Annotated in this window: 223 protein-coding genes and 1 tRNA gene (2 of these 224 only partly in view); 99 read left to right on the top strand and 125 right to left on the bottom strand. The window is 35.7% G+C overall.

Features of this window, described 5'->3' with window-relative positions:
- The 8 genes in view from REB14_RS18155 to REB14_RS18190 are tightly spaced (at most 7 nt apart) and all read right to left on the bottom strand, a layout consistent with a single transcriptional unit that may run on beyond the window.
- A protein-coding gene (locus REB14_RS18155) for a TonB-dependent receptor (protein ID WP_079241683.1) crosses the window boundary here: on the bottom strand, window positions 1-1,803 show its 5' portion. 642 nt of this gene lie to the left of the window's left edge; only the first 1,803 of its 2,445 coding nucleotides appear in the window; it begins with the start codon at window positions 1,801-1,803; its stop codon lies off the left edge, out of view.
- Entirely contained in the window at window positions 1,790-3,178 is a 1,389-nt protein-coding gene (locus REB14_RS18160; RefSeq protein ID WP_079241682.1) for an AMP-binding protein, read from the bottom strand. Before REB14_RS18160 ends, REB14_RS18155 begins: the two co-directional genes overlap by 14 nt.
- A 4-nt stretch (window positions 3,179-3,182) precedes the next feature.
- The gene (locus REB14_RS18165) at window positions 3,183-3,428 is read right to left on the bottom strand and encodes an acyl carrier protein (protein ID WP_002979498.1); all 246 of its coding nucleotides are present in this window, start codon (window positions 3,426-3,428) and stop codon (window positions 3,183-3,185) included.
- A gap of 1 nt (window position 3,429) precedes the next feature.
- Complete coding sequence (locus REB14_RS18170; RefSeq protein ID WP_309522909.1) at window positions 3,430-4,833, bottom strand: MATE family efflux transporter; 1,404 nt, start codon at window positions 4,831-4,833, stop codon at window positions 3,430-3,432.
- Entirely contained in the window at window positions 4,830-6,641 is a 1,812-nt protein-coding gene (locus tag REB14_RS18175) for an IucA/IucC family protein (RefSeq protein ID WP_309522910.1), read from the bottom strand. Before REB14_RS18175 ends, REB14_RS18170 begins: the two co-directional genes overlap by 4 nt.
- 7 nt (window positions 6,642-6,648) lie before the next feature.
- Window positions 6,649-7,965, bottom strand: coding sequence for a lysine N(6)-hydroxylase/L-ornithine N(5)-oxygenase family protein (locus tag REB14_RS18180; RefSeq protein ID WP_309522911.1), 1,317 nt, complete (start codon window positions 7,963-7,965; stop codon window positions 6,649-6,651).
- On the bottom strand, window positions 7,958-10,366 hold the full coding sequence (locus REB14_RS18185) for a GNAT family N-acetyltransferase (protein ID WP_309522912.1): 2,409 nt from the start codon (window positions 10,364-10,366) through the stop codon (window positions 7,958-7,960). The genes REB14_RS18180 and REB14_RS18185 overlap by 8 nt, the downstream gene beginning before the upstream one ends.
- The gene (locus tag REB14_RS18190; RefSeq protein WP_309522913.1) at window positions 10,338-11,864 is read right to left on the bottom strand and encodes a pyridoxal phosphate-dependent decarboxylase family protein; all 1,527 of its coding nucleotides are present in this window, start codon (window positions 11,862-11,864) and stop codon (window positions 10,338-10,340) included. The genes REB14_RS18185 and REB14_RS18190 overlap by 29 nt, the downstream gene beginning before the upstream one ends.
- A 216-nt stretch (window positions 11,865-12,080) precedes the next feature.
- On the opposite strand from REB14_RS18190, the gene REB14_RS18195 reads away from it, so the two are divergent.
- Together REB14_RS18195 and REB14_RS18200 are read left to right on the top strand one after the other, a co-directional pair.
- Window positions 12,081-13,178, top strand: coding sequence for a TauD/TfdA family dioxygenase (locus REB14_RS18195; RefSeq protein ID WP_079241677.1), 1,098 nt, complete (start codon window positions 12,081-12,083; stop codon window positions 13,176-13,178).
- A gap of 260 nt (window positions 13,179-13,438) precedes the next feature.
- A complete protein-coding gene (locus tag REB14_RS18200) occupies window positions 13,439-14,845 on the top strand; it encodes a serine hydrolase domain-containing protein (RefSeq protein ID WP_309522914.1) in 1,407 nt (468 codons plus the stop codon).
- 124 nt (window positions 14,846-14,969) lie between these two features.
- Here REB14_RS18200 and REB14_RS18205 read toward each other — a convergent pair whose 3' ends face one another.
- The 7 genes from REB14_RS18205 to REB14_RS18235 form a co-directional block, all read right to left on the bottom strand.
- Complete coding sequence (locus REB14_RS18205; RefSeq protein WP_079241675.1) at window positions 14,970-15,782, bottom strand: alpha/beta hydrolase; 813 nt, start codon at window positions 15,780-15,782, stop codon at window positions 14,970-14,972.
- A 162-nt stretch (window positions 15,783-15,944) separates the two neighbouring features.
- Window positions 15,945-16,520: a Crp/Fnr family transcriptional regulator gene (locus REB14_RS18210; RefSeq protein WP_309522915.1), complete on the bottom strand. Its 576-nt coding sequence runs from the start codon at window positions 16,518-16,520 to the stop codon at window positions 15,945-15,947.
- Between the two features lie 144 nt (window positions 16,521-16,664).
- Entirely contained in the window at window positions 16,665-17,186 is a 522-nt protein-coding gene (locus REB14_RS18215) for a GNAT family N-acetyltransferase (protein WP_079241673.1), read from the bottom strand.
- Window positions 17,187-17,203: 17 nt separating this feature from the next.
- Window positions 17,204-17,785, bottom strand: a complete 582-nt coding sequence (locus REB14_RS18220) for a 5'-methylthioadenosine/S-adenosylhomocysteine nucleosidase family protein (RefSeq protein ID WP_079241672.1) — start codon at window positions 17,783-17,785, stop codon at window positions 17,204-17,206.
- Between the two features lie 102 nt (window positions 17,786-17,887).
- Window positions 17,888-18,589 carry a DsbA family oxidoreductase gene (locus REB14_RS18225; RefSeq protein ID WP_309522916.1) on the bottom strand — a complete coding sequence of 234 codons (702 nt, stop codon included), beginning with the start codon at window positions 18,587-18,589 and terminating at the stop codon, window positions 17,888-17,890.
- 239 nt (window positions 18,590-18,828) lie between these two features.
- Window positions 18,829-19,995, bottom strand: coding sequence for an MFS transporter (locus REB14_RS18230; protein ID WP_079241670.1), 1,167 nt, complete (start codon window positions 19,993-19,995; stop codon window positions 18,829-18,831).
- Between the two features lie 8 nt (window positions 19,996-20,003).
- Window positions 20,004-20,933 carry an alpha/beta hydrolase gene (locus REB14_RS18235; RefSeq protein WP_079241669.1) on the bottom strand — a complete coding sequence of 310 codons (930 nt, stop codon included), beginning with the start codon at window positions 20,931-20,933 and terminating at the stop codon, window positions 20,004-20,006.
- A 157-nt stretch (window positions 20,934-21,090) separates the two neighbouring features.
- Between REB14_RS18235 and REB14_RS18240 the strand changes: the two genes are divergently transcribed.
- Window positions 21,091-21,474, top strand: a complete 384-nt coding sequence (locus tag REB14_RS18240; RefSeq protein ID WP_079241668.1) for a winged helix-turn-helix transcriptional regulator — start codon at window positions 21,091-21,093, stop codon at window positions 21,472-21,474.
- A gap of 78 nt (window positions 21,475-21,552) precedes the next feature.
- On the opposite strand, the gene REB14_RS18245 is transcribed toward REB14_RS18240, so the two are convergent.
- Window positions 21,553-22,737, bottom strand: coding sequence for an MFS transporter (locus REB14_RS18245; RefSeq protein ID WP_309522917.1), 1,185 nt, complete (start codon window positions 22,735-22,737; stop codon window positions 21,553-21,555).
- 244 nt (window positions 22,738-22,981) lie between these two features.
- Here REB14_RS18245 and REB14_RS18250 point away from each other — a divergent pair, with 244 nt between their 5' ends.
- Window positions 22,982-23,713 (top strand): MBL fold metallo-hydrolase, encoded by a 732-nt coding sequence (locus REB14_RS18250; protein WP_079241666.1) that lies wholly within the window; start codon window positions 22,982-22,984, stop codon window positions 23,711-23,713.
- Window positions 23,714-23,727: 14 nt separating this feature from the next.
- Here the strand turns inward: REB14_RS18250 and REB14_RS18255 are convergent, their stop codons facing one another.
- The gene (locus REB14_RS18255) at window positions 23,728-24,069 is read right to left on the bottom strand and encodes a helix-turn-helix transcriptional regulator (protein WP_079241665.1); all 342 of its coding nucleotides are present in this window, start codon (window positions 24,067-24,069) and stop codon (window positions 23,728-23,730) included.
- Between the two features lie 592 nt (window positions 24,070-24,661).
- On the opposite strand from REB14_RS18255, the gene REB14_RS18260 reads away from it, so the two are divergent.
- The gene (locus REB14_RS18260) at window positions 24,662-25,255 is read left to right on the top strand and encodes a Crp/Fnr family transcriptional regulator (protein WP_309522918.1); all 594 of its coding nucleotides are present in this window, start codon (window positions 24,662-24,664) and stop codon (window positions 25,253-25,255) included.
- Between the two features lie 34 nt (window positions 25,256-25,289).
- Here REB14_RS18260 and REB14_RS18265 read toward each other — a convergent pair whose 3' ends face one another.
- The 5 genes from REB14_RS18265 to REB14_RS18285 all read right to left on the bottom strand — a co-directional run bounded on the left by REB14_RS18265 (window position 25,290) and on the right by REB14_RS18285 (window position 31,973).
- A complete protein-coding gene (locus REB14_RS18265) occupies window positions 25,290-27,434 on the bottom strand; it encodes a DEAD/DEAH box helicase (protein ID WP_309522919.1) in 2,145 nt (714 codons plus the stop codon).
- The gene (locus REB14_RS18270; RefSeq protein ID WP_309522920.1) at window positions 27,431-28,747 is read right to left on the bottom strand and encodes an ATP-binding protein; all 1,317 of its coding nucleotides are present in this window, start codon (window positions 28,745-28,747) and stop codon (window positions 27,431-27,433) included. Before REB14_RS18270 ends, REB14_RS18265 begins: the two co-directional genes overlap by 4 nt.
- Window positions 28,740-30,212, bottom strand: a complete 1,473-nt coding sequence (locus tag REB14_RS18275) for a tellurite resistance TerB C-terminal domain-containing protein (protein ID WP_309522921.1) — start codon at window positions 30,210-30,212, stop codon at window positions 28,740-28,742. The genes REB14_RS18270 and REB14_RS18275 overlap by 8 nt, the downstream gene beginning before the upstream one ends.
- Before the next feature lie 46 nt (window positions 30,213-30,258).
- Complete coding sequence (locus tag REB14_RS18280) at window positions 30,259-31,149, bottom strand: BRCT domain-containing protein (RefSeq protein ID WP_079241660.1); 891 nt, start codon at window positions 31,147-31,149, stop codon at window positions 30,259-30,261.
- Between the two features lie 197 nt (window positions 31,150-31,346).
- On the bottom strand, window positions 31,347-31,973 hold the full coding sequence (locus REB14_RS18285; RefSeq protein ID WP_079241659.1) for a chloramphenicol acetyltransferase: 627 nt from the start codon (window positions 31,971-31,973) through the stop codon (window positions 31,347-31,349).
- 210 nt (window positions 31,974-32,183) lie between these two features.
- Here REB14_RS18285 and REB14_RS18290 point away from each other — a divergent pair, with 210 nt between their 5' ends.
- The 4 genes from REB14_RS18290 (at window position 32,184) to REB14_RS18305 (ending at window position 35,288) form a co-directional block, all read left to right on the top strand.
- A complete protein-coding gene (locus REB14_RS18290; RefSeq protein ID WP_262487991.1) occupies window positions 32,184-33,044 on the top strand; it encodes an NAD(P)-dependent oxidoreductase in 861 nt (286 codons plus the stop codon).
- Between the two features lie 11 nt (window positions 33,045-33,055).
- Window positions 33,056-33,502: a PPC domain-containing DNA-binding protein gene (locus REB14_RS18295; RefSeq protein ID WP_079241657.1), complete on the top strand. Its 447-nt coding sequence runs from the start codon at window positions 33,056-33,058 to the stop codon at window positions 33,500-33,502.
- A 47-nt stretch (window positions 33,503-33,549) separates the two neighbouring features.
- Window positions 33,550-34,134, top strand: coding sequence for a Crp/Fnr family transcriptional regulator (locus REB14_RS18300; protein ID WP_079241656.1), 585 nt, complete (start codon window positions 33,550-33,552; stop codon window positions 34,132-34,134).
- An 86-nt stretch (window positions 34,135-34,220) separates the two neighbouring features.
- The gene (locus REB14_RS18305; RefSeq protein ID WP_309522922.1) at window positions 34,221-35,288 is read left to right on the top strand and encodes an SDR family oxidoreductase; all 1,068 of its coding nucleotides are present in this window, start codon (window positions 34,221-34,223) and stop codon (window positions 35,286-35,288) included.
- 237 nt (window positions 35,289-35,525) lie between these two features.
- Here the strand turns inward: REB14_RS18305 and REB14_RS18310 are convergent, their stop codons facing one another.
- The 3 genes from REB14_RS18310 to REB14_RS18320 are packed head-to-tail and all read right to left on the bottom strand — an operon-like array spanning window position 35,526 to window position 37,545.
- Window positions 35,526-36,329, bottom strand: coding sequence for a helix-turn-helix domain-containing protein (locus REB14_RS18310; RefSeq protein WP_079241654.1), 804 nt, complete (start codon window positions 36,327-36,329; stop codon window positions 35,526-35,528).
- Window positions 36,330-36,347: 18 nt separating this feature from the next.
- Entirely contained in the window at window positions 36,348-36,749 is a 402-nt protein-coding gene (locus tag REB14_RS18315) for a GlcG/HbpS family heme-binding protein (protein WP_079243917.1), read from the bottom strand.
- Between the two features lie 4 nt (window positions 36,750-36,753).
- Complete coding sequence (locus REB14_RS18320) at window positions 36,754-37,545, bottom strand: SDR family oxidoreductase (protein ID WP_309522923.1); 792 nt, start codon at window positions 37,543-37,545, stop codon at window positions 36,754-36,756.
- Window positions 37,546-37,840: 295 nt separating this feature from the next.
- Between REB14_RS18320 and REB14_RS18325 the strand changes: the two genes are divergently transcribed.
- From REB14_RS18325 to pdeM, 6 genes are all read left to right on the top strand, one after another.
- Window positions 37,841-39,199, top strand: a complete 1,359-nt coding sequence (locus REB14_RS18325; protein ID WP_238594405.1) for a S41 family peptidase — start codon at window positions 37,841-37,843, stop codon at window positions 39,197-39,199.
- 276 nt (window positions 39,200-39,475) lie between these two features.
- Complete coding sequence (locus tag REB14_RS18330; RefSeq protein ID WP_309522924.1) at window positions 39,476-40,498, top strand: ligase-associated DNA damage response exonuclease; 1,023 nt, start codon at window positions 39,476-39,478, stop codon at window positions 40,496-40,498.
- Complete coding sequence (locus REB14_RS18335; protein WP_309522925.1) at window positions 40,495-42,075, top strand: ATP-dependent DNA ligase; 1,581 nt, start codon at window positions 40,495-40,497, stop codon at window positions 42,073-42,075. Before REB14_RS18330 ends, REB14_RS18335 begins: the two co-directional genes overlap by 4 nt.
- A 183-nt stretch (window positions 42,076-42,258) precedes the next feature.
- On the top strand, window positions 42,259-44,709 hold the full coding sequence (locus REB14_RS18340) for a ligase-associated DNA damage response DEXH box helicase (protein ID WP_309522926.1): 2,451 nt from the start codon (window positions 42,259-42,261) through the stop codon (window positions 44,707-44,709).
- A gap of 146 nt (window positions 44,710-44,855) precedes the next feature.
- Window positions 44,856-45,458 carry a 2,3-bisphosphoglycerate-dependent phosphoglycerate mutase gene (locus tag REB14_RS18345; RefSeq protein ID WP_034698193.1) on the top strand — a complete coding sequence of 201 codons (603 nt, stop codon included), beginning with the start codon at window positions 44,856-44,858 and terminating at the stop codon, window positions 45,456-45,458.
- Between the two features lie 49 nt (window positions 45,459-45,507).
- Complete coding sequence (gene pdeM / locus REB14_RS18350) at window positions 45,508-46,152, top strand: ligase-associated DNA damage response endonuclease PdeM (protein ID WP_158521355.1); 645 nt, start codon at window positions 45,508-45,510, stop codon at window positions 46,150-46,152.
- A gap of 171 nt (window positions 46,153-46,323) precedes the next feature.
- Here the strand turns inward: pdeM and REB14_RS18355 are convergent, their stop codons facing one another.
- Window positions 46,324-47,541, bottom strand: coding sequence for an MFS transporter (locus tag REB14_RS18355; RefSeq protein ID WP_482155931.1), 1,218 nt, complete (start codon window positions 47,539-47,541; stop codon window positions 46,324-46,326).
- Window positions 47,542-47,690: 149 nt separating this feature from the next.
- Here REB14_RS18355 and REB14_RS18360 point away from each other — a divergent pair, with 149 nt between their 5' ends.
- The 4 genes from REB14_RS18360 (at window position 47,691) to REB14_RS18375 (ending at window position 49,469) form a co-directional block, all read left to right on the top strand.
- A complete protein-coding gene (locus REB14_RS18360; protein ID WP_079241646.1) occupies window positions 47,691-48,281 on the top strand; it encodes a TetR/AcrR family transcriptional regulator in 591 nt (196 codons plus the stop codon).
- Window positions 48,282-48,352: 71 nt separating this feature from the next.
- Window positions 48,353-48,811 (top strand): hypothetical protein, encoded by a 459-nt coding sequence (locus tag REB14_RS18365; RefSeq protein ID WP_309522927.1) that lies wholly within the window; start codon window positions 48,353-48,355, stop codon window positions 48,809-48,811.
- A gap of 2 nt (window positions 48,812-48,813) precedes the next feature.
- Window positions 48,814-49,116, top strand: coding sequence for a DUF3817 domain-containing protein (locus REB14_RS18370; protein ID WP_079241644.1), 303 nt, complete (start codon window positions 48,814-48,816; stop codon window positions 49,114-49,116).
- Window positions 49,113-49,469, top strand: a complete 357-nt coding sequence (locus REB14_RS18375; RefSeq protein ID WP_309522928.1) for a rhodanese-like domain-containing protein — start codon at window positions 49,113-49,115, stop codon at window positions 49,467-49,469. The genes REB14_RS18370 and REB14_RS18375 overlap by 4 nt, the downstream gene beginning before the upstream one ends.
- 46 nt (window positions 49,470-49,515) lie before the next feature.
- Here the strand turns inward: REB14_RS18375 and REB14_RS18380 are convergent, their stop codons facing one another.
- Both REB14_RS18380 and REB14_RS18385 read right to left on the bottom strand, forming a co-directional pair.
- Entirely contained in the window at window positions 49,516-50,469 is a 954-nt protein-coding gene (locus REB14_RS18380) for a nitrilase family protein (RefSeq protein WP_309522929.1), read from the bottom strand.
- A gap of 65 nt (window positions 50,470-50,534) precedes the next feature.
- Window positions 50,535-51,332 (bottom strand): helix-turn-helix domain-containing protein, encoded by a 798-nt coding sequence (locus tag REB14_RS18385; RefSeq protein ID WP_309522930.1) that lies wholly within the window; start codon window positions 51,330-51,332, stop codon window positions 50,535-50,537.
- 313 nt (window positions 51,333-51,645) lie between these two features.
- On the opposite strand from REB14_RS18385, the gene REB14_RS18390 reads away from it, so the two are divergent.
- Window positions 51,646-52,152: a pyridoxamine 5'-phosphate oxidase family protein gene (locus REB14_RS18390; RefSeq protein ID WP_309522931.1), complete on the top strand. Its 507-nt coding sequence runs from the start codon at window positions 51,646-51,648 to the stop codon at window positions 52,150-52,152.
- Window positions 52,153-52,295: 143 nt separating this feature from the next.
- Here REB14_RS18390 and REB14_RS18395 read toward each other — a convergent pair whose 3' ends face one another.
- The 3 genes from REB14_RS18395 to REB14_RS18405 form a co-directional block, all read right to left on the bottom strand.
- A complete protein-coding gene (locus REB14_RS18395; protein WP_079241639.1) occupies window positions 52,296-52,529 on the bottom strand; it encodes a thioredoxin domain-containing protein in 234 nt (77 codons plus the stop codon).
- Between the two features lie 9 nt (window positions 52,530-52,538).
- Window positions 52,539-53,423 (bottom strand): dihydrodipicolinate synthase family protein, encoded by an 885-nt coding sequence (locus REB14_RS18400; RefSeq protein ID WP_309522932.1) that lies wholly within the window; start codon window positions 53,421-53,423, stop codon window positions 52,539-52,541.
- A 151-nt stretch (window positions 53,424-53,574) separates the two neighbouring features.
- Window positions 53,575-54,030, bottom strand: a complete 456-nt coding sequence (locus tag REB14_RS18405) for a cupin domain-containing protein (RefSeq protein WP_034698222.1) — start codon at window positions 54,028-54,030, stop codon at window positions 53,575-53,577.
- Between the two features lie 101 nt (window positions 54,031-54,131).
- Between REB14_RS18405 and pdxR the strand changes: the two genes are divergently transcribed.
- Window positions 54,132-55,583: a MocR-like pyridoxine biosynthesis transcription factor PdxR gene (gene pdxR, locus REB14_RS18410; protein WP_309522933.1), complete on the top strand. Its 1,452-nt coding sequence runs from the start codon at window positions 54,132-54,134 to the stop codon at window positions 55,581-55,583.
- 156 nt (window positions 55,584-55,739) lie between these two features.
- Here pdxR and REB14_RS18415 read toward each other — a convergent pair whose 3' ends face one another.
- Window positions 55,740-56,876 (bottom strand): Atu1372/SO_1960 family protein, encoded by a 1,137-nt coding sequence (locus tag REB14_RS18415; protein ID WP_425248770.1) that lies wholly within the window; start codon window positions 56,874-56,876, stop codon window positions 55,740-55,742.
- A 117-nt stretch (window positions 56,877-56,993) separates the two neighbouring features.
- On the opposite strand from REB14_RS18415, the gene REB14_RS18420 reads away from it, so the two are divergent.
- Window positions 56,994-57,782, top strand: coding sequence for an AraC family transcriptional regulator (locus REB14_RS18420; protein ID WP_079241635.1), 789 nt, complete (start codon window positions 56,994-56,996; stop codon window positions 57,780-57,782).
- Between the two features lie 36 nt (window positions 57,783-57,818).
- Here REB14_RS18420 and REB14_RS18425 read toward each other — a convergent pair whose 3' ends face one another.
- The 7 genes from REB14_RS18425 to REB14_RS18455 form a co-directional block, all read right to left on the bottom strand.
- Window positions 57,819-58,319, bottom strand: a complete 501-nt coding sequence (locus REB14_RS18425) for a CinA family protein (RefSeq protein ID WP_079241634.1) — start codon at window positions 58,317-58,319, stop codon at window positions 57,819-57,821.
- A gap of 166 nt (window positions 58,320-58,485) precedes the next feature.
- On the bottom strand, window positions 58,486-58,866 hold the full coding sequence (locus REB14_RS18430; RefSeq protein ID WP_079241633.1) for a hypothetical protein: 381 nt from the start codon (window positions 58,864-58,866) through the stop codon (window positions 58,486-58,488).
- Between the two features lie 15 nt (window positions 58,867-58,881).
- Window positions 58,882-59,184, bottom strand: coding sequence for a hypothetical protein (locus REB14_RS18435; RefSeq protein WP_145953233.1), 303 nt, complete (start codon window positions 59,182-59,184; stop codon window positions 58,882-58,884).
- A 64-nt stretch (window positions 59,185-59,248) separates the two neighbouring features.
- Window positions 59,249-59,467, bottom strand: coding sequence for a hypothetical protein (locus REB14_RS18440; protein WP_079241631.1), 219 nt, complete (start codon window positions 59,465-59,467; stop codon window positions 59,249-59,251).
- Between the two features lie 175 nt (window positions 59,468-59,642).
- The gene (locus REB14_RS18445; protein WP_309522935.1) at window positions 59,643-60,257 is read right to left on the bottom strand and encodes a Crp/Fnr family transcriptional regulator; all 615 of its coding nucleotides are present in this window, start codon (window positions 60,255-60,257) and stop codon (window positions 59,643-59,645) included.
- Between the two features lie 51 nt (window positions 60,258-60,308).
- On the bottom strand, window positions 60,309-60,905 hold the full coding sequence (locus tag REB14_RS18450; protein ID WP_079241630.1) for a Crp/Fnr family transcriptional regulator: 597 nt from the start codon (window positions 60,903-60,905) through the stop codon (window positions 60,309-60,311).
- A gap of 524 nt (window positions 60,906-61,429) precedes the next feature.
- Complete coding sequence (locus tag REB14_RS18455) at window positions 61,430-62,314, bottom strand: DMT family transporter (RefSeq protein WP_309522936.1); 885 nt, start codon at window positions 62,312-62,314, stop codon at window positions 61,430-61,432.
- A gap of 96 nt (window positions 62,315-62,410) precedes the next feature.
- Between REB14_RS18455 and REB14_RS18460 the strand changes: the two genes are divergently transcribed.
- Window positions 62,411-63,832: an aminotransferase-like domain-containing protein gene (locus REB14_RS18460; RefSeq protein ID WP_079241628.1), complete on the top strand. Its 1,422-nt coding sequence runs from the start codon at window positions 62,411-62,413 to the stop codon at window positions 63,830-63,832.
- A 153-nt stretch (window positions 63,833-63,985) separates the two neighbouring features.
- Here the strand turns inward: REB14_RS18460 and REB14_RS18465 are convergent, their stop codons facing one another.
- The 5 genes from REB14_RS18465 to REB14_RS18485 all read right to left on the bottom strand — a co-directional run bounded on the left by REB14_RS18465 (window position 63,986) and on the right by REB14_RS18485 (window position 67,306).
- The gene (locus tag REB14_RS18465; RefSeq protein ID WP_034698263.1) at window positions 63,986-64,582 is read right to left on the bottom strand and encodes a Crp/Fnr family transcriptional regulator; all 597 of its coding nucleotides are present in this window, start codon (window positions 64,580-64,582) and stop codon (window positions 63,986-63,988) included.
- Window positions 64,579-64,959, bottom strand: coding sequence for a bacillithiol system redox-active protein YtxJ (gene ytxJ, locus REB14_RS18470; RefSeq protein WP_079241627.1), 381 nt, complete (start codon window positions 64,957-64,959; stop codon window positions 64,579-64,581). Before ytxJ ends, REB14_RS18465 begins: the two co-directional genes overlap by 4 nt.
- Window positions 64,956-65,417: a DUF1569 domain-containing protein gene (locus REB14_RS18475; RefSeq protein ID WP_309522937.1), complete on the bottom strand. Its 462-nt coding sequence runs from the start codon at window positions 65,415-65,417 to the stop codon at window positions 64,956-64,958. The genes ytxJ and REB14_RS18475 overlap by 4 nt, the downstream gene beginning before the upstream one ends.
- A complete protein-coding gene (locus REB14_RS18480; protein ID WP_079241626.1) occupies window positions 65,411-65,947 on the bottom strand; it encodes a YfiT family bacillithiol transferase in 537 nt (178 codons plus the stop codon). The genes REB14_RS18475 and REB14_RS18480 overlap by 7 nt, the downstream gene beginning before the upstream one ends.
- A 216-nt stretch (window positions 65,948-66,163) precedes the next feature.
- Complete coding sequence (locus REB14_RS18485) at window positions 66,164-67,306, bottom strand: DEAD/DEAH box helicase (protein ID WP_034698269.1); 1,143 nt, start codon at window positions 67,304-67,306, stop codon at window positions 66,164-66,166.
- A gap of 215 nt (window positions 67,307-67,521) precedes the next feature.
- Here REB14_RS18485 and pncA point away from each other — a divergent pair, with 215 nt between their 5' ends.
- Window positions 67,522-68,127: a bifunctional nicotinamidase/pyrazinamidase gene (gene pncA, locus REB14_RS18490; protein WP_034698270.1), complete on the top strand. Its 606-nt coding sequence runs from the start codon at window positions 67,522-67,524 to the stop codon at window positions 68,125-68,127.
- Between the two features lie 177 nt (window positions 68,128-68,304).
- On the opposite strand, the gene REB14_RS18495 is transcribed toward pncA, so the two are convergent.
- On the bottom strand, window positions 68,305-69,486 hold the full coding sequence (locus REB14_RS18495; RefSeq protein WP_228411933.1) for a pseudouridine synthase: 1,182 nt from the start codon (window positions 69,484-69,486) through the stop codon (window positions 68,305-68,307).
- 101 nt (window positions 69,487-69,587) lie between these two features.
- Between REB14_RS18495 and aroB the strand changes: the two genes are divergently transcribed.
- The 6 genes from aroB (at window position 69,588) to REB14_RS18525 (ending at window position 75,402) form a co-directional block, all read left to right on the top strand.
- Window positions 69,588-70,634, top strand: coding sequence for a 3-dehydroquinate synthase (gene aroB, locus REB14_RS18500; RefSeq protein ID WP_079241625.1), 1,047 nt, complete (start codon window positions 69,588-69,590; stop codon window positions 70,632-70,634).
- A 277-nt stretch (window positions 70,635-70,911) separates the two neighbouring features.
- Window positions 70,912-71,547 carry a porin family protein gene (locus REB14_RS18505; RefSeq protein ID WP_034698274.1) on the top strand — a complete coding sequence of 212 codons (636 nt, stop codon included), beginning with the start codon at window positions 70,912-70,914 and terminating at the stop codon, window positions 71,545-71,547.
- A gap of 231 nt (window positions 71,548-71,778) precedes the next feature.
- Entirely contained in the window at window positions 71,779-72,399 is a 621-nt protein-coding gene (locus REB14_RS18510) for a porin family protein (RefSeq protein ID WP_079241624.1), read from the top strand.
- Between the two features lie 205 nt (window positions 72,400-72,604).
- Window positions 72,605-73,189: a porin family protein gene (locus REB14_RS18515; protein WP_309522938.1), complete on the top strand. Its 585-nt coding sequence runs from the start codon at window positions 72,605-72,607 to the stop codon at window positions 73,187-73,189.
- Between the two features lie 429 nt (window positions 73,190-73,618).
- Window positions 73,619-74,317 (top strand): porin family protein, encoded by a 699-nt coding sequence (locus tag REB14_RS18520; protein ID WP_079241622.1) that lies wholly within the window; start codon window positions 73,619-73,621, stop codon window positions 74,315-74,317.
- Between the two features lie 365 nt (window positions 74,318-74,682).
- Entirely contained in the window at window positions 74,683-75,402 is a 720-nt protein-coding gene (locus tag REB14_RS18525) for a porin family protein (protein WP_309522939.1), read from the top strand.
- Window positions 75,403-75,507: 105 nt separating this feature from the next.
- On the opposite strand, the gene REB14_RS18530 is transcribed toward REB14_RS18525, so the two are convergent.
- The 6 genes from REB14_RS18530 to REB14_RS18555 form a co-directional block, all read right to left on the bottom strand.
- Window positions 75,508-76,455, bottom strand: a complete 948-nt coding sequence (locus tag REB14_RS18530; RefSeq protein ID WP_079241620.1) for a glycerophosphodiester phosphodiesterase family protein — start codon at window positions 76,453-76,455, stop codon at window positions 75,508-75,510.
- A gap of 145 nt (window positions 76,456-76,600) precedes the next feature.
- Window positions 76,601-78,100 (bottom strand): amidophosphoribosyltransferase, encoded by a 1,500-nt coding sequence (purF, locus tag REB14_RS18535; RefSeq protein ID WP_034698287.1) that lies wholly within the window; start codon window positions 78,098-78,100, stop codon window positions 76,601-76,603.
- A gap of 98 nt (window positions 78,101-78,198) precedes the next feature.
- A complete protein-coding gene (gene purC, locus REB14_RS18540; protein WP_047430685.1) occupies window positions 78,199-78,921 on the bottom strand; it encodes a phosphoribosylaminoimidazolesuccinocarboxamide synthase in 723 nt (240 codons plus the stop codon).
- Between the two features lie 36 nt (window positions 78,922-78,957).
- Entirely contained in the window at window positions 78,958-79,653 is a 696-nt protein-coding gene (locus tag REB14_RS18545) for a DUF3307 domain-containing protein (protein ID WP_079241619.1), read from the bottom strand.
- 2 nt (window positions 79,654-79,655) lie between these two features.
- Window positions 79,656-80,261, bottom strand: a complete 606-nt coding sequence (locus REB14_RS18550; RefSeq protein WP_034698295.1) for a SatD family protein — start codon at window positions 80,259-80,261, stop codon at window positions 79,656-79,658.
- A 452-nt stretch (window positions 80,262-80,713) separates the two neighbouring features.
- The gene (locus tag REB14_RS18555; protein ID WP_079241618.1) at window positions 80,714-82,627 is read right to left on the bottom strand and encodes an endonuclease; all 1,914 of its coding nucleotides are present in this window, start codon (window positions 82,625-82,627) and stop codon (window positions 80,714-80,716) included.
- Window positions 82,628-82,818: 191 nt separating this feature from the next.
- On the opposite strand from REB14_RS18555, the gene REB14_RS18560 reads away from it, so the two are divergent.
- From REB14_RS18560 to REB14_RS18605, 10 genes are all read left to right on the top strand, one after another.
- Window positions 82,819-83,958 carry an acyl-CoA dehydrogenase family protein gene (locus REB14_RS18560; RefSeq protein WP_034698301.1) on the top strand — a complete coding sequence of 380 codons (1,140 nt, stop codon included), beginning with the start codon at window positions 82,819-82,821 and terminating at the stop codon, window positions 83,956-83,958.
- A 24-nt stretch (window positions 83,959-83,982) separates the two neighbouring features.
- On the top strand, window positions 83,983-84,480 hold the full coding sequence (locus REB14_RS18565; RefSeq protein WP_079241617.1) for a DinB family protein: 498 nt from the start codon (window positions 83,983-83,985) through the stop codon (window positions 84,478-84,480).
- A 371-nt stretch (window positions 84,481-84,851) separates the two neighbouring features.
- Complete coding sequence (locus REB14_RS18570; protein ID WP_309522940.1) at window positions 84,852-87,782, top strand: reprolysin-like metallopeptidase; 2,931 nt, start codon at window positions 84,852-84,854, stop codon at window positions 87,780-87,782.
- 469 nt (window positions 87,783-88,251) lie between these two features.
- Window positions 88,252-88,965 (top strand): glycohydrolase toxin TNT-related protein, encoded by a 714-nt coding sequence (locus REB14_RS18575; RefSeq protein ID WP_079241615.1) that lies wholly within the window; start codon window positions 88,252-88,254, stop codon window positions 88,963-88,965.
- A gap of 10 nt (window positions 88,966-88,975) precedes the next feature.
- On the top strand, window positions 88,976-89,386 hold the full coding sequence (locus REB14_RS18580) for a hypothetical protein (RefSeq protein WP_079241614.1): 411 nt from the start codon (window positions 88,976-88,978) through the stop codon (window positions 89,384-89,386).
- A 104-nt stretch (window positions 89,387-89,490) separates the two neighbouring features.
- Complete coding sequence (locus REB14_RS18585; protein ID WP_309522941.1) at window positions 89,491-90,222, top strand: energy transducer TonB; 732 nt, start codon at window positions 89,491-89,493, stop codon at window positions 90,220-90,222.
- Between the two features lie 104 nt (window positions 90,223-90,326).
- On the top strand, window positions 90,327-90,794 hold the full coding sequence (locus tag REB14_RS18590) for a pyrophosphohydrolase domain-containing protein (RefSeq protein WP_034694493.1): 468 nt from the start codon (window positions 90,327-90,329) through the stop codon (window positions 90,792-90,794).
- A 3-nt stretch (window positions 90,795-90,797) separates the two neighbouring features.
- On the top strand, window positions 90,798-91,361 hold the full coding sequence (locus REB14_RS18595; protein ID WP_309522942.1) for a TlpA family protein disulfide reductase: 564 nt from the start codon (window positions 90,798-90,800) through the stop codon (window positions 91,359-91,361).
- A gap of 2 nt (window positions 91,362-91,363) precedes the next feature.
- The gene (locus REB14_RS18600) at window positions 91,364-91,969 is read left to right on the top strand and encodes a DUF4230 domain-containing protein (RefSeq protein ID WP_079241611.1); all 606 of its coding nucleotides are present in this window, start codon (window positions 91,364-91,366) and stop codon (window positions 91,967-91,969) included.
- A 71-nt stretch (window positions 91,970-92,040) separates the two neighbouring features.
- Window positions 92,041-92,226: a hypothetical protein gene (locus tag REB14_RS18605; protein ID WP_079241610.1), complete on the top strand. Its 186-nt coding sequence runs from the start codon at window positions 92,041-92,043 to the stop codon at window positions 92,224-92,226.
- A gap of 94 nt (window positions 92,227-92,320) precedes the next feature.
- Here REB14_RS18605 and leuB read toward each other — a convergent pair whose 3' ends face one another.
- The 4 genes from leuB to REB14_RS18625 all read right to left on the bottom strand — a co-directional run bounded on the left by leuB (window position 92,321) and on the right by REB14_RS18625 (window position 96,837).
- Window positions 92,321-93,445, bottom strand: a complete 1,125-nt coding sequence (gene leuB / locus REB14_RS18610; protein WP_309522943.1) for a 3-isopropylmalate dehydrogenase — start codon at window positions 93,443-93,445, stop codon at window positions 92,321-92,323.
- A complete protein-coding gene (gene leuD / locus REB14_RS18615) occupies window positions 93,426-94,034 on the bottom strand; it encodes a 3-isopropylmalate dehydratase small subunit (protein WP_309522944.1) in 609 nt (202 codons plus the stop codon). The genes leuB and leuD overlap by 20 nt, the downstream gene beginning before the upstream one ends.
- A gap of 222 nt (window positions 94,035-94,256) precedes the next feature.
- Entirely contained in the window at window positions 94,257-95,645 is a 1,389-nt protein-coding gene (gene leuC, locus REB14_RS18620) for a 3-isopropylmalate dehydratase large subunit (RefSeq protein WP_309522945.1), read from the bottom strand.
- Window positions 95,646-95,673: 28 nt separating this feature from the next.
- On the bottom strand, window positions 95,674-96,837 hold the full coding sequence (locus tag REB14_RS18625; protein ID WP_309522946.1) for a 2-isopropylmalate synthase: 1,164 nt from the start codon (window positions 96,835-96,837) through the stop codon (window positions 95,674-95,676).
- A 148-nt stretch (window positions 96,838-96,985) separates the two neighbouring features.
- Here REB14_RS18625 and REB14_RS18630 point away from each other — a divergent pair, with 148 nt between their 5' ends.
- A complete protein-coding gene (locus tag REB14_RS18630; protein WP_079241605.1) occupies window positions 96,986-98,530 on the top strand; it encodes a hypothetical protein in 1,545 nt (514 codons plus the stop codon).
- A 189-nt stretch (window positions 98,531-98,719) separates the two neighbouring features.
- Here REB14_RS18630 and REB14_RS18635 read toward each other — a convergent pair whose 3' ends face one another.
- Window positions 98,720-99,694 (bottom strand): dipeptidase, encoded by a 975-nt coding sequence (locus tag REB14_RS18635; protein ID WP_079241604.1) that lies wholly within the window; start codon window positions 99,692-99,694, stop codon window positions 98,720-98,722.
- A 234-nt stretch (window positions 99,695-99,928) separates the two neighbouring features.
- Here REB14_RS18635 and thrS point away from each other — a divergent pair, with 234 nt between their 5' ends.
- Window positions 99,929-101,848 (top strand): threonine--tRNA ligase, encoded by a 1,920-nt coding sequence (gene thrS / locus REB14_RS18640; RefSeq protein WP_079241603.1) that lies wholly within the window; start codon window positions 99,929-99,931, stop codon window positions 101,846-101,848.
- 164 nt (window positions 101,849-102,012) lie between these two features.
- Window positions 102,013-102,513 carry a translation initiation factor IF-3 gene (infC, locus tag REB14_RS18645; RefSeq protein ID WP_027372223.1) on the top strand — a complete coding sequence of 167 codons (501 nt, stop codon included), beginning with the start codon at window positions 102,013-102,015 and terminating at the stop codon, window positions 102,511-102,513.
- A 95-nt stretch (window positions 102,514-102,608) separates the two neighbouring features.
- Here the strand turns inward: infC and REB14_RS18650 are convergent, their stop codons facing one another.
- Window positions 102,609-103,172 (bottom strand): hypothetical protein, encoded by a 564-nt coding sequence (locus REB14_RS18650; RefSeq protein WP_079241602.1) that lies wholly within the window; start codon window positions 103,170-103,172, stop codon window positions 102,609-102,611.
- A 158-nt stretch (window positions 103,173-103,330) separates the two neighbouring features.
- Between REB14_RS18650 and REB14_RS18655 the strand changes: the two genes are divergently transcribed.
- Window positions 103,331-104,401 (top strand): resolvase, encoded by a 1,071-nt coding sequence (locus tag REB14_RS18655; protein WP_309522947.1) that lies wholly within the window; start codon window positions 103,331-103,333, stop codon window positions 104,399-104,401.
- Between the two features lie 124 nt (window positions 104,402-104,525).
- Complete coding sequence (locus REB14_RS18660) at window positions 104,526-105,092, top strand: hypothetical protein (protein ID WP_079241601.1); 567 nt, start codon at window positions 104,526-104,528, stop codon at window positions 105,090-105,092.
- Window positions 105,093-105,169: 77 nt separating this feature from the next.
- On the opposite strand, the gene REB14_RS18665 is transcribed toward REB14_RS18660, so the two are convergent.
- The 3 genes from REB14_RS18665 to REB14_RS18675 all read right to left on the bottom strand — a co-directional run bounded on the left by REB14_RS18665 (window position 105,170) and on the right by REB14_RS18675 (window position 108,664).
- A complete protein-coding gene (locus REB14_RS18665; RefSeq protein ID WP_309522948.1) occupies window positions 105,170-105,799 on the bottom strand; it encodes a response regulator in 630 nt (209 codons plus the stop codon).
- A 2-nt stretch (window positions 105,800-105,801) separates the two neighbouring features.
- Window positions 105,802-108,009, bottom strand: coding sequence for an ATP-binding protein (locus REB14_RS18670; protein ID WP_309522949.1), 2,208 nt, complete (start codon window positions 108,007-108,009; stop codon window positions 105,802-105,804).
- Between the two features lie 436 nt (window positions 108,010-108,445).
- Window positions 108,446-108,664 carry a hypothetical protein gene (locus REB14_RS18675; RefSeq protein WP_079241599.1) on the bottom strand — a complete coding sequence of 73 codons (219 nt, stop codon included), beginning with the start codon at window positions 108,662-108,664 and terminating at the stop codon, window positions 108,446-108,448.
- Window positions 108,665-109,028: 364 nt separating this feature from the next.
- On the opposite strand from REB14_RS18675, the gene REB14_RS18680 reads away from it, so the two are divergent.
- From REB14_RS18680 to REB14_RS18705, 6 genes are all read left to right on the top strand, one after another.
- Window positions 109,029-109,850: an alpha/beta fold hydrolase gene (locus tag REB14_RS18680; protein WP_079241598.1), complete on the top strand. Its 822-nt coding sequence runs from the start codon at window positions 109,029-109,031 to the stop codon at window positions 109,848-109,850.
- A gap of 236 nt (window positions 109,851-110,086) precedes the next feature.
- Window positions 110,087-110,284 carry a 50S ribosomal protein L35 gene (rpmI, locus tag REB14_RS18685; protein ID WP_034694453.1) on the top strand — a complete coding sequence of 66 codons (198 nt, stop codon included), beginning with the start codon at window positions 110,087-110,089 and terminating at the stop codon, window positions 110,282-110,284.
- A 117-nt stretch (window positions 110,285-110,401) separates the two neighbouring features.
- On the top strand, window positions 110,402-110,746 hold the full coding sequence (gene rplT, locus REB14_RS18690; RefSeq protein ID WP_002979659.1) for a 50S ribosomal protein L20: 345 nt from the start codon (window positions 110,402-110,404) through the stop codon (window positions 110,744-110,746).
- A 367-nt stretch (window positions 110,747-111,113) separates the two neighbouring features.
- The gene (locus REB14_RS18695; protein ID WP_079241597.1) at window positions 111,114-112,292 is read left to right on the top strand and encodes a M28 family peptidase; all 1,179 of its coding nucleotides are present in this window, start codon (window positions 111,114-111,116) and stop codon (window positions 112,290-112,292) included.
- Between the two features lie 62 nt (window positions 112,293-112,354).
- Window positions 112,355-113,530, top strand: a complete 1,176-nt coding sequence (locus tag REB14_RS18700) for a M28 family peptidase (RefSeq protein WP_309522950.1) — start codon at window positions 112,355-112,357, stop codon at window positions 113,528-113,530.
- Between the two features lie 212 nt (window positions 113,531-113,742).
- Entirely contained in the window at window positions 113,743-114,912 is a 1,170-nt protein-coding gene (locus REB14_RS18705) for a M20/M25/M40 family metallo-hydrolase (protein WP_079241595.1), read from the top strand.
- An 84-nt stretch (window positions 114,913-114,996) separates the two neighbouring features.
- Here REB14_RS18705 and REB14_RS18710 read toward each other — a convergent pair whose 3' ends face one another.
- From REB14_RS18710 to REB14_RS18800, 19 genes are all read right to left on the bottom strand, one after another.
- Window positions 114,997-115,422, bottom strand: a complete 426-nt coding sequence (locus REB14_RS18710; protein WP_079241594.1) for a hypothetical protein — start codon at window positions 115,420-115,422, stop codon at window positions 114,997-114,999.
- 287 nt (window positions 115,423-115,709) lie between these two features.
- The gene (locus REB14_RS18715) at window positions 115,710-117,833 is read right to left on the bottom strand and encodes a TonB-dependent receptor (RefSeq protein ID WP_309522951.1); all 2,124 of its coding nucleotides are present in this window, start codon (window positions 117,831-117,833) and stop codon (window positions 115,710-115,712) included.
- A 217-nt stretch (window positions 117,834-118,050) separates the two neighbouring features.
- A complete protein-coding gene (gene hisIE, locus REB14_RS18720; RefSeq protein WP_079241591.1) occupies window positions 118,051-118,638 on the bottom strand; it encodes a bifunctional phosphoribosyl-AMP cyclohydrolase/phosphoribosyl-ATP diphosphatase HisIE in 588 nt (195 codons plus the stop codon).
- The gene (hisF, locus tag REB14_RS18725) at window positions 118,635-119,387 is read right to left on the bottom strand and encodes an imidazole glycerol phosphate synthase subunit HisF (RefSeq protein ID WP_079241590.1); all 753 of its coding nucleotides are present in this window, start codon (window positions 119,385-119,387) and stop codon (window positions 118,635-118,637) included. Before hisF ends, hisIE begins: the two co-directional genes overlap by 4 nt.
- Window positions 119,380-120,102, bottom strand: a complete 723-nt coding sequence (gene hisA, locus REB14_RS18730; protein WP_079241589.1) for a 1-(5-phosphoribosyl)-5-[(5-phosphoribosylamino)methylideneamino]imidazole-4-carboxamide isomerase — start codon at window positions 120,100-120,102, stop codon at window positions 119,380-119,382. The genes hisF and hisA overlap by 8 nt, the downstream gene beginning before the upstream one ends.
- A 2-nt stretch (window positions 120,103-120,104) precedes the next feature.
- Window positions 120,105-120,683, bottom strand: a complete 579-nt coding sequence (hisH, locus tag REB14_RS18735; RefSeq protein ID WP_079241588.1) for an imidazole glycerol phosphate synthase subunit HisH — start codon at window positions 120,681-120,683, stop codon at window positions 120,105-120,107.
- 2 nt (window positions 120,684-120,685) lie between these two features.
- Window positions 120,686-121,780 (bottom strand): bifunctional histidinol-phosphatase/imidazoleglycerol-phosphate dehydratase HisB, encoded by a 1,095-nt coding sequence (gene hisB / locus REB14_RS18740; RefSeq protein WP_079241587.1) that lies wholly within the window; start codon window positions 121,778-121,780, stop codon window positions 120,686-120,688.
- 124 nt (window positions 121,781-121,904) lie between these two features.
- Window positions 121,905-122,930 carry a histidinol-phosphate transaminase gene (gene hisC, locus REB14_RS18745; protein ID WP_079241586.1) on the bottom strand — a complete coding sequence of 342 codons (1,026 nt, stop codon included), beginning with the start codon at window positions 122,928-122,930 and terminating at the stop codon, window positions 121,905-121,907.
- A gap of 236 nt (window positions 122,931-123,166) precedes the next feature.
- Window positions 123,167-124,441, bottom strand: coding sequence for a histidinol dehydrogenase (gene hisD, locus REB14_RS18750; protein WP_309522952.1), 1,275 nt, complete (start codon window positions 124,439-124,441; stop codon window positions 123,167-123,169).
- Between the two features lie 301 nt (window positions 124,442-124,742).
- A complete protein-coding gene (gene hisG, locus REB14_RS18755; protein WP_079241585.1) occupies window positions 124,743-125,600 on the bottom strand; it encodes an ATP phosphoribosyltransferase in 858 nt (285 codons plus the stop codon).
- Window positions 125,601-125,845: 245 nt separating this feature from the next.
- A complete protein-coding gene (locus REB14_RS18760; RefSeq protein ID WP_309522953.1) occupies window positions 125,846-126,943 on the bottom strand; it encodes a glycosyltransferase family 4 protein in 1,098 nt (365 codons plus the stop codon).
- Complete coding sequence (locus REB14_RS18765; RefSeq protein ID WP_309522954.1) at window positions 126,940-127,716, bottom strand: polysaccharide deacetylase family protein; 777 nt, start codon at window positions 127,714-127,716, stop codon at window positions 126,940-126,942. The genes REB14_RS18760 and REB14_RS18765 overlap by 4 nt, the downstream gene beginning before the upstream one ends.
- A gap of 1 nt (window position 127,717) precedes the next feature.
- Window positions 127,718-128,647, bottom strand: a complete 930-nt coding sequence (locus tag REB14_RS18770; RefSeq protein ID WP_079241582.1) for a glycosyltransferase family 2 protein — start codon at window positions 128,645-128,647, stop codon at window positions 127,718-127,720.
- A gap of 5 nt (window positions 128,648-128,652) precedes the next feature.
- Window positions 128,653-129,822, bottom strand: a complete 1,170-nt coding sequence (locus REB14_RS18775; RefSeq protein WP_079241581.1) for a glycosyltransferase family 87 protein — start codon at window positions 129,820-129,822, stop codon at window positions 128,653-128,655.
- Between the two features lie 29 nt (window positions 129,823-129,851).
- Window positions 129,852-130,664: a 2,3,4,5-tetrahydropyridine-2,6-dicarboxylate N-succinyltransferase gene (locus REB14_RS18780; protein ID WP_034694413.1), complete on the bottom strand. Its 813-nt coding sequence runs from the start codon at window positions 130,662-130,664 to the stop codon at window positions 129,852-129,854.
- Between the two features lie 71 nt (window positions 130,665-130,735).
- The gene (locus REB14_RS18785) at window positions 130,736-131,347 is read right to left on the bottom strand and encodes a methyltransferase family protein (RefSeq protein WP_309522955.1); all 612 of its coding nucleotides are present in this window, start codon (window positions 131,345-131,347) and stop codon (window positions 130,736-130,738) included.
- 247 nt (window positions 131,348-131,594) lie between these two features.
- On the bottom strand, window positions 131,595-131,966 hold the full coding sequence (locus REB14_RS18790) for a DUF2255 family protein (RefSeq protein WP_079241579.1): 372 nt from the start codon (window positions 131,964-131,966) through the stop codon (window positions 131,595-131,597).
- Window positions 131,967-132,075: 109 nt separating this feature from the next.
- On the bottom strand, window positions 132,076-132,402 hold the full coding sequence (locus REB14_RS18795; RefSeq protein WP_309522956.1) for a LytR/AlgR family response regulator transcription factor: 327 nt from the start codon (window positions 132,400-132,402) through the stop codon (window positions 132,076-132,078).
- Between the two features lie 26 nt (window positions 132,403-132,428).
- A complete protein-coding gene (locus REB14_RS18800) occupies window positions 132,429-133,001 on the bottom strand; it encodes a C40 family peptidase (protein ID WP_079241577.1) in 573 nt (190 codons plus the stop codon).
- A 154-nt stretch (window positions 133,002-133,155) separates the two neighbouring features.
- On the opposite strand from REB14_RS18800, the gene REB14_RS18805 reads away from it, so the two are divergent.
- Complete coding sequence (locus REB14_RS18805) at window positions 133,156-133,794, top strand: hypothetical protein (protein WP_079241576.1); 639 nt, start codon at window positions 133,156-133,158, stop codon at window positions 133,792-133,794.
- Between the two features lie 39 nt (window positions 133,795-133,833).
- On the opposite strand, the gene REB14_RS18810 is transcribed toward REB14_RS18805, so the two are convergent.
- Complete coding sequence (locus REB14_RS18810) at window positions 133,834-134,202, bottom strand: hypothetical protein (RefSeq protein WP_309522957.1); 369 nt, start codon at window positions 134,200-134,202, stop codon at window positions 133,834-133,836.
- A 384-nt stretch (window positions 134,203-134,586) separates the two neighbouring features.
- Here REB14_RS18810 and REB14_RS18815 point away from each other — a divergent pair, with 384 nt between their 5' ends.
- Window positions 134,587-135,270 (top strand): hypothetical protein, encoded by a 684-nt coding sequence (locus tag REB14_RS18815; RefSeq protein WP_145953232.1) that lies wholly within the window; start codon window positions 134,587-134,589, stop codon window positions 135,268-135,270.
- Between the two features lie 93 nt (window positions 135,271-135,363).
- Here the strand turns inward: REB14_RS18815 and REB14_RS18820 are convergent, their stop codons facing one another.
- The 3 genes from REB14_RS18820 to REB14_RS24240 form a co-directional block, all read right to left on the bottom strand.
- A complete protein-coding gene (locus REB14_RS18820; RefSeq protein WP_079241573.1) occupies window positions 135,364-135,549 on the bottom strand; it encodes a bacteriocin-like protein in 186 nt (61 codons plus the stop codon).
- Between the two features lie 207 nt (window positions 135,550-135,756).
- Complete coding sequence (gene arr, locus REB14_RS24235; RefSeq protein ID WP_423779652.1) at window positions 135,757-136,170, bottom strand: NAD(+)--rifampin ADP-ribosyltransferase; 414 nt, start codon at window positions 136,168-136,170, stop codon at window positions 135,757-135,759.
- Window positions 136,171-136,690: 520 nt separating this feature from the next.
- Window positions 136,691-136,861: a bacteriocin-like protein gene (locus REB14_RS24240; protein WP_409993834.1), complete on the bottom strand. Its 171-nt coding sequence runs from the start codon at window positions 136,859-136,861 to the stop codon at window positions 136,691-136,693.
- A gap of 246 nt (window positions 136,862-137,107) precedes the next feature.
- Here REB14_RS24240 and REB14_RS18830 point away from each other — a divergent pair, with 246 nt between their 5' ends.
- Together REB14_RS18830 and REB14_RS18835 are read left to right on the top strand one after the other, a co-directional pair.
- Entirely contained in the window at window positions 137,108-137,374 is a 267-nt protein-coding gene (locus REB14_RS18830) for a type II toxin-antitoxin system HicA family toxin (RefSeq protein WP_309523334.1), read from the top strand.
- Window positions 137,374-137,961: a type II toxin-antitoxin system HicB family antitoxin gene (locus tag REB14_RS18835; RefSeq protein WP_309522959.1), complete on the top strand. Its 588-nt coding sequence runs from the start codon at window positions 137,374-137,376 to the stop codon at window positions 137,959-137,961. Before REB14_RS18830 ends, REB14_RS18835 begins: the two co-directional genes overlap by 1 nt.
- A 45-nt stretch (window positions 137,962-138,006) precedes the next feature.
- Here REB14_RS18835 and REB14_RS18840 read toward each other — a convergent pair whose 3' ends face one another.
- Entirely contained in the window at window positions 138,007-138,489 is a 483-nt protein-coding gene (locus tag REB14_RS18840; protein WP_309522960.1) for a hypothetical protein, read from the bottom strand.
- 424 nt (window positions 138,490-138,913) lie between these two features.
- Here REB14_RS18840 and REB14_RS18845 point away from each other — a divergent pair, with 424 nt between their 5' ends.
- The 9 genes from REB14_RS18845 to REB14_RS18885 all read left to right on the top strand — a co-directional run bounded on the left by REB14_RS18845 (window position 138,914) and on the right by REB14_RS18885 (window position 146,739).
- The gene (locus REB14_RS18845) at window positions 138,914-139,135 is read left to right on the top strand and encodes a hypothetical protein (protein WP_309522961.1); all 222 of its coding nucleotides are present in this window, start codon (window positions 138,914-138,916) and stop codon (window positions 139,133-139,135) included.
- 226 nt (window positions 139,136-139,361) lie between these two features.
- Window positions 139,362-140,438 (top strand): hypothetical protein, encoded by a 1,077-nt coding sequence (locus tag REB14_RS18850; RefSeq protein WP_309522962.1) that lies wholly within the window; start codon window positions 139,362-139,364, stop codon window positions 140,436-140,438.
- 28 nt (window positions 140,439-140,466) lie between these two features.
- Complete coding sequence (locus REB14_RS18855; RefSeq protein WP_309522963.1) at window positions 140,467-140,970, top strand: DUF4280 domain-containing protein; 504 nt, start codon at window positions 140,467-140,469, stop codon at window positions 140,968-140,970.
- Between the two features lie 10 nt (window positions 140,971-140,980).
- Complete coding sequence (locus REB14_RS18860; protein ID WP_309522964.1) at window positions 140,981-143,503, top strand: hypothetical protein; 2,523 nt, start codon at window positions 140,981-140,983, stop codon at window positions 143,501-143,503.
- A 3-nt stretch (window positions 143,504-143,506) separates the two neighbouring features.
- Window positions 143,507-144,568: an SH3 domain-containing protein gene (locus tag REB14_RS18865; protein WP_309522965.1), complete on the top strand. Its 1,062-nt coding sequence runs from the start codon at window positions 143,507-143,509 to the stop codon at window positions 144,566-144,568.
- A gap of 10 nt (window positions 144,569-144,578) precedes the next feature.
- Window positions 144,579-144,941: a hypothetical protein gene (locus tag REB14_RS18870; RefSeq protein WP_309522966.1), complete on the top strand. Its 363-nt coding sequence runs from the start codon at window positions 144,579-144,581 to the stop codon at window positions 144,939-144,941.
- Window positions 144,942-144,966: 25 nt separating this feature from the next.
- On the top strand, window positions 144,967-145,668 hold the full coding sequence (locus tag REB14_RS18875) for a hypothetical protein (RefSeq protein WP_309522967.1): 702 nt from the start codon (window positions 144,967-144,969) through the stop codon (window positions 145,666-145,668).
- Between the two features lie 538 nt (window positions 145,669-146,206).
- Window positions 146,207-146,524 (top strand): antirestriction protein ArdA, encoded by a 318-nt coding sequence (locus REB14_RS18880; protein WP_309522968.1) that lies wholly within the window; start codon window positions 146,207-146,209, stop codon window positions 146,522-146,524.
- Between the two features lie 14 nt (window positions 146,525-146,538).
- A complete protein-coding gene (locus REB14_RS18885; protein ID WP_309522969.1) occupies window positions 146,539-146,739 on the top strand; it encodes an antirestriction protein ArdA in 201 nt (66 codons plus the stop codon).
- 92 nt (window positions 146,740-146,831) lie between these two features.
- Here the strand turns inward: REB14_RS18885 and REB14_RS18890 are convergent.
- A tRNA-Ala gene (locus REB14_RS18890) sits at window positions 146,832-146,905 on the bottom strand.
- Window positions 146,906-147,078: 173 nt separating this feature from the next.
- Here REB14_RS18890 and REB14_RS18895 point away from each other — a divergent pair.
- On the top strand, window positions 147,079-147,615 hold the full coding sequence (locus REB14_RS18895) for a GNAT family N-acetyltransferase (protein ID WP_309522970.1): 537 nt from the start codon (window positions 147,079-147,081) through the stop codon (window positions 147,613-147,615).
- A 14-nt stretch (window positions 147,616-147,629) separates the two neighbouring features.
- Here REB14_RS18895 and REB14_RS18900 read toward each other — a convergent pair whose 3' ends face one another.
- From REB14_RS18900 to pnuC, 8 genes are all read right to left on the bottom strand, one after another.
- Window positions 147,630-147,983, bottom strand: a complete 354-nt coding sequence (locus REB14_RS18900) for a VOC family protein (protein WP_079241570.1) — start codon at window positions 147,981-147,983, stop codon at window positions 147,630-147,632.
- 634 nt (window positions 147,984-148,617) lie between these two features.
- A complete protein-coding gene (locus REB14_RS18905) occupies window positions 148,618-149,496 on the bottom strand; it encodes a glycerophosphodiester phosphodiesterase family protein (RefSeq protein WP_079241568.1) in 879 nt (292 codons plus the stop codon).
- A 16-nt stretch (window positions 149,497-149,512) separates the two neighbouring features.
- On the bottom strand, window positions 149,513-150,916 hold the full coding sequence (locus tag REB14_RS18910) for a RagB/SusD family nutrient uptake outer membrane protein (RefSeq protein WP_309522971.1): 1,404 nt from the start codon (window positions 150,914-150,916) through the stop codon (window positions 149,513-149,515).
- Between the two features lie 4 nt (window positions 150,917-150,920).
- Window positions 150,921-154,145: a SusC/RagA family TonB-linked outer membrane protein gene (locus REB14_RS18915; protein ID WP_309522972.1), complete on the bottom strand. Its 3,225-nt coding sequence runs from the start codon at window positions 154,143-154,145 to the stop codon at window positions 150,921-150,923.
- Window positions 154,146-154,216: 71 nt separating this feature from the next.
- Window positions 154,217-155,029 carry a FecR family protein gene (locus REB14_RS18920; RefSeq protein WP_309522973.1) on the bottom strand — a complete coding sequence of 271 codons (813 nt, stop codon included), beginning with the start codon at window positions 155,027-155,029 and terminating at the stop codon, window positions 154,217-154,219.
- A 174-nt stretch (window positions 155,030-155,203) separates the two neighbouring features.
- On the bottom strand, window positions 155,204-155,698 hold the full coding sequence (locus tag REB14_RS18925) for an RNA polymerase sigma factor (protein WP_309522974.1): 495 nt from the start codon (window positions 155,696-155,698) through the stop codon (window positions 155,204-155,206).
- Between the two features lie 141 nt (window positions 155,699-155,839).
- Window positions 155,840-156,871 (bottom strand): acyl-CoA dehydrogenase family protein, encoded by a 1,032-nt coding sequence (locus REB14_RS18930; protein ID WP_309522975.1) that lies wholly within the window; start codon window positions 156,869-156,871, stop codon window positions 155,840-155,842.
- Window positions 156,858-157,454 carry a nicotinamide riboside transporter PnuC gene (gene pnuC, locus REB14_RS18935; RefSeq protein ID WP_309522976.1) on the bottom strand — a complete coding sequence of 199 codons (597 nt, stop codon included), beginning with the start codon at window positions 157,452-157,454 and terminating at the stop codon, window positions 156,858-156,860. Before pnuC ends, REB14_RS18930 begins: the two co-directional genes overlap by 14 nt.
- Before the next feature lie 266 nt (window positions 157,455-157,720).
- Between pnuC and REB14_RS18940 the strand changes: the two genes are divergently transcribed.
- On the top strand, window positions 157,721-158,101 hold the full coding sequence (locus REB14_RS18940; RefSeq protein WP_309522977.1) for a DUF2383 domain-containing protein: 381 nt from the start codon (window positions 157,721-157,723) through the stop codon (window positions 158,099-158,101).
- A 198-nt stretch (window positions 158,102-158,299) separates the two neighbouring features.
- Here REB14_RS18940 and REB14_RS18945 read toward each other — a convergent pair whose 3' ends face one another.
- Together REB14_RS18945 and REB14_RS18950 are read right to left on the bottom strand one after the other, a co-directional pair.
- On the bottom strand, window positions 158,300-158,911 hold the full coding sequence (locus tag REB14_RS18945; protein ID WP_079241561.1) for a DUF4142 domain-containing protein: 612 nt from the start codon (window positions 158,909-158,911) through the stop codon (window positions 158,300-158,302).
- 133 nt (window positions 158,912-159,044) lie between these two features.
- Complete coding sequence (locus REB14_RS18950) at window positions 159,045-159,650, bottom strand: alpha-ketoglutarate-dependent dioxygenase AlkB family protein (protein ID WP_309522978.1); 606 nt, start codon at window positions 159,648-159,650, stop codon at window positions 159,045-159,047.
- A 378-nt stretch (window positions 159,651-160,028) separates the two neighbouring features.
- On the opposite strand from REB14_RS18950, the gene REB14_RS18955 reads away from it, so the two are divergent.
- Window positions 160,029-162,638 (top strand): TonB-dependent receptor, encoded by a 2,610-nt coding sequence (locus REB14_RS18955; RefSeq protein ID WP_309522979.1) that lies wholly within the window; start codon window positions 160,029-160,031, stop codon window positions 162,636-162,638.
- A gap of 109 nt (window positions 162,639-162,747) precedes the next feature.
- Here REB14_RS18955 and REB14_RS18960 read toward each other — a convergent pair whose 3' ends face one another.
- A complete protein-coding gene (locus REB14_RS18960) occupies window positions 162,748-163,329 on the bottom strand; it encodes a YdeI/OmpD-associated family protein (protein ID WP_079241558.1) in 582 nt (193 codons plus the stop codon).
- A 170-nt stretch (window positions 163,330-163,499) separates the two neighbouring features.
- Here REB14_RS18960 and REB14_RS18965 point away from each other — a divergent pair, with 170 nt between their 5' ends.
- Window positions 163,500-163,898, top strand: a complete 399-nt coding sequence (locus REB14_RS18965; RefSeq protein ID WP_309522980.1) for a hypothetical protein — start codon at window positions 163,500-163,502, stop codon at window positions 163,896-163,898.
- A gap of 56 nt (window positions 163,899-163,954) precedes the next feature.
- Window positions 163,955-164,128, top strand: a complete 174-nt coding sequence (locus tag REB14_RS18970; protein WP_309522981.1) for a hypothetical protein — start codon at window positions 163,955-163,957, stop codon at window positions 164,126-164,128.
- A 1-nt stretch (window position 164,129) separates the two neighbouring features.
- Here REB14_RS18970 and REB14_RS18975 read toward each other — a convergent pair whose 3' ends face one another.
- The 15 genes from REB14_RS18975 to REB14_RS19045 all read right to left on the bottom strand — a co-directional run bounded on the left by REB14_RS18975 (window position 164,130) and on the right by REB14_RS19045 (window position 182,930).
- The gene (locus REB14_RS18975; protein WP_079241556.1) at window positions 164,130-164,612 is read right to left on the bottom strand and encodes a MarR family winged helix-turn-helix transcriptional regulator; all 483 of its coding nucleotides are present in this window, start codon (window positions 164,610-164,612) and stop codon (window positions 164,130-164,132) included.
- A gap of 2 nt (window positions 164,613-164,614) precedes the next feature.
- Complete coding sequence (locus REB14_RS18980) at window positions 164,615-165,103, bottom strand: GNAT family N-acetyltransferase (RefSeq protein ID WP_079241555.1); 489 nt, start codon at window positions 165,101-165,103, stop codon at window positions 164,615-164,617.
- A gap of 152 nt (window positions 165,104-165,255) precedes the next feature.
- The gene (locus tag REB14_RS18985; protein WP_309522982.1) at window positions 165,256-166,671 is read right to left on the bottom strand and encodes an efflux transporter outer membrane subunit; all 1,416 of its coding nucleotides are present in this window, start codon (window positions 166,669-166,671) and stop codon (window positions 165,256-165,258) included.
- Window positions 166,672-166,766: 95 nt separating this feature from the next.
- Window positions 166,767-169,913 carry an efflux RND transporter permease subunit gene (locus tag REB14_RS18990; RefSeq protein ID WP_034694383.1) on the bottom strand — a complete coding sequence of 1,049 codons (3,147 nt, stop codon included), beginning with the start codon at window positions 169,911-169,913 and terminating at the stop codon, window positions 166,767-166,769.
- Window positions 169,913-171,100: an efflux RND transporter periplasmic adaptor subunit gene (locus REB14_RS18995; protein WP_079241553.1), complete on the bottom strand. Its 1,188-nt coding sequence runs from the start codon at window positions 171,098-171,100 to the stop codon at window positions 169,913-169,915. Before REB14_RS18995 ends, REB14_RS18990 begins: the two co-directional genes overlap by 1 nt.
- 1 nt (window position 171,101) lies before the next feature.
- Entirely contained in the window at window positions 171,102-171,557 is a 456-nt protein-coding gene (locus REB14_RS19000; protein ID WP_034694378.1) for a hypothetical protein, read from the bottom strand.
- A 116-nt stretch (window positions 171,558-171,673) separates the two neighbouring features.
- Window positions 171,674-172,186: a GNAT family N-acetyltransferase gene (locus tag REB14_RS19005; RefSeq protein ID WP_309522983.1), complete on the bottom strand. Its 513-nt coding sequence runs from the start codon at window positions 172,184-172,186 to the stop codon at window positions 171,674-171,676.
- A gap of 154 nt (window positions 172,187-172,340) precedes the next feature.
- Window positions 172,341-172,571 (bottom strand): DUF2007 domain-containing protein, encoded by a 231-nt coding sequence (locus REB14_RS19010; protein ID WP_034694374.1) that lies wholly within the window; start codon window positions 172,569-172,571, stop codon window positions 172,341-172,343.
- A gap of 61 nt (window positions 172,572-172,632) precedes the next feature.
- Window positions 172,633-173,958, bottom strand: a complete 1,326-nt coding sequence (lat, locus tag REB14_RS19015) for an L-lysine 6-transaminase (protein ID WP_309522984.1) — start codon at window positions 173,956-173,958, stop codon at window positions 172,633-172,635.
- A 113-nt stretch (window positions 173,959-174,071) separates the two neighbouring features.
- Complete coding sequence (gene amaB / locus REB14_RS19020) at window positions 174,072-175,622, bottom strand: L-piperidine-6-carboxylate dehydrogenase (protein WP_079241550.1); 1,551 nt, start codon at window positions 175,620-175,622, stop codon at window positions 174,072-174,074.
- Window positions 175,623-176,096: 474 nt separating this feature from the next.
- Window positions 176,097-176,285, bottom strand: coding sequence for a type II toxin-antitoxin system antitoxin (locus REB14_RS19025; protein ID WP_034694367.1), 189 nt, complete (start codon window positions 176,283-176,285; stop codon window positions 176,097-176,099).
- An 82-nt stretch (window positions 176,286-176,367) separates the two neighbouring features.
- Window positions 176,368-177,234 (bottom strand): SPFH domain-containing protein, encoded by an 867-nt coding sequence (locus REB14_RS19030; RefSeq protein ID WP_079241549.1) that lies wholly within the window; start codon window positions 177,232-177,234, stop codon window positions 176,368-176,370.
- A 570-nt stretch (window positions 177,235-177,804) separates the two neighbouring features.
- Window positions 177,805-181,074 carry a cytochrome c biogenesis protein CcsA gene (locus REB14_RS19035; protein ID WP_309522985.1) on the bottom strand — a complete coding sequence of 1,090 codons (3,270 nt, stop codon included), beginning with the start codon at window positions 181,072-181,074 and terminating at the stop codon, window positions 177,805-177,807.
- Between the two features lie 270 nt (window positions 181,075-181,344).
- Window positions 181,345-181,923, bottom strand: a complete 579-nt coding sequence (locus tag REB14_RS19040; RefSeq protein WP_079241547.1) for a Crp/Fnr family transcriptional regulator — start codon at window positions 181,921-181,923, stop codon at window positions 181,345-181,347.
- A gap of 371 nt (window positions 181,924-182,294) precedes the next feature.
- Window positions 182,295-182,930, bottom strand: a complete 636-nt coding sequence (locus REB14_RS19045; RefSeq protein WP_309522986.1) for a cysteine hydrolase family protein — start codon at window positions 182,928-182,930, stop codon at window positions 182,295-182,297.
- A 361-nt stretch (window positions 182,931-183,291) separates the two neighbouring features.
- Here REB14_RS19045 and REB14_RS19050 point away from each other — a divergent pair, with 361 nt between their 5' ends.
- From REB14_RS19050 to REB14_RS19070, 5 genes are all read left to right on the top strand, one after another.
- Entirely contained in the window at window positions 183,292-185,871 is a 2,580-nt protein-coding gene (locus REB14_RS19050; RefSeq protein WP_309522987.1) for an FtsK/SpoIIIE family DNA translocase, read from the top strand.
- A 73-nt stretch (window positions 185,872-185,944) separates the two neighbouring features.
- Window positions 185,945-186,406 carry a hypothetical protein gene (locus REB14_RS19055; RefSeq protein ID WP_079241544.1) on the top strand — a complete coding sequence of 154 codons (462 nt, stop codon included), beginning with the start codon at window positions 185,945-185,947 and terminating at the stop codon, window positions 186,404-186,406.
- A gap of 138 nt (window positions 186,407-186,544) precedes the next feature.
- Entirely contained in the window at window positions 186,545-187,192 is a 648-nt protein-coding gene (lolA1, locus tag REB14_RS19060) for an outer membrane lipoprotein periplasmic chaperone LolA1 (RefSeq protein ID WP_079241543.1), read from the top strand.
- 110 nt (window positions 187,193-187,302) lie between these two features.
- Window positions 187,303-188,760 (top strand): LptF/LptG family permease, encoded by a 1,458-nt coding sequence (locus REB14_RS19065; protein WP_079241542.1) that lies wholly within the window; start codon window positions 187,303-187,305, stop codon window positions 188,758-188,760.
- Window positions 188,761-188,885: 125 nt separating this feature from the next.
- Window positions 188,886-189,530 carry a hypothetical protein gene (locus tag REB14_RS19070; RefSeq protein ID WP_309522988.1) on the top strand — a complete coding sequence of 215 codons (645 nt, stop codon included), beginning with the start codon at window positions 188,886-188,888 and terminating at the stop codon, window positions 189,528-189,530.
- Window positions 189,531-189,572: 42 nt separating this feature from the next.
- On the opposite strand, the gene REB14_RS19075 is transcribed toward REB14_RS19070, so the two are convergent.
- Window positions 189,573-190,634 carry a 3-oxoacyl-ACP synthase III family protein gene (locus tag REB14_RS19075; protein ID WP_079241540.1) on the bottom strand — a complete coding sequence of 354 codons (1,062 nt, stop codon included), beginning with the start codon at window positions 190,632-190,634 and terminating at the stop codon, window positions 189,573-189,575.
- A gap of 196 nt (window positions 190,635-190,830) precedes the next feature.
- Entirely contained in the window at window positions 190,831-191,385 is a 555-nt protein-coding gene (gene frr / locus REB14_RS19080) for a ribosome recycling factor (RefSeq protein ID WP_079241539.1), read from the bottom strand.
- Between the two features lie 444 nt (window positions 191,386-191,829).
- Here frr and REB14_RS19085 point away from each other — a divergent pair, with 444 nt between their 5' ends.
- Window positions 191,830-193,185, top strand: a complete 1,356-nt coding sequence (locus tag REB14_RS19085; RefSeq protein WP_309522989.1) for a lipase family protein — start codon at window positions 191,830-191,832, stop codon at window positions 193,183-193,185.
- An 80-nt stretch (window positions 193,186-193,265) separates the two neighbouring features.
- Here the strand turns inward: REB14_RS19085 and pyrH are convergent, their stop codons facing one another.
- Window positions 193,266-193,973, bottom strand: a complete 708-nt coding sequence (pyrH, locus tag REB14_RS19090) for a UMP kinase (RefSeq protein WP_079241537.1) — start codon at window positions 193,971-193,973, stop codon at window positions 193,266-193,268.
- A 168-nt stretch (window positions 193,974-194,141) separates the two neighbouring features.
- Between pyrH and porQ the strand changes: the two genes are divergently transcribed.
- The 5 genes from porQ (at window position 194,142) to REB14_RS19115 (ending at window position 197,232) form a co-directional block, all read left to right on the top strand.
- The gene (gene porQ, locus REB14_RS19095; protein ID WP_079241536.1) at window positions 194,142-195,134 is read left to right on the top strand and encodes a type IX secretion system protein PorQ; all 993 of its coding nucleotides are present in this window, start codon (window positions 194,142-194,144) and stop codon (window positions 195,132-195,134) included.
- An 84-nt stretch (window positions 195,135-195,218) separates the two neighbouring features.
- Entirely contained in the window at window positions 195,219-195,893 is a 675-nt protein-coding gene (cmk, locus tag REB14_RS19100) for a (d)CMP kinase (RefSeq protein WP_309522990.1), read from the top strand.
- A gap of 95 nt (window positions 195,894-195,988) precedes the next feature.
- Window positions 195,989-196,339 (top strand): YtxH domain-containing protein, encoded by a 351-nt coding sequence (locus REB14_RS19105; RefSeq protein WP_034694334.1) that lies wholly within the window; start codon window positions 195,989-195,991, stop codon window positions 196,337-196,339.
- 80 nt (window positions 196,340-196,419) lie between these two features.
- The gene (locus tag REB14_RS19110; RefSeq protein ID WP_034694332.1) at window positions 196,420-196,728 is read left to right on the top strand and encodes a phage holin family protein; all 309 of its coding nucleotides are present in this window, start codon (window positions 196,420-196,422) and stop codon (window positions 196,726-196,728) included.
- 3 nt (window positions 196,729-196,731) lie between these two features.
- Window positions 196,732-197,232 carry a hypothetical protein gene (locus REB14_RS19115; RefSeq protein ID WP_034694329.1) on the top strand — a complete coding sequence of 167 codons (501 nt, stop codon included), beginning with the start codon at window positions 196,732-196,734 and terminating at the stop codon, window positions 197,230-197,232.
- 80 nt (window positions 197,233-197,312) lie between these two features.
- On the opposite strand, the gene REB14_RS19120 is transcribed toward REB14_RS19115, so the two are convergent.
- Window positions 197,313-198,038 carry a TrmH family RNA methyltransferase gene (locus REB14_RS19120; RefSeq protein WP_309522991.1) on the bottom strand — a complete coding sequence of 242 codons (726 nt, stop codon included), beginning with the start codon at window positions 198,036-198,038 and terminating at the stop codon, window positions 197,313-197,315.
- Between REB14_RS19120 and tamL the strand changes: the two genes are divergently transcribed.
- On the top strand, window positions 198,024-200,633 hold the full coding sequence (gene tamL / locus REB14_RS19125; RefSeq protein ID WP_079241534.1) for a translocation and assembly module lipoprotein TamL: 2,610 nt from the start codon (window positions 198,024-198,026) through the stop codon (window positions 200,631-200,633). The genes REB14_RS19120 and tamL overlap by 15 nt on opposite strands.
- On the opposite strand, the gene REB14_RS19130 is transcribed toward tamL, so the two are convergent.
- Together REB14_RS19130 and REB14_RS19135 are read right to left on the bottom strand one after the other, a co-directional pair.
- A complete protein-coding gene (locus REB14_RS19130; protein ID WP_373427997.1) occupies window positions 200,630-201,187 on the bottom strand; it encodes a SanA/YdcF family protein in 558 nt (185 codons plus the stop codon). The genes tamL and REB14_RS19130 overlap by 4 nt on opposite strands.
- A 56-nt stretch (window positions 201,188-201,243) precedes the next feature.
- Entirely contained in the window at window positions 201,244-202,368 is a 1,125-nt protein-coding gene (locus REB14_RS19135; protein WP_079241533.1) for a ferredoxin--NADP reductase, read from the bottom strand.
- A 33-nt stretch (window positions 202,369-202,401) separates the two neighbouring features.
- On the opposite strand from REB14_RS19135, the gene REB14_RS19140 reads away from it, so the two are divergent.
- The 13 genes from REB14_RS19140 (at window position 202,402) to REB14_RS19200 (ending at window position 214,086) form a co-directional block, all read left to right on the top strand.
- Complete coding sequence (locus REB14_RS19140; RefSeq protein WP_309522992.1) at window positions 202,402-202,962, top strand: TlpA family protein disulfide reductase; 561 nt, start codon at window positions 202,402-202,404, stop codon at window positions 202,960-202,962.
- 24 nt (window positions 202,963-202,986) lie between these two features.
- Window positions 202,987-203,958 carry an iron ABC transporter permease gene (locus REB14_RS19145; protein ID WP_079241531.1) on the top strand — a complete coding sequence of 324 codons (972 nt, stop codon included), beginning with the start codon at window positions 202,987-202,989 and terminating at the stop codon, window positions 203,956-203,958.
- Between the two features lie 265 nt (window positions 203,959-204,223).
- Window positions 204,224-204,601 carry a GxxExxY protein gene (locus REB14_RS19150; protein ID WP_079241530.1) on the top strand — a complete coding sequence of 126 codons (378 nt, stop codon included), beginning with the start codon at window positions 204,224-204,226 and terminating at the stop codon, window positions 204,599-204,601.
- Between the two features lie 98 nt (window positions 204,602-204,699).
- A complete protein-coding gene (locus REB14_RS19155; protein ID WP_079241529.1) occupies window positions 204,700-205,623 on the top strand; it encodes an ABC transporter ATP-binding protein in 924 nt (307 codons plus the stop codon).
- Window positions 205,624-205,788: 165 nt separating this feature from the next.
- Window positions 205,789-206,241, top strand: coding sequence for a MarR family winged helix-turn-helix transcriptional regulator (locus tag REB14_RS19160; protein ID WP_034694513.1), 453 nt, complete (start codon window positions 205,789-205,791; stop codon window positions 206,239-206,241).
- A gap of 53 nt (window positions 206,242-206,294) precedes the next feature.
- On the top strand, window positions 206,295-208,688 hold the full coding sequence (locus REB14_RS19165; RefSeq protein ID WP_309522993.1) for a 3-hydroxyacyl-CoA dehydrogenase/enoyl-CoA hydratase family protein: 2,394 nt from the start codon (window positions 206,295-206,297) through the stop codon (window positions 208,686-208,688).
- Window positions 208,689-208,770: 82 nt separating this feature from the next.
- Window positions 208,771-209,235: an IS200/IS605 family transposase gene (tnpA, locus tag REB14_RS19170; protein WP_309522994.1), complete on the top strand. Its 465-nt coding sequence runs from the start codon at window positions 208,771-208,773 to the stop codon at window positions 209,233-209,235.
- Between the two features lie 103 nt (window positions 209,236-209,338).
- A complete protein-coding gene (locus REB14_RS19175; RefSeq protein WP_079241526.1) occupies window positions 209,339-210,517 on the top strand; it encodes an acetyl-CoA C-acyltransferase in 1,179 nt (392 codons plus the stop codon).
- 36 nt (window positions 210,518-210,553) lie between these two features.
- A complete protein-coding gene (locus tag REB14_RS19180) occupies window positions 210,554-210,910 on the top strand; it encodes a four helix bundle protein (protein ID WP_309522995.1) in 357 nt (118 codons plus the stop codon).
- Window positions 210,911-210,960: 50 nt separating this feature from the next.
- Window positions 210,961-212,739, top strand: a complete 1,779-nt coding sequence (locus REB14_RS19185) for an acyl-CoA dehydrogenase family protein (RefSeq protein WP_309522996.1) — start codon at window positions 210,961-210,963, stop codon at window positions 212,737-212,739.
- Between the two features lie 144 nt (window positions 212,740-212,883).
- Window positions 212,884-213,198: a hypothetical protein gene (locus tag REB14_RS19190; RefSeq protein ID WP_079241523.1), complete on the top strand. Its 315-nt coding sequence runs from the start codon at window positions 212,884-212,886 to the stop codon at window positions 213,196-213,198.
- Window positions 213,199-213,224: 26 nt separating this feature from the next.
- Window positions 213,225-213,560, top strand: a complete 336-nt coding sequence (locus REB14_RS19195) for a YegP family protein (protein WP_079241522.1) — start codon at window positions 213,225-213,227, stop codon at window positions 213,558-213,560.
- A gap of 79 nt (window positions 213,561-213,639) precedes the next feature.
- Window positions 213,640-214,086, top strand: coding sequence for a phosphohydrolase (locus REB14_RS19200; RefSeq protein WP_034694511.1), 447 nt, complete (start codon window positions 213,640-213,642; stop codon window positions 214,084-214,086).
- Here the strand turns inward: REB14_RS19200 and REB14_RS19205 are convergent.
- Together REB14_RS19205 and REB14_RS19210 are read right to left on the bottom strand one after the other, a co-directional pair.
- Window positions 214,083-214,799, bottom strand: coding sequence for a DUF2490 domain-containing protein (locus REB14_RS19205; RefSeq protein WP_079241521.1), 717 nt, complete (start codon window positions 214,797-214,799; stop codon window positions 214,083-214,085). The two genes, REB14_RS19200 and REB14_RS19205, sit on opposite strands and share 4 nt — an antisense overlap.
- 71 nt (window positions 214,800-214,870) lie before the next feature.
- Window positions 214,871-216,682, bottom strand: coding sequence for a TonB-dependent receptor plug domain-containing protein (locus REB14_RS19210; protein ID WP_079241520.1), 1,812 nt, complete (start codon window positions 216,680-216,682; stop codon window positions 214,871-214,873).
- A gap of 639 nt (window positions 216,683-217,321) precedes the next feature.
- Between REB14_RS19210 and uvrA the strand changes: the two genes are divergently transcribed.
- A complete protein-coding gene (uvrA, locus tag REB14_RS19215) occupies window positions 217,322-220,114 on the top strand; it encodes an excinuclease ABC subunit UvrA (protein ID WP_079243908.1) in 2,793 nt (930 codons plus the stop codon).
- 88 nt (window positions 220,115-220,202) lie between these two features.
- A complete protein-coding gene (locus REB14_RS19220; protein WP_309522997.1) occupies window positions 220,203-220,970 on the top strand; it encodes a methyltransferase domain-containing protein in 768 nt (255 codons plus the stop codon).
- A 62-nt stretch (window positions 220,971-221,032) separates the two neighbouring features.
- Here the strand turns inward: REB14_RS19220 and REB14_RS19225 are convergent, their stop codons facing one another.
- The gene (locus REB14_RS19225) at window positions 221,033-221,674 is read right to left on the bottom strand and encodes an NAD(P)-dependent oxidoreductase (protein ID WP_079241518.1); all 642 of its coding nucleotides are present in this window, start codon (window positions 221,672-221,674) and stop codon (window positions 221,033-221,035) included.
- A 343-nt stretch (window positions 221,675-222,017) separates the two neighbouring features.
- Between REB14_RS19225 and REB14_RS19230 the strand changes: the two genes are divergently transcribed.
- The 3 genes from REB14_RS19230 to REB14_RS19240 all read left to right on the top strand — a co-directional run bounded on the left by REB14_RS19230 (window position 222,018) and on the right by REB14_RS19240 (window position 225,424).
- Window positions 222,018-223,127, top strand: a complete 1,110-nt coding sequence (locus tag REB14_RS19230; RefSeq protein WP_309522998.1) for an epoxide hydrolase family protein — start codon at window positions 222,018-222,020, stop codon at window positions 223,125-223,127.
- Between the two features lie 146 nt (window positions 223,128-223,273).
- Complete coding sequence (locus tag REB14_RS19235) at window positions 223,274-224,704, top strand: S41 family peptidase (RefSeq protein WP_309522999.1); 1,431 nt, start codon at window positions 223,274-223,276, stop codon at window positions 224,702-224,704.
- A 432-nt stretch (window positions 224,705-225,136) separates the two neighbouring features.
- Complete coding sequence (locus REB14_RS19240; protein WP_079241515.1) at window positions 225,137-225,424, top strand: hypothetical protein; 288 nt, start codon at window positions 225,137-225,139, stop codon at window positions 225,422-225,424.
- Between the two features lie 49 nt (window positions 225,425-225,473).
- Here the strand turns inward: REB14_RS19240 and REB14_RS19245 are convergent, their stop codons facing one another.
- The 5 genes in view from REB14_RS19245 to REB14_RS19265 are tightly spaced (at most 18 nt apart) and all read right to left on the bottom strand, a layout consistent with a single transcriptional unit that may run on beyond the window.
- Window positions 225,474-225,845: a response regulator gene (locus REB14_RS19245; protein ID WP_079241514.1), complete on the bottom strand. Its 372-nt coding sequence runs from the start codon at window positions 225,843-225,845 to the stop codon at window positions 225,474-225,476.
- 18 nt (window positions 225,846-225,863) lie between these two features.
- Complete coding sequence (locus tag REB14_RS19250) at window positions 225,864-226,433, bottom strand: chemotaxis protein CheB (RefSeq protein WP_079241513.1); 570 nt, start codon at window positions 226,431-226,433, stop codon at window positions 225,864-225,866.
- Between the two features lie 11 nt (window positions 226,434-226,444).
- Window positions 226,445-227,275: a CheR family methyltransferase gene (locus REB14_RS19255; protein ID WP_079241512.1), complete on the bottom strand. Its 831-nt coding sequence runs from the start codon at window positions 227,273-227,275 to the stop codon at window positions 226,445-226,447.
- Window positions 227,276-227,641 (bottom strand): response regulator, encoded by a 366-nt coding sequence (locus REB14_RS19260; RefSeq protein ID WP_185117019.1) that lies wholly within the window; start codon window positions 227,639-227,641, stop codon window positions 227,276-227,278.
- A gap of 15 nt (window positions 227,642-227,656) precedes the next feature.
- Window positions 227,657-230,686, bottom strand: partial view of a response regulator gene (locus REB14_RS19265; protein WP_309523000.1) — the 3' portion only. Its footprint extends 579 nt past the window's final position; 3,030 of the gene's 3,609 nt are visible here — the last part of the coding sequence; the start codon falls outside the window, past its right edge — the gene reads right to left on this strand; its stop codon occupies window positions 227,657-227,659.

Genomic DNA, 230,686 nt, shown 5'->3' on the forward strand with positions numbered 1-230,686 from the left:
TGTAACAGGTGCTATATAGCTAAAGCCATTCATATAGTTTCCATAAGCAGATAACTGGTCTTTAAGAATCTGGTATACGATTCCCACTTTTGGAGACCATGCAGTCTGCTTAAAATCACCAACACGTTTGTTATCACTCATATTAAGCTGTCCTTTACTTTCGTAATGATCCATACGTAAGCTTAAAAGGGTAATCAAACGGTCTGTAATATAAGTTACATTAGATATATAGGCTCCATAAAGGTTTGATGAAGAAGTATTTCGCACCAAAGATGCTGGAGAAGCTTGAATCTTTTTTAATGCCAAATCTTTGGAAATATTACCATATACCCCTGTTACCGGCAGTACTACTGGTCCTGTAGGATTTGTCCCATCAATGTAATCATACACTACAATCGGAGAATGATTATTGTTGATAGATTGATTTAAATAATCTAATCCGATTAACACTTTATTTTTAATTTTTCCGATATTAAATTCTCCGTTGAAGTTCTGCTGAACACTTGTAGAAGAAGCTTCCGAGTTCTGCCACTGTACGTTACGTTCCAGCAGAGCATCGCTGGTTGTTCCTCTGATAAACTGATATTGATATAATCCTTCCGTTTTTCTGAAGTTTCTTGAAAGCAACGTTTGCGAAGTCCATTTATCCGATATTTTGTAATTGGCCTCTGCTTTTACATTGATAGACGGAGCTTTTAAGGTCATATCATTGTTGGAGTAAGACCTTTTCCAGTCGAATCCAAGTTCATCTGGTGTATGAGCAACATAGGGTCTTGTTCTGGCCAGAAAAATAATTGGAGTGTTTGTTCCTTCATAATTATAAATCTGAGCTCCTAAGTTAAATTTCAATCTTTCATTAACCTGATAACTTACTGTAGGTGCTACAAAGAATGACTTTCTGAATTCAGAATCTCTAAATCCGTTCTGATATTGATAAGCGGCATTCAAACGGAATAACATATTTCTGGATTCTGTAATCGGACCATAAACATCAGCGGTTACACGGTTCAGGTTATAGCTTCCCATCAGATAAGAAGCTTCTCCCCCGAAATAATCTTTCGGTTTTTTGGTGACCGCATTAATCAAACCTCCAAAAGAAGTTACAGCCCCACCATACAATGTTCCTGAAGGTCCTTTGATCACTTCAAGACGCTCAAGATCGGCAGGATCTATCTCTCCGTTCGTAGTTGCAGGAACGCCGTCTACCATAGATACTTTGGTAGGAAATCCTCTAAGGCTGTAGTAGAAACTTCCGTCTCCTGAACCTCTTCCCGGACTTCCCTGCATTTTTACCATACCCGGAACGTTTTTCAATACTTCCGAAATATCGTAAGTAAGCTGTTCTTTCATGATCTGCTGGTTGATGCTTGTGTAAGCCTGTGGATTTTCAAGAACTTTCAAAGGCATTTTAGCCACTGAAGTACTGTCTTTATCCAAAAATTTATTTCTGCTCACTGCGTATACTGTAATTCCCTCAATCACATTATTGTGTAAAGGGGCATAGATCGCAGGGATTTCATAGACATCTTTCTGAATGTGGATGGGTTCCCTCATCAGTTCGATATCATTTAAAACCACCTGAAGCGTATATTCTCCAGGTGGTACATTTTCAAAGTAATATTCTCCTAAATTATTGGTTTTTGCCTGATAAGACGTGTTGACAAGTCTTAAAATAGCATTTTTTACTGGTGCTTTTTCAGACAGCATGATTTTGCCATGAATTCTGTCGCCCTGTTGTGCAGAAAGCGAGTTTGAAGATAAAGCAAGACCAAGAAGTAATATAAGGGTTTTAGATGTTTTCATGCTGTAAGTTTTGTAACAGGGGATAGTTTATTTTACCGTTTTGTGATAATGGGAATGATTCTATAAGTTCTGTGCGTACATATTGGGGATTGATACGCAGTTTATTTTTAATGGTTTCGGTGATGATCTGAGGATCTATTTCCGGATTGTCATACAATACCACGATTTTTTTATCATTGGCATTCAGACATACGAAAGTATTGCCCTGCATTTCATTTTTAAGGATAAATTCTACCTCATCCAGATTAAGGCGTATTCCGAAAAGCTTCATGATACGCTTTATTCTTCCTGTGATATAATAAATTCCGTTCTCCCCTTTTCTTGCTGTATCTCCGGTATGTAGTACGGAAGGTTGCTCATAAGTAGCAAGATCCTCCAGTTTATTAGCATAACCTCCAAAAATACTGACATGTGAAAAAAGAAGTTCATCTGTGTCAGGATCAATCTTGAAGTTTCCTCTCTCTACAACAGTTCCAATAGAGGTTTCTTCTTCAAGGAGTCCTTCCGTCGTAAGGTAAGCCATTCTTCCTCCAGCTTCTGTTTGTCCGTACTGCGCAAAGAATTCTTTTTTAAATTCATGACAATAAGAGAATAGAGTTTTCCTCAGTTCAGCGTTGATCACCCCTCCGGTATGGGTAAAATACCTCAGACTTGGAGAGTCTTTTCTGAAGAATCCTATTCTGTTCAGGTTCTCATAAAGAAAAGGAACTCCGCCTAAAGTACTGTAGCCATACTCCTCCATTTCGTCCCAGAATGCTTTCTGCATAATGTCTTTATCAGTACATACAATTCTTCCTGCGCGCATACAGTTCGTAGTGAAAATAGAGAACCCGTATACGAAGTTGATAGGAACGTTTAAAGGAACTACATCCGTTCCCTGAATCGGCATATACTGAAGGATACTCAATGCGTTCTGATAAAGACTTTCATCAGATAATTTAACAAGCTTTGGAACGCCTGTTGTCCCTGAAGTACTCAAAAGGATTTTGATATCAGGATGAATCGTAATTTCACTCTTATAATCATTCTTCGCGAAGATGCTGATGTTGTCTGAGAATACTTTCAGACTGTATCCGGCAATTTCCTCTCTTTGCGGATCAAAGATGTATTTAGGACGGTATTCCGCTTCAATACGTTCTTTAAATTCCTCATGCAGTTTCTGTCCCAGTACCGCAATGGTGTGCGCTGTACCATAAAAATTGAGCAGCACTTCAATACTTGACAGCTGGTTGTCATTGTATAAAAAGAGCAGCCCTTTTTCTACGGGGTTTAAGCCTAAAGACCGGTACAGTGTTCCCACCGGTATTGTTGTACCGGTGGAAGCATCTGTAAACCCCAAGTTCTTATTGGCAATTACATTTTCTAAAATTTTCATATGCTTAGTTTTCTACGAATACATCGTATTTTTTCATTTTTTCGCGAATCTTTCCGACGGTTCCCATCTCCAGAATATCATTAAAATCAAATTTGATCTGATAAAACTGTTCAAGTGCTTCTACGATAAGAAGATGAGACATAGAATCCCATTCCGGGATTTCCTGATACGTTAGTTTTTCATCTACCAATTCTTTCTTGATTGCAATGGCAGAGGCAATAATTTCATAAAATTCTTCTGTAGTGTTCATTTTAAATTTTTATAGTTTTCCATTTTCCATTTTTAAAAATCATTAGGAATAGTACAGCCAAAACAATTTCCGAAGAAACGATTGCGGTAAATATTCCTCTCAGTTCCCACTGAAATCTTACTCCCAAGAGATAAGCCAGAGGAAGCTGAATCACATAAAACATGACGAGGTACAACAACGTTACCTGTAATATGTTTCCGGCCGCATTCAGAGCACGGCTGATCACCATGGTAAACCCTAACAGCAGATAAGCCATAGATACCACATGGATGTATTGAACCGCATATCTTGCAACTTCCGGTTCTGTAGTGAAAAATTTCACCACATATTCCGCTGCAATCTGCCAGAATAAAGCTACGAGTACCAGATAAGTCATGTTGATGGTTCCGGCTCTCCAGACTGTTTTTTCAGCACGTTCCGGTTCTCCGGCACCAAGATTTTGGCCAGTAAGAACTCCGGCCGCATTTCCTATTCCCCAGGCGGGCATCGTAGCCACTGAAGCTATACGCTGGGCAATAATATATCCTGCAAGCGCTGTAGTTCCGAAAGTGGAGATAATCTTCACCATAATCAGCCAGCTGGATGTTGGGATGATATACTGAACCAGCCCTCCAAAAGCTATTTTCAGAATCTTCTGCAGCAATGGAATATCAAGCTGGAAAGGAACTCTGATGCTTATACTGGTTTTTCCTGTGGCAAATACAAAAGCCTGGTATAAAACACCTAAAAGCCTCGACAAAACTGTAGCATAAGCCAATCCCATCAATCCAAAAGCAGGAATAAATCCTAATCCGAAAACAAGGATTACTGCGAAAATGATATTGGAAATATGGCAGATCCAAAGTGATTTCATGGCAATATCGGCATCACCAGCCCCTCTGAAGAGTCCATTCACAGAAAGACGGAGAATCACAAGCCCGATACTTAGGAAGACCAGCCTTGAGAAAGAAACGCCTTCGGTTACCGTACCGGCATTAACTCCCAGGAAATCCACAATTTCTGTGGCAAAATAGCTGGAAACTCCCCCAATAAGCACCGCAAAAAGTAAAGCAAGAAGAATGATATACTGAGCTGTTCTGCCCATTCCTTCCTGATCTTTTTCACCTGCTCTTCTGGCTGTGAGAGTAGCTGCAGCAATTCCCAGACCTACTGCGATGGCATAAGCAAAATTGATGTAGTTATCTGTAATTCCTACAAGACCCAGAACTTTGTCTCCTAATTTTGCAATAATCAATAGATTGACACTCACAAAAACAGATTCCATGACAAGTTCCATTACCATGGGAATGGCAAGGCTAAAGATGGAACGGTTGATACTTCCGGAAGTCAGTTCAACTTTTTTCCCGGCTATGGCTCCATACGTAAAAACCGCTCCTTCTTTTAGTATATGCAGGAATTTCCTCATACTGCTGCTACTGAATTTTTATTGGCAATCTGATACAACGGATTAGGCAATGCTCCATCTTTTCTTGGAATAGCAAATGCTTTATTTTCGCTGTAACCGTTATTTTTCAGACGCAGACTGTTGATATAGAATCTTTTGAATGCCGGCACGTACAGGTCATACTTTTCGTATCTTTCCTGAAGGTGGGTATTCTCAGCTTTATAATTTTCTACACAGTTGTGAACTAGTTCCCAGAATGTCTCTTCATTAAAGTTGGAATAGGTATGCAGCGCATTCGACAGATATCTGAAGAAAGCATCAAAAACTCCCAACAAAATAAACAACGGGATATTTTCTTTATTGGAAGACTGAATCAAACCATCTGCAAGGTGTGCAGGAAGCTTTTCTCTGGCTTCTGTAGTAAGTACAATATCATCCACAAAATCTTTGATTACGATTCTCTTCGGAACTCCGTTCTTCAGAACCACCATAATGTTTTCTCCGTGTGGCGTTACACATAATGAATGCGTGTAATAGATATGTAGCAAAGGCGTAAGATAGGCATCAAGATAGCTTTCAATCCATTCTTTAATGCTCACTCCTGCTTTTTCAGCAAATGCCTGAACCAATGGAACTCCGCTCTCATCTACATATAGTAAAGAAGCCATGGTTACCATTTGCTCATCTTCTTTCAGATAATTTTCAGCACTTTCTCTCCATAATGCTCCAAGGAATTCATTATATTGATAAGGTACGCTCGCAATAGCTCCATATTGTGGATGCAGATATGTGATGGCAGCCTCTTCACCTAAGAAAATAGTCTCTTTGTTTTCAAGGTAAGCATCATCTTTAATCAAGCCTTTTACCCAGTCTGTAATAGCCGGAGCAATTTTCATCTGCTTAGGAGATAATCCTCTGATATTTCCAGTACTTAGAATAGAAACAGCTGTTTTCAGATATCGTTTTTTAGGATGGTCTACATTGAATAAAGTACGGATACTCTGCTGCGGACTGTAGGTATCACTACCCTCTCCTAATTGGATTAAAAGCCCGGAAGCAATATCTCCTGCGAAATGAATCTGAAGTTTATGTTCCCATTGCCATGGATGTACAGGAATGAAATGATAGTCTTCAACATTTTTACCTTCACTGATCAGTTTTTGTTGAAAATTATTATATAAATCTTCTCCTATTTCAGAACGGTAAAATTCTTCTCTGTTGATATGTTCCAAAGACTGAAATGATGATCTGCTTTTATGAGAAGCCAGCCAGATTACTTTTAAATTTTCATCTGCTTCAGGAGCAAATGTTTTCAGATCTCTTGGAGAAAAACCTAATCGGCTTTTGTTCACAATGACCCACGGATGTCCGGTCATATTATGTTCTACAGTTTGATAATCTGCATCAGCAAGATCTTTTGAAGACATTACACCTTTAGATAAAATCAAAGCATCACAATACAACGTATGCAGTAATTCTTCTGTATATCTTGCAATCGTATAAGGATCTAAGTCAAAAACAGTCTGCATTTCCAGAAAGAAAGCTGCTACATCTACTGAAGACAGCTCTTCACCGTTTTCTGTTTTTGTAATGCTGTCTTTATCAATATGCCAGTAATCCATCATTCTTTCCTGTCCGCGGAAGCTGTAGACAATATTTTCAACTCCGGTTTCAAGGGTAAAAACAGTATATCCGTCTTTATCTTCAAAAGTTACCACAGGTTTTAGAAGCTCTTCGTGCATCAGTTCTGCGATGGTTTTGGCCATTAGGTTTCTGTTGGCCTGATTCCAGTTTTCCTGGCTTACTGTATTTTTTAAGTTGGTGTTCATTTTATGATTAAATTTTGGCAGTTGGTAAATCAGCATATTTTTCTACATCGAAATCCTGGAAAGCAATTTTCTTTTCAATTTTATAATGCTCTCTTCCCAGAATATTATTGATGATGTAGGAATTACGGTAAGCCGCCATTCCTAAGTCGGTAGAAATATAGCTGTGGGTATGTACTTCAGCATGGAGAACATAAATTTCGCCTCCGTTATGGTCTATTGAGTAATTCCTATTCACATCAAATAATCCGCTGGAATCTCTTTTAATTCTGGATTGAATATTCTTTAAGAAGGCAGGTTCATGATAACGGTATCCGGTTCCAAGAATCAAATAATCAGCTTCCTGATCATAAGGCACTTCCTGTTCCAGTTGTGTAAACTCAAGATTGATGAAGTCCGGGTTGCTGTTATCTACTCTATTCAGCTGGCTGTTAGGAATAATTTTAAGATTAGGATCAGCATTGTCGATATTCAGATCATAAATAAAATCATAGATATCATTGATCAGATCGTAATTAATCCCTTTAAACTGAGCTTGCTGCTTGCTTAAAATGGTTTTCCTTGCAGATTCGCTTCTGTTGTAGAAATATTCAACATAATCCGGAGAAGTAAGTTCCAGTGTCAGTTTAGAATATTCCATAGGGAAAAATCTGTCCGGACGGGAATACCATCCCAGTTGCGTTTCTTCATTTCTGTTTTGAAGAAGGTCATAAAATACTTCTGCAGAACTCTGCCCCGAACCGATAATGGCAATTTTCTTTCCTTGAGACAGCAATTCCTCTTTTCTATACAGATAAGAGCTGGTATGAATAACACGGGAATCATCTTTGGGAATAAAAGAAGGAATATGAGGTTGTGTTCCTGTTCCTAAAATCAGTCTTTCCGTTTTGAAAACTGTAGTTTCTTTTGTTTTGGTGTGAACTGTCGTTACATGATATAATCCATCTTCATAAATAATATCAACTACCTGCGTTGAAAAGCGACACTGAGGAAGCTGTTCAATCACCCATTGGCAGTAACGGTTGTATTCTTTTCTCGGAATGAAAAAATCTTCTCTGATAAAAAACTTATACAGTCTTCCTGTTTCCTTTAGATAATTCAAAAGACTCAAGGGATTGGTAGGATCAGCCATGGATACGCAGTCGCATAAAAATGGAGTCTGCAGGGTTACATGGTCAATCATCAATCCCGGGTGCCAGTCGAAACCATCTCTCTGGTCCAGAAAAAGGGTCTTCAGTTCCGAAATCGGATTAGATAATGCGGCAAGTCCCAGATTAAAAGGACCTATACCTATGCCTATTACATTGTATACGGCTTCGTTAGTCATTTTTTGTGATGTTTGTGGTGATTTGTACCTCTTTATTTTGCGGGAATTTTTCCCAATACCATTCTCTGTAACAGAAGTTCAGATTGGCTTTTTTATGAGGCATTTCTATTACTTTGTCTACTTTGAAGCCTACATGAGCTTTGTTCATCATAGATGCAAGAGAGTCTACAGATCCTTCTCCTACCATTTTTCCTACCTGTGGCTGTGCAAAAACATAATCAACCATAGATTGAGTGGATGGAGATACAAATTTCTTTTTAGGATCAATAGGTGCAATAAACTGGTGTGTACCGTAATCTGTTGGCAGCACTTCGTAATAATCGCCTACAATATCTCTGCAAGCCCAATACACCTCAATATTACATGATGGTTCATCGTTACCTGCTATGATATAACTGTGTGCTTCATCACTTGGAAGCATCAGTCTGTAATACGTTTCCAGCTCGTCAATGGGCCAGTTCATCTGCCATATTTTTACGGCATGTTCACGGTTGAACCATTCATGAAGCATTTCAAGGTCATTTTCAAGATCTATAGGACGCATACTCATCGTTACGTCCTCTTTCTGGAAATACCTTTTAAAGAAAACTTCTGTTCCCTGCGGATTGATTAACTGATCCGAGAAGAAATGTTTGTGAAGAAGGTTCGGAACTTTAGCATAAGAAATTGAAGAAGCGTTCACGCCTCCGTCTACATCAGCAACCGCCGACTGAAGGTTTGATTTTACTGCCCAATATCTTTGATTCAAGGCATAATCCGTTAATGAGGAAGGTTCAGTTTCATGAAGATTTTCAAACTCCCTGTACAGAATATGAATCAGTCTTCTTTCCTTAACCAGACCTGTTTTGCCTATTGAAGCAATCAGTGCGCTCAGGTTACTTACCAGAAGGTGGTGTGAAATAATGTCCAGAAGGCGCTCATCCCTAATGAAAAGATCTTCAACTTCAGGATAATCTTTAATCAGAGATTCATATTTTCCTTTAAAGCTTTCTTTGATTAAATACCCCTGTCCGTCTCTCACATAAATAGATTCAGGAAGAAGTTGATTATCCAATTGAACAAGTAAGTTTTGCTGATGAACTTCAGGAGCCATGCCTAATTGATCATACAACCTGTTTAAAGGAGAAAGCAATAAGTTTACATACTTTTCAAACCAAATAATAGCTGCTTTTTCTGCATCTACACCCAATTGATTGGCTACATTTTTAAAGAAGTGCGTCGTAAAATTAAACCCGTCTGTAGATTCATCCTGGCAAAGTCTTGCTAATAGAATCACCTTGTCTTCATTTGAAAAAGGATTTTCACGGAGCAGTATATTCAGACTGTCCATATTCTTCCCTTCATAATGAACGCTTAACGTGGAAGGTTCCAGCAATAATTTAAAATTCGGGAAATCTTGTTCAAATGAAGCCTTTACATTTTGCCACCATATTGCGGAAGCATACCCTCTGTTGAGATCTTTTAAGCTGTTTGTTCTTACAGAGCCTGTCATTAAAACATGCAAAGAGAACTTTAACATCCAGCTAAAGTCCGGATTATATACTGTTCTTATAGAAGAAGTTGCATAAAAATCCTCCCCCAAAGGTCCTATGTGAATAATTTTTCCGGAACCAAGCATTTCAGGATATTCTTCGGTTGATAAAAGATATTGTGCTTCCCATGGATGGCATGGAACTATATAAAAATCATTTGTGTTTTCAAAATCGTAGCTTTCCGGTAAAGAAGTCCATTTTTCGAAGATTTCCTTTGCAGAAATTCCCGGAAGGGATTTTTCTGTGATACAGTCTTTATGAATCAGGAAATAATCCAGCTGAAATCCTTTTCCGAATTCGGGACCGTATAACAACTGTTCTTCCTCAGAGAATCCCATTCTTGATTTGGTGAAAGGGTGTAGATTGTGTCCGGCAGGAAGCATCTGTTCAGATTCAAGGAAAGAATAGGTTAAAAGCTGATCATCCTGAAGACAAGCTTCTGTTGTCAATTCCAAATTTCTTAAGCTGCTTTGAATTCTTTCCACAAAATTTCTGAAACCTGTTTCGTTTGTAGTCTCAGAAAGTTCTCTGTAAACCAGTTCAGTAAGCTTTTGATCATTCACTTCAAAAACTTCCTGATTTTGGTGATCTACCGCCCACAAAACAGGTCCGTATTCATGAAAAAGAGTTTCGGAACGATAAGAAACCGGAGCAAATAAAAACAGTCCGCTTTTCTTCATTTCAAACCTCATAAACAATGAATAATCACTATTTTGAAGAGCTTTTGCTGTAAGAAGATCATATTTCGGAACGCCCTGATAGAATTTTCCGTTTCCCAGTTCTCTCAGCATTCCGTTCAACAGAATTCTGAAGGTAATTTCCCGGGCTTTTTCTCCTGTTCTATTTTTCTGAATTAAAGTCTTTTCCATGATTTTTGATTGTGGTGAGAATTTGATGAATGTCTTCTGTAGTCGTAATCGGGTTCAGGAATGTAAACTTCAGATAGAAGTTCCCATCTACTTTTGTACTGGCTACAAGAATTTCTCCGCTGTAGAACAGTTTCATCTTGATGTATTGATTCAAGGCATTCAAATCACTGATTTCCGGATTTATATACCTGAAAACAAGAACACTTAAGTCAGAATCTGAAAGAAGCTCAAAATCTGCATCTTCCGTAATCATTGCAGCAACATCTTTGGTAAGATCAATCACTGTATCTGTATATTCTGCCAACTGTTCTTTCCCCATCATTCTTATGGTAAACCAAAGTTTTAAAGCATCAAATCTTCTCGTACTCTGGGTAATGGATTTATTGATCTGTGCCGGAATTTCTTCTTCGTCCATTTCTTTCGGATTCAGATAATCGGCATGATGTTTAAGAATCAGGAGTTCTTTTTTATTCTTAACAATAAAAGCACTGCTGCTGATAGGCTGGAAGAATGATTTGTGGTAATCAATCGTTACAGAATCTGCTCTTTCAATACCATTAATCAGATTACGGTATTTTTCACTTAATAGTAAAGCACAACCGTAAGCGGCATCTACGTGCATCCATATATTATACTGTTCTGCAATATTGGCGATATCTTCCAGTGGATCAATATTTCCAAAGTCTGTAGTTCCGGCTGTAGCCACAATCCCAATTGGGATATTTCCTAATTGTTCTTCTCTCTTAATGTATTTTTTCAAAAGAGAAATGTCCATACGGAAGCGGTCATCGGTAGGAACTTTAACAATACTTTTCTCACCCAGTCCCATAATGGAAGCGTTTTTCAGATTACTGAAGTGAGATTTATCTGAAACAAATATTCTGAAACGGCTTGCCTCCGCTGGCAGACCATCCATTTTAATGTTGTGATTATATCTTTTCTGAGAAAAACAGTCACGCATCATGACCAGTCCCATTAAATTACTCTGTGAGCCCCCTGCGGTGAAAACACCGTCACTTTCATTCGTATTATATCCGATCTGACCGGCAGTCCAGTCGATCAGTTTTCTCTCCATGAAGGTTCCTCCGGCACTCTGATCATAAGTATCCTGTGAAGAATTGATGGCACTTACAAGAATTTCTCCTGCCAATGCCGGGATTACCACAGGACAGTTAAGGTGAGCTACATATTGTGGTAAGTGAAAAGCTGTGGCATGCTTTACATAAATATCATCTACTTCTGCCAGAAGCTCATTATAATTGGAAAGTTTTTGATTAAGGTCTATCTGTTGTACCATTCCTTTCATTGTTTGGGCTTCTATACCACTGAAAGGTTTGTTGTTTCTGTGAAGAAATTCCTGAACCAGGTCTAAAGTACTATTGACAGCATTACGATAATGATCATAATTGTCAGGATGAAAAATATTCCCAAAATTCCCCGAAATGTGAGGTGAAGTGGTGCTTGCGAGCTCTTCTAGGGATATTAAATTGTTGTTCATAAAAGTTTTGTAATGTGATTTTTTAAATCTGTGAGTTGTTGTGGTTTTTTCGATATACGATTATATATATCTGATAGTCAGGTTTTTAAATTTTACATTTTTTATTATATTTTATTTGGTGATTACGTAATTATTACTAAATTTGAACCAGCTATTGTTATTTAGAATAATTAAAAACAAAGATAAAAATTATTACTTAACACCAAATTTTTTTTAATGAATTCTACAGAAATTTTAGATAAAGACTGTTTAACAGCGGTAAAACTGCTTCCTACGGTCATAGAAGTCACCTCTCAGGAAAGAAGAATGATAAAAGATGCGGCATTGCATCTTCAGAAAAAGTATGACAATTATGAAAACCGTGATTTTATAAAGCATGTACATCAGCTGGCGTCTTATTTCTTACCGGAGAGAATTTTAAACATAGCGGCTGATTTTGCGAGTGACTTTTCAAAAAATCAGTATGGTGCACTGATCTTTACAGGATTAATGGATATAGATCAGGAGGATATAGGATCTACCCCTCCGAATTGGCAGGCGGCAGATTATTCAAAATTTAATTTATATGGTTTTGCGTGTGCACTTATTCATGGGGCACTTCCTTCAAAACCTGTACAATATTATTCACAGCGTAAAGGCGGCGGATTGATCCACGCTATTATTCCTGACGAAAAAATGAAGGAAACACAAACCGGATCAGGATCTTCAACAGATTTATATGTACACACAGAAGATGCTTTTCTGAAACATCAGGCAGATTATTTAAGCTTTATGTATGTAAGAAATGAGGAACAGGTTCCTTCTACGCTTTACTCTATCCGTTCTCATGAATCTATCGGGGATAATTACAGACCTCTTTTTGAGCGTATTTATAAAATCCCGAAAGATGCTAACCTGGAAACGGCGGAAAATGAAGAAGAGACGTTAGATTCTGTACTGTATGGTAATTATAGTCTTCCGTTTATGAGATTTGATGCTGCGGAACAGCTTTTCAACTCGAGTATAAGACAATCTGAGGAGGCTCAAAGTACGCTGCATGAGTTCTGGGAAGAAGCCAGACATTTGATTTACTCCGGGTTTACTCCTCAGGCAGGAGATGTTATTCTGGTTAATAATCATTTATGCGCTCATGGGAGGTCGGCATTCCGTGCGGGCGTAAGAAATATTGATGGTATAGAACAGCCGTGCGAGAGAAGAATTATGCTTCGTATGATGAGTAAAGTGAGTCTTATTGATATGAGAGCACACACGCTTACAGAAGATCCGTTCTTTGTAATAGAAGAGCATTTGGGTAAAAACTTTCAACAATTTTAATATGCTGGTTAGTTAGCATTTTGAACATCAATCAATCGTAAATCCTTTTTAAGCAATGCTTAAAAAGGATTTTTTATTAGACCTATATTTTCCTATTTAAATTTAAAAATCATTTTAAATTTCTTTTATCTGGCTAATAACTTAAATAGATTTTAATAAAAATGAATAAATTATTCATTTTCATGAAACATATGCTGTTACTGTACGACAGATATTAATGGAAATTAACAAATAAATATTTTCTTTAAAAACTATTCATCATGATACAATCAACAACATTATTTACAAAAAAAATAATCAGTCTTCCGCTGGTATTATTTGCCATGGGAACTTATGCCCAGAATGAAGCGAAAACACTGGATAGTCTCTTTACAGCTCTTCATAGCCAGAATAAATTCAACGGAAATGTCCTGGTTGCTGAAAAAGGTAAACCTATTTTTGAGAAAAGCTATGGACTGGCAGATGAAGGAAATAAACGTAAACTTGATGTACAGAGCACTTTTGAATTAGCATCTGTATCCAAACAGTTTACAGCAATGGGAATTGTTCTTTTACAGAAAGCAGGAAAGCTGAACTATGATGACAAAATATCCAAATACCTTCCTGAACTCTCCTTTTATGATAAAATTACAGTGAGAAATCTTTTAAATCACACCAGTGGACTTCCTGATTATATGGAGTTATTCGAAAAGAACTGGAACAAAAGTAAATTTGCAGTAAACGATGATATCATTAAAGAATTTGCAAAGTATAAACCTACTTTGGAATTTGAACCTAATCAACAGTTTGAATATAGTAATACGGGATATGCTTTTTTAGCGAGCATTATTGAAAGGGTTTCCAAAAAACCTTTTGGGGAATTTTTAAGCCAGAATATTTTCAAACCACTGGATATGAAACATACATTGGTATACAGGAGTCGCTATCAGCCACAGTCAGTTTCCAATTATGCTTTAGGATATGAAACTGATGAGTCCGGAAAAAAAGTTCTGCTGGACAGTCATGGGAAAGAATATTACACCTATTATCTTGACGGAATTGTAGGTGATGGGATGGTAAATTCTACTTTGGAAGATCTTCTTAAATGGGACAGAGCCCTTTATACAAACAAGCTGGTGAATGAAGATGATAAGAAACTGATATTTAATGATGTTACTACAGCCAATGGGAAAGCAAGTAATTATGGATTCGGATGGTTTGTTAAAAAGACTTCCAAATATGGAAAAATAGCCAATCATTCCGGAGGCTGGGCAGGGTATGCCACCTTCATAGAAAGGCATCTGGATAATGATAAAACTTTTATTTTACTTCAAAATAACAGAACTCCACTCACTAAAATTCCATCAGATGATATTCGGAAAATACTTTATCATGAAAAACTTGGATCTGAAAATCTGAAAAAAGCCAGCCTTTCTGCAGATCAGCTTCAAGTATATTCTGGAGTATATGCTGCTCCCAATTTCCCGATGAAAATAAAAATATTTGTTCAGATCGGAGCTCTTTACGGACAGGCGGAAGGGCAGCAAGCGTTTGAACTGACAGCTTATGAAAATCATATTTTTAAGTTTGACAGTGCAGATATAAGAATGGTCTTTGATCCGGCAAAAAACACAATGGATTTCACGCAGGGAGGTTCACCTAAGTTTACATTTTCAAAAGAAAAGTAATAAGAATAATAGGTTTTGGCTAAAGCCAATATTATCATCAATAATAGAGAAAGCGGGCTAAAGCCCGTTTAATAATTAAATATAAATTTCCATGGCTCTAGCCAAAACTTAAAAGTTTATAATTTTACTGTTTAAAGAACCTGTCAAACAAAGACAATTGCTCAGATAATGATCTGCTCCAATATTCGGGAACATGTCCTCCCAAAGATTCAGTATAGAGATGCTGGATTTTCATTTCTGTCAGTTTTTTATGAAAATTCCTGTTCATATTGATCATCTGGGTGTCTTCTGTACCACAGTCGAAGATATATTGCTGTCCTGCTCCGGCCATCAGCTTTATTTTACTATCGGTAAGAAAATTGGGATTAATTGATTCCAATGGCCCAAGAACTTTATTCACCATATATTTCTGATAGCCTTCTCCGAAAGAATTGAAATCCAACGCTCCACAAGAACTCCCTACGATACCAAATGTCTTATTATAAGTCACTCCGATATTGGTTGCCCCATAGCCACCCATACTCCATCCCAGAATTCCACGGAATTTTTTCTCTGTTTTCACAGGATAATTTTTATCAATAAATTCTACCAATTCCTTTCCAATAAAGGTTTGGTATTGTGAGTCTTTAACGATTGGGCTGTCCACATACCATGAACTGTAATTCCCATCCGGAAGCACATAGATTGTTTTCAATTCCTGTGCTTTTTTTACCAGATCCGGTAGGTCCTGCTTAATGATTCTGTCAGGATTTCCACTGAAACCATGAAGGATATAAACAGACGGATAGGTTGTATTAGGCTGAAGATTGGGAGTGATGATTACTGTTTTGATTTTCTTATTCATTTTCGGACTGAAAATTTCCTGATGAATAATTTTTTGTGCTGATAACTGAATACATGCAGTCAGGACAAATACAATGTTGATAAGCTTCTTCATATTGAAAAATGTTTAATGAATGATAATCACGGATTTCTAATTATAGAACATATAATGTACCAATGATCTTTTTGATACAGCAAAATTGCCACTGAAAAAAAACAAAAGCCTCAACATATGTTGAAGCTTTTATTAATTTATTTTCTACTTATATTAAAAATGTCAATCAATTTCTTTTTTTATCCGGCTTAGCTGTGTAGGGGTAATTCCCAGATAAGAAGCGATATGATGCTGTTTGAGTCGATTATAAAGGGAGGCATTTTCAAGCAATTGCAGATATCTCTTTTTTGCAGTTTCGTATTTCAGGGAAACTTCTAAAGGTTCTTTATTTACCACCCAGTTTTTTTCCAGGTAATACATGTGAAAAAGTGCAAGATCATGATGTTTCTCCAATAATTCACGATACGCTTTTGCGGGATATTGTATCACTGAGCAGTCTTCCAGTGCAATGATATTGAAATCGCTGGGTTCATTTTTAATAATGGCGGCCGTAGAAGCAACAAAGCTGCTTTCTTCAAAAAAGATTTTATAAATATTGTTTCCCTTTTCATCTATGGTATAATATCCTATGAGTCCGGATTTGATGAAATAATAATATCTCGCCATGGATCCGGATTCCAAGAGAAGATCATTTTTGCGGTAATATTCTTCCGTACAGATATCCAATACATCTTTAACCGTTTCTTCGGATAAAGGATAATACTGATTAATATGTTTTACAAACTCTGAATGGTTCATTTGGGAATATTTTACTCAAATGCAATTGCCTTACTTTCTGTCTTTGAATCACAAAATTTCTGATAAAAGATTAAAATCCGATTTTTCTCAAATTTTAAAATATAATCATCTGTGAAAATCTGCGTCATCTGTGGTTAAAAAAGTTTAATCCAGTATTTTTTTCATCATCAGATCCGTTTGTTCTTCTTCTCCCAATCTGAAAATATGTTTGTCAAACTCGACAAATCCGTTTTTTCTGTAAAATTGTAAAGCTCTCAGATTTTCCTCCCAGACTCCCAGCCATAGATAGGATTTCTTGAGTTGTTGAGCCGTTTCCAAAGCCTGATCATACAGTAGCTGTCCTACTTTTTTACCATGATGGCTTTTCTTCACGTAGATTCTCTCAATTTCCAGGCTGCTATCATCCTGAAGTTCTGTCTGAGCATTTCCTGTATTTACCTTCAGATATCCTACCGGATTGTCTTCTTCCCAGGCAATATAGAAATGAGAATCAGGATTATTAAGTTCAGATTTTATTTTTTCAGTATTGAAGCTTTCCTCCAGATACTTTTTCATGGCTTCCTCTGTATTATCTTCTGCAAAAGTTTCAGAAAATGTCTGTATTCCCAAACTTTGTACAATTTCTATGTCTTCAGCCAAGGCTTTGTTAATGATAATTGAACTCATGATAGTAAGAATATATGTTATGAAAAAAGAATTTTCTTAAAAGCTTCAGAAGCCAGGTGAACCTGTACACTCCAGTCGTCTGCAGCATCGCTTCCGGCATCATCAGAGATATATTTCAGGCATAGAAACGGAATGTTTTCCTTTTGGGCAATTAATGCCAACGGATAGGCTTCCATGTCTACGATATTATATACGGTTTCAGAGTGGTTCATTTCAAAACTGTCACCACTGCCGCAAACGCCTTCTTTCAGGGTTTCCATTTTAAGACCGTATTCCAATACAGGTGGTACTCCGGATAACGGTGTTTCATACAATTGAAATCCTAATCCTCTTACATCCATATCTCTCTGGATGAATTTTGTACAGCATACTACTTCTCCTTTGTGAAATCCTTTACTTCCCGCAGAACCTAAATTTACAATCAGTTTAGGTTTTCTTGTATGAATTTCTTTGGTTAATTCGATCGCTGCATTTACTTTTCCGATGCCGGTAATTAATTTGTTTTTATCATCAAAAACGGTTCCTGCTTCGGAATCTAATGCAAAAACAAAAAGGGTATCATCTATTGAATAATGACTTTCGTTGTTAATTTTTATCATTGAGAGATCAGATTTATACAGCGATTGGTGCTGTATGACAAAGATACGAGACTCTATTTAATTAAAAACCCCAAAATAGTTTTATTTTGGGGTTTTCATATCTTAGATACTACATCCATCCGCATTACAGGAAGCTCCGTTTTCACCGGAAAGATCCTTAAACGGGCTCACCGTTTCTTTATATGTCTGCTGAAGTGCATTTTCAAATACTTCTGCAGGCTGCGCTCCGGAAACGGCATATTTTCCATTCAAAACGAAGAAAGGAACTCCGGAAATACCATTGTTTCTTGCCTCCTGAATATCCTGGTTGACTTCATAATCAAGTTGATCTGTTGTAACAGCCTGTCTTGCTTGTTCTTTATCAATTCCTAAGCTTTCGGCCAAAGCAACGAGAACTTCTGTATCTCCCACATTTTTACCGTCAATAAAATGAGCGATAAATAATGCTTCTTCCATTTCATTAGACTTATTATGTTTCTTAGCTAAATGAAGCAATTTATGGGCACTGAAGGTATTGGTGATCAAAGTTTTCCCAAAATTAAAATCAATTCCGGCTCCTTTACCCATTTGCGTTACCTGACCAAGCATTTGTGTAGCCTGAGCTTCTGCAACCCCCTTTTTTTCTCTAAAATACTGAATGGTGTCCTGCGTTTCCTTCGGATCTAAAGTAGGATCCAACTGAAAACTCTTCCACTCCACTTCTACTTCATCTTTAAAAGGAAGCTTATTCAAAGCCTGTTCAAAATTATTTTTTCCGATATAACAAAACGGACACATCACGTCCGACCAGATTTCTATTTTCATTGTATTTAATTTTAAATCAAGAAACTATTTAAACTTATTAAAACCATTAAGGAGAATTTAAGAAATAAAGTATAGTTAAGATGAATCATTCTGATTTTTAAGCCTAAAGCGAATCTTTTCTTAATATTCTCAACATCTTAAACCATTCTTAATGTTTCAAAAATAAAAGCTTAAACAAGTTTCAAATTAATAGTGCAAAGATACTGTATTTTATTTAATGTAACAAAAATTATTACAGTTTAATTCTGACAGGTGGAGAGTACCTGACTGCGCTTCTCCATTATCCCTTTTAGAATCATCATTGCAAAGGCAAGAAGTCCAAAAACAAGACCTATCCAAGGAATGTACTCTACTCCTTTTGTTACGATAACCCATCCTCCAATTGTAGTTCCCAGCGTCACCCCAAGATTTCCAAATGATGTGGCAAGACTGTTGGCAAACTCCAATGAGTCTGGTGCTGAAGAGATCATATAGGTGGATGCATTCAAAAAGCTAGGTGAATAAAGAAATCCCCAGATTCCTATAACTACAATTGTTGCCCATATATTTCCGTCAGAAAAATAGAGAAGAACAGGTACTACAATAGTTCCGGAAAGAAAAATAGCTGTTGTAGCTGCCACATTTTTATTGAGCATTTTTCCGGCTACTCCATTGGCAAATACTCCGATAATTCCAAATAACAAGAGCATATAGCTTACCATTGAAGTATCCATTCCTTTGGCTTTGTTCAGATAATCTGCGAAATAACTGTAAGTAGAAAACCAAGCCGTAATCATGAAAAAATTAGTCAGTGTACTGAGTACAAATGGAGGCTGCTTCAATATTCTGACCTGATTTCCATAAGATTTTTTCTCCTTTACAGGCATTGGAGGAAGAAGGAAATAAATGACAACCAGAGCAATCAAACTGACTATAGTTTGTATCATAAATGAATATTCCCAGGACCACAGACCTGCAATCCATGTTGCAAAAGGAACTGTAGTAACCATGGCAACGGCTACTCCATTAAAAACAATCCCCATGAGTTCATTCTTCTTACGGTCATCTGCCTGAGAAACAGCCACAGATAATGCGGTCGCAATATATACCGGCTGAAGGAATGCAGGCAAAATTCTCACCAACATCAGCAGCCAGAAAGGAGGTGAAAAAGAAGATACAAATCCTGTAATCAGAAACATAAAAATAGCAGTGAGCATTATTTTCTTACGGTCAAAACCTGAGGTAAGCAAGGTCATAAAAGGTCCTGTAAGAGCAATGATTAAAGCAAAAGCACTCAGGAGATACCCAGCTTTGTCTATACTGATTTTATAATGCTCAGCAATTTGCGGTAGAATTCCGATGACACCAAATTCTGTTGTAATAACGGCTATAAATCCAAGACATCCAATGTATGCATATTTCTTCATAGTCCTTTTTATTCGTCAGATTTTAAGTTTTGATGGGCAAAATCAGCCATTTCATTCACTGCAGCCTGTACTTCTTCCAATAGTTCTCCCATGTGCATAAATCCGTGAACCATATCTTTGTAAAGACTTGCTTTAAGCTCAACTCCTGCGTTTTTCATATTTTCAGAAAGCTGTTTTCCATCATCCAGTAAAGGATCATGCTCTGCCAGAATGATTAAGGTAGGTGGCGTTTCTTTAAAATCTTTAATTAAAACAGGAATCGCGAGCGGATTTTCATTTTCTTTTTCCGGAAGATAGCCAGCCCAGGCTTCTATACCGCCTTGTTTGTTAAGAACCGGACCGTTTTCATAGATTTCCCAGGTCTTTGAGTTCAATTGATTGTCTACAGCAGGGTAAATCAAGGCCTGAAATTTCAATTGTTTTCCGAGCTGAGTAGAAACTGCCGTTGATAAAGCTGCTCCGGCACTGTCACCAATGATTCCAACCTTATCAGGATCGATTCCTAAAAATTCTGCATTTTCAAATACCCATTTTACACCACCAATACAATCATTTAAACCAGCTGGAAAAGGATATTCGGGAGCAAGGCGGTAATCTATAAAAATAATAACAGATCCTGTTTTATTAGCCAGTTTACGGACTACAGCATCGTGTGTTTCATAACCACCAGCAATAAACCATCCTCCATGAATATAAATAATAGCCGACGATTGTTGAACATCTCTTCCTTTAGGACGGTAAATCCGGATAGGAATCTGATGATTTTCCTGTGGAATATGCAGTTCTTCAATCATAGCTACTGATTCTTTCTTCCCGCTAAGCTGAAGAGACATGGTTTCAAGAAATTTGCGTGCTCCGTCTAAAGAATCCTGTGGATTGAAGGGTTGTATGGTTTCTAAATGATTTAAAATTTGTGTTATTTTAGGAGTTAATTGCATTTTTATTTTGATTTAAGTTGTTGCTGCTGCGGAAAACATGAGCGCTATTGTCTTTCCTATTGCAGTTATTTTCTGTTTTGATGAACAAAATTAAATCTCAAACCTTACATTTGCATTGTATACAGCTAAATGTATGGTACTAACAAATTTGTAAGTAATGGGCAAAATAAAAGAAAACTCAACGAATAATATCAATAAAAAGTATATCCAGGGATGTGATCTGAGCTATGCAGTATGCAAAATCGGAGGGCGTTGGAAGCTGATCATTTTAAACAAGTTAAAAGACGGAAAATTACGCTTCAGTGAGCTTAGAAACTCTATTTCAGGAATAACGGAAAGAATGCTAACCCTTCAGCTGAGAGAACTTGAAAAAGAAAGCCTGGTAAAAAGAACTGTCCACGCTGAAGTTCCGCCAAGAGTAGACTATGAACTTACGGATATTGCCAGAGAGCTGATCCCCATTTGGAAACAGCTTGATGAATGGGGAGGAAAACACAGAGAAATGATGCAGGCACAGGAAAATATAGAAGAAGTATCATAAAAAAGCTTCGGAGGATTTTATCGCAGATAAAATCCTCCGAAGCAATACATAGGTTTAGGATAAAAAATACTTTTCTTTTTATGCTTTATTTACTTTTTTACAAAACAGGATGTGCGCTATCAGAGCCAGAACTCCAAAGGCCGTTCCTACGAAGCATACACCGGTCCATTGAGCCTTTTGCCAGGCAATAGAAGCCAGCCAGGTTCCCAGTGATCCTCCGATAAAATAAGACACCATATAAACGGTATTCAGTCTATTAACAGCATTTGATTTGATAAGGAAATAATTGGTCTGGTTCATAATGTGACTTGACTGTACTCCCAGATCTACAAGAATTACTCCGACAATCAGCCCCCAATAGGTTTCTCCGGCAAAATAAGTAAACCCCCAGCTTGCTATTACAATCAATAAAGAGTACAATATTATCCGGTTAATATCCAGATACTTTTGAAGCTTTCCCACTTTGGCTGCGGCTAAAGCTCCTACAGCACCTGCTAATCCAAAGCTCCCAACTACAGAAGATCCTGCATTAAAAGGTGGCTTTTCCATATGAAAAACTAATGTGGTAAACAAAGCACACATTGATCCAAATGCCATTGCTCCACGGAAGGATGCCAGCTGAAGAATCGGTTGTGTTTTGGCAAGTTGGGCTACAGAACGCATCAGCTCTTTATAAGTTCCTTTAAAATTGGGAGACAGCTCTGGAAGCATTTTATAAACAGCTAACCAAACAAGGATCATCAGTCCTGCTGCAATTCCAAACATGGCTCTCCATCCCCAGACTTCCCCTACTATTCCCCCTATAAAACGGGAAAGAAGGATTCCCAACAATAATCCGGACATAACCAGCCCAATATTGGCTGATTTCTCTTTATCAGATGAAAGCTCAGCTGCAATCGGGACAAATAATTGCGGAATAACCGATGTAGCTCCAATCAGTAAACTGGCTGCATACAGCATCCACAACTGAGTAGCAAAAGTCATCCATAAAAGTGAACCGAAAACCAGACACAAATCAATTAAAATTAATTTCTTGCGGAAAAACTTATCTCCCAAAGGAACAATCAGCAGCAATCCTAATGCATAGCCAATCTGTGTAAGGACAGAAATTTTACTTGCAGCACTTTCGGAAACCTGAAGTTCTTCAGAGATGAGTGCCAATAAAGGCTGATTATAATAATTGTTGGCGACTACAAGCCCGGAAATAACGGCCATAAGCCAGATGACCGTCCGGGAAATACCATGGGAAGAACTCTCCTGCATTACGTATAAAGTTTTTATTTGAATTGAAAGTCATCTGACAGCAGATCGTCAGATTTTTAAGAGATCAAATATAATCATTAAAAAAAGAAAATTTCCGGTCTTATCTTTTACATCCTTATGAATAATCAGTAATGCTGCGATAAGTAGAATGATTTCAGTATTCTGCCTCTATGATTGTTTTTATTGATCATATATATCGATGAAAAACCTTTTAAATATTAGAAATATTAAGGAAATTTGCAGCATGAAAATTATTCCACTTAAAGAAGGCAATTTTTCTGCAAGCAAAACCAAAGACTTTACGCTTTTAACAGAAGAAAATTTTGATACAATCGGAGGAATCAAAATGTCTGTTCAGCCATTTCTTATCATTACTGAAAATGATTTTATCCTTTTAGATGCTGGGATTGGCTGGAAAAATGAATCCAGAAATACAATGGTTTCAGAAATTCTTAAAAAGGAAAATATTCGTCCTGAACAGATCACAAAGTTATTGCTTTCCCATCTTCATAAAGATCATATTGAAGGAGCTGTAAAGCTTACAGAAAATGGTTTTGAGGCTGCTTTTCCCAATGCTCAGATTTATATTCAGAAACGTGAACTGGATTTTGCAATGGAAAAGAAAGGAAATCCTTCTTTTGATTTTGATGTGCTGGAAAAACTAATTCAGCTTCCTAATATCATATGGATGAATGAAGATCAGGGACAGATCACAGACGAAATTTCATATGAAGTAGTTGGCGGACATACTCCTTTTATGCAGGTGTTCTGGATCAGGGAAAATGGGGAAACTGTTTTTTATGGAGCTGATGATCTTCCGCAGGCTTCTTATTTAAAATATCATTTAGCCTATAAAAGTGATTTCGATGGCAGAAAAGCAATGGAATTAAGACTTACATGGGAAAAGGAAGCAAGAGAGAACAACTGGAAAATTCTTTTGTATCATGATCTGGAGAAATCTGTAGTAGAAGTTTAAATATAAAAAATGGTTTAAATTTCATTAAACCATTTATAGATATCAAATTCAGAAGGAATATTGAGTTTTTTTCTGATCCTGTTTTTCCTGTTTTGTATTGCTTTTGGGGTAACAAAAATACAGGTTGCAATTTCCTTGGTAGTCATATTGAGCTTAAGGTAAATACAAAAGATCAGTTCAGAATTTTTAAGGGAAGGCTGTATATCAGATAACTTTTTAAAAAAATCGGGATAAACCAGTCGGAATTTATTTAAGAGACGAGGGGAATTGCTTTTGGCTAATGCCATTATTTCGTCTTGTACAAGAATCTTTTGGGTTAAATCCTCTAAGTTAGTTTCAGGTTTTCTATTTTTCATAATACTTTTTCATCTCTTATTTCAGATGCCACATCTCTTGTGAATCTGTACAAAGTCTTTTTTTCACTGTTCAATTTGTGTTTTACCGAATCAACATTGGGAACAAAATAATTTTTATGTATTCAAAATTCTATAGCTTTTAATCAATATTACGCAACGATTGATGATGTATAGCCCGCATTTATTGAATGATTATGTTAAAAAAATTACACATATGAATTTCTTTCCATTTTTATACAGGCAAAGAAAGAGAAAATGATTAAAATTTTATTAAATACGTGTACCACATAGATACCACGTTATATATTGAGTCAAAATATCATAATTGCTTTTATCAACTTGTTTCCCATTATTTGCGTTTCTGTTTTGATAGGAAGTAAATGTAATGTGTTATTCCGTTAACTTTTTATGATCTCGATCAATGTTTTCAACCTATTTATCGGAAAAAACTAAATATATGTGGTATATGAATGGTACCACATCATAGGAGAAATAAATAAAATGGGTGTTCCTTTATTACTATAAAATTTTGAAGCATCAGGCAATCTCTCAAAGAGATATTTAAAATTTTAGCTGAAAATAAATAACAACTATGATCCCTGAAAATTTACTCATCTCGTTTGGAGCAGAAATTAAAGACTATAAAGCAGAAGATATTATTTTCCGTGAAGAAGAGTCACCAATATATTATTACCAGATTCAAAAAGGTAAAATTAAACTCAATAATTATACAGAAAACGGGAAAGAGTTTATCCAAAATATATTCTCAGATGGTCATAGCTTTGGAGAATCCTTACTTTTTGTCAACAGACCTTATCCTATGAACGCTGTTGCAATGGTAGATTCAAGTATTTTTATAATGCCGGGACAGAACTTTATGGAGCTGCTCCGGAATAACCCTGAAATTTCATTAAATGTTTATCAATGTCTCGCTGAAAGAATGTATTATAAATATATCATGCTTTATAATCTTTCATTCCAAAACCCTGTTTCCAAACTAAAACTCCTGATGGATTATCTGAAAAGCTACCATGACGATAAAACCCCTTATTCTTTCCAGATTCCCCTTACCCGCCAACAGCTTGCTTCACTTACCGGATTATGTGTAGAAACAGTTATACGAACCATAAAACATATGGAAAAGGATCAAATTTTGAAAATAGAACGCGGGAAGATTTATTATTAAAAGGCAAAAGCCGGGCTGAGTCCGGCTTTTTTTATTATTGCTCTTTATTCTTTATTATTTTCAAGTCCTGAAGATAATTCTTACAGCCTTCAAAATCGAAATATTTTTCTTTTAATAATTTCACCTGATAAGATATAGGAAGATATTTCCCCCACTTAGAAAAATCAATAATTTCAGGTCTGTTTTCTAATAAATCATTCAGTATTTTATTAATATTTTGCTCTATATCAGAACTAATGAAGACTGTTTGTAGTTCTTCTGTGGTATAGTTTTCTATTTCAAAAGCACTTTTTTGAGGATCCAATGCATTCTCTATATTCAGACTATTCAATAACAATTCTATAGTACGGTTAATTCTTGAACTTGTAAAAGAATAAAAAGTAAGCTTTTCATTATGCTCCAACAAAGGTCTTTCCTTTTTGAAATCACTGATGGTAAAAGAAGAAAATTCACTTCGTAAAAGAATAATGATTTGTTGAGCAACATCATCCAGAAATTCATATTGTTCTTTAGAAATAAGTATTTCAAACATTTTTTCTCTGATCTGATGAGCTGTATCCGCAGCATCTCCGAAAAATTTAGGTTTCTTACCATCTCGGGCAGGGATTACCTCTATTTTTTTTGTCTGATAATCAATATCTTTTATGCTCCATATTTTAGCCGAAAGATAAATATTTTCATCTATTCTTATTTGTGGAGTTAAAGGTAATTCTCCAATTTTCACTCCGTTACTGGCTACTTTAAAAAACACAGGGGTACTAAAAAGACTGTAGAACTCTTTCGTGTTTACCACTTCTTCTCCATCTATACCAATGATCAATTCATTTCCTAGTTTTTCAAAAAAATCAATAGCAATAAGATGGCTGATGATTTCTTCTGTTTCTTCTATACTAATTTCTGTAAAGGCAGAATTTCCTTTCATTTCTTCTACAAGTTTAGATAAAGAAACTCCGGAAGAGCTTTTAACAATAGATAAAAGCTGATGAACCATTACATCATATGGCTTTTTGTTGATATAAACAGGCTCTATATAATGTTCCTGATAGAGCATCCAACATGCCAGAGACTGTAATAAGCTCCATGTTTCTGTTGCATACAGGAATAAATTACTGGCTTTACCTTCTCTTCTACCACTTCTTCCTACACGCTGAATAAGTGAAGCAATACTATGGGTAGCATCAATCTGTACCACTTCATCTACATTACCAATATCTATTCCTAATTCCAATGTTGAAGTACAGGAAATACAAAAATTCTGTAACGTTGAATTTTTAGCAAAAAACTCAACATATTCACGAACTTCTTTATCTACAGAAGAATGATGTGAAAAATAATTTTTGTGTCCCCCTACTTTTTCTGAAATTTGTTTCAACTTCACCGCAACTTCTTCTACTCTTCCGCGGGCATTGGGAAATATTAAAACTTTACTTTCTCTGGTTCGGATGTAAAGGTCTTTTAATAATGGCAAAGGCAGTTCCTCAACAGAGCCTGGGAAATATTTAAATACCACATTAATTGGTTTTGGAGTAGTATCTCTAATAACTTTTGTATGCTCACTATCCCCAAAAAATTCTTTCAGCTCAATATACTGATTTGCATCACTTACCGTTGCAGAAAGCCCGACAACACTGAACTTTTTACCATTTACTTTTTGAAGTCGATTCAATAAAGATTGTAAATGAGTTCCTCTGTCTGAACCTAGAAAAGAATGAATTTCGTCAATAACCACATAATTCAGGGCAGAGAACAGATGGCGTATATTATAAGGTTTATTGACAAACATTGCTTCCAGAGATTCCGGAGTGATAAGAACAATGCCCTCCGGATTCTTCAAAAGTCTGTCTTTAGCTCCTTTAGAAGCTTCACCATGCCATTTTGTGACAGGAACATCCAGATATTCGCAGAGACTTTCTACCCTGAGAAACTGATCGTTAATCAAGGCAATAAGTGGTGAAATATAAAGTACTTTTACACCTTGTTCTTTAAAATTCACCTTAGAAAGAATAGGTAGAAAAGCAGCCTCAGTTTTCCCTGAAGCTGTTCTTGATATTAAAATATAATTATTGTCCGTAGAAATGATTTTTTGAATGGATGCCTCCTGAATAGGTCTAAGACTTTCCCATTTTTTATCCCGGATATATTTCCTGATTGGTTCTGAAAGTAAATTGAAAGCCGTCATAATTCTTCAATACTGTCTAACAGAATAAGATCACTTGGTCTTTCATCTGTGATTTCAATTTCTCCAAAAAGTCTTTTTTTATCAACTTCCGGGTTTTGTCTGATAATATTAAGGATATTCAAAAAGTCCCTGATCACCTCTCTTGGTGTAAGGAATTCTGCTGCCCCTGGTTTGTTGAAAATTTCTTCCATAAAAGTGGAAATCTCCTCATCTGTAATATTCAGTTCTATTTTATAGTTAAAATCAAAAATAAGTTTCAGTTTTTTTAACAGAACAAATATTTCATTATGGTTCAAAGGCATCAGCTTAATCACAGGCTGTGCAAAATCACGGAATTCAGAAGTTTCAAATTTATTGGCTTCCAGTCTTGATTTCAGAGCCTTATAACTAAACAAACCTCTTCTTTCGTTTTCCAGAAATTCTTTTGTTCCGGCAAAATTGATGAAAAGATTAGCTACTTTCCCTTGAAAGCAATCATTATATATAGATAAAATTTTCTCATAGTTTTTCTCACGCGAAGCCATAGTAGAAATTTTATAGAGGTTGATGGCTTCGTCCAAATTGATCATAAAACCACTGTAACCCATGCTTACAAAAAGTTTACAAAAGTTTTTAAGCATGTCATAATAATTGGAATCATTGATGATTTCTCTGACTCCTAAATCCTGTCTTGCTTCTGTCTTAGTGCTATACTCTCCTTTCAACCATTTCAGGGCATTTCTGCGCAATAATTCATCTCCTTTGATATAACCTTCATAGTATTTAACAATAGCAGAACCAAAGTCAAAACCGCCCACTTCTGTAATTTCGTTGACTGTTTTCATAATAGAATTCTGAATTAGCCCCAGGTACTGATCATTTCGGATCTCTAACAAGGATAAATGGTTTTCTTCTGCTGTTTTTGCAATCACCTGCTCAATCCACTTTTCAAGTAAAGTCTGCAAAGCACCGCCTTCTGGTTTCGTTTGGATGGCAATATTGTCCATAATCGCAGAATATAGGATTACACTTTTTCCATCATTAGAGTAAAGTCTGTTATCCGGTGTGAAATCAGCATTGGCTACCACGAATTTTTGTTTTAAAGCCACTGTATTCAGAAGATGAAGCATAAAAGATTTTCCACTTCCGAAATCTCCGATCCAGAATTTTACCAGACTGAGACCGTTTTTAACATCATCCAGAGAACTTATAAAAGCATTAATTTCTTCAGATCTCCCAACGGTAATATGTTGTACTCCTATTTTAGGTACTACACCGCTTACCAGAGAGTTGATAATAGAAGTAGCTTCTTTTGGTTTAATATTGTCAATCATTGTTTAAAAGTTTTTTATAATAATTTGTGTTTATAATAAAGTATCCGTCTTCTTCTTCAATCAGAATATCATCAAGAAGTTCAAAGCAGCATTCATTAACGGAATCTATGGTAGAACCCATAAAGAGGCCTTTTATTTTAATAAAATCCTGAAGTTCTTCCTGTGGGATATTGAAACTATGCTTTTCAAATAAGTCAAGAAGATCTTTTTGTAAATCGGTTAAATGAAGATCATTCCTGTATTTGCAAACCTCAATTTCTGATATCTGTGGAGTAATGGTTATTATTAATTCTTCTTCATCAACAGATTCTGTTTGCTGTACGAAAAGTATTTCTTCTTCGCTGTCATCATTGAGAATCTGGCCTAATATATCCGCTGTTTCAGAATGTTGCGCCTGAATATTTTTAATTGCATCATGATCAATCTTAATTCTCTTTCTTTTAGGAAGATAGAACTGACTGATTTTCTCAAGGGCTGCATTCATATTTCTGTCAGCTATAAAATCATTCAGGATCTTTTCAAAGTCAGAAAGTAATTCTTTAGTAAAAAACAGGTTTTTCTGAATGTTTTTCGGAAATTCCCTTTTATCAAATTTAGGAGAATTCAGATCCTTTTCTAAATAATGAATATAAAGTCTCAATGCACAATTTTTGTCATGCTCTGCCACAAATTTTGAAGATTCAAAAAAGATTGCATCTACAGATGGATTTTTGATATTAACATCTGTCAGTCTGAAAATTTCTCTCTCAAAGGCTAATGGATTAGAATAATCATCCCGAATCAGTTCAAATTTTGACTTCCAGCGGTTGGTATTATTTTCATTAAGAATAATATTGGTTTTGTAATCCGCATCAAGAATCTGAAATTGATTTTCGATCAGGAAATTTTCAAGCTTTAAAACGATTTTTTTATTGTACTGATAAAGAATATCCTGATCAGTATAATTGAAATCAGTATTTATTTTCCTTTTGATACCATACACTTCACGGACATTATTTTCACATAGTTTTAAAATATGATTGAAAATTTCTGTCTGTACAGAACTGTAAATATAACTGTAGTTCAGGCTGTCTTTTTTATAGTTATAACGCAGACAGACGATGATTTCCGACAATTCATCAATGACAGTTGCATATGATTTATTGACCGGAATACAGTTGGCATAAAGGTAGTCTATTGATCTTAAGAACTGCTTTATAATTTGTATTCTGCAAAATTCAATCTCGTTGAACACATTATTAGAAAAAGACAAAGGATCGAGTATGGCAGTCTGATTCTCATTAAGATTAAGTTTTCGGCTGTATTTCTTACCAATTTTCCATAAGTCTGTATCATAAGACCGATGTTGATCCTCAGGATTCACAGCAATAAAATTTTCATTTCCAAAATCAATGGGAATTTCAGAATTTCCGGAAACATCGATAATAAAAGGATCTGTAGGTGATGAAACTTTATCGTTCGACATAGTGTATTTGTGGGGTTATCATTATAAACTATTCTGAAGAGCTTTTTCAAATAGAATCAAAAATATCAAACTCATGAACTAAAATAATGGTGTGCCCAGATTTTCTGAGATCTAAAGCTTTTTCCACTTTTCTTCCATAGCACGAATAACTCCAGCAGGCATTGTTCGTATCCCCGATAATCAGATAATCTGTCTTTTTGGAGATGCTATTCACAGAAATCCCACCTTTATTGGTAATAGCCTTCTGCAGCTCACTTCTGTTGCCTCTGCTTAGAATTCCGGTAATACAGAAGGTTTTATTTTCAAAAATAATTTCAGGATCTACAGCACAAATTCCAGAAATAGAAACACCTTCGGTATCTTTTTCTACTTTTTCAGCAATGTCTGTATTTTTCAACTCAACAAACTGTTTAATAAAAGCTGTAAGAACAGCTCTTTCTTCTTCTTCTATTTTCTTGTCTGCAACGATGGATAAAACAAGGCTCCTGATTTCATCATAAGGGTAATATGAATTCAAATGTTCATTTTCAGACAACCATTCGTGGAGCTTAAAAATTTCCTCATCATTGAGGATACCATCAGCCAGTATGCCATGAAAGATCCCCTGCAAAAGCTGTAAATCTGATGTAATTCCATTATAGTATATACTGTCATGTTCATATTTCTGACAAAGCCAGTAGAGATCTTCAACAGCTTCCTTAGCAGGAATTTCGTTGGATACAGTATTTTCAATTAACAGCATAAATTCGCGGAATGGATTTCTGTTAATCAGATCATAATGCTCTTTGGCCCATAATCTGAGTTCATCCATTTCTTTGCCATCAATAATATTATCGGAAAGAATGCCTAATAAAAGTCCTTTTAAAGAATTAATGGCTTTGTCTGCTCTTGCTTTGGAAGTAAGAACCTGTAAATCAAGGTTTTCAAAATCGCTCATCTTAATACAATTGTGTTTATTAGTTAATTAGTTTTTTGATTATCAATCAATTTTCTAATATAAGTAATATAATGACTCAAATGTATTGAAGATCTGGAAATATTTTTTACGGTTTTCCACAATGAAATAAGAGAAATGGTGAAAATAGAACTGCAACTATCTTTATTTCATCAATCTTAAAATGTTATAGGCTGCAGTTATTGATCCAACTCTTTCTGAAACTCTTCCAGATATCGGGAAAGGTGAATTCCATCTGCCAATCCGTGATGTGCTTCAATTGACACCGGAAGATATTTTCTTCCTTCTCGAATGTTGAATCTTCCAAAAGCAATTTTAGGAATCGATTCTGTTGTGTTAAAATCAGTAGGATGCAATATCGCACTAAATGAGTTCCATGGAATGGTGGTGTGCCTGATGTGGTCTTTCCCCAACCTTTCATTGCTAAGTCTCAACCCTGTACTTTCATGTACTCCTTTTATCTCCTCCTGCAGAGCTGCATTGAATGTTTCGAAATCTTCTGAGAAAGGAGTGAATGAAAAACCGAAAGTACCATCCGGTCTTCCAATCGTACTACCAGCATGAACGGTATCAAACTGTATCACCTGCCCATCAATAATTCTCAGCTTTAGCTCATCTACTCTATTGATCGCCACCATAGATTTGTGAAAATAATAGGCAAAAAATGAATACCCTTTTTCTCTTGCTGTACTGTAGGCGTGTGTACAGTCTACCTCTGTTGTAAATCCAAAATAAGGGCTTGCCATGTTAGAAAAAAATTCAAAATGTTCTTTTCTGTTCCAGTTCTCTATATCTACGATCCTCATTGATTCTTATTTGTTGCAAATTTCTGAAAGTTTATCCGGTTTTAAAAGTTTATGCTTAAAAATATAATTAAAACTTAATTTTGTAAAATACCTATTTGGTCGATATTTTGCTGCAAAACAATGGTATTTTATACTTTCATTGATTTACTTTTTCAACTAACTCCTTTTCATCCAGGAGATTGAAAATATACAAACTTAATTAATAACAAAATAAAAGATAGGATAATGGAAAAAGTAGGATTTATCGGATTAGGAAATATGGGCCACCCTATGGCAAAAAATATTGAAAAAGCGGAATTTCCACTTTCAGTTTATAACAGATCATCAGAAAAAGCCAAAGATTTTGAAGAAAAATCTACAGTCTACACCCAAATTAAAGACCTTGTACAAAATAGTGATATTATTTTCACAATGTTAACCAATGACCATGCTGTAAAAGCAGTATATAAAGAAATTCTTCCTTTAAACATTCAGGGAAAACTCTTTGTGGATATGAGTACTATTTCTCCGGAAACGTCCACAGAAACCGCTGCCACTCTCAAAATAAAAGAAGCTTCGTTTATTGATGCTCCCGTAGCAGGAAGTACTTTACCGGCAAAAGAAGGAACACTGATCATTATGGCAGGAGGCGAAGAAAAAGACATTCAGCGCGCCATGCCTTATCTTTTGAAAATGGGAAAATCTGTAAAACATTTGGGTGAAAACGGAAAAGGAATCGCAGGAAAACTGTCTATCAATTATTTTCTGTCCACTATTTATCAGGGACTGGCGGAAACTGTTTTATTAGCCGGAAAATTAGGAATTGAACGATCAGACATGCTGGAAATCATCAACGAAAGTGCCAGTGGAAGCGGTGCTACCAAAGTAAAAACACCGATGCTAATTACTGACCAGTACGCTCCGGCATTTGCCCTTGATCTGATGCTGAAAGACATTCTTCTTGCAAAAGATGCAGGAGCAGATTATCCTCTGTCCGAAGCTTTGATTCAAACGTATCAAAATGCACACAACAAAGGTTTTGGTGAAGATGATGTGATTGGAATCATCAATTATTTGAAAACAATAGGATAAATACAGAGATTATGAATTACAAAGGAAACCGTTGGTCTGCCAGAAAAGTAAATCAGATTTACATCGTTAGTCTTGATAATCATTCCAATATTGTAGAAGGTTTAACGGACTTTATTCAAAACCAAAACATCCAGGCAGGAGAAGTAACCGGTATAGGAGCTGTGAGTGAAGCTACTCTCCGATTCTTTAATCCAACCACCAAAAAATATGTAGATAAGACTTTCAAAGAACAGATGGAAGTCACTAATATTTCCGGAAATGTTTCTGAAATAGAAGGAAAACTGACTCTTCATCTTCATATTACACTCGGAAGAGAAGATTACACCGCTTTGGCAGGACATCTTCTGGAAGCAAAAATTCAGGGAGCTGCGGAATTTATTTTCTATCCATTGAATACAAGAACTGTAAAAATTAAAAATGAGGAAATAGGAATCAATCTCTATGATTTTGAAAAATAATGTTTTGATGCGTTTGAAAATAGTAATTTTGATGAAATATTTATTTGATGTTTGAAGTTCTGCTTTCCCATATCGAAAATAAGGTTGATATCACGGAAGAACAAAAGAATCAGGTTCAGTCTTTTTTTACCCTTAAAAAACTTCGCAGAAAACAATATCTTCTTCAGGAAGGAGATATCTGCAAATCGTTGTCTTTTGTAAGCAAAGGACTGCTGAAGTCTTATTTTCTGGATGAAAAAGGAAATGAGCACATCAATATGTTCGCCTTTGAAGGCTGGTGGATTTCAGATTTCAACAGCTTTATCAATCAGGAAAAATCGGTACTCAATATTGATGCGATTGAAGAAACTGAAGTACTGATGATCACCTTGGAAGACTATGAAAAAATGATGCTGGAAATTCCTGTAATGGATCGCTATTTCAGAATTTTATACCAAAACAGCCTCGTAACGAAAGATTACAGACTCATTGTGTCCAATAGCTATACTGCTGAAGAAAAATATCTTCAACTGGCACAAAAGAATCCGGAAATGATCAAAAGAGTGCCACACAACCTTATTGCCTCTTACCTTGGTCTTGCACCGGAAACCGTAAGCAGAATCCGTAAAAAGAATTCTTTAAATAATACTTGATCCAAATCAATCCAAATGCATGATCCACATCAAGCGTAAGAGCCTGCTGTCAACCATAATTTTGTACAAGAAATTTTACAATACTTATGGAAAATATTGCATTGGTAGTAGGTGCTACCGGAATTACAGGAAGTAATCTTGCAGAAGAATTAATTGCACAAGGCTGGACAACATACGGATTATCCAGAAACCCGAACACCAATATGGATGGGCTTCGTCCCATTAAAGCAGACCTTCTGAATGAGCAGAACCTTGCAGAAGCACTGGAAGGAATCTCTCCCACTCATATTTACTTTACCACATGGATGCGCAACGACACTGAAGAAGAAAACATCCGTGTCAACAGCCTATTGGTGAGAAATCTGCTAAACATTTTATCTCTTAAAAAATCGGTTCAGCATGTGGCATTGGTTACAGGGCTTAAACACTATTTAGGTCCATTTGAAGCTTATGCTAAAGAAGGAGTTTTACCGGAAACACCCGTCAGAGAAGAACATCCAAGACTTCCACTTCCCAACTTTTATTATGCACAGGAAGACGAAGTTTATAAAGCTTCTGAAAGAGATGGTTTTACATGGAGTATTCACAGGCCTCACACCGTAGTTGGATATGCCGTAGGAAATCTTATGAATATCGGAACTACATTGGCTGCATATGCCAGCATCTGTAAAGAAACCGGAAGAAAATTCATCTGGCCGGGTTCAGAGGCACAGTGGAATGGTGTTTCAGATGTAACTGATGCAAGAATACTAGCCAAACAATTGGTGTGGGCTTCATCTACAGAATCTGCAAAAAACCAGGCTTTTAATATTGCTAACGGAGATGTTTTCCGATGGAAATGGCTTTGGAAAAGACTGGCAGACTGGTTCGGTGTAGAAGCTGAAGGTTTCGATGGTACCATAAGACCTCTTGAAAAAGAAGTTGAAAATGATCACGAAATATGGAAAACCATTGCAGAGAAATATAATCTCAAAGAAAGTAACCTTAACCATCTGTCATCTGCGTGGCACACTGATCTTGATCTGGGAAGACCACTGGAAGTGATGTGTAATATGTCTAAAAGCAGAAAATTGGGCTTTACAACTTATATAAGTACAGTAGATTCTTTTACAGAAGTATTTGAAAGATTGAGATCAGAAAATATGATCCCTTAATAATATGTAGGAAAACGCAAAGACATAGGAAAATCATAAATGATTGACAGATTCTCGCAGATTTTATGATTAATCAACAGACAATAAAATAATATTTTGAAATATTCAGAATTAAATTTTATCGGAACTAAAATCTTTGCGCTTTAGAACTGTCACATTGTAAAACCTTTCTTACGTCTTTGCGTTTTTCCAACAGTTAAATTATAGTATAATTGTGTTTTTTTTAATGGTTAAAAGTTAGATCTCAGTAGTTGTCACCCCGAATTTCTTTTTGAAAGAAGAATAAAAGTGAGATAAATTCTCAAAACCCAGATCAAGATAAATATCTGCAGGTTTCTTATCTCTGTTTTTAATCAAATAATAGGCTTCCTTTAATCTTTTTTCTTTCAGCCACTGTTTCGGTGTCATTTCAAAGGTCTTGTTGAAATCTCTTTTAAACCCCGAAAGACTACGCCCTGTGAGCCTTGCAAAAGCATCTACAGAAACATTGAACATAAAGTTTTTATTCATAAAATCCTTAAGATCAATTTTATGAGGTTCAGAAAAATCAAAAAGAAGATTTTTAAAATCCGGATTGCTCAGCAAAAGTAATTCTAAGGCTTCCTTCACCTTTAATGCGGCTAACTTTGGAGGAATTTCCTTTGTTTTATTAATATAAGGAATAAGAGAAGCGAAATAGCTTTTAAAAAAATCATCAGGCTCAAAAAATAACCGTTCATTACTAAGAAATTTGGCACTTACATTGATTTTGTTTTCAGTAGCATACTGTCTCAGCGTTTCATCATCCAATGTCATAGAAACAAACTGATACTTTTCGTGAGCCGAAGGATATTTTATCGTTCTGATCAGTTGATTTTTTCTCACCAGAACCACTGTATTCTCTTTGATTACTGTTTTACCATGTTCATGAAAAGCATGAGTTTCTCCTGAGATCTGAAATCCAAGAAAATGATCCGGAATAAATTCCTCATGGCCTCTGTAAGATTCAAAGGCACACGAATAAACAAGTTGATCAAATATGATTTCAGAAGTATTTTCCATTATACAAATATCTGAAATTTAAGCAATAGCATAAGCTCCTGCCTCCGCAATTTCTTTATCCTGTTCAGGACTTCCCCCTGAAGATCCGATGGCGCCCATAATATTTCCTGCTGTATCTTTTATGACAACACCACCAGGAATAGTCAGAAGCCCTTCATTTGAATTCAGCATTCCATACCCATGAAAACCGGTTTCAGAAATAATGCTTCCCATCACCTCACTGTTTACTCCAAACATCACTGCTGTTTTTGCCTTTTTAACAGCAAAATCAATTACTCCATAAACGCTATCTAGTCTGGCCAATGCAATAATGTGTCCGCCCATATCTACCACAGCAATAGTCACAGGAATATTCATTGATAAGGCTTTTTCTTTGGCTGCATGTAAAGCTTTCTCTGCCGTTTTATAATTCAACTCCATAATATTAGCTTTTTGTGGTCCATGCATCTGCCTGAAGCTGTTTTACAAACTCTTCAGTGTCCTTTGGATGTACATTTCTAAAATTACTGTTGTCATCTAAAGCAACATTTACAATAACATCCGCCATAGACTTAGGATCAAGCTGGTGTGCTAAAGATTCTGCTGCTCCATCAAACGCTGATTCCGGAGTAAAGTTGATTTTCGGATCATACCAATGGAAAATAGAATCTACTCCTCTATCATTGAAACCTGTTCCAAATACGCCGGGATTACACGTTGCAATTTTGATATTGAATGGAGCTAATTCAGTTCTCAGTCCTTCTGCAATAGATTCCAACGCATGTTTGGAAGCACAGTAAGCAGCTACATAAGGAACGGTCCATAAACCTCCCATTGAAGATGTGAAAACAATCTTACCATTCTTCTTTTCAACAAACTTTTTGATATAGCCCTGTGCAAGATTTAAAGCACCAAATACATTTACTTCAAACATAGAGCGGATAATATCTACGGGCTGCTCTGCAATCGGACCACCTTCCATAATTCCGGCATTGCTGATGAGAACATCAATATCATTATATTTCTTTAAAATATAATCTACATCTCTCTGGCTCGTTACATCCAGTTTGTCCACTGTAAGATTCACATCCTGTTCTTTGGCTTCACGGATTAAATCACTCATCTGAGGATAGACCTGTGTAGTGGCGATTACTTTGTGTCCTTTTTTAGCAAGATCAAAAGCCGCTATCTTTCCAAATCCGCTTGCTGCACCTGTAATTAAAATTGTTTTACTCATTGTATTCTTTTTTAATGATGGTACAAATTTCAAAGATTTTAAAAAGGTCAATATTGCCTGGAAGTTCATTTTTATATTGCTGAAAAGTTCAGAAAGTATATCAGAAAAGAATGTTTTCTCAAATAACTCTCCTTTTTACATCATAAAAAAATAGAATTATCGTTAGATTGGTAACCTGTACAATACAACTAATAACGAACATATGCTTAAAATTAAAACACTCTTTTTAATTCTTCTCACCTCCTCTTCTTTTAGCTTAGCTCAAAACTGCACTTGTGAAAGTAATTATCTGTGGGTGAAAAAGACCTTCGAGGAAAATGATGCCGGATATCAGTATATTATTGATAAAAAGGGCGTTTTAGCTTATCAGGCTCATAACAATGACTTTCTGCACAGAATCAAAAATATAAAATCAGATACGGAATGTACCCAGACGATCTATGAATGGCTTAAGTTCTTCAGATCCGGGCATTTTTCAATTTCAAAAATTGGAAATAAAATCCAGGAAACTCAGCCAGTGGTTGTGAATGAAAATACCAAAACAGAACTGATAAAAGTAGATATAGAAAAGTTCAAAAAAGAAGTGTTAAATAAAAAAGAATCAGACATTGAAGGAATTTGGGAAACTGAGCCTTACACTATAGGAATTAAAAAGTTGGGAGAAGTCTACAAAGGCTTTATCATCATATCCGGAGCTGAAAACTGGAAACCAAACGAGTTAAAACTAATTTTCAATGTTGACAAAACCAAAGGAACTTACTATTTAAGAAACAAATCGAGTCAGGAAATAAATAACATACGGTTAGTAGGAAAAAATTATCTTGAAATCAATGACTTTACCCTGAAAAGAGTTTCTCCAAAATTTGAAAAAGAAGAAGGTATTGAAACATATTATCAAGCGATCACAGCCCAAAAACCTTTTCTGAAGGAACTCAACAAAACGACTCTACTTTTGAGAATTCCTTCATTCAACGGTGCTTTGAGAAAAGATATAGATAGCGTCATTACAGCCAATCAATCTAAAATTGAAAGCACAGAAAATCTTATTATTGATATCAGAAATAATGGCGGTGGCAGCGATAACAGCTTTGCCAAAATTATTCCTTATCTCTATACAAACCCTATCAGAAGTGTCAGAACACAATTTTATTCTACAAAACTGAATAATCAAAGGATGCTGGATCTTTATGAGAATTATCAGAAATATGGAATACCTGCAGAGGAAAGAGAATATCTAAAGAAAGCTTATGATAAGCTCAGCCAAAACCCGGGCAGGTTTGTAAGCCTGCAGGACGATGGGAATTTGGTAGGAATTAATAAAATGGATAAAATTTCACCTTACCCAAAAAATGTAGGGATCATCATCAATAAAGGAAACGGAAGTACAGCAGAAGAGTTTTTACTGGCCGCTAAACAAAGCAAAAAAGTAAAGCTTTTTGGAACCACTACAGCAGGTGTTTTGGATATTTCCAATATGTATTTTGTAAATTCTCCATGTAATGAATTTAAATTCGGATATGCACTCTCCAAAAGCTTCCGTATACCTGATATGGCTATTGATGAAAAAGGTATTCAGCCAGACTATTTCATTGATAAAACTATCCCCGATTATCAATGGATTGACTTTGTAAGCGATATGTTGAATGAAAAATAAACTATCCAAGCTGTTTCAAATAGAAACAGCTTTTTTATGCTTTAAAATCCTATTATAATCCTTCCTTTCATTATTTAACACTAAAGATATGAATAGAAACGGGCTTCAGCCCATTTATTCTTTAACACATTCCATTGGAGCCAAAACCTATTATGAATAATCATTCCTACAATATGGAATGATTCATAAGATCTCATACCACAATAATAAAAAAATAAACACTTTATTGTAAATTGGTTAACTTTTTGAAGCTTATTTTCTAAACCAGTCACACCATTGAAATTAATCACATTTACCAAAAAAGGCATTTACTGTCCACAGGGAAAATTTTATATAGATCCCTGGAGACCTGTAGACATGGCAGTTATTACCCATGGCCACGCCGATCATGCCCGCTGGGGAATGAAAAAATACCTTTGTCACCATTTTACCAAACCTATTCTGCATCAGAGAATCGGAACCGATATCGAATGCCAGAGCGTAGAATATGGAGAAGTGATTACCATCAATGGAGTAAAACTTTCACTTCACCCTGCCGGACATATCATTGGTTCTGCTCAGATAAAGCTTGAATATAAAGGATATGTGACAGTAATCTCAGGAGATTATAAAGTTCAGGATGACGGATTGAGCACACCTTTTGAGCTGGTAAGATGTAATGAATTTGTCACAGAAAGTACCTTTGGACTGCCTATTTACAACTGGCTGGAAGTTCCGGATTTAAATAAAAAACTCCAGAACTGGGTGCTGAAAAATAAAGAAAATAATAAAACTTCTGTATTCATCGGGTATTCTTTAGGGAAAGCCCAACGCATTATGAAAGCAGTGGAAGAATTAGGGAAAATATACGTTCATTATTCCATCGGAAAGCTTAATGAAGCCTTTGAAACAGTAGGAATTGAACTTCCAGAATATACCATTGCAGATTTCAGAGAACGCCCAAAAGAGATGGAACACGAAATTGTGATTGTACCACCTGCTTTGCTCGACAGTAATATCATTAAGAAAATTCCAGATCCGGCTACAGCGATATGTTCCGGATGGATGCAGGTGCGTGGCGCCAGAAGATGGCGAAGTGCAGATGCAGGATTTGCGATGAGTGACCATGCAGACTGGAAAGGATTGTTACAAACAGTAAAAGCAACTGAAGCAGAGCTGGTTCATGTTACTCACGGACAGACGGAAGTTTTTTCCAAATATCTGAATGAAACAGGAATTAAAGCAGATGTTGTAGAAACACTTTACGGTGAGGATGAAGAAGAATCTGAAAAAGAAATCTCACAAAATCCGGAATCATGAGACATTTTGCAGACCTTATCAACGCATTGGAAACAACCAATAAAACCAATGCTAAAATTGATGCCATCATTGATTATCTCGAGCGCGCTCCTGATGAAGATAAAGTATGGTTTATCGCTTTATTTACCGGCAAAAGACCTAAGAGAAATGTCAATACCAATTACATGAAAGAATGGGCGCTGGAAATCACAAAACTTCCTTATTGGCTGTTTCAGGAATCTTATTCTGCAGTAGGCGATCTTGGAGAAACGTTATCATTAATTCTCCCGCCTCCACAGGAAAAAATAGAACGTTCATTATCAGAATGGATGAATGATATTGTTAATCTGAAGGGCCAAACAGATACAGAAAAGAAAGAATTTGTACTGCAATCATGGAATGGTCTGGATTATACCGAGCGTTTGATTTTCAATAAATTAATTGGCGGAAGCTTCCGGATTGGAGTATCAGATAAAACATTAATCAATGCACTGACAAAATTTTCCGAGCAGGAATCTAGTGCGCTCATGCACAGTTTAATGGGAAAATGGTTACCGGATGAAGTCACTTTCAAAGAGCTTATTGATGCGGAAAATATAAATCCTGACAACTCAAAACCTTATCCTTTCTGCCTTGCCTATCCTTTGGAAAAAGAAACTGAAGAACTGGGAAATCCTGATGAATGGCTGGTAGAATACAAATGGGACGGAATACGTGGGCAGATCATCAGAAGAAACGATGAAGTGTTCATCTGGTCAAGAGGTGAAGAACTCGTTACAGAACAATTTCCGGAAATTACAGATGCCATAAAAGCAATGAAAGGCAACTTTGTACTGGATGGAGAAATACTTGCAGTAAACGATAGTAAGGTTTTAAATTTTAATGAGTTACAAAAGAGATTAAACAGGAAAACTTTAACTAAAAAAATGCTCTCAGAAATCCCCATAGAAGTCTTTGTCTACGACTTGCTGGAACTGGAAGGCAACGACCTGAGAGAAAAACCAATCTCCGCAAGAAGAGCTTTACTTGAAGAATTATTATTGAATGAGAATCCCGAACGCATCAGTATTTCCCAAAGTCTGCATTTTGAAAAATGGGAAGAGCTGAATTCGCTTCGTGAAAATTCAAGAGAAGTAAACAGCGAAGGATTGATGTTAAAACAAAAAAATTCACCTTATCATTCCGGAAGGAAAAAAGGCGACTGGTGGAAGTGGAAAATCAATCCTTTTACCATTGATGCAGTTTTGATCTACGCCCAAAAAGGCAGCGGTAGACGAAGTGCTTATTACACAGATTATAGTTTTGCAGTGAAGAACGGAGATAGCTTGGTGACCATTGCCAAAGCCTACTCAGGATTAACGGATAAAGAAATCATGGAGGTGAGCCGGTTTGTTACCAAAAATGCCATTGAAAAATTTGGTCCTGTAAGAACGGTAAAAGCGGAACTGATTTTCGAAATTGCTTTTGAAGGCATAGGTTTCAGCAACCGTCATAAAAGCGGTGTAGCCCTACGATTTCCTAGAATTGTAAGATGGAGGAAAGATAAAACTGTAGACGAAATTGATGATTTGGAAGAGATTAAAAAATTAATACAGTAATTATTGTAACGCAATGGCGCAATGACTTTTTGCTTAAGCGTAATATTTTTTGTTCGCAAAGGCACTATGTTCATGAATAGTAAGATATTGTCTTCGCTGAGTGAAACGCCCTTGCGAACGAAAAACAAATAATATCCTATAAAATCTTAGCGTCTTAGCGTTAAAAATTAAATAAAAATAGAATTGGCAACTTTCGAACATACCAATGGATTAAAGATCATTCAACAATGGATGACCGATAAAGGTATTGCCCCTTTCAAATTTCAGCTGGAAACCTGGAAGAAATTTGGAAACGGATACAGCGGAATGGTCGTTGCTCCTACAGGTTTTGGAAAAACATTTTCTGTTTTTTTAGCCTTAATTTCAGATTTCCTGAATCATCCCGAACAATATAAAAAAGGATTAAAAATGATCTGGATAACGCCGCTCCGGTCTCTATCCAAAGATATTGCAAAAGCGATGCAGGAAGCTATTGATGAAATTGGACTTGATTGGGCTGTAGGCGTAAGAAACGGAGATACGGATCCGAAAGTAAGGCAGCAGCAGGTAAAAAAGATGCCTGAAATTCTTGTTGTAACTCCTGAAAGCCTTCACCTGCTTCTTGCACAGAAAAATAATGAAACATTTTTCAAGGATATGAAATGTGTAGCAGTGGATGAATGGCACGAATTACTAGGTTCAAAGCGTGGAGTTATGGTAGAACTCGGGATTTCGCAGCTTAGAAAATATGTTCCGAAGATCAAAATCTGGGGCATCACCGCAACCATTGGAAATCTGGATGAAGCCATGGAAGTGCTTATTCCGTATGATGTTAAAAAGACAAAAATTACAGCCAAAGAGCAGAAAAAGATAGATATTCTCCCTGTTTTTCCGGATGAAATTGAGATATTGCCCTGGGCAGGACATCTTGGGAACAAACTTGCAGATAAAGTGGTTCCCATTATTCTGGAATCAAAATCCACCATTGTATTTACGAATACCAGAAGTCAGAGCGAAATGTGGTATCAGCTTTTATTGGATGCTTGTCCTGATTTTGCAGGGCAGATTGCCATCCATCATAGCTCTATTGATGCTCATTTAAGAATCTGGATTGAGGAAAATTTGAGTTCCGGAAAATTAAAAGCCGTAGTTTCTACATCATCTCTCGATCTTGGAATTGATTTTAAACCTGTAGATACGGTTATTCAAATTGGTTCTGCCAAGGGAGTTGCACGTTTTCTTCAAAGAGCCGGACGTAGCGGCCACTCTCCTTTTGAAACCTCCAAAATCTATTGTGTTCCCACCCATTCTTTGGAACTGATTGAAGTTTCAGCTCTAAAAGAAGCCGTAAAACAAAAAGTTGTTGAGCCCAGAGAGCCACAGGTTTTATGTTTTGATGTGCTGGTTCAGTTTATGATGACATTGGCGGTTGGAGACGGCTTTTACCCTGATGAGTTGTATCAGAGAACTAAAAAAGTATATGCATTTCAGGAAATGCTTGAAGAAGAATGGAAAAGTATTCTGGAATTTCTTACCATTGGCGGCAGTGTGTTGAAAAGCTATGAAGAGTTCCATAAAATCGTCATTATGGAAGACGGTCTTTATAAAGTAACTTCAAGAAAAATCGCTATGCTCCATCGTATGAATATGGGCGTGATTGTAAGTGATGCCATGCTGAAAGTAAAATTTATTTCCGGTGGCTATATCGGAATGATTGAAGAATATTTTATTTCAAAATTAAAAAAAGAAGAAAAATTTATTCTGGCCGGACGTACACTGGAAGTAGTGATTATCAAAGACATGACGGTATATGTGAGGGCAGCTAAAGGAAGAGCCCTGGTTCCGAGCTATCTTGGTGGAAGACTTCCTTTGAGTTCCAATCTGGGACATTTTCTGAGAGAAAAACTTTCGCATGCCTTAAATCCGAAAGCTTCGGAAAAAGAGCTTAAATTTTTACACCCGCTTTTAATTAATCAGGAAAAAAACTCCCATATTCCCAAAGAAGATGAATTTTTGGTGGAATTGATTAAAAACCGTGAAGGATATCACTTGTTTATGTATCCTTTTGAAGGACGTCTCGTCCACGAAGTAATGGCTGCTCTGATTGCCTATCGGATCTCAAAACTTGCCCCAATCTCCTTTTCTATGGCGATGAATGATTATGGATTTGAACTCTTCAGCGATAAAGAAATTCCTTTAAATGAAGACAATCTTCAACAGATTTTAAGCAGAGAGAATCTGATGAATGATGTGATCGCAAGTATCAATTCTGCGGAAATGGCAAGGAGAAAATTTCGTGATATTGCGGTGATTTCTGGAATGGTGATTCAAAATTATGCAGGGCAACAACGTTCTAACAAATCATTACAAAGTTCTGCCGGATTGATTTTTAAAGTATTGGAAGACCATGATCCTAATCACTTTTTAATAAAACAAGCGTATACAGAAGTTTTTAATATGCAACTTCAGGAACAGCGTCTTGTAGAAGCTTTTAAAAGAATTGAAAAATCTGAAATTATTTTAAAACATTCCCGATCATTTACTCCGTTGAGTTTTCCAATTAAAGTGGACAGTTTACGACAAACGCTTTCAAGTGAAGGTCTGGATGCGAGAATTAAAAGAATGCTAAAAATGTCTGATATAAGTGATCTTTGATAATTAATTCAATATTTTTTTCAATAAATCCCCTCTATTTTAAATCTTATTCATTACCTAATATTCTACGTTAATTTTCTTGATAAGTTTAAATAATCATCGTAACTTAGAGTATACCTTCTTAGAAGTTTAAATAAAATTTAAAAATGGAAAAATTGTTCTTAGTCCGTCACGGACAGTCACTCTGGAATCTGGAAAACAGATTTACAGGGTGGAAAGATATTGATATAACTGAAGCCGGTATTGAAGAAGCAAAAAAAGCAGGACTTGCTTTAAAAGGAGAAAGAATAGATATTGCATTCACTTCTGCATTAATCAGAGCACAACATACCCTGTCTATCATCCTGAATGAAATTGGAAATCCCAACATCCCGGTCATCAAAGACAAAGCATTAAACGAACGTTCTTACGGAAATCTGGAAGGGCTAAACAAAGCAGAAACCGCTCTGAAATATGGTGACGAACAGGTTCATACCTGGCGCAGGTCATTTGATGTAGTTCCACCAGGTGGAGAAAGCCTTAAAGATACTTACAACAGAGTGATCCCTTATTTTGAAAGCCAGATAAGACCATTATTAAAACAGGGCGAAAATGTATTAATTGTGGCCCACGGAAATAGTCTTCGTGCCTTAATTATGTATCTGGAGCATCTTTCTCCTGAAGAAATTTTAGAAAGAGAAATTGCTACCGGCTTTCCACTGACGTATGTTTTTGATGAAAAATTTCATGTAAGCCGTAAAGTTGGCTAAATATGAGCTAAATAGTTTAATTTTAGACATTCATTTTTCAATCCATCAAGTGTTTATAGCAACTAAAAATATTTCCATCCAAAACGAAACTTTTACTCTGACCAATCAGCGGGCAGTATTCTGGCAAAAAGAAAGAGCATTGATTCTTTCTGATCTGCACATCGGAAAAACGGCCCATTTTCGTAAAAATGGAATTGCACTGGCCAATCATATTATGAAAAGTGATCTGGAAAGATTATCTGCACTGATTGAATATTTCCAGCCTGAAAAATTTATTGTAGTTGGAGATTTACTTCATGCCGGAGACAATTCTGATGTAGATGAATTCTGTACCTGGAAAAGCCAATATCCTGATCTAGAGTTTTATCTTATTGAAGGAAACCATGACCGGATTTCAAAAGCACTGGAGGAAAAATTATGCTTTAACCATAAGTCTGAATTTCTTGAAACAAATGAGATTACCTTTATTCACGATTTTGATGCAACAAGATCCGAGTTTCAGATTACCGGACATATTCACCCTGGAATTGTGCTGAATTCTGCAGTGAAAAATATCAGGCTTCCCTGCTTTGCGCTCAGCAACAATCAATTGTTACTTCCTGCTTTTAGTGAATTCACAGGATTGGATACCAAAAATCTACCTAAGAAAAGTACATTTTTTGTATTTACAGATGCAGAGATTTATGAGATTTAATACCTAAGGTCAATCGGTCAATCTTGCTATACAAAATAAAGGCAGATAAAAACCTGCCTTATAAAACCACCATCTTCATGATCAATGTATTGATTCCCTCTTCATTTACATGCCTCTAACATCCTTGTTTGTATTATGCTTATCAGTCTGATAAAAACGATTCGTGAAATCTTAATTTTTCTTACTTAAGCGGATGCTGTATGCTGTAATCAAAACTGTTACCAGCAGGAACAAAGCTCCGATCCAGGGTGTACTTTCCAGCCCTAGAGAAGAAGTCACAATCATTCCTCCTGCATAAGATCCGATTGCAATCCCCATATTAAAGGCTGCAATATTGATCCCTGAAGCAACGTCTTCGGTTCCCGGAAGTTCTTTTTCAGCAATTTGTACCACCAATAGCTGAAGTCCCGGAACAGAAGCAAATGATAAAGCTCCTAAAAGAAAAAGGGTAATGATGCTTAAAACCGGACTGCTTACCGTGAAATAAAACGCTAGCAATACCAATCCCTGTGCGGCAAACATCCATAGAAGGGCTTTCAGAGGATTTTTATTCGCTACTTTCCCACCAATCAGGTTTCCTAAAGCAATGGCAATTCCATAAACCAAAAGGATAAAAGTGACCGTAGATTCCTGAAATCCTGTAATTTTCTGTAAAATAGGTGACAGATAAGTAAACACGACAAACGTCCCTCCATACCCCATCGCAGTCATTAAAAAGGCAAAAATCAGACGTTTATTTCCCAATACCTTAAACTGGCTTTTTAATGAAGCTGTTTTCCCATTTTTTAGCGTATTGGGAACCAATAATAAACTGGCTACTAACCCAATGATTCCAAGGATTGAAACCCCTATGAAAGTTGCTCTCCATCCGAAATGCTGTCCTATAAATGTTCCCAGAGGAACTCCTGTTACAATCGCAAGAGTAAGTCCGGCAAACATAATAGAAATGGCTGTGGCTCTCTTCTCTTCAGGGACTAGCGAAGCTGCAATGGTAGAACCTATGGAAAAATAAATTCCATGGGCCAATCCCGTAAGTATTCTTGCCAGAATTAATGTTATAAAGCTGGGAGCTATAGACGCCAGTCCGTTTCCAATAACAAATAGCATCATAATGGAAACCAAAAGTATTTTACGTGGTACTTTCCCTGTTAATGCCGTTAATATCGGTGCTCCGATAGCTACTCCTATCGCATAAAGACTTACCAATAATCCCGCTGACGGAATGGTAATCCCGAGATCAGATGCTACGGTGGGCAGCAGTCCTACAATTACAAATTCAGTAGTTCCTATTCCGAAGGCACTTATTGTTAATGCCCATAAAGCTGCAGGAAGACCTTTTTTAACCATCTGCGTTGCAGTATTGATTTCTATTTCTTTTTGAAAATTCATTGTCTTATAATTTGTTGATATTGATAAGGCAAATTTCCGACGAATATTTGTATTATAAAAATTATTTAAATTGTATCAAAGTATCAGAATAATGATAGTTTTATTTTAAGTTTAAAATTTGTTCCTTTGTACAATAATCAGCAGTTTTAATGAAGAAATCAGAAGCAACCCGACTTACTATTCTCCAGAAAGCGTTCGAATTAATCTATGTAAAAGGTTTCCAGACAACAAGCATTGATGAAATTATCGCAACGACTCAGGTGACGAAAGGAGCTTTTTACTATCATTTTAAAACTAAAGATGAGATGGGACTGGCTATTATCAACGAACTGATGAAGCCCAACTTCAGACGCAACTTTATTGAATCCCTCCAAAACAACAGAAATCCTCTGGACAATATTTACGAGATCATCCATAATCTCCTGATGGAAAATGATTTTCTAAAAGTTGAGTACGGCTGCCCTACTTCGAATTTTGTGCAGCAAATGGCACCATGGCACACTGCCTTTACCCAGGCTTTACATGAGCTTTCGAAAGAGTGGGAAGAAGCTTTTACTAAAAGTATTGAAAAAGGTAAAAAGGAAGGAATCATTAAAAAGGAAGTCAGCGCAAGAGAAGTCAGTGTTTTTGTCATTTCCGGGTATTGGGGAGTAAGAAATTTGGGTAAAGTTGAAAATTCAAAAGAAGTATATCTTGTTTATTTAAAGGGACTTAAGTCTTATTTAAACACGCTTCAATAATTTTTTTATTCAAAAACATACTAATTAGTATGTTTTTATTATACCTTTGTCCTGTTCTAAAAAAATAACCCATGTACCAAACCCTTACTTTTTTACATTCACTCACCAGATGGCTGGTCTTAATAAGCCTGACTTATGCAGTATACCGCTCTTTCAAAGGATATTATTCTGACAGAGAATTTACAGGAAGAGATAATGCAGTAAGACACTGGACCGCTACCATAGCCCACATCCAACTGGTTATTGGAATGGTGTTTTATATTAAAAGCCCGGTAATCAAATACTTTTGGAAAAATTTTAAGGAAGCTAAAGACTCTTTTGAACATCTGTTTTTCGGAATGATTCATATTTCACTGATGATTATAGCCATTATTATCATTACAATAGGCTCTGCTTTAGCCAAAAGAAGATCTTCAGATAATGAAAAATTCAAGACTGTGGGGATCTGGTTTTCAATAGCACTGATCATTATTTTCATTGCCATTCCGTGGCCTTTTTCTCCTTTTGTAAACAGACCTTATTTCAGATAATTATGATAGATTTATTTAAAACAAAAATCGGACGGCTGAGAATTCTGGCTATTTTAGAAGGGATCTCATTACTGACGCTGATAGGCATTGCCGTTCCTATGAAGTATTGGATGGGAAATCCTTTATTGGTAAGACTCATCGGCCCTGTACACGGAACATTATTCCTCTTGTTCCTGTTCAACACACTGAGCGTTGGTGTAGAACAGAAATGGAAGTTTAAAGAAATAACCTGGAAAGTAATTTTGGCCTGCTTTATTCCGTTCGGCACTTTTTATGTTGATAAAAAAATTCTGAGCAAGCTATGAAAAGTATTCTTATATTCTGTGGAATAGCTCTTATCCTGTATGTAGTCTACAAGGTTTACCGATTCCAGACCTTAGATAATGGTTTACCGGAACTCCTCAAAAAAGGAGCTGTCATTTTGGATGTAAGAACGGAAAAGGAATATGAAACAGGGCATATAGAAGGTTCTGTGAATATTTCTTTAGGAACAATCAGAGAAAGGTATGTAGAATTAGATCCGAAAAGAACATACATCATAGTGTGTTCTCACGGACTCAGAAGCGTAAAAGCCGAAAATATCCTAAAAGAAAGAGGCTTTAAACATATCTATAACGGAGGTGCCTGGACCGACCTGCAGGCAACTATCCATCCATAAAAGCAATGAATCTCTCCTGCTATTATTACAGAAGAGATTCAATTTTTTAATGAGTATTATTGTTAAGCCAAACTACTTTTTGCTCTGATGAATGTTCCTGCCCAATGATATTCCTGTATAATTCAGGTCTTCTGGCTTTAATATAGCGAGACCCTCCTGCCTGAGTTAGTTTTTCAGAGGTAATGACAGCCGATTCAAAGCTATCTTCCCACGAGTGGCATTCTGCAATCACATCTCCAAAGGGATCTATAATCATGGAACACCCGTTTTTAAGCTGGTCATCATCCATACCAATTGGATTTGAAAAAACAATATACGCTCCGTTATCATAAGCTCTGGACGGAAGCCACTTCATCAGCCAGTCCCGCCCTTTCATTCCATTAAATTCCAGACGTAAAGATGTAGGATCTGCTAGCCTCTTGTCCCAAAGCTGAGGATCCACAAACCCAGCTCCCGGCCTTGTGGAAGGCGTACACATCGTAACATGGGGCATGAAAATGATTTCTGCACCCAAAAGTCTTGTAGCTCTTACATTTTCAATAACATTATTATCATAGCAGATGAGAATTCCACATTTCCAGCCCATAATATCAAAAACACAATACTCATTGCCTGGTGTAAGATGCGGATTGATGAAAGGATGCAGTTTTCTGTACTTTGCTTTTAATCCAGTTTTGTCTACACAAACATAAGCCTTGAAGATGTTATCATGTTCATCTTTCTCAAACAATCCGGCCAGTATGGTGATATTATGCTTTGTAGAAATCTCTTGTAGTCTTTTAATACTCTCACCATCCGGAATAAGTTCTGAAATATCAATAAGTTGCTCTCTGGAAAGTTTTCGGGCAAAAGTATAGCCTGTAATGGAACATTCATGGAAAACAATTACATGAGAACCTTTGGATGCTGCCTCTCCAGCTAATTTTTCTATAACGGATAGGTTATAAACTTTATCACCACTTTTGTTTTCAAATTGTGCCGTCGAAATTTTAATATTCATACTTTTTTTTAAGCAAAACTAGGCTGTGTCGCTTCTTAAAAATTGTATAAAACCGCCATATCAATTTACAGCTCAATAAAATTAACCGCCATTTTATTTTCTGTATGTAAATATTGTTTAGGAGTAAGCCCAATATTATTTTTAAATTCCCTGATAAGATGAGACTGATCAGAATATCCCGCTTCGTAAGAAAGTGTGGTCATTTTTTTATCATCAATCCCATTATTCATAAGGCTTAAAAAGTAATGAAGACGGATAATATTTCCATATTTTTTGGGAGATATTCCCATATGATATTCAAACTTCCTTTCCAGATGCCGTTCAGAATATCCGGTAAAATGCTGCAAATCTTTGGAGGACACAGAGCCTTTATTTTGAAGAAGATATTGTTGTGTAGTTGTTATTAAATGATAATCTGTACTCATTTTTTCGGATAAAAAATGGGTGAAAAAGATATTCAGATCATTGATTATGGCTAAAGAATTCTCTTTATTAAACAATTTTTCCTGAAACACTTCCAGCTTATTTTTCAAAACATCTTCCACGGAGATAATCTGATTGCGAATTTCTTTGGCTGAAGTTTTCAAAAGAATATTCAAAAAATAAGGTTGAAATACGATGGCCATAAGAGAAAACTTACCTTTTGAAAAGAAATCCCTGTAACCGTTTAAAGTACCGTAGAAAAAGGAAAGTGGCATCCGGTCCTCAGAAATACAGGAATACAGATTCATGTCTCCGGATAGTATCAATCCGGAACTACCATCCGTAAAGAGCCTTAAACTTTTTATATCATCTTGGGAATTTTCCAAAAAGATATAATGTCTGATATAAGGAGCCAGATGTTTGGGAGGCGAAATCTGCATCCATCAAATTTACAGAAAACTTATTGACAGAAAAAGACAATCTCTAAATTTAAGACATGCAAAATCAGTTATTTAATTCTATCGCAGATTTTGCCAATTACGATATATACACAATCATCTGCGAAATCTGTGCGATCTGCAAGAGATAAAAATTAATAAAATTCTTGCACCTTATGTAGTATTAAAAATTATTCTGCTTCTTCGTGATTTCTAACAAAACTAAAAGAAATCCATGTAAGATACCACACTTTATTCCCTTTTGGTCAGGTATTTGAATCTTATACTACTTACCAATCACTTAAAATAGTATAGTATGTCAACACAAAATCTTACCCACCTCGAAGCGATCAAAAAGATCAAAGAGTTGTCAGAAAAAGCAAGAATATGTATGTTTTGTACAGAATTGGAAACTACTCCCATCAATTCAAGACCCATGACCCTGCAGGAAACAGACGACAACGGAAATCTATGGTTTATCAGTAGTGGTACCAGCAACAAAAATTTTGAGATAAAAGAAGACCGCAGAGTACAACTGTTTTTTATGAACAACAGCGATTCCCAATATCTTTCAATTTACGGAAAAGCTTCTGTTTATAAAGATAAAGCGACGATAGAAGATAAATGGTCTCCTCTGGCTAAAGCCTGGTTTGACGGAAAAGATGATCCCAATGTTACCATTATCCGTGTAGAACCTAAAGAAACCTATTATTGGGATACCAAAGCAGGGAAACTGGTCAGCCTTTTCAGTTTTGTAGCTTCTGCAATCACAGGAAATAAAACTAATAATGCTGATGGTGTAGAAGGAAATGCAATAATTTAGGAAGTTCGTAAAAGCAATAAATTCTCTCGCAGATATTGCAAATTAAGCAGATTTGCATCCAATTATCACGTAATCTGTGGGATCTGCAAGAGATAAAAAACGGCTCAAGAAATTGAGCCGTTTATATTAAGATTAATGATTCTCTAATTTTTCACATCTTCCATAGACGCTCCAAAATTAATATGAAGAACATTCCCATTGGGTGTTACTAACGCAGGTACAGATTTTACACCTGCCTTTTCAGCATCTTCAATTTTGTTTTTGTCATTACCTAAATGGATAATCTCAACATTTTCCAAACCTATAAGGTTGACGATATCATGTTCTGCGCTGATACATACAGGGCATCCTGCATGATAAAAAATGGATTTTTTCATATGATTGTACTAATTAATAAGGGTTTTAATAATATTTTTTAATTCTTCGGTTTCTTTTTCATGTAAAGGTTTTAAAGGGCTTCGTAAATTACCGCCATCTTCTCCCAGAATATTGAGACCGGATTTCACGGCTCTTGGTAATCCTTTGTTCACAATAAATTTTAAAAGATCAAACTGCTGATAGAAAATTGTTTTTGCTTTCTCAAGATCTCCTTCCTCCACTGCATTATAAAGACCGATATTCAGTTCGGGAATGAGATTGGGAGCTGCAGTACACCAACCTCTCGCTCCCGCAGAAAATGCAGCCAGAGCCAAAGGATTGGAACCATTATAGAATGCAACCTCTTCACCAAGTTCTCTCCTTAGATAATGCATTCTCTGGATGTCTCCCGTACTTTCTTTAATCATCGTTACATTGGGAATTTCAAGCAGCCTTTTCAGCAAAGCCGGAGACATATCTACTCCACTTGTTGCCGGATTATTGTACGCCATAATCGGAATGGAAATCTTACGCGCTACGGCATCATAGTGCGCTACAATTTCATCATCGGTCAACTTCCAGTAACTCATCGGAATAATCATTACCGCATCTGCCCCGGCTTTTTCTGCGAACTGAGCATGACGAATTGTTTTTTCTGTTGTAAGGTTGGAAACTCCTACCAACGTCGGAATTCTGCCTTTTACCTGCTGTAAAGTAGCTTCAGTAACTTCTTCTTTTTCTTCGTCAGATAGATAAGGCATTACTCCTGTACTCCCTAATGGAGCGATACCATGGCTTCCGGAAGTGATCAACCTCTCTACCAAATGTTTGAAAAGCGGAATATCTACTTTTTCATTTTTATCAAAAGGAGTTATGGGATAAGCTATAATTCCTTTGAATGGCACATTTTTCATGTTTTTTTGTTTAAAAGTTTAAGATTATTTTTAAACCATTAGGAGAGAATAAGCTTTTAAGAATAGTAAGACTAGCTTCGCTTAAAAAAATCATATCCGATATCAAAAATAGCAGAATAACGGTTTCCCTTAATGGTTTAAAATATTCATATTAGAGATCTCTTCCTTCTTCCTCTCTCAAAGCAACTCCTAAGTTCTGCAACTGAGGGGCATTTTCACAGGCGATATATTTGGCAGGTTCCGTATCACTTAAATTTTGGTGTTTATGCCATGCCCAGGAAGGGATATATACAGCATCACCAGCTTCCCAATGTACTCTTTCATCTTCTACTTCTGTCCAGCCTTTTCCTTCAATTACAAATAATACAGTTTCATAAGTATGGCGGTGTCTGTTGGTCTGCTGTCCGGGAGTTAAGCCTCCTATCGTCATACTCACATTCTTACTCGGAAGATCTACAAAGAAAACGGGATGCTTTCTTTCTGTTGAAAACTGGTTGTGCTCTCCTGCATTTTCTACATTTTTATGGATCAAATGGCTTGGCTTTACATACTTTGGTCTTGCAAAAGTTTCGTGGAAATCTTTAGAACTGAATTGTTTCTTGTCCATGATTTTAAAATTATTATGGTTTTGTGCTTTATTGCATGACAAAATTATTTTATATTTGGACTGTTTAAATGATTCAGTTTTTACATAAATAGATAGTCCAGATGTTAAGACCTTGGAAATTGGAATTAGAAATTGATAAAAAGCTTGATAAAGCAGTTTATCTACAGATTGCGGATACTATTATCACTGATATCCGCTCAGGAAGATTAAAAGCAGGTGATGCACTTCCCGGAAGCCGAAATCTTGCACAGACTTTGAAAATTAACAGAAATACAGTTGTAGAAGCGTATCAGGTGCTGATTAATGAAGAATGGGTAATTTCAAGAGAAAGAAAAGGCATTTTCGTATCGGAAAAGCTCCCTGCCTTGCATGAAAAAAATGCAGATGCACTACATGATTCTAAAAATCAGCAGGTACTACCTAACGGAATTTTAATTAATTTCGATGATGGCCATCCCGACAGTAAAATTGCACCTGTAACAGAACTGGCAAGAGCCTATAGACAAATTTTCAGCATCAAAGCCAAGTGGCAGATGATGGGTTATGGAGATGAACATGGAGATTTGGAATTCAGAAAAATGATCTCTCAGATGCTTAATCATCAGCGTGGAATGCATATTCATGAAAACGAAATTTCTATCACCCGAGGCAGTCAGATGGGCATGTTCCTTACTGCTCAGAGTCTTTTAAGTGCTGGTGATCTTGTTATTGTAGAAGATCCTGGCTATCAGCCTGCATGGCAAGCCTTTCAATATGCAGGAGCACAGCTTTTGTCCGTGCCTGTAGATCATGAAGGAATCGATATTGAGGCTGTTGAAAAGCTTTTAAAACAACATCAGAATATAAAAGCATTATATAGTACTCCTCATAGACAATATCCTACAACAGTTACCCTAAGCCTTTCAAGAAGATTAAAACTGATTGAGTTGTCAAATAAGTACAATATGACCATCATTGAAGATGATTATGATAATGAGTTTCACTTCGGATATCGTCCTATTCTCCCGATTTCAAGTTTTCCCGAACTGCACAATTATGTGTATATCGGAACTTTAAGTAAGGTGGTTGCGCCTGCTTTGAGGATTGGTTATCTGACCACTAAAAATCAGGAACTGCTGAAAAGAATTGGTGATCTGAGAAAGATTATTGATGTGCATGGAGATGTCATCATGGAACAGGCAGTTCTTCAGCTCATTAAAGAAGGTGCCATAAAAAAGCATATCAGAAAAGCAACCGTTCATTATAAGAACAAAAGAGATTTTGTTTTTGAATTGCTAAAGAAACATATGAAAGATATTGCAGATTTTACATTACCCGAAGGTGGTCTGGCTTTTTGGATTGTTCCTAAAGTACAATTGAATTGGAATGTGGTAACAACTTTATTACTGGAAAAAAACATTAAGATTATTCATCCTAAGCAATACAGTCAAAATAATGTAAATGGATTCAGATTAAGCTATGGAGCACTTTCCGAAGAACAGCTGGAACAAAGTATTCCTTTGATTGCTGAGATTTTTTCAAGGTTTGTGATCAAAGATAAGGTTGAATTATAATGGGAAATAATTATACCGGATGTTTTTATCCCTCGCAGATTTTACAGATTACACAGATTTGTATGCTTTGTGTAATCTGTCAGATCTGGAAGATTTTTATGTAAAAAAAAATTATTAATTTGGATAAGGCAGAAACTATTAAATGAGTATGGAACACTACTCTACTTCAAAGACAGCCTGAATCTCTACGGAAGAACCCACAGGAATGGAAGAAGCCCCCAAAGTAGCTCTGGCATGTTTTCCTTTTTCCCCGAAGACTTCAACAGCAAGATCAGAAGCAACATTCATCAGATCTGCATGTTTTGTATAATCATCTTTGGTATTAAAGATTCCTGTAAGCTGAACACATTGTTTTACTTTACTCAAATCTCCACCCACCGCTTCATTCAGTACGGAAATAACGTTCAGCATAGTTACTTTTGTAGCATCTTTTACTTGTTGCTCATTTACTTCTACGCCTAATTTCCCCGGATTGAAAATTTTACCATCCTTTAAAGCAACCTGATTGATAAATACCAGATTTCCCGAACGGACAAACGGCTGATAATTTCCTGCCGGTTTTGGAACCTGTGGAAGTGTAATATTTTTTTGCTTAAGAATTTCACTGAAATTCAGGTGATTTGTAGCAGCAACTACCGTTTTCTTAGGATGAGTATTCTTTAACGCCAATGCTATTTTCGCGAAATTTCTTCCCTGAAGTTCAGCAATATTTCGTTCTCCTTTGGTGGGTCTTTCCACATCTTTCAGAGAAGCCATGCTGGTAATTCCTAAAACAGTATTTCCCTGTGGAATAGCTTTGTTCAGCTCTTCTGTCCCACGAATTCCATTAGACACCAATACCATCCCATGCACAGCAAGGCTGTTCCAGAAGGCCTGAAGAGCAAGCTCCTTTCCTGCTCCACTTCCCGCTGACATGAAAACAGTGGCAGGAACGCCTTCCAAAGCATGATTGGTCCATAACTGAACGGTTTTAGATAAAAATTCACTCATTCCCGTACTGATATTCCCGAAATAAACCGGTGAACCAAAAGCAATTCCATCATAAGAGGTTAGTTCATCTACTGTTGCGACAGGAAGATTTTTCAGAGTTGGATTTTGTGAAGCTTTAACTAATTTGATATAAGGGACTGCATTATTTTCGCTTTCCACTCCTTTGGCTATTTCTTTAGCCAGTTCGTAAGTTCCCCCATTGTCTGAATGGATAAGAACCAATATTTTAGCTTTATTTTGTGCCATGATTTGGGTGTTATTAGATAATAAAATTAAAACAAAAAAAAGACATAGTTTTTTCATTCTGAATAAGATATAGATTATATTTTGAATTAAATCATGTAGTTATTACATTGATAATACAAAATTACTACTGTCGTTTTTATTAAATTTGCCAAAATATACATATAAAACGACAACATGAAATGTGGACTGATTGAAAAAACAGAAAGCCAGTTTGTAGATTCTATAGAAAAAGAAGCTTATGTATGGTGCGAAAAAAACTGGAAACATGATGATTATGAACACAGGCATAACCGTGCTCAGCTTACATTTGTGGAAGAAGGGTATCAGTATTTTCATATTGACAGGAAAATTTATCTTGTCCCGCAACATCATGTCATCTGGATTCCCTCAGAAAAAGCACACAAAATTACTTCAGAGGCACAAACCGTTAATCTGATGGTATTTCTTTTCAAATCTGTTTTTGAAGATGAATTTTATCAGAATGTTCAGGTATTTGCCGTTCCCCCTGTTTTGAAAGAAATGCTTTTGTATGCTTCAAAATGGAACCAATCCCTGGATGAAAATGAAGAACAGGATATCTTCTTTAAGGCTATTTTAAAGAGTCTTCCTAATTTCTGCAGGGAAAGTAGCGGCCTGGAAATTCCTGTACCTACTGATACCAGGCTGATTCCTGTATGCAATGATATCAACTCTAATTTTAAATATAATCTGGATATTGATTCTTTAGCCGAAAAAGCACAAATGTCTGTGAGAAGTCTCCAGAGAATTTTCAAAAATGAAACAGGAATTACCTTACAAAAATACCTGCAGCTGACCAGGATTTTAAAGAGTATCGAATTGATAGATACCAAACAATATACCTTGAGTGAAGTAGCTTATAAAGTAGGATATCAAAGTCTTTCAGCATTCACATCATCTTATTTTGCGATTATGCAGACCAAGCCAAAGGTGAATAAAAATTAAAATTTTTGGATAGAACTTATCATTTAATTCCAATACTTATTTTAGAATTAACACCCTATTAAGTTCACTTTTAAAACATCCCAGAATAAATTCTGTATAATATAACTGAGCATTTAAAGCTTGAGTTTTAGGATGTAGTTCCAGCTTCTTTGTAAGAATAATTTCTCCTTTATAAGAAAATGAAAAATAAGCGAAAACCTTGTAACCTGAATTAATAATTGGAGTACAATAACCGGTTGTAGAAATGGACCAGTCTGATTCAAAAAGCTTTGCCACATTGAGAGCCATAGCCTGAGAAATAGCTTCTGCAGCTCCGTCATAATCATCAGGTCCAGGTCTGCTGACCTTAAGAAGTCTTACTTTTTCCGGCAGTGTATAAGTTGTCATACCGCCTTTGTAGAATAAAGGAGCATCCGGCATCTGTGAAAAAGCAAGCTGCAGACAACCGGAAGTAACACTTTCAGCGATTGAAACAGATTCATCAGCAGCTACAAGAAACTGACTTATATAATTGAGAAGATTCTGTTGAAATTCCATAATATTTTATTTTGTGAGGTTCATTTAAAACGGTCATAAAAGAGACCAAAAAGCTGCTGAACAAATGAATACAGCAGCTTTCATGATTAAGTATTGTAAATGGTGTGAAAGGTGTTTTTATAAATTATTAAAATGTAAAGACATTTTCAACAAGGCTGTCTAAAACCTAATCTGTTTTACTGTTCTCAAGAATATCAAGAAACCTATTGATATATTCTTCTTCTTTCAAAACCTTATAATAAGCTGTCTTTGCATATAAACTGAAAGAAAGTGATTCAAACCTTACTTCTGTTTCCCTCCCCGCAGTAACAGATGTATTTTGGGAATGAAATTCACGGATATGAAGAATATACTCTTCGATGCATGTATTTATTGTTCCTTTAAGGACATCACATGTTGCATTCTTTTTGATCTTCTCCAAAGACTTGATCAGAAAAGCCGTCACTCCGTATGAATTAATTATAGGCGGAAACAGAGACTCATTCTCTATCATATTATTCTTATCATTCAACCCGGAATGCCGTAAGGTGTCGTTCTCAAATATCATATTCAAAAAATGGTATTAGTTATGGGAAGCTTTTAAATATTGCTCGAAATAATGAAGGTCATTTTTATCTTTAATAGACAAGTAAAACATGATTTGTTCCGGTTCTTTCAGTCCGATGCTGCCGAAGCAGTCAAAATGAGCAATGAGCGCCTGTATGTTTTCAATATCAATATCTTTCAGGATGATAAACAAAAGAAAGATATTTTCTTTAATTTCTTTAGCATAAACCGCTGCTCCATCTTCAAAGCAATCTCCTTGATGAATTACTTTTATAAATTCTTTGTGCTTCAGGGTATTTATTATTTTCTGACAGTTCATACATTTTGATTTCATGGTTAAAATAAGCCTGTTATCAGCAAGCTATAAAGTATACTGTACCCTTTTAATCTCCCTGCTTTTCATTAAAATTAACAGATGTTTCGGTATTATCTGTGAGTTCCCAGTCTTCATTTTCAGTACTATAAATATTGTTGATTGCACTTACAAAAAATGGGTGAAGCAGAGCTTTTTCTATGTCATTTTCCAATATAAGTCCTTCATTCTCATCCGGTTTTCTTATAGCGGGGTTGGTATTGTGGGATTCTGTAGTTTTATTGGCCATAATATGAATATAGTTTGGTTATTATAGCCCGTAACTGGCACTAAACAGCAATTTCAAAAATGAATACTTTTATATTCATTTTAGCTAAGATCTTAAGAATGGTATTGAAAACTGCTCTATCAAATGTACATAAGAATAACTCACTTTTTTATGATCTGAGTCATTAAAATCATATTTAATATAAAATTTTACGATCTTTTAAAGACAGTATGCCATCTTTTTCCATTTTTTTTAAGTTTCTGATTACTGTTTCTACACGCAAGCCCGTAAGATTAGCAATCTGTTGACGTGTAAATGCAATATGGAAACAATGATGACAGTCTTCATCATGATAGCTTTTAAGATAATCCATTAAGCCTTTCAGTCTCTGCATAGGATTTAGTGAAGCAAGACTCTGCATCATTTTCAATTTATAATAAATTTCCTGTGAAAAACAGGCATTCATTTCAAGAGAAAGATGAGGATGTTTATCGATCATTTCCAGAAAATTATTTTTGGGAAGTCTTATAATTCTGGATGTTTCAAGACAAACTGCATTCACAGGATAATCCTGACTAAGAAAAAGCATTGCTTCCCCAAAGCTTTGGTTTTTACCTAAAATATTATGAATAAACTCTTTTCCTTCTTCACTATAATTATTAAGCTTCACCTTTCCGCTACCAATCTGAAAATAATAAAGCGCATGATCTTCTTCTTTAAAAACAACTTCCTTTTTTTTATATATCTTGTCTTCTGCGCCATAGGAGTACAAAAGATTTTCATCAATATTCATGCAACTTATTGTTTTCATAATTTCAATGGATTTTTTTAATGAAAAACAAATAATATGCCTGAAATAAGGTTAATATAGAATTTTACGATTTTCAATTCTCACAATTTTATCTCTTTCCATGTGTTTAATCGTTCTTATCGCGGTTTCCACACAAAGCCCTGTAAGACTCGCCATTTGCTGTCTCGTTAAGGGAACCAAAAAAGAATAAGGGCTCAGATCTTTTTGAGAACTTTTAAGATAATCCATTAGTCCTCTAAGCCGTATAGAAGGATTTTGAGATGAAAGGCTCTGCATCATAATGAATTTATAATAAAGACGTTCTGAAAGAAAACTGTTTACCTCCATATATAATTCCGGAGATTGATTCAGCAGATTGAAAAAAGCAGATTTATGAAGTCTCAGAATACTACATTCTGTAATAGCTTCTGCATTTACTGGATAAGGTTTTTCTATAAAAAGGATAGATTCTCCACAGCTTTCCCCGTCTGATAAAATATTTTGAATAAACTCTTTGCCTTCTTCATTATAATTGTTGAGCTTTACTTCTCCTTTAACAATCTGATAATAATAATTAGGAATGTCCCCTTCAAAGAATATTACTTCTGAAGGGGTATAATGTCTCGTTTCTGCTCCCGCTGAAATCAAAATGTTTTCGTCGATAACCATAATAGCTTTTTTTGGAATTGTTTTCTTCTTCCTATCTCCCTAGTCTTAGTAAAAATATTAATTGGTAATCGATTCTAAGATGCATGCAAAAACCGCACCTTAATTATTATTGTTAAAGTTAAAAAATGTTAAAAATTTCAACAACTTTAAATCTTTTTGCATTTATTAATTAAATATCATTACTAAAAACACAATTAAATTGCTTTTTTGATATCTTATTTTAAAAATTTTAATTTCAACAATATGTAAAAACACCAAACAATAAACCCCGCTTTATTTGATTAAAACGGGATTTTCGAAGTAGCAACAGGAAAATCTGTTATTTTTTTGATATTTTATTGTTATGGGTTTTTGTGATATATACAAGTTTTTTTGAAAAAACCGCACACCCTATATTGTACCGGAAGGGATTGGATTTATTTTGGAAATAAAATTCGTCCTTATTTTTGTAGTGATGAGGCAAAAGGAAATTTATGATGAACCTATTTTTCTTATAACTGAAGTCAGGAATGTTTTATATTTGATTATTTTGCAAATTTCTTAGTTCCTGCAACACATAATATCACTCCTACTGTTACGCCAAGCATACCCATACTCACCTGTTCATGAAGAAGCCAGGCAGCCAGGGCCAGGCCAAAGAAAGGTTGAAGTAACTGTAGCTGGCCAACAGTTGCAATTCCTCCCTGTGCCAATCCTTTATACCAAAAGATAAAACCAATAAACATACTGAAAAGAGAAATATAAGCCATTCCAAACCATCCCTGAAAGCTGACATTCTGAATATCAGCCGGAAAATAAATGAAAAATAAAGGAATCATTACTGGCAGTGCCAATACCAAAGCCCAGGAAATTACCTGCCATCCTCCTAATGTTTTGGATAATTTAGCTCCTTCAGCATAACCCATCCCACATAAAATAACAGCAAGCAGCATCAGAATATCGCCAATAGGTGATGCTGATATTCCTTGTGAAACAGCATAGCCAATCACTAAGAGGCTTCCCACAATCGAGAAAAACCAAAATATAGGATGAGGTCTTTCTCCGCCACGCATCACACCAAATACGGCAGTTGCCAAAGGGAGCATTCCCAGAAATACAATAGAATGCGCTGAAGTAAGATATTGAAGCGCCAACGCAGAAAGAAGGGGAAACCCAACCACACACCCAAGAGAAACCAACAATAATGGAATCAGATCTTTTTTGACAGGACGTTTTTCTTTCCCCAGCCATAATACGATAAGCGCCAAAAGGCCTGCAAACGCTGCACGAACTATGGTTACAAAAGTAGGACTCATTTCCATTACGGCTAATTTAGTAGCCGGCAAACCGCCACTAAATAAGACTACTCCTATAAATCCATTGATCCAACCACTTATATTTTCATCTTTTGATAGTTGTTTTGTCATCATTTTATTTAAGCTTTTAATTGATATTCAAAATTAGAAAGGATAATTAGATAAACACAGTATCAGTTTTGTATATTTGCATGAGCACAGTTTAAAATTATGAGTAAAGAATTTTTATATACAGAAATTGCAGACGGCATTGCAGGACAGATCAGAAGTGGTATTCTAAAGACAGGAGACAAGCTTCCTTCTGTGAGAATGCTATGCCAGGAGCATCAGGTGAGTATGAATACAGCCAAACGTGTTTTTCTGGAACTGGAATCCCAGTCTTTGGTAGAATCTAAGCCACAATCTGGTTATTTTGTAAGCCAGCTGCTCTCTGCCAAACTTCCTTTGCCCGAAGTAAGCCGCCCATCATTGATCGCCAATAATGATGAACCGGATGAACTGATCAGTAAGGTATATGAAAATATGGGTAAAAAAGATCTTACTTTTTTCTCTATCGGGATCCCATCAGGAGATCTCTTACCTCAGGCTAAACTGAAGAAAGAAATTGTAAACGCCACTAGAGAATTAAAAGACGGCGGCACCGAATATGAAGAACTCCAGGGAAACCTGAAATTAAGGAGAATGATTGCTGTACGTTCCTTACAATGGGGAGGAAATTTGAGCGAAAATGACCTGATTACCACCAATGGTGGAATGAACGCTCTTTCTTTTTGCTTAATGGCTTTAGGAAAACCAGGAGACACCGTTGCTATCGAAAGTCCTTGTTACCCAGGAATTCTTCAGCTTGCCAATGGTTTAGGATTAAAAGTTCTGGAACTTCCTACCCACCCTACTACCGGAATAGAAATTGAGGCTTTAAAAAAATTAATTCCTAAAATAGATCTGTGCCTTTTGATTCCCAATTTCAATTCACCTTTGGGAAGCTGTATGCCCGATGAAAACAAAAAAGAAATTGTAAAAATACTTTCTGAAAATAATATTCCGTTGATAGAAGATGATGTCTATGGAGACCTTTATTTTGGTTCCAGTCGTCCGAAATGCTGTAAATCTTTCGATAAAGACGGAAATGTACTGTATTGCAGCTCTATTTCAAAAACATTAGCTCCAGGCTATCGTGTAGGCTGGATTGCTCCGGGGAAATATAAAGACAAAATCATGAAACTTAAACTTCTACATTCTACGTCTTCTATTTCCATTGTAAATGAAGCTGTTGCCAACTTTCTGAAATCCGGAAAATATGAAAAACATCTTCAGCAGCTTCGCAGAACATTACAGTTCAATTATCAGAACTATGTACAGACCATTGCAGAATTCTTTCCTGAAGGTACAAAAACCAGCCGTCCGCAGGGAGGTTTGTCTTTATGGGTAGAATTTGATCAAAAGGTTCGAACAACAGAATTATACGATCTGGCCATCAAACAGAATATCAGCATCGCTCCCGGAAGAATGTTTACCTTTCAGGAACAGTTTGAAAACTGTATGAGGCTCTGCATAGGGCTTCCATGGTCGGAAGATACACAGGCAAAACTCAGACAGGTTGGACAGCTTGCCAAAAAGATTTATTTAAAGTAAGAAGGATGGAGGATGGAAGATTGAAGTTAAAATAGTTTTAAAAATAACTTTTCTCAATCCTTATTGATAATGTAAAGGCTATCTTATAACTCTTGAAGTTCTTTTATATTCACCAGAACTTCAAGCCTCCTTTCTTCCATCTTCCAGCTTTTCCTATTTGTTATCCGGGATGAAATTTTTTCTCGCCAGCTCCTTTCTTACACGGCTCAGGCTCTCAGGGGTAATTCCAAGGTAAGAAGCAATCATCCATTGCGGAACTCTCAGGAGTAAATCCGGATACATTTTGATGAATTTCATATACCTTTCTTCTGCAGTCTCTCCCAATAAAGAGTTGATCCTGTTTTGAAGACTTCTGATATGTTTCTGAAGAAGAAAATCACTTCTTTCGATGCTGTTCGGAAATTGTTCTACCAGTTTGTTGAAGAAATCAGGGTGAAGAAACAAAACTTCAGAATCTTCCACTGCTTCTATATAATAAATAGATTTCTCATTGAAATAAAGACTGCTTCGGTCAGAAATCAACCAACTTTCCGGAGCAAACTGTATAATATGTTCCTTTCCGTTTTTATCAATAGAATACATCTTTATCAATCCTTTTTCTACAAAGAATATATGACGGCAGATTTCACCATACTGAAGAAGAAACTGATTTTTAGGAATTTTCTTTACTTCATAGTGCAGGCTACACGTATTCACATTCTGAAGCGGAACATTTAAAACTTTGGCTAAATAATTATTTATATTCTTCATGATACAATCTGGCTTAAAGAAATATCCTGGTGTGAAGCATTGTTAACAGGCTTTCCGTTCTCTATGACAATCAGTTGCGGACTTTCGTGTCTGATTTCAAAATCTGCTGCTATTTTGTTAGAAACAGGTCTGTGTGCCAATAAATCCAGATAGTATACATTCACCGGCTGGTCTGAATTCTCTATTTCTTTTTCAAAGTTTTTCAAAACTGTCCTGCTTATGAAACAGCTTGTAGAATGTTTGAATATCGCTATTTTATTCTGAAAAGAGTCTTCTATTGCTTTGGCAAGGTCTTCTTCAGATTCTATCTTTTTCCAGAATGTTTTTTGGTCAGGGGTTTCGTTTTTACCACCGAATATTTTATCAAAAAAACTCATACATTAAATTGTTTTAGATGATGATCAAGATGTTTGTACTCTAAAAATGTCCAGTCTTTTTCAGTCATTATACCGAATAATCTGTGGCGGTCCGGCAGGTTGTTTTTTTCACAAACTTCCCGGAATTCTTCCAGCGTTTTCAGCAGATTGGTTTTTGATACATCAAAATCACACTCAAAATTAACGATTAGTTTTTGAAAAGTAGGCATGTTTCTGGGAATTCCATTATTGAAAATATGCATTTCTATTTTAGTAAAAATCCCTACTGCCTCAAACATGACATTAATACGGGGAAGTTCGAGCTTTCCCAAAGCCACCTGAAGAACTAAATCACAATGCTTTAGCATTTGACATACATTCATCTTTCCCCATTTCCCATGAGAATTTTCAGATAACAGAGAAATTCTGTCTTTAATTTCCTGATAGTATATTGGATTATTGAGACTCTTCCTTACCAACCTTTTTCTATCTTCAGATTTTCAATATGAGCAAAATGATGATTACAGTGCCACACGTATAAAGCAAGGCTTTCTCTTAAATTATAATTCTTTTGATGCTCAGGATGATGAAAAGTTCTTTCAAACTGTTTATTGGTAAGGCTTTTAAGAAGTGTCACCCATCTTTGGTGTGTTCCCTTCAACATTCTCATGGCCGGTTTTACAGGCATATGAAAACTGTCCTGAAGTTCCGCCCATTTCGCTTCGTCATAAGGCTTTATGGTAGGGTTTTCTTCTGTCAGCGCCAGTTTAAAACGGATAAAACTGTTCATATGACTGTCAGAAAGATGATTCACAAGCTGCCTTACTGTCCAGCCTCCTTCTCTGTAAGGGGTATCCAATTGATCGTCTGTGAAGTGTTCAATGAGATTCTTTAGCCGGCCGGGAAAGTCTTTGATTACTTTGATATAAGTATCCAATGTGATATCACAAATGTTTTCAGGCACTTCAAACGGGCCTATTGGAAACTTTTTTTTCTCTAAATCAATCATTATTCAGGTTTTAATTTTTTAATTATTGCCGATTGGTATTATTCTTATTTGTTATAATAATTGACGAATATCAGCTTGCGCGAATTTATCAAAAATTCAAGAATATAAAGTGAATAAAGCATTAATTATACCGATAATGATTTTTGTGGTATCGATTTTTCATTAAAAAAGGCTTCAATTGTATAAACTGAAGCCTTTCGTAATTATAATAAAGTATTAATATCCATGTAAATCAATACCTTCTGTTCTTTGCAGAGTTACTTTTCTACCCATTTTCTTTTGAATGACTCTGAAATGCTGTAATTCATCATCCGTCAGAATACTGATTGCAGTTCCTTTTTCGTTGGCACGTCCTGTTCTACCAATACGGTGAATATAATCCAGCGGCGAACGCGGCAATTCATAATTGATAACACATGGCAGAGATTCAATATGGATTCCTCGCCCAATTAAGTCTGTAGCCACCAAAATCTGAGCTCCGTTTACTTTAAATTCTTCCAGATTATTTCTTCTCGCTCCCTGAGATTTCTGGCTGTGAATAGCCACTGCTTTTATTTTATTCTTTTTAAGTTTCTCTACCAGATTATCTGCAGATCTTGTAGATGAAACAAAAATCAAAGCCTTTTCTACTTTCTTTTCTTTGATCAGATATCTTAAAAAAGGACCTTTATTTTCCGGAGCAACATGATAGGCTAATTGTTCAATATTATCAATTTCTACTTCTTCTTTTTTAATCTCAATAATCGTAGGATTAATGGAAAGACGTTCTTTCATTTCAGCAACTTTATCATTTAATGTTGCCGAAAATAAAGTAGTTTGTTTCGCTACAGGCATCATAGCAAAAAGTTTATTCATCTCTTCACCAAATCCTAGCTGAAACATTTTATCAGCTTCATCAATCACCAAATGTTTAATTCCTGAAATACTCAATGCATTATGGTCAATTAAATCCAGCAAACGCCCCGGAGTTGCAATCAAAACTTCCACTCCAAACATTCCCTTCATCTGTGGATTGATAGAAACACCTCCATACACGGCCATCGTACGCACTTCCCTCTTTAGATTTTCTGTGAATGCTCTGCAAACTTCATCGATCTGAATAGCCAGTTCACGGGTTGGAACCAATATCAAAACCTGAACATTACGGTCCTTTTTAACTTCCGCATTCTGTAATTTTTCCAGAATCGGCATCACAAAACACGCTGTTTTACCGGAACCTGTCTGGGCAATTCCCATAAGATCTTTCCCTTGTAAAATGACAGGAACAGCCTGCTCCTGTATTGGGAACGGTTTTAAATACCCTAATTTTTTGACAGAACGAATAATATTGTGTGATAATCCTAACGATTCAAATGACATAAAAAATACTTATTTCCTGCAAAGATACGCTATTGATATTTGGTGTAAGCCTCAAAATACAATAGGCTGCAGATAAACTTCAATTATTTTAATTTTCATGCCCTTCATTGATAAGCATTTAAAATTTATGTTGTCGATTTGTCCGATAATTCAGGTTTGGACAAATTTTTGAAGATTAGTTTTGTAAATTTATCAAAAATTCGAGAAATCAAAATATGAAAAAAGCGTTAATAATAGTCGATGTACAGAATGATTTTTGTGAAGGCGGAGCACTTGCAGTCCCTGGAGCCAGCGAAATTATTCCATACATCAATCTCCTGATGGAGGAAAATGAATATGATCAGGTGGTTCTTACACAAGACTGGCATCCTGCAGGTCATAAAAGTTTTGCAAGCAGCAATGGAAGAAAGGTAGGAGAAAGTATTATTTTAAATGGAGTTCCACAATTTATGTGGCCGGATCACTGTATTCAGGGAACTTTTGGAGCAGAATTCCATAAAGATCTGAACAGAGATAAAGTAACCCATATTGTACAGAAAGGTAAAAACATTGAAATTGACAGCTACAGCGGTTTCCAGGATAACAACCACTTTATGAAAACCGGTTTGGATGACTTCTTGAAATATCACGATATACAGCTGGTAGAAATCGTAGGCCTGGCATTAGACTATTGTGTTAAATTTACAGCACAGGATGCAGTAGCCAACGGATATGTAACTTGTCTTCATTTCAATGGAACACGTGCCGTCAATGTAAAACCTGACAACGGTAGAGATGCCATCTATGAAATGATTGAAAAAGGAGTAACTGTATTAGGGTAATTCTTTTTAATGATGAGTTATGAATTTTAAAATTTATGACCTAATATAATAAAAAAAGCGCAGAAATTAATTCTGCGCTTTTTGTTTTTTATCCTAAAGATACTTTTTGAAAGAGTGAAGTAAGTTAAAAATCTGAATCTGTCATTCATCATTTATAACTTATCATTCATTATTATTTTAAAGCATTTTAAGGTTGTTCACTTCCAGTTCTGTAAGGATTCTCCAGTGTCCTCTCTTGATATTCTTCTTCGTTAATCCTGCAAACATTACTCTGTCTAAAGATTCTACTTCGTATCCTAATCTTTGGAAAATTCTTCTGATAACACGGTTCCATCCGATGTGGATCTCAATTCCAATTTCATTCTTAGGTTTCCCTTCAATATATGAAATCTGATCAACAACAGCTACTCCTTCATCAAGACGGATACCTTCTGCAATAAGACGTAAATCTTCACCAGTAAGCTTCTTATCCAATGTTACATGATAAATCTTCTTAGCATCAAAAGATGGATGCGTCAATTTCTTAGTCATGTGTCCGTCATTGGTCAATAAAATAACTCCTGTTGTAGAACGGTCCAGTCTGCCCACCGGGAAAAGTCTGTAAGGAGAAGCATTCGCTACAAGATCCATTACAGTTTTTCTTGCTTTATCGTCCTTTGTAGTAGAAATATAACCTTTTGGCTTATTCAAAAGTACATATACAGGTTTTTCAGGGGTAATGCTTTGTCCATCAAAAACTACTCTGTCTGTTTTTTGTACCTGATATCCCATTTCAGTTACCACCTTTCCGTTGACTTCTACCAACCCCTGAGTAATCAGCTCATCAGCTTCTCTTCTGCTGCAGATTCCTGAATTAGCGATATACTTGTTAAGACGGATGCTGTCTTTATGAACATCTTTTTCAATTTTATTCAGTCTTCTTTTCTGTACAAAAGATCTTGTTTTGTCATCATTTCTGTCCTCTCCATTAGATGGTCTTCTTCCGTATTTCAGGCTGCCTCTTTCGTACTTATCTCTTGTATCGAAATTCTTTCCTCCTCTCTTCGGTTTTCCAAAAGATTTCTTCTCATAGCTCTCACTTTTGTTCGTGATATAAGGTTTTCTTTCAGATTTTGATCCTGAATCGTCGTTGGAATTTTCGAAACTGTCGGTATTTCTTTTAAAAGGTTTCTTTTCAAATCTTGAGTTGGATCCTTTATGTTCCGGGCCTTTTTTTCCTCCATCTTTAGAGAAAGGCTTTTTAAAAGGTTTTGATCCTGAAGAATTTCCAGATCTGGAAGCACGAGAATCATCAGAACTTTTCTTGGTTGAAATTCTTGGTCTCTTTGGTCTGTCTGAATTATTATTATCTCTGCTCATTCTAAAAATTTCTGCAAAGATAGTAATTTAGTTACGAGTTAAAAATTAAGAATCATAACTTTGCACTATAGTTTACATTTTAACTTTACATAAAATAGAAGATGATAACAATATTAAACGATAATTTTTCACAGCTCAACGAGTTTCTTCACGAAAAAACTTTCAGTAAAATTTTCATTCTTGTAGATGAAAACACCCATGAATACTGCCTTCCTGTTCTTTTAGGAAATATGGAAACGGATCTTGGCTTTGAAATTTTAGAGATTGAAGCGGGAGAGGAAATGAAAAATATCCAGACAGCCAATCAGCTTTGGGAAATTCTTACAGAAATGAAGGCAGACAGAAAAGCACTGGTAATCAACCTTGGTGGCGGTGTAATTACGGATATGGGCGGATTTGTAGCATCTACTTATAAAAGAGGAATACAGTTTATTAACATCCCTACTACCCTTTTATCAATGTGTGATGCTTCTATAGGCGGAAAGACGGGAATAGATTTGATGCACTATAAAAATATGGTGGGAACTTTTGCTTTCCCTGAGCAAATCTTTATTTTCCCGAAATTCTTAGAAACATTGCCTTTTAAAGAATTAAGAAGCGGATTTGCTGAAATGCTGAAACATGGGTTAATTGCTGATAAAAATCATTGGGATCAGCTGACACAGATCCGTAAACTGGAAGTGGAAACGGTAATTCCACATATTCAAACGTCTATGAATATTAAGCAGAACGTTGTAGATCAGGATTTTCATGAGCAGAACATTAGAAAAACACTTAATTTCGGGCATACAATAGGACACGCAGTAGAAAGCTTATGTCTGCAGCAGGAAAATCCAATCCTTCACGGTGAAGCTGTGGCTATGGGAATGATTGCTGAAGCTCATCTTGCTTATCTTGAAAATCTTATTTCTGAAGAAGATTCAAAAATAATCATTGAAAACATTCAGAGATATTATCCATACCTTGATATCAGCGATTTTAAAGATGAAGATATTACTGCATTATTACTAAACGATAAAAAGAATACAGACAGTAAAATCAATTTCTCTCTGCTTTCGGGAATAGGTTCTTGCATCTATGACCATCAATGTAGCCAGGAAAATATCCTTGAATCTTTATCTTTTTATAGAAAATTGAACGATGCTTAACGTTTTTTTCGAAAAATAAATTCATTTTAAAACCTATTTTTGACAAAATTGTCAATTTAGACCACGTCTAAACAAACATTTATTTAAAATTGCAATTCATTAATAATCAATAATATATTTAAAAAATCACTTAAACACTAAGTGATTTTTTTATTGATTTTACTCATAAAAAATATTTTTGGCAAGCAATTTGAAAGATACTCTGCGTTCAACTGAAAAGCTGAACAAGTAGTAAAATTTAAAATTAAGAAAGAGTAAAATTAAAAAAATTAAAGTTATGAAAAAGTTAATTTTAGGATTAGCGTTAACTGCAGGAACATTCGCATTCGCTCAACAAACAGGAAACACATCTTCTAATCCGGTAACATTTGGGGTAAAAGGAGGTATGAACGTTTCTTCACTTTCAAAAGATAGCGGTCTTGATGATCAGAAATCTAAAATAGGATTCAACGCAGGTGTATTTGCCAACATTCCATTAGCAGCTTCATTCAGCGTTCAGCCAGAGGTTCAGTATTCACAATATGGTAATAAATCAAATTATACTTTAGGAAACACTAAGTTTTCTGCTTCTACCAAATTAGATTATATTACAGTACCGGTAATGTTCCAGTACAACCTGATTCCAAATCTTTATGTGGAAGCAGGACCGGAATTTGGTTTTATGGTAAGTGCTAAAAACAAGTTCAAAAATGAATCAAACGGAGATTCTAACACTACCGATAACTACAAAGACAATCTAAATACATTTAACTTTGGTATTGGTCTTGGAGCTGGATATTATTTCACTCCGAACTTAGGACTTACCGCAAGATATGTTGCAGGTTTAACAGATGTAGCGAAAAACAGACCTAGTGGATCTGATGCTACAAGAAACAACCTATTCCAGGTAGGATTAGCTTATAAATTTAAATAAGCTACACATTCACTAACAAATTTTATATTCAATAGAAAAGAACAGATTAATTTTTTAATCTGTTCTTTTTTTATGTTAAAATAACAAAGTGTTAATAAAACAACAAAAATACATCCCAATTCGATGACTTATCAATTTGTTAAAAACCCATAAAGTCTTTATACAAGGGGGTTCCCGGCATATTGTTTGTTGCTTCTCCGACGTTAAACAACGTAAAATTTAAACTAATCTATGAAAAAGATTTTTCTAGGCCTGGCACTTATCGCAGGCACTTTTGCTTTTGCTCAAAGCACTTCCACTTCTACTGAAGCTACAACTCCATCCACATCTTCTTCTAAAATCAAATTCGGTTTGAAAGCGGGACTTAATGTTTCCAATCTTTCTAATATGAATATGAATTCAAAAGCAGGATTCTATGGTGGTGTTTTTGTGAATATTCCTGTCGCTAAGGATTTCTCTATTCAGCCGGAAGTATTATATAGTGCTGTGGGGGCTAAAGAAAAAGGAGGCAGTAATGCAAAACTTAATTTAGAATATCTTTCTGTTCCGGTAATGTTCCAATATAAGGCACTTCCAAATTTCTATGTAGAAGCAGGGCCTCAATTTAATTTTTTAATTGATGCAAGGTTAAAGAAAAGTGAATCTACGAGCCTTCTTAAAAATGGAACTCAATCTTTCGATTTTGGAATCGGATTGGGAGCAGGCTACTATATTACCAAAAACATTGGGATAAATGTAAGATACACTGCCGGATTATCTGATATTGTAAAAACAAAATATCACTACGGATACGACAGAGAAGGTTCTGTGAGAAATGGGGTATTCCAGGTAGGAGTAAACTACAAATTCTAAAGCTTTATTAAGCTTTTTTCATTAAGTTTTTATAATTAAAGTGGAGCCGGATTAATTTTAATCCGGCTTTTTTAATACAATAGAAAAATTATTCTTCAAAAAACATGGTAAATAGTAGATTTACAGCACATTTAAACTTTGGCACACCGTTTGTTTCTTAATGAAATGTTAAATAAAACTTAATAACTATTAAAATATAAAACTTATGAAAAAGATTTTTTTAGGCCTTGCCCTAGTAGCAGGTACTTTTGCATTCTCTCAGAAGACTTCAACTTCTACTGCTTCAACTTCACCAGTTAGATTTGGTGTAAAAGCAGGTCTTAATATCTCCACTCTTTCTAATAGTGAATTCAACTCTAAGGCTGGATTTTATGGTGGCGTTTTTGCAAACATTCCAGTAGCACAAGACTTCTCTGTACAACCAGAAGTATTATATAGTGGTATGGGTGGTAAAGCTAAGACTAACAGTGATATAAAACTGAATATGGATTATATCGCAGTACCAGTGATGTTACAGTACAACCTGATTCCTAATCTATATGTAGAAGCAGGTCCTCAATTCGGGTTTCTTATCAGTGCTAAAGGAAAAGGTAACGGTGCCTCTGTAGACGTTAAAGACAATTTGAAAACTTTTGATTTCGGACTAGGTCTTGGAGCAGGATATTATTTCACACAAAATATCGGAGTGAATCTAAGATATACTGCAGGATTATCTGATGTTCCTAAAAACAATAACGGTGATGCTGCTAGAAACGGAGTATTCCAGTTTGGTTTAGCTTATAAATTCTAAAAACAAACTTTCTATTCAATACAAAGCCGGGTTTACTATAATCCGGCTTTTTTATTGTTTGAATATTTTTTGGCAAGAAATTTGCGTATTGAATAGTTGATTGTACTCTATTCCGGAAATTTCCAACTTACGGTCTTGTTTTTTACAATGAGTATGCTTTGATTCAGTTGATATTCAATTGAATATCAAAATTAAAATCTAACTATTACCATTAACTTTTAACGAGAACTGTATCAGGTAGGCTGAACATTAGAGTACACAACAGAATATTGAATATATTTTGTTTCATGATTAAAATACATTTTGATTTCAATAGAAAAAGTCAGGTTTATTAGTTTAAGCCTGACTTTTTCGCATACCGTATGATTTTTATCACTTCTTATCTTTATGGCAGATAATTTGCCATAATCAGAAAATAAAACTTAAATCATGAAAAAAATTTTTCTAGGACTTACATTTGTCAGCTCTTTTTTAATGAATGCACAGGAAAAAGAACAGTCTTCCACCACACCATCTTCAGTAAAATTCGGGATTAAAGCCGGTTTCAATGGTTCTGCTTTCAGCAGAGGTGAAAGAAATGAAGTTGATAATAGCGAAAAAATAAAAGCAGGTTCACATATCGGAATATTTGCCAATATTTCTCTTGCTGAAAAATTCAGTATACAACCCGAGCTTCTTTTCAGCCAACTAGGCTCAAAAACGGAAGACCTCTTTATTCATGATTCGGGAGATTATTTTACGAAACAGGAATATGATTACAAAACTAATTTAAACTACCTTACTCTTCCTATTATGGTTCAGTACAATATTCTTCCTCAATTGTATGTGGAGGCAGGACCTGAATTTGGTTTACTTCTGGGAGGAAAAATAGAAGGAGACGGAAGAAACGAAATGAGATACGATGGTACAACTGTTGTTAGTACTGAGAATTTCTCCAATAAAATTCCGATGAAAATATATAATAAGTTCAATTTCGGAATTGGAATTGGTGCAGGATATTATTTTACTCAAAATTTTGGAGTGACCGCCAGATTTACGGCAGGTATAACAGGAATCTTCAAGAATGATTACGGTAGTAAAGTCAGAAATAATGCGCTTCAGCTTGGAGTGGCTTATCGCTTTAAATAGAGATATTTATTATTTTCAAAACTGATACCGGGCTTTAAGAGTCCGGTATTTTTATTTCTATTCTTAAAAATAACCCAGAATACTTTGTTAATTCTTGAAAAGGCTAATTCCAGTTTAAATTTTTTCATCATTTCAATTATCAACAATAAAGCCCATCAGACGTTCAAGTATTTTCACAAAACATTCAGTTTGCAACAAATTTATTCATCAAAAAGGGATAAATTATTAAAAAAAAACTTCCTGAAAACAGCCTGAAAACACCTATAAACAGGCATTTTTTAATTTTGGCAAGCAATTTGCAAAATAATACGAGTCAGATTGAGAGATCATACGACACACAAATAGTAAAATTAAAAAATAAAATTATGAAGAAGTTATTTTTAGGATTAGCATTAACTGCTGGTACGCTAGCTTTTGCCCAGGAGACAGAAACAAAGACAGAAACGAAAACAGTAAATGCATCACCACTAAAAAAAGATGTTCAGCCTATTAGATTCGGGATTAAAGCAGGGGGAAACTCAGCTTATTTCAGTCAGCAGAAGTTTGGTATCAACAGCCAACAACTAGGTTTCCACGCTGGTGTATTCGTTAACATTCCAATTTCAAAACAATTCAGCTTCCAACCAGAGGTATTATACAACCAAATGGGTGCAAAGGATGTAATGTATTCTACAGAAACAGACAATGGCGTAACGAACGTAAAAACCAAGGTACAGAGCAGAGTAAAAATGGATTACATTTCAGTTCCGCTAATGGTTCAGATGAGACCTACAGATAAGTTTTATATTGAAGCAGGACCTGAATTCAGTTATTTCATCAGTGGAAAGAATAAAGGAGAATCTACTGTAGCAAGTACTACAGGAGGGGTTACAACCACTACTGCAAGTTCTCACTCTACAGATATTGACAAAGACATGATCAACAGATTCAATTTCGGATTAGGTCTTGGTTTAGGATATGATATCACTTCCAATATCGGGATCAATGCAAGATATGTAAACAGCTTAACAAAGATTGATAAGAGCATGTCTGCCGCTGAAAATAACAACAGAGTATTTCAGTTAGGTCTGAATTATAAATTCTAATCAAAGAACCAATTTTTTAACCCTAAGTGCAGAGTAATCTGTACGCATAAAATAGCCGGAAGTGTATCTTCCGGCTATTTATATTGAAGTAGAATCGTAATAGTTTTATTCGAATATTCTCGGATCATCACTGATGACACCGTCTATTCCCATTTCTTTTAATTCTTTTAATCTTTCTTTGGTATTCACAGTCCATGGGATTACTTTCATGCCTAATGAGTGGCATTCCTGTACTAATTGTGGGGTCACAAGACTATGTTCAGGGCTGTAGATAGTAGGAGTAAAACTCAGGAACTTCATATCTCCGGCTACTCCACTCAGGTGATTGGGGTACATTTTGAACTTTTCTACAGGGATGTTTTTAAAATAAGCCTGCTGCTGAGCCAGCTTTTTATCATCTACCTTTTCCACCAGTAAAGCAGTCATGATTTTAGGATATTCTTTATGAAGGATTTCCAGGGTTCTGGGATCAAAAGACTGAATGATCACTCTGTTCTGAATCTTTTTTTCTACAATAATCTTCATCATCAGATCTACAAATTCCTTCGGTTCAGGATGAAAAATATTATCAGAAAAAGGGCGTGTTTTCGTTTCTATATTGTAAAAAGGCAGCGATCTTTTCAATTCTCGGGCATAAGCTTCAGATGCATCAATGACGTCTGAAAAGAGAGGTTTCTGAACTTTTATTTTCTTTTGATCCGGATAATTATTCAATTTTTTTAATCCTACGTCAAATGTTTTGATCTTTGCGTAAGGCATTTCATATATTTTGTAATAAAAACCTGAATCTTTGGGAATGTAAGTTCCATCCGGCTTTGTAGCCAGTTCCGGTGAAAGAAAAGCATCATGGGAAAGAATTACCTTTTTATCCTTGGTGATGGCCAGATCCATTTCCAGAGTTGTCACATTCATTTTTAGGGCATTCTTCATTGCCGGAATAGTATTTTCAGGGTAAAGAGATTTCCCTCCGCGGTGTGCCTGATTATCAAAAGACTGTGAAGAGTAAAGCTGGCCCAATACCAGAAAAATACCTGTAAAAAGTACGTTTTTCATATCCTGAAGTTTTAATCTGACAAAATTAAAACTCCTTTATATATTGTATAATACAGGAATATTAAGCTTTTACTACATTTAAGCAACAAAAGAGCCAGGTTGAAAAACCCAGCTCTTCTATTTTTATATTTTTCAGATAAAGAGATTAATTAAATAAATCTACCTCTTCTCCTTTTCCAACAGGATATTCTTCTGTAAAGCATCCGAAACAGTGATTCGCTGATCCTAAAATATCTTTCAGGTTATCTATGCTTAAAAACTCTAAGGAATCTACACCCAGATAATTTTTAAGTTCTTCCGTAGTCATATTCGCTGAGATAAGATCATCTTTGGACGGAGTATCAATTCCCAGATAACATGGTGCAATGATGGGTGGGGAAACACTTCTGAAGTGAATCTCTTTTACGCCTGCATCTTTTAGAATTTTAACCAATCTTTTAGAGGTTGTTCCACGAACAATAGAATCGTCAATAATGACTACTCTCTTATCTTTCATCTCAGAGATGATCGGGTTCAGTTTAAGGTTCACTACCCTTTCTCTCATTTCCTGTGTAGGCACGATGAAACTTCTTCCGATATATCTGTTTTTGATCAAAACCGGACGGAAAGGTATTCCTGAAGCTTTAGAGAAGCCAATAGCAGCCGGAACTCCGGAATCCGGAACTCCAATCACCAAATCAGCTTCTACAGGAGCCTGTTCCCAGATTTTCTCTCCGGATTTTTCTCTGATCTCGTATACATTGATGTTTTCTAAAGTAGAGTCTGGTCTTGCGAAATAAATATATTCGAAAGAACAGATTCTCTGCTTACCTTTCGCTTCATCCATCATATAAGAATGAAGTTTTCCAGGCTCGTTTTCATTGGTATAAATGATCTCACCAGGAAGAATATCACGTACATACTGAGCTCCTACAGCATCCAATGCTACAGATTCAGAAGCCACTACATAAGATTTCTCATCAATAGCTCCCAATACTAACGGACGGATACCGTTGAAGTCTCTGAATGCAAAGAATTTGTTTCTGGTCATCCCTACTACAGAATAAGCTCCTTCGATCTTTTCCATTGTAGCTTTAATAGCTCCACGAAGACCTAAATCAAGGTTTTTCTGGATCAGTCTCAGGATTACTTCAGAATCGGAAGTCGCTCTGAAAACAACGCCTTCAGCCTCTAATTCTGCTTTTAATTCTTTGGCATTGGTAAGGTTACCGTTATGTGCTATAGAAAGTATAATCTGGTCATATTCGTTTTTCGCGAAAAATGGCTGGAAATTATATTTCTTCTTATCTCCTGCAGTGGTATAACGGGTATGCCCAATTGCAGAATTTCCCATAAAAGTTTCAGGTTCCTGAATTTCTTTATAAACATCCAAAACCAACCCTTCGTCTTTCATGTTTGTGATTCTTCCATCCTTTAAAACGGAAATACCACAAGCTTCCTGACCTCTATGCTGTAATGCAAAAAGACCAAACTGTGAAAGAGAGAAAGTATCCAGATCATTATCTGAATACATTCCGAAGATCCCACACTCTTCATTAGGAGCATCCAGTCTTTCCTCTTCCTGAGTTCTGAAAAGATTCCTTCCGTAAGTCTGGGTTTCAAACTGTTTTAAATATTCACTTTTATGAATGTCTAAACTTTTCATTTCTATTTTTTCTAAATTAAAAGATTAAAAAATTTAATGATTAAAAGATTACTGACAGTTTAATTTTTAAATGATTCAATCTTTAAATAAATTAAATCTTATTTCTGTAAAAGATTTTTAAGACGGTTGTAGATTTCAACATAAGCCTCAGTAACTTCTCCTAAGTCTCTTCTGAATCTGTCTTTGTCTAATTTCTTCATGGTATCTTTATCCCAAAGTCTGCAAGTATCAGGAGAGATTTCGTCTGCTAAGATGATTTCACCGTCTGAAGTTTTACCTAATTCGATTTTAAAATCTACCAGGATGATATTGATTTTGTCAAACAGGTCGATAAGGATATCATTGATATCTGAAGATAACTCATACATCTCGTCAAGCTCTTCATAAGTAGCTGCTCCTAAGAAAACGGCATGGTGATCATTGATAAGCGGATCTCCCAACTCATCTTTTTTATAGCAGATATCGAAGATCGTTACCGGAGATTTAATTCCTTCTTCCACTCCTAATCTTTGTGCCATACTTCCTGCAGAGTAGTTTCTTACTACCATTTCCAAAGGAATGATAGAAACTTTTCTTACCAGCTGCTCTCTTTCGTCTAATTTTTGGATGAAATGAGTTTTGATCCCTTTTTCATTTAAATATTCAAAAATAAGAGTTGTGATTGCGTTGTTCATTTCTCCTTTAAGGTCTACCTGACCTCTTTTTTGAGCATTAAATGCTGTAGCATCGTCTTTGAAACGTACTACTACTTCATCAGGATTATCGGTTGCAAATACTTGTTTTGCTTTCCCCTCGTACAACATTTCTTTCTTTTGACTCATAATTTTACTTTCTAAATTGTAGTTAGATTTATTGATTTATTTTATTATTATTCCTGTTAAGACAGCCAGTCCAAAACTCAGCAGTGTACCAATTAATACATATTCTGTAAGCTTTCTCTGTTTTGCCTGTGCAAGGTCGCTGAATCTGAAAACAGATTTGGCAGCCACCATGAAACCTACGCCTTCCCAGTGATTCACCATAATAAAAGTGAAAACCAGCAGACGTTCTAAAATTCCGATATATTTTCCGGCACTTGATAAAGATTCGGTTTGAATAGTGTTAGGGCCATCCGGAGCTGGTGTCCATGACGACAATAAGATTTTGATAAAAATAGAAGCTGGTGTCGTTAAGAAAAGTCCTGCCATAATTATCTTTAAAAATTCCTGATTCTGTAAAAATCCGAAGCTGAATTCCTGGAAATAAAAAGAAACTCCACCAATCACCAGAACATGCAGCATCTGATCAATGAAAAACCATCTTTTCTTAGTCTTTACATTCTGGAAACTAAGCTTGGCTGCATCAATAATAAAGTGAGTAATTCCCACCAAAACAGCTACCCACCAAAGTTGAAGATCCCATAGAAAAATAAGACTTAAAATAGTGTGAATCAGAACATGAATATATAAAAATTTACTTTTTAGTTTATAGTTTTCCTTATCTGCAACCCATGAATTTGGCTGAAGTATAAAATCTCCGAGTAGATGTGCCAATATGAGTTTGATAAAGATCATGCCTATAGTTCTGAGATTTTCTTTCTGAAATACTGATTGGTTTCCACGATGAGCTCATAGTTGGCTCGTTTCAGTCTCTGGCTTACCGAAGACTGTGAAATAGCAAATCTCTTAGCAAGATCTTCCTGAGTGATATCCTGATTCATAATCATTTCATGAATAATCTCTGCCGTAGCCATTGTCCAGTTATCAAAATCCTTGGATGACCATTTCAACAGGATATTAAGATCTCTGTCCACCGGATCACTGGATGTTTTGATAGCAACGGTATGACCGTCACTTTTAAGATCATTAAGCAATCTTCCTGAATTCACATAAGCTGTACCGTTAGATTCAGTGATTTTCTCAGAAGAGAAACTTTCCTCACCAATACCTATGGCCATTCTTACATCGAGATTTTCAACACTTTTAATAAGAGATTTTATGGCTAGAAAACGCCAGAAAACGTCATCAATTTTGCACTTGAACTGAAACTCATCTCCTCTGTAGATTTCCCATGTGTGAGGAGCGCTTCCCCATTTTTCGAGAAGATGTTTAAGTCTGGTAATCCAAACTTCAGTGTCCGCATGCTGTGAATTTATAATATCACCGGTAATGACCGCTATCATACTGCAAATATAAGCATAATTACTTATATATAAAAAATATAAGCAGAAACACTTATAGATATTCATTATTAGCGAATCAGCTTATATCAATGATGCAGTAAACATAAGGCTTTTAAGGCTTTAACAAAAAAATGAAAAATTACAGAAATGAAAAAAATATTAGATCTTTTGTTATGTTACCTACTTTAACTCTACTTTTTTATACTTTTTTGGATGGTAAGAAGCTGTTCCTGCTATCCGCTCATTACTCCTCGCTCCTGCCAATTCCAGCTCCTTAACCCTCCAACTCTCCCACTTCTACTGCGGGGTAACCGCTACTATCAGGGCTAGGACAGTCATTGCGGGCAAAGCGAAGCAATCTCTTGAATTATTTCTACACCATATAAAAATAAACCTAACAGGTTTTTAAAACCTGTTAGGTTTGGCTGATAGTATTTAAATCCTTAGATTACTTACTTTTTAATAAACTGATGGGCCTTTTCATCAAGCTTTAAGAAATACATTCCTGCAGGAATTCCCGTCACCGGAATACTTTTCTTATATCTGAAAGGATCCTTCTCCGTATAAATTACTTTCCCGGAAAGATCTATAAGCTGAGCTGTTTTTATATTGGTAACTTCTCCGTTCACATAGAGATTATCGTAAACAGGATTCGGATATATTGTAAACTCATTATTGACAGTAATCAAATCTGCTGTAGATAATGTACCACCCAGGTTCTGACAGTAGTTGGACGGATAAGAATCCCATTCACTGATAGCAAAAGTGTTGTTAGGTTGATTGATCATATTCTTTCTATACAAAGATACATTTCCGTTGTTATTGGTTGTATATTTTACTCCGATAGCATCTACTGTCACCGTTTTATTATAAGCTAGCTCAACATAATTCTCACCTGCAAACATCATAGGATCAGAAGCCGTGACAAATCTCGCCTGGCCAGTGGTATAACATGACAGAGTGCCTTTTGGATTCAGAATAACAAAAGTTTCGTTATTCCCTACTTTACCTTCCAGTTCATAAGTATCTCCACTGTAAATAGCTCCCGAAGAATTATTTTTAAACTGAATATTAATCCTGTAATTATTTAAATTAACTTCATGTCCTGTTTTATTAACAATTTCCAGAGCATTATTCTTTATAAATTCCGTATTTGTTCCCGAGATATACTTCGTAATCATAAGATCCGGAGCATATGAATCCGAAGCAATCGTTGAAGCTGTCAATGTATTGCTAAACGGAGATTCCAGATATGCTTTATCAAAAGCTTTCACTGTAAAGGTATAAGTAGTTGACGGGGTCAAATGATCTATACTGATGGAAGTCCCTTTGGTAACTGCAACAGGTGTCGTAGAACCATTCATATAGACCCTGTATCCTAAAACATCAGTATCGGGAGACGCCGTCCAGTTCAAATTCACAAAATAGGCATTCTGCTGGGTTGAAACCAGTGATCCCGGAGCTGCAGGAGCAATATTGTCGGGGGTTTCAGACCATATCATATCAATCCATTCAGGGTGGTCTATAAATGGATTTCTGTTTTTTTGTATCGTATAAATGGTGTTGTTCCTGTCAATTTCTCTTTGAGAAACCGGATCTGCAGCACTCCATTGTTTCAGCATGGCAATATAGGCAAGATCAACAGCTCTTTCTTCCGTTCCATCCAATGGACATTGATCCGTAGCAGGAGTAAGATTAGCGGAGGTTGTATAAGCCGTATTGAATGAGCCTAATTTCCCTTCATATCGTACTGCAAAATACAGCAATGACCTTGCAATATCCCCTTTGAATTCATTAATAGGTTCATATACCCTTCCGGTGTAAGGATAATTCGGAATAGCTGCATTCGAGATCCTCGACGTATTGGAAAAGATATAATGATTCGTATTATTTCCCATTCCATAAGGATAATTACTCCTGCGCTGATTGATCCATCCATCAACAGGAATTATAAAATTCAGATCCGAATACATAGGATAATCACTGATGGATGAGCTTGTACTGAACGTACTTTGCGGCATCATATGCTCCCTGTTATATCCCTGACCTTCCATGCTCACTCCTGCTACCATCTGATCCACTGTATACTCATAAGCATCCGGTCCCGAAGGAATTTCAGAATAGATATCCAGCAGATATTGAGTATTCGATGCATCGTGATCATAATATTTATCAAGATCAGTCTGCCCATATAACATTTTAAGATCGTCATAATGCCAGTTGACCATCTTTTCTGAAATAATATCGTGGAGTTTTGATTTCAGGGCATATCCCGTCAATCCGGTAGTTCCATCGTAATATCCGGCAGGAGCTTGCGCAGAAATATAAGTGGAAATTAAAATGATAGGAAGTAGAATTTTTTTCATGCCTTAAAAATTGGGGAACTAAAATAGTGAAATAAAAAACGGAAAAGACTGAATATTTTATTAAGAAAGTATTAATTCTCAAAATATAAAAATTTGAAAATTAAAGGGATTGCCCTTTAGATATTACGATTGAAATAATTTATTTTAGCATTCCATCAATTTGGTTATCTTTGGGAACTAACTATTATTATATGAATACAGAGACTATTGACAACATCAAAATGATAGCGGAAACCGCTAGAGAATTCGCAGAAAAGAACATCAGACCGAATATTATGGAATGGGATGAAAGCCAAACGTTTCCAAAAGACTTATTCCACCAATTGGGTGAGATGGGTTTTATGGGAATTGTAGTTCCTGAACAATATGGAGGTTCCGGCTTAGGTTATCATGAGTATGTTACTATTCTGGACGAAATTTCTCAGGTTGACCCATCTATTGGTCTTTCTGTAGCAGCACACAACTCACTTTGCACCAATCATATTTATGAATTTGGAAATGAAGAACAAAGACACAAATGGCTTCCTCAGCTGGCTTCCGGAAAAGTAATCGGAGCTTGGGGACTTACAGAGCACAACACAGGTTCTGATTCAGGAGGCATGTCCACTACTGCTGTAAAAGATGGTGATGAATGGATCATCAACGGAGCTAAAAACTTTATCACTCACGCTATTTCAGGAGATATTGCCGTAGTAATGACAAGAACAGGAGAAATAGGTGCTAAAAATAACTCTACAGCTTTTGTTTTAGAAAAAGGAATGCCTGGTTTTACTTCCGGAAAAAAAGAGAATAAATTAGGAATGCGTGCTTCTGAAACAGCAGAATTAATTTTTGATAACGTACGTGTACCGGATTCTCACCGTTTAGGAGAAGTAGGCGAAGGTTTCAAACAGGCTATGAAAGTTTTAGATGGTGGTAGAATCTCTATTGCTGCATTAAGTTTAGGTACTGCAAGAGGAGCTTACAAAGCTGCTTTGAAATATGCAAAAGAAAGACATCAGTTCGGAAAACCTATTGCAGATTTCCAGGCAATCAACTTCATGTTAGCAGATATGGCTACAGAAATTGATGCTGCTGAACTTCTTATCCAAAGAGCATCTACGCTTAAAAATGCAAAACAAAAAATGACAAAAGAAGGAGCTATGGCAAAACTATATGCTTCTGAGGCTTGTGTAAGAATCTCGAACAATGCTGTTCAGATCTTCGGAGGATACGGTTATACAAAAGATTTCCCAGCTGAAAAGTTCTATAGAGACTCTAAGCTTTGTACGATTGGAGAAGGAACTTCTGAGATCCAGAGACTGGTTATTGGAAGAGATATTACAAAATAACCTTAATTTTAAAAACATATACAAATGATTAAACAGGCACTTTTAGGTGAGTTTCTGCATGAAGCTGAAAACACCAGAAAAATTTTACAGGCAATCCCTGACAGCGCATTAGACTGGAAACCCTCTGAAAAAAACTGGACAACCGGTCAGCTGGCCTCACACATTGCTGAAGTATACAATTGGTACGAATCCACTTTCAATCAGGATACTTTTGATATGGGAGCGTATAAGTATGATAAAGGAGATATTTCCAAAGCGGAAAATATCCTCGCAAAATTTGAAGAAAATGTTGCCAACGCACAGAAAGTTCTTGAAAACTCGGATGAAAACACTTATTTTAATGAGTGGAAAATGGAAATGAACGGAAATGTACTTTTCCCACCATCTCCAAGAATCCAGGTGGTAAGAGGCTTTCTTTATAATCATTTGTACCATCACAGAGGTGAGCTGGTGGTTTACCTAAGATCAACCGGAAATAAAGTTCCCGGACTTTATGGCCCTACTGCTGATGATAAGATGTAAGTAAGAATTATATAAATATAGGAAGCTGTTTCAAAATGAAACAGCTTTTTTTGTAGGCAGGATGTAGAGCATTTTTGCAACAATTATCAAAACTCAACTTACTAATATTATTTACACATAATTAAATAATTAGTAAATTTCATTGTCTCATTTTAATAAATTAATAAAAAATTACACATATTTTGTTTTTTTTGAGATTAAAATTCATTTCTTCACTTTCACTTTTCTTTTATTAATAAGCTTTTTCAATTATACTCAATGTATTGCATAACATTTTAAGGTGATATTCCAAATTTCTCTTAAAAAATTTTGTTTTTGATAATATATTTTTCATTAGCTTTGATATTCCACAATCAAATTTAATATTTAATATGAAAAAACAATTAACGCTGATTGGAATGCTCCTTATTTCGGGTATTTCTTTCGCACAGACTGACCGTCTTTGGTCTGAAGGTTCAAAAAGAACTTCATCAGAGATCTTTGAAAACAAAACCAGCATCAGCAATCCCAAGGTATACAACCTGGATATCAACGGATTGAAAAACATTCTGGCAAAAGCTCCCAAAAGACTGGCTGCAGGCGAAAAATCAGAACTCATCATCTCTTTTCCAAATTCTGAAGGCAGAATGGAAAATTTTAAAGTGAGGGAGAATTCCAATTTTGCCCCTGAGTTGGCAGCAAAATATCCGGATATCAAATCCTATGTAGGACAAGGTCTGGATGATCCTAATTCCACAGTCTATTTCAGTGTTTCTCCACTAGGACTGTCATCTATGGAAATTTACGGTGATAAATCTGCAGTATTTATCGAGCCTTACACTAAAGATCTTTCTTCTTATGTAGTGTACAGAAAATCTGACAAAAAAGATGATCTTAACAAATTTGAATGTACAGTAGTAGATGCTGCACAGAAAGGAGTTTCCAATTCTGCTCTTGCGGCAAGACCTAACGCTGATGATGCGAAACTAAGAACATTCAGACTGGCACTGTCATGTACCGGAGAATACACTACTTATTTCGGAGGTACAAAAGCTCAGGCTTTAGCAGCAATGAATACCACAATGACCCGTGTAAACGGTGTTTTTGAAAAAGATTTCGCTGCAAGAATGGTTCTGATTGCTAACAACGACGCGGTTATTTACACCAATGCTTCTACAGACCCTTATTCTGCAGCTTCAGGAATGAGCAGCTGGAATTCTCAGTTACAAAGTACTTTAACCTCTGTAATTGGTGAAGCCAACTATGATATCGGACACTTGTTCGGAGCTTCAGGAGGCGGTGGAAATGCTGGATGTATCGGCTGTATCTGTACAAACGGATCTAAAGGAAGTGGTTATACTTCTCCGGCAGATGCCATTCCTTCAGGAGATAATTTCGATATCGACTATGTGGCTCACGAAATGGGACATCAGTTTGGTGGAAACCATACTTTCTCTATGAGCAATGAAGGAACAGGCGTCAATATGGAACCGGGATCTGGATCAACAATTATGGGATATGCCGGAATTACCAGCCAGGATATCCAACCTCATTCTGATGCCTTTTTCCATGCCGTAAGCATTCAGCAGATCACAAATAATATTAAAGCTAAAACTTGCTCTGTTAATACCAATACAGGAAATTCCATTCCTACTGCCAGCGCAGGCTTAGATTATACAATTCCAAAAGGAACTCCATTTGTTCTTACAGGAACAGGAACGGATGCCGACGGAGATTCTTTAACATACATCTGGGAACAAATGGACAATGCTTCTTCTTCACAAACAGGAGCAAGCTCAGCTGCCAGTGCAACAAAAACTACTGGTCCTAACTTCAGATCATGGACTCCAACAACTTCACCTGCAAGATACTTCCCAAGAATGGCTTCTGTTTTAACAGGTGCAACCACTACTGCAGGTTCTGAAATCACTGTAGAAGCTCTTTCTTCTGTTGCCAGAACATTAAATTTCAGATTTACCGTTCGTGACAATAAAGCAGGAGGTTCAGGAAACAATTCTGACGATGCGGTAATCACAGTGAATGGAACTGCAGGACCGTTCAATATCACTTCCCAAAATTCAGCAACAACTTACGCTGGAGGAAGTTCTCAAACCATTACATGGAACGTAGCAGGAACTACAGCTAATGGTGTTAATGCAGCCAATGTAGATATCCTTTGGTCAACAGACAGCGGAAATACCTGGACTACCCTATTAGCAGGAACTCCAAATGATGGTTCACAGGCTGTAACAATTCCTAATGCTACGACAACTACAGGAAGAATTATGGTAAAAGGATCTAATCACATTTTCTTTGATGTCAACAATGCCAACATCTCTGTAAATGCAGGTTCAGGAACTCCTGATACGGTTGCTCCTACAGCTCCTACTCTTGCGGCTTCAGGAACTACAGCTACAACCACTAATCTTTCATGGTCTGGAGCTACAGATAATGTTGGAGTGACAGGATATGACGTATACCAGGGAGCTTCATTAATTGGTTCTACAGCGTCTACTACATATACTGTAACAGGACTTTCACCAGCAACTACGTATTCTTTCTCTGTGAAAGCAAAAGATGCAGCTGGAAATGCTTCGGTGTCAAGTAATACAGTAAGTGTTACGACTCTTTCTGGGGGAACTGTTACTTACTGTTCTTCTTCGGCCTCAAATACAGCAGATGAAAGAATTGGAAATGTAACATTCGGGTCTATTAATAATACTTCTACAGGAACTGCAGGATATGAAAATTTCACTTCGGTTTCTACAAATGTTACAAGAGGAAGTGCTTATACGATTTCCATTACTCCGGTTTGGACTTCTACAAAATACAGCGAAGCATATGCTGTTTATATTGATTACAATGGTGATGGAGACTTCACAGACAGCGGAGAATTAGCTTGGACAAAAGCAGGTTCTACAACAAGTCCGGTTACAGGGTCTATTACAATCCCGGCTACTGCTACTGTTGGATCTACAAGAATGAGAGTAATGATGAAGTATAGTTCAATCCCTACCTCTTCATGTGAAGCCTTCACTTATGGACAAGTAGAAGACTATACCCTTAATATTGTTTCTTCCGGAAAAGGAGATCTTCATAGTACGAAAGATCTGATCACCGATGTGAAGCTTTATCCAAACCCTGCAAGAGATATACTTTATATTTCCAATACAACTTCTGAAGATTACAAAATCTTCGATATGGGTGGAAAACTAATCGACTCTGGAAAACTACAAAGAGGATCCGTGAACGTAAGCAACCTTATCAAAGGTGCTTATATGATTCAGATTGGAGAATCTTCTAAGAGATTTGTTAAAAACTAATCCCTTTAAAATTAAACGATGTGAAAAAACTGCTCCTTATGGGGCAGTTTTATTTTTTTCAATGTAAAATATCATCACAATAAATAATTACAAATGAAATTAATCACATAAAAACATTTTATTTAAAACAAAATAACTATAATTTGAGTTTTTTAATTTAAATTTATCACATAACAATATTTTATTGTACCGTTGACCCAGATTGTATTTAAGGGAGCTCCAAGCCGTTTTTTAAGGTCGGATGCCGTTACTTCTTTTGACTCTATTTTGGTGTGAATTGGTATTTTAATAATTTACCCGCCAGAAAAGTGTATTATTAAATCAATTTCAGTTTTGAAACCCCTGTTAGAGACTGAACATTAATAATATTCATCTCAGTATTTCCATTGAAGATTTCTGTAAAAATAATGTTTCAAAAAGGTACTCCCTCCAATCCCTCAATATTTTAAAATAATTTAAAATTTTTTATATGAAACATTTATTTAAGTACATTTTTTTTTTAGCAATCACTTCTTTCTCGGTTGCCTGTAGTTCGGACAATGATGATGTAATAGATACCAATCCTGACGTTACTTCTGTCTTCTACAAAAATGCAGATGAGCTGGCAGTCACTTATGACCCCAGTAATTCGGCAAGTCAAGCAATCAGAAATCAAGCTTATGACCTATATAAAAGAGGTAAATGGAGTGAACTGGAATCACTTTTTAAGGCTAATAATTTAAATGGCGGTTGGCCGCCTGCCAACGGAGGTTACAATATCGTTGATGATGTTCCTTTACAGGTTGGACAGAAATTCGACAGATACAGCGGAGCGGTTGGCAACTATACCGGCACCGGAGTTCCTACGTTAGGAGGAAGTTTTACAAGCCCTATTATCAATGGTTATACTTATACTTTTACCCAAAGAGCATTAAATCAACCGGAAGACAAGTACGATTTTTACTATGAAATTGATGTTTTGAATAGTTCCATGCAGTTCAAGACCCAAACCGCAGATATTATTCCTTGGTTCAGCCAGGCAGGAAAAGGAAAACAAACCATGTGGAAAATCCCTATCGACATCAACACGGGTTATCAGAAAACATGGAATAAGCTTGCAGAAGAAGGTTATATAAAGGTTACCATTAAGAAAACCCCTAGCGGAAAATATCCTAACTTAGTAGGCACAGTTATTCAGCCATAAATCTACCCAGATGTATTCAATATCAGAAAAAATAAACATTACCGAAAAAGCTTCTGTTGAAAAAAGTAACTTTATCAATGATGAAGCTCTTCCATCAGCCATAATAACTTACAGCTGCTGCTATTGCGGCCACAAAAATACAGTTGAAATCGTTCCCTATGAATCAGGATTTCCTATCTTTCAAGTATATAATGAAAATAAAGTACTTTCCAGAGAAGAATTATTAAAACACGGAATAGTAAACAAAACCTCTCAGAGAATGCTTCACTTTGGAGAATTGACAGTCAATGACCAACCAACATTATATTTTGGGACAGACTGTACTTCCTGCCATTCAAAATACATCTGTGTATTCAGCTATGGAGAAAAACAGCCGGGATTGATGATATTAAATATATCCGGCGTTTGGAAATATGAATAACTGAAATCATTTCTACCCATACAATAAAAGTCTACAGCCTGAAAGTTGTAGACTTTTATTAATTTAGCAGACAAACTAATTTAATCCGTGAAGCACATCTACCTATGAAAAAAATAACACTGTTTCTTTTTACCCTATACTTTGGATCAGCATTTTCACAAAAAACACTGGCTCAATATCCGGACGGCCAGTTTCCATACCAAGGAGGTTCCATCCAATTATTCTCAGACATGCAGAACTATTTCCTGAAAAGCGGCTCAAAACCATGTGATCAAAATGAGATGTATTTTGTAAGCCTAAAGATTGATGAGAATGGTAAACCTGCTTTAGTAAAGAAAAAGAGCGATGATCCTATTATAGAAAAGAACAAATGCGCTTTTACTCTTGTTGTCAAATCTTTAGGAAGCTTAAAAAACTGGCAGCCTGCAGAACAAAACGGACAGAAAGTTGCCGCTTATTTCGATTTTATGTTTCAGCCCAAAGATTTTTTTGAAAATTACAAACCCGATTACGATATTGTTAAATCATATCAGTCTGCTGCCATGCCCGGAGGGATGAAAGCATTTAGAAAAGATGTTCTTGAAAGCTTAAATAATTATTTGGATTGGGAAACTTACAACCTAAAAGGAACATTTCTTATATCCTTTTCAATAGATGAAAATGGAGACATCACCAATGTAGATCTTGAGCCCAAAGTAGAAAACAATAAAATTCTTCTTGAGGATGTAAAATTTGCTCTGAAAAAAATAAAAGGGAAGTGGAGTCCAGCAAAAAAGAATGGAACACAAGTAAAATCATGGTTTAGAATGCCTATTAACTTTAATTCGCAGGAATAAAATAAAAACAATAGACAGCCTGCGCTTTTGAGTCTCATATTTCACTCGTGTACATTTCACATTTTACAAATCCTTTTCTATCTTTGTGGGAAATAAAAAAATTCATGGATAAAATTGATAGTCTGAACCAAGTAGCAGAATTCCATACTACTTTCAAAGCCCCTATTTTAGATACCCCACAAATTCCTTCTCCGGAAAGATGCAATCTTAGAGTGGAGCTTTTACAGGAAGAATTAAACGAACTGAAACAAGCCATTGCAGATAATAATATTGTAGAAATTGCAGATGCATTGTGTGATCTTCAGTATGTTTTGAGTGGAGCTGTACTGGAATTCGGACTTGGCAACAAATTTGTAGAGCTATTCAACGAAGTTCAGCGCTCCAATATGTCGAAAGCATGTGATAATGAAGAACAGGCAAAGGAAACTGTTGAATTTTATAAAGAGAAGGAAGTAGAATCTTTTTATGAAAAGTCCGGAGAAAAATTCAATGTTTACAGACAGGCAGATCATAAAGTATTAAAAAACAAATATTACTCTCCTGCTGATTTAAAATCAATTATTGAAAAATAACATATGAAAAAATTTATTACCAATATTGTTGCCTTTTCAAGTTTATTTTTAGCTGCACAACAGTTTAGTGCTCAAAAAGTAGTAGTAAACCGTGAAGTTGAAACTCAGAAAGATGGCAAAATGCTTTTAGGAAACCAACTGAAAGAGCAATTTTTAAAAGCTCCTTATGCAGATTGGTATGTAAAAGAACATGATGAGTATGTTCTTGACCAAAAAGCCGTCAGTGAATTAAAAAAAGAGAAAATCGGGACTTATGATATTATTGTATTCATGGGAACCTGGTGTGAAGACAGCCACAGAGATTTTCCAAGACTGATGAAAATATTGGAAGCCGTAAGCTATCCGGAAAGTAAATTGAATATCATAGCAGTAAACCGTAAAAAAGAATCTCCTACCGGAGATGAAAGTCTTTACAATCTTCAAAAAGTTCCTACCATTATTCTGAAAAGATATGGAAAAGAAGTGGGAAGAATTATAGAAATGCCTACTACAGGATATATCGAGAGGGATTTAGTTGAAATTCTTAAAAAGAATGATTCGTCTGTCATCAAAGAAATTTTTAAATAGATTTGAGAAATTATAGAACAATATTATCCTTTGCAGCCGGTGCCGGTGCCATGGTCCTTCTGTTTTTTGGACTGAAGTCCTGCCTGAACCTTGGAAATAAAACTGAAAAATCGGATTATTATATCCTGACCAATCAGATTTCCAAGATGAATAAAATGGTAGTCATGGAGCAGAATACTTCCAGCATGCAGAAGACCAAAATGGGTTATGAAGTTTTTGGAAAAGAGATCTCCAGCAACAGCATTATAACTTATACAAAGACCAATGCACAGGTTTCTTATGACCTTAACAAAATGAAGATCGAAGTAGATTCTATCAATAAAAAATTGATTATCACTGAGCTTCCTGATGCAGACATAAGAATTACGCCAAGCGTTGAAATTCAGTCTTTGGATGATTCTTTTATTAACAGAATTTCAGAAAAAGATATTAAAAATGTTACCCAGAAAGCTAAAGAAACAGCCGAAAAATCAATTGATCAGAATCAGCTGAGAAGTGAAGGCCGCAAACAGCTGATGGAAAATCTTAATAATATCTTTGTTTTGGCTAAGGCTTTAAATTATGAAATAGAAGATAAAACAGGAAAAATTGGTATTTTAGGACTTTAAGGTTAAATATTTCCGTTTGGCAAACCCTTTGAATGATACTATCATATTGTTGAAATTTAAAATTCAAAGTCATGGATACAAAAGGAAACACCAAAAAGAAAGAATCTGCCAATACCGCAGAAACCCAAAAGCAAAACCAGGATTTCCCCAATATTCCTGCGGCATCACAAAAGACCAATCCGCCTGATATTGATAAAGAAGATGTTCAAAAGTCTTCAAAAAATAAATCAGGAAAAACGGATAATACCAAAAAATAAGAATAATATCCCTCACAGGTTTAAAAAATTGAAAAGTTCCGTCTCATATGAGGCGGAACTTTTCTTTCTAACTATCTAACTGAACTTTTTGTTTCTATACAATGGTAGATTTTCCGATCTTGATATTTTCAAAATTGTAATATGATTTCTCAGAATATCTGATATGGTCAGCGATAAAGCTTCCCACTTCACTCGTAGAGTAATATTGTTTGGTATTAAGATCAATGGTGACATACTTATTTTCAATAGCATGTTCTACAGATTGTCTCAATTTATCTGCTGCAGCCTTTACATTAAGATGATCCAGCATCATCGCCACACTTAAAATAGAAGCAATAGGATTGGCAATTCCTTTTCCTTTTGCCTGTGGATAAGATCCATGGATAGGCTCAAACAGGGCATTCTTCTCTCCTACCGAAGCAGATGGCAGCAGCCCGATAGAACCTCCGATCACACTTGCTTCATCCGAAATAATATCTCCAAACATATTTTCAGTCAGGATAACATCAAAATGTTTAGGATTAAGAATCAACTGCATGGCTGCATTATCTACAAACATATAATCAAGCTGTACATCCGGATATTCAGGGGCAATTTCCTGACAGATTTTTCTCCATAATCTTGAAGTATCCAGAACATTGGCTTTATCAATAAGGGTAAGTTTTTTCTTTCTTTTCTGAGCTTCCTGAAAGGCCATATGGGCGATAGGAATAATATCTTCACGGCTGTATTTGCAGATATCATAAGCATATGTTCCTTCCGGGTCTGTAAATTTTTCACCAAAATAAATTCCACTTACCAGCTCTCTGAAAATCTGGATATCCGCACCTTCGATAATTTCTCTTTTAAGCGGACTTTTATCAATTAATGATGCATATGTTTTCAAGGGGCGGATATTGGCAAACAACCCTAGTTCTTTACGTAGTTTCAATAATCCTTGTTCCGGTCTCACTTTCGCTTCCGGATTGTTATCAAAAACCGGATCCCCGATAGCTCCGAAAAGTACGGCATCAGATTCTTTACATATTTTCAACGTCTCCTCAGGCAAAGGATTTCCTGTCTTAAAAATAGCTTCTGCCCCGATCAATCCATAGTCAAAATGGAATTTACATTGAAAAGCTTCCGCAATAACATCTAATATTTTAATGCTTTCACTGATGATTTCCGGGCCAATCCCATCTCCGGGAAGAACCGCAATTTTAAAATAATTGTCGCTCATTTGCTTTTTGTGTTTTTAATTCAAATTCTGTGATCGCCTGTTTTCTGCTGATTAAAAAATCAATATCGTCATAGCCGTTTAACAGGCATATTTTTTTGTAAGAATCAATTTCGAAAGTTTCAGTGGTATCTTTAAAGCTTACAGACTGTAATTCCACATCAATGGCAATTTCATTGTCTGGATTTTCATTGATTCCTTCCAGGATTTCTTTTAAAAATTCTTCGGAAACCTTTACAGGAAGAAGCCCGTTATTTAAGGCATTTCCTTTAAAAATATCCGCAAAATAGCTGGAAATAATTACTTTGAAACCATAATCAGTTAATGACCACGCTGCATGTTCGCGGCTGCTTCCACATCCGAAATTGTTTCCTGCCACTAAAATTTCTCCACTGAATTTAGGGTTATTCAAAACAAAATCAGGATTCGGTTCTCCTGTATGAATATTGAACCTCCAGTCTCTGAACAGATTTTCTCCGAACCCTTTTCTGTCTATACTTTTCAGGAATCTTGCCGGAATAATCTGGTCTGTATCTATATTTTCTGCCGGCAACGGAACTGCGCGGGATTTTAAAACAACTAATTTTTGCATGTATTCTACATTGTTAGACTTTGAACCACAAAAGTTTTTTTCACTTCAGTTTACTTAAGAAAGAATAAAAAGAACCCATATAAGAAATTCGCATAAGAATGAAAATCAAAGATTTTCAAAAAGCTTAATTGCTCTTGTTATGCAAGCCAATGATAACTTCTTCTTACGTAAGCGTTACAACCTTTTGTGTCTTTGTGGTTTAAACATAATTTAAAATTACTTTTAGTTTACACTTTCAAAAGCTGAAATTTTACCTTCTATGGCTGCTTTTGCTGCGGTAAGCGGACTTGCAAGAATCGTTCTTGAACCTTGTCCCTGCCTGCCTTCAAAGTTTCTGTTGGAAGTGGAAACACAATATTCTCCTTCCGGAATTTTATCATCGTTCATTGCCAGACATGCTGAACATCCCGGCTGACGGATCTGAAACCCCGCCTCATTGAATATTTTATCCAACCCTTCCTCATAAATCTGTTTAACAACCTGTTGAGATCCGGGAACAATCAGTGCTTTTACAGCCTCAGATTTACTTTTTCCTTTAATATACTGAGCTGCAGAACGGAAATCTTCTATTCTTGCATTGGTACAGCTTCCTATGAAAACATAATTAACCTTGATGGTGTTAACGGCCTGTCCGGCTTCCAGTCCCATATATTTTAATGCCTTCTCTTCCGATTCATTTTGCGGTGCCGGAATCACTTCACGGATTGAAATTCCCATCCCCGGGTTGGTTCCGTAAGTAATCATTGGATAAATATCTGAAGCATCAAAGCTAAGTTCCTCATCAAATGCAGCTCCTTCATCTGTTTTCAGAGTGCTCCAATAGGCTACTTTCTCATTCCAGTCTTCTCCTTTGGGAGCAAATTTTCTCCCTTTTACATATTCAAAAGTAGTTTCATCAGGAGCAATCATTCCTCCTCTGGCTCCCATTTCAATACTCATATTACAGACAGTCATCCTTCCTTCCATCGACATTTCTTCGAACACATTTCCTGCATATTCACAGAAATATCCTGTTCCACCATCAGTTCCTATTTTTGAAATGATATAAAGAATAACATCTTTAGGCTGAACATTTTCATTCAGTGTACCATTAACGGTTATTCTCATGGATTTTGGTTTGTTAAGCAACAAACACTGGCTGGCAAACACCTGAGCCACTTGGCTGGTTCCAATCCCAAAAGCAATAGATCCAAATGCACCATGGGTAGAGGTATGGCTGTCTCCGCAAACAATACTCATTCCCGGCTGGGTAATCCCTAATTCCGGAGCGATGATGTGAACAATTCCCTGATATTGGTGTCCTAATCCGAAAAGTTCAATATTGTTTTTCTTACAGTTTTCCGTAAGCTGCTCTACCTGATTTCTTGAAAGTTCATCTTTAATAGGCTGTTCCTGGTGCAATGTAGGTACATTGTGATCCGCAGTGGCTACAATCTGTTCCGGCCTGAATATTTCCAGATTTCTGGATTCAAGTTCCGCAAAAGCCTGAGGGCTGGTTACCTCATGAATAAGATGTTTGTCTATATAAATGATCTGAGGTCCATCAGGAATGGTTTCTACCACGTGAGCGTCCCAAACTTTATCAAAAAGTGTCTTTTTACTATTGTTCATTTTTACTTTATCTTGATTTAAATCAAACCTATCCTATTTTTCTACTGAAAGAATCCATCATCAGGTTCAGATCATCATTTCCTATTTCTTTTTTAAGGTCAGCAATTTTCAAAAACTCCTGATACAGATAATCCAATTCATTTTTGGTAACCTCATATCCGATATGTTTGAAACGGTAAGCCAATGCTGAACGTCCGCTTCTTGCTGTAAGAATAATGGAAGAGGCATTCACACCTACTTCCGCAGGATCAATGATTTCATAAGTTTCTCTGTTTTTAATCACACCATCCTGATGAATTCCTGAGCTGTGAGCAAAAGCATTAGCTCCTACGATGGCTTTGTTTGGCTGTACAGACATTCCCATCAGATCAGATACCATTACACTCATTTCATTTAACATCCTTGAATTCACATCCGTATGCAGATTCAAGTCTTTATGCTGTTTTAAAATCATGACGACTTCTTCCAACGCTGTATTCCCTGCTCGTTCTCCCAATCCGTTGATGGTACATTCAATCTGACGTGCCCCATTGATGGCTCCGGCAATAGAATTGGCAGTCGCCAGCCCAAGATCATTGTGACAATGGCATGAAAGCACCGCTTTTTCAATTCCTTTTACGTTTTCTCTCAGATATTTTATTTTCTGACCATACTCTTCCGGTAAGCAATATCCTGTGGTATCAGGAATATTAAGAACAGTTGCTCCTGCTTTGATCACCGCTTCACAAACTCTTGCCAGATACTCATTATCTGTTCTTCCGGCATCTTCAGCATAAAATTCAACGTCCTCCACATATGTTTTCGCATATCTTACTGCATCAGCAGCCCTTTCAATAATATCTTCTCTTGTGGAGTTGAATTTGTATTTAATATGGGAATCAGAGGTTCCGATTCCTGTATGGATTCTTGGTTTCTTTGCCAACTTCAGCGCTTCTGCTGCTACATCAATATCTTTTTTGTTCGCTCTTGTGAGTCCGCATACCTTCGCATTTTTCACCAGTTTTGAAATTTCTGAAACCGATTCAAAATCTCCGGGACTGGAAATTGGAAATCCTGCCTCGATAATATCAATCCCTAATTCATCAAGCCTTTCAGCAATAATCAGTTTTTGTTCCGTATTCAGTTTGCATCCCGGAACCTGTTCCCCATCTCTCAGTGTCGTATCAAAAATTTCGATTTTTTCGGAATTCATAAGTGAAGTTTTTTACTTAATTTTGGCTCAAAACTACAGCTTGCGATATTTTTTTATTTTCACTTTTTTTGAAAATTACAATATTCAACAGCTTAAAAAACAATTGTATTTATTTATTAATCAATAATTTAATTCTCAAAAATTTACAATGGCAGAATTGCAGAAAGATTTTTTGTTTGTATTGGTAAAGTCATTGACCACCTCTGAAAAAAGACAGTTTAAGTTATACGTAAACCGTCTCGGAATTAATGTAGATGCTAAATTTCTTCTGCTGTTTTCTGAAATGGACAAGATGAAAGAATATGATGAAAGCATTATCATTGAAAAAAAAATTTCCACCAAGCAGCAGCTTTCCAACCTTAAAGCCCACCTTTATAAACAGATTCTGGTAAGTCTTCGTATGAACCCAAGTCACCAGAATTACAGAATCCAGCTTCGTGAGCAATTGGATTTTGCAAACATTCTGTATCAGAAAGGTCTTTATAAGCAGGCTTTAAAGATATTGGACAAGACCAAGCAGACAGCATTGGAACTGGATGAGAAAAGTATCGCGTCGGAAATTATAGACCTTGAAAAAGTAATTGAATCACAATTTATTACACGAAGTATTGAAGGCCGTGCCGAAGAGCTTATCAAGCAGTCTCAGGAGATCAGTAAACAAAACCGTTATACAACTAAATTATCCAATCTTTCCCTGAAATTATACAGTGAGATGCTTACTCATGGTTATGTAAAAAATGATGCAGACCGACAGGAAGTGCTGGACGTTTTTAACTCCGAAATTAAAAATATCAACCCTGAGAAACTGAATTTCACGGAAAAACTATGGTATTACAAAGCCCATGTCTGGAAAAACCAGCTTTTACAGGACTACAAATACACACTGAAATATGCCTATCAATGGGTAGATCTTTTTCATAAAAAGCCTGAGATGATCTACAGCCATCCTGTATGGTATATTAAAGGGAATACGTATCTGCTGAAAATCTTGTTTTTATATGGAAATATTGATATTCTGGAAGAACATTTTCAGAATTTCAATAAAATGGTACACGCGGAGAATTTTGTTCAGAATGAGAACCTTCAGTCTCTTATTTTTCTTACGCATTACAATACACTGATGAATATTCACTTTGTAAAAGGAGAATTCTTCACAGGAACCAAGCTTATTCCTGAAGTGGAATTAAAAATGGAAAAACTCAGAGAAAGGATTGATGAGCACCATTTTATGATTCTGTACCTTAAAATGGCAGCCATGTTTTTTGGAAGTAAAATGTTTGAAAAATCCATTGAATATTCTATGAGAGTTATAGAATCCAAAGGAAATGTACAGGAAGATCTTTTGTTTCATACCAGAATTCTGATTTTAATGGCCAAATATGAGTCGGGAAATGATGAAGACTATGATGAATTTATTGCCTCTACTTTAAAGTTTGCCAGGAAAATGAAAAAACCGGAAGAGTTCCATTTTGAAAGCATTCAGTTTTTTAAGAACCTTAATAATCAGGTACTGGATCAAAGACAGAAAGCATTTGAAAGCTTTGATAAAAAGCTGGAAGAATTTTCTAATAATGAATATTATCGTCGTTCATTATTCTATATTGATATCCATGGATGGATTAAATCTAAAGTGCAAAATGTTGACGTGATTGAGATTATCAAGCAGAAAGTAAAGTACAAAAGAAAACATTAAATAAAATTACATAAAATACTATTTTAAAATACTTTATCATATTTTATTTAATGTAAAATTGAATACTAAAAAACAGATAATTTCTTTTAAATATAATCTCCCGCAGATTTAGCTGATTTCACCAATTACATAAGAAACCGGATTAATTTGCTAAATCTGAGAGAGCATAAAATCATCTTATATTCTGTTTTATTTATACAGATGCTCTATAAAATTTAAAGCATTTTTATGGCTGATCTTTTCTACCAATTCGGAAGAAAAGCGCTTTTCAATTTCTTTGTTGATGGAATTAAAAGCAGATGCATCATCATATCCTTCAAAAAAGAAAGGATGACGGGATTTGTCCGGATGGTTTTTGCAAAAGAAAAAATCAGCACCATAGGCAATAAAATCTTCTCCTCCTAAATCAAGGCCATGCTGAATATGTTCATATAGTACCTCAGGATTTTTCTCATCAATACAATTGCGGATAAAATTGAGTCCTATTAATCCTTTTCTTTTAATAACTTCTTTTGCCAGTTCATCAGGAAGGTTTCTTTTTTTGTCATGTACAGATCTATAGTTAGAATGACTTGCCATAACAGGGATTTTATAATTTTTTTGGTCTATATAATTAAGAATTCCATAGGCAAGCTGATCACTGGTATGAGCCAGATCAATGGCAATATTTTTTTCTGAAAAGTAATCAAGCAGAACTTTTCCATCCTCTTTCAGTCCAACATCAGAATTGTTTCCTCCTCCAAAGCGGTTTTCAGTATGATGGGTTATTCCGAGATAAAGAATTCGCTGTGTTTTTTCAATGATCGCTTCCAGATTTTTAAAGCCAGATTCTAAGGTTTCATCTTCACTACAAAAGCCAGATGCGTTTTCAATAGAAGCAATAACCCCTACTTTGCCTGTATTATCGGTATTTTTATAGTTTTCCCCTTCAAATAAGAAAAAGTTTTCATTTTGCAGGAGACTTGAAAATATTTCGCTCTGTTTAGCACCGTAAACAGTACTATTTTCACCTGTTGCTGAGTATATAGCCATCACCTGAAGCTTCACATTTCCTTCTTTTAAATAAGGAAGTGAACAACCAAGTTCTTTATCATCAATTAATGAGCCCGGCTCAAGTAAATAACATAATAAGTCGCAGTGCAAATCTACATTTATCGTATTCATATTGAATTGTAATTTGTTTGTTTTTAGATATTTTCGAAAAGAAAATGAGCTTTACTACTAAGAAAATAAATACCCGGAAATTCTGAAGTATTTTTCTGGGATAAAGTGAATATGAGCCAAAAACCACCCTCGTCTTTTTCATTTTTAATATTAATTCTCATTCTAAATATATGCTAATATAGTATTTTATCTAAAAATTCCGTATTTTTGCCTCTTAAAATTTCTTAGTAAACAATGATAAAAATTACACTTCCAGACAATAGTGTCAAAGAATTCGAAGGAGCAGTGACTCCTCTAGATGTGGCAAAATCTATAAGCGAGGGATTGGCTAGAAACACCATTTCCGCAATTGTTAATGACAAACAAGTAGAAACGACCACACCTATAACCACGGATTCTACGGTGCAGCTTTTGACCTGGAATGATGATCTTGGAAAGAAGGCTTTCTGGCACTCTTCTGCCCACCTTTTGGCGCAGGCAATCCTTGAGTTTTATCCTAATGCTAAGTTGACGATCGGTCCTGCCATTGAAAGCGGATTCTACTATGACGTGGATTTCGGGGATGAAAGCTTATCTGAAAAAGATTTTGAAAAGATTGAGAAAAAGATCTTAGAAAATGCGAAGAAAGGTTCTACTTTCTCTCTATACCCGGTTTCTAAAGAAGATGCTTTAAAAACGTATGCAGACAATCCGTATAAAGTTGAATTGATCTCTAATCTTAATGATGGAGAAATCACTTTTGTAACGCACGATAACTTCACAGATTTATGTCGTGGTGGTCATATCCCGAATACAGGAATCGTAAAAGCGGTTAAAATATTAAATGCAGCAGGAGCTTATTGGAGAGGTAATGAAAAGAACCCTCAATTAACAAGAGTATACGGTATTTCTTTCCCTAAACAGAAAGATCTTACAGAATATCTTGAAAGATTGGAAGAAGCTAAAAGAAGAGACCACAGAAAATTAGGTAAAGAACTTGGAATTTTCGCATTCTCTGAAAAAGTAGGTGCCGGTTTACCACTTTGGTTGCCAAAAGGTACTGCTTTAAGAAGAAAACTGGAAAATTTCCTTTCTGATGCTCAGAAAAAAGGAGGTTATGAATTCGTAATGTCTCCACACATCGGAGCTAAAGAATTATATGTCACTTCAGGACACTGGGATAAGTATGGGGAAGATAGCTTCCAGCCGATTAAAACGCCTAATGAAGGAGAAGAATTCTTACTGAAGCCAATGAACTGTCCTCACCACTGTGAAATCTACAAGACATCACAATGGAGCTACAGAGATTTACCAAAAAGATATGCAGAATTCGGTACTGTTTACAGATATGAGCAAAGTGGAGAGCTTCACGGATTAACAAGAGTTCGTGGATTTACTCAGGATGACGCTCACCTTTTCTGTACTCCGGATCAGCTTTCTGAAGAATTTGAAAAAGTAATTGATTTAACGCTTTATGTGTTCAAATCTTTAGGTTTTGAAGATTTTGTAACTCAGGTTTCATTAAGAGATCCTGAAAACAAACAAAAATATATCGGTTCTGATGAAAACTGGGAGAAAGCAGAAAGTGCGATCATCAATGCAGCTCAGAAGAAAGGTTTAAAAACAGTAGTAGAATACGGAGAAGCGGCATTCTACGGTCCTAAACTTGACTTCATGGTGAAAGATGCTTTAGGAAGAAAATGGCAGCTGGGAACTATCCAGGTGGATTATAACTTACCGGAAAGATTTGATCTTCATTATATTGGAAATGATAATGAAAAACACAGACCGGTAATGATTCACAGAGCTCCTTTCGGTTCTATGGAACGTTTTATTGCTATTTTGCTGGAAAATACTGCAGGTGATTTCCCATTATGGCTAAGCCCGGATCAGTTTATTATTCTACCAATCAGTGAAAAATATGTAGATTATTCAAAAAAAGTTTCACAATTTTTGGAAAATCACGATATTAGCGGTCAGATTGATGACAGAAACGAGAAGACAGGTAAAAAGATCCGTGATGCTGAATTGAATAAAATTCCTTTCATGCTTGTAGTAGGAGAAAATGAAGAAAATGAAGGCACGATTTCTGTAAGAAGACGTGGAGAAGGAGATCTTGGAGTAATGAAGATGGAGGATTTCGTTGCTTACTTTAAAAAAGAAGCAGCCATATAAATTTAAAATTAAAAGATTGAAGGATTTAAAAATTAACAAAATCCTTCAATTTTAAATATTTAAATCAATTAAATTAAGTAATTAACCAATAAAATTATAATACAATAGCACAAAGATTTAACAACAGGGGCCCACAGAGACGTCCGGTACAAGAGGACTTACACTTGATCAACGATAAAATTCGTGTGAGAGAGCTTCGTTTAGTGGGCGATAACGTAGAGCCAGGAATTTACCCAATTGACAAAGCAAGACAAATTGCTGCGGAACAAGAATTGGATTTAGTAGTAATTTCTGACAAGGCAGAACCATTTATTGCAAGAGTATTGGAATATAAGAAATTCTTATACGAGCAAAAGAAAAAACAGAAGGAACTTAAAGCTAAGCAGGTAAAAGTGGTAGTAAAAGAGATCCGTTTCGGACCTCAGACTGACGATCACGATTACGAATTCAAAAAGAAGCATGCTGAAAAATTCCTTGAAGAAGGTTCTAAATTAAAAACCTACGTATTTTTTAAAGGACGTTCGATTATCTTTAAGGATCAGGGAGAAATTTTGCTTTTAAAACTTGCTCAGGAATTGGAGCACGTGGGTAAAGTAGACCAGCTTCCTAAACTTGAAGGAAAAAGGATGATTATGATGATGAGTCCAAAAAAACCAGCAAAATAATTAAGTCATTATTTTATATAAAGAAACCTCAAAGTAATTTGAGGTTTTTTTATGCTTATATTTCAAAACAAAACTGTCCCGGACTACTCTATTGTTTACCCTTCAAAATCTCCACAATCATGTTCTGTGAAAAGAGGCAAAGCTTTTTTGGTAGTAAAATATTTTGATATTCTTTTGTTCTTTAACTCCAGTTTTTTGCCTTCTATCATGAGTTCGTAAACGGGTGCTTTATCTATTTGAGTTAAAATATAGGTTCTCTCCGGTGTTGCAAAAATAGTTTTACTTCCTTCATTAGAGAATGAAAAATCACTAATTTCAAAAGTGTCTTTTTCATCACAAACATTGGTCCATCTGATCTGATTCTTTGCTATAGAAAGACTTGCCAAATCGCATGAATAGCAGTTTCCCGAAAACTCTATGCCAAATTTTTCATACACATCTGTACTCTTACTATTCAATACATCAATAGGAACCAATGTTGAATAATCAGTTGGTATTTCTACTGGTTCCGGATCATTCTTCACTGGTTTCGATTTAGATGCTACAACGTCTTTTTTGGTGCCCGGAGAAATATTTGTTTCTACTTTTTTGTCTGTAGCGGGTGAACAGGATGCTAATAAAGCAGTCACAACTGAAAGGCTGATTATTAAGTTTTTCATTTTTTATAAAGTGAATTACAATATTGGTTTTATCGTTTTGTAAAATTCTCCAAAATCCATCGTTCAATATATCCCTGTTTTCAGCCATTTATTCCCTATATCAGAAGGTTTTGTTGGCTACAGACCTGAATACAGATACATTTGCGGAAAAATATAAAATGAAAATCTTTCCAATCTTTATATCATCCGTGATAGTTCTTGCAGGATGTAATCAACAGAATAAAACATCGGACGCAGATAAAACAACAACTGAAATTAAGCAAAAAAAAATAACACTGGCTGATTTCAAAAAAATAAAAGGAGTTGATAATGTTCTGGATGTACCCTTTCAATTATTCACCAAGCTGGATTCTATACAGTTTTTTGTCACTCCAAGTAAAGAGGCAGCCCATTTGAAAATGGCCTATAATAAACTCGATAATTACTATGGATTTGAAGAGTTTGAGGACTTTTATTCTATTCACTACAGTATTAATAACAATATTTCGAATAGCATTGAAGCTTTTGTCCTGAAATCAGAATTTACACCAGCATTTGAACTTACTTTAAATGGTGTGGATCTTTATGAGATCAGAAGCAGCACATATAAGGAATCTGGTGATTTTAAGAACAAATCTTTTAAGAAATTCGGTACCATTGCTGAGATTTCAGAACAGGAATTTAAAGCCAGCTCAAAAAACAGAATCGATGAAACCTTGGTAAAGAATCCGAATATAACGCTGCAGAATGACAACTGGGTATACAAAGAAAATGGCAGAGATGAAGTGATTACCCAACATGAAAATATATCTACAGAAACCGGACCGCTTGCGAATGAATATGTAGGGCGATCTCCTTACTTAAACCTGGAGGTTTTCAAAGAAAATTCTGACGAAGCTGCAGATTCTTTTTACTCTTTCTACCAAATAAAAAATGCCGTTATGTTTGAACTGGGTACAGATGGTTATCCCCAAATTCTCCCTACGAAAGGCTGGGTTACCTTTGTCTCCTCCAATAATGATGTGGGAAGTGATTTTCTTATTTCTCAATATTTTCCACAAACGAAAAAACAGGATAATCTTTTATATGTGAATTTCACCAACTTCAAAATAGCAGACGAAAAAAAGGCATTCTGGACAGCTAATGATACCTTTTATGCGGAAGTTTATCCCCTTAATTCCGCTTCATCCAATGGTAAAAATCAAAAAACGGCTTATATAAAAATACAGTTGAAGGCTGATCTGTTTTAGAAAATATTTTTTGAAGAGCAAGAATGTAACTGAAATTTGGAATAAGATCAAAAACCCCTGAAATCAGCCAGTGCGTATGGGTATAAAGTCCAATATCTTTGCTGCAATTATTTAAAGAGATACAATGAAAAAATTAAGTTTGACCCTCCTTTTTAGTTTATTAAGTTTTATGACTTTCGCACAATCGTTAAAAGTTGTGATTAAACAGGATGGAAAAGTAATTCAGCCTGTCAATGATGTTTATGAACTGAAAAAATCCCCTTTTCTATTTGAGATTACCTCTAACAATCTGGAAGGCTTTTTAGTGGGAGCCACCACAAATAAAGATATTTATGCCGGAGCACTGGGACTTTTGAACACTGAGGTTCCGTGGTTTCAGAATACAGGCATGGCGGAGGAATTGTATAACAAGGACAAAGAAATGTTTTTAATGGATTCTGCACCTTCTTACTGGTATTATACAGATGCAAAAGACCATAGATTTGATAAAAACCCTAAAGGCAACGCAAAACAATGGACAGCTACACGTACTATTACAAGGTTTTATGATATTATGATGGATCAGCCTATCAATCTGAAGGATTTTGACGGCAGGGTTTTCCTATTAATGTATCAACCCGAATATAATGATGAGTATGATTTAATAGGAAAGAAAAACCTGTTCCAGGCTGCACTCAAATTCAAAGATTAATAATTACACCTAATTTTAAATTTATATAAAAAAGGTCTGCTTTGCGATGTAAGCAGACCTTTTTGCTGGTTGAATATTTATTCGATAATTAAGCCGTATTCTATGGCTAATTTTATGGCTGAACTCAGATTAGAAGTCTGAAATTTTTCAATAAGATTCTTTCTGTGGCTTTCTACGGTATGTGGACTGATGAAAAGCTTTTCCGCCATTTGATTGGTTGTTAACCCCTTTGAGGCTTCAGCCAGAATTTCTTTTTCTCTTCGCGTTAATTTCGGAACATGGTTTAATCCATCCGTTGATTTTTTCTCCAAAACAGACTTCGTTTGAGAGCATAAAAACCTGTTCCCGGCATATACAGCAGTAATTCCTTCCAGGATTTCGGAAACTGAGGCATTCTTTTGAATATATCCCAAAGCCCCTTCAGCCAGGGTACTGTTAATTACGGGCAGTTCATTGTGAACACTCAGTATAATAATCTGGAGGCTGCCGTATTTTTTCTTTAAGGGTTTAATCAGTTCAATGCTGTTGGTATCTACCAGATTGATGTCCAGCAATAAAATGTCGACCTCTTGTTTTGCAAGACCGGTATTCATCTCAGAAACGTTTCTGAAGCAATCTACTACATCTATCGTATCACTATTTCCTAAAATATTCTTCAACCCTTCTAATAGAAGTGGATGATCATCTGTTATGGCTACTTTTATCATGTTTAATAAATAGGGATTTGAAGTTCTATACTGGTGCCAATATTCAATTCAGAAGTGATATTCATGGTTCCTTTTAGAAATTGGACTCTTAGTTCTATATTATGAAAACCCGCTGTTTTTCTGGCATTTAATCCTGCGGGATCAAAACCTTTACCATTGTCTTCTACGGTAAGGTTTAATAGATTTTCTTCTTCGCTTATCTGAATAATAATTTCAGATGTATTGGCATGTTTTATCGCATTGTTGACCAATTCCTGAATGATCCTGTAAATAATCAATTGCTTTTCCTTCGAAATGGAATTACTGTAATTGATAAACTCAGTGTGAATGTCTAATGCATTATTGGATATACGGGAGGCAAATTCCTTAATCGCAACTTCCAGACCATATTTTGTTAATAAATCCGGCATTAAATTATGCGCTACCCTTCTTAGTTCTTCCATAGCGCCATCAATCTGCTCAATTGATTTTGAAATTCCCTCCTCTATATTTTCGGACTGATAAGGATTTAAATAAGACAATTGATGTTTCGTTCCTGAAAGCAGGCCTCCTAATCCGTCATGAAGATCACGGGCAAGACGACCACGCTCCTGTTCCTGCCCTTCAAGCAATGCGGTAAGCGTAGATATTTTTGAGTTTTGTTTCTCTTGTTCCATAGCCAAAGCATGCAGTTCATCTCTTCTCTTAATAGACTTTGCCCGTTGTTGATAAGCATACAGCAATAAGAGGATTAAAATAATAAAGAAGATGATAAAGAAGATATAATAAGTATTGATCTTCTCTTTGAATGCCAGTAACTTTTTAAAGGTATTAATATCGTTGTTCTTCTGTTGGGTTTCCAGTTTTGCCAACCGAAGCTGCTGTTCTTTTTTCTCGGATTCAAGTTCTGAAAACTTCAGTCGTTCACGTTGGTTTTCTTCTACCAGTTTTAAGTTGTTATATACCTGCTCGCGCTGTGCCCGAAGGATGTTGATCAACTTAATTTCCTGTGCTTTTTTGTCGCTTTCCAGCTGTAACTTGATATATTTCTGTTCCTGGCGTTCTTTATCAAACTGGGATTCTAATCTTTTGGTAATATCCAGTTTTTCCTGGTCATAAACACTTTTGTATTTATCTACATAACTTTTATAATAAGTGATTGCTTCCTGGTAATTCCCCTGTTCTTCGCTAATTCTGGATAACGATTCAAGAATAGATAATTCAATATTATGATCTCGCACCGGACTTTTCCCAATTTCCATAGAGGCTTTTAGAAAATAAGACTTCGCTAAATCATAATTTTTATCCTGTAAGGCTAATTCTGCCAGAATTCCAAATGATGAAGCAATATGAATAGGATCGCCTATTTCCAGACTCACATTGTTGGCTAAGCTGGCATACTGTATTGCTTTATCTCTATCAAATTCAGTATACAAATTGGCTAAATTAATCGCTGCATAGGAAAGACTGCTCCTGTTAAGCATCCTGTCTTTATTTTTATTAAAAGTTGTTATAGCCTGCAGATAATATTGCTCTGTTTTATCTCTCAGCTCCGTATTGGATGGGGTTTGCGTATATTTTTGTTCATACACATACCCCATTCTCATATAGGCATCGAAGATCAGATTTGGGTCATTTTGTTTGGATGCCAGCAACAAAAACTGCTTACTATACTTCTCTTCCAGCTGGTATTCATTGAGGTTAGAATAAATCGTGGACAGTTCTTTGGCTGTATTTCCAAATCTCCCATACAATGTAGAGGTTGTTGGCGAATTTTCATAATATTCAATCGCTTTTAAATACGCAGTAACGGCATCAGTTGTTTTATTATTGCGGATCAGAATCCAGCCTTTTGCGTAATTAAAATAGCCTTTAGCCTCATTATTATTCGTTTTTAAACTATATGCCTTTGCCATGTCAAGACTTTTTGAAGACTCAGCTGTTTTATTATCCAGCCGATAATTCATGGCTTGCACCGCGTATAATATGGTGGCATATTTTCCATCTGTTTGCTTTGCAGCAAGAGAAATGTTGGTGGCTAAAATCTGGTAAGACTTAGGTTTGAGGTTATGAAAAAATAAGGCGGTCGCATATTTGGGAGCCAGATTAAGCTGTTCATTCGTATTGTTTGAGGCATGGCTGTATTCCCTTTCTAATCTGCTCAAAACATCCTGTGCCTGAGTAAAAAACGGACAAACCAACAAAGTAAATATAAATAATAACCTGTACATCAAACCCTTATCTTTATTAAGTTGCATTATAGTAAAGAACATAAATATAAGTAAATACCTGCTAATCGATTTAGCTTGTATTCTTACCACGAAAAATACTTTATATCTGTGTTGATGTTAGATTCATATTTTTGTTGCTAAATAGCTTTCGCATTATACTTTTACAGCTTCTCCTTCACTCAATTCTAGTTTGTTATTGTTTTTACCCATGTTTTTTAATGTTGTGTTATTTCGAAATAAGAATTGATCATTGAATCGGGTGTGAAAAAGGAAGCTATAAAAGTTATAAATGAAAGATTTTAACCGTTTTATCTTTGGTAATTTTTGAGTCAAAGATAAAAATAGAAGCAGTACAAAAACATCCCTGATAACAGGGGTTTTTACACCTTTGCATCTTCTGAGAAAACCTTTTAAAATATCTAACCTGCAAAAGACACTACAGCAACATCGTATAGAAATAAAATGCAACTAAAGCGACTCCAACAGCTCCGGAAATGAGAAATAAGAGCAAATAATACCCTCCACTTTTATTTTTCTTCTGTACAGAATTCATTATAAAAATAATAAGGGTGCACAAAAATCCAGCTCCGAAAAATAGAATCAGCACAGCAAAGAATATGGCTCTTTCAATCTGTAAATCTGCGGATGAAAGCATAATGATATAGGTTTATAATTTAAATATGAATTCAGAAGACCATCAAGTATATCTGAATTTGATTCTCAATAGTAGAAATAATCAAAAAATAAGACAATCCCGATTATCAGCTATATTTGATAGCCGCCAGACTTTTTCTGAGATCATTTAAAACTAATTTTGAGTTTTTTTCACCTGCAGACATTTATAATATAAAAAATTCCAACCCATTCTAGTTTTAAAGAATATTATCTATATATTATTATTGTTTATAAATTTTTAATGAATTATTATCTTAGATCAAGATATTATAAAGGTTTTCTATCTACATTTGTGATTATAAAAAAGTCAAATACACTATTTATTAATTATTAAAAAAGAAACAATGAGCACACTTACATTAAAAGACGGAACAGAAATTTATTACAAAGATTGGGGAAAAGGACAACCGGTTTTCTTTCACCACGGATGGCCATTATCCAGTGATGACTGGGATGCACAAATGTTCTTCTTTTTAGAACAGGGCTACAGAGTAATTGCTCATGACAGAAGAGGACACGGAAGATCTGAACAGACTCCTTACGGACATGATATGGATACTTATGCTTCCGATGTAGCAGAAATTGTTGCAGCTTTAGATTTAAAAGATGTGATCCATGTAGGTCATTCCACAGGCGGTGGTGAAGTAATCCGATATGTAGCAAAACACGGTAACGGAAGAGTGGCAAAAGCCGTTCTGGTAAGTGCAGTGACACCTATTATGGTTCAGAATGAGAATAACCCTAATGGGGTTCCTATTTCTGTTTTTGATGATATCCGAAACAATACAGCGAAACACAGGCAACAGTTTTTCATTGATATTACCTTTCCTTTTTACGGATACAACAGAGAAGGAGCAAATGTTTCTGAAGGAATCCAGAGAAACTGGTGGAGACAGGGAATGAGCGGTTCTATCAAAGCACATTATGACTGTGTAAAAGCGTTCTCTGAAACAGATTTCACTGAAGATCTTAGAAGTGTAGAGGTACCGGTACTTGTAATGCATGGCGAAGATGATCAGATTGTTCCTTTTGAAACAACTGGTAAAGTAGCTGCTACCCTGCTTAAAAATGGTAAACTAATCTCTTATCCTGGTTTTCCTCATGGAATGCCGACAACGGAGGCTGAAACAATCAACAAAGACCTTTTGGAGTTTTTCAAATCTTAGGTTTCTATAGAGACTGGATTAAGTTTACAGTAAAGAGCTTATCTATAAAAAGGCAGACTTGTTTTTAATACAGGTCTGTCTTTCCAATTTGAGGATCATTTTCTTCCTGTTCATCCCTATTAAAAAATACTTTCATGTCTCATTTTTTTTTCGTAATTTTGCAAACTATTATTCCTAATGTCTTTAGGAGTAGCCAAAACAGATATTGATAACAAAAACAATAAAAAAGCAAAACAATGCCAAAATTAAAAACGAAATCAGGTGCTAAGAAACGTTTTGCTCTTACTGGAACAGGTAAGATCAAAAGAAAAAACGCTTACAAAAGCCACATCTTAACTAAGAAAGAAACTAAGCAGAAGAGAAATCTTACGTCTACTTCTTACGTAGCTAAAGTGGATGAGAAAAGCGTTCAACGTCAATTAGCAATTAAGTAGTTTTTATAAATCTATATTCGGTTTATAAGAATTCAAACAAATTCACAATTTTAACCCTGAAACGGTGCCAATAAGAGCAATAACATTGCCGCCCTTTTCAAAAAAACAATTTAAATTATGCCAAGATCAGTAAATGCCGTAGCTTCAAGAGCTCGCAGAAAGAAAATTTTTAAGCACGCTAAAGGTTATTTCGGAAGAAGAAAGAACGTTTGGACTGTAGCTAAAAACGCGGTAGAAAAAGCAATGCAATATGCTTACCGTGGTAGAAAAGAGAAAAAGAGAAATTTCAGAGCACTTTGGATCACTCGTATCAACGCGGGAACTAGAGAGCACGGAATGTCTTACTCTCAATTTATGGGAGCTCTTAAAAAGAACAACATCGAACTTAACAGAAAAGTTTTAGCAGATTTAGCAATGAATCACCCTGAAGCTTTCAAAGCTGTTGTAGATCAAGTAAAATAATGTAGAATAGATTTTGTTATCAATATAAGGTCCCGGGATTTCCCGGGATTTTTTTGTTATATACTTTTATTACTGTTAAAAATCCAGCTGATACTCTTATCAATCCTATTATAATTTCCATATCAACAGTAAACCTTATTAGATAGAATTAATAAAACATGAATTTATCATTGAATACACTTAATAATAAAGAAAAATTTACCTAAATTTTATTCATTTAATGAATTTTAAACTAGCGTAACGATAAATTTAACAAAAAGACATATTATTAATAATAAATTAAGCAAACAAGCACTATTCTATTTAAAAACCAACAATAAATAATGATTTATTGCTATATTAGCAATCTCTAAAGAAAGTATCAAAAATGAAAAAAGTTGCAGCTTTTTTGCTCACTTCCATTGCACTGCAAAATATGAGTGCACAAAGTTTTATTCAAGCTTATAAGGACAGAGCAGACATGGTTACCCAAACCAATATTAGTACAAACCTTCAGGAATTTGCAGGGTTTGGAGTAAAAAAAACAGGTACAACAGCTAATAATAATGCTCTGGACTGGCTTAAAAACAAATATCTGTCTTACGGATATACAGCAACTAATATGTCTGAAGATTCTTTTACCTACGGAAGCAACACTTCAAAAAATCTAATTATTACCAAAACAGGAACAGTATACCCTAACAAATACATCATTATTTGCGGACATTATGACACAATTGTAGGTCCTGGAGTAAGTGACAACGGAAGTGGAACTTCCATTATTCTGGAAGCAGCGAGAATATTGAAAAATGTTCCTACAGAATACTCTATCAAGTTTATTCATTTTTCCGGGGAAGAACAAGGGCTTGTGGGAAGTAACCATTATGTAAACAATGTAGCTTATCAGAATGGTAATAAGGTTCTGGATATAAAATTGGTTTTAAATATTGATCAGGTAGGAGGTCTTATAGGAAATAATAATACTACCATCAACTGTGAAAGAGATGAAGGCGGAGTATCTTCCAATAATGCAATATCCAATACTCTAACTCAGGAATTGATGACCTGTACTACCCTATATTCCCCTCTTCAGACGAATCTATCTCATGCTTACAGCTCAGATTACATGCCTTTTGAAGCGAAAGGATACACTATTACCGGATTCTATGAAACCATCCAAAGTAATAATGAGCATACTGTAAGTGACACTTTTGCCAATCTGGATCCTGTGTATGTTTTTAATGTAGGAAAAGCAGCTGTGGGAGCTTTACAGCACTTTGCCGTTGCCTCTACTTCCAACAATCTTTTAAGCACTAAAGATACAGCACAACACTCAACAGAAGCCATAAGGGTTTATCCTAATCCAGCTAAAGATCTTGTGACTGTTGAATTTCAGGAAAAGGTAAAACAATTCAAAGTTGAAGTCAATGACATGTCTGGAAATACTGTATTAATTCTTGAAAACCAGGAAAAAATAAATACTTCAGGATTAACAAATGGAGTCTATACTTTTACCATTAAAACCGATAAAGGAAATACTACAAAAAAAATAATCATTAATAAATAATGTCAGGTGGAATATTCTGAAGCTGTTTTACATTCAGGAATATTCAGCATTACTCTCATAAAATGAAAAAAATCGCTACTTTTTTATTGGCTTCTATCGCTATTCAAAATACTGGAGCCCAGAGTTTTATTCAGGCTTATCAGGACAGGGCAGATATGGTAAATCAAACCAATATTACAACTTACCTTCAGGAATTTGCTAATCTAGGGGTAAAAACTACAGGGTCAACCGCTAATGCCAACGCCCTGACATGGCTCAAAAACAAGTACCTTTCTTACGGATATACAGCCAGCCAGATAGCAGAAGACCCTTTCACTGCAGGAAGCTATAATTCTAAAAACCTGGTCATTACCAAAACGGGCACACTGTATCCTAATAAATATGTAATCATCTGTGGACATTTCGACAGTATTACCGGTTTAGGAATCAATGATAATGGAAGCGGAACTTCTATTATTCTTGAAGCAGCAAGAATTCTGAAAGATGTTCCGACTGAATACTCTATAAAATTCATCCATTTTTCCGGAGAAGAACAAGGACTTCTGGGAAGTAAACATTATGTAAACAATGTAGCATACCAGAGTGGTGTTCGTGTTCTGGATATTAAACTTGTTTTCAATCTGGATCAGGTTGGCGGTGTAATGGGAAATAACAACAATACTGTTTATTGCGATGAAGATCAGGGTGGACTTTCTTCCAATAATGCCGCTTCGGCTGCTGTGACCCAGGAACTGAGAAACTGTACAGCGCTCTACTCTCCTCTTCTGACTGCCGTAGATCCTGCTGCTGATACGGATTACATTCCTTTTGAGCAAAAAGGCGAAGTAATCACAGGTTTCTTTGAAAGAATAAGAAGTACCTATCCGCATACAGTGAATGATACTTTTGCCAATACAGATCCTGTCTATATTTACAAGATAGGAAAAGCATCCGTGGGAGCATTACAGCATTTCGCTGTTGCTACCGGCACATTGGGAACGCATGAAATTGCTGTAAAAAATACTTTGGAAACAGTAAAAATCTATCCAAATCCCGCTAAAGACATCATCAATATCGAACTTCCGGATTCCGGAATTAAAAACTTTACTTTCGAAGTCACTGATTTCCAGGGACGATCTATTTTCAAAAGAAACAATGAAACAAGAATTAATGTTTCATCACTGGAAAACGGAGCTTATATCGGAATTTTAAAAACCGGAGACCAAAAGGTTGTAAGAAAAGTGGTGATCGAAAAATAATTTGTATTACTATACAACCATATGAATACAAAAACCTTTGAAGCAATTCAAAGGTTTTTTATTTTTTCACACCAGATTCGCATTACGGCATTTATAACACATACACGAAGATTGATGTGATATTCATAATAAATATTCTTTTATTTTAAAATATTAAACACTTCTTTGTGATTTATTTACTACATTCGTGTTACCAAAATAATATTATTTATATGAAAAAATTCACAACACTTTTATGCTCTGCATTGATGATACAGAGTATTGCGGCTCAAACTTTTATTCAGGCTTACAAAGACAGAGCGGATTTGGTTACCCAAACCAATATCACCACCAATCTTCAGGAGTTTAGTAATTTAGGCGTAAAAACTACAGGCTCGGTAGCTAATACCAACACGTTGAACTGGATCAAAAATAAGTATCTTTCTTACGGCTATACTGCCAGCCAGATCGAAGAAAGTCCTTTTACCTTTGGAAGCACCAGTTCGAAAAATTTAATTATTACCAAAACCGGAACACTTTACCCCAACAAATATGTCATTATCTGTGGGCATTTCGACACCATTTATGGCCCGGGAGTAAATGATAACGGCAGCGGAACATCTATCATTCTTGAAGCAGCAAGGATTCTGAAAAATGTTCCTACTGAATATTCTATAAAGTTTATCCATTTTTCAGGTGAAGAACAGGGGTTAAAAGGAAGCAGCCATTATGTGAATAATGTGGTATATCAGGGAGGTGTCCGCAAATTGGATATCAAACTGGTCTTCAATCTGGATCAGGTAGGCGGAGTGAAAGGAAACAACAATACAACGGTATATTGTGATGAAGATCAGGGAGGTGTTTCCAGTAATAATGCCGCTTCTGCAGCTGTCACTCAACAGCTAAGAAATTGTACAGCACTCTACTCTCCTCTTCTGACTGCTGTAGATCCGGCAGCTGATACAGATTATATTCCTTTTGAGCAGAAAGGTGAAGTGATTACCGGTTTTTTTGAAAGGATAAGAAGTACTTACCCTCACAGCTCTAAGGATACTTTCACTAATATGGATCCTGTTTATGTATACAAGATCGGGAAAGCTACTGTGGGAGCATTACAGCACTTTGCAACAGCTTCTACTACAATGAGCAAGGCAGCCTCTAAAAATTCACTGGAAGCTGTAAAAATCTATCCTAACCCAGCCAATAATGTTCTGAATATTGAATTACCTGATTCTAAAGAAATGAATTTCAGTTTTGAAATCAGTAATTCTATGGGAAGATCACTTTTGAAAGTGAATAATGAAAGAAAGATTAATGTATCTGCTCTTCAAAATGGAGTATATATTGGAGTTTTGAAAGTGGGTGAAGAGACTGTTGTTAAGAATATTATGATTGAAAGATAAAAATTCAATCCATTGACAAAAAACAAAACAGTAGGATTATTCCTGCTGTTTTGTTTTAAATGAGCCTGCCTGTTTAAAATTTTTTCACTTTAAACAATTATTTTTGAATGCCAACTCTTTGATTTTAGAAACTATATCTTCTTCATTAATAAATCCATCTTTGATATCTGTCAATAATTCCTCCAGAGTTACTTTATAAAGATCCGCCTCATTACATGATAAAAAACGGATCATTTCTTTTAAAGCATTATTAAAATCTTTCATTTCACAATAGGACAGATATTTTAACTGAGATGCTAATTCATTATGCTTGTCTCTTTGTAATACATAACCAGCAATATCTATAGTCCATTGATATTCTCCTAGTTTATACCAACAGTTTGACATGAATAATAGTCTGTAGTTTTCAGATTTGGGAGACAATCCATTTAAATTTTGCAATATTGTAATGGCGGGTATATATTGTTCATCATCCATCAGGTTCTTTGCTTCATGTAATTGATTAATCATTTTGATTACAATATTTGATTCCTTTTATTATTGAAAAATTCATTAAGACTCCAACCATAAAGATTAAAAAGATATTCTTTAAATCAACCACGCTAATACCTTTAACAGATTTATCCTGAAATAAAAAAATGAATACCGGGATAAGGCAAATTGCTGACCAGATTACTAAAGCATATTTCATTTCCTAAAATAAACATTTTTCCAAGAATATTATGAATGAATGTCACTTAATGAACGAGCCCTTTTCGTCAATAGAAAAGGGCTCGTTTTTATAAAAAGGATTCAAATTAATAATTAAAATTAAGAGAAACCGTGTAATATCTTCCGTTTCCGCGTACATATTCTGCATCACGAGCTGTATACATCGAAGTTGGCGTGAAATAAGAAGTGTTGAATACATTCTCTATTCCAAGTCCTATTGTCATAAGTTGATTAAGTTTATAGCTTCCCTGAACATTGAACAGGTTAAAGCTTTTCACAGGACCTTCTCCTTCATCATACTTTCCTGATGCGGCAGGTTCAAACTTATCTCTCTTAAACGAATACATGTGATAAACACCCAGTTGTAATTTCTGAGCCTTATCATTCCATTTAACAAAAGAATTCAATCTTGCGGGTGCAATTCTTAAACCGCTTAAATATTTTTCGTAGCTGTTGTCATTTTTCACATCCACTTTTCCTTCCTGATAAGTATAATTGGTTCCAATGGTTAATCCCTGTGTCGGATAGATATTCACCGCTAATTCTACTCCGTTAATATACTGAGGAGCACGAAGCGGAGTCCAGAAACCATTTACAGAAACAAGATCAGCTCCCAACTTGGAGTAATTATAAAAATAACTGGCTGAAAAATCTACATACTGACCGATCTTACTGTTGAAACCAATTTCATAGTTGTCAATAACCACAGGATCTGTATTGATTTCACTCAGAACATTGCTTTTTGCATCTCTCAGTACACGCCCCAGATCATAAATATTAAATCCTCTGGAATAAGAAGTGAATGGCTGGAAGAAATCAAATGCCACATAACTCACTCCTACATTGTAAGACAGGTTTGAATAGTTTAATCTTCCTCCTTCTACATTGAAGGGAACATCTTTGTTTGAAGGTAAAGTAGTATAATCAGGAACTTTTACGGACATTTTATCCCATCGAACTCCTGCTTTTACCGTCAGATCATCAGTAAGAAAAAGTTTTCCCTGTACGAAAGGCGCTGCAGCCAGCATATTCATTTCCGGAACCCACATTCTTCCATCTACCAACGGCTGACTTGTTTTTTCATTTAAAAGATCCAGACCATAAGTTAATGAACCTTTTAATCCTTTCTCTTTTCCAAATTCTGTATTAAAATCAGCTCTGAAACCATATTTTTTTTCTAAAATAGCCGATTGTCCTCCTGTTTTCCATCTCGGAGCATTTCTGTAATCATAAATGGTATAAAAATCCTGGAAATATAAAGTAGTGTTAAGGGTCGTGTTACGGAAAATATTCTTATTGATATACTTAAGATATCCATTGTGGTTATATCTTGTGCCTTCTTTCACTCCTTCTCTGTCTCCTAATTTCCCGGTAGAAGGTTTCTCTCCATATTTCCCGAGATCTAAAATATATTTGGAATCCTGCAGACTCGAATAGTAGTTATACATCACTTCCAGTCTATTGTTATCATTCAAATCATATCCTATTTTTGCAAAAATATTGTTGACAGCAGTTTCTCCTAATCCGTATCTAGGATTCTGAACCAATCCTTCGCCATCTATTTTTACACCGCTTTGAGTAAGAGTTCCATTCACCAGATAATCGAATTTTCCTACTTTTCCGAAGAAACTTTGTGAAACTCTGTATCCTGCGCCACCCTCTGATTTGAACATTTTGTTATTAAACAGATCATGACTGGTAAATCCTAATACCGTTCTACCTGAAAAAATTTTACCAGAAGTACTTTTTTGAGTAATATAATTAATGATTCCTCCTTCTGCACCATTCCCATAAATGGAAGTCGCTCCTTTTACCACTTCAATTCGTTCTAAGACCGAAGGATCAATACTTCTGATTTCTCTGTCGTTGTTACGTAACGGACTGGATTGTGGAATTCCGTCGATCATAATCAAAACATTTCTTCCTCTTAATGTTTGTCCTCTGTTACTTACCAGATTATTCCCAAATGCTAATCCTGGTACTTTATAGGCCAGAATATTACTGAGATCAGCAGAAATCAATGACTGCTCTGTAATTTCTTTTTTATTGATAATGTTGACGGTAGAAGCTGTTTTCTTTACAATTTCCGGAGATCTTGATGCGGTAACAATCACTTCATCAAGCCTGTTATGTTCTAATGAATCTTTTTTCTGGGCAGCGACTTGAGCAAATGCCACGAGGCTTCCGATTAAGAAAATAGATTTATTCATACTTAAGTGTTATTTAGAATAATTAAAAACAAAAGTACAATTTTTAACAATCTTTGAATTTTAAGTCTTTTAATAATCCTTCTCTTGAAATAGTTTAAAATTTATACACAAAACACATTTAAATAAAATAATTAATCCATATAATCATTATAGTTTATTTTATTAATACCAACTGATAATGGTCATATATAAAAAACCTTTGAATTAATTCAAAGGTTTATTGATCTCTACTTTTAAGAATTTCTTCAATCTCTTCCAGTGAAAACCCTTTTGCTTTCAATAAGATTAAGAAGTGATACAGCAGATCTGCAGCTTCATTTTTAAAAAGATCTTCATTGTCATCTTTTGCTTCTATGACAAGCTCTACCGCTTCCTCACCTACTTTTTGAGCCATTTTATTGATTCCTCTCTGATAAAGTGAATAGGTATAAGAGTCTTCAGTTTTGGTATCTATTCGTTGTGATATTTTATCTTCCAGTTCATACAGAAATCCTTTGGCATTCTTTTCTCCAAAACAACTGAAACTTCCTGTATGGCAAACTACATTTTTCGGAACGGCTTTAATTAAAATGGTGTCCTGATCGCAGTCGATCTCAATACTTTTTACCGTTAAAAAATTACCCGATTCCTCACCTTTTGTCCAGAGTCTGTTTTTGGAACGGCTGAAAAAAGTAACAATTCCATCTTTCTTTGTTTTTTCAAAAGCCTCTTCATTCATGTAGCCCAGCATCAAAACCTGTAGTGTTCTGCTATCCTGGATGACTACCGGAACAAGCCCGTTATCTTTATTAAAATCTATTTTCATCGTACTTCTATTTTTTGAGTTTTTAACTGTTGTTTTAAATCCTGAATCCCTATTTCATTAAAATGGAAAATACTGGCTGCCAATCCTCCTGTAGCTTTTGTTTCATTGAATACTTTAACAAAGTCATCTACTTTACCAGCACCTCCTGAAGCAATCACAGGAATGCTTATATTGTCTGAAACCAATTTTGTAATGCGAAGATCAAAGCCATTTTTTGTGCCATCACCATCCATAGAAGTCAGCAAAATTTCTCCTGCGCCCAGAGACTCTGCTTCTTTTGCCCATTCTATGGTAAGAAGTTCGGTCGCTTCTCTTCCACCTTTGATATGAACCAGGTCTTTATCAGCCACCAGCCTTGTATCAATAGCCACCACAACGCATTGGCTACCGAATTCTTTAGCTAACTCAGAAATAAGTGCCGGATTTTTTACCGCTGAGGAATTAATACTGATTTTATCCGCTCCTGCTTCCAAAAGCTTTCTGACATCTTCCACTGAAGAAATTCCACCTCCTACTGTAAAGGGAATGCTGAGTTCTTTTGCAATATCTTTTACCAGCTCTACAAACGTTTTTCTATTCTCAATAGTGGCAGTAATATCCAGAAAAACAAGTTCATCAGCACCTTCCCGTTCATACTTTTTGGCAAGCTCTACGGGATCTCCTGCATTTTTAAGGTCTTCAAAATTGATTCCTTTCACCGTAGCTCCATCTTTAATATCCAGACATGGAATAATTCTTTTCTTAAGCATTTTCAATAAAATTTTGAAGTTGTTGTAAGCTTATTTTTCCTTCGTAAATTGCTTTCCCGATAATTGTCCCCGCACAACCGATATCTTTCATTTTATACACATCAGCAATTTCTGAAATCCCTCCACTCGCTACCAGCTGAACTGAGGTTTTATATAAAATCTCAATATAAAGGCCTGTTGACGGCCCTTCCAACATCCCATCTTTTGCAATATCGGTACATATTGTGGATTGTATTCCTTTTTCCTGATACTGAAGGATGAAATCAATGATGTCATTATCACTTTCTTCGAGCCATCCGGAGGTTTTGATTTTTCTGTTGTCACAATCAGCTCCAAGGATAATTTTCTCAGTGCCATATTTTTGAATCATTTCATAGCAGAATTCAGGATTTTGCACCGCAATACTTCCTAAAGTAATCTGTTTTGCCCCAGAATTAAAAGCTGCTTCAATATCTTCCTGAGTTTTTAATCCTCCTCCAAAATCAATATGCAGCGAAGTAGACTGAGCAATATTTTCAAGAACCTTCTGATTGACAATATGCTTTGATTTTGCTCCATCAAGATCCACCAGGTGCAGAAACTGAATGCCGAAACTTTCAAATTCTTTCGCCACTTCTACAGGGTCTTCATTGTATATTTTCTTTGTATTGTAATCTCCTTTTGATAAACGGACACATTTGCCGTCGATAATATCAATAGCCGGAATTATTTTCATCATTATAAATTTATAAAGTTTTTAACGATCTGATTTCCCACAATTCCTGATTTTTCAGGGTGAAACTGCACTGCATAGAAATTATCTTTCTGCAATGAAGCACTGAAAGGCAGAATATAATCACAGACAGAAGTGGTAAAGTCTGAAAGCTCACAATAATAGCTGTGTACAAAATACACATCACTGCTGTTTTCAATTCCTGAAAACAAAGGAGAAGTCTGTCCCGAAACAGTATTCCAACCCATATGCGGAACAATATCCTTTGCTGGAAATTTTCTGACATTAATATCAAAAATCCCCATTCCTTCGGTATCTCCTTCTTCATTTCCCTTACACATCAGCTGCATTCCCAGACATATTCCTAAAACTGGCTGTGTAAGGCTTGGAATCAAAAGATCAAGTTCTTTTTCTTTCAGCAGTTTCATGGTGGATGAAGCCTCTCCTACACCAGGAAAGATCACTTTATCAGCTTTTAAAATCTGCTCGGGATCATCAGTGATCACAGAATCTATTTTCAGTCTGTTGAGGGCATTCTGGACAGAGTTTACATTTCCTCCGTTGTATTTTATTATGGCAATCATTTTTATAAACTTCCTTTTGTAGAAGGTAAACTGTAATTACTATCCGATTGATTTACCGCCATTTTAACGGCTTTTGCAAATGCTTTAAAGATGGATTCTATTTTGTGGTGTTCATTATCTCCTTCTGCTTTGATATTCAGATTGGATTTTGAAGCATCAGTAAAGGATTTAAAGAAGTGAAAAAACATTTCTGTAGGCATATCTCCTATTTTTTCTCTTCTAAACGGCGCATCCCAAACCAACCATGGTCTGCCACCGAAATCTATAGCCACCTGAGAAAGGCAGTCATCCATCGGAAGTAAGAAACCATATCTTTCGATTCCTTTTTTCTTTCCTAAGGCTTTTAAAATGGCCTCTCCCAGTACAATCCCTGTATCTTCAATAGTATGGTGCTCATCTACAGCAAGATCTCCGTTTACTTTGATGGTCAAATCCATATTTCCGTGTCTCGCAATCTGGTCCAGCATGTGATCAAAAAAATGAAGTCCGGTTGAAATATCTGATTTACCATTTCCATCAAGATTGACTTCAATTTCGATATCTGTTTCATTGGTCTTGCGGGAGACTTTAGCCTTTCTCATTCCTGATTTTAAGAACTGATAAATCTCTGACCAGCTTGTAGCAGACAGCTCAGCTTCAGTATTTAAGTTTTGATTAAGATAAACAGCCTTAGAATTAAGATTTTTAGCGAGTTGAACATCCGTATTTCGATCACCAATTACATAGGAATTTTCAAGATCATAATTGCCATAGATGTATTTTGTCAGCATTCCGATTCCTGGTTTTCTGGTAGGAAGATTTTCGGATTCAAAGCTTTTATCAATTAAAATATCACTAAAAATAATCCCTTCATTTTCAAATGCCTGCAACATTTTCGCATGGGGTTTTATGAAATCTTCTTCAGGAAAACTTTCCGTTCCCAACCCGTCTTGATTGGTTACCATCACCAGCTCGTAATCCAGCTCACTGACAATTTTTGCCAGGTTTTGAAAAACTCCCGGATAAAACTCAAGCTTTTCCAGAGAATCTACCTGAAAATCTGTAGGCGGTTCAATGATCAATGTGCCGTCACGGTCTATAAAAAGTACTTTTTTCATATGTTTTTTATAAAATTGTTTTTAACCATTAAGCTCTTTTAAGGGATTAAGAATTATTAAGGGCATAGCTAAAGCTATTAATTGAGCTATATTCTTCTTATTCATCTTTCTTAATGGTTTATATTTATATTTCTTTTAAAAGATTAATTAGTTTTTCATTTTCTGCACGGTTCCCAACATTAATCCTGATACATCCAGGAATAGCCGGGTCTCTTCTGCTGGTTAAAATTTCTTCACCCAACATTTTTGCATAGACATTGTCAACATTTTCCATTCTGATCAAAAAGAAATTAGCATCTGTTGAAAATACTTTCTTAATGCATGTAATTCCTTCAAACTGCAGTTTTAACCATGTTCTCTCTTCCAGAATATGAGTTACATTCTCCTGAAGCTTATTTTCTTCCTCCAATGTCTTTAAAATCAATTCCTGGCTCAAAACATTCACATTATAAGGTGCTTTTACGGTATTAATCAAGGTGATAATCTCTTCGGATGCATAAGCCATACCTACTCTTGCTCCGGCAAATCCCCATGCTTTAGAAAAAGTTTGCAGTACAATCAAGTTAGAATATTGACCCAACAGTTCCAGACTTGATTTTTTTCCGGAAAATTCAATATAAGCTTCATCTACTACTACAATTCCATTGAAATTTTGAAGATAAAATTCAATATCATCTACACTATTTCCGGTAGGATTATTAGGTGAACATAAAAAGAAAATCTTCAGTGAAGGATCTTCTGCCGCTTTTAAGAAATTGTCTTTTACGATTTCAAAGTTTTCATCCAGGTTCAGCTTTGACACTTTATTTTCATTGATTGCTGCATAGAAACCATACATTGCAAATGACGGATTCATCATCAGAATGGCATCTTTTTTAGGCTCGCAGAAAATTTTAACGATAAGGTCTATCAGCTCATCACTTCCGTTTCCTATGGCAATCTGTGAGGGTGACACCTTTTTAAGCCCTGCAAGCTTGCTTTTAAGCCTTTTCTGAGTAGAATCCGGATAGCGGTTACATTCTCCAAAAGGACTTTCATTCGCATCCAGCATTACCGGAGCGTTGAATTCATTGTGATCCCTGAAGCTGATGTAGGGCTGTAATTGTAATATATTTTCTCTTACTAAAGTTTTGATACTGTTATTTTTCATTGTTAAATTATTTCTTAATGGCTTACATTCTTTTTTTGGATAAACGCAAGGGCGCAAAGTTTTTTAATTCTGTAACACTTTTTTAAAGCGCAAGAAAATCTTAGATTTTCAGCAAGGGTATGGGCTTTGTTTTGCGTTTTTATATAAATTAATCAATTTTATCGGAGATAAAATCTTTGTGTCCTAAAAAATATATTTTACAATATTATTTTGCGTCTTTGCGTTTTCCAACATTCTTACTTTAATCTTATTGACACTGCATTTTTGTGAGCAAACAAACCTTCTGCTTCCGCCATGAGCTCTATTGTTTTTCCTAAATTCTGAAGACCTTCCTTTGAAAGGTGCTGGAATGTTATTTTCTTTACGAAACTGTCCAGTGATACTCCACTGTAATTCTTCGCATAAGCATTGGTAGGAAGGGTGTGATTGGTTCCGCTGGCGTAATCTCCTGCACTTTCACATGAATAGTTTCCAAGGAAAACTGAGCCTGCATTCTGAACCTCCGGAATATATTTTTCAAAATCATCGATGGCCAGAATAAGGTGCTCCGGAGCATAAAGATTACTGAACTCAAGAGCCTCTTCCAAAGAATTGACTAAAATAAAAGAACTGTTTTCTAATGCCTGACCCGCCAATTCATTTCTTGGTAAATCCTTGACTTGCTGCCCAACAGCCTCTATCGTCTCTTCAAATACTTTAAGGTCTGTCGTAATAAAAACAACCTGACTGTCACTCCCGTGTTCTGCCTGAGAAAGAAGATCTGCAGCGCAAAAATCAGGAACGGCTTGTTCATCTGCTATGACAAGAACTTCACTCGGTCCGGCAGGCATATCAATAGCAACTCCGAAACGTTGTGCATATTCTTTTCCTGCAACCACAAACTGATTTCCGGGGCCAAAAATTTTATTAACTGCAGGAATGCTTTCTGTTCCAAAAGTGAAAGCTGCGATAGCCTGTGCTCCACCTGTTTTAAAGATTTCCGAAACTCCGCAAAGCTTTGCCGCATAAAGAATTGCAGGATTGATATTTCCATTCTTATCGGGTGGCGTACAAAGAACTATTTCTTTACAACCGGCCAGATTTGCAGGAACAGCAAGCATCAGCACTGTGGAAAATAATGGAGCAGTTCCTCCCGGAATATAAATCCCAACTCTTTCTACAGCACGGTTTTCGCGCCAGCAAACTACTCCTTTTGTCGTCTCAATTTTTTGAATCGCTTGCTTTTGAGAGGTGTGAAATATTGAAATATTTTCTTTCGCCTGTTGAATAGCATGCTTCAATTCGTCATCAATCTGCTTTTCAGCATCTTGAAGTTCTGCATCAGATACTTTAATGCTTACGGTTTCTGCCTTATCAAATTTTTTATTGAATTCTATTAAAGCTTTATCTCCTTTTTTTTCAACTTCCTCGAATATTTCTTTTATCAAACCTGAAATCTCTTTCTGCTCAAGAACAGGGCGTTTTACTAAATCTGTCCAGGTTTCTTTTATGGGATATCTGTATATTTTCATTGTATTATTTTGAAAGTTTTTTTGAACCATCAAGATTCTTATAAGTTATTGATTTTCATAAATATATTAGCTGAATCTATTTTTTTTGATAAACGCAAAGACGCAAAGTTTTTTTATCTTTTACTTTTTTAAGGCGCAAGAAAATCTTAGATTTTCAGCAAGTGTTTGAATTATATTTTTTTTACTTAAAGCAGCATTCAATTTTATTGGAGATAAAACCTTTGCGCCTTAAAACAGTATTAATTTCACTTTCATTGCGCCTTTGCGTTAACCAACATTAATCATCTTAGTAGTCAATATTTTAAATAACCATTTTATCAATCGGAATGATTAAAATATCCTGGGCTCCATTGTCTTTCAGCTCATCAATCACTTCCCAGAAACGTTCTTCATCAATAACAGAATGAATACTGCTCCAGCCTTCTTCTGCAAGAGGAATGACTGTCGGGCTCTTCAATACAGGTAAAACTTCAGATACCTTTTGAATTTTTTCGTTGGGAACATTCATCAGAATGTATTTTGAGTTTTTTGCTTTTAAAACCGCTTTGATTCTGAATACAAATTTTTCAAGAATAGCTTCTTTTACAGTCGATAATTGAGGTGTTTGAGCTAAAACAGCTTCCGATTTTAATAAAGTAACGGTTTCTCTTAATCCGTTTTTGAATAAAGTACTTCCGGAGCTGACAATATCACAGATTCCATCTGCCAGACCAATATTAGGAGCGATTTCTACAGAACCCGAAATCACGTGAATGTCTGATACTATTCCTTCTTTTTCTAAAAAGTTTTTAAGGGTATTAGGATAAGAAGTGGCAATTTTTTTGCCCTGAAAATAAGAAAGCTCATCGGTTTCTACTTCTTTGGGAACAGCCAGTGAAACACGACATTTTGAAAAACCAAGTGTCTGGATTGTTTTGATATTTTTACCTTTTTCAATCAAAAGGTTTTCACCAACAATGGCCACATCCACCACTCCGTCTTCCAGATATTGCGGGATGTCTGAGTTCCGAAGGTACATGATTTCCATCGGAAAGTTATCTACTGAAACTTTGAGTTGGTCTTTACCGTTGTTGACAAAGATTCCGCAGTCTTTGAGAAGCTGAAGAGATTCTTCATAAAGCCGGCCGCTTTTTTGGATTGCAATTTTTAATTTACTCATTTTGCCTTTTTTGGGTCCGAGCAAATAAAAACTGATCTATTGAAATTTCTGAGGAGAATTCAGGAAACAAAAAAACCGTCTATTTACTCAGACGGTTTTATTATTTTTGATTTTAGCACATACTTATATCAATCAATTCCGCCTAACAGAGATGATGATGATAATGATGTAATGCTAAAAATATTGGTTTCATTGTTTGAATTATGATGCAAATGTAGGATTTATTTTTATAATGCAAAGTTTTTTCAGATTAATTTTTGATAAAAATTCATCAGCTCCTTTGCAATAGGTTCGTCATTAAACCTCTGAACAAACTCGAAACCCTTTTCTTCACGGCGTTTTCTCTCAGATTCATTTTCCCAGAGAAATTTGATTTTTGCCCGGATATCAAGTTCATTACCCGGATTGATGTAAACTGAGTCTTTTCCTCCTGCTTCCGGCAGACAGCTGGTGTTGCTTGTTACCACAACAGTTTTGGAAAAAAGTGCCTCAATCACAGGGATTCCAAAGCCTTCAAAGAAGCTTGGATACACAAAAATATCGGCCAGTTTATAGAGGCAAGCCAGTTCATCCATAGAAACTCCTTCGAGGAAGAGCACCTGCTTTTCCATTTTATTCTTTTTAAGAAAACTTTCTATTTTCTGGTAATATTTGGTTTTTCTTCCCACTACAACCAATGGAATTCCTGTTCCGCTGATTGCTTTTATAACATTCAAAAGATTCTTACGATCTTCGATCGTTCCTACATTCAGAACGAACCTTTCGGGAAGCTTACATTTCTCTTTGACAGCTTCCATTAATTCCGGAGACTGCTGTTCTTTAAAAGCATGATGACACCCCTGATAAATAACTTCAATCTTAGTCTCAGGAACCTTTAAATACCGGATAATATCTCTTTTGGTCTGTTCTGAAATAGCAATGATTTTGTCAGCCGAATCAGCCGCTTTTTTAAATTTCCAGAAATGAATCTTTCTGTCAAAAAAAGAATAATACTGCGGATATCTTACAAAGATCAGATCATGAATGGTTACCACCTTTTTGATAGGTTTTGGATCCCATTTTAAAGGAAGTTCGCCAGATAAGCCATGGAAAATATCTGCACTTTGTTTTTGGGCATCTTTCCCCATTTTCAATTGACGGGACAGATTTCCTTTTGAGGTTTCAATAAATTGAACATTAGGACGTTCCAGAATATCTTTTCCGCGCTCTGATTTGTTTTTATTGAGTAACAAATATTCGTTCTCCGGTTCGTATTTGGAAAGGATTCTTACAAGATCTCTCGAGTAATTTCCAAGACCGGATGTATTGTGAAAAAACCGTTTTGCATCAAAGGCAATCTTCATCGTTCTATCTGTTTTTGAAATTCCTGAAATGTTCCGAATGTATGTCCTTCTCCTTTGAGCCAGCGTACGAACGAATCAAATCTTTCTACCATATCTTTCCCTGAGTTTTTTACGGTAAATCCAGGAAGTTTAAAAGCTTCGTCTTTGATTTCTGCAAATTCCCACGGATGGAAATAAATGTTCAGATATTTGTCTTTTTTCAAACTGTCCGAAGCCAGCTTTTTATAGAAGAATAATGGAAAATTGTGAAAGCTTAACCAAAATAAAGGAATTCTGAAATTAGGAGAAACCGAGGCTGGTACCTGCGTTACATTTCCTTCTTTGAAATAGGTTCTGGATACTTTTAAATTATTATATCTTCCAGGCAAAAACGTAGGATTGATGGAGGAATTGTAAGAATATCCTGCTCTTTCCACTTCTTTTTCGTCTACAGGCATCATTCTCGGCATTCTTAATCCGGTCACTTTTGTGGAAAATAATTCTTCCAGTTTCTCTCTGGATTCCTTCAGGTGTTTAACTTCAAATTCTGAATGAAACCATGTATGAGAAGCCAGTTCATGACCTTCGTTTAATAACCTTTCAATAAGGGGTTTGCTGTTTTCTGCAAAAACTACCGTGGAAAAGAAAGTAGCTTTGGCATTATGTTTTTTAAGGATGTCAAGTATTCTCTCTAATCCTGTCTGTGAAATTGAAATCTGCTTTTCAAAGGGAATTTCACCCTTATATTCTAATGGCATATCAAATTCTTCAATATCAAAACTCAATAAAACCATTCTAAAAATTTTTGTTTTTAATAATATAATTTGGTCTGTCTTTCACCTGTTTGAATATTTTACCTAAATAAATTCCCATGATTCCGAGGATGATCAACTGAAGTCCTCCAAAGAAAACAATGGTCATAATTAAGGATGCCCAACCTGAAATCTCAGTTTTTGCAATAAATGAATGAATAACGTATGCTCCATATCCAATGACTGACAGTGCCGAGAATAAAAACCCCAGATATGCCGCCAGATAAAGAGGCTTCACGCTGAAAGCAGTGATTCCTGTAAAGGCAAAAGTAAACATCTTTTTAAGGTTGTAACTGCTTTTTCCTGAAAGCCTTTCTGCTGCTGTAAAGTCGATTCCTGTTTGTTTGAAACCCATCCAACTCGTTAATCCTCTCAGAAACAGATCGTCTTCATTAAAATTCCTCATGACTTCAACAGCGCCTGCATCCAGTAATCTGAAATCTGAACCGCCACCTTTTGTTAAGTTAACATCTGAGAGGCTTGATAAAAGCTTGTAAAATAAGTCTGATGTTTTTCTTTTAAAAAATGAAATTTCTTTTGGATATGTTCTAAAGGTAAAAACTACGTCATAGCCTTCTTCCCATTTCTGAATCATTTCTGGAATCAGCGCAGGAGGATGCTGAAGATCTCCGTCCATAGAGATGACTGCATTTCCGTGAGCATTGTCCATTCCGGCTTTTACTGCTGGCTGATGTCCAAAATTACGTGAAAATTCGATGAATTTCACTTCATCATACTGACTGGAAAGTTCTTCTAATTTTTGTTGTGTATTGTCTCTACTGCCATCATTCACAAATATGATTTCAAAGTCATAATTGTTTAAACCATCAAAAACTTCTTTAATTTTCTGATGGATCATGGCAACGTTTCCTTCTTCGTTATAAGCGGGAATTACAATTGAAATTTTCTTCATATGTATTAATTCAGGCTGTAATTTTTCTCAAAATCTTTAGTCAGAAGTTCATAAGTCACTCTCAACCAGATTACAATACAAGGTACCGCTTTTAATGAATATTTGATGATATAATTCTCTTTTACAAATTTCGGGAACAAATCCGAAGTTGAGAAACATGTGAAAATAATGACAAAAACCAACAATCCTATAACAAATGGTGTTCTTTCTTTCTGAAGGAAAAACCAGATCAAAACTCCTACTACCGCTATAATATACGTGGGAGATTCTGAACTTGAACTGAACAATACCAAGAACAGTAATGTGGAAGCCAGAATCATCAGTTGAAATGCATAATGCTTGTATTGCTTAATTCTGATGTAAGGTAAAGCAAAAAGAGGCAATCCACCTGCTAAGAACACAAGGTTAGAAATGGATGCATCTCCTAAAACTCTTCTTACAAAGCCCATTAATGAGATATCCTGCATATTTCCTAATACCTGGTTTTCATTATTCTTTTCTACAATAGACTGAAACCAGTCCGTGTAACACTGAATGACAAACTGCGGACTTGAATAGGCCATTGGAAGCACAAAAAACAATATAGCAATGCCAATTCCTGAAAGAATAAATTTAGTTTTATTTTTAATGAAGAAAAACTGTGTTAATCCTACAATTCCGTAAATTTTTACAAATATTCCTATTAAAATTGCAGTTACAGATTTCACTTCTTTTCTTTCGTAAATATAAACTGCAGACAACAACAAAAGGCCTGTTAGCGCTACATTGAACTGCAAGCTTAAAGCTGCTGTAATGTATTCCTGAAGACAAAGCAATCCGAAAATAGCTTTCTTGCTGTCTGAAAAAGGCAGTTTATAAATTCCGTAGATAAAGATGAAAGTATTGGCAATATTCCAAAGTGAGATTCCCAACCAATCCGGCATCATGGCAAACGGCGCAATCAAAGCACTGAAAAATACACCATAATGGTTCAGATCAAAATAAAGATCAGGATAATGGATAAATAAATTTTTCTGATGAATGGTATTAAAGAATACGTTTTTAAAAATCAGATAATTATTGATCGCATAATCTCCTCTCAGATATTTGGAAATTGCTGTAACAACGGATATAATAAGATAAACCCCAAATATATATTTAGGGTTTAATAGTATTTTAAGAAATTTTTCTTTCAAGATTGTGGTATTAGATTAAAATATTAATCTTAAACGGCTACATTATTATCTCTCAATGCGTCATTCAGAGATGTTTTCTTGTCTGTAGATTCCTTCCTCTGACCGATGATCAGGGCACATGGAACCTGATATTCTCCTGCAGGATACTGTTTTGTATAGCTTCCAGGGATTACTACTGAACGTGCAGGAACTCTTCCTTTGATTTCAATTGGCGTATCTCCTGTAACATCGATTATTTTTGTAGAAGCGGTCAATACTACGTTAGCACCCAGTACAGCTTCTTTTTCTACGTGAACTCCTTCTACAACGATACATCTTGAACCGATAAAGCAATCGTCTTCAATGATTACCGGAGCAGCTTGTAACGGTTCCAATACCCCACCGATACCAACACCACCACTCAGGTGAACGTTTTTACCGATCTGTGCGCAGCTTCCTACAGTCGCCCAAGTATCTACCATTGTTCCGGAATCTACATAAGCACCAATATTTACATAAGATGGCATCATAATTACTCCAGGAGCAATATAAGCACCTTCTCTCGCTACTGCATGTGGAACAACTCTCACTCCTTTTTCTGCATAACCTCTCTTCAAAGGCATTTTATCATGAAATTCAAACGGACCTACTTCAATTGTTTCCATTTTCTGGATCGGGAAATACATTACTACAGCTTTCTTTACCCATTCATTTACCTGCCATCCGTTTTCTGTAGGTTCTGCAGTACGAAGTTCCCCTTTATCAACTAAAGAAATAACTTCTCTGATCGCCTTCTGGCTGTCTTCATTCTGCAATAATTCTCTGTTGTCCCAGATATTTTCAATAGTTTGTTGTAATGACATGTTTCTTATTTAAAATTATACCGGCCAAAGATACAAAAAAGTTCAGCAAAACGGGTTTTAACATCATGCTTTTAATAAAGACTCAACATGCGCTTCACCTTCTTTTTGTAGGTCACGTAAATTTGTCCATGTTCTTTTAGGAGATACTCTTCTTCAAGCCTGATCTGGATCTGCATCAAAATGCTTCCTGTCAGGAGAAAAGCAAGCGCAATCACAGTAGGAAAAACAAGAAAAAACCCAACAAGGCTGATGGTTATTCCCAGAAATATGGGATTTCTTGAAAATCTGAATAATCCATGGATTATCAAATCTGTTTTCATTGTATTGTCAATTCCAATCCTCCATGAGTTTTTCATTTGTAACTGCGCTATAATCACCCAAATGAAAGCAACAATCATTAATATAATTCCGGTATATTGAAAAAGATCATATTCCAGCACATTGATTTTAAAAGCAGAGAAAATGTCTTTCGGAAAAAATAAAAGAAGTATTGTATAGATAAACAAAGCGAATAAAACCAGCTTAAAATACAACCCCACAAGTCCGTATGCGGAATCATCTTTGGGAAGAACATTAGGATTTTTTCCAATTTGTTTAGCCACTTTGTAGCTAATACCTACAAATGAGACCAAAAAGAAAATGATGAAGTAAAAAGGGATAAAAAATCTGATGAAATCTGCCATATGATAATAGTTTTGGGCAAATTTCCTAAGTTTCGTGATGCAATACTATTGCAATGATGAATAGCAGATAGATGGCAAACGGAAACGTAAAAATTCCCCTCCTCCGGAGAGTTGGCGAAAATTCAAAGAATTTTTGACGGGGTGATTAAATAAGAAGATTATATAAGTTTTGGCTAAAGCCGGTCGAAGTTTTTATTTTTCGATAAACGGGCTAAAGCCCGTTCTTATTGAATATTTCAACTGCTATTTACTCCAAAATAATAAACTCCATTGTTTTCGCAACATGCTTTTCCTGAATAATCCCTTGTGAATATGGAATATTATGATCACTGTTATATTTTGTCAGATAGGCCTGATTAATTTCTTCAGTAAGATCATTGATATCTTCCGGAACGAGAGCTTTTACATGATAAATGGTTTCACCACATTGAATTTCTCCTGCAGAATTTTCTAAAAAGATATTGTACCAGCTTCTTTCAGCGAGCCCCCAGGATCTTGCGAATATCCGGTTTTGGACAACAACCATCCATATTTCGAGAAATTCAGGTCTTTGATGTCCGGCTTTTATTCCGATAATCGTATGATTTTGAATATAATCTAATGCTTTTTCTTTATTCATTATCTTAATTTTATATAAAACTAAAACATGAAAACAAACAAGAAAACTTATTTATGCATACTGTCAGAAAAATGATGTAACGAGATGTTTTTCTGATGTATGATGTTTTTTAAAGCATCATTTTACCAAGAGCTGTTTGCAGGCATTCTTTATAGCTTTTGGCTACTGTAATTTTTAAATCACCACAGATTAAGTGATTGTCTTCGAAAGATTCGATATTCGTCAGATTGACAATGTATGAATTGTGGACCCGCATAAATTCGTCAGGAAGAGTCTCTATGAGGTCTTTAAGTGTTTTGTAATAAATGTATCTTTTATTGTCTGTGGTATGAACTTCCACATAATTTCCGAGTCCCTTAATAACATTAATATCTTTAAAGAAAAGCTTTATCAGCTTTTTATCTGATTTAATGAAAGCAAAAGTACGGTTCTCCATCGTTATTATTTTAATTGGAAATGTTTTTACAGCACTCTTTGAGCATGAAGGTAGGCCTTATTCCAGTATTTTTCGTTCAGGGACGAAATAATTACGCCTTTTGAGGTAGAAGCATGAATAAATTTTACTTCTCCGTCAGGACCAATATCATGAACAATTCCCACGTGAGATACTCTACTTCCTCCTGCTGTCGCAAAAAACAACAGATCACCTGGTTTTACGTCTTTTATATCAATATTCTTTCCGGCATCAGCCTGATCAGAAGATCTTCTGGGAAGATTAAAATCATTTTCTTCAAATACTTTTACAGTAAATCCAGAGCAGTCAAATCCCGAAGAAGTATTTCCTCCGAATTTATAGGGTGTTCCGATATACTTTTCTGCATCTTTCAAAACATCATTGATTGATCTTGAAACATTACCACTAAATTTTGAATCCAATTTTCTGAGATTTTCAGCTTTCGCTACGGCCTTTGTATTTGATTTTTTGCTCGCAGAAGCACTTTTAGAGGATCCGCAGGAAACTACAAAAACAGAGGCTGCCAATACCACGACCATCTGCTTTATTTTTATTTTTTGTTGAAATAATTCCGTTCCCATATTCTTCTGATTTATAATTAATTAACAAAACACATCACAAATATACATTTTATAATCTAATTATGCTACAACTATACTACAACTATATTATAAATATATGTTAAAATTTTGATTTTCATTATTTATTGGTATATTTGATTTCTATTTTGAAAATATGGCAACCTATGAAAGTGTAATCAAGATTACCGGAGCAGTGGGCGATCTGGTTTTTTATACTCTGAATGGCAAAAATGTGGTTCGGAAGAAAAGCGGGTTTAATAAAGCTGCGTTTAAGAAAAATCCGTCATATGAGAAAGTAAGACAGAACAGTTCTGAGTTCGGGCATTGTTCCAAAATGGGGAAGATGATCCGGAAAAGCCTGGAAATATATATTAAAGAAGCTGGTGATCCCCTCCTCTACCAGAAGTTTGCAAAGGTGATGACTACTATCAAAGATTTAGATACCATTTCTGAAAGAGGAAAAAGAACGGTTGAAAACGGTTTAAAGACTGAAGAAGGAAGAAAACTCCTGAGGGGATTTCAATTAGGCACGGTAAATCAAATTTCTGATTGTATAAGAATGAAAGATCATGTTTTGTATAAAAATGATCATTGTACCTCAGATCATGCAGTGATTTTAACTTTAAAATTAAATTCTGAAAAGTATAGTATGGAAAGTAGTGAAGAAATAGTGTATTGGAATCAGCAACAAAATACGTCTTTTAAAAAGTATTTTCCTGATAATGATTTCCTGCTCTATTTTATAGCATTAAAGAATGAAAATGATAAGATTACCCATATGGGATTTGTTTAAATAAAAAAGTCTGCAGTACATTCTGCAGACTTTCTTGTTTTATTTCTTCTCTCCTTTCCAGCTTCCTGATATTGCAGGGGTTGGAAGTGAGTTGGACCAGTTTCCGTTTCCTTTCTTTTCTGTCGTTAACGTTCCTTTGAAATCTCCTTGTGAAGGAAGCCCTACTCTGGCGTTAAGATCTCCTGTCTCACTTAAATTCCCGGTAATGCTGTAGTTTTCATTATTAACATCGGAATGCATTGTTCCTACCACTTTACCACTTTCATCTACCACAAAGTTCCAAACTCCTTTATCTGCTCCTTCATAAGAACCAGACCATGTTCCTACATAATCATAAATAGTATCATCATCAGAGCTGCAACCGATAAATAAAAACGCCGTTAATAAAAGTAAAAAAAATTTCTTCATAGTTTCAGTAGTTTTATAACCTAAAATCCTGTTATTCTCCTATACTTTCATTCCAAAAATCCAGTCATAGAGAATATTGCTTAATATTTATTATTTTTTGTTCCGTGCAAATCTACTAATTTTTTTTATTCAAATTATCTGAATTTTAATTAGCACCCAATATGTTTATTAAAAAACAACATATTCCGGCTAAAATACAAATATTTTTCAAACAAATAGAGCCTCTATATATTTTGAGTTATTTAAAAAAATAAACTTAAAACTTGATATTAATACGTTTAATATTCATTTACAATTAGTTTATATTAGATTTCATGCCATTTGTATTCTATTTTAAAGATATTTCTTACCTTAGTGAAAAATTTAACCTTTTCAAAAAATTACATGAAAACAAAAACATTATTTTTGGCAGCACTTGCTATTTGTGGCAGTTCAACAGCACAGGTTGGGATTAATACCGCCACTCCAAGTCATACTTTGGATGTTAATGGTCTGGTAAGAGTAAGAGGGCTTTCAAATGCTGAAAAAAAAATTGTTGCTGCGGATGCGCAAGGAGTTTTAACTCTTATTTCTCCTGAAGAAATTTTTGCGCCAAAGGCTATATTGAACACATCAACCTCTTCCAGTGAACAAAGATCTACTGTATACGAAGGAAAATGTTTCCAACCTGGTGACAATGCTTCTTCCTGTACTGTTTCTGTCAACCATTACTCCTCTTGTGCAGGGTTCAGCACTCCCGTAGACACTCAAATCATTGTAGGACAAGGAATTAATACAGGAAATGGACAGTTTTTGGGAACATGGACAGCCCGATATGTTGATAATAAAGGGTTTGCAAACGCAACTGCTGTTGCCAATCAGACAGCACCTGACTATCCCAGAATCTCTTATCCAAGTACCAATACAGTGAACTATTTAGGAAGTGGAAACTTTGCAGGTCAATGTAATACAGATTTAGTCACTACCATCAACCAGGCCACCGGAGATATAAAAGTAGAGTCTGTAAAGCGAAGCATGTACGCACACCTTGTGTACCTTATTAATATTGCCCGCTCCAGATCTTTATAATAGTTGATATTTCATTTCAAAAAGGCAGCCACAATATTTTCATTGTGGCTGTTTTTTGTAAAATGAAAAACCCTCTGAAAAGAGGGCTTTGATTTATCTTGGAAAAGGAAGCGTTACCGGATAGCAACCACAAAGGCAGTCCCACTGATCAAATTCTTCTGAACAAACACCAATGGCTTCACATCTCCATAAAGCTCCTGGAGGGCATGCCGGAACATTGGGTCCTGCTCCTTTAACTGTTTTTAATTCTTCTCTCGAGATTTTCTTTAAATTTTTCATGGTTTAAAATGTTTTAGTTCATTTCAAATATAAGAATATTCATTAAACAGCAATTTAATTTGTGAAAAAATTAATTTTACACACAAAAAGCCTCTAAAAAGAGGCTAAAAACTATTATTGAATGAATGAAAAACTTATCCCAAATGTATGAAATATTCATTTCAGCTTTTATGAGTACAGTCATATTCAGCTGTTTTCCATCATTCACTAATTGATAATTTCTCCTTTACTGTTATCCAGTTTTTCACGAAATTTTTGAAGATCTTCAGGAGTTGGTCTACTCCATTCTGTAATTTCTCCGATAATTTTCAAAGGCATTTCGGAGCGATAAGATCGGGTTGGATTTCCCGGAAATTTCTTATCTGTTACATTGGGATCATTTTCGAAATTCCCGGTGGGTTCTACAATATATACACGATCTACTCCATCGCCTTTTGCCAGTGCAGCAGCAAGTCCTGCTCCATTGGTTAAAGCAGTAAAGTAAATATGATTCATTTTGAATTCTGATTTGTAATTAGAGTTTCCGCCTGCTGTCAACAGATCTCCCATTTGTAACTCGGCTTTTGTTCCATGGTAAAAAGGGCCTTTATCAGACGGATGGTTTTGAAGTAACACTGACAATTCAGCATTCTTTTTTGATTTTTCTGAATCTCCTAAATCCTCATAGCATTTGGAAATATTCAGGTAAAGAGAAGGTAATGCACTTTTAACCGTATCATCATTTATTTTTAAAGCAAGCTCTAAGGAAGTTTCAAGCCACTTTAACCGATCAGCAATGGTTTTTTGATGACGTGCTACATAATGAGCTGCCAGAAACTTTTCATAATCGTCCGAAGCTTCTTCCCAGGCTTTTAAAAACAATTGAGCTGCTTCTTCAGGCATTCCTTTGTCTTCAAAGCCCATTCCTTGCAGACAAAACTTGATCACAGGATTAAAAGGAGAAAATTCCATATTTTATTTTTTTCAAATCTAGGGGATTTTTATGTGGAAAAGATGTGTACCCTCTTTAATCCCTCATAAAATTTTACCTGAAAAATTGATTATTGGAGGTTATGAAAAATAAACCATAAAAAATCTTTGCTATAAATATAAGAAAAGCCCTCTCAAAGAGAAGGCTTGATTTTTATGTAAACAGTTTTTATTAAGATCCGATTGGAACGCAAGAGCAAACACAATCATAAATACCCTGGTCTGGATCACAAACGTAGATCGATTCGCATTTAAGATAGTATTTTGCAGGACACGTAATTGGAGTCCCAGCTCCCTGAACATTTTTCATTTGATCTCTTGTAATTTTCTTTAGATTTTTCATAGTTATTTATTAATGTATTAGTTTTTAGTACTTATAGTACTTATTTTCAAATATAACTAAATAAAATTAATCATAAAACATTTGTAAATTTTTCTTTACAATGGTTCACTAAGAAATAGACCTTTTAGACCCAAAGTTCAAATCTTTCTTGTGTGTTAATCGTTACAATTTTTGATACTGATTAATACACTTCCAAAAAGACTGAACATGAAAAAAGTTTTTCAATAATAATTTAATCGGACTAGTATCAAAGCATTTAGAAAAGCCGAAAAACTAAAATCAAGATTACAAAATAGACCAACTGATTTTAAATACAGTGAATTAAAGACTCTACTGGAATCTTTGGGGTATTCAGAATCAAAAAAAGGCAAGACATCTGGGAGTAGAGTTCGATTTGTTAATGAAAGTTTACCATCAATTATAAACCTTCATAAGCCACATAAACCAGATACTTTAAAAGAGTATCAAATTAAAGCTGTTTTAGAAGAACTTGCAAACCACAATTTATTATAATGAGTATTTTAGAACATAGAGGAATTAAAGGAAGCGTAGAATATGATATAGAAAATCAAATTTTCTACGGAAAGTTATTGAACATTAACGGTGCGGTAATGTATGAGGCTGTTGAATCTAAAGAGTTTTTTGAAAACTTTAGAGAGGCAGTAGATGAGTATATTGAAGATTGTGAAGAGCATAATATTCCAATAAAGAAAGAGTTTAAAGGATCTTTCAATGTAAGAACATCCCCTGGAACTCATGAGAAATTATTTACAATTTCGGAACAAAAAGGTATTAAATTAAATACAGCAATAAATGAAGCTTTTGATTATTATCTTTCTAGCCTTACTAAGGACATAGAATTCCCAGTATTGCAGATTGCACCTGCATCTGATACAAGGGGGCTTGTACCCGCTTCACAAGGAGTAGTTAGATGGGAATTTGCCCCAATTGTATGTTCTGCTGCAAAAAAAGATCTTAGCGGATATGGGTTAAGTCTTTTACCAAAAATAATTCAAAAAAGTGCTCACTCCGGAACTCGTATAGATAAGAATATAATTGAAAAAAAATACCCTAGGCATCAGGATGAAACAAAAAAATAGTAATTCTCTTACCAATATAAAACCCCTGAATTAATAGGGGTTTAACTATTTATGTAATTCTAATAAATATTTATCTAATTTATTTTCATCTATTTTATTGAATTTTTCACCAACAGATCCAGGTTTGTCTGACGCTTTGGTTAAATCAAAGTACATGTTTTGTAATTGGTGTAAGTACCTTATTTTCTTTTCAATGTCACGATGATTAGCAACTGCCCCATTGTATTTTACATGCCATTTTTTAATTGAGTCATTTTTATCTTCATATTCTTTTAGGGATATCATATCTAAAACATAATATTCATTTTCAAGAATTGCATTAATATTAATTAGTAGCTTTGACGTTATTTCTACAGGAATAAAGCCGTTGTCATTTGAAATTCTTAGCACTTCTGAATCTGGAATTTCTTCGTTGTCCCAAATAATTTCCGTACTCATTTGTATACCCTGTATTTCACTAATTCTCTTACTTTCATTTTTAGTTTTGCACTGCAGAAAATTACCTTTTCTAAATTCTTCGTAAATCATATTATTAATTTTAACCTACAAATAACCCACAAATAAGTGAGGTATATAAGTGTAAAATTAAAAACTAATTGAATTTATCCAAATGTTTCTCTATAAGCCATTTGTTAAGACTACTTTTTAGTTCCATTAAAAAGTAAGCGTCATTTTTTGGGTAATATAAGTCAATAAAGTTGCAGGAGTCAATGCCATCTTTTTTACATTCATACTTGTTATATTGTAATGCAAAAATTACATCTTCTTTCATTGCTTTAGCAACTAATAAGACTTCATTGTTTTCAATAATTTCATACGTCGTACCTTCAATGGTGATGATAATTATTACATATTAAAATTATGTATAGACAGAGCTATACTATTAGATATTCATGGAACAGGTTATGTTTTCTATGATTACAAAAAAATGAACAAGAAAAAATAAGACAATATGAAAAATCACAAAATCCATTTAAAGCAAAATGACAGTCAGTTTCCTACCGATAAAGAAATTCGGGTTTTCCTCCGAAAATTAGGATTAAAAGATGTTGCTTTTTCTATATTAAAAACAGTTGAGTTTGCCGAATTATCTGAAAAAGATTTAAAAACTGTCATTACAAGCAAACCTCAAAATCCTTTGGAAAAATTATTGAAAGGCCAGCTGTTAAAATGATGTTTTGATGAATGAACTTTGGTTAAGGCTATTTTTATCATTGAATATGTCGTAAATGGGAGGTGTGGAAAACCTGCTACATAGTATCAATACATACTACAATTCTCACATTTAAATCCATCCAATCAATCCTAAGAAAAAATATTAATTCAAAGTATGGGGAAAATACCTATGTGACTTTTAAACAATTTTAAGTATACTTGCAAACATAAAAGACACAAATCCAATGATAATTTATTACACCAAATCAGGACAATCCCTTGCTGATCTCTGTAATGAAATACAGCTTGAAAATCCTGAGTATTTAAGGGAGTATCATAATCAAAATTGTTCTTTGTCTGAACGCTTTACTGGTGATATTGTTCAGGGGATGAAAATCTATATTCCATCATCAACTGAAATCCTTGAGATCAACAAAAAAATCAGAGACAATAATCAAAGCTTTTATGATTTTCCAACTAAAGGAAAATTCCCTTTTGACTTTAAACTCTGGGAAGGAAATTATCAAATTACTCAGACTACCTATTCTGATGATACAATTCTTGTAAAGTATGAAAACAAAGTAAGATTAGATCTTGAAGGTATTAAAAACGGATATTATCACTTTCTCTTTTCAGCATTTGATTTCAGAAAAAATGAGGATACTTCAGATTCCAAAGTGGAGACCCTTGCCAAAATGTGTATAGAGGTTATCTATCCAATTCGATATATTATAGATTTTGAGGGAAAATTTATTGATATATTACTGACAAAGAAAACAGAAGATATTGTTTCTGAATTAGATTCTATAAAGAACTTTTTTCCAGATCAATATTCATCTGATTATATTGAAAAGATGAAAGGTATCATTGAAAGTCCAGAAATAATTTTACGGAAGTTTAAAAATACATTATTTAACTCTTTTATGTTTGGGGCATTCTACAGAACTCAATTAGGAAACTGGACAAGTTCAGATGTTTACTATGATTTTTATCCTTGGATCTTTGATGCTCAGTCGATACGATTTGAATTTCAAAACTTATTATTATCTAAAGATATTGTAGATGATGAAAGAGTAAAGATCCAGCAAAAAGGTATCTCTATTGATAGTCGAAACCTGGAAGGATTACACTTTATAGATTCCAAGTTCGATGAGAAAACAGGTATAGAAAAGAAACCTATAGATTGTGAACATTTTGCGGAATATCTTTTTAACCGAGAAAATTTATCATTGTATAAAATGGAAGCAAGGTTTCAATATTTTGGTCATGAAAATACTAGAAGAGAAGGTTTCTTTTTAGAAAGAATTACAGATAATTATTAAATTTGAAAACCACCAAAATCACAATACGATGTCAGAAAATTCATCCCCTCACGATGGTAAATATTTCGTGATCCAAAAAGGAAAAGCCCAATGTAATCAAGGGAATCAGTTTCCACAGTTTAAAGTAACCTCACACCAGAAACATTATTGGAATAACAAAGAAGGACAAGCGGATTATTTAGCCGTTACAGAAGATGATCTACAATTTACACCATCTGGCCCTAGCTTTGGACAGTGCAAGCTGAAACCAAGTTCTGGTGGTTATTTACCTTGTGCTTTTGCCCCTGCTGGAAAATGGCAAAAACCTTATGAGAAGACAAAAGTCATGAACAAAAGTTGTATTACAGAACTTTCTGAATTGATGTGTACAACAGGAGGAAAAATTACAATAAAAGAACATGGACAAACTGCGGAGGTAACCAAACAGAATGTCAGGAATGCAGATCCAATACAGCAACAGAATATTAACCCGTTGCTTGACTACAAAGAATTTCAGGATGAACAGGAAGAAGATGTAAACATCTGCGAATAAACACACAAATATGGGAAAATTAACAATTATCGGAAATGATAAACCTGTGATAGGAAAACAGGAAATGTATTCTGTTACTACAATAAATGGCTGGCAGAATCCTTTACAACCTATTAAAAATCCATTGCAAGTTCAAAAAGCACATTGGGAAGTAATGGTACAGACCAAAACAGGTTGGAGAAAAGGTGGAAGCGATAAAGAAGGTCAAATGGTTCCTTATATTTTCGGACAGAAGAGTTTATTTCATAAGGGAATAAAGATCATTGTACGTCAGGGTGAAGACTATGGAGAACTCATTGTACATCCACAAAGGGCTAAAGAACCTAAAATAACCAGGGTGGAACTTCTGGATGCTAACTATAAACCTATTCCAAAAGGTAAAAAGCTAAGCTATAAAGATACCATTATTGCAAGGGCATATTGTGTAGAGATGTTCGAGATGAATATTGCTTTTACCCTTTGGGAAGATGATGCTCAGGGAGAAGGACACAATCCCACAATAAATGCTTTGAATAAAATAAACCCTGTCCCTGTTCTTAGCAAAGTGAATGAAAAAGGAATGGCAGAAGCTGTTTTCAGATTACCTTTTTACACAATGGCTGTACTGATTGCCAATGCACGCACTGCATCAGGTGATAAAAGCGAGGGAGCAACCCACGAATATTATGTAACGGCTGATGTAGTGAGTAAACATATACAAAAAGCAAGTCCCAACGTAAATGTAGTTAACCCTACTCATAATCCAGAACCTCCAAGAAAAAGAGAACTTCCAAAAGGAAATACCCCTTCGCCAACAAAACCTAAAACTACTCCTGCTCCAGAGAAGCCAAAACCTAAATCGGATTCTCCTAAGTTTCCCGTAACCACAGGTGGTAAAAAGGCTGATGATTCTAAAGGAAAGATTTTAAGTGCTGAATTTGTGGATAACAATGGTAACAGACTCCATTCTTCGAAAGTAGGAACTACTGTAAGAATAAAGATTGTTGCAAAGGAGATGAAAGACAAAAAAGTGAAGGTGAAAATATGGGAGGAAGATAATTTTAGTTGGACCAATGATATAATTTTTGAAAAAGATTGTGTTTTAATTGGTGACAACAATTATATCAATAATGTACAGCTCACAAAACAGATGTTTGATAAAGCCAAAGATGGTGGAAGTGACAATGCAAGACAGGATTATTTTATAGAAGTAATACACAATGATACTTCAGTAACTTCTGCTGTGATGCCTGTGAGTGCAGATGTGATTCCTACTGAAGTACCGAATGGGAATAGTGCAACGATGGTGAAAGAACCGAAGCAAGGGAAAACTCCTTCTAGTTGTATCTGTAAAGAACAATATAAAGATTTGATTTGGGGAGAAAAAGTCAGCTGTGAATTTAGAAAAAAGGTTATACAAATAGCAAAAAGACTAGAAAAAGATCCTAATTTGTTAATGGCAGGAATGGCATTGGAGACAGGGAAAACATTTTCACCAACCGCAGGAAAGAAAACAAGCTATGTCGGTCTCATACAATTTGGAGATTCCGCAGCAGAATCCGTTGGAACTACAAGGGCTGATTTATTAAAAATGACCGCAATACAGCAATTAGATTATGTTGAGAAATATTTAGCAAAAAAGAAAGATAAAATAAATACTCTTACAGATTTTTACTTATCAATATTAATGCCCGTTGATGTTGGAAGAGGAAATCAACCCAACCATGTTGTTTTTGATAATCAATACCCCTTAGCATATAAAAAAAATGGGAAATTAACAGATTTAAGCAAATCAAGACATTACGGCTACAGACAAAACCCAACTTTTCTTCATGAAGAAGGTGAAAAAAAAAGATACGAAAATGGTGGAAAAAAGGAATATGATGGAGAGGGAAAGACTTATATTTGGGAAATTGAAAAAAGTATTAGTAACTTCTATGAAGAAGGAAAGGCTCATAAGGTTAAAACTTTTGAATGTCAAAAAAGCCAAGAACAAAAAATCCAACCTACTTTGGAAAAAGGGGTATGGAACGTTATCATTACAGAAAAATATACTGGCAGTAAATGTACACATAAAGAAAAAACTCCTATTAGGAACAACTGTAGAAGAGGAAAAATGGAGGTTTACGATCACTCAGGAAAGATTGTTTTTACAATAAAAGATTGTCTACTTGAAGGGATAGCAGGAGAAGATAGAATGATAACAGATTCTGATGCTCCGTTTGGGGTATATCAAATAGCATCATCTCCATTTATAATGGGATCATCATCAGGAAAAAAAAGAACGACTTATGGTCCCAATCCAAGATTGGCATTTGAGCCAATAAAGGGTACTGGTGATGAAGCAGATAAAAGTGGTAGATCGGCCATAAGAATTCATGGTGGAAGGCAAGAAACTGAAACATTTGAGCCAAGAAAAAATCCAGAGCTACTGAGAACGAAAGGCTGTATAAGAATATGGGATTCTGAGGCTAAGCAGTTTTATGATTGGTGGGTTGAATATCATAAAAATAATCCAAACGTTAAACCTGGAAAATTAACTTTAAAGAAATAAATCATGTTAAATAGATTATTAAGCATATTTTTTTTAAGCCTTTTATTTGTGACATATAGCTGTCAAAAAAACAACAAAAAACAAGATAATCTTATGAATAATACTCAGGTCATAAATGAAACGAGGTTGATAGATGGTATTACTATTGATAATACAATTTTTCAAAAAAATGATATAGACCTCAAAAAATATCAATACAATAATCAGTATATTGAAGATATAGAAATTAAAGATTTATTAGACAAAAATTTTAGGACTGAGTTTATAAAATTTTTAAAAGAGACAAAAACTGAAGATGATGAATTTAAATCAACATTAGTCACTCAATTATTGATTATCAGAATGATTCAATTATCAGATGTAAATGCATTTTACATCTTATCCGAACTTTCCAAAGATAATGATGTAGCCTATAATGGCGTTGAATTATATGGTGAGAAACTTACAAATTTTTTTATAGAGAATCCATTATTTTTTATACAACAGGGAGCCAAATATCATGAAACGACTTTATTAAATTCAATTTTTCCACAATTAGACGAATTTTTGGTAAAAAAGTCTTTTTTTAAAGATAATTTGGGTGAAATTGATTTAAAGAATGGACAATTATTTCTCTTCCCAGATAAAGAAAAAGAATTTAGTGAGTCTTTTAAAAGAAAAATATCTAAATTTAGTACTGAAGAGTGTATTTTTTCGCCAAGCTTATACACCGCATGGCAAAACAAAACAATAAATTTCATAGATATAAGTCCTCTATTTGGGGAAGAACTATTGATAAAACTTAATGTATTTGAAAGAAATTATTTTAATCAAAATATTCAAAACACATTAAATGGATATATAATTAATTCCGAAAAAACATCTAGCCAGTCTTCAGCCATCATAATTGACCCAGATGGCTATACCAATTTAAGAAAAGATAAAAGCACATCCTCTGAGGTTCTACAAAAGGTGAAATCAGGAGAACATATTGAGGTTTTGGATAACACGGATGATTGGTTTTTAGTGAAGACTAAAGAAGGAAAAGAAGGATATATTCATAAAAGCAGGATAAAATCAAAATAATGTATCCCAAATGAACAACATCGAAAAATTACTAAACTCTTTGATGGAGCAAGCAGAATTATTTCTAAAAGAAAATGGTGTGTTTGCTCCTTTTGGTACATACATTAGAGCAAATGGCGATTTGACTTACATTGGTGCTTATTCTGAAACAACTGATTCAAACGAAATGTATGATCTACTAATAAAAGATCTAAAGGACGAAGATATCCGAGCTACAGCTATTGCCTGGAATGGTACAGTTGATGGAAAAGATGTAATTGTTAAAGAAGTGTTTCTTTCTTTAGATGGCAACTACCAAAGTATTCATCCTTATATAATTGAAAATGGGATAGTAGTTTTCGGTGATGAAATTAAACCACGTATTAACCACTAACAAATTAATTTTATAAAAAAAGAAAATGACAGAAAATATTGAGAAAATATCAAAAATTATTCCCATTTTTTCAATACTAATTTTATTTAGTAGTATAATTAGAAACTTTATTTTTTATCAATATTTTGGTATTAACATAAATGAATATATTGGACTATCAGAGTTTACATTGTTATTTATTAATGATTTAGCATTTTACTTAATATCCATTTTGTCTTTCCTAATTTATTTACCTTTCATATATGTGAAAGATTATTTTAGGAGAAAATATAGTGAAGAAATTCTTAGATTTACAAATACGAAAAAAATTGCGAAGACTGTAATGGTGTTAGCAGTAATAAACTCTATTCTAATATTTATTATTGATTTCCCTTTAGATATTCAGTTATATTTTTTACAAACGTTTATAATAGCTTTTTTTGCTTCATTATTACTCTGGCTGGATAAAAGCATTGAGTTTTCTAAAAAATATAGTTTGATATTCATTTCTTCTTTATTAATAATATTTCCAATAATAAAAGCATTTACTGATATTAATAATATTGAAAATGAAAAGCCTTATAATGAAATTATTTTTAACTATAATAACAAACAAATTCAATCAAATAAATATTTTTTATTTTTAGGTAAAACCAATGAATACTTATTTTTATATAATAAATCTACTAAGTATACCGAAGTATTTAAAATGTCAGAAATTAACAATTTGAAAATAAGAAAATTATAGGAAATGTTTTATATGTCAATTATTTGAATATTAGGGTTTTTAATCCGATTGTAGGTGCTTGTAATCCTACTGCTTGGGATTGAACTTGTAAAATACCGTTAGACATAGCTTAAAAACAGCTCCTTAATAGCAGTCTCCATGATCGAAGACAAACTAATAGGATTTTAAATCTTTAGGTTCTATCTTACTTTCCCACCCGAGCATTTTAATAAATCAACCTTCAAAATATATTTTATGAAATTTCCAATGTAAAAGGACAATGGTGAGCCTTCACCCATAAAAATACCCCTCCAATTTCTCTCGAAAAATCAAATAGTCCTTTATAGTAGAATTTGCAACAATTTAATACCAGTAAAATTATTTGGGTGTGGGGACAATACCTTCTATATCAATCCCCCCTTACTAGTCTAATAGTTTTTTTTTCTAGCCCCCTCTTAAACTGTTCTCCTCTTACAACCATATATAAAAAAATACCTAAAGTGCTAAGAACACGATAGGCAACATCAATAAGTTTTAAAATCGGTAAAAAATTATCGACATGACAAATTTACAAAATTGTCTTGATTCTTGCAGTATCTATGTAGGAACTTACAAAAAGCACAACGAAGGTTCATTATTTGGGGAATGGCTCAATCTTTCGGATTATTCAGATTATGACGAACTATTAGAAGCAATGAAAGAACTTCACCAAGACGAAGAAGACGCAGAATTCATGCTACAAGATCATGAAGACTGTTCATTCTTTGAAAAGCTAGGATTAATAGGAGAAAGTTATATATCAAAAGATATATATGAAATAGCCCATCAAATAAACGATTCTGGCTATGATTTTGAAATTTCCGAGGCCTTACCTTGATTTGTATTGGAAAAATGGATTTTCAAAGCATTTATGACGGTGTAATAAATTATTATACAGGTGAATATTCAGACGATGAAACATTTGCACAATATATTTTAGAAGAAAGTATTCCAGAAAATTTACCAAATTATATTTATATTGATTGGGAGGCTACAGCAAGAAGTTTGATGTATGATTATTTTGAAAGTGGGGGATATTATTTTAAATCTTAAAAATATTATAAAACCAACTGTTTTTGTGCAAATTTTATGCAAATAAAAAAGAGTTGCAAATTTAAAATAATGCAACTCTTTGATTATTAATGTGGAGAATACGGGATTCGAACCCGTGACCTTTTGACTGCCAGTCAAACGCGCTAGCCAACTGCGCCAATCCCCCGTTTTTATTGTAAGGCGGTACAAAAGTAAGTATTTAAATGATATTTGCAACTATTTTATAATTTTTATTGAATTAAAATTAATGGAAGTAGGCTCAGTGACCGCAAAAGACATTATTCCTCATTGAATAACATCCCAATTAATCCTATTTTTGTCTGAAATTATATTACAATCATGCTACTCTATACAGAAAGATTGGTTCTACGGGATATTAGGATTGATGACAAACAGGATATTTTCGATTACCGCTCAGATGCCGAAGCCAATAAATTTCAAGGATGGATTCCTGAAACCCTGGAAGAAGTGGAAAGTTTTATCCAAAGAAATACTAAAGAATTCAACCAACCTGAAAGCTGGTATCAGCTGTTGATTACTGATAAAGCAACAAAAGCAGTCATTGGAGATATCGGAGTTCATTTTATCGGAGATGAAAATGTACAGGTAGAATTGGGAATTACCTTAAACACCTCATTTCAGGGTAAAGGATATGCTTCTGAGGCTTTAAAAGGAGTCATTAGTTTCTTGTTTAATGATTTGCATAAACACAGAATTACAGCTTCCGTAGATCCTGACAACATTGCTTCCCTTCAGCTGATGGAAAGAATCGGATTAAGAAAAGAAGGGCACTTTGTGAAAAGTCTGTTCTGGAAAAATAAATGGGTTGATGATATTATTTATGCGGTTCTTCGTGAAGAATGGCCTACAAAATAGTTGTTCTTAAATGATCATTTATTTTGCTGCACCACACAAAATGAATTTCCTTCGGGATCCAGAAGGACAACATAGTCAGCATCCTGTTCGTAATTCCAGCCTTGCATCTTTGTTGCCCCTATACTCAAAAGCCGCTCTACTTCCTGTTGCTGATTATCAGTTATCAGATCTATATGATGTCTCTTTGGCTCTTCCGAACCGGTTAATTTTAATGATAACTGTATTCCATCGCCCTCTTTTGGGATCAGAATGGCAAAATCAGTATCTGGCTCATCTTTTATTTTGTAGTGTAAGGCTTCACTCCAAAAGGCAATTGCTCTATTCAAATCCACAACACCCCAGACGATGGATAGTATTTTTAAATTCATTGCAGCATTGTTTTTAAATAATGATAGAATTTCAGATCTTATAATGGTATTCCATAAAAAATATAATTAGAGTATACACCCATCAATGGAATAGCAGATATCTACTACAACACTGTATATTTTTCGTAAAATGGAGTGAATTTTGTTCTTACAATAGTTAAGGCAACTAAATCATTGCAAATTAAATAGGATACAATCATTGTATGGAACCACTTTTTTATCGTAACCGTAATCCAGTTATCATTTTCGATCAATGAATACATCTCTTTTTTTAAGTGTGTAATAACATGATCCTTCTTCTTTCCGTTTAATGAAAATAAGTCTTTCATAATCTTTGGTAATCTTTAATAATTTTTAGTTTAACAAGTTTTTATGTTGGCTTATTTCATGGGTTAGCTTTATTATTCCAAATATAGTGAAATACACAATGTTTACTTTATGACACAAATCATAAAACGAGTGTTAAAATATCCTAAAAAAGACGTGTTTCAGTTATCCTTTCTTAAATTTTCTATTTCCAAAGTGTATTTTCTTCGAGTACGTTCCGAAACAATCAGTCCTGGAAAATAGAAATTTATATTCCTACTCTATAGAGCAAAAGAGCCAAAATTGAATATTTCGGCTCTTTTATTTCTTAAAAATAAAGGTTTTTACTTTTTAAATAATGGATCAGTTCTTTCGGACGGTCAGTCTGAATAATGTTGACTCCTTTATCAATATACCAATCATACAGGTAAGGATGATCAAGAACGAGGTCATCATTGTTTCCGGCGTTATGATGGGGCCATAATGAATTGACCCAGATTTTAACCTTACTTTCTTTAAGCTTTTTAAAATCAATCAGATTCTTTTCCGTTGCTCCTATTGTAAATTCAAAACCATAGACTTTATAGCTCTTAAGGTACTCTGAGATTTTTTTCAGATCTTCCTCTTTCCCCAGCTGGATAATCGGCATATAGTGAATTTCATTTTTGATATCATCATATTTCCGGTTGAATTCCGTGTAGGATTCATGACCTTTAAACAAAATCTGATCCAGCATATTTCGCTTTTTCACCAAAGGATAGACCTGTTTTATATAATCAAAACCTTTATCGAGATTCAGGAGGATTTTTCCATCGGAAACTTCTAAAATCTCCTGTAAAGTAGGAACACTCATTTGAGTTTCCACTCCCAAACCGTCTCTTAGATGAAGCTTTTTGATTTCGGCTAATGTAAAATCAGAGGGTTTCCCTTTGCCTGTTGTTGTTCTGTCGATGGTATTGTCATGCATCAGAATCAAAACACTGTCTTTCGTCATGGCAAGATCTATCTCAGCCATATCGACTCCTTTTTCAATAGCTTTTTTTACCGCCCACACCGAATTTTCCGGAGCCTCTCTCCAATCTCCACGATGAGCAACCACCATTACTTTGTTATCGGGAAAAGCGGAAAGTGAAATTTTCTTTTGCTGAGCAAAGTGGAGAGACGAAATAATAAGAAGAAACAGTTGTAATAATTTATTGTTGAGCATAATTTTAAAGTTTAAATTAATATCCTGGATTTTGTTTAATTGCGGGATCTGTATTGATCTGTCCTTGTGGAACAGGCATCAGAAGATGATAGGGTTTTATTTGTGCAGTGCTGTATCCGGGGTTATTATTAAAGTGAGCTGTCATTACCGAAATAGCCTTTCCTGTCCTCACAAGATCAAACCACCGGTGTCCTTCTCCTACAAATTCAAGCCTTCTTTCGCGGTCAATTTCATTCAGTAATGTCTCTTTTGTGGAGAGGTTTACAGATGCAATACCTGCTCTGGTTTTAATTTTATTCAGCCATATATTGGCATTGGTAAAATCATTCTGTTGAGTAAAACATTCCGCCATCATCAGGAAAACATCAGCTAATCTCAGCACCACAAAGTTGCTTCCTCCATCGGCAATGGTATTGGACGTTTTGACTAGCTTTTTACTGAAAGGAATTCCGTTTGACGTAAGCCCGATATAGGCAGACCGCCTTGTATCTCCTGCCAAATAAAGATTGTAAACTTCTTTGGTGGGAAGATTATGGCCTTTCGCTCCGGAAACTGATCCGGAAGGACTGAACATCTGAAATGCCGAACTTCCTTCCGAATTTCCGTTCAATCCGGAGGTGAACTGTACATCAAAAATAATTTCAGCATTATTTTTATTGGTGACATCAAAAATTTTACTGACATCGGTCAAAAGTTGATAACCTAAAGATTCAATCTGATTTAAATAGGTCAGTGATTCTGCAAACTTATTTTGTGTCAGAAGCACTTTACCCAAAATTCCCAAAGCCGCTCCTTTGGTTACTCTACCCTTTTGCGTTGTGGTGGTTGGTAAAAGATCAATCGCTTCTTTCAGATCTTTTTCTATCGCTGAATATACTTCTGCGACAGGTGTTCTTGGCTGCCCAAAGTAATCGTTAACATTCGTGGTTTCTTTTAATACCAATGGAACATCACCATAAATTCTTACCAGATTAAAATACATCAGCGCTCTCAGAAACTTCATTTCTCCGGTTCTCGTATTTTTCAGGGCATCAGTCATATCCGGGATTTTTCCAATCCTTGTCAGAATAATATTCGCCTGCTGAATTCCGACATAATTGTCCTTCCAGGTACTTGCAATAAGGCTGTTATTAGGTTGAATAGTGAAAAAATCCAGTTCTCCATACGTAAAAGAATCATTGGCTGGAACCTCATCATAGGTGTTGTCAGAAGGCAATTCTCCCAGTGCAGGCATTGCCAGTTGATACTGTCCGGTGTACTGAAGGGCTCCGTAGACTGAAACAATTCCCTGCTCAATTTCAGAAGCATTGGTATAGAATTGTGAGGAAACTTTCTGGGCTTCAGGATTTACATCCAAAAGATCAGACGAACAAGAAAACATCACAGAAAGACTGAATATTGTAAAGAATATTTTTTTCATGATTTTAAAATTTAAGGTTAAAGCCTACAGAATATATTTTAGCTACCGGATAATAAGCCTGATCAAAGCCCTGGGTAAGAACATTGTCTGAAGTGGCATCGATATTCATTCCTTTATATTTTGACAGCGTGAAAAGATTGTTTCCTACCAGATAGATCTGTGCGTTTTCCAACCCGATATTTCCAAGCATTGATTTTGGGAAATTGAAAGCCAGACGAAGTGATCTCAGTCTTACATAATCTGCATTTTTAAAGTAGAGATTTGAGGTTCTGGCTTCTTTTCTGTTGTTGGAAAAGTTCATATTTGGCATTCCGAAAAATCCATTGGGATTGCTTACTGCATTATAGCGGTTGTCAAAATAATACTGCGAGGCCATTCCGAAACCTTCTCCTGATTCTAAGGTAGTGACAGCATCGGCATTGTAAATTCTCTTCCCTATTTCGCTGTATAATGAGAAGCTTAATTCAAAAAGTCCGTATCTGAAATTATTATTAAAACCGAGAATGTATTTGGGAACTCCGCTTCCGAAACTTCTTTTATCATTGACATCAATTTTCCCATCGCCATTGAGGTCTTCCATAATATAATCTCCAACCATTGTTCCGGTAATGTGTGGTGAATTGTTGATCTCATCCTGAGTTTTATAAATTCCGACGATGTTGTACCCATACATTTCACCAATAGAGCCACCTACCTTTGTAACAGAGAAATTATTTTCACCCGTGATAATCTGATTCTGTCCGTTTGCCAAGGCCAAAACTTCATTTTTATTGGTGGAAAAATTAAAGCTTCCCGAATAGGTAAAATCGTTGGCAATATTGAAAGTTTTCGAAGCAATCTGTAATTCAAAACCAGAGTTTTTGATCTTCCCTATATTTTGAAGCGATGTACTGAAACCAGACTGCTGTGGAACAGGAACATCAAGTAACAAACCGTCTCTGTTCAGAATATAATAATCGGCAGAAATATTCAGGATATTTTTAAACAGAGAGAAATCAATTCCGAAGTTGTTTGATCTGGACTTTTCCCAGGAAATATTAGGGTTGGGAGCCGTTGCCGTTGTATACCCTGGTGTTAGAACGCCGCCAAAATTATAATTATCAGGATTCATCAGCGAAAGTGCCCCGAAATTAGGAATCTGATTATTTCCGTTGCTTCCCAGGCTGTATCTTAGCTTTAAATCCGTTACAATAGTATTTTCAGGAAAGAAATTTTCATTACTGATCGTCCAGCCTGCAGAAAATGCATAGAAATCTCCCCATTTGGAATTCTTCCCGAAACGTGAAGAGCCGTCTCTACGATAAGAAGCCATCAGATTATACTTATTATCAAAGGTGTAATTAACTCTGGTAAAATAAGACATCAGCCTCCATTTGTATTGTGTCAGTGTATTTTTAAATGAAGTTCCGCCTGCAATATTCCGGATGCTGTTGTCTGGAAATGCGGTAGCTTCGGTTAAAAGCTGAGTATTATCTTCCTGCTGAAAAGACTGTCCGGCAATGGCATCTATTCTATGCTCACCCCATTTTTGATCAAATGAAAGCAGGTTTTCAATCAGATAATTTTTACGGATATATTCTGTTCTGTTCGCAAAAGTAACATCCGGAGCGGCCGCTCTGTAGGCTCCTACTGTGGAAGGATCGAAGAAATTATATTCGTAATTGGTGTAATCCCCGCCTACTGAAAGTCTGTATTTCAATCCTTTCAACAGTTCAAGCTCAGTAAAAATATTTCCGAATGTTTTAAATAAAGTATATTTTCTGTTCGTCATTTCCTGAACCGCAACGGGATTCTCTACCAAAGCACCGTCAGTTGCTGTATTTCCTAAGATTTGTTGGGAAATGGCCAAACTTCCGTCATCATTATAAGGTTTAAAGAAAGGATACATTGCAGTAGCCATCTGCAGTGGATTATAACTTCTCGAATTTTCTGCTGCATTGATGGTACCCGTTGCATAAGACGGTGTCATTGTTACTCCTATTTTCCATTTATCCGTAAGTTCTGTGGAAAGATTAACGCTGGTGGAAAATTTTTCGTAATCTGTCCCGATCACCAATCCTTTCTGGTTAAAATAGCTCATGGTAAAAGCATATTTGCTTTTATCGCTTCCTCCCGTAACATTTAATGAAGTCTGGCTTATGGGTGCCGGTTTCATTACAGTATTCAGCCAGTCGGTATCTGTTAATCCAGGCTGCTTTGCCAGATAAGGGGCGAGATAATCAGGGATTAACTCCCGTAAAGATGCTCCCTTACTTATTCTTGTAGCATTATCATCAGAAATACTTCTGTTGCTGCCCTTGGAAAGATAGTTGTTATCTCTGGCTTCTTTCAGAAAAGTGGCCATATCGTAGGCATTCACCAATTTTACATTATCACTTCTCATCTGCATTCCGTAATAGGAATCAAAAGAAACAGCCATTCTGCCTTTTTTCCCTTGTTTTGTTTCAATGATAATCACTCCATTGGCTCCTCTGGAACCATAAATGGCTGCGGAGGCGGCATCTTTTAAGATATCAATTTTTGCAATGGAATTAGGATCAATAGCATTCAGATTGGAACCTTCGGTGAGAGGAAGTCCGTCCACAACGATCAAGGGATTCGAACCCGCTGTTAATGTTCCGATCCCTCTTACTCTGATAGAGGGTGAACCTCCCGGCGTTGCATTAGCCTGAGTAATCTGAACTCCGGTTGCTTTTCCGGCAATAATATCTCCGAAATTACTGGAGGCAACCCCTTTCATCTGTTTTTCATCAATAGAAGAGATAGAGCCGGAATTGTTTTTCTTACTCTGTTTTCCATACCCTACCAAAACAACCTCATCAATATTTTTTTCTCTCGATGTTACCGTGTCTTTTATAGGATTTAAATATTCCGCAGACTGTTGAGCATTATTCCTCTGAATTTTTGCAATTGCTCTTGCATTGAGACGAACGGTGACGGTTTTCTGATCTACATTAAAATCGAGACCAATATTTTTCTTCAGATAGTCTAAAGACGATGATAATGACTGATAGTTAACCTGAGATTCATCCACCTGAATATCCTTAAGGTCTGAAACCGAATAAAAGAATTTTACGCCATGTTCTTTTGAAAGTTTTTCAAAGATTTTAATCAAAGGCGTTTTCCGCTGAATGACGGACTGTTGAAAACATTTGTTAGCCTCTGCGTAGGTAAACTGTGGCGCGCACAAAAGACCCAACAACATCATGCTAATTGTTGTTTTTTTCATAGCTTTGCTGAAATTAGTTGTTATTTGACTGATTTATATTCAATGCATCGGTAACCCCAATTACTGGTGCATTATTTTTCTAAAATGATATGATAATCTGATTCTTTTCGTGTATTTAAACTAAATGGAAATCCTATGGTTTTAATAACTTTATTAAGGTCTCCGGTGATATCTCCATCAATAACGTTTTCTCTATACTGCTGAGGGTAGCTTATCGAGATATTGTACGTCTTCTCCAACTGTGAAATGGCCTGCCCGAATTTCATTTCATTAAAATCAAATGTCCTTACGACATCCTGATCGTAGAAATGTTTTTCATTTCCGTCTTTGTCTGCCAGCCATGTTTCTTTAGGCAAAAGATAAGTGGTGTGACCTTTGTAATCAATTTTTACTTTTCCTTCTTTCAGATAGACTTTTTTATCTTCGGATCTTTGATCAAGCAGGAATTTTGTTCCCAACACTTTCACTCTAAATCCATTGGCATCAATGATAAAGGGCAACGCTTTATTTTTAGCAACACTGAAGAATGCCTTTCCTTTAAAAGAAACATTTCTGGTTTTCTTACCGAAATTTTCTGTCAGCATCAATTCACTTTCTGGTTGCAGGGTAATAATACTTCCGTCCGGCAAGGTGAATTCCTTTTGCATCGTTTCCGTTCTGAAAACCATTTGCTGATGAGATGAAGAGCTTAGAGCATTTTCAGTAAAGAACAGAGTCATCACGGTAAATAAAGGTAAAAGAACAGCCGCAGCCCACAAAAACCTTTTTGTCTTGTATCTGGATCTGATTTTATTTTCAAGTCCGTTCCAGATTCGCTGATCTGCAGAACCCTTCATTTTCCTGTTTTCTTCTTTGACTGATTTCCATTGATTTTCGAAATCCATACGCTCCTATTTGATCTTTATTAGAGAATACGCAGGAAGTGCAGAATCGTCAACCTATATTTTTTTGATTTAACGATTTGTTCATATTGGGTGATGTTGGGTTAAAGTTAACTCAAGCCTAACTAATTTAAAGAAATTAAATGATGAAGGAAATTGGAATAGTAAAAGTATCATCTAAAAGAAAAAATTCAAATTCGCTCTCAGAAACTTCAACACCTTATTCACATGTTTTTCAACAGCCGTTTTGGAAATATCATTTTCCTGAGCGATGGTAAAAAGGCTGAGATTCTGGATTTTATTTTTGATGAAAAACTCACGGCTTTTTTCGGGAACCTGTTCCAGAAGACTTTCTATCTTTTTGAGTTGGTCTTCCTGCTGTATTTGTTTTTCTATTTCTGAGTTTTCTTCATCCTGACTTTCAGGGGAACTTTCTAGAGGAACGAAAATCATTTTTCTTTTACGGTAGAAATTGGAGACTTCCTGTTTGGCAGATTTAAAAATAAGCGCTTCAATTTCTGATGGAGAATGGATTTTGGACAGATATTTCCAGACATGCATAAAAATGTCCTGTACAATTTCTTCAATATCTTCCTCTTCCGAAAGGTATTTGGCCACAAAAAAATACACCCTGTGCTTGTAACCGGAATATATTTCTTTAAAATGATCCATTCTTTAATACGTCTTTGAACTCAAAACTGGTGATACAAAAGTATCTAAAAGCTATGGCAATCATATTAAATATATATTAAGTTTAAATTCTTAGCATTCATCCATCGCCGGATTTTCAAAGAAGTATTTTCTGATTATTTCTCAGAAAGAAAAGTTAACATCATCCGCAGAAGGTCTGAAATTGGAATGCATTGCTGCTGTAAAATAGTCACAAAATACCTGATACACCGCAGAATTGGTATCCGTAGCCCGGATTCCTAACTGTGTATAAATAGTAAGGATCTGATGGGACAATTTTTGAACCAGTTCTACTCCATATTGATGAATCTTATGTTCTTTATCTTCTGAAATTCCTTTGTGATCACCGAGTATATTTTCTACTTCTCTGGCTATATTTAAAACTTTTCCCAAATGCTTTTCAACGGATTCTGCAAAAATTTTGAAATTGATTTCAGGACGAATATTTTCTGCTTCTTCAATAAAATGAGAGGCCATTCCCAAATAATTGACCAATAGCGTCAAATCTGCAAAAATCCGAAACGGAATACTGTCCAAAGTATCATTGGTGAAAAACTGATCGTACACAAAACTGTAATCTTCACTCACCAGAACATTTTCAATAGTGAAAGAATAGGTACCGCTGGCTTTCATTCCCATGGATTTCCAGCTGGGGATAATTTGAGCCTTTTCTTTCGGAATGATGAATGATTGAATAGTCTCATTCCCGTCTTTATCCGTTATAGGTTTCCCGTTTTCTGTAATTTTGGCATTGAGTGTAAAATGGGTCAGATGAGGTGCTCCTGTTGCAAAATTCCATGAACCGTTGATCAGATAGGTATTATCATCCTGCTTTTCTGCGGTGCCACCAATCATTCCGCTTCCGCCAAAACAGGTTTTGGTATGGGTGAAGAGTAATTGGGCAACTTCTGGTTTACTATTTCTGGAAAAATAGTTGGCTCCGGCACAAAGTGTCAGCATCCAGCCAAAGCTTCCATCGGTTTGCGCCCAGCCAAATAATACTTTAAGCCCTTCTTCAAAACGATAGCCGAGTCCACCATATTTTTTGGGAACCCAGATTTTAAGCAATCCTTCTTCGTGAATATGCAGCATCACTTTATCAGAAATTACAGAAGCTCCCTGAAGTTCTTTTCTGATGTCTTTAGTACTGAGCATGAGCTTTGGATTTAATAATTTTTTGCCATTCTATATAACCGGAGATTGCCACTAAAAATAAGAATGATGTTAAAACAGCATAGAGATATAATTCCTTATGAATCATTAAAGGAATGGAAATAATATTACTGATATTGAGGATCACCCAGTTTTCAATTTTCCGTCTTGCCATCAGCCACATTCCTGCCCAGGCAAAAGCACTTACCAGAGAATCCCAAACAGGAACATCCGAATCGGTAAAATGAGTGAGAAAAGACCAGAATAAGATAAAAGTTCCCAAAACAATTCCTCCGGTAATCCATTTTTCATTGGTGGTGGTAACGGAGATTTCCATTTCGGATTTCTGTTTACCGAATTTCCAGTACAGCCATCCGTAGATGCTCATGATCAGATAATAAAGATTCAAGGTGAATTCAGCGTACAGCTTGGAAGTAAGCATCACATACAATGTAAGCAGAATACCCGCAATTCCGAAAAGATAGTTGTTGACATTGTTTTTACGGGCCAGTAAAACCTGAATCACTGAAAATAAGACTCCGAACCATTCCGGTAAGGTAATTTGTTTTAAAATGTCCTGCATCATATTAATTTTTAGAAATCAAATGATGAGATGATAAGTAAGCAATCCCTACGCCGGCATTGTCCGGATCAGGTGTGGAAGTACATTCCTGGGTATCATCTCAGCCACTGTTATCTGTAGCACCCCATTGTTGGGGCAAAGGTGCAGCTTTTTTGTGGAAAAAGAAATACATCAGACTAACTTTTTACGTATATGATCAGGATTATAAAAGATCTGAGTGCTAAATTATAATTTAGTAGATCATTATGTTTAATTTAAAAATTTATGTTATGGACAATCAGAAAGAAATCTCGGTACTTAATGACTTACTTCACATTACAAATGACAGAATGGAAGGCTTCGAAAAAGTAGAAGGGAAAGTCTGGGAAATGTATCCTGATGTAAAGGATGAGTATGATCATATGATTTCACAATCGAAAATCATGAAGAATGAACTTATAAACCTCATTACAGAAAGACAGGGTAATCCGGAAAATTCAACTTCCATTGCAGGAGCCATTCACAGGACATGGATTGATATTAAAAATTCTTTCACCATGGGTAATTTGGTAGAATCTACATTAGGAAATGTAGTGTTTGGGGAAAAAGCAGCTATAGAAGCATATCAAAATGCTATGGACAGCGGAAATCTTAGTGAAAAAGGGATTTAAACCGTCTCAGAGCAGCTTCGTAATCTGAAAGATTCTTATCGGCAGTTTAAGAAAATTGAAGAATACAAAAAGAAAGAAGAATAAAAAACTCCCCTTAAAAAGAGGAGCGTAATAATCAAGAACAAAATAATATTTAATCATTCAAAAGTATCAAATACATTCTGTTTGTCTTATGATGCAAGTCATATTAACCCTAGATTATCTGACCGCATTTTTCGCCTTTTCGGATTCTTTTAAATGATGTTCAAGTGTGGGAAGTGTCTTAGAGGCAAAAGATTTTAGTGAAGTTTCTGTTCCCTTTGATGCTTCTTTTTTGAATACTTCTATATCTTCTTTATGATCACTCACCATAAGATCTGTATATTTTTTGTCAAAGTCTTTTCCTTTCTTAGCTTTCAGATCATTATACATCTTCTGCTTATCTGCCTCCAAACCTGTGGGAAGTGTATAGCTATTATTGGAAGCCCAGCTTTTAAGTTCATCATTCACTTTGGTATGATCTGTTACCATCATGGATCCCAGAGATTTTACAACAGGATTTTCAGCATTTGTTTCTGCTAATTTTCCCATCATAACTTCCATCAGCCCTCCTATTGCCGCTGCATCTGCAAACTTTTTGTCCTGATCACTTAGAGAAGTTTTCTGGTCTGTGGAGGTTGAAGTTTTAATAGAATCGCTCACCGTCATTCCAGATTCAGCGGAAGGAGACATGGTTGTACTTTGCGTGGATTGGCTGGACGGTGTTTGGTCATTTTTTTTACAGCCTGCCAAAGCAGCTACTGCAAAAATTGTTACTACAAAATTTTTCATAATAATAAATTTTAAGTGGTGATATGAGTGAAATCTATGAGGACTTCTTTATAATAGCAACAATTTATCGGCCAAATAACATTTTCAGCAAATCATTTATTATCATAAAATATTATGAATAAACATTTTACAATTATCGAATCAGCCGGAATGTAAGATTAATACGCTCTTTCATAGAAGTTACAGATTTAGCAATCCGATGTTCCCAGTTTTCCTGAAGATCACCTTTCATAATCAATAATGATCCATGAGGAAGTGGTAGGCTGTATTTACTTTGATGATGATCTTTTTTCCTGAAATCAAAATTTCTGGTCTGCCCTAAACTTAAAGATGCAATCACAGGACGTTTCCCGTATCTGCTTTCCTTATCCTGATGCCAGGCAACCGAATCATTATGATCCCTGTAAAGATTAAGCAATACGGAATTGAACTGATAACCAAATATATCTTCTATCCTTTGTTTTAAAGAAAATAATTCGGGAGTCCAGACGTTATTATCCACTTCACCATTTCCTAAAGGATAATCCGTTTTCGGATCACCATACCAGGCTGTTAAACGAGGGGTCAAAACCATTTTATCATACATTTTCTGGGTTCGTTGTTTCCAGGGAGCGGTTTCAAGCAGATGATTTTTAAGTTGGTCCGCTTCGTCCCGACTCAGGAAATGTTCTCTGTATTCCAAAAGGTCTTTTGGAAATTCATATAAATCTTCTGTGTTGAACAAGCTGAGCTGAGTCATATTTTTAGTTTTTAAAATAATAGGAAACCTTATTTTATCTGAGGAAACGAATTTGATACAAATAATATCTACAAATATATTAATAATGATACAAAATAAACCAACCCTTAAATATCATTATAAAAAAATACATTCCGGAGGAATTTCAGATGGAGCACATCATTATTTTTTATTCGTTAAAAACAATCCTTTTTTTGTATAATTCACTTTTATAACAAATTGTAAATTAAACATCTGAAATAATTAATACATCCAAAAAAACGAGTAATAATGCATTATATGCATACAATAGCATATCACTTCGGGAAGATTTAATACTTAATTCAAAAATAATTATCCATCTTTGCAGCCTTAAAATCAAACACGCTAGTTTATTTCATGAGCATTACTTTTAAAAAGCGACTAATTATAGCGCTTGTATTACCTACGGCCGCCATCTATTATGGGCAGAGTACGAAGGATTCTTTAGAGAAATCTAAATCTATTGATGAGGTTATGTTGGTAGGTAGAAACCTTTCCCAAACAGCCAAAGAGAGAAAAACACCTGTTGCAGTATCCAACATTAAGGCTGCAGAAATTCAGGAAAAACTGGGAAACAGAGAATTCCCTGAAATTATGAAGTCTACTCCATCCGTTTATGTTACCAAAGTAGGTGGAGGATTCGGAGACAGCAGAATCAACATGAGAGGTTTTGACGGGGCTAACATTGCAGTAATCATCAACGGACAGCCGGTGAATGATATGCAGGGAGGTACTGTGTACTGGTCTAACTGGACCGGATTAGCTGATATTGCAAGCAATATTCAGATTCAAAGAGGTTTGGGAGCTTCCAAATTTGTAGTCCCTTCTGTAGGAGGAACGATCAATATTGTAACCAAAGCTACCGATTCTGAGCAGAAAGCAATGATTAAAGGAGAAGTTGGAAATGATAACTACTCCAGAATATCAGCAATGTACTCTTCAGGATTAAAAAACAAATGGGGAACAACAGTATTGCTTTCCCGCTGGCAAGGTGACGGATACATCAATGGAACAAAAGGAGAAGGTTACTCATGGTTTTTCTCTACAGGATTTAAGCCTAATGAAAAGCATGCGTTCAATTTTATCGCTACCGGAGCACCACAAGTACACGATACGAGAAGGTCTTCTGCAACCGGAGCTAATGTGGCAACACTGCAGCAGTTTGAAACTTACGGAAGAAGATACAATCCACAAACAGGAATGCTGAATGGTTCTCAATTCAATTTAGCACCGAACTTCTACCACAAGCCTATCGCTTCATTAAACTGGGATTGGAATATGAATGACAATCTGAAGCTATCCACAGTTCTTTATGGTTCATGGGGACGCGGTGGCGGTGGTACCGGATTGAACGGTTCTATCAAAAACGCAGCCGGACAAACTATGAACTTCATGAATTATGGCGCAGGTGGCGACGGTACGATCAACTGGGATATGATTTACCGTTATAACAGAGGCGGTATGGTAACAGATTATAATGGAAATAGCTTCCAGAAATCAACCTTCACTGCACCTGCAGGTTCTCCTGGTGATTATAACGGAAAATATGTAGCGACTCTGAACGGAACCAATGGGATCGTAAGAAAGCAGAGTATAAATGCTCATGACTGGTATGGAGTAATCGCAGACCTTAATTACAAAAAAAATAACTGGACTTTCAACGGAGGAATTGATCTTAAAACATACAAAGGAGCTTTGTATGACATTGTAACAGATATGTTAGGATCTGATGCATTGTATGTTCCTAATACTGCCAATGCGCCAAAAGGATATTATATCAATCAAACCGTAAAACCGGAACCGCTTACCAAGCTTAAAGATGCTCAGAAGGTATCTATTCACAACGAAGGGCTGGTAAAATGGGCTGGAATCTATGGAATGGTTGAATACAGCTCTGAAAAACTAAGTGCATCTGTTCAGGGATCTGTTTCTGAGCAGTATTACAAGAGAAGAGATTATATGCTGTATACTCCGGGAAATCAGGAGACAAAATGGTATCATAAAACAGGATATATTGTAAAAGGAGGTGCCAACTATAATATAGATGATCACCATAATGTATTTTTCAATACAGGAGTTATTTCAAGACAGCCTTTATTCAATGCATTATTCCCATCCAACCAGAATATCTATAATGATGCTAAAAATGAAAGAATCTTCTCTGTGGAATTAGGATATGGTTTCAAATCGCGTTATATAGATGTGAACATCAATGCTTACAGAACGCAGTGGGATGACAGATTTATCTCAAGAACATTCAATGCTACGGCAGCAGATGTTGCAAAATTCTCTCAGTTAAGCCTTGGAAATGCTTATTTCTATAATGCTTTGAATGTAGGACAGGTACACCAGGGAATCGAATTGGAAGCAAAGGCAAGACCTTTTACTAACCTTAGATTAAGAGGAATGGTATCATTGGGTAACTGGAAATATAAAGGAAATGCTAACTTCAACATTCTGGATGTTCAAACCAACCAGGAAATAGCAGGAGCTACAGGAGTGATCAATATCAAAGACCTGAAAGTAGGAGATGCTGCTCAAACAACAGCAAGCATCGGAGCAGATTACAATATCACCAAAGCATTCAGTATTGATGCCAACTGGGAATATTATGACAAGCTTTATGCTCAGTTCAACCCGATCAACTTCCTTACTGAAGCGGCAAGAGAAAAAGGAATTGTAAAATTGCCAAGCTATCATTTATTTGATGTTGGTGCTTCTTACAAATTTACATTGGATGCGAAAAAATCTTTAACATTGAGAGCTAACGTATATAACTTATTTAACAAATATTATATTTCCGAATTGAGCTCCAATATCTTCGCAGGAGATAAAATTGCCAATGGTCCCGATGCCGGAAAAACGTATCAGGAAGCTGGCAGAGTTTATCAGGGTGTTGCAGACGGCAATACAGGATTCCTTGGTTTTGGAAGAACCTGGTCTGTTGCAGCCACTTTGAGATTCTAAGATAATATATTTTAATAATGAATCAATTGAAAAGGCTGTCTCATTTTTGGACAGCCTTTTCTTATTTTTAAACATAAGTGTCAAAAATAATGTTCTATCTTTTTACAGCTTAAAAATTTTTAGGTTTTTTATTCTGAGCAGCCTGTCTGGCTATTTCATCAATACGATTTTTTCTGGTTTCAGGTCTTTTGGCAAGTACAATCCATTGAAGCAGCATTTTTTTTATAGATTTACTCAAGCTTAGAAAATAGATTTCGGAGCCTTCATGCAGTTTAAATGCTTCACTCAGGTCATCAGGAATGGTAAGGTCTTCTACCGAATCCAAAATATTCCACGAGCCATTCTCTTTTGCAATTCTGATCGTTTCAAATCCTGCTTTGGTCATCAGATTATTTTCTATCAGCTTCTGAACCTTATCTTTATTAATTTTGGACCAGGTACTCTTCGGCTTCCGTCTGCTGAATAACTGCATAAACGAACCTTTGTCTATGGTTTTTCTCGTACTGTCAATCCAGCCAAAACAAAGGGCTTCATCTACCAGATCCGTCCAATGAACAATGGGTAAATTTGATTTTCTGGTATTACAGATAAGCCATACAGACTGCTCTATATGATGATTCTCTTCCAGCCATTGCCTCCATTCTTCCTGTGTATTGACACAGAAGGTGTGTTTGTATGCAATTTCTCCCATAGCTTTTCTTTTATTGATGTAAAATTAACTTACTTTAATGACAATAGTTTGTCAGTATTAAATTTCTATTTCTTAATTATCACATTCCATAATATAAGGCTATTTTAAAGAAATAAATGATAAATTAGACAAACTAAATCATTAAAAGGTTTTACTTTTTTTACTTAGATATGGACACAGAAACTATAAATTATATTATCAGATATTTTGGGAAATTAATGACCAGGGACGAAGCATTAGCACTGAATCATCATATGTATACTTTGAAGAGTTCTGAAAGTGAGCATATAAGAAATGCAATGATAAAGCGGGGCTGGATAAATTCTGATCCTGAAGTCATACAACTATTAGAACATGGATATGAAGTTTTTGAACAAAATGTTGTAACCCGGATAATGGCAGAAACTCCTGAAAAAGTTTTTTTCAACAATTGTCCTAAATGCCACAAACTCGCCCGTACTCCACGTGCAAAACAATGCAGATATTGTGGATATAACTGGCATCATTTAACTGCTGCTCAGTTTAAGCTCAGTAATACATTTCAAGTTACAGGAAGAATTTTTTTTTAATAGGACAAATTGAAGAAGGCAAAATAAAAGAAGGACAAAGAATAGATTTAAGAATATTGGGTCTTAATAAAAAACCTAAAATTCAATCCATTGAATTTGCCCTTACACGTCAGGGCGAAAAAGCATGGGAAGATATTGCACTGGGTATAGCTGAGTTAACTGCAGAAGATAAAGAATATTTAAAAAGTATCATGCCAGTAAGAGATCCACTTGACATCATAACAGAATAAATTATTTTTTCGAGTTCTTCACCTGCAATGCTCTCTGATAAAAAGACTGATTGGCAATTTTCTCTTCTGCTTCATCAATAGCAGTCAGCAGATTGTTTTTATTGTCTGCAATATCCCCTAAAATCTGAGCCATCAGTTCCCAAACAGGTTTCATTTTTTCAATAAGATCGTTCCCTTTTGAAGTCAGTTTAAACAGTCTTTTTCGTTCATCCTGCTTATCTTTTTCCCATTGGATCAATTCCTGTTTTTCCAGTTCTTTGAGCAGGGTTATTGTAGATGGATGGGTATACCCTATTTCATTGGCAATTTCAACAACGCTTGCTATTTCTTTTTTATAAATGGTGAAAATTACCGGAAACCATTTCAATTCGAAATCAATTCCGAATGCTTTATAGATCAATGCTCCATCTTTCCTCAATTGTTCACTGAGGCGGTGCAGTCTGGTGGATATGGCAAGAATTCCTGCTTCGTTGATTACATTCATATTCAGTCAAGATTTAAGTGGTAAAAAACATCATCAGCACTCATCAAAGGAAATTTAACAGGAAGATCGCTTTTTTCAATCTTTACAAATTCATTCCTTTCATAGAAACGCTGGGCTGCTTTCAGTACCGTTATGGTTCCCAAATATAAATCATCAATTCTGTTTTCGCGACAGAAAGAAATTAAAACTTCCAATAATTCCTGCGCAATATTCAGTTCTTTTCCTCTGAATTCCTTTTTCACAAACATTTTTCTGATGGCTCCTGCCCTGTCGTCAAATTTAACCAATGCTATAGAACCCACCAGCTCACCATCTACAAAAGCACCCCAAAAGTTACCTCCGGCTTCCGTGTAAAAACTTTCTATCTGCAGAAGGTCAGGTTGATCTTTAATAGTAATCGGAATATTAAACTCTTTCTGCTGAATCGTCAAAATCAGATCAATGGCCTGCTCTGAATAAGAATTTCCTATGGGTTGTATCTCTAATTTCATAGTATTTATATTTTAAAGTACAAAACTACGTAGTTGAATACATATATACAAATTGATTTTACCTATTAAATAATTTTAGCATGATCAATAATCAAAAAAAACGTATGCCATTCCTGACATACGTTTTTATGATATTACATTGCTGAATATGGTTATTTCCAGCCTCCTCCTAAAGCCTGATAAAGCTCTACGGCTGCTTTCATTTTACTGTATCTTGCATTGGAAATGTTAAGCTCTGCATTCAATGAATTCACACTTGCATTCAATACTTCTAGATAGTTTGCCATACCATAGTTCACTAATTCCTGGGAATAGTCAACCGATTTTTTGTAGGCATCCAACTCATGTTGCTTCAATTCAATAAATGAATCCTGAACAGAGAAAACTCTGATGGCATCCGAAACTTCTTTTCCGGCAGTCAGAACTGTTTTTCTGAAGTTGAGATAAGCCGTTTCTTTATTGGCAAGACTTACGTCATAGTTGGTCTGAATCTGTCTCTTATTTAAAATCGGTTGAGCCAATCCTGCTACTACGTTTGCAAACAATGAATTTACACTGAATAAGTGGTCAATATCTACCGACTGTACTCCTCCGCTTCCTGTCAGTTTTAAAGTTGGATAAAACTGGGCTTTCGCAGCATTGGTCAGCTCAAAAGCATTCATTAAGTTATACTCTGCTCTCATAACATCCGGACGGTTGGCCAGAAGTTGAGTAGGATAACCTAATTTCAAATCGATTGGAAGTTTTTGCCCTTCCAATGTAGATCTTTCGATAGAATGAGAAGGCTCTCCCATCAAAAGACTCATGGTATTTTCAAGCAATTGGATCTGTGTATCAATATCAATCAGTAATGATTTGGCATTGAAAACAAGAGCCTCACTTTGCTGTACTGCTACTTCAGTAACTGTTCCGGAAGTTTTTAAAGCCTTAGTTGCTTCAAGGTTTTTCTCTCTTACCGCAATGGTTTCTGAAATAATTCTCTTCTGTGCATCAAATGTCAACAATTGATAATATGCAGAAGCGATGGAAGACACCAAACTACTTTTAACAGCTTTATGCGCTGCAACAGTTCCTAAATAAGTAGCCAGCTGTGCTTTCTCCTGTGCTTTTAATTTACCCCAGATATCCGCTTCCCATCCGATACTTGCCGTAATGTCAAACTGGTTCACATAACGTCTTGATCCGATAATCTGTCCGAACTGTGTATTGATAGACTGTGTCTGAAATGTATAGTTGGGTCCTATGGAAACAGTAGGCTGGTAGGCTGCTTTGCTTTGTTTAAGATAAGCTTCTGCAGAATTAATACTTTCCAAAGCAATTCTGATATCAAGATTGTTCTCCAGTGCTTTAGAAATATGCCCCTGTAGTATCGGATCCGTAAATATCTCTTTCCAAGAAATATCGGCAATACTAGCACTGTCCGAAGGAAGCATATCCGTACGGAACAGCTTTTCGTCTACAACATTCTTCGGTCTTTCATATTCTTTTCTTGCCATACAGGATGAAATGGCGCCGAGTATGAAAACTGAAAAAGTGATTCCTTTTATGATGTTTAATAAACTCTTCATTATAAAAAATTAGAAATTAGATGTTAGAGGCCAGAAGTTAGATAGAGCTTTAGACTAATTTCTAAATATCTAACTTCTAACTTCTCTAATTAATTTTATTCTGCTAAATTGATATCTTCTTTTTTGATAGGTTTGATCTTCTCCTGCAGTGTTTCAAAAATCACATACAGAACCGGAATTACAAATAATCCCAAAACAGTTCCTATCAATAGTCCGATTGCCGCACCCGTAGCGATAGATCTGTTACCTACTGCTCCAATTCCACTTGCCAGAACTAACGGCAATAAACCGAAAATAAAGGCGAATGATGTCATTAGAATAGGTCTCACCCTGGCTTTTGCTGCATTGATGGCTGACATTACAATGGTTTCTCCATGATGTCTTCTCTGAACAGCGAATTCAACAATAAGAATTGCATTTTTCGCCAGCAGTCCCACGAGCATGATCAGGGCAATCTGGAAGTAAATATTATTTTCCAGTCCCATAATCTTCTGGCCGAAGTAAGCTCCCATTACCCCAAGAGGAAGAGAAATAATAACAATCAGCGGAAGGATATAACTTTCATACTGTGCAGAAAGGATAAAGTAAACGAAGATCAAACTTAGTCCGAAAATCAGAAGTGTCTGAGATCCTGAATTTAATTCTTCTCTGGTTAACCCTGTAAATTCTACGGCATAGTTTTGATTCAGGGTTTCATCTGCCACCTGTTGTACAGCAGCAATCGCATCCCCGGAACTGTATCCGTCAGAGTTTGCTCCTGTCACCTTCACTGAAGTAAATAGGTTATAACGGCTTACAGATTGTGGTCCATAGGCTTTTGTTAATGTTACAAACTGTGAGATTGGAGTCATGATCCCTGATCCTGTTCTGACATAAAGCTGATTCAGATTGTCAATATTCTTTCTATTCTCAGGAAGAGCCTGAACCATCACCCTGAACTGCTTTCCATACTTGGTAAAGTCGGCAGTATAAATACCACCAATATACCCTTGCATAGTCGCCAGAATGTCGTTTACAGAAACACCAAGCTGCTTGCTCAGAGGAACATTAATTTCCATCTGATACTGAGGATATTTTGTATTGAATGAAGTCTGTGCAAACTGAATTTCCGGTCTCTGCATCAGCTTACCGATGAATTCATTCGTTTTAGCATCTAAATCGGCATATTCACCTCCTGACTTGTCCAGCAATACCATTTCAAAACCTGCACTGTTACCAAATCCTGGTACACTTGGCGGTTGGAAGAATACGACTTTAGCGTCAGGAACAGATCCTACAATTCCAAATAATTTTTTGGTGATATCTTCAGAAGTCTGTCCGTCTTTTTTTCTTTCTTCGAATGGTTTCAGTTTCACAAAGGCAAGACCGTTGTTACTTCCGTTTCCGGATAAGAATCCTCTACCCGTAGAAATTGTTACATTCTGTACTCCCGGAACTTTTAATGCTTTTGCCTGAAGTGTTTTCAAAGCATTATACGTTCTTTCCATAGAAGCTCCCGGAGGAAGCTGAACATCTGTAAAGATAATCCCTCTGTCTTCTGTAGGTACAAAACCTTTCTTCATACTGCTGCTTGCCCAGAATAAGATTCCTCCGGTAACAGCAAAAATAATTAAGGTAACCCATTTATGTCTTAACAAGAATACAAATCCTCTTCCGTAACGCTCAGTAGTTGTTTTAAAAGCAATATTAAACTTATAGAAAAACTTCTGTAACAGATTCAGGCTTTGATACTCTTTATGATGCTCTGCGTGAGGTTTCAGGAATAATGAACATAAAACCGGACTCAGCGTTAATGCATTAATAGCAGAAATGATGATGGCAATGATCAACGTAATACCAAACTGCTGGTAGAATACCCCTGTAGGTCCTGTAATGAACGTTACCGGAATAAATACCGCTGCCATTACCAATGTAATAGATATAATAGCTCCTGTAATCTCATCCATTGCCTCTACTGTCGCTTTTTTAGCATCGGAAATACCATGTTCCATCTTGGCATGAACGGCCTCGACGACGACAATGGCATCATCCACTACAATACCAATGGCCAGTACCAATGCAAATAAGGTTAAGAGGTTCAATGAATATCCGAATAAATTCAGGAAGAAGAACGCCCCCACAATAGATACCGGAACCGCAATGGCCGGGATCAGTGTAGATCTGAAATCCTGAAGGAAAATATACACTACAATAAATACCAGAATGAAGGCTTCGATCAGGGTATGTACTACCTTTTCAATAGAAGCTTCCAGGAATTCGTTGGTATCAAAGTTAAAAGTATATTTTACGCCCTTTGGAAAAGTTCCCTCTGCTGATTTCAGATAGGCTTTGATATTCTTAATAATCTCCTGTGCATTGGATCCCGGAGTCTGGAAGATCCCCATACTGATGGAAGGATTGTTTCCGTTCTCCCCGATTCCTGTATAAGACTGCCCTGCCAGTTCTACTTTAGCAACGTCTTTCAGCATCAGGTTTTGTCCGTTTGCAAGAGATTTGATGATGATATTATCGTACTGTTCTTTATCGTTGAATTTACCTACGTATTTAATGATATATTCAAAAGAACTTCCACTGTTTTGTCCAATAGAACCCGCAGCAGCTTCTCTACTCTGCTCATTGATAGCATTGGTAACATCTGTAGGAGTTACACTGTAAGCAGCCATTTTTGCAGGATCCAGCCAGATTCTCATGGAATAGTTTTTACCACCGAATACGTTGGCATCCCCTACACCATTTACCCTTTTCAGGTTTGGAATAATATTGATATTCAAAAAGTTCTGAAGGTATACGTCATCCAAATCTTTATTTTCAGAATAGAAAGACATATACATCAGGGCACTGGTCTGCTGCTTCTGGGTTACAACCCCTGAACGTGTTACTTCAGATGGTAAAAGAGGTGTTGCTCTCGCTACACGGTTCTGTACGTTTACCGCTGCAATATCCGGGTCTATTCCTTGTTTGAAGAAAACCTGGATCTGAGCAGAACCGTCATTCCCGGCACTGGAAGTGATATAATCCATACCTTCCACCCCGTTGATCTGTTCTTCCAAAGGAACTACCACACTTTTCATCACCGTCTCAGCATTGGCTCCCGTATAGTTTGCGGAAACACTTACCGTAGGCGGCGCAATATCCGGGTACTGCGTAACCGGTAACGAGATCAGCCCTAGCACACCGAGAATCACAATCAAAATTGAGATTACGGTAGATAAAACCGGTCTGTTAATAAAGTTTTTTATCATTAGAATTTCGGTTTTATAGATTGAACAAGACTATCCATTTTGATTGGCTTCGGCTTCACTGCTGTTCCCGGTTTCAGACCTCCGATACCAGCTGCAATAACCGTTTCTCCTTTATTAACTCCTGATTTAAGAAGAGCCATATTGTCAATTCTGTCGATCACATTTACAACAACGTTTCTGGCAGTATCTCCTTTTTCTACTTTGTATACGTAAACGATACCTTGTTGCTCATAAGTAGCACTTTCAGGTACAACAAGAACATTATCGTAATGCTGAGGGAATCTGATGGTTCCACTGTTACCATTACTTAATAATTTCTGAGCATTCGAAAAAGCAACTCTGAACTGGATAGTTCCGGTTGTAGGATCAATCTGACCAGTAATGGCTTCAATTCTCCCTTTTTCAGGATAAAGACTTCCATTGGCCAACTGAAGTTCTACCATGGGTAAGTTTTTAATTTTCTCAGGCATAGATGCTCCCGGAGATTTTTCAAGGAAATCAAAATATTCCTTTTCATTCATCGCGAAGTAAGCATAGATCTCGGACGTATCTGAAATTGTTGTCAAAGGTGTCTGATCAGACGGCCCTACCAAACTACCTACTTTTAATGGTAGTCTTCCGATCACCCCGGAAATAGGAGCACGAATGATAGAATATTCAATATTGGCTTCTACTCCTTTGTAATTCGCTTCAGCCTGTCTTTTGGCAGCATTAGCCTGTTGAAGCTGAGCCTGAGCCTGAGCCAACTGAGCCTGTGCTGTCTGCAATTGTACACTGCTGATGATATTTTTCTGAACCAGAGGTTTTAGTTTGTTTACTTCAACCTGAGCCGCATTTACAGAAGCCTGAGCCGCTGCAACACTGGAGGCCGCAGCACCTATTCCTGCTTTGGAAGCTGCTGCATTTTCGTTCAGGATATTGGTTTCCAGACGGAACAAAGGCTGTCCTTTGGTAACATATTGTCCTTCATCTACCAATACCTGGGTAATATACCCTTGTATTTTTGCACGTACATCATTGTTTACTCTACCCTGAATGGTAGCCGGAAACGTCTGATAACCCACTATATTTTTTGACTCCACGGAAACAACCGGATACGGCTTGGCACCATCCTGTTTCGGAGCTTCTTTTTTGCAGGCTGTCAGTGAAAACGCTGCAATGGAAAGTATAACTAGCTTATTATTCATTTTATAGTTTATTAAGAGATTCCTGAATATTTTCTATGTTTTTATTTAAGAGTGCTTTGTAAACTTCTATTCTTTCATTGTATCCATCATCTTTACTTTTTTTAAAATTGTTTAAATCATCTAATAGTCTTAATTCGTCCTGCATTTTTTGGACAATTTTTTCGAATCGTATTTTCTTGTATTCATCATTGATGAAAAAATACCGTTTCCGCTCATCCATTTTGTTATGGTCTACGATAAGCTGGGCATTGAGCAGTAATGAAATACTGGTAGAAACAGAGCTTTTGCTCGCAGAGAGCACTTCAACAAACTCGTCAAAAGTAATTCCTACTTTCTCATAGTCAAAAAGAAGGTAGGAATAAATTTTTGAAGCTAAAGGGGGTAAGCTGAACACGGTGCCATAGAATTTTACGGCATCTTGAAAAATTTTTTCATCAATTTCTATACTTTGGTGCATAATATAAAAATTTGAACAAAAGTAGAAATTAGTTCAGAACCAAACGAACAAACCTGATAGAGTTTATAAATACAGGGCGTTTTAAAAATTCAATGAAAGTTGATTTAACTTTTTGCTTAAATTATAATCTTCTCAAAAGCTTTTCTCATTCCGTCTCTTAAAAGAACCTCTCCACAATAAGAATAACCTCTGCTTTCAAGGATTTTCAGCATGGCAATATTGTCATGGTTGGTATCTACTTTAATACTCTGAATCCCATGGGATTTGGTAAATTCTTCAATCTGATCAAAAAGTTTTTTTACCATACCCTGTCCTGCAAATTCTTCATCTACAGCCACTCTGTGAACCACGACAAATTCACCATCACTTAACCATGCTCCTTCTATCGTACTGTAAGCAGGTTCATCATTCAGAATAAGTGCTGCATATACTGCAATCTTGCCATCCACTGTCATAACGTGGCCAAATCCTTTCGCAATATCACTTTCCACTGTCCCGAGATTAGGATATCCGTTCTGCCATTGGGTACTTCCATCCTGTCTTCTTCTTTCGATGGATTGCTGAATGATTTCCCAAATAGTGTTTCTGTCTTCAATTTCCGCTTGTCTTAGTTTAATCTCCGGATTCATGTTGTAAAATTTGATTAAAAGATTGATGTAAGAATTAAAAAAGTTACTGTTTGTTTAATTCTTAAATCAATGGTTTATAAATAATTAAAAAACCGAAAATTAATTAAAATTAATTTTCGGTTCGAAGTAGTAAAATTTAAAATTATGAAATTGTTTATTGATTTTCACTTTGTTGAAGGTAAGCATCAATAATTTCAAATGCTTTTTTTTCTTCTTCCAGATCTACCATAACCTTCAGCGAAGTGGCTGTTGGCGTAGTGGTAAACGTAAGATAGTTATTTTCAACGGTATTTGCAATTTGCGCGTCATCCAATTTAGACTTAACCAACTGAATTTCTGAAGGGTTATCACTTACATAAACTGATACTCTCGTACTTCTTTCCATATTCTAATTGTTTGAGTATCTAAATATACGATGTTTTTTTCAAAATTACAAATCCCGGGTTTTAAATTTTATTAATATTGTTTTCAATTTTATCTAAAGCAAGTTGAATTTCTTCTTTAGTAACATTCAAGTGAGGTCTGAAACGAAGAGACTGATCTCCACAAGGAAGAATGATTAATCCGTCATTGAAAAGCTCATTCATCAGGTGGTTTCTCTGCTCTGCGGTAGGAAGATCAATAGCACACATCAAGCCTCTTCCTCTTGCATTGGATATTTTTTCAGGATATTTTTCAGCAAGGGACTTTAAGCTTTCCAGTAAGAAATCTCCAACTACTCTTGCGTTCTCAACAAGGTTTTCTTTTTCGATCACTTCCATTACCAGCTGGAAACGAAGCATATCGATAAAATTTCCTCCGAATGTAGAGTTGATTCTTGAACTTTCTCTGAAAACATTGTTCGGAACCTGATCAAACTTCTCTTTATTGGCTAAAACCCCACAAACCTGAGCTTTTTTCCCGAAAGAAATGATATCCGGTTTTGCTGTAAAATGCTGGAAAGCCCACATTTTCCCTGTAATGGCAATACCTGTCTGAACTTCATCAAAAATAAGTAAGATTTCGTTATCATCACAGATTCTTCTTAATCCTAATAAGAATTCGTCTCTGAAATGATTGTCACCTCCTTCAGCCTGAATAGGTTCAATGATGATACAAGCCACTTTATCAGGGTGCATCAAAATTGCCTCTTCAATCTGAAGCAAAGCAAGATTTTCGTTTTTGATGGTTTCTTCAAGGTTTTCTTCAGTAATCGGGAACTTTAATTTTGGATTTAAAATTCTCGGCCAGTTAAACATTGGGAAATATTGGTACTTTCTTGGATCAGAAGTATTGGTTAAACTCAAAGTATAACCACTTCTTCCATGGAAAGCCTGTTTGAAGTGGATACAGATTCCAGCTTCAGTGTCTAATCCTTTTTCAAAGTTTTTGCGGGTTTTCCAATCGAAGCATGCCTTCATTGCATTTTCAACTCCCATCGTTCCGCCTTCGATAAAGAAAGCGTATTGTAATTCTTCAGGGATAACTACTCTTTCAAATACTTCAAGGAAATGAGCGTATTCTTCCGAGTAAACATCAGCCAAAGTAGGTTTGTTTACAGCCATTCTTCCTAACCATTCTGATCTTTCAACAAGATAAGGGTGATTGTATCCGATGGATGCTGATGCAAACATAGAGAACATATCCAGGTATTCTCTGTCTGTCAGTTTATCATAAAGCCAAGATCCATGTGATTTTTCAATATCCATCACAAAATCGAAACCGTCTGCCAACACATGTTTTCCTACTGTTTCTTTTACTTTATTTGCTTTTATATCTAATGTGTGTTCCATAATAAATTTGTAGTGTGATTTAATAAATGAATGATTAAATGATGCTAATAATACAGCATTTAACCATTCAGGTTATTAATTTTTTTGTTTTTTGAGTACTTTAAGTAAAGCTTTTATAAATCAAATTTAATTCCTTGTGCTAAAGGAAGTTGTGCAGTGTAATTTATAGTATTGGTTTGTCTCCTCATATAGTATTTCCAAGCGTCAGATCCTGACTCTCTTCCTCCTCCGGTTTCTTTTTCACCCCCGAAAGCTCCACCAATTTCAGCACCGGAAGTTCCGATATTGACGTTGGCAATACCACAGTCTGAACCTGCATGAGAAAGGAACAATTCTGCTTCTCTTAAATTCTGAGTCATGATTGCAGAAGACAATCCCTGAGGAACATCATTCTGAATAGCGATAGCTTCCTCTAATGTTTTGTATTTGATCAAATATAGGATCGGTGCAAAAGTTTCGTGCTGAACAATCTCATAAGAGTTTTTCACTTCAGCCACACAAGGTTTTACATAGCATCCGGATTCGTAATCTTTACCAGATAAAACGCCACCTTCAACAACGAATTTCCCGCCTTCTTTTTTACATTTTTTGATCGCTTCTTCGTATTGGTTTACAGCATCCGTATCAATAAGTGGTCCCACATGGTTGTTTTCATCCAATGGATTTCCGATTTTCAGCTGCCCGTAAGCTTTTGTTAATCTTGTTTTCACTTCGTTGTAAACACTTTCGTGGATGATTAGCCTTCTTGTTGAAGTACATCTCTGACCAGCAGTTCCTACAGCTCCGAAAACAGCTCCGATAATCGACATATCGATATCAGCTTCTTTTGTAATGATGATGGCATTGTTTCCACCTAATTCAAGAATAGACTTCCCGAATCTTTCTGCTACTTTAGAAGAAACCATTCTTCCTACTCTTGTAGATCCTGTGAAAGATACCAACGCTACTCTTTTATCATCTACCAGTTTCTGTCCGATTTCGTGGTCTGATACCAATACGCTTGAAACTCCTTCAGGAAGATTATTTTCCTTCAGAACTTCCATCATGATATTCTGGCATGCAATAGCACAAAGCGGTGTTTTTTCAGATGGCTTCCAGATGGTAACGTTACCACAAATCCAAGCCAATGCAGTGTTCCAGGACCATACGGCTACCGGGAAGTTGAATGCTGTAATAATCCCAACAACTCCTAGTGGATGGTATTGCTCATACATTCTGTGTCCAGGTCTTTCAGAGTGCATAGTGTACCCCTGAAGCTGTCTTGAAAGTCCAACTGCGAAGTCACAGATATCAATCATCTCCTGAACTTCACCAAGACCTTCCTGTAATGATTTACCCATTTCATAAGAAACAAGTTTACCAAGATCGTCTTTATATTCTCTTAATTTTAAGCCCAGCTGCCTTACCATCTCTCCTCTTTTTGGAGCCGGGATCAGCCTGAATTCCTGAAATGCTTTTTGAGCAGTTTCAATTACTTTGTCATAATCACTTTCTCCGGAAGTTTTTACTTTAGCGATCAATTTTCCATCTACAGGAGAAATGCTTTCTATCACCTTTCCTGAAGCGAAATATTTTCCGCCCACTGAAGTCCCTTTGTTCTCTTCTTTAATCCCAAGATTCTTGAGTGTTTTTTCAATTCCGAAATCCTTTACTTTTTTTGACATAAAATCTTACTTTTCGTTCTCTCTAAAGATAAAAATATTATGTGAACCTCAAAACTTTAATTTTTAATACGCTTTTTATTTGGACTAATTATAAACATGCTTATCTTTGTAGCGTAATCTTTTTGATAATCACCAATGGAAAATTCACAAGAAAACAACTCAAAGCTTAAAAAGTGGTTCAAGCGTGTGGGATGGGCAGGATTAGCTTTCTTTACCATTAAAGGCTTGATTTGGCTCGTTATATTCTACGTTGGAGCAGATAGTCTCCAGAGTTGTATACAATAAAAAAGCAGAGAAAATTTCTCTGCTTTCTTTTTGGTGTAAGATTAACTGAATTGTTATTTCTTTATTGAAAGGCTAAAAAAGGAGGTCTTTTTTATACTTTCTGTAATTTTAAAAAGGGGAAAAATATTCGATTTCTGTGCGTGTATTCCCAAAAAAGATTATTTTTCTTGTTTGATCCACCCTTTTAAACTACTCTTTCTTCTTCCTCCCTGCGTTGACAAGGCTCTGATGCAACAGGTATTCTATCTGTCCGTTCACACTTCTGAATTCATCATTGGCCCACTTTTCAAGGAGTTTATAAGTAGACTCATCTATCCTTATCACAAAGGATTTTTTTCCTTTGCTTTCCGAAGAGTTCTGAGCTTTTTCTGATTTCATTTTCTAAATTCTCTAACATTATTTCTGACTATTTTAGTGTAAAGTTATCTGCACTAAAATCTAACTGTTAATTATTCACTTCTTAATTATAAAGTGTTCCCGCATTTAATATTGGGGTTGCTGCTTTTTCACCGCAAAGAACCACCATTAAATTACTTACCATTGCTGCTTTTCTTTCATCATCAAGATCTACGATATTTTCTTCAGAAAGCTTTTTCAATGCAAGGTCTACCATTCCTACCGCTCCTTCTACAATCTTAGTTCTTGCAGCAACGATAGCTGTCGCCTGCTGTCTCTGAAGCATTGCTCCTGCAATTTCTGAAGCATAGGCCAGGTGTGAAATCCTTGCCTCCTGAATCACAATTCCAGCCTTTGAAAGACGATCTGTAAGTTCCTGTTCCAAAATAGAATTGATTTTATCTCCTCCTTCTCTCAATGTAATAGGAGCATGATCATCTTCTAAATTATCATAAGGAAAGCTCATCGCTAAATGTCTTACCGCCGCTTCACTCTGCATTTTTACAAAATCTGAATAACGCTCCACATCAAAAGCCGCTTTATAAGTATCTCCTACTTTCCATACAATTACAACTGCAATTTCAATAGGGTTACCCATTTTATCATTTACCTTCAAAGTCTGACCTTGCAGATTTTCGGAACGTAAAGAAATTTTTTGTGATGAATATAAAGGATTGATAAAGAATAATCCGTTCTCTTTTACACTTCCCACGTATTTTCCAAAGAAGTTTAATACTCTCGAATGGTTAGGCTGAATGATCATTAACCCTTTTAAGAAAAAGCACGAAAGAAGAAAACAAAGCATAGAGATAACCACATAAGCTATACTTTGATCTACTCCACTCACAAAGAAGTATACTGCTGCAACAAACAAGGCCAGGCAAATGACCAATGTAAGATAACCCGACATGGGTTTTAATGTTTTTTCCATGATTGAATTTTAATTTGATATTATTTTGATATCATAAAGATAGTAATGAATTTTGAATTATGAATGATAAATTTTGATTTTTTTGAGGTGCGATTTTCGGGATATCGGATTCGGGTATTTTAGCTAACGCAAAGTTCGCGAGGCTAATTCATTAGGATGCATTATATTTTTGTTCGCAAAGCCCCTTCGTTTAGCTAAGACCACTATTTCTTTGCTGAGTGAAACGTCTTTGTGAGCGATATTTTAGCATCATCAAAATCATTGCGAACCTTGCGCTAAAAAAACAAGTTCTTTACATTTTACAAAGCTTCTTCTTCTCTTGCAGAATGTTTTTGCGAACGATATTTTATCATCCCAAAATCATTGCGAACCTTAGCGTTAAAAAAAGTACAAGTTCTTTAAAACACCTTGTTCTCTTGCTGAGTGAAACGTCTTTGCGAACAATAACTCATCATAATATACATCATTGCGAACATAGCGTTAAAACAACTCATCCCAAAGCCAGAAACAATAGAAATAAAAAAATCCCGGAAAGTGAATTCCGGGATTTTAATGTATGTATTCAAGAGTCTATTTCTTCGTTAAAGCTTTAAACTTGATATAAGAAACAACTGATAGAAGGATCATTGTTCCTATTCCGATGTATACCCAAGCTGGTACTGGTACCGGATCTCCTGCTGCATATGAGTGAAGTCCGCTTAGATAATAATTAACTCCAAAGTAAGTCATTACCATTGAACAGAATGCAAACATTGTTGCTACGTGGAATGCCCATCTGCTTCTCAATCCAGGTACTAATCTCATGTGCAGTACAAATGCATATACCATGATAGAGATGAAGGCCCATGTTTCTTTCGGGTCCCAGCTCCAGTATCTTCCCCATGATTCGTTGGCCCAGATTCCTCCTAAGAAGTTTCCTACCGTTAAAGCGAACAACCCAATAGTTAATGACATTTCAGAAACAATTACCAGTTCTTTCAATGTCGTATCGTGGTGTATTTTATACGTTTCTTTATTGGAGATAATATAGAACACCAATGAAATTACTGCAATAATCATTGAGAGCGCAAAGAATCCATAGCTTGATGTAATAATAGCCACGTGAACAATTAACCAGTAAGATTTCAATACCGGAACAAGTGGTGTAATCTGCGGATCAAGAGCAGAACCTCCGTGTGCAAATCCCATCATGATAACTGCTACCATGAATCCGGCTGCAGGAATTAATGCATTGGCATTTCTGTACAAGATTAAACCCGCTGTAATACCAACCCAAGAGATAAAAATAATCGCTTCATATCCGTTACTCCAAGGAGCGTGTCCTGAAATATACCATCTTGCCACAAGTCCTAGGAAATGCAATAGATATCCAACCAAACCAATCGCAATAATTACTTTAATTACTTTGTTTAGTATTTTATTTGATTTGAATAATTCAACAAAACCTAGAATCAAAAGAAGACCACCAACAAGCGTGTAGAAAATCAACAATTTGAAGTTGATATCTGCTTTATTCATGAATACTTCAAGATCCACTTTAGATTTAGCAGGAACAACCGCTTTACCCCATTTCTGCTGGTATTCTGAAAGCTTCGCCAATTCTGTATCTGCTTTGCTCCAATCCCCTGTTTTCTGTGCCGTAAGCGCTTCTGCAAAGTAAGGTCCCATTACCTGCTGAGATTCCATATCCGGTTCGAATTTCTGGTCTAGCCATGAATGCCATGTGTGGTTAGCATCATTCTTCACAGGAACAATTCTCATAAACTGACCGCTGAAGAACTCATTGAAGATCTGTACTCTTTCGTTTACAGCAATGACTTCTTTATCATAATTCGTTTGTTCAGCCGGTTTTTTACGGAATGCCGTATTGTAATCGTGTTCCAGAATATACGTAAGATTGCCGTTTGCATCTGCCGGGAAAAGGTTCATTAATGAAGTATACCCGTCTTCGTTTGCTTTGGTTTTATTTTTCAGTTCATCACCTCCTTTAGGTCCTACTTTGATCATAGGAACCATCGTCCAGCTTGGTGTGTCTGTATTGATAGAAAGAAACCATTGGTTAGCCGTAAGAGACTTCCCGTCTGTTCCTTTGAATTCGTCTTTTTTGTATAATTTTCTTAAAACATCTAATGCTTCTGTGTTGATAGGAACAATTCTTCCTTCAAAACTCTGCACCAAAAGATATCCGAATTTATCAGCATGTTCTTTGCTGATTTTGTTTCTCGCAATAATCTCATCCGGAGAAATAGATCTCATTTTCCCCATTGGAGTTGCCAGAGAGTTCTGCTTCGGAGCAGCGCCATCAAGCGGCTGGGCAGACGGAGCCGGAGCGTGAGAATGATTATCTCCTTCCACGTGAATATGTTCTCTGCTTCCGTCAGTAGTTCCGTGAGTTTCGATTTTCTGAGCATTTAAACCTAAACTTAAGAACAATAAAAGTACTCCTGCAGCTTTCTTTTTATTAACGTCAGCCATCATTTTATTCAATTTCCAGAAATGAGTTCCTTTCCAGAAGAAAATAACAAACATTCCAAGGAATAAAAGTCCATATCCGATATAAGAAATCAAAGTTCCCCAGTAATCGTGGTTTACAGAAAGAACAGTTCCCATTCTGTCCGGATCAAAACTTGACTGGAAGAAACGGTATCCTTTATGATTAAGAACGTGGTTCATATAGATTTTATAAGGAGTTTCTTTACCTTCATCAATGATTTTCACATGGCTTTCGTAAGCACTTGGAGATGAACTTCCAGGATACGTTTCCATCACGAAATCATCCAGTTTCAAGGCGAAAGGTGTGTTGTATACTTTAGGTCCGAAACCTACCATGATGTTTAATCCATCCATAGTCACCTGCTTGTAAGCATTCGGATTTCCTTTTTCAACCGAAAGGTCTACAATTTGTTTTGTTTTTGGTCCCTGAAGCTCAATCTGAAGCATATCAGGTACATTGGCATCTTTCTTTCTGTCGCCTTCAATAGCCATAAGTCTTCCTTTTTTAAGACCTTCAGGTACTACCAGCTTCAGTTCGTTGATCGTATATAAACTTCTTAATGCCAAAGGCTGGAATTCATCTTTCACTGTAGTCCCTGTTGCCTGGGTTGCCATAGTCATATAACTTGCATCAACAGGAGTTTTGATAAATAATTTTCCGCCTTCATTTTTGAATTCAACAGCACCTTCAATCGCCCTGTTGAAGGTCACCAAAGTACCGTTAATGGATTTTGTTTCTCCCGGTTTGATGTAAATATTTTGTCTTCCGGTAGTTCCGGTAGAAACCAAATGAAGGTACTCAGTACCATTTGGTTCAGCTACAAGACTGTCTTTTTTTCTTTGGATGTATTCCTTGGCAAACACTTTCACTTCTTTTCCGTGGAAGTCATAAGTTGCTTTTAGATCTTTGTGTAACGGAGACATCAGATAAGGAACATCCTGATAATTCAGCACATCACCCTTTTCTTCGATCTGAATTTTAAAGAAATTTTTATCGGTTACGATTTCGTTGGATGTTTCACCTTCTCTGATGTGCATTTGTCCTTCGAAACTGATGTATCTGGTGATAGCACCACCAATAAAAATAAAAACAAAGGCAAGGTGGAAAACAAGAACCGGCCACTTATCTTTCTTCCATAGTCTGTATCTTCCGATATTTCCTATGAAATTGAGAATCAGTAAGACCATGATCAGTTCGAACCATTTAGCCTCATAAATTAATGCTTTTGCTGTAGGAGTTCCGTAGTCGTTTTCTAAGAACGTTGCATAAGCCATCGCGAATGCGTACACCAGCAACAATACAGCCATTGTCCTGGTTGAGATAAGAATATCTTGGAGCTTCTTCATGATTTATTGTACTTGACATGCAAAAATAAGCATGATAAACCACAAAGAGCTTAAAAAAAGCTGTTTTTTATCACTTTGGCCTCGGTTTTGCTTATTTTGAAACATTCTTAATAAGCCCAAAAACATTAGGAAAAATTCAATTTCTAATTCTGAAAAAATATAGATTTATAAAAACTATTTCAGTGATTGAACTCTTCTATTTGAAAACCAAATAAAATATCATAAAACACTGATTTACAACTAAAAAGGAAACGTAGAAAATCAACTCACTTACCCAATCAACAATTTCTTCCTGATTTTACTTAAAAACTCATGAGTGATACCAAGATAAGAGGCAACCTGCTGTTGAGTAATTCTCTGTTCCAATCCAGGATACTTTTCTAGGAATTCAAGATAGCGTTTATCTGCTGTTTTACCAGTTAATGAAAGAATTCTTCTTTGCAGGGCTACCGAAGATTTTTGATTCATGATCCTGAAAAGCTTTTCTATCTGCGGCATTGTTTCGTACAGATGTTCCTTATCTTTTTTAGCAATCATCAAAACTTCACTGTCTTCCAGGGCTTCAATATTCAAAATGCTCGGTACATTATTAATAAGGCTGTCTATATCGGTAATCCACCAGCCTTCCACAGCAAAATATAAAGTCTGCTCAAATCCGCTTTCATTAAGATAGTAGATTTTAAAGCAGCCACTCAGCACAAATCCTTCAAAAAGACAATATTCTCCTTCTTTGAGAACAGCCTCTTTCTTTTTAAACACTTTGAGTTCAAATGGCTTTATAAACTGCGTAAGTTCATCTTCTGACAGGTTGATGTATTGACTGATATTTTTAAGAAGTAAATCGAACATGGGATTATTTAAGCAAAATAAAGGTATCAAAATTATTGACACCTTCATGAAATTAAGTTATGTTAAGTTATTGTTGTACTTAATGAATAGAGCCCCGTTTTTTTGTTGGGTAAACGTAAAGGCGCGAAGGCTTATTATACATGCAATTATCTTTTAGGCGCAAGAAAATCAAAGATTTTCAGCAAGTTGAATTGTTTTAAATTTTATCGGAGATAAAATCTTTGCGTCTTAAAAACCGCTTATATTTCAAAAAACTCTTTGCATCTTTGCGTTTTTAATATTTTTATTTTCTCACAGATTGAGCTGATTTTTCAGATGATTACCTATAAGATTATCCAAAAATCTTTGTGCCTTTCCATGTCTCAGATATCTTATTTTAAAAGGTCATGAGTATTGATTACCCCTGCATAAAGATTTCCAAGAGCAGATATTCCAGCCAAAGTAGCCCTTTGTACTTCTGCAGCCTTCACCACTCCCCCATTCAACTCACGGTTTCTGGTTGCTGTAGCATCTCCGATAATGGTATTCGTAAACCCAAAATCAAAAGCAGCTCTGGTAGTTGCCTCTACACAAACATCCGTCATCATTCCTGTAATCACCAGATTTTTAATTTTCTTTGACTGAAGATAACTCAGAAGATCCGTTTCTCTGAAGCTGTTGGGAAAATGCTTAACGATAACTTTTTCATCTTCCATCGGCAAAACCAGATGATTGATTTTAGCTCCCTCTGTATCCGGAAGGAAAAACGTTGCCTCATCGTTGGCAGAAATATGCTGGATGTGAATAACAGGCAGATTGTTTTTCCTGAAGTATTCTAAAACACTTCTGGTGTTTCCAGCGGCCTGTTCACTTTTTTCCAGTGTCATCTTTCCTCCCGGGAAATAATCATTTTGTACATCGATAATGATTAATGCAGTGTGTTCCATTTTTTGTTTTTGTGCGTTCATTGTAATCATTGAAATTAATATCAGACCTAAGGTCAGAAAGGTTTTGAATGTATTTTTCATATGTAAAATTATAGGTCAAAATTACAGACACTTCAAGTCCTGACCTTTGAACTAGTTCAAAAAACACTATTGAGATACAATAATTTCTAATATTGTTAATTTTTTCAATCCATGCTGTTTAAATAGAAAATTTTATTATCTTTTTTAAAGAAAAACAAATAATAATCAGTTAATACAATTTAACGGTATCAGATTTGGATAAGCAAAAAAAATAACCTTATTTTATTCTATCATAAGAGAAAATATTTTTAAAGTAAAAATTTTAAATAACCTTTATAAAAGCGGGATTACCAAAATGTTTTTTGGATAAAAAAGATTCATTTAGTGTTGAATAAAACATTAAATTTGCGACATTGATATTATGGATAAAAAGACACAAAAAAAACCGACTGAATCGCCTGAGAAAGGCAGAATTTTATCTAAGCCACGTATTTTTTTCGGGCTTACTTTTATACTTTTATCGGCTGTTCTCGCATTCTCATTCGTCTCTTATCTGATGAACTGGAAAGCAGATCAAAGCCAGGCAGGAACCATGCTGGACAAAAGCATAAAATCTTCCAATATCTTTGGTAAGGTAGGTGACTGGCTTGGGAATATTTTCATTTTTGAAAGTATTGGTATTGCCTCGTTCATCATCGCATTTTTACTGCTTGTGGTAGGGACACTGATTCTTAAGAAAAAAATATTCAAACCCTGGAAAACTATTGGCCACTCTTTATTTTTTATCTGCTGGCTTCCTATTTTTATGGGAGCACTTACTAAAGGCCAGGGGGTTTTAGGAGGTGTCTATGGATATCAGATCATGGACTATCTTAACTCTATCATCGGAGCAGTAGGTTTATGGACCGTATTAGCAGCAAGCATTCTTCTCTATTTTATTCTTGAATTTAATCTTCGTCCAAGTTCTATCAAGTCAAAACTGGATAAGATCAATGAAAATACTATTGGAAAAGTAAAATCTATGATGCCAGACTCCAATGATGATTTCGAAGCTGATGAGGAATTAAGAGAAGAAGCAGAGGAAGCGGAAGAAGAACCCTCCTCCAGAGTTACGGTAAGTGATGTTACGAATCATGCTGTCAATAATCCGATTAATACAATGAAAGAACCAGAACCAGTAAATATTCCGAAAGGATTTCCTGAAGTTCCGGTTTCAAACGAAATAGAAACCATTACTACTCCGAACCATACTTCTTTTGATCCGGAACCTAAGGAGGTTTCTCAACCTGTAAGTTTAAATCTTTCTACCAAACCAATTGTTCCGGTTTCCAGCCCTGAGGAAGCATTTGACATCAGACCTTCTACTCCGTCTCCGGCAGTAACATCTGCTCCGGCACAGGAAAATATTAAATTCAATGTAGAAGTAGCTCAGGTAATTGATGTTTTGGATGATTCTGATAAAAAGTCTCAGGAGCTTGTAGAAAAGCATGGTTTGTATGATCACAAGCTTGATCTGGCTAATTTCCAGATGCCTCCTGTAGAATTACTGAAAGATTATGGAAATGAAGAAATTTCTATCAATAAAGAAGAATTAGAAGAAAATAAAAATAAGATTGTTGGACTGCTTAAGAATTTCAACGTTGGAATCGCAGAGATTAAAGCAACCATCGGGCCTACAGTTACTCTGTATGAAATTGTTCCTGAAGCAGGAATCAGAGTAGCAGCGATTAAAAAACTGCAGGATGATATTGCATTGAACCTTTCTGCATTAGGAATCAGAATTATCGCTCCAATGCCAGGGAAGGGAACTATCGGTATTGAGGTGCCAAGAAAAAATCCTACGATGGTTTCTATGCGTTCTGTAATTGCTTCTCAAAAATTCCAGAATACGGATATGGATCTTCCGGTAGTTTTCGGAAAGACTATTTCCAACGAAATCTTCATGGCCGATCTTTCAAAAATGCCTCACTTATTGATGGCTGGAGCAACAGGTCAGGGTAAATCTGTAGGGATCAATGCTATTCTTACTTCCCTTCTTTATAAAAAACATCCAAGCGAACTGAAGTTCGTCATGGTAGACCCTAAAAAAGTAGAACTTTCATTATATTCAAAAATTGAAAGACATTATCTGGCAAAATTACCGGATGCTGAAGAAGCCATCATTACGGATACCAATAAAGTAATCAATACACTGAACTCTCTTTGTATTGAAATGGATACCCGATATGATCTTCTTAAAAATGCTTTCTGTAAAAACTTAAAAGAATACAATAAGAAGTTTACGGAAAGAAAATTAAATCCTGAAAACGGACACCGTTATTTACCTTATATCGTGTTGGTAGTAGACGAGTTTGCAGATTTGATCATGACGGCAGGAAAAGAGGTTGAATTACCCATTGCAAGACTTGCACAGCTTGCCAGAGCTGTAGGAATCCACCTTATTGTGGCTACACAGAGGCCATCTGTAAACGTAATTACAGGGATGATCAAAGCCAACTTCCCTGCAAGGGCTGCCTTCAGAGTAATCTCCAGTGTAGACTCCAGAACCATCCTTGACTCTCCTGGGGCTGATCAGCTGATTGGTAAAGGAGATATGCTTTATTTTAATGGAAACGAGATATTAAGACTTCAGTGCGCTTTCGTAGATACTCCGGAAGTAGAAAGACTGGCAGAGTTTATCGGTGAACAAAAAGGATATGCTTCGGCATTGTTGCTTCCTGAATATGTTTCTGAAGATTCAACAAGTACTGTAGGTGCTTTTGACCCGAACGAAAAAGATGCTTTATTTGAAGAAGCAGCAAGAATTATTGTTTCCACACAACAGGGATCTACCTCAATGCTTCAAAGACAATTGAAGCTGGGTTATAACAGAGCCGGCAGAATTATGGATCAGCTGGAAGCAAGCGGTATTGTAGGAGGCTTTAACGGTGCTAAGGCAAGAGAAGTTCTGATCAGTGACCTTCATTCTTTAGAGCAATTTCTTGAGGATTTAAGAAATTAATCAGTATAAAAATTAATCCCGGATATTCCTCCGTGAAGACCGGGAAATAAAAAATTCAACTAAAACTAATACCATGAAAATTACAACAAAACAAACTATTAAATTAGGTCTTTTGGCATGTGTGCTTACATTATCATCATGTGCCTTACAGACTGTACCTAGTGAATACGCTTCTGTAAAACTGGATGTTATTGATTATAATACACTGGGAAATGGCAAAGTCCTAATTTATAATGGTGCAGGAATTCTCCATAAAATGGATAACACAGCAAGACTGAATATTGCACTTAATGATAAATCATTAGGACAAATCCGCCCCAAAGAGTATGTGATTGTTGATTTACAAAAGGGAAAACATGAGTTCACGGTTCTTCATATAGATATGGTGAACATGAGAAGTAAACATCCGGTTGAGATTAATGAAAATACTAAAGTGATTAAAATTGAACCCACCATTACTTCTAATAAATTAACGGTGACCAATATTCTCCCTGAAAAATTTGACCAATATATTGAAAGGCCGGAGAAAAGATAAAGAATATGATCTATAATGTATCCAGCATTACAAGGTTGCTTTTGGAACAGTTTTTGGAAGATCTGCGTAGTTAAAGGAAAAATGAATAGTTTTAACCTTCAGAGTTAAAGAAAATCTAACGATTATTAAATTAAGAAAATGAAAAATATTATTTCAAAAGTTATATTAGGAAGTTTTGTTGTAGGTGCAGTAGGTATGGCCAACGCTCAGAAAATTGATGCTAAAGCTAAAAAGATATTGGATGATATTACAGCCAACTACAATTCTAAAAAGAATTCTTACTTCAAATTTTCTTTTGGAAGCGGTCTTAACGGACAGGTGACAAAAACAGAACCCGGTATTTATTATGTTGCCGGAGAGAAATACAAACTGAAGATCATGGATACCGAACAGATCTTTGACGGTAATAAAATTTACAACATCAACGCTGATGATATGGAAGTAACCGTTGCTAAACCTAACGGAAGCAGTACCATGTTCTCCCCTATCAATTACCTTACGACCTATAGAAATGATTATAATGTAACTTACAACGGTAAGAAAGTAGTAAATGGCGTAAATGCAGACTTTATTAAACTGACCCCTGTAAAAGCGAACGGAATAAAATACGTATACCTTTTTGTAGATTCAGCGAAAAAGCAAATGGTAAAACTTGAACAGCATGGAAACAACAAAGATGTTGCTGTAATTGCTATTAAAGAGTACAAAGAAAACCAGGAGCTGGATCCTAATATGTTTGTTTTTGACAAAAATAAGTTTAAAAACTACATCGTTACAGAGCTTTAAAAAGCTGAAAGTGAATTCGCAAGTCTGTAAATTTACGTTTAAAGTTAAAAAAATAACAAAATATAAAAAGCCACAAGTAAACTTTGTGGCTTTTTGATTAATTTTGGCGCATGTTAAAAATACTAGACCGATACATTATAAAAACCTTCTTTGGACCGTTTTTCTTTATATTCAGCGTATTGTTTTTCATTTTTATTGTAAACATTATCTGGGTACAGTTGGGGCAGTTTATGGGAAAAGGATTAAGCTACTGGCAAATCCTTAAACTTCTTTTTTATCTTGGGGTGAACGTCATCAGTATGGTTCTCCCACTTACGATCCTTCTGGCGAGTATTATGTCGTTTGGTGAATTTGGAGAACGTTACGAGCTTGCAGCCATGAAAGCAGCAGGAATTCCATTGACCAGGGTTATGACTCCCCTTCTTGGAATTTCAACGGCACTTGCCATCATGTTATTTTTCTTTTCCAACAATATTATTCCGGATTTTCAGAAGAAAGCCAAGAACATGCTTTTCAATATTGCCCAAACGAAACCAGCCATCAACTTTACTCCGGGACAGTTTATTGATCAGATTCCCGGTTATATGGTGAAATTTGATAAGATCTACGGGGAAAACGGAGAAAATATTGAAGGCGTTTTTGTTCATAAAAAAGCCAACGCTTATGAAAACCAGCAATCTGTAGTAGCTGAAAAAGGAAAATTTGTTCCGGCGGCCAACAAGAACTTTCTAAAGCTTGTTCTGCATAACGGTTATGTATTTGAAGATGCTTTTGCCGGAAAAGGTGATAATGTAAGATTAAAACAGCCTGATCAGGCTATTAAATTCGACACATTGGTATCCCACTTTGACATCAGTGAAATCATCAATAAAGCCATCGAAAAAGAACAGATTACAGATGACTACCGTTTCCAGACCTACAACCAGCTTGACGGAACAATTTCAAAAACAAAAAAAGACAATAAACAATTCTTTGATAATATAGGATCCGAGGTTCTTAACCAGACCAACTCTGTGATTACCTACATGGATAAAGGCAACAAACATAAAGTAGCTCCGAAAACCCAGATCAAACTGGACACAGTAAAAGGGGATAAAAAACTGGAAATCATTTACAATTCCTATAACAGATTAGACAACCTGAAATCAACACTGGAATCTAAAAAGAATGAATACAGCTCTAATGTAAAATACTTCAGTAAAGTGGTTATTTACCAGCAGAGAATTGTTGCTTATTCTGTAACGTGTATCATCTTCTTCCTGATTGGATCCAGCTTAGGTTCTATCATCAGAAAAGGAGGAATGGGACTTCCGGTAATCATCGCTATTGTTATTTTCATCATCTTTTATGTAATGAATGTTGGGGTAGAAAACATGTCATGGAGCGGGAAAATGAACCCTTACCTTGCAGCATGGCTTCCTAACCTGATCCTTCTTCCTTTTGGAGTCTGGATGACCTACAAAGCACTTACAGACTCACAATTGTTTGATGCAGAAAAATACAAAGCATTGTTCAAACCAATCACTAAAAGGTTTACAAAAAGTAAAGAACATCAGAGATATCAATAATTCTGATTTTAAAAATAAGATTAAAAGCTCTGGAGAAATTCCGGAGCTTTTTTATACGATTTTATCATAATAATTCATGCTTTTAATTTTTTTGTATTTTTATCAGCCACCAAAGTATCTATCATATGAAAACCCTATTTCTGGCAGCAGGTCTGCTTCTTATTGTTTCCTGTAAAAATGAAAAAGAGAAAACTTTCTATAAAGAATCCGTTTCCAGAGATAGTCTTGTTGTAGAAAAGGATTCTGTACAGACCAACCTTGCACAAGATCCTATTGATCAGATCAAAAAAGAATATGCTGCCCTTCAGGCTCAGTTGGAAACTAAAAAGCTGAGTTCTTCAAAATTCAATTATGATTGTAATGATGAATCTTCAGGGGAAGTTACTTTCTATTCTGACAAGGATGAGATTAAAGTAATAGAGCATTTTTATGCGGAACACAGTCATTTTTCCGGATCTGAAAAGTATTTTATTAAAGATGGAAAGCCATTTTTTATTTTCAGACAAGAGACCGTGTGGAGTTTTGATGGTGGCACTCCCGAAAAACCAGTGACTAAAGATGACATTACAGAAACCCGTATCTACCTTCAGAATAATCAGCCATTGAAATGCCTTGAAAAGAAGTACAGCATAAAATCCGATCAGAAAGAAAAAGCAGCTCCTGATACTATTCCAGGAAAAGAAATTCATTGTAGTGTGGATGAAATCCTTAAGCGTTACCAATCTCTATTAAAACATAAAGGCCAGAAAGGCTCCATACAATGTTTATAAAACAAAAGAGATTGACCTTTTAGCCAATCTCTTTTTTATATTTTAAAACTGATACACAAAAGCATTAATATTCATTCCTGCTCCTACGGAAGCAAACAAAACCACATCATTTTTGCTGATTTTATGGTGTTCCAGCTCATCCTTCAGAATCATTGTCAGCAAAGAGGGAATAGTAGCAACACTGCTATTTCCTAATTTATGAATGACCATAGGCATTATGTTTTCCGGAACTGGTTTTCCATACAGCTGATAAAACCTGCTAACGATAGCTTCATCCATTTTTTCGTTTGCCTGATGAATGATAATTTTATTTAACTGATCAATAGAATAACCACTGTTGTCAAGACATTTTTTCATGGCATCGGGAACATTCACCAGAGCAAATTCATATATTTTCCTGCCATCCATCTTGATGTATCGGGTATCCGGGCATCTTTCATTGTTATATGATTTCCCAAAATACAGATAATCTTTTTCTTCCAACGTATAAGAAGCTGATAAATGAGACCTGATCCCGGCATCATCATCCTGATTTACTTCCAGAACTGCCGCTCCTGCTCCATCTGCATAGATCATACTGTCTCTGTCGTGGATATCCACCACACGGGAAAGGGTTTCTGCTCCAATAACTAAACATCGTTTTGCCAAACCTGATTTGATAAACGCATGAGCCTGTATGACTCCCTCAATCCATCCCGGACATCCAAAAAGAACATCATACGCAACGCAGAAATTATTTCTGATCCCCAATAAATGTTTTACCCTTGCAGCAAGGCTGGGCACCGTATCAGACTGAACTGTTCCGAAACGAACATCCCCGAAATTATGGGCAAATATAATATAGTCCAATGTTTCAGGATCAATTCCCGCATTTTCTATAGCTTCACGCGCTGCAATTAGCCCCAGATCTGAAGTGACCTGTGTGTTATGGGCATATCTTCTTTCTTCAATACCTGTAATCTTTTTTAACTTATCTGTAATGGAGGCATTATTCTCTTTTAATAATATCCCTTCTTCATTAAGAAAAATATGTTTATCAAAAAATAAATTGGTTATTGTTTCCGATGGGATATAGTTTCCTACCCCGATTATTTTTGTCATCATTATAGTATCTGTATCCTGTTTTTAATTAAACTTCAGGAATAATTCATTAAATATAATGAATGAACGTAAATACTTCACAATATAGTATGGAATAAGAATGTATTGCATTGTAAAAAGTGAAATGTAACAGTAAAAATCACAAAAAAAGAGGTCTCTCAAACGAAACCTCTCTCATAATATTTTAAAAAACTGAAAATTATACTTTCATAATTTCAGCTTCTTTTGTCTTAAGATGCTCATCGCAAAGCTTAACATATTTATCTGTATACGTCTGGATTTCTTCTTCCACTCCTTTTACAACATCTTCAGAAACTCCTTCCAGTTTTTTAAGTTCTTTCAAACCTTCCTGTCTTGCGTTTCTTACCGTTACTTTAGTGTTCTCAGATTCTACTTTAGCCTGCTTTGCAAGTTCCTTTCTTCTTTCCTCAGTTAAAGGCGGAACATTAAGGATAATGTTTTCACCGTTGTTAGAAGGTGCAAAACCTAAGTTTGAATTGATGATCGCTTTTTCAATCGCATTGATTGCCGTTCTGTCCCAAGGTTGAATAGAGATTGTCATTGCATCCGGAACAGAAACATTCGCAACCTGGTTGATAGGAGTCATTGCCCCATAGTATTCTACCATTACATCCTGAACCATTGCCGTAGAAGCACGTCCTGCTCTAATTCTTTGAAATGCGTGATCCAGGTGCTTTACCGCTGCATCCATGTCTTGTTTTACAGATTCTAATATAAGATCTAATTCTTCCATTATTATATTAAAGTTTGATAAATTACACATCTATTAATTCAACTGAATATCAATTAATTAAACCCAAAAACACCGTAAACATCAGGGTTTTCTTACTGTTTTAAATTATTTTTCACTATTCAGTGCTGCAAAAATAATGATTGTTTTCGAATAATAGCTATTTCCAACATGGATTTTATGTACCTGTCATCTCTTTAGAAAAAAGAAAGCTGTTTTTATTCAAAATTAATTTAAAGCAAAAAAACTTCGGGTACAAATACCTACGGAGCATTTTGGTTATTTCTACTTAGTGTGATATGATTTTTTATAACTTCCTTTACTATGTCTTTTAAACAGAACATGAGCAGGTATTTTAAATAGAATACGTGCAATAATAAACGGAAAGTCTCAATGAAGACATTTCCTATTAATTAAAAATTTAAAACTAATTAAACCCATCACATCATGACAAATCCATTATTAGATGCCTATCAACAAGTTTTCGGTATGGCAGGTCTTGCCAACCGTGCCGGAGGCTACAACGGTTTTGGTATCCAACTACAGCAGCAGCTTCAGTATGATTTATCCTATTATTTTAACAATGTTCCTCCGGTTAAAATAATGGATCAGAAAACACCATCCATAGCAAATCCTTCAGCCGTATCGGAATTAGGAAACTGGGATCTGGTCTGGGGACCTGCTCTGATCGAAGAAAAAAATGAAAAAGGAGTTCCTACCGGAGTTGCAGATAATGCATTATATGTCGTTAAGTCTAATGCTGTCGCATTTCCAGGAGGTCCTACATTGCCTACTTATGTTGTAGCTATTGCTGCTACCAATCCTTCATCACTTTACGATTGGGAAACAGAAGATTTCTCAGTTGCAGAAGTGGTCAACTGGACCACATATAACCCTTCCAATTTTGCTCCGTCACCTTATAATGGTACAGATCCTTATATTTCAAAAGGAACTGCCACTGGAATAGGTATACTGCTGGGGCTTACAAGTCCTCAATCTGCCGCTTCACCTAATACCACACTGCAACAGTTTTTGGCCAGTTTAAATCCTGACCCGGATACAGCCATTATATTTTGTGGACATAGCCTTGCCGGAGCATTATCTCCTACCCTTGCCCTTTATCTGAAAGAGAATAAAGATCTGGATGCTTTCGGGGTAACCCTTGTATATCCTACTGCCGGACCAACTCCAGGTGAGGCTGCATTTGCCAATCTGTTCAACAGTAAATTCCCGCCATTGCCTTCAGGGTGGCAGCCACAAACAGGCTCTTACCAAAGCTGGAATACCATGCACTGGAATGATCTGGACGTTGTTCCTCATGCATGGCCGGTATCGGAACTGGCAAAAATTGCAACTATTTATGGCCAGGCTCCTGCCTATATGACGGCTGCTTTATTAAACGCTTTACAAAAGATGGCAATTAGTGATTCTACAAACTCAGGAGCCAGCTATACAAGAATACAGAACCAATCGCTGCCAGGTCAGCTCCAGCACTCCAGTGCTTCTTCAATTAGCATCAAAACACCGCCTGAGTCTTTGAAAGACTATATGCTTCAGCTATCCGTACAGCATGTGGGAATGTATAATGGTATTCCTGCGGAAGGGTCTAATCCACAAGTGAACGGTCTTATTTTAACACAGCCATTACCAAAACCAGATGTGAAACTGGTACCGGGAGTAACTGCTGTTACCGAATTGGAGATGATTCTTAAAATAATAGATCAGATCATCGGGTGGATTTCTTCCCGTTATGTTTTGGTTGAAAAAGAAAATGCCACGCAAAATGCCAGTGTGGATAAATAATTAAGATTAGTGTTAAAATGAAAACACCTGTCACAATAATTATTGCAACAGGTGTTTTTATATTTTAGGGGTTACATTGATTATAAATCAACCAAAGTACCTACATTTTCTCCGTCTACGATTTTTTCTAAATTTCCATCTTTATTCATATCGAATACAATGATTGGCAATTTATTTTCGTGGCTTAATGTGAATGCAGTCATATCCATTACTTTAAGATTTTTCTCAAATACTTCATCAAAAGATAATGAATTGTATTTTACTGCATTAACATTCTTTTCAGGATCGCTGTCATAGATTCCGTCTACTCTTGTTCCTTTTAGGATGACATCAGCTCCAATTTCGATAGCTCTTAATGTAGCAGCGGTATCTGTAGTAAAATAAGGGTTTCCTGTTCCGGCTCCGAAGATCACTACTCTTCCTTTTTCAAGGTGTCTTACTGCTCTTCTTTTGATGAAAGGTTCAGCCACTTTATCCATTTCGATAGCAGACTGAAGTCTTGTTTTGATTCCTGCATCTTCCAGCGCTCCCTGTAAAGCCATACCATTGATAACAGTAGCAAGCATTCCCATATAATCACCCTGCACTCTGTCCATACCTTTTGCAGCTCCTGCTACCCCACGGAAGATATTTCCTCCTCCAATCACGATCGCTACTTCACAGCCTTTTTCCACTACTTTTTTGATCTCAGCTGCATATTCCTGCAGTCTTTCAGTATCAATACCGTATTGTCTGTTTCCCATTAAGGCCTCACCGCTTAGTTTCAGAAGGATTCTTTTATATTTCATCTTTTATTTTTAAGTAACTTTTTATTAGTACGGGTTTCCCCGGAATTTGATTTTGCAAATATAATCATTAATGATATTGATAAAAGAAAAATATTTAAATAGAAATAATGTAAGAAATATTTTGAAAAGTACGAAAAAGGATTATTTTTGCATTAATTATAAATTGAGTTGAAGAAAATTATCATTTTTTCATTATTTCTATCAGGAATTGTTTCTTATGCACAAACAGGAACAAATGTTTATCCGTTCTTAAATGTGCCTGTATCTGCAAGACAGGCTGCTTTGGGTGGCGATGCAATTTCGATAAGAGATTATGATGTTTCCTTTGCTATTGCAAACCCTGCCCTGTTAAACAAAGATTCTGATAAACAGCTTTCTGTAAATGCAACGGCTTACCTTGCCGATTCGAAATACGGAACTATTGCTTATGCCAAAGACTTTGAGAATGGCCACATGGCTACCATCAATGCAAGGTATATGAGCTATGGAAGTATTCCGAGGACGGATGAAAGCGGTTTTGAAAACGGAGAATTTAAAGCTTCAGATGTAGCGATTGGTGCAGGCTATGCCTACCAGTTTGAAGAAGACTGGACGATTGGTGGAGGACTTAATTTCATTACCTCAAAAATTGACAACTATACTTCTTCCGCCATCTCAGGAACAGCGGGAATTACCTATCATAATAAAAAGAACAAAGAAGTACTATCTCTTGTGATGAGAAATTTTGGTTTTCAGCTGAAATCTTTTAACGGAACAAGAGAGAATCTTCCTTTCAGAGTTGATCTGGGATACACCAGAATAATCAAGAACTTCCCTCTTGCCATCACAATTACAGCCCATGATCTTCAGAAGTTTGATATTTCTTCTGAGGAAAATCTGGATGGGCAAAAAGTAGGAGCCGGCAGAAAGATTGCAGACCACTTTTCATTGGGAGCGGAATTGTTTCCGGAAAAAAACTTCAACATCAGACTGGGCTATAATGTAAAAAGAGGAAATGAACTGGCGGTTGCAGATCAGAGAAACTTCTCAGGACTTTCTGCAGGATTTGGAGTTAAAGTTTCCAGATTCCGTATTGATTACGCCCATGTAAGATACCACAACTCTTCGAATGTCAATCAGATAGGGATTTCCATGGACCTTTCCAGCCACAGAGGAGAATAACCTTCCTGACTGGAAATTTCTTAATTATTCCGAAAATTTGTTACTTCTTCTTGATTTTCTAAAAAAAATCTTGAAATTTGCAGTATGAAAAAACCTGTAATTGCTATCGATGGGTACTCGTCTACCGGAAAAAGTTCTATCTCTAAAGTCATTGCTGATAAACTGGGACTTATTCATATGGATACAGGAGCGCTTTACAGAGGAGTTACCTGGTATGCTTTGCAGCATTGTCTGAATGAAAACGGTGAGATTGATCTGAATACACTGTTCTCTTCTTTTAATAAGATCAACCTTGAATTTAAAAACAACGATGGCACCCTTATTCTTTTCCTTAATGACACAGATATCTCTAAGGAAATCCGAACCAATATCGTATCTGACAACGTAAGCCTTGTTGCCAAACAGAAAGAAGTAAGAGATTTCTTACTGCAATCACAGCGCACTTTGGCAGAAAAAGGAGGTGTTATTATGGACGGACGTGACATTGGGACAGTAGTTCTGCCAAATGCAGACTATAAATTCTTTCTTACTGCCAGCATTGACGAAAGAACCAACAGAAGGTTTCTGGAACTGAAAGGTCTGGGAATAGAAGCAGATAAAGAACAGGTAAAGCAAAACCTTATAGAACGTGACAAGATCGATAGTGAGCGTGAAATAGCCCCATTGAAACAGGCTGACGATGCTATCGTAATTGATAATTCTGCACTCACCAAAAAGGAAACCATAGAAGTTATTTTATCTCACATCAAAAAGATTTAACAATTTTTAATAGGCTTCAGGCCTCCTTTGGTATACAAATTGTAAGTTTTATTACTGTAAAAACTAATTTATTATTAATTATTAAAAAACTTAAAATGTCTAGAAAAGGAAATAATACAGCAGGTATATTGGCAGGACTTCTTGCAGGTGCTGCGGCAGGTGTAATCTTAGGAATGTTATACGCACCGGAAGAAGGTAAAGAAACCAGAAAAAAAATCAAAACTAAAGCAAATGATCTTAAAGATCAGGCAAAAAATAAATACGGAGAGGTTTCTGAAAAAGTAAAAGACCAATATGGCAATATTTCTTCTACTTTCAAAGAAACGGCAAGTAGCGTAGCACATACTGTGAAAGACGGATATGATAAATACAAAGATCAGATTGTTTCTAAAACTGCAGATTTGGCAAAAGATGTAGAAGCGGAACTGAATGATCTGAAAAAATAAGTAATTTATCTTTTTTAAGTAAATTACAGAAAGGAACTTTTGTGCGAAAGTTCCTTTTTTTGTAACTTTAAAAAAAAACAATGATAGAAACTATTAAAGAATACGCCTCCAAGAGAATAGATCTTCTGAAAATTGAAGCGACTGAAAAGTCGTCACTTTCTGCTGGGCTCATTACTTACTTTGTAGTACTGCTTGTTGCTTTTGCTTTTTTTATTATCCTTTTCAATTTTGGAATTGCTTTCCTTATTGGAAAAGCACTGGATAATTACTCATATGGATTCCTGATTGTGGCAGCATTTTATGCGTTGGTAATGGCGTTTGTGGTTGCCTTCAAAACTAAGATTGTCAATACTGTTGCAGATCAGGTTATTAAATTTTTAAATCATTAAACTATGGGCAGAAAATACGAGAGCATAGAAGAATTAAGAAGAAAGAAAAAACTGCTCCAGGGTGAAATAAGTGATCTGGAAAATCTTCTTACCTTCAAAAATACAAAAGAAAGCTTAAGTGCATTTACCAATGGTTTAAGTGATCAGTATCTTCAGGAAAAGATTGATGAAGACGGTGATGAAAAAGTAGTTTTAAGAAAGGATGTCATTGCCAAACAGCTTACTTCAGAGGTGAAAGATCTTCTGATCAGCAAAAATACAGCTGTAGGAATTGCCAGCTCCGCATTCAAAGGAGGAAACATTACCGATGGTCTTGTTAAACTGGGAGTAACCGCTATCGTAGGAAACTATGCCAAAAAGAATATGAAAAGCTCCAACTGGAAGAAAAAACTGATTGGTGCGGCATTGATTTACCTTGCCCCTATTGCTCTGAAATATGTCAGAAAGAAAATGGAGGTCTATCAGAAAAACAAAAGTGTTTCAAGTATGGAACAATTGATATAAAAATCAGATATCAGAAACCAGGCGCTAGATACTATTCAGTAATACTTTACAATAACTTTTAACCTCTGGTTTCTGATTTTCTATTTTGAAAATAACTGTCCTAAAATAATCCCTGCAGCCATTGATACATTCAGGCTTTCTGTAGACTGGGATTTTCCAAATCTTGGAATACTGATACTTTTCTGTAAAAGCTTTTCTGTTTCCGTTCTCATTCCGTTTCCTTCGTTTCCTAAAATGAGATTCATCTTTTCCGGTTTTTCAAAAGTATAGATATTCTCTCCTTCCATATCTGTTCCGATATTCACATTCTCTGTTTTAGAAAGATATTCCACAAGATCAGCATACACCACATTTACTCTGGTAAATGAGCCCATTGTCGCCTGAATTACTTTCGGATTGTACACATCTACGGTATCTTCACTGCAGATAATCTGTTCAATTCCGAACCAGTCTGCCAATCGTATAATAGTTCCAAGATTTCCAGGATCCTGTATCCCATCCAAAACCAATTGTATATTCTTATCTTCCCATTTTTCTTCATCGGCAAGATAACATACCGCCACAGAATCTTTTGGTGTTTTAAGAAAACTGATTTTTTTTAATTCATTTTCAGAGATATGGGTAACAGGGATATCACTACGGTCCAATTTTTGTGGATCGGTTGATAATATTTCTTTAACTTTAAAGTTAGAATTAGAAAGTTCACAAATGATTTTATTACCTTCAACCAAAAACAAATTGTATTTTTGTCTGAACTTCTTTTTATCTAAAGATTGTAAAACTTTTATTGTATGAGCTGTAAGCATTATAAGAATTCTCCTCAAAAATATTATAAAATTATCTCATTTGCAACATTTGTTGGCCTCCTTTATGCTTGTAGTACGACAAAAAAAGTTCCTGAGGGCGAATATCTGCTTACCAAGAACAGTTTAGAGTTCGAGGATAAGAGAGAATTTTTCGACGAAGAGCTGAAAGATTACATCCAGCAAAAGCCCAATAAAAAGCAGTTTCTTTTCATGCCGTTGAGTTTACTACTCTACAATATGGCGGATACAAAATATGACACTATACTTAATGAATATATGACCTATCCCGGTGAGATGAGAAATCAGAAACTGAGAGACTCTTTATTCCTTAAATATAATATGAAAAGTAGTGTCGGAAAAAGTCTTCTTTTTGACCGTTTACTGCACAATTGGGGTACAGCACCAGTAATTCTTGATCAGACCAGAAGTGAAAAAAGTGCTGAATCTATCAAGAAAAGACTTACCTACAGAGGATTTTGGGATGCTGATGTAAAATTCAATCATACACTGGATTCTGCTTCCAAAAAAGCATCTGTTAATTATTCGATCAAGCATAACGAGCCTACGCGCATCAAGGATTATTTCTATAACATTCCGGATCAGGGAATCAAAGGATATTACAACTATAATCTGAACAGAAGTCTTGTGAGATCAGGACAGATTCTTGACCAGACCGTTTTGGAAAGAGAGGTTACCAGGATTACTGATCTGATGAGAGAATTTGGTTTCTACAGATTCAATGCTTCCAATGATGAAGTTTACTTTGTGGCCGATTCTCTTAAAAGCAGAAAACAGGTTCCATTAACCCTGGAAATTCATAAAGATTCTCTGGATACGCCTTATAAAATAGCCACTTTTGGAAATATTGACGTTGCCATTGTGGATGAACCTGGAGATTATCCTAAAAATACAAAGAAAGACAGCTTAAGGAGAATAAGATTCCATACAGTGAATGATAAATACAAACTTTCATCCATATGGAGGGCTATTATTCCAGACAGCAAAAAGGTTTTTGACCAAACGAAACTGGACGTAACCAAGAGAAATCTTTTATCGATGAATAACTTTAGCATCGTTAAAGCAAGAGACTCTCTGAGACAAGGTGGAATGACTTCTCCTAACGACAGCATTGTGGATGTTTTATATGTACTGAAACCACTTCCTAAGTATGAACTTAAAGTGGGAACAGATATCAATTATTCTCAGGTTTTAAATCTGGGAATCACTCCTTCTGTGGACCTTACTACCCGAAATGTTTTTAGAGGGGCAGAGAACCTTTCGACGAGCCTTTCAGGAACATTTGGTTCTATCAGAAGTACAAAAGACATCAGTAAAAGAGTGGCTGCGTACGAAATATCAGCTCAGACATCTTTGAATTTCCCGAGGCTTTTATTGCCTTTTAATTATTATAGATTTATTCCTAAACGATATACCCCTACATCATCTATTTTGCTGGGGGCATCCATACAGAATAACATTGGTTTGGGAAGGTTAATTTTTAATACAGGATTGAATTATCAGGCAAGTGTTAATGATCAGGTATATCATAAGCTTACATTATTCAATACTCAGGTCAGTCTGACGAAAAATAAAGATGCTTACTACGATTATTTTGTAAATGACGGAAGGGTAAAAGATGAAGTCTTCGGAAATTATTTTATGTTTAGCCCTGAAACTGCACAAACCGGACAAGATTATAAAGATGGAAAACTCAGCGTAGATGAGGTTTCCAAGAAAATTATCGAGAACGATGCTTACCGTGCGAGTCTTAACCAGCAAGGTACTGATCTTCTGACAGCATTCAGAGGAACATTGGTCAACAAAGACAGACAAACTCAGGATGTCCTTATTTCTTCCATGATCTACAACTTTGTATATAGTGAAATTGGAAAAAAAGAATATCCCAATGCATTTTATTTTAACGGAAAAGTAGAGCTTGCAGGTAACATCTTAAGCTTATTCAATAAAAAAGATAATGACGGAGGTATTGTTACCGGTCCACAGAGAACTATTTTCGGGTTGCCTTATGCACAATTTGTAAAATTTGATATTGACACTAGAAAGTATTTCAAGTTTAACGGAAATCAGACGTTAGTACTTCGTCAGTTTATCGGAGTTGGAATTCCTTTTGGCAACTCTCAGGATATGCCCATCATCAAGTCTTATTTCAATGGAGGTTCCAATGATATCAGAGCCTGGGTAGCCTTTGGGGGATTAGGTCCTGCAGATTCTCAGGTGGATGAAAGAGTTCGTACCTATATGACGGACAATGTAAAACTTACCACCAATATTGAATATAGAATTCCTTTCAATAAAACTTACGAAGGAGCTTTATTTACCGATATCGGGAATACATGGAGTCTTCGTAACTATAATGACGGCTATGGAGATGAATTTAAATTCGGTAAGTTCTGGAAACAAGTAGGTATCGGAAGTGGATTCGGATTAAGATTGAATATCGCTTACGTTACTGCAAGAATTGACCTTGCTTACAAGATCTATGACCCGAATAAACCTGAAGGTGACCGATGGAGATTCAAAAACATACAGCCTTTCAAACCAACAGTTAATATCGCATTCGGATATCCTTTCTAATCCGGAGAAACACCTAAAATAAAATACACTACAGCAATCACACGGGCGAGGATTTCCCTCGTCTGGTTTCTGTAGAAACTTTCAGGTTTTGTGACATCCTGCGCATCAAAGCCCAAAGCATTCATATCATTATTTCTCGCAAAAAACAAGGCCCTCAGGTTGTGATATCCCTGAGATACAATAATAACATTCTTCTTCTTATAAACGTCCTTACAACGGAGAATACTTTTATACGTATTAAAACCTTTCGGATCTTCCACAATAATATCTTCAGGTACACCTTCCTGATTGATCAGATAGTTTTTCATTGCTCCCGGCTCGTTATAACCTTTGCTTTTCTCCCCGCTTACTATAATTTTCTTGATTTTCCCATGATGATAAAGAAGGGCTGTTGCATCCATCCTTTTGGTGAAATAAGGATTGGATTTACCGGATCTCATTTTTGGAGATGTTCCTAGAACTAATGCAATTTCCCGTGGCGGAATTTTTGAAATTTTGGTATAGGTTCTCCCGTTGGTAAGCCCAAAAACCCACACATTACAGAAACATATCATCAGAATTCCCAATTCCAATGATATAAATCCAAGGTTAAATATGTTCCTAATAATTCTCAACTAAGATCAAAGTTAAGCTTTATTTTTTTACTTTTCACAATAGACATACAAGCTAAAATATGTCCCTGCTCTTCCTCTTTTTCGGTAAGATACTCATTCTCCAACAGTTCCACTTCTCCTTCCTCCAAAGAACATTCACAACTTCCACAGATTCCGGACTTGCACGAATAAGGTACCGGGAACTTCTGCATCAGAAGCTGTTGAAGGATTTTATCCTTATTATCAGGAAGCTGGGTCGTATATTTTTTTCCAAGCATGGTAAATTCTACCTCAATATTTTCAATCAGAGGAAATTCTTTTTCTACAGGATAAATATCATCATTGAATTCTTCAAAAAGTTCAAAATGGATATTCTTTTTTGGAATTCCGTGGTGATAGCAGGCGTTCGCCAATGTTTTGATCATTTCTCCTTTCCCACAAATAAGCACTTCATCTACCGCATCCCAAATGGTAGATTCTTCATCTGTATCATCCAAATGAAGAATCTGGTTGATAATAAGATTCAGTTTCTTTTCATCCAGCCTGCCATAGAAAAACTGGTCTGCTGTTTTTTCCTGTGAGAAAAAGTAAAATATCTGAAGCCTGTCTCCACATGTTCTGGCAAGATTATCCAACTGCTCGCGATAGACTAAATCGTCTGAGCTTTTATTTCCAAAAAATAAGAATAATCTCGTTCTGGGTTCGTTGTGAAGAATATTTTTGAAATGGCTTAAAATAGGGGTAATTCCAATACCGGCTGCAAAAGCAACAATAGTCCTGAATTCACTGGGTTTAGATACAATGGTAAATCTTCCTGCAGGTTCACTCACCCATAATTCATCACCAACATTATAATTTTGAAATAACTGCGAAGTGGCTCCTTCAGGGGAATTGACCTTTATTCCCAGACATATTTTCCCTTCATAAGGAGCTGAAGTCATTGAATAATCATTAATAACCTCTTTCCCATGTGATTGAAATCGTATACTAACGAACTGCCCGGCCTCAAACCTGAAATTTTCTTTTAAATTCTCAGGAATATCAAACTCCAGAGAAAAAGTATTTTTGGTCAGCTCTTCCTTTTTCGCTATTTTTAACGGATGAAACTGTATCAGTTTCCCTTTATAGATTTGTTGTTCCATAACTTCAATTCAAAAATAGATAAAAAATAATTTATGAAGAAGATAATTTTTTCCATGTTACTTCTTACTGCACTGTACAGCTGTAAAAAAGAAGGTCAGAAATCTGAAAATACTGCAGCTGCAGATTCTCTTTCTGTATCTCAAACTACAGAAACAGAAGGAAGTACAACTATTCCCAAAGAACTTTCTCCTGAAAACGTAAGTCAGCATTTAGCAAAAAATAATGATACGTTATATGTAACCAATTTTTTTGCCACCTGGTGTGGCCCATGTATCAGAGAAATTCCAAGTTTTAAAAGTAAAATGGATGAGTTGAAAGGAAAACCTGTAAAGTTCACTTTCGTCAACCTTGATGATAAGGCAGATTGGGCTGGTGCTGTTAAGAATTTTGCCACCGAAAATAAATTGGGAGGTAATATTATCTTACTGGATGGGCAAAAATTAGATCAAAACTTCTTTCACAACAACTTCAAGCAATGGGATGGAGGGTCTATTCCTTTTACTTTCATGAGAAAAGGTGATAAAACCGATGAATATCTTGGAATGATGACAGAAGATGTTTTGAATTCAAAAATTGATTCTTTTTTAAAATAAAATAGACTGAACTCTTTCTGAATCATGTCAAAAAGATTTAAAATCCTGTGTTTTTTATTCGTGATCGCCATTATGATAAGTGCTGTCATTAATCTGAACACAGGATTTTTAGGTTTAAGCTTTCAGGATTTCTTTCAGGATTCTGCACATAGCCAGATTGCTGAAATCCGCATCAACCGCGTTCTGGTAATGATGCTGGCCGGAATTTCAATTCCTACCTCAGGTTTTCTGATGCAGGAATATTTTCAAAATCCCCTCGCTGGGCCTGATATATTGGGAATAACCTCTGTCGCCAGTCTATCGGTTGCCTTTTACATTTTCTTTTCCCATAACATTTTCCTTCCTGAATTTTTACAGAATAGTTTTCTCAGCTTATCAGCTATTGGAGGAAGCTTACTGTTAATGTTGATACTGCTCTCAATGTCAAACAGATTTCAGGACAAATCGTATCTTATTATTTTCGGATTTTTGGTATCTGCTTTTGCTGGAGCTATTGTATCCCTGTTGCAGTTTTACGCAGAAAACCAGAGTCTTAAAAACTATATTCTATGGTCTTTCGGGGCGAATAATATGGTAACGAGAAACCAGATTTATGTACTGCTTATATTGGTTTCAATGGGAATGTTTATTTGTTTCAGGGCTATAAAACCACTTATTGGAAATTCTCTAGGCAATTCCTATGCACAGAGTTTAGGCGTAAACCTGAAGCAGCTGAAGCTTTTAATCATCGTTGCATCTTCTCTCCTATCAGCTTCTGTTACAGCATTTTTAGGACCAATTCTTTTTATCGGAATTATTGTTCCTCACTTTTGCAGACTCGTTTATAATCCTTCAAAATTATGGCAGCAGTGGATTCTTAATATGTTTCTGGGAATGCTCATTATGCTATTTTTCTCAGTCATTGCAGAAAAAACACAGATTCCTCTGAATGTGATAAGCTCTGTATTCGGTATTCCTGTGATTCTGATGATGCTTTTAAAGCAGAATAAGGTTTAGATCTTTTTGTTGGAAAACGCAAAGGCGCAAGAAACTTTTAAAATCTACATATTTTTAAGACGCAAAGATTTTATCACCGATAAAATTGAACAACGTATATTTTAAATATTCCAAACAAAAATTACCACAATCCCTTGCCGAAAATCTTCGATTTTCTCGCGCCTTAAAATATATCCAATGTATTAAAAACCTTTGCGCCTTTGCGTTTATCCAACATATACTTATTCTAATAATTCATATATTTAAGTTCAACAAAACACCACAAATGACAGAAAATGAATTATCAAAAATTGTTTTTGAGACAGGATTAAAAATTCATAAAAAGCTTGGAGCAGGATTATTTGAACATGTATATGAAGAATGTATGTTCTATGAATTAACAAAAGCTGGATTTTTAGTAGAAAAACAAAAGTTCCTCCCAATTGTTTATGAAGATTTGAAAATAGACAATGCTTTTAAACTCGACCTGATGATTGAAAACAAAGTGATTTTAGAAATAAAAACCGTTGATTACATTAGCCCTACTCATAAAGCTCAACTATTAACCTATTTAAAAATGTCAAACTGCAAATTAGGAATGCTTCTCAATTTTCAATCTGATGTTTTCAAAAACGGTGTCACAAGAATTGTAAACAACTTATAAAATAAACGGGATAAAAATTTGACAAAGTCAATTTCCTTGCGCCTTAAAACATTATTTTTGTAAAACAATTTGCGCCTTCGCGTATAACCAACAAAAGCATGCACCTACAGATCAAACAGGCAAATATCGGCTACAATACCACATTAATCTCCAATGCCAATGCAGATTTAAAGCTCGGTGATGTAGGTCTGCTGATTGGTAATAACGGTGTAGGGAAAACAACATTGATCAAATCTATTCTGCATCAAATGCCTTTACTGAATGGAGAGATTGCTATTAATGGAAAAAATGTAAAAAATCTTTCTGTAAAAGAAATCGCGGAAAATATTGCTATTGTCTTTTCAAAGTCGGTTATTCCGCAGCATTATACAGTTGAAGATCTTATTTCTCTGGGAAAATACATCTACTACCCTTTTTATTTTGAGTTAAAAAAAGAAGACCGCGAAGAAGTTGCGCATATTATTGAAGAATTAGATCTGAATCAGTACAGATATACTCTTTTGAAAAACCTGTCAGATGGAAATCTTCAGAAAGCCTTTATCGGGCGTGCTATTACTCAAAATTCACCTATCATTATTCTGGATGAACCTACTACCCATCTTGATGAGAAAAATAAAATTATTATCCTCAAAACCTTAAGAAAGCTGGCTAAGGAACAAAATAAGCTTATCCTGTTTTCTTCCCACGACTGGCGGCTGGCCAAAGAATTCGCAGACAAAATATGGTATGTAAAGGAGAATCATTTGTATTCAGGGATTGTGGAGGATATTTTGCTTCAGCACAATGAACTTACTAATGCTTCGTTATTTCAAATCAACGAGACCTTTATTCCACCTTTTATCTCGGCACCGCAATTTCACAAGGAAATGCTGTATTCTTTACTTCAAAAAAACTTCCAAAAAGACCTGTCTGAGCTAAATTTTGAATTTCATGACAGTTTTTGGGTAATTAATAAAGATTCCCACACTTACCAATGTGAATCTTTTGAAGAAATCATCAATTTGATCGTAAACATTCATTAATACTAAGTTTTCTTTGATTTATTCATATACTATGCATGCATAGTATTATGCTAATCATACAATTTAATCCTTTTATTTACAGCCTATTAACAAAATTTAACGTTAATAAATATTATGCATGCATAATATTTATTAAATTTGGGTAAAACCATTGGCGCAAAAATGATGGATAATAATAAGGAAAAAATAGAAAACGTAGATTTAATTTTAAAGCAGACCTGGTTGGCTGTTTCTAAAATGTACACAGAATTAGCCCAGGAACATGATTCCACAGCGGTACAGGCACTCACTCTTCTTAAAATTGATCCCAAAGAAGGAACCCGAAGTACCAATCTTGGACCAAAGATGGCTATTGAACCCACTTCATTAACGAGAATCATCAAACTTCTTGAAGATAACGGATATATCTATAAGGAAAAAACCACCACTGATAAAAGAGAGGTGATCATTAAACTTACAGACAAAGGATTAAATTCCAGAAACATGTCTAAGGAAGTTGTTGTCAACTTTAATAAGAAGGTGATGGAGAAAATAGCTCCGGAAAAGCTGGATGCTTTCAAAGACGTGATGACCGAGATCATGAAAATAGCAAACGAATTATTAAATAACAGAAAATAAATTATGATGAAGTCTTCGGGCTCATATAATCTTATACAAATAAAAATTTACATATGAAAAGAAGAATCAAACATGTAACGGTTCTTGGTTCAGGAATTATGGGAAGCGGAATTGCTGCTCACTTCGCCAACATCGGCGTTGAAGTATCACTCTTGGATATTGTTCCTTTTGAACTTACTGAAGCTGAACAAAAAAAAGGTTTGACCAAAGATGACAAGGTCGTAAGAAACAGAATTGCTTCCGAAAACTTTGAAAAACTAAAAAAAGCAAGTCCTGCACTTCTTTATTCACCAAAGTTTGCAGACAGAATTACAATCGGAAACTTCGATGATGATTTGCCGAAAATAAAAAATACAGACTGGATCATTGAAGTAGTAGTAGAAAGGCTTGATATCAAGAAGTCTGTTTACGAAAAAATTGAACAGTTCAGAAAACCGGGTACCTTAATTTCTTCTAATACATCCGGTATTCCTATCCATTTTCTTACAGAAGGGAGAAGCGAGGATTTCAAAAAATATTTCGCCGGAACCCACTTCTTCAACCCTGTAAGATACCTTCCTCTTTTAGAGATTATCCCAACTAACGATACAGATCCTGAGATCATCGATTTCTATATGAATTATGGAGCAAAATTCTTAGGTAAAACAACAGTTTTAGCAAAAGATACCCCAGCTTTCATCGCCAACAGAATCGGTGTGTTCTCTATGATGGATCTTCTTCACAATGTACAGAAATTAGGACTTACCGTTTCTGATGTTGATAAATTAACGGGTCCAGTCATTGGACGTCCAAAATCTGCTACATTCAGAACAGCTGATGTTGTAGGTCTTGATACTTTGGTAATGGTAGCCAACGGGGTTCGTCAAAGCGGTGCGGAAGCGAACGACTTTAATGATGTATTTGCCCTTCCTCCTTATATCCAGAAAATGATGGATAATAAATGGTTAGGTTCAAAAACAGAACAAGGTTTCTATAAAAAAGTGAAAAATGAAGAAGGAAAATCTGAAATTCACGGATTAAACCTTGATACTTTAGAATATGAACTTCAAGGAAAATCATCATTCCCTACTCTGGAATTAACAAAATCTATAGATAAGCCAATTGACAGATTCAAAGTACTGATTGGTGGTAAAGATAAAGCTGGTGAATTATACAGAAAGTCCTTAGGAGCACTATTCGCTTATGTTTCTCATAAAGTACCTGAAATCTCTGATGAAGTTTATAAAATTGACGATGCCATGAGAGCTGGTTTCGGATGGGAAAACGGACCATTTGAGATCTGGGATGCTGTAGGTGTTCAGAAAGGTATTGAACTGGCAAAAGATGCAGGATACGAGGTTTCTGACTGGGTGAAAAATGTAGAAACTTTCTACAAAGTGAATGACGAAGGACAAAGCATTTATGTTGATAAAAATTCAGGTGAATACAACAAAATTCCTGGTCAGGATGCATTCATCATCTTAGATAATATCAGAAAAAATAAAACACTTTGGAGTAATTCAGGGGCTGCTATTGAAGATTTAGGAGATGGTATCATCAACTTTGAGATCCGTTCAAAAATGAACTCTCTTGGAGGCGAAGTTCTTGATGGATTAAACAGAGCCATTGATTTAGCTGAAAAAGAATATGACGGATTAGTTGTAGGAAACCAGGGAGCAAACTTCTCTGTAGGCGCTAACCTTGCCATGATCCTAATGATGGCTATCGAGCAGGATTGGGATGATTTGAATATGGCAATTGCTTACTTCCAGAAATCAATGATGAGAGTACGCTATTCTTCTATTCCTGTAGTAGTTGCTCCTCACGGAATGACTTTAGGCGGAGGGTGCGAAATGACCATGCATGCTGACCGAGTGGTTGCAGCAGCAGAAACGTATATCGGACTTGTAGAAACCGGAGTGGGTGTAATCCCTGGTGGTGGTGGTACTAAAGAATTGACTTTAAGAACTTCCAGAGAATTCCACAACGATGATGTTAAAAATAACAGACTTCGTGATGCTTTTATGAACATCGCCATGGGTAAAGTAGCTACTTCTGCTTATGAAGCTTATGACATGGGAATCCTTGAAAAAGGAAAAGACATCGTTTCTGTAAGCAAAAACAGACAAATTGCTGAAGCTAAAAAAGTAGCGAAACTATTGGCAGAACAGGGATATACTCAGCCTATCGAGCAGAAAGTAAAAGTTCTTGGTAAAGATGCATTAGGAATGTTCTATGTAGGAACAGACCAGATGCTAACCGGAAACTTTATCTCTGCACACGATAAGAAAATTGCAGATAAACTGGCCAATGTAATGGTAGGTGGAAATCTATCTGAACCAACAGTAGTAACAGAACAGTACCTATTGAACCTTGAAAGAGAAACCTTCCTTCAGCTTTGTGGTGAGAGAAAAACTCTTGAGAGAATTCAATATATGTTGCAAAACGGGAAACCTTTGAGAAACTAATGGGAAGCTCCGTAGGAGCGAACTGTTAATAGCATGAATAATTTAAAGATTGGAGAGCCTCGTAGAGGCGACCTGTTAATGTATGGCAAATACCTACACTCAGATTTATATTCAAATTGTTTTCGCTGTAAAAGGAAGACAAAATCTGATTGCAAAAGAAAACAGAGAAGAATTGCATCGGTTTATAACAGGTATTGTTTCCAATAGAGATCAAAAATTATTCGCAGTTTTTGCAATGCCGGACCATGTCCATATTCTTATAAGTATGAATCCGACATATTCGGTTTCAGATGTAGTAAGAGATATTAAAGCGGGTTCTTCAAAATTCATCAACGAAAAAGGATGGATCAATGGAAAATTCAATTGGCAGGAAGGGTATGGAGCTTTTTCTTATTCTAAAAGCAGTGTTGATTCTGTTGTAAAGTATATTTTAGAGCAGGAAGAACATCATAAAAAGAAAACTTTTAGAGAAGAATATCTGGATTTTATGTCAAAATTTGAGATAGAATATGATCCAAAATATTTATTTGAATGGATTAATGATTAACAGGTCGCTCCTACGGAGCTCCTCAAAAAGCATAAACAAATATCTATGAACAGTTTACCTCTACGAGGCAAAAAATTCTTAAAACAATTTAATTAAACAAAAAATGAAAACAGCATACATAGTAAAAGGTTTCAGAACAGCCGTTGGAAAAGCTCCAAAAGGAAGTTTAAGATTTACAAGACCTGATGTCATGGCAGCTACCGTTATTGAAAAATTAATGGCTGAGCTACCACAATTAGATAAAAACAGAATTGATGACCTTATCGTAGGAAATGCGATGCCAGAAGCTGAACAAGGGCTGAATGTGGCACGTCTGATCTCTTTGATGGGGTTAAATACTGATAAAGTACCGGGAGTAACCGTAAACAGATACTGTGCTTCAGGAAGTGAGGCAATTGCTATTGCTTCTGCAAAAATCCAGGCTGGTATGGCAGACTGTATCATTGCCGGTGGTACTGAATCTATGTCATATATCCCGATGGGAGGTTACAAGCCGGTTCCTGAAACAGATATCGCAAAAACAAACCCTGATTATTACTGGGGAATGGGTTACACAGCGGAAGAAGTAGCCAAACAATATAATATTACAAGAGAAGAACAGGATCAGTTTGCTTTTGAATCTCATATGAAAGCTTTAAAAGCCAATCAGGAAGGAAAATTTGCCAACCAGATTGTTTCAATTCCCGTAGAATATAATTTCCTTGACGAAAATCAGAAACTGCAGACTAAAAAGTTTGATTTCTCAGTAGATGAAGGGCCTAGAGCTGATACTTCTTTAGCTGGATTAGCAAAACTAAGACCTGTATTCGCCAACGGAGGAAGCGTAACTGCCGGAAACTCTTCTCAAATGAGTGACGGAGCCGCTTTTGTAATGGTAATGAGTGAGGAAATGGTAAAAGAATTAGGACTGGAGCCTGAGGCAAGATTAGTAGCTTACGCAGCTGCCGGATTAGAACCAAGAATCATGGGAATGGGACCTATCTATGCTATTCCAAAAGCATTGAAACAAGCAGGTTTAGAATTAAAAGATATTGATTTGATTGAACTTAATGAAGCTTTTGCCTCTCAATCAGTTGCTATCAAAAAAGAATTAGGACTAAACCCTGATATCTTAAACGTAAACGGAGGAGCTATTGCCCTTGGACACCCGCTTGGATGCACAGGAACGAAACTTACCGTTCAGCTTCTTGACGAAATGAGAAGACGTGGCAACAAATACGGAATGGTTTCTATGTGCGTGGGAACAGGACAAGGTGCGGCTTCTATTTTTGAACTACTTTAATCAATTATAGATTTTAAATTATAAATTTTAGATGTAATGAGTTTCAAAGAAGATAATTTGATTCAAATAAAAACTTTTGATTTTGCTTTAAGAATAATTCAATTTTATACTGAATGTAAATCTCAAAAGGAGTTTATTTTATCAAAGCAGATTCTTCGTTCAGGAACCTCAATTGGAGCAAATGTAGAAGAAGCTATAGCCGCTCAATCTAAAAAGGATTTTATTTCAAAGCTTTCAATTGCAAATAAAGAGGCAAGTGAAACAAGATATTGGTTAAAACTTTATCATTCTTCAAATCTCGTTCAAATTGAGATCAATTCATATTTAATAGATATTGAAATGATCATTAATATATTGACTAAAATCATTAAAACATCATCTGAAAATTTATAATAACAAAATCTAATTTAAAATTTATAATCTAAAATTTAAAATAATAACAAATGAGCAATATACTTAAAGGCGGGGAATTCCTAATCAAACAAATTCCTGCAAACGAAATTTTCAGTATTGAAGAACTGAATGAAGAACAAAAAATGCTTCGTGATTCTGCGAAGGAATTTATAGATAGAGAGGTTGTTCCCCAAAGAGAGCGTTTCGAAAAAAAAGATTATGCATTCACTGAAGAAACAATGCGTAAATTGGGTGAAATGGGAATGCTCGGAATCGCTGTTCCTGAAGAATACGGAGGTCTTGGAATGGGCTTTGTGACAACAATGCTTGCTTGTGATTATATTTCCGGAACTACAGGTTCATTGGCTACAGCTTATGGAGCACACACCGGAATTGGAACGTTGCCAATCGTTCTTTACGGAACTGAAGAGCAAAAGAAAAAATACCTTCCGGATTTAGCAGCAGGAACAAAATTCGGGGCTTACTGTCTGACAGAGCCGGATGCTGGTTCTGATGCCAATTCAGGAAAAACAAAAGCAAAACTTTCCGAAGACGGAAAACATTATATCATCAACGGACAGAAAATGTGGATCTCTAATGCAGGATTTGCAGATACATTTACATTATTCGCTAAAATTGATGATGATAAAAATATCACAGGGTTTGTAATCAACAGATCTGAACTTGAAAACCCTGGAAGCTTAACGTTCGGAGAGGAAGAGCATAAATTAGGTATCCGTGCTTCTTCTACCCGTCAGGTTTTCTTCAATGATATGAAGATCCCTGTGGAAAATCTTTTAGGAGAAAGAAACAATGGTTTCAAAATCGCTTTAAATGCATTGAACGTAGGCCGTATCAAACTGGCTGCAGCATGTCTTGATGCACAGAGAAGAATCTTAAACCACTCTATCCAGTATTCTAACGAAAGAAAACAATTTGGGGTTTCTATTGCAACTTTCGGAGCGATCAGAAAGAAAATTGCTGAAATGGCAACCGGAGTTTTCGTAAGTGAAGCTGGTTCTTACAGAGCTGCTAAAAACGTGCAGGATAAAATTGATGAATTAGTAGCAAGTGGATTAAGCCATCAGGAAGCAGAGCTGAAAGGTGTTGAAGAATTCGCTGTAGAATGTTCAATCCTTAAAGTATTCGTTTCTGACCTTGCTCAGCATACAGCAGATGAAGGAATCCAGGTATACGGAGGGATGGGATTCTCTGAAGACACTCCTATGGAAGCAGCTTGGAGAGATTCAAGAATTTCAAGAATCTATGAAGGGACCAATGAAATCAACAGATTATTAGCAGTAGGAATGCTGATCAAGAGAGCAATGAAAGGTGAATTGGATCTTTTATCTCCTGCAATGGCTATCAGCAAAGAATTAATGGGTATTCCTTCATTTGAAGTTCCTGACTATTCAGAATTTATGAGTGAAGAAAAAGCGATTATAGCAAACCTTAAGAAAGTATTCTTAATGGTTTCCGGAGCAGCTCTTCAGAAATACATGATGGATATTGAAAAACAACAGCATTTATTATTGAATGCTTCTGAAATCCTTAACCAGATCTACATGGCAGAATCCGCAGTATTAAGAGCAGAAAAACACTTTTCTCCTGAATCTGTAGAAGCAGCTATGGCTCAGTTAAATCTTTACAAAGCGGTTGAGAAAATCATTACTGCAGCTAAAGAAGGAATTGTTTCTTTCGCTGAAGGAGATGAGCAGAGAATGATGCTTTCAGGATTAAGAAGATTCACTAAATATACCAACCATCCGAATGTAGTAGCGCTTACTGAAAAAGTAGCAGCTCACTATATAGAGAAAGGAGCTTATTAGTCTTAATAACATAAATTTGATTCAGCGCCTCAATTTTTGAGGCGCTTTTTTGATCTTTATTAATTATGACATCCATTGAAATTAACGGTATTTAGCAATATTATTCAAAAAAAATCATTATTTTTATTTTAAATTACATAACACATGAAAATTTTATTATTTCCAATACTCCTTATTTCCGTTACTTTTTCAGCACAAAAAAAAGATAATTTACTTCCTGTTCCCAAGATGGATACCACAAAAATTGTTGCTAAAGGAAAATTCCCGGGATATTTTGCTCTGAAACCGGATCAACCTCAAAAAGAACTTTACAAAATATTAACGGTTAAGCCCAATGACACTACTCTTTATCTGGCTTTAAAAGAACCTTCAAAGGATTATTCACAATATAAAATTTTAAATACAATTACTCCTGATAGGTTTCAGGTCAATCGGAAAAAAATACTACCATCCAAATAACCTAACACAAACTAAAAACTATTACCATGGGAAAATTTATTATCTCTAAAAGAACAAACGGAGACTTTCAGTTCAACCTCAAAGCTGGAAACGGGCAGGTTATTTTAACCAGCCAGGGATACAGCACCAAACCATCCTGCGAAAGTGGAATCGGATCTGTAAAGACCAATGCACAGGAAGATGCAAAATTTGAAAGAAATACGGCCAATGACGGCAGGTGCTATTTTAATCTAAAGGCAGGAAACGGACAAATCATAGGAACCAGTCAGATGTATGAATCTGACAATGGCATGGAAAACGGAATAGAATCCGTAAAAAACAATGCTCCACATGCTCATATAGAGGATGAAACAAACTTTTAAAATCATATAAAATATTCTTCATAAAATGCCTTATTTTTTTAAGGCATTTTTTATTTTTGTACTCTATTTTTCATTAGAAATGACAAAAGAAGAATTACTGAATAAAGCAATCAAAATCGCCGATAAGGCTCATAAAGGACAAACCGATAAATACCATGCTCCATACATTGCCCATGTAATGCGTGTAATGAATTATGGTAAAACACTGGATGAAAAGATTGTAGGGGTTCTGCACGATGTTGTGGAGGATCACCCACTGGAATTCAGCCTGGATTATTTAAGATCGGAAGGATTCCCTGAATATATTATTTTTGCCATCAGCTGCCTTACAAAGCTTGATCCGGAAGAAGACTATGATGAATTCATCAAAAGGACGGAACGATCTCTCCTTTCTGTAGCTGTAAAACTGAATGATCTTCGTGATAATATGGACCTTAGAAGAGTAAACAGAGAGCTTACTCCTAAGGATATCAAAAGATTTAATAAATATCTGAAAGCTTATCGTTATCTGATAGAGAAGTATTAATCCGCACCCGGGAAATCGTAAGTTTTCGTATGGTGGTTTGTTCCGTCAATATTGATGTTTAACGCAAGGTAAACGAAATGTAAATTTTTGTTTCCTTTTGCTTCAAATTCACGCTGCCACAGATATCCGCTCACAATACCGAAATAATCATCGATCTGATAGCCGAAACCGCCATAGACTCTATTTCTGGCGAAAGTAGGCTTCATCGGAGAGACAAAGAACACCTCGTCATAAGCATTGGCGAAAACAGTTCCTTTTTTGATGGTTTTTGCATTTAAAGGAACACTTACGTTCAGACGGTATCTGTAACGCATTCTCTGGGAAGTCTGATCTGTTTTTGGCTCGTAAAACCAGCTCTTTTCAGCACGGAAACGGTTTTCAAACTTTACAATACCTTTCTTGATATCAATAACGTCCTGAAGCCATACCCTGAACTCTTCTCTGCTCAGACTATGTTCTTTATAGTTAACATATCTTCCAAGCCCCACAAAAGGTTTGTGGTTTTTGGTAAGATTATACCCTAATCCCCCTTTTATTTCATAATAATCAGGGTAGGTATAATCTTCGTTACCACGCATCTGCCCTTCAGCATAAAGGAAAAATTTCGGATGAAACTTATAGGTCAGAGTCACTGCATTGAAGCTGGAAATGTGTTCCTGTGCTTTAAAAAAAGAAATTCCAAGTAGCAAACCTAATCCTATAAGACGTTTCATAAAAAATTTTTGCAAATGTATATTTTTTAACAATTTGTTAATATTAACTTTCATTAATATTGAATTAACACCTACTTAATATTAATTGTGTACGAAAACCCAATGTGGAACCATCTTTGCGGCATTCCTACCCCAAATGCTTCCGTATATTTTGTATTGGTTAAATTGTTAATCAGCACATACACCGAATAATCTTTTTTAGCAAAGCTCAGCTTCTCATCTACAAGATTATATGTACCCAGATTGACTCTTTCATTGTAGCGGTAAACAAGCTCATTGGTAAAGTTTTTCAGGAATTTCACCTCTAGCTTGGAAACAAACTGATGTTTCAGATTGTCCAGAATATATCTTGAAACCACACCAGCTTTTTCTTCATATTTGCTGTCAATATATGTGTAGCCAACTGTATATTTTAACCAGTCTGTCGGTCTATGACTCCACTCTGCCTCGATTCCTTTGGTTTTAATATCTCCTACATTCTGAGCATACCATACTTTATCACTCAGGTCTTTTTTTATCCAGTCAATAGAGTTGCTGGAATTTCTTAAAAACCCGCTGATTTTTGCCAAAATTCTATTATTTTGATATTGATATCCTACTTCTGATGACAAAGCATTTTCAGGCTGTAAATCCGGGTTTCCCTGTTCCGTTTTGCTTACATAATAAAGTTCGGTAAAAGTGGGTACACGGTGTACTTTTGCGATGTTTCCATAGATTTTAGAATTGGCACTAAAGTTATAGCCTACATCAAGCCCCGGATAAAAGAAATTTCCTTCCTTAGAATAATTAGCCCATGAAATTCCCGGACTGATGTTCAGTTTTTTATCCAGTAATGAAAAATGATGTTCAAAGAAAACCTGAGATACAAAACGGTTTCGATCACCCAAATTACTGCTTACTAAAAATTCTTTTCTCAATTCAACCCCAATTCCGGTTGTTCCCAATCCCCACTGATAGCTGGAATTCACTTCTCCACCCACATTATTTCCGATGTGCATATTTCGGTAAAAATCCGGATTCCATCGGTCATAAAGGTACATATCCTGTCCTCTTCTCCAGTATACGTTAGAATTAAGCTTCAGCTTTCCAAAAGTCTGCTGGTGAGCCACACTTACGATAGACGCTTGTGTTTCTTCATACTGTTTGGTGGCAGCACTGGAAGCATAAAAACCATTGGCCCCGAATTTCTTTTCCGAAAACCCCGCCTGTACTCTCACATCTCCGTTTTTAATATTCAGCTTTCCCTGATAAAATACATTTCTGATTTCATAATCCGTATTGAACATATACCCTTCCGAAGAAGCAGAATTGGCTTGAAGAGAGTTGGTAAATTTCTCATTTCCAATCTGTGCATTGAATCCAAGACCATAAGAACCATAATCACCTCCTTCCGCACTGATTTTCACTTTCTTCCCTGGGGTAGTTTTGGTAACGATATTAATCACACCGGCATAAGCATTCTGTCCGAAACGTCGTGCTGCAGGGCCTTTAATAATCTCTATCTTTTCTACTTCATCCAGATCTACCGGAATATTCATATTATTATGTCCGGTCTGGGAATCATTCATTCTGATTCCGTTCAGAAGCAGCAAAACCTGCTCAAAAGAACTACCACGAAAACCGATATCACTCTGCACGCCATTAGCACCTCTCCTTCTGATATCCATTCCTGGTACCTGTTGAAGGATTTCGTCTATACTTTTAGCCGGAGAATTTACAATGTCTTCTCTGGTGATAACACTGATGTTCTGATTGGCACTTTTATAAGGTGTAGAGATAAATTTTCCCTGAAATTCGATGCTTTCAATATCTGTTGTCTTTTCCTGTGCATGTACCCAAAGTAAAGATCCCAGAAAAAAAGCACTTCCTATCTTTTTGATCATAATCGTTTTCGTCGTTTTTTAACAGAGTCCAAAAGTAAGGGAGTTCACCAAGACAGGCAAATGATAGTTGTCATAAAAAAAGATGCAACATAATGCTGCATCTGTGTGAGGGAGTAATTTTATCTTTTTCTCATTAAATGTGTAACTAGATCTCTGAATAATTTTCTCATTTCTATATTACATATTTACGGCTACAATTTTAAATAATTTTACAACATAAAACAATAGTTAAATAAAAAAACACAATATATTTTTAAAAATTATATAAAACACTGTAAAATAAACCGTAAAACAAAATTAAGTCCACAAAAAATATTCATTTTTATCATTCACCAACAGATCTATTTCCTTTTTCGACTTCTTATTTCATGTTGATAATAACAATTTTTAACAATAAGATAAGCGTAAATTTTTCGCTAAAATTTCGTAATTTTGTGGGTCTTAATTTTACGATGAAATTATTCTTTTTTCAATGGTAATTCTGTCGGCAATCTAAAAAAATATAGCTGCAGAATATCAGATGAATTAGGGAATACATGTAAAAGTTCAATTGATGACAGCCTAGGAAAATTCTAAGGCAAAACACCATTATACTGAAAGTTTTAATGCTTTACAGTTACTTTTATGAATAAACAAAATATGGCTAACACAACAGAAATAGACATAAAAAAACAGATTTTCGTTAAGAATGCACATCTTAACAATCTGAAACATATAGACGTCCTTATTCCGAAAAATAAACTTATTGTTATTACAGGAGTTTCAGGAAGTGGAAAATCCTCTTTGGCCTTTGATACTATTTATGCTGAAGGACAGAGAAGATATGTAGAAAGTTTAAGTTCTTATGCCCGTCAGTTTTTGGGAAAATTAGAAAAACCAAAAGTGGATGATATCAAAGGACTTGCGCCTTCTATTGCCATCCAGCAGAAAGTAATTTCTTCCAATCCTCGTTCTACGGTAGGAACTTCTACGGAAATCTACGATTATATGAAGCTTTTATTTGCAAGAATCGGGAAAACCTTTTCACCGGTTTCCGGAGAAGAAGTAAAAAAAGATTCAGTGTCTGATGTGGTAGACTTTATTAAAGCTTCTAAAAAGGATACTTCTTTTCTCCTGACCGCTCCTTTGGAATATGATGTTGATAATTTTAAGGAAACCTTAAATATTTTAAAACTGGCAGGTTTCACAAGGCTTGAAATCAATGGAAATCTTGCCGGAATTGAAGATTTGGAAAGTTTTGGTTTTACTCCTGAAAAAGGTATGATCATCAATCTTGTGATCGACCGTTTCTCGTACGAAGAGGACGAAAGTTTTTTACAAAGACTTGCAGACTCTATTCAAATGGCGTTCTATGAAGGACGCGGCTATTGTTCACTAAAGAACACAGAAACGGAAAAAATAAAGGAATTCTCTAATAAATTTGAGCTGGACGGCATGGAGTTCCTTGAACCCAATGTTCATTTTTTCAGCTTTAATAACCCATACGGAGCATGTCCGGCATGTGAAGGATACGGAAAAGTAATCGGAATTGACGAGGATCTTGTAGTTCCTAATAAAACATTATCCATCTACGAAGATGCCGTTGTCTGCTGGAGAGGAGAAACGATGAGCGAATGGAAAAAAGATTTCATCAAAAAAGCAGGTGACTTCCCTATCCACAAACCTTATCATCAGCTAACAAAAGAACAGAAAAATTTCCTTTGGAAAGGTGACGGAAAGAGTAATTTCCCTTGCATCAATAATTTCTTCAAAATGCTTGAAGAAAATCTATACAAAATCCAGTACAGAGTAATGCTTTCCCGTTATAGAGGAAAAACCCTTTGTCCAACATGTGAAGGATTGAGACTTCGTGAAGAAACAAGCTGGGTAAAAGTAGACGGACATAATATTCAATCAATGATTGAACTTCCTTTGGATGAGCTGGCTCCGGTCATTAATGGATTAAAGCTTTCAGATCACGACAAAGAAGTCGCTAAAAGACTGATCTATGAAATCACCACCCGCCTGGAATTCTTATTAAAGGTAGGTTTAGGATATTTAACCTTAAACAGAACGTCCAATACCCTTTCAGGAGGAGAAAGCCAGAGAATTAACTTAGCAACCAGTTTAGGAAGTTCTTTGGTAGGTTCTATTTATATTCTGGATGAGCCTTCTATCGGGCTGCACTCTAAAGACACCGAAAACCTGATCGAAGTATTGAAAAACCTTCGTGATCTTGGAAATACCGTTATTGTAGTAGAGCACGATGAAGATGTGATGAGAGCTGCGGATTATATTATTGATATCGGTCCGGAAGCGGGTTATCTTGGTGGTGAACTGGTATTTGCAGGGGATTATAAAGACCTGAAAAAAGCCAACACCCTTACTTCAGAATATCTTACCGGAAGACTTGAAATTGAAGTTCCGAAGAAAAGAAGAAAAGGAAAAGAATGGATTCATATTAAAGGAGCCCGTCAGAATAATCTTAAAAATATAGATGTAGACGTTCCTTTGGAAAGTCTGGTAGTCATTTCCGGAGTTTCAGGAAGCGGAAAATCTACTTTGATGAAAGAAATCCTTACCAATGACATTCAGATCCAGCTTGGAATGGGTGGTAAAAAAGGAGACTATGATTCTGTAGAATTCCCTAAGAAACTGATCAAAAATATTGAATTGATTGATCAAAACCCAATCGGAAAATCATCCCGTTCAAACCCTGTAACATACTTAAAAGCTTACGATGATATCCGTGATCTTTTTGCCAAGCAGAAAGTAGCCAAAATGATGGGCTATAAACCTAAACATTTCTCTTTCAACGTGGATGGCGGAAGATGTGATGAATGTAAAGGAGAAGGTGTGATCAATGTTTCCATGCAGTTTATGGCAGACATTGAGCTCGAATGTGAAGTTTGTAAAGGAACACGATTCAAAAATGAAATTCTTGAAGTAAGATTTGATGAGAAAAACATCTCTGATATCCTTCATATGACGGTAGATGAAGCATTGGCATTCTTTAAAGATAATAATGAAGAAAAGATTGTAACGAAGTTGAGACCTTTGCAGGAAGTAGGTTTAGGCTATCTGCAGCTGGGGCAAAGCTCCTCTACCCTTTCCGGTGGTGAGGCACAACGTGTGAAACTGGCTTCATTCCTTGTAAAAGGCGTAACAACAGATAAAACGTTATTCATTTTTGATGAACCTTCTACAGGACTTCACTTCCATGATATTCAGAAATTACTTAAATCATTGCAGGCATTGATTGATCTTGGACATTCGGTGATTGTTATTGAACATCAGCCTGATATCATCAAATGTGCCGATTATATTATCGATATCGGTCCGGAAGCCGGAAAACATGGTGGTGAAGTTGTATTTGCAGGAACACCGGAAGATCTGACTAAAAATAAAAAGTCCTATACGGCAAAATACATCAAAGAAAAATTGGAACAATAAATACAATCGGCTGTTTTAAAACAGCCGATTTTTTATTTAGATTCTCTATCTTTATTCAACTTATTAACCCATTACAAAATTATTCTTTATGCCCTGGAATCCCGAATTATATGATCAATACAAAGATGTACGTTACAAACCCTTTTATGATTTAGCAGCATTCATTAAGCCCGAAAACAATATAAAAGCCATTGACTTAGGCTGTGGAACCGGAGAACAAACCTCTATTCTTACGGAAAAACTCACAGGTTCTACATTCTTAGGAATAGATTCATCAGCAGAAATGCTTGAAAAATCTAAAAAATTTGAAAATAATAATCTTCACTTTAAGCTTCAGACTATTGAAGAAACATCACAATCTGAACAGAAATGGGATCTTGTCTTCAGTAATGCCGCTTTACAGTGGGCTGATGATCATGAAACTTTATTTCCTAAAATCATTGGACTGCTTTCACAAAATGGACAATTAGCCATACAAATGCCCGTTCAGAAAGAAAATATTCTGAACCAGATTCTAACGGAAATGGCAGATGAGGAGCCTTATTCATCCCAATTAAATCATTTTAACCGTGATTCTCCGGTGCTTTCAATGGATGATTATGCCCAGATATTATTTGATAACGGAATTCAGGATATAGAAATATTTCAGAAGGTTTATCCTATCATTGCAGATGATCACGAAGCCTTATATGAGTTTATTTCAGGAACTGCATTATTGCCTTATTTAGAGCGTCTTGAAGGAGAACATAAAGAAAAATTCATCTCTGAATTTAAATCGCGTATTGCAAAAAGGTTTACAAAATACCCTGCTATCTATGCATTTAAACGCATTCTGATGTATGGACGTAAGAAATAGAAAATCTTGATACTAATAAAAAACTGCCACACTTATGTGGCAGTTTCTTCTTTATATATTTTTTACTCTCTCAGATTATACAAGAACGGACTTTGCCTGATATATTCAGAATTGCCAATCTGAGAAACCAAAAACTCCGCAAGATCTGCAGCACTGATTCCTTCTCCTTTACAATCTGTAAGGCTTGTTTCCGTTGGAAAATTATCCTCTGTAAGATGAATCAGAGGGAGTCTTACCAATGTCCAATCCAGGTTGCTATCCAGAAGAAATTCATATTCTCGCTGTTTATCTGCTGTAGTCTCGGGATAGTTTTGGTACATCCAGTCTGTCGCCATTTCTACCCTTTCATTTTTATAATCGAACGGTGTATTTACACTCAAACCCGTAGTTACAATATATCGCCTGATTCCATGATGATTCATTGCAGAAATGATATTTTTTGCAGCATCGCTGAATATAGACTTCTCTCCTTTTGGTTGTCCTAAAGTACTTATGACAAGATTGGTTCCTTCAATCAAAGTATGGATAGCTCTTTCATCCCTTGCATCTCCTTTTACCACTTCAATTAATGGATTTTGGAGGGTGAAACTCTCAGGATGCCTTAATAAAAGTTTAAGAGAATATCCTTTTTCAAGAAGGTTTTGTACCAGATATTGTCCGGATTTTCCGGTTCCGCCGATCACGGCAATTTTATAGGTTTTCATAATGATTTTTTTAATTATTAAACATCAATAATCAAAAGCAGATTAACCGCTAATGACCGCTGATAATACAAATGACATATTGTCTTTGCTTTTAGATATGATATAATAAAGATATTGGGTTCAGAAAATTGAACCTAAGATGTTCAGGTTAAAAAGAACCTGACTCACAGTAATATGTATTACGAGATTTTAATGAATTAAAGTTACATTTTTTCTTTATTAAAAAATTTAAAATTTATGATTTTGACAACATTTATTAAAAGAGAAAGTTTTTAACTTTGATAACCATCTTACTATCAACATATTCCACCAAATCCACTTTACACCAATAAAATATAATAATATGGAACCCTTTACAGTAAACATCCCGGAATCGGTTATCACCGATCTTAAAAACCGTTTACAAAATACCCGCTGGCCGGGAGAACCCGAAAATTCTGGCTGGAACTACGGCACCAACGAAGCTTACCTGAAAGAACTTACCGACTATTGGATCAATCATTACGACTGGAGAATGCAAGAACAGCAATTGAATCAACATCCACAGTATATCGCCCTGATCGACGGAATTCTGATCCATTTTCAATACATAAGAGGAAAAGGTCCTAATCCAAAACCATTGATTCTTACTCATGGCTGGCCGGACAGCTATTACCGTTTTCATAAAATTATTCCATTGCTTACCGAAGGTGAACAGAGCTTTGATCTTGTTATTCCTTCCATTCCGGGATTTGGCTTTTCTGATAAAACAGCAGTCAGCAGCGAAAAAGTGGCAGATCTCTGGAAAAAACTGATGACTGAAGTGCTTGGCTATGAAAAATTCTGTGCAGCCGGAGGAGATATAGGAATGGGCGTAGTAAAAGCACTGACTTCGAAATATCCTGAAGTACTGGAATCCGTTCACCTTACAGATGTAGGCTATCCTACCGGCCAGGAAGATTTCACGACAATGAGTGAAGAGGAACAGGCTTTTGCACAATTTGTTCAGCAATGGTGGTACAGCGAAGGTGCTTATGCCATGGTACAGTCTACCAAACCTCAGTCACTTGCTTATGGTCTCAATGACTCTCCTGTCGGGCTGGCAGCATGGATCATAAGCTTTACCAACGCAGGCGCACCACCGGAATTGATTGAAGCAGCATTCGGAGGAAAAGATGAATTGCTTACTAATATTATGATCTATTGGGTAACACAAACCATAGGATCTTCTGCCAGAATGTACAAAGAAGATGCAGCGGCTTTATGGAGCGGCGCACAAGTTCATCAAAAAAGCAATGTTCCTGCAGGAGTACTTGTATTTCCCCGTGAGGCTCAGTTTCCGAAAGAATGGGCAGAACGTTTTGTGAACGTAACCAGCTTTAAAAAGATGAATGAAGGAGGTCACTTTGCTGCATTGGAATTACCTTATCTATTTGCAGATGAGTTAAGGTCATTCTTTTATACTGTCAGATAAACGATTGATGAAGTACAATCGATCCTACCTTTTAGCAGCTTCCTTTTGATGATAAACTGTTAATCCTTCTAAACCATTACTAAAATTTGTTAACAAAGTATGATTTTTTTGGCGAGTTCTTTTATTTTAGCTGAAATTAATAACTTATGAAAAAATTGACCTGCACTATTGTAGCAGCATTTTTGGTCTGTTCGGTGGAAGCTCAAATACAAAATGCCGGTTTTGAAAACATGACCGATGGATTACCCAACCATTGGAATATAAAAAAAACAGATTCATACGAAGGGAAAATAGATTACACCCAATATTTCGGGGGAAAAGCTTCTATGCAGCTGACAGGAAAATCTGATAATTCCAAAAATTTCCAATCTTTTTCTCAAAAAGTTCCTCTTAATATTCAGCAATTACAGAAAATAGAAATCAGTGCTTATATAAAATCCGAGAACATCAATGGGAAAATCAATCTATGGACTCAAGTGAAGGACGAAAATGGAAAGATGATTGACTTTGGAAATTCAGAATCACAGCAAAAGGCTATAGCCGTCAATAAAGACTGGACGAAATATTCTTTGATTTTCACTGTTGATAAAAATGTAAAAAGTCTTCTTCTTGGAGGAGTATTCTCAGGAAGCGGAACTGTTTGGTTCGATCATTTTGAGCTGAATACAATTTCATTTTCAAATGAAGAACCTTCAAAAATATCTTCAAAATACATTCAGGACTTTAAAAATATTGTAAAAAAGAATTCAATTTTTTCAGATCAATTAGATTGGAAAAATATTGATACCAATCTTCAACATCTTTCAAAAGGAATGAAAACTATTGATGATACCGATCCTGCATTGGGTTATATTATACAAAATCTAAGACAGGCTGGTGATAATCATTCATTTATTTCCGGAAAAGAGCGTTCTGAAAAGCAAAAGAAAAGCAATACAAATGAAGCAAAACCCGATTCCAGACTGATAGACCAGCATATTGGTTATATTTCAGTTCCCGGTTTTGGTTCCTTAAACACAGAGGTTGGAAATGATTTTGCCTTACAGATCCACAATATGATTAAAAAACTGGACTCTGAAAATACGATTAAAGGCTGGATTGTAGATCTGAGAGGCAATACAGGAGGAAATATGTACCCTATGATTTCAGGTCTCGGAAGCCTGATTGGAGAAGGTACATTGGGATATTTTGTTTACAAAGACAAAAAATCTCCATGGATTTATAAGAACAGAAAGTTTGGTGATAACAAAATTGCAGAACCTTATGACCTTAAAAGCGGACATACTAAAATTGCAGTTCTGATAGGCCCTAGCACAGCCAGTTCCGGAGAAGCTACAACAATTGCATTTATTGGAAAAAGCAATGTAAAACTCTTTGGAAAACCATCGGCAGGTTATACTTCAGCCAACAGTGTTTATCCGTTAAGCGACGGTAAAAGCTTTGCTCTGGCTTCTTCTTATGAAATGGACCGAAACGGGAAAGTCTATTACGGGAAAATTGATCCGGACGTTCCTGTGGAATCTAAAGAGGGTCAGGATATGGATATTGAGACCGCAAAAACCTGGATTTTAAATTAGCTTCAGACTTATCCACAAAAAAATGTGGATAACTTGTGAATTTTAACATTAAATTCATATTTCGTATTAAAATTATTACTACATTTACTATGTAATAAACATCGAAGTGGAAACTTTATTTGCTTTTCTTACTACTCTTGAAATTGCAATTAAATTTGAAATAAAAATTTAAGCACAGCATTGTCGGCTGTGCTTTTTATTGTTGTCTAATTAAAAAAATGAGATGTATTTATCTACTGAGTCTGCCTCTAAAGGGCAGATTCTTTTATTCATATACCCTTTCATAAAAAGGTTTTTAGAATTCTTGAAAACCTATTCATTCTAAACTGAATTATTGAGCCTATCAGATTGTTCTTTATTATGTTATAATTTCATCTGTTTTTTCCTATGTACGGTATAACATTTGTATTTTAATGTTTAATTATCAACATTATGGACGAAACGAAAATAGAATCTTTAGACCTGATTAATGATAAGTATTTAATAGATGAATATTTTAAACTTAAGGTGAATAAGGAATTAAATATTGACATTGATCTTAGCTCTGAATATATAACTGCACATAACATAGTTTCAAAAAAATTAATCCTTGTGCAGACATTTTCTCATGTCATTATAGAAAATCCCCAGCTTTATCTTTTATTACGTTCTTTAATTCATAACATCAACAGTTATCACGTAACGAAAAATCAAATGATTTCTGATCTGAACAATACATAAAAAAATCTCTCAAAGTTTGAGAGATTTTTTATTTGGAAAGTCGAAAGATTTACACCTGCTCTTTTATATGCTTTGCCACCATTTCTTCAAGATCATCCAGATTAAAAGGTTTTGAAACATAATCATCTGCCTGTGCTTCAGAAGCTAAAGCAGCAATATCATTGTTTGCCGTAACATAAATTACAGGAATGTGATTAAATTCATCACTGTTTTTCAGAAGTTTTGTGGCTTCCACTCCTCCGATTCTCGGAATCCAGTTATCCATCAGAATAACATCGGGATGGTATTCTGCCACTTTCTCCAGAATATCATGTGAGGTTTCTGAGATTCTGACCTCGTAGCCATTCTCTTCAAATATGATGGTGATCACTTCCAAAATAGCAGCGTCATCATCAAAAATTAAAATTTTCTTTTTGTTCATATTATTTAGGTTATTCTATTACAACTGATTGATATAATCTGCCAGATTATCCGGTTTGATAATTTGGTCATAATCTATTTCTTCTACTGCATGTTTGGGCATATATTCCACTTCTGCCGTTTCAGGATCCTGAATCCATACCTGACCGTTATTTTTTTTAATATAAGACAGCCCTTCTACTCCATCTGCATTAGCTCCGGACAGAAGAATTCCAATCATATTCTCTCCATAAATTTCGGCTGCAGACCTGAAGGTAACATCTATTGAAGGACGGGAATAATTCATTTTTTCTGAGCTGTCCAATGACATATTTTTCTTATTCTCAAACAGCAAATGATAATCTGCCGGAACAATATAAATGGCATTATTGTCCATTTCAGTTTTATCTTCTACTTCTATCACCGGTATCTTCGTAAACTGCTGTAATAAAGTTCTCAGAATGTCTCCTGATTGAGCTTTACGGTGAACCACCACTACAATTGGGATTTTCAGGATATTATTCAGGTTTTTGATCATTTCAATAATGACCTGTAAACTGCCTGCTGATCCTCCTATAACAATTAATTCAATGTTTCTCTGTGATTCCATAGCATTGTTTATTAATGATGATCAAGCTTTTTCCAGATTTTCTGGTCTTCAATCTGATGATAATTCTTTTCAATGGTGGAAAACCTAAGTGTTTCTTTTGCTCCCAAAGCCAGAAAGCCTAAATTTTCCAGGCTGTTGTCAAAAAGTTTAAAAACTCTTTCCTGGAGTTCTCTATCAAAATAAATCAGAACATTTCTGCATATAATCAGCTGAAAACTATTGAAAGAACTGTCTGAAACCAGGTTGTGGGTAGATAAAATAAGTTTTTCCTGTAAGCTTTTATCAAACTTTACACTATCATAATTGGCTGTATAGTAATCTGAAAAATCACGTTTCCCTCCTGAAAGCATATAGTTTTCAGAATATAATTTCATCTGGTATAACGGGAAAACACCGGCTCTGGCTGTCTCAAGAACCGCAGGATTCAAATCTGTACCATAAATCAGGGATTTATCATACAGCCCTGCTTCTTTCAATAAAATAGCGATAGAATAGGCTTCTTCTCCCGTAGAGCAACCAGCAATCCAGATCCTGATCAGCGGATAAGTGCCTAATTGGGGCAAAACTTTTTCCCGTAATGCTTTAAAAAAAGAAGGATCCCGAAACATTTCTGTGACGTTTACCGTAACTTCTTCTACAAAGCGTTTTAAATATTCCGCATCATTCATAAGGGTATATCTAAGTTCAGCAAAGCTGGTAAATCTGTCCAAAAGGCATATCCTATTTACCCTTCTTTTAAACGAAGCCCTGCTATAACCGGAAAAGTCATAACCATACATTTCATAGACATCGTTGATCAGATATTCTATTTCTTCATCTTTTACGATACTTGGTTCCAGCATCTATGAAATTTTTTCTATTGCCATTAGTAAAAGGTCTACATCAATAGGCTTTGAAACATAATCATTAGCACCTACCTCAATGCATTTCTGACGATCTTCAGGCATAGCCTGTGCGGTTACTGCAATAACTGGAATATCTTTGATTTCAGGTGTATTTCTTATGATTCTCACTGCTTCATAGCCGTCTATTCCCGGCATCATCATATCCATAAGCACCATTGAAAAATCAGGATTAGCTTGTAGCATATCCAGAGCTTCCTGAGCCATTGTAGAGGTTTCTACTGCATATCCACGGGCCTTAAGGGTGAGTTTCAATGCAAATATATTGCGTGGATCATCATCCACAATTAAAATTTTCTTTTTCATCAGAGTTTTATCTGTTTAACTTTCATACAACCAAACGCGAAGCAGCGACAACAGCTGATCAATATCTACAGGTTTTGAGATATAATCCGAAGCTCCTGCTGTAATGCATTTCTCACGGTCTCCAATCATTGATTTTGCAGTTACCGCTATAATAGGCAGCCTTTTAAATGCCGGCATTTTTCTGATCTGCTTTATGGTTTCATAGCCATCCATTTCCGGCATCATCATATCCATTAAAATCACATCTATATCAGGATTGTGGTGAATTTGTTCCAGAGCATGCTTTCCGTCCATGGCTACGATAACCTCAACTTTATATTTTTCCAGTGCTTTGGTTAAAGAAAAAATATTGCGTACATCGTCATCGGTAATCAGTACTTTTTTGCCACTCAGAACCTCCGTTAAAGATCCCAGCATTCTCCCTGTACTACTTTCTGCGGAATTGTTTTTTTCTTCCACCAGATGCAGGAACAGTCCTACTTCATCTAAAATCCTTTGGTACGAGTGTGCTGTTTTTACAACAATTGAATCTGCGTATTGCTTTATTTTAAGTTCTTCTTCTTTAGATAAATGGTGTTCTGTAAAGATAATGATGGGAAGGTTTTCCAGCCCTTCATGGCTTTTGATGGATTCTATTACATGATAATCATTTCCTTTTGCGCTTCCAATATCCAGAATAACGCAGTCTACAAAATCGGAAGTCAGAGCTTTTACACTATCTTCCACCGTATGTTCTACGGATAAAGAGATATTAAAATTGCTCAGGAAATAAGATAATGCACTGGCATGTTTGGCATTTTCTTCTACAATCAGGACTTTTTGAGATCCTTTTTCTAAGGCTTCTTCAATCTTTCTGAAAACGTCAGTCATTTTATCCAGTGCTACCGGCTTATTAATAAAGTCTACAGCACCTTTCATCAGACTTTCTTTTTTAAGATGAAGAACAGACATCATATGAACCGGAACATGTTTGATATAAGAATCAGATTTCAGTTCATCCATGACCTCCCAGCCATCTTTTACAGGAAGCTGAACATCCAGTAAAATGGCATGCGGATGATACTTTTGAGCCGCTGAAAGAGCATAATCTCCTCTTACTACAACCACTCCTTTATAGCTCTGCAGGTGGGCATATTTCAATAAAGCTTTTGCAAAATTGATATCATCTTCAATGATCAGAATGACTTTATCTCCTTCCTGAATATTTTCTCTATCGTCTGCAACATCTTCAGGAATTTCAAGGGTATTTACGGGAATTACTTTTGTTTCTCCTTCATCAAGAATATTCTGAATTTCTTCCACATCTTCACGGATCACCTCTACAAGATCCTGATCTGTTTCTGAATGGATAATCTCTGTCGCTGCATGTACAGGAATGATAAAACTGAATTCACTTCCTTTGTCTATTTCACTTTTCAGAACCAGCTCACCTCCCAGAAGTCTTGCAATTTCTCGGCTTATGGACAGACCTAAACCTGTTCCTCCAAATTTTCTTTTGGTAGATCCGTCCGCTTGCTGGAATGCTTCAAAGATAATTTTTTGCTTATCCTCAGCAATTCCAACGCCTGTATCTTTCACTGAGAATATAATAAAATCAGGCTTTTCAGAATATTTTTTGATATGTAACCCGATGCTTCCTTTTGTGGTAAATTTTAACGCATTTGACAATAAATTTCTCAATACCTGATCAATTCTTAGACGGTCACTTTCGATCACTTTCTGCACATTTGCATCAATCTCGATATTAAACGGAAGATTCTTTTCCTGAAATACCGGATTGAAAAGACTTTTCAGATCTTTTACCACTTCTTCAAGATTTACGTCCTGATATTCAAGAGTCATTTTACCGGATTCTATTTTGGCAAGATCCAGAATTTCATCAATAAGGGTTAATAAGCTTGTACCCGAACTATGAATTACTTTGGCAGATTCCATCTGATCTTCGTTAAGATTTTCATCAGGATTTTCCGTCATTAATCGGGATAAAAGAAGAATCGAATTCAGCGGAGTACGCAATTCATGAGACATATTGGCTAAAAACTCAGATTTGTATTTGGTGCTTAATGCCAGTTCTTCTACTTTTTTCTGAATTTCATTATTACGTTCAGCAATCAAATGATTTTTTTCTTCCAGCAATCTGGAGCGTTCTTCCAACTCTGCATTAGCCTGCATAAGCTCTTCCTGCTGCACTTTAAGCTCTTCTTCAGATGCCTGAAGCTTCTGGGTTTGTGCTTCCAGTTCAGTATTCAGATTTTCAAGCTCAGAGTGCTGAACCTGTAATTCTTCTGACTGTGCCTGCGTTTCTTCCAATAATTGCTGCTCTTTTTCTCTGCTTTTTGCAGCACTCAGGGCGATTCCTATATTGGTACAGCATTCTTCAAAATAGTGTATTCTGTCTTCCTCAAAATTAGACGTGGAACCAAGCTCCAACACTCCTATTATATGGCCGTCTGCAAAAAGCGGAAGCAATATAATCCCGTAAATTTTAATCGTACTGCTGGCAAAAGTGACTACAAAGTCTTCTTCATGAAGATTATTATAAACCTGTGTCTTAGCATTAACAAAAGCCTGTCCCACCATTCCTTCTCCGGGCTCAAAAGCTTTTTTCATATTGGATTCCAGTCCAAATGCTTTATTAAGTTTTAAAATGCCTTCATCATATAAATACAGAGAGCCATTAATACATTTTCCGTATTCAATCAACTGCATTAAAGATTTATTGGAAACTTCCTGTACAGTCTTATTCCCTACCAGGGATTCATTAAGTAGCGCAAGCCCTTTCTGACGCCAATCGCTCTTATTAATGGTATCAAAAGAGATTTTGAGAGATTCCGTCATGTGATTAAGAGATTCTACCAAATCTCCAAGATCATCCTGAGCATTATCCACTGCTTTTTCACTGTAATCCCCATTCGCTACTCTGTTGGCAATCTTTTGAATAGCACTTACACGACGTGTCATTTCTTCATCTTTTGCCTTAAGCATTTTCTCAAGCTTATCTCTTCGGATAAGATCTGCACGCATTTTTATATAGAAAAACACCGT

Origin of the sequence: Chryseobacterium metallicongregator (assembly GCF_031324065.1) — a bacterium.
In the GTDB taxonomy this organism is placed as follows: domain Bacteria; phylum Bacteroidota; class Bacteroidia; order Flavobacteriales; family Weeksellaceae; genus Chryseobacterium; species Chryseobacterium metallicongregator.

Excerpts from the sequence above, each read along its gene's own strand:
- REB14_RS18160 (WP_079241682.1), bottom strand. The coding sequence starts at position 3,178 with ATGAAAATTTTAGAAAATGTAATTGCCAATAAGAACTTGGGGTTTACA.
- REB14_RS18165 (WP_002979498.1), bottom strand. The coding sequence starts at position 3,428 with ATGAACACTACAGAAGAATTTTATGAAATTATTGCCTCTGCCATTGCA.
- REB14_RS18170 (WP_309522909.1), bottom strand. The coding sequence starts at position 4,833 with ATGAGGAAATTCCTGCATATACTAAAAGAAGGAGCGGTTTTTACGTAT.
- REB14_RS18175 (WP_309522910.1), bottom strand. The coding sequence starts at position 6,641 with ATGAACACCAACTTAAAAAATACAGTAAGCCAGGAAAACTGGAATCAG.
- REB14_RS18180 (WP_309522911.1), bottom strand. The coding sequence starts at position 7,965 with ATGACTAACGAAGCCGTATACAATGTAATAGGCATAGGTATAGGTCCT.
- REB14_RS18185 (WP_309522912.1), bottom strand. The coding sequence starts at position 10,366 with ATGGAAAAGACTTTAATTCAGAAAAATAGAACAGGAGAAAAAGCCCGG.
- REB14_RS18190 (WP_309522913.1), bottom strand. The coding sequence starts at position 11,864 with ATGAACAACAATTTAATATCCCTAGAAGAGCTCGCAAGCACCACTTCA.
- REB14_RS18195 (WP_079241677.1), top strand. The coding sequence starts at position 12,081 with ATGAATTCTACAGAAATTTTAGATAAAGACTGTTTAACAGCGGTAAAA.
- REB14_RS18200 (WP_309522914.1), top strand. The coding sequence starts at position 13,439 with ATGATACAATCAACAACATTATTTACAAAAAAAATAATCAGTCTTCCG.
- REB14_RS18205 (WP_079241675.1), bottom strand. The coding sequence starts at position 15,782 with ATGAAGAAGCTTATCAACATTGTATTTGTCCTGACTGCATGTATTCAG.
- REB14_RS18210 (WP_309522915.1), bottom strand. The coding sequence starts at position 16,520 with ATGAACCATTCAGAGTTTGTAAAACATATTAATCAGTATTATCCTTTA.
- REB14_RS18215 (WP_079241673.1), bottom strand. The coding sequence starts at position 17,186 with ATGAGTTCAATTATCATTAACAAAGCCTTGGCTGAAGACATAGAAATT.
- REB14_RS18220 (WP_079241672.1), bottom strand. The coding sequence starts at position 17,785 with ATGATAAAAATTAACAACGAAAGTCATTATTCAATAGATGATACCCTT.
- REB14_RS18225 (WP_309522916.1), bottom strand. The coding sequence starts at position 18,589 with ATGAAAATAGAAATCTGGTCGGACGTGATGTGTCCGTTTTGTTATATC.
- REB14_RS18230 (WP_079241670.1), bottom strand. The coding sequence starts at position 19,995 with ATGAAGAAATATGCATACATTGGATGTCTTGGATTTATAGCCGTTATT.
- REB14_RS18235 (WP_079241669.1), bottom strand. The coding sequence starts at position 20,933 with ATGCAATTAACTCCTAAAATAACACAAATTTTAAATCATTTAGAAACC.
- REB14_RS18240 (WP_079241668.1), top strand. The coding sequence starts at position 21,091 with ATGGGCAAAATAAAAGAAAACTCAACGAATAATATCAATAAAAAGTAT.
- REB14_RS18245 (WP_309522917.1), bottom strand. The coding sequence starts at position 22,737 with ATGCAGGAGAGTTCTTCCCATGGTATTTCCCGGACGGTCATCTGGCTT.
- REB14_RS18250 (WP_079241666.1), top strand. The coding sequence starts at position 22,982 with ATGAAAATTATTCCACTTAAAGAAGGCAATTTTTCTGCAAGCAAAACC.
- REB14_RS18255 (WP_079241665.1), bottom strand. The coding sequence starts at position 24,069 with ATGAAAAATAGAAAACCTGAAACTAACTTAGAGGATTTAACCCAAAAG.
- REB14_RS18260 (WP_309522918.1), top strand. The coding sequence starts at position 24,662 with ATGATCCCTGAAAATTTACTCATCTCGTTTGGAGCAGAAATTAAAGAC.
- REB14_RS18265 (WP_309522919.1), bottom strand. The coding sequence starts at position 27,434 with ATGACGGCTTTCAATTTACTTTCAGAACCAATCAGGAAATATATCCGG.
- REB14_RS18270 (WP_309522920.1), bottom strand. The coding sequence starts at position 28,747 with ATGATTGACAATATTAAACCAAAAGAAGCTACTTCTATTATCAACTCT.
- REB14_RS18275 (WP_309522921.1), bottom strand. The coding sequence starts at position 30,212 with ATGTCGAACGATAAAGTTTCATCACCTACAGATCCTTTTATTATCGAT.
- REB14_RS18280 (WP_079241660.1), bottom strand. The coding sequence starts at position 31,149 with ATGAGCGATTTTGAAAACCTTGATTTACAGGTTCTTACTTCCAAAGCA.
- REB14_RS18285 (WP_079241659.1), bottom strand. The coding sequence starts at position 31,973 with ATGAGGATCGTAGATATAGAGAACTGGAACAGAAAAGAACATTTTGAA.
- REB14_RS18295 (WP_079241657.1), top strand. The coding sequence starts at position 33,056 with ATGAATTACAAAGGAAACCGTTGGTCTGCCAGAAAAGTAAATCAGATT.
- REB14_RS18300 (WP_079241656.1), top strand. The coding sequence starts at position 33,550 with ATGTTTGAAGTTCTGCTTTCCCATATCGAAAATAAGGTTGATATCACG.
- REB14_RS18305 (WP_309522922.1), top strand. The coding sequence starts at position 34,221 with ATGGAAAATATTGCATTGGTAGTAGGTGCTACCGGAATTACAGGAAGT.
- REB14_RS18310 (WP_079241654.1), bottom strand. The coding sequence starts at position 36,329 with ATGGAAAATACTTCTGAAATCATATTTGATCAACTTGTTTATTCGTGT.
- REB14_RS18315 (WP_079243917.1), bottom strand. The coding sequence starts at position 36,749 with ATGGAGTTGAATTATAAAACGGCAGAGAAAGCTTTACATGCAGCCAAA.
- REB14_RS18320 (WP_309522923.1), bottom strand. The coding sequence starts at position 37,545 with ATGAGTAAAACAATTTTAATTACAGGTGCAGCAAGCGGATTTGGAAAG.
- REB14_RS18335 (WP_309522925.1), top strand. The coding sequence starts at position 40,495 with ATGAGACATTTTGCAGACCTTATCAACGCATTGGAAACAACCAATAAA.
- REB14_RS18345 (WP_034698193.1), top strand. The coding sequence starts at position 44,856 with ATGGAAAAATTGTTCTTAGTCCGTCACGGACAGTCACTCTGGAATCTG.
- REB14_RS18355 (WP_482155931.1), bottom strand. The coding sequence starts at position 47,541 with ATGAATTTTCAAAAAGAAATAGAAATCAATACTGCAACGCAGATGGTT.
- REB14_RS18360 (WP_079241646.1), top strand. The coding sequence starts at position 47,691 with ATGAAGAAATCAGAAGCAACCCGACTTACTATTCTCCAGAAAGCGTTC.
- REB14_RS18365 (WP_309522927.1), top strand. The coding sequence starts at position 48,353 with ATGTACCAAACCCTTACTTTTTTACATTCACTCACCAGATGGCTGGTC.
- REB14_RS18370 (WP_079241644.1), top strand. The coding sequence starts at position 48,814 with ATGATAGATTTATTTAAAACAAAAATCGGACGGCTGAGAATTCTGGCT.
- REB14_RS18375 (WP_309522928.1), top strand. The coding sequence starts at position 49,113 with ATGAAAAGTATTCTTATATTCTGTGGAATAGCTCTTATCCTGTATGTA.
- REB14_RS18380 (WP_309522929.1), bottom strand. The coding sequence starts at position 50,469 with ATGAATATTAAAATTTCGACGGCACAATTTGAAAACAAAAGTGGTGAT.
- REB14_RS18385 (WP_309522930.1), bottom strand. The coding sequence starts at position 51,332 with ATGCAGATTTCGCCTCCCAAACATCTGGCTCCTTATATCAGACATTAT.
- REB14_RS18390 (WP_309522931.1), top strand. The coding sequence starts at position 51,646 with ATGTCAACACAAAATCTTACCCACCTCGAAGCGATCAAAAAGATCAAA.
- REB14_RS18395 (WP_079241639.1), bottom strand. The coding sequence starts at position 52,529 with ATGAAAAAATCCATTTTTTATCATGCAGGATGCCCTGTATGTATCAGC.
- REB14_RS18400 (WP_309522932.1), bottom strand. The coding sequence starts at position 53,423 with ATGAAAAATGTGCCATTCAAAGGAATTATAGCTTATCCCATAACTCCT.
- REB14_RS18405 (WP_034698222.1), bottom strand. The coding sequence starts at position 54,030 with ATGGACAAGAAACAATTCAGTTCTAAAGATTTCCACGAAACTTTTGCA.
- pdxR (WP_309522933.1), top strand. The coding sequence starts at position 54,132 with ATGTTAAGACCTTGGAAATTGGAATTAGAAATTGATAAAAAGCTTGAT.
- REB14_RS18415 (WP_425248770.1), bottom strand. The coding sequence starts at position 56,876 with ATGAAAAAACTATGTCTTTTTTTTGTTTTAATTTTATTATCTAATAAC.
- REB14_RS18420 (WP_079241635.1), top strand. The coding sequence starts at position 56,994 with ATGAAATGTGGACTGATTGAAAAAACAGAAAGCCAGTTTGTAGATTCT.
- REB14_RS18425 (WP_079241634.1), bottom strand. The coding sequence starts at position 58,319 with ATGGAATTTCAACAGAATCTTCTCAATTATATAAGTCAGTTTCTTGTA.
- REB14_RS18430 (WP_079241633.1), bottom strand. The coding sequence starts at position 58,866 with ATGATATTTGAGAACGACACCTTACGGCATTCCGGGTTGAATGATAAG.
- REB14_RS18435 (WP_145953233.1), bottom strand. The coding sequence starts at position 59,184 with ATGAACTGTCAGAAAATAATAAATACCCTGAAGCACAAAGAATTTATA.
- REB14_RS18440 (WP_079241631.1), bottom strand. The coding sequence starts at position 59,467 with ATGGCCAATAAAACTACAGAATCCCACAATACCAACCCCGCTATAAGA.
- REB14_RS18445 (WP_309522935.1), bottom strand. The coding sequence starts at position 60,257 with ATGAAAACAATAAGTTGCATGAATATTGATGAAAATCTTTTGTACTCC.
- REB14_RS18450 (WP_079241630.1), bottom strand. The coding sequence starts at position 60,905 with ATGGTTATCGACGAAAACATTTTGATTTCAGCGGGAGCAGAAACGAGA.
- REB14_RS18455 (WP_309522936.1), bottom strand. The coding sequence starts at position 62,314 with ATGATGACAAAACAACTATCAAAAGATGAAAATATAAGTGGTTGGATC.
- REB14_RS18460 (WP_079241628.1), top strand. The coding sequence starts at position 62,411 with ATGAGTAAAGAATTTTTATATACAGAAATTGCAGACGGCATTGCAGGA.
- REB14_RS18465 (WP_034698263.1), bottom strand. The coding sequence starts at position 64,582 with ATGAAGAATATAAATAATTATTTAGCCAAAGTTTTAAATGTTCCGCTT.
- ytxJ (WP_079241627.1), bottom strand. The coding sequence starts at position 64,959 with ATGAGTTTTTTTGATAAAATATTCGGTGGTAAAAACGAAACCCCTGAC.
- REB14_RS18480 (WP_079241626.1), bottom strand. The coding sequence starts at position 65,947 with ATGATTGATTTAGAGAAAAAAAAGTTTCCAATAGGCCCGTTTGAAGTG.
- REB14_RS18485 (WP_034698269.1), bottom strand. The coding sequence starts at position 67,306 with ATGTCATTTGAATCGTTAGGATTATCACACAATATTATTCGTTCTGTC.
- pncA (WP_034698270.1), top strand. The coding sequence starts at position 67,522 with ATGAAAAAAGCGTTAATAATAGTCGATGTACAGAATGATTTTTGTGAA.
- REB14_RS18495 (WP_228411933.1), bottom strand. The coding sequence starts at position 69,486 with ATGAGCAGAGATAATAATAATTCAGACAGACCAAAGAGACCAAGAATT.
- aroB (WP_079241625.1), top strand. The coding sequence starts at position 69,588 with ATGATAACAATATTAAACGATAATTTTTCACAGCTCAACGAGTTTCTT.
- REB14_RS18505 (WP_034698274.1), top strand. The coding sequence starts at position 70,912 with ATGAAAAAGTTAATTTTAGGATTAGCGTTAACTGCAGGAACATTCGCA.
- REB14_RS18510 (WP_079241624.1), top strand. The coding sequence starts at position 71,779 with ATGAAAAAGATTTTTCTAGGCCTGGCACTTATCGCAGGCACTTTTGCT.
- REB14_RS18515 (WP_309522938.1), top strand. The coding sequence starts at position 72,605 with ATGAAAAAGATTTTTTTAGGCCTTGCCCTAGTAGCAGGTACTTTTGCA.
- REB14_RS18520 (WP_079241622.1), top strand. The coding sequence starts at position 73,619 with ATGAAAAAAATTTTTCTAGGACTTACATTTGTCAGCTCTTTTTTAATG.
- REB14_RS18525 (WP_309522939.1), top strand. The coding sequence starts at position 74,683 with ATGAAGAAGTTATTTTTAGGATTAGCATTAACTGCTGGTACGCTAGCT.
- REB14_RS18530 (WP_079241620.1), bottom strand. The coding sequence starts at position 76,455 with ATGAAAAACGTACTTTTTACAGGTATTTTTCTGGTATTGGGCCAGCTT.
- purF (WP_034698287.1), bottom strand. The coding sequence starts at position 78,100 with ATGAAAAGTTTAGACATTCATAAAAGTGAATATTTAAAACAGTTTGAA.
- purC (WP_047430685.1), bottom strand. The coding sequence starts at position 78,921 with ATGAGTCAAAAGAAAGAAATGTTGTACGAGGGGAAAGCAAAACAAGTA.
- REB14_RS18545 (WP_079241619.1), bottom strand. The coding sequence starts at position 79,653 with ATGATCTTTATCAAACTCATATTGGCACATCTACTCGGAGATTTTATA.
- REB14_RS18550 (WP_034698295.1), bottom strand. The coding sequence starts at position 80,261 with ATGATAGCGGTCATTACCGGTGATATTATAAATTCACAGCATGCGGAC.
- REB14_RS18555 (WP_079241618.1), bottom strand. The coding sequence starts at position 82,627 with ATGAAAAAAATTCTACTTCCTATCATTTTAATTTCCACTTATATTTCT.
- REB14_RS18560 (WP_034698301.1), top strand. The coding sequence starts at position 82,819 with ATGAATACAGAGACTATTGACAACATCAAAATGATAGCGGAAACCGCT.
- REB14_RS18565 (WP_079241617.1), top strand. The coding sequence starts at position 83,983 with ATGATTAAACAGGCACTTTTAGGTGAGTTTCTGCATGAAGCTGAAAAC.
- REB14_RS18570 (WP_309522940.1), top strand. The coding sequence starts at position 84,852 with ATGAAAAAACAATTAACGCTGATTGGAATGCTCCTTATTTCGGGTATT.
- REB14_RS18575 (WP_079241615.1), top strand. The coding sequence starts at position 88,252 with ATGAAACATTTATTTAAGTACATTTTTTTTTTAGCAATCACTTCTTTC.
- REB14_RS18580 (WP_079241614.1), top strand. The coding sequence starts at position 88,976 with ATGTATTCAATATCAGAAAAAATAAACATTACCGAAAAAGCTTCTGTT.
- REB14_RS18585 (WP_309522941.1), top strand. The coding sequence starts at position 89,491 with ATGAAAAAAATAACACTGTTTCTTTTTACCCTATACTTTGGATCAGCA.
- REB14_RS18590 (WP_034694493.1), top strand. The coding sequence starts at position 90,327 with ATGGATAAAATTGATAGTCTGAACCAAGTAGCAGAATTCCATACTACT.
- REB14_RS18595 (WP_309522942.1), top strand. The coding sequence starts at position 90,798 with ATGAAAAAATTTATTACCAATATTGTTGCCTTTTCAAGTTTATTTTTA.
- REB14_RS18605 (WP_079241610.1), top strand. The coding sequence starts at position 92,041 with ATGGATACAAAAGGAAACACCAAAAAGAAAGAATCTGCCAATACCGCA.
- leuB (WP_309522943.1), bottom strand. The coding sequence starts at position 93,445 with ATGAGCGACAATTATTTTAAAATTGCGGTTCTTCCCGGAGATGGGATT.
- leuD (WP_309522944.1), bottom strand. The coding sequence starts at position 94,034 with ATGCAAAAATTAGTTGTTTTAAAATCCCGCGCAGTTCCGTTGCCGGCA.
- leuC (WP_309522945.1), bottom strand. The coding sequence starts at position 95,645 with ATGAACAATAGTAAAAAGACACTTTTTGATAAAGTTTGGGACGCTCAC.
- REB14_RS18625 (WP_309522946.1), bottom strand. The coding sequence starts at position 96,837 with ATGAATTCCGAAAAAATCGAAATTTTTGATACGACACTGAGAGATGGG.
- REB14_RS18630 (WP_079241605.1), top strand. The coding sequence starts at position 96,986 with ATGGCAGAATTGCAGAAAGATTTTTTGTTTGTATTGGTAAAGTCATTG.
- REB14_RS18635 (WP_079241604.1), bottom strand. The coding sequence starts at position 99,694 with ATGAATACGATAAATGTAGATTTGCACTGCGACTTATTATGTTATTTA.
- thrS (WP_079241603.1), top strand. The coding sequence starts at position 99,929 with ATGATAAAAATTACACTTCCAGACAATAGTGTCAAAGAATTCGAAGGA.
- REB14_RS18650 (WP_079241602.1), bottom strand. The coding sequence starts at position 103,172 with ATGAAAAACTTAATAATCAGCCTTTCAGTTGTGACTGCTTTATTAGCA.
- REB14_RS18655 (WP_309522947.1), top strand. The coding sequence starts at position 103,331 with ATGAAAATCTTTCCAATCTTTATATCATCCGTGATAGTTCTTGCAGGA.
- REB14_RS18660 (WP_079241601.1), top strand. The coding sequence starts at position 104,526 with ATGAAAAAATTAAGTTTGACCCTCCTTTTTAGTTTATTAAGTTTTATG.
- REB14_RS18665 (WP_309522948.1), bottom strand. The coding sequence starts at position 105,799 with ATGATAAAAGTAGCCATAACAGATGATCATCCACTTCTATTAGAAGGG.
- REB14_RS18670 (WP_309522949.1), bottom strand. The coding sequence starts at position 108,009 with ATGTACAGGTTATTATTTATATTTACTTTGTTGGTTTGTCCGTTTTTT.
- REB14_RS18675 (WP_079241599.1), bottom strand. The coding sequence starts at position 108,664 with ATGCTTTCATCCGCAGATTTACAGATTGAAAGAGCCATATTCTTTGCT.
- REB14_RS18680 (WP_079241598.1), top strand. The coding sequence starts at position 109,029 with ATGAGCACACTTACATTAAAAGACGGAACAGAAATTTATTACAAAGAT.
- rpmI (WP_034694453.1), top strand. The coding sequence starts at position 110,087 with ATGCCAAAATTAAAAACGAAATCAGGTGCTAAGAAACGTTTTGCTCTT.
- rplT (WP_002979659.1), top strand. The coding sequence starts at position 110,402 with ATGCCAAGATCAGTAAATGCCGTAGCTTCAAGAGCTCGCAGAAAGAAA.
- REB14_RS18695 (WP_079241597.1), top strand. The coding sequence starts at position 111,114 with ATGAAAAAAGTTGCAGCTTTTTTGCTCACTTCCATTGCACTGCAAAAT.
- REB14_RS18700 (WP_309522950.1), top strand. The coding sequence starts at position 112,355 with ATGAAAAAAATCGCTACTTTTTTATTGGCTTCTATCGCTATTCAAAAT.
- REB14_RS18705 (WP_079241595.1), top strand. The coding sequence starts at position 113,743 with ATGAAAAAATTCACAACACTTTTATGCTCTGCATTGATGATACAGAGT.
- REB14_RS18710 (WP_079241594.1), bottom strand. The coding sequence starts at position 115,422 with ATGATTAATCAATTACATGAAGCAAAGAACCTGATGGATGATGAACAA.
- REB14_RS18715 (WP_309522951.1), bottom strand. The coding sequence starts at position 117,833 with ATGAATAAATCTATTTTCTTAATCGGAAGCCTCGTGGCATTTGCTCAA.
- hisIE (WP_079241591.1), bottom strand. The coding sequence starts at position 118,638 with ATGAAAATAGATTTTAATAAAGATAACGGGCTTGTTCCGGTAGTCATC.
- hisF (WP_079241590.1), bottom strand. The coding sequence starts at position 119,387 with ATGCTTAAGAAAAGAATTATTCCATGTCTGGATATTAAAGATGGAGCT.
- hisA (WP_079241589.1), bottom strand. The coding sequence starts at position 120,102 with ATGAAAATAATTCCGGCTATTGATATTATCGACGGCAAATGTGTCCGT.
- hisH (WP_079241588.1), bottom strand. The coding sequence starts at position 120,683 with ATGATTGCCATAATAAAATACAACGGAGGAAATGTAAACTCTGTCCAG.
- hisB (WP_079241587.1), bottom strand. The coding sequence starts at position 121,780 with ATGAAAAAAGTACTTTTTATAGACCGTGACGGCACATTGATCATTGAA.
- hisC (WP_079241586.1), bottom strand. The coding sequence starts at position 122,930 with ATGAAAAATAACAGTATCAAAACTTTAGTAAGAGAAAATATATTACAA.
- hisD (WP_309522952.1), bottom strand. The coding sequence starts at position 124,441 with ATGAAAATATACAGATATCCCATAAAAGAAACCTGGACAGATTTAGTA.
- hisG (WP_079241585.1), bottom strand. The coding sequence starts at position 125,600 with ATGAGTAAATTAAAAATTGCAATCCAAAAAAGCGGCCGGCTTTATGAA.
- REB14_RS18760 (WP_309522953.1), bottom strand. The coding sequence starts at position 126,943 with ATGAAGATTGCCTTTGATGCAAAACGGTTTTTTCACAATACATCCGGT.
- REB14_RS18765 (WP_309522954.1), bottom strand. The coding sequence starts at position 127,716 with ATGGTTTTATTGAGTTTTGATATTGAAGAATTTGATATGCCATTAGAA.
- REB14_RS18770 (WP_079241582.1), bottom strand. The coding sequence starts at position 128,647 with ATGAAGAAAATTTCAATTGTAATTCCCGCTTATAACGAAGAAGGAAAC.
- REB14_RS18780 (WP_034694413.1), bottom strand. The coding sequence starts at position 130,664 with ATGTCATTACAACAAACTATTGAAAATATCTGGGACAACAGAGAATTA.
- REB14_RS18785 (WP_309522955.1), bottom strand. The coding sequence starts at position 131,347 with ATGGCAGATTTCATCAGATTTTTTATCCCTTTTTACTTCATCATTTTC.
- REB14_RS18790 (WP_079241579.1), bottom strand. The coding sequence starts at position 131,966 with ATGAATAAAGAAAAAGCATTAGATTATATTCAAAATCATACGATTATC.
- REB14_RS18795 (WP_309522956.1), bottom strand. The coding sequence starts at position 132,402 with ATGGAGAACCGTACTTTTGCTTTCATTAAATCAGATAAAAAGCTGATA.
- REB14_RS18800 (WP_079241577.1), bottom strand. The coding sequence starts at position 133,001 with ATGGGAACGGAATTATTTCAACAAAAAATAAAAATAAAGCAGATGGTC.
- REB14_RS18805 (WP_079241576.1), top strand. The coding sequence starts at position 133,156 with ATGGCAACCTATGAAAGTGTAATCAAGATTACCGGAGCAGTGGGCGAT.
- REB14_RS18810 (WP_309522957.1), bottom strand. The coding sequence starts at position 134,202 with ATGAAGAAATTTTTTTTACTTTTATTAACGGCGTTTTTATTTATCGGT.
- REB14_RS18815 (WP_145953232.1), top strand. The coding sequence starts at position 134,587 with ATGAAAACAAAAACATTATTTTTGGCAGCACTTGCTATTTGTGGCAGT.
- REB14_RS18820 (WP_079241573.1), bottom strand. The coding sequence starts at position 135,549 with ATGAAAAATTTAAAGAAAATCTCGAGAGAAGAATTAAAAACAGTTAAA.
- REB14_RS24240 (WP_409993834.1), bottom strand. The coding sequence starts at position 136,861 with ATGAAAAATCTAAAGAAAATTACAAGAGATCAAATGAAAAATGTTCAG.
- REB14_RS18835 (WP_309522959.1), top strand. The coding sequence starts at position 137,374 with ATGAGTATTTTAGAACATAGAGGAATTAAAGGAAGCGTAGAATATGAT.
- REB14_RS18840 (WP_309522960.1), bottom strand. The coding sequence starts at position 138,489 with ATGATTTACGAAGAATTTAGAAAAGGTAATTTTCTGCAGTGCAAAACT.
- REB14_RS18845 (WP_309522961.1), top strand. The coding sequence starts at position 138,914 with ATGAAAAATCACAAAATCCATTTAAAGCAAAATGACAGTCAGTTTCCT.
- REB14_RS18850 (WP_309522962.1), top strand. The coding sequence starts at position 139,362 with ATGATAATTTATTACACCAAATCAGGACAATCCCTTGCTGATCTCTGT.
- REB14_RS18855 (WP_309522963.1), top strand. The coding sequence starts at position 140,467 with ATGTCAGAAAATTCATCCCCTCACGATGGTAAATATTTCGTGATCCAA.
- REB14_RS18860 (WP_309522964.1), top strand. The coding sequence starts at position 140,981 with ATGGGAAAATTAACAATTATCGGAAATGATAAACCTGTGATAGGAAAA.
- REB14_RS18865 (WP_309522965.1), top strand. The coding sequence starts at position 143,507 with ATGTTAAATAGATTATTAAGCATATTTTTTTTAAGCCTTTTATTTGTG.
- REB14_RS18870 (WP_309522966.1), top strand. The coding sequence starts at position 144,579 with ATGAACAACATCGAAAAATTACTAAACTCTTTGATGGAGCAAGCAGAA.
- REB14_RS18875 (WP_309522967.1), top strand. The coding sequence starts at position 144,967 with ATGACAGAAAATATTGAGAAAATATCAAAAATTATTCCCATTTTTTCA.
- REB14_RS18880 (WP_309522968.1), top strand. The coding sequence starts at position 146,207 with ATGACAAATTTACAAAATTGTCTTGATTCTTGCAGTATCTATGTAGGA.
- REB14_RS18885 (WP_309522969.1), top strand. The coding sequence starts at position 146,539 with ATGGATTTTCAAAGCATTTATGACGGTGTAATAAATTATTATACAGGT.
- REB14_RS18895 (WP_309522970.1), top strand. The coding sequence starts at position 147,079 with ATGCTACTCTATACAGAAAGATTGGTTCTACGGGATATTAGGATTGAT.
- REB14_RS18900 (WP_079241570.1), bottom strand. The coding sequence starts at position 147,983 with ATGAATTTAAAAATACTATCCATCGTCTGGGGTGTTGTGGATTTGAAT.
- REB14_RS18905 (WP_079241568.1), bottom strand. The coding sequence starts at position 149,496 with ATGCTCAACAATAAATTATTACAACTGTTTCTTCTTATTATTTCGTCT.
- REB14_RS18910 (WP_309522971.1), bottom strand. The coding sequence starts at position 150,916 with ATGAAAAAAATATTCTTTACAATATTCAGTCTTTCTGTGATGTTTTCT.
- REB14_RS18915 (WP_309522972.1), bottom strand. The coding sequence starts at position 154,145 with ATGAAAAAAACAACAATTAGCATGATGTTGTTGGGTCTTTTGTGCGCG.
- REB14_RS18920 (WP_309522973.1), bottom strand. The coding sequence starts at position 155,029 with ATGGATTTCGAAAATCAATGGAAATCAGTCAAAGAAGAAAACAGGAAA.
- REB14_RS18925 (WP_309522974.1), bottom strand. The coding sequence starts at position 155,698 with ATGGATCATTTTAAAGAAATATATTCCGGTTACAAGCACAGGGTGTAT.
- REB14_RS18930 (WP_309522975.1), bottom strand. The coding sequence starts at position 156,871 with ATGCTCAGTACTAAAGACATCAGAAAAGAACTTCAGGGAGCTTCTGTA.
- pnuC (WP_309522976.1), bottom strand. The coding sequence starts at position 157,454 with ATGATGCAGGACATTTTAAAACAAATTACCTTACCGGAATGGTTCGGA.
- REB14_RS18940 (WP_309522977.1), top strand. The coding sequence starts at position 157,721 with ATGGACAATCAGAAAGAAATCTCGGTACTTAATGACTTACTTCACATT.
- REB14_RS18945 (WP_079241561.1), bottom strand. The coding sequence starts at position 158,911 with ATGAAAAATTTTGTAGTAACAATTTTTGCAGTAGCTGCTTTGGCAGGC.
- REB14_RS18950 (WP_309522978.1), bottom strand. The coding sequence starts at position 159,650 with ATGACTCAGCTCAGCTTGTTCAACACAGAAGATTTATATGAATTTCCA.
- REB14_RS18955 (WP_309522979.1), top strand. The coding sequence starts at position 160,029 with ATGAGCATTACTTTTAAAAAGCGACTAATTATAGCGCTTGTATTACCT.
- REB14_RS18960 (WP_079241558.1), bottom strand. The coding sequence starts at position 163,329 with ATGGGAGAAATTGCATACAAACACACCTTCTGTGTCAATACACAGGAA.
- REB14_RS18965 (WP_309522980.1), top strand. The coding sequence starts at position 163,500 with ATGGACACAGAAACTATAAATTATATTATCAGATATTTTGGGAAATTA.
- REB14_RS18975 (WP_079241556.1), bottom strand. The coding sequence starts at position 164,612 with ATGAATGTAATCAACGAAGCAGGAATTCTTGCCATATCCACCAGACTG.
- REB14_RS18980 (WP_079241555.1), bottom strand. The coding sequence starts at position 165,103 with ATGAAATTAGAGATACAACCCATAGGAAATTCTTATTCAGAGCAGGCC.
- REB14_RS18985 (WP_309522982.1), bottom strand. The coding sequence starts at position 166,671 with ATGAAGAGTTTATTAAACATCATAAAAGGAATCACTTTTTCAGTTTTC.
- REB14_RS18990 (WP_034694383.1), bottom strand. The coding sequence starts at position 169,913 with ATGATAAAAAACTTTATTAACAGACCGGTTTTATCTACCGTAATCTCA.
- REB14_RS18995 (WP_079241553.1), bottom strand. The coding sequence starts at position 171,100 with ATGAATAATAAGCTAGTTATACTTTCCATTGCAGCGTTTTCACTGACA.
- REB14_RS19000 (WP_034694378.1), bottom strand. The coding sequence starts at position 171,557 with ATGCACCAAAGTATAGAAATTGATGAAAAAATTTTTCAAGATGCCGTA.
- REB14_RS19005 (WP_309522983.1), bottom strand. The coding sequence starts at position 172,186 with ATGAATCCGGAGATTAAACTAAGACAAGCGGAAATTGAAGACAGAAAC.
- REB14_RS19010 (WP_034694374.1), bottom strand. The coding sequence starts at position 172,571 with ATGGAAAGAAGTACGAGAGTATCAGTTTATGTAAGTGATAACCCTTCA.
- lat (WP_309522984.1), bottom strand. The coding sequence starts at position 173,958 with ATGGAACACACATTAGATATAAAAGCAAATAAAGTAAAAGAAACAGTA.
- amaB (WP_079241550.1), bottom strand. The coding sequence starts at position 175,622 with ATGTCAAAAAAAGTAAAGGATTTCGGAATTGAAAAAACACTCAAGAAT.
- REB14_RS19025 (WP_034694367.1), bottom strand. The coding sequence starts at position 176,285 with ATGAAATCAGAAAAAGCTCAGAACTCTTCGGAAAGCAAAGGAAAAAAA.
- REB14_RS19030 (WP_079241549.1), bottom strand. The coding sequence starts at position 177,234 with ATGGAAAAAACATTAAAACCCATGTCGGGTTATCTTACATTGGTCATT.
- REB14_RS19035 (WP_309522985.1), bottom strand. The coding sequence starts at position 181,074 with ATGAAGAAGCTCCAAGATATTCTTATCTCAACCAGGACAATGGCTGTA.
- REB14_RS19040 (WP_079241547.1), bottom strand. The coding sequence starts at position 181,923 with ATGTTCGATTTACTTCTTAAAAATATCAGTCAATACATCAACCTGTCA.
- REB14_RS19045 (WP_309522986.1), bottom strand. The coding sequence starts at position 182,930 with ATGAAAAATACATTCAAAACCTTTCTGACCTTAGGTCTGATATTAATT.
- REB14_RS19050 (WP_309522987.1), top strand. The coding sequence starts at position 183,292 with ATGGATAAAAAGACACAAAAAAAACCGACTGAATCGCCTGAGAAAGGC.
- REB14_RS19055 (WP_079241544.1), top strand. The coding sequence starts at position 185,945 with ATGAAAATTACAACAAAACAAACTATTAAATTAGGTCTTTTGGCATGT.
- lolA1 (WP_079241543.1), top strand. The coding sequence starts at position 186,545 with ATGAAAAATATTATTTCAAAAGTTATATTAGGAAGTTTTGTTGTAGGT.
- REB14_RS19065 (WP_079241542.1), top strand. The coding sequence starts at position 187,303 with ATGTTAAAAATACTAGACCGATACATTATAAAAACCTTCTTTGGACCG.
- REB14_RS19070 (WP_309522988.1), top strand. The coding sequence starts at position 188,886 with ATGAAAACCCTATTTCTGGCAGCAGGTCTGCTTCTTATTGTTTCCTGT.
- REB14_RS19075 (WP_079241540.1), bottom strand. The coding sequence starts at position 190,634 with ATGATGACAAAAATAATCGGGGTAGGAAACTATATCCCATCGGAAACA.
- frr (WP_079241539.1), bottom strand. The coding sequence starts at position 191,385 with ATGGAAGAATTAGATCTTATATTAGAATCTGTAAAACAAGACATGGAT.
- REB14_RS19085 (WP_309522989.1), top strand. The coding sequence starts at position 191,830 with ATGACAAATCCATTATTAGATGCCTATCAACAAGTTTTCGGTATGGCA.
- pyrH (WP_079241537.1), bottom strand. The coding sequence starts at position 193,973 with ATGAAATATAAAAGAATCCTTCTGAAACTAAGCGGTGAGGCCTTAATG.
- cmk (WP_309522990.1), top strand. The coding sequence starts at position 195,219 with ATGAAAAAACCTGTAATTGCTATCGATGGGTACTCGTCTACCGGAAAA.
- REB14_RS19105 (WP_034694334.1), top strand. The coding sequence starts at position 195,989 with ATGTCTAGAAAAGGAAATAATACAGCAGGTATATTGGCAGGACTTCTT.
- REB14_RS19110 (WP_034694332.1), top strand. The coding sequence starts at position 196,420 with ATGATAGAAACTATTAAAGAATACGCCTCCAAGAGAATAGATCTTCTG.
- REB14_RS19115 (WP_034694329.1), top strand. The coding sequence starts at position 196,732 with ATGGGCAGAAAATACGAGAGCATAGAAGAATTAAGAAGAAAGAAAAAA.
- tamL (WP_079241534.1), top strand. The coding sequence starts at position 198,024 with ATGAGCTGTAAGCATTATAAGAATTCTCCTCAAAAATATTATAAAATT.
- REB14_RS19120 (WP_309522991.1), bottom strand. The coding sequence starts at position 198,038 with ATGCTTACAGCTCATACAATAAAAGTTTTACAATCTTTAGATAAAAAG.
- REB14_RS19130 (WP_373427997.1), bottom strand. The coding sequence starts at position 201,187 with ATGATATGTTTCTGTAATGTGTGGGTTTTTGGGCTTACCAACGGGAGA.
- REB14_RS19135 (WP_079241533.1), bottom strand. The coding sequence starts at position 202,368 with ATGGAACAACAAATCTATAAAGGGAAACTGATACAGTTTCATCCGTTA.
- REB14_RS19140 (WP_309522992.1), top strand. The coding sequence starts at position 202,402 with ATGAAGAAGATAATTTTTTCCATGTTACTTCTTACTGCACTGTACAGC.
- REB14_RS19145 (WP_079241531.1), top strand. The coding sequence starts at position 202,987 with ATGTCAAAAAGATTTAAAATCCTGTGTTTTTTATTCGTGATCGCCATT.
- REB14_RS19150 (WP_079241530.1), top strand. The coding sequence starts at position 204,224 with ATGACAGAAAATGAATTATCAAAAATTGTTTTTGAGACAGGATTAAAA.
- REB14_RS19155 (WP_079241529.1), top strand. The coding sequence starts at position 204,700 with ATGCACCTACAGATCAAACAGGCAAATATCGGCTACAATACCACATTA.
- REB14_RS19160 (WP_034694513.1), top strand. The coding sequence starts at position 205,789 with ATGGATAATAATAAGGAAAAAATAGAAAACGTAGATTTAATTTTAAAG.
- REB14_RS19165 (WP_309522993.1), top strand. The coding sequence starts at position 206,295 with ATGAAAAGAAGAATCAAACATGTAACGGTTCTTGGTTCAGGAATTATG.
- tnpA (WP_309522994.1), top strand. The coding sequence starts at position 208,771 with ATGGCAAATACCTACACTCAGATTTATATTCAAATTGTTTTCGCTGTA.
- REB14_RS19175 (WP_079241526.1), top strand. The coding sequence starts at position 209,339 with ATGAAAACAGCATACATAGTAAAAGGTTTCAGAACAGCCGTTGGAAAA.
- REB14_RS19180 (WP_309522995.1), top strand. The coding sequence starts at position 210,554 with ATGAGTTTCAAAGAAGATAATTTGATTCAAATAAAAACTTTTGATTTT.
- REB14_RS19185 (WP_309522996.1), top strand. The coding sequence starts at position 210,961 with ATGAGCAATATACTTAAAGGCGGGGAATTCCTAATCAAACAAATTCCT.
- REB14_RS19190 (WP_079241523.1), top strand. The coding sequence starts at position 212,884 with ATGAAAATTTTATTATTTCCAATACTCCTTATTTCCGTTACTTTTTCA.
- REB14_RS19195 (WP_079241522.1), top strand. The coding sequence starts at position 213,225 with ATGGGAAAATTTATTATCTCTAAAAGAACAAACGGAGACTTTCAGTTC.
- REB14_RS19200 (WP_034694511.1), top strand. The coding sequence starts at position 213,640 with ATGACAAAAGAAGAATTACTGAATAAAGCAATCAAAATCGCCGATAAG.
- REB14_RS19205 (WP_079241521.1), bottom strand. The coding sequence starts at position 214,799 with ATGAAACGTCTTATAGGATTAGGTTTGCTACTTGGAATTTCTTTTTTT.
- REB14_RS19210 (WP_079241520.1), bottom strand. The coding sequence starts at position 216,682 with ATGATCAAAAAGATAGGAAGTGCTTTTTTTCTGGGATCTTTACTTTGG.
- uvrA (WP_079243908.1), top strand. The coding sequence starts at position 217,322 with ATGGCTAACACAACAGAAATAGACATAAAAAAACAGATTTTCGTTAAG.
- REB14_RS19220 (WP_309522997.1), top strand. The coding sequence starts at position 220,203 with ATGCCCTGGAATCCCGAATTATATGATCAATACAAAGATGTACGTTAC.
- REB14_RS19225 (WP_079241518.1), bottom strand. The coding sequence starts at position 221,674 with ATGAAAACCTATAAAATTGCCGTGATCGGCGGAACCGGAAAATCCGGA.
- REB14_RS19230 (WP_309522998.1), top strand. The coding sequence starts at position 222,018 with ATGGAACCCTTTACAGTAAACATCCCGGAATCGGTTATCACCGATCTT.
- REB14_RS19235 (WP_309522999.1), top strand. The coding sequence starts at position 223,274 with ATGAAAAAATTGACCTGCACTATTGTAGCAGCATTTTTGGTCTGTTCG.
- REB14_RS19240 (WP_079241515.1), top strand. The coding sequence starts at position 225,137 with ATGGACGAAACGAAAATAGAATCTTTAGACCTGATTAATGATAAGTAT.
- REB14_RS19245 (WP_079241514.1), bottom strand. The coding sequence starts at position 225,845 with ATGAACAAAAAGAAAATTTTAATTTTTGATGATGACGCTGCTATTTTG.
- REB14_RS19250 (WP_079241513.1), bottom strand. The coding sequence starts at position 226,433 with ATGGAATCACAGAGAAACATTGAATTAATTGTTATAGGAGGATCAGCA.
- REB14_RS19255 (WP_079241512.1), bottom strand. The coding sequence starts at position 227,275 with ATGCTGGAACCAAGTATCGTAAAAGATGAAGAAATAGAATATCTGATC.
- REB14_RS19260 (WP_185117019.1), bottom strand. The coding sequence starts at position 227,641 with ATGAAAAAGAAAATTTTAATTGTGGATGATGATCCACGCAATATATTT.